222 protein-coding genes, 2 tRNA genes, 4 pseudogenes and 1 riboswitch (1 of these 229 only partly in view) are annotated in these 230,686 nt (G+C 47.6%); of the genes and pseudogenes, 121 read left to right on the forward strand and 107 right to left on the reverse strand.

Going from position 1 to position 230,686, the window contains the following annotated elements; genetic code table 11:
• Positions 1-1,179, reverse strand: partial view of an SfnB family sulfur acquisition oxidoreductase gene (locus CPY98_RS10335; protein WP_096387593.1) — the 5' portion only. It extends 57 nt beyond the left edge of the window; the window shows 1,179 of its 1,236 coding nt (coding positions 1-1,179); the start codon lies at positions 1,177-1,179; the stop codon falls past the left edge of the window.
• A 345-nt stretch (positions 1,180-1,524) separates the two neighbouring features.
• Between CPY98_RS10335 and CPY98_RS10340 the strand changes: the two genes are divergently transcribed.
• Positions 1,525-2,145 (forward strand): class I SAM-dependent methyltransferase, encoded by a 621-nt coding sequence (locus CPY98_RS10340; protein ID WP_096387595.1) that lies wholly within the window; start codon positions 1,525-1,527, stop codon positions 2,143-2,145.
• Between the two features lie 99 nt (positions 2,146-2,244).
• A complete protein-coding gene (locus tag CPY98_RS10345) occupies positions 2,245-4,260 on the forward strand; it encodes a U32 family peptidase (protein ID WP_096387597.1) in 2,016 nt (671 codons plus the stop codon).
• Positions 4,261-4,332: 72 nt separating this feature from the next.
• Here CPY98_RS10345 and CPY98_RS10350 read toward each other — a convergent pair whose 3' ends face one another.
• Entirely contained in the window at positions 4,333-4,539 is a 207-nt protein-coding gene (locus CPY98_RS10350; RefSeq protein ID WP_080723943.1) for a DUF1127 domain-containing protein, read from the reverse strand.
• A gap of 194 nt (positions 4,540-4,733) precedes the next feature.
• Between CPY98_RS10350 and CPY98_RS10355 the strand changes: the two genes are divergently transcribed.
• Complete coding sequence (locus tag CPY98_RS10355; protein ID WP_096387599.1) at positions 4,734-6,197, forward strand: PLP-dependent aminotransferase family protein; 1,464 nt, start codon at positions 4,734-4,736, stop codon at positions 6,195-6,197.
• Positions 6,198-6,200: 3 nt separating this feature from the next.
• Here the strand turns inward: CPY98_RS10355 and CPY98_RS10360 are convergent, their stop codons facing one another.
• Positions 6,201-6,668, reverse strand: coding sequence for a tetratricopeptide repeat protein (locus CPY98_RS10360; protein WP_046449325.1), 468 nt, complete (start codon positions 6,666-6,668; stop codon positions 6,201-6,203).
• Between the two features lie 13 nt (positions 6,669-6,681).
• The gene (locus CPY98_RS10365; protein ID WP_096388746.1) at positions 6,682-7,869 is read right to left on the reverse strand and encodes a sugar transporter; all 1,188 of its coding nucleotides are present in this window, start codon (positions 7,867-7,869) and stop codon (positions 6,682-6,684) included.
• A gap of 255 nt (positions 7,870-8,124) precedes the next feature.
• On the opposite strand from CPY98_RS10365, the gene CPY98_RS10370 reads away from it, so the two are divergent.
• Positions 8,125-9,912 carry a methyl-accepting chemotaxis protein gene (locus CPY98_RS10370; protein WP_043493213.1) on the forward strand — a complete coding sequence of 596 codons (1,788 nt, stop codon included), beginning with the start codon at positions 8,125-8,127 and terminating at the stop codon, positions 9,910-9,912.
• A 56-nt stretch (positions 9,913-9,968) separates the two neighbouring features.
• On the opposite strand, the gene CPY98_RS10375 is transcribed toward CPY98_RS10370, so the two are convergent.
• Positions 9,969-11,939 (reverse strand): sigma 54-interacting transcriptional regulator, encoded by a 1,971-nt coding sequence (locus CPY98_RS10375; RefSeq protein WP_096387601.1) that lies wholly within the window; start codon positions 11,937-11,939, stop codon positions 9,969-9,971.
• Between the two features lie 278 nt (positions 11,940-12,217).
• On the opposite strand from CPY98_RS10375, the gene ssuD reads away from it, so the two are divergent.
• Both ssuD and tehB read left to right on the forward strand, forming a co-directional pair.
• Positions 12,218-13,399 (forward strand): FMNH2-dependent alkanesulfonate monooxygenase, encoded by a 1,182-nt coding sequence (gene ssuD, locus CPY98_RS10380; protein ID WP_043493217.1) that lies wholly within the window; start codon positions 12,218-12,220, stop codon positions 13,397-13,399.
• Between the two features lie 101 nt (positions 13,400-13,500).
• A complete protein-coding gene (tehB, locus tag CPY98_RS10385) occupies positions 13,501-14,115 on the forward strand; it encodes a tellurite resistance methyltransferase TehB (protein ID WP_255407735.1) in 615 nt (204 codons plus the stop codon).
• 67 nt (positions 14,116-14,182) lie between these two features.
• On the opposite strand, the gene CPY98_RS10390 is transcribed toward tehB, so the two are convergent.
• Both CPY98_RS10390 and CPY98_RS10395 read right to left on the reverse strand, forming a co-directional pair.
• Complete coding sequence (locus CPY98_RS10390) at positions 14,183-14,455, reverse strand: hypothetical protein (protein WP_043493218.1); 273 nt, start codon at positions 14,453-14,455, stop codon at positions 14,183-14,185.
• 120 nt (positions 14,456-14,575) lie between these two features.
• A complete protein-coding gene (locus CPY98_RS10395; RefSeq protein WP_043493220.1) occupies positions 14,576-15,415 on the reverse strand; it encodes a DMT family transporter in 840 nt (279 codons plus the stop codon).
• A gap of 96 nt (positions 15,416-15,511) precedes the next feature.
• Here CPY98_RS10395 and CPY98_RS10400 point away from each other — a divergent pair, with 96 nt between their 5' ends.
• From CPY98_RS10400 to CPY98_RS10410, 3 genes are all read left to right on the forward strand, one after another.
• Entirely contained in the window at positions 15,512-16,003 is a 492-nt protein-coding gene (locus CPY98_RS10400; protein ID WP_046449321.1) for a MarR family winged helix-turn-helix transcriptional regulator, read from the forward strand.
• Positions 16,004-16,078: 75 nt separating this feature from the next.
• The gene (locus tag CPY98_RS10405) at positions 16,079-17,539 is read left to right on the forward strand and encodes an AMP nucleosidase (RefSeq protein WP_071892804.1); all 1,461 of its coding nucleotides are present in this window, start codon (positions 16,079-16,081) and stop codon (positions 17,537-17,539) included.
• Between the two features lie 290 nt (positions 17,540-17,829).
• Positions 17,830-18,447: a CatB-related O-acetyltransferase gene (locus tag CPY98_RS10410; protein ID WP_043493223.1), complete on the forward strand. Its 618-nt coding sequence runs from the start codon at positions 17,830-17,832 to the stop codon at positions 18,445-18,447.
• 435 nt (positions 18,448-18,882) lie between these two features.
• Here the strand turns inward: CPY98_RS10410 and CPY98_RS10415 are convergent, their stop codons facing one another.
• The 3 genes from CPY98_RS10415 to wzzB all read right to left on the reverse strand — a co-directional run bounded on the left by CPY98_RS10415 (position 18,883) and on the right by wzzB (position 22,160).
• A complete protein-coding gene (locus CPY98_RS10415; RefSeq protein WP_043493224.1) occupies positions 18,883-20,379 on the reverse strand; it encodes a C69 family dipeptidase in 1,497 nt (498 codons plus the stop codon).
• Between the two features lie 205 nt (positions 20,380-20,584).
• Positions 20,585-21,112, reverse strand: a complete 528-nt coding sequence (locus tag CPY98_RS10420; protein WP_096387603.1) for a GNAT family N-acetyltransferase — start codon at positions 21,110-21,112, stop codon at positions 20,585-20,587.
• An 85-nt stretch (positions 21,113-21,197) separates the two neighbouring features.
• Positions 21,198-22,160 (reverse strand): LPS O-antigen chain length determinant protein WzzB, encoded by a 963-nt coding sequence (wzzB, locus tag CPY98_RS10425; RefSeq protein WP_043493379.1) that lies wholly within the window; start codon positions 22,158-22,160, stop codon positions 21,198-21,200.
• Between the two features lie 299 nt (positions 22,161-22,459).
• Between wzzB and ydfG the strand changes: the two genes are divergently transcribed.
• From ydfG to CPY98_RS10440, 3 genes are all read left to right on the forward strand, one after another.
• Positions 22,460-23,206, forward strand: a complete 747-nt coding sequence (ydfG, locus tag CPY98_RS10430) for a bifunctional NADP-dependent 3-hydroxy acid dehydrogenase/3-hydroxypropionate dehydrogenase YdfG (RefSeq protein WP_040044936.1) — start codon at positions 22,460-22,462, stop codon at positions 23,204-23,206.
• 175 nt (positions 23,207-23,381) lie between these two features.
• Positions 23,382-23,729, forward strand: a complete 348-nt coding sequence (locus tag CPY98_RS10435; protein ID WP_038502223.1) for a DUF1283 family protein — start codon at positions 23,382-23,384, stop codon at positions 23,727-23,729.
• A gap of 45 nt (positions 23,730-23,774) precedes the next feature.
• Positions 23,775-24,047, forward strand: a complete 273-nt coding sequence (locus tag CPY98_RS10440) for a DUF1161 domain-containing protein (protein ID WP_025801370.1) — start codon at positions 23,775-23,777, stop codon at positions 24,045-24,047.
• A 49-nt stretch (positions 24,048-24,096) separates the two neighbouring features.
• Here the strand turns inward: CPY98_RS10440 and CPY98_RS10445 are convergent, their stop codons facing one another.
• Entirely contained in the window at positions 24,097-25,587 is a 1,491-nt protein-coding gene (locus CPY98_RS10445; RefSeq protein WP_043493228.1) for an MDR family MFS transporter, read from the reverse strand.
• A 319-nt stretch (positions 25,588-25,906) separates the two neighbouring features.
• On the opposite strand from CPY98_RS10445, the gene CPY98_RS10450 reads away from it, so the two are divergent.
• Together CPY98_RS10450 and clcB are read left to right on the forward strand one after the other, a co-directional pair.
• The gene (locus tag CPY98_RS10450) at positions 25,907-27,295 is read left to right on the forward strand and encodes a cytochrome-c peroxidase (RefSeq protein ID WP_046449315.1); all 1,389 of its coding nucleotides are present in this window, start codon (positions 25,907-25,909) and stop codon (positions 27,293-27,295) included.
• Between the two features lie 141 nt (positions 27,296-27,436).
• Positions 27,437-28,714: a voltage-gated ClC-type chloride channel ClcB gene (clcB, locus tag CPY98_RS10455; protein ID WP_046449314.1), complete on the forward strand. Its 1,278-nt coding sequence runs from the start codon at positions 27,437-27,439 to the stop codon at positions 28,712-28,714.
• 6 nt (positions 28,715-28,720) lie between these two features.
• Here clcB and bioD read toward each other — a convergent pair whose 3' ends face one another.
• The 3 genes from bioD to CPY98_RS10470 all read right to left on the reverse strand — a co-directional run bounded on the left by bioD (position 28,721) and on the right by CPY98_RS10470 (position 31,881).
• Complete coding sequence (gene bioD, locus CPY98_RS10460; protein WP_040044930.1) at positions 28,721-29,386, reverse strand: dethiobiotin synthase; 666 nt, start codon at positions 29,384-29,386, stop codon at positions 28,721-28,723.
• A 228-nt stretch (positions 29,387-29,614) separates the two neighbouring features.
• The gene (locus tag CPY98_RS10465) at positions 29,615-30,835 is read right to left on the reverse strand and encodes an ROK family transcriptional regulator (protein WP_043493231.1); all 1,221 of its coding nucleotides are present in this window, start codon (positions 30,833-30,835) and stop codon (positions 29,615-29,617) included.
• 149 nt (positions 30,836-30,984) lie between these two features.
• Positions 30,985-31,881, reverse strand: coding sequence for a LysR family transcriptional regulator (locus tag CPY98_RS10470; protein WP_040044929.1), 897 nt, complete (start codon positions 31,879-31,881; stop codon positions 30,985-30,987).
• Between the two features lie 192 nt (positions 31,882-32,073).
• Here CPY98_RS10470 and CPY98_RS10475 point away from each other — a divergent pair, with 192 nt between their 5' ends.
• On the forward strand, positions 32,074-33,345 hold the full coding sequence (locus tag CPY98_RS10475) for an MFS transporter (protein ID WP_231899467.1): 1,272 nt from the start codon (positions 32,074-32,076) through the stop codon (positions 33,343-33,345).
• A 185-nt stretch (positions 33,346-33,530) separates the two neighbouring features.
• Complete coding sequence (gene tus, locus CPY98_RS10480; protein WP_096387605.1) at positions 33,531-34,463, forward strand: DNA replication terminus site-binding protein; 933 nt, start codon at positions 33,531-33,533, stop codon at positions 34,461-34,463.
• 10 nt (positions 34,464-34,473) lie between these two features.
• Here tus and fumC read toward each other — a convergent pair whose 3' ends face one another.
• On the reverse strand, positions 34,474-35,874 hold the full coding sequence (gene fumC, locus CPY98_RS10485; protein ID WP_096387607.1) for a class II fumarate hydratase: 1,401 nt from the start codon (positions 35,872-35,874) through the stop codon (positions 34,474-34,476).
• Between the two features lie 211 nt (positions 35,875-36,085).
• On the opposite strand from fumC, the gene manA reads away from it, so the two are divergent.
• Both manA and CPY98_RS10495 read left to right on the forward strand, forming a co-directional pair.
• On the forward strand, positions 36,086-37,261 hold the full coding sequence (gene manA / locus CPY98_RS10490) for a mannose-6-phosphate isomerase (protein ID WP_096387609.1): 1,176 nt from the start codon (positions 36,086-36,088) through the stop codon (positions 37,259-37,261).
• Between the two features lie 233 nt (positions 37,262-37,494).
• Positions 37,495-38,991 (forward strand): YdgA family protein, encoded by a 1,497-nt coding sequence (locus CPY98_RS10495; RefSeq protein WP_096387611.1) that lies wholly within the window; start codon positions 37,495-37,497, stop codon positions 38,989-38,991.
• A 75-nt stretch (positions 38,992-39,066) separates the two neighbouring features.
• On the opposite strand, the gene malI is transcribed toward CPY98_RS10495, so the two are convergent.
• Complete coding sequence (malI, locus tag CPY98_RS10500) at positions 39,067-40,098, reverse strand: Mal regulon transcriptional regulator MalI (protein WP_043493238.1); 1,032 nt, start codon at positions 40,096-40,098, stop codon at positions 39,067-39,069.
• A 250-nt stretch (positions 40,099-40,348) separates the two neighbouring features.
• Here malI and malX point away from each other — a divergent pair, with 250 nt between their 5' ends.
• The 5 genes from malX to add all read left to right on the forward strand — a co-directional run bounded on the left by malX (position 40,349) and on the right by add (position 45,472).
• Positions 40,349-41,944 carry a maltose/glucose-specific PTS transporter subunit IIBC gene (gene malX, locus CPY98_RS10505; protein WP_025801383.1) on the forward strand — a complete coding sequence of 532 codons (1,596 nt, stop codon included), beginning with the start codon at positions 40,349-40,351 and terminating at the stop codon, positions 41,942-41,944.
• A gap of 83 nt (positions 41,945-42,027) precedes the next feature.
• Positions 42,028-43,203 (forward strand): MalY/PatB family protein, encoded by a 1,176-nt coding sequence (locus CPY98_RS10510; RefSeq protein ID WP_096387613.1) that lies wholly within the window; start codon positions 42,028-42,030, stop codon positions 43,201-43,203.
• A 278-nt stretch (positions 43,204-43,481) separates the two neighbouring features.
• Entirely contained in the window at positions 43,482-43,751 is a 270-nt protein-coding gene (locus tag CPY98_RS10515) for a DUF1778 domain-containing protein (RefSeq protein ID WP_025801385.1), read from the forward strand.
• 3 nt (positions 43,752-43,754) lie between these two features.
• Positions 43,755-44,276: a GNAT family N-acetyltransferase gene (locus CPY98_RS10520; RefSeq protein ID WP_096387615.1), complete on the forward strand. Its 522-nt coding sequence runs from the start codon at positions 43,755-43,757 to the stop codon at positions 44,274-44,276.
• Positions 44,277-44,473: 197 nt separating this feature from the next.
• Positions 44,474-45,472: an adenosine deaminase gene (gene add, locus CPY98_RS10525; RefSeq protein ID WP_096387617.1), complete on the forward strand. Its 999-nt coding sequence runs from the start codon at positions 44,474-44,476 to the stop codon at positions 45,470-45,472.
• Between the two features lie 743 nt (positions 45,473-46,215).
• On the opposite strand, the gene CPY98_RS10530 is transcribed toward add, so the two are convergent.
• The 6 genes from CPY98_RS10530 to CPY98_RS10555 all read right to left on the reverse strand — a co-directional run bounded on the left by CPY98_RS10530 (position 46,216) and on the right by CPY98_RS10555 (position 53,473).
• Positions 46,216-47,211: a bile acid:sodium symporter family protein gene (locus CPY98_RS10530; RefSeq protein WP_096387618.1), complete on the reverse strand. Its 996-nt coding sequence runs from the start codon at positions 47,209-47,211 to the stop codon at positions 46,216-46,218.
• 161 nt (positions 47,212-47,372) lie between these two features.
• Complete coding sequence (locus tag CPY98_RS10535) at positions 47,373-48,416, reverse strand: oxidoreductase (RefSeq protein ID WP_096387620.1); 1,044 nt, start codon at positions 48,414-48,416, stop codon at positions 47,373-47,375.
• Between the two features lie 308 nt (positions 48,417-48,724).
• Positions 48,725-49,666: an arabinose operon transcriptional regulator AraC gene (gene araC, locus CPY98_RS10540; protein WP_025801031.1), complete on the reverse strand. Its 942-nt coding sequence runs from the start codon at positions 49,664-49,666 to the stop codon at positions 48,725-48,727.
• Between the two features lie 176 nt (positions 49,667-49,842).
• Positions 49,843-50,838 carry an L-arabinose ABC transporter permease AraH gene (gene araH, locus CPY98_RS10545; protein WP_046359969.1) on the reverse strand — a complete coding sequence of 332 codons (996 nt, stop codon included), beginning with the start codon at positions 50,836-50,838 and terminating at the stop codon, positions 49,843-49,845.
• Positions 50,839-50,858: 20 nt separating this feature from the next.
• A complete protein-coding gene (araG, locus tag CPY98_RS10550) occupies positions 50,859-52,379 on the reverse strand; it encodes an L-arabinose ABC transporter ATP-binding protein AraG (RefSeq protein ID WP_046359968.1) in 1,521 nt (506 codons plus the stop codon).
• Between the two features lie 113 nt (positions 52,380-52,492).
• The gene (locus CPY98_RS10555; protein WP_025801034.1) at positions 52,493-53,473 is read right to left on the reverse strand and encodes an arabinose ABC transporter substrate-binding protein; all 981 of its coding nucleotides are present in this window, start codon (positions 53,471-53,473) and stop codon (positions 52,493-52,495) included.
• Positions 53,474-53,870: 397 nt separating this feature from the next.
• Here CPY98_RS10555 and CPY98_RS10560 point away from each other — a divergent pair, with 397 nt between their 5' ends.
• From CPY98_RS10560 to gstA, 15 genes are all read left to right on the forward strand, one after another.
• Positions 53,871-55,547: a ribulokinase gene (locus CPY98_RS10560; protein ID WP_096387622.1), complete on the forward strand. Its 1,677-nt coding sequence runs from the start codon at positions 53,871-53,873 to the stop codon at positions 55,545-55,547.
• Positions 55,548-55,573: 26 nt separating this feature from the next.
• Positions 55,574-57,076, forward strand: a complete 1,503-nt coding sequence (araA, locus tag CPY98_RS10565) for an L-arabinose isomerase (RefSeq protein WP_096387624.1) — start codon at positions 55,574-55,576, stop codon at positions 57,074-57,076.
• A gap of 349 nt (positions 57,077-57,425) precedes the next feature.
• Positions 57,426-57,641, forward strand: coding sequence for a transcription modulator YdgT (gene ydgT, locus CPY98_RS10570; protein WP_025801037.1), 216 nt, complete (start codon positions 57,426-57,428; stop codon positions 57,639-57,641).
• Positions 57,642-57,891: 250 nt separating this feature from the next.
• Positions 57,892-58,779, forward strand: a complete 888-nt coding sequence (gene yedA / locus CPY98_RS10575) for a drug/metabolite exporter YedA (protein WP_043493250.1) — start codon at positions 57,892-57,894, stop codon at positions 58,777-58,779.
• A gap of 153 nt (positions 58,780-58,932) precedes the next feature.
• Positions 58,933-60,660, forward strand: a complete 1,728-nt coding sequence (locus CPY98_RS10580) for a formate--tetrahydrofolate ligase (protein ID WP_096387626.1) — start codon at positions 58,933-58,935, stop codon at positions 60,658-60,660.
• 186 nt (positions 60,661-60,846) lie between these two features.
• Positions 60,847-61,278, forward strand: a complete 432-nt coding sequence (locus tag CPY98_RS10585) for a DUF2569 domain-containing protein (protein ID WP_046360009.1) — start codon at positions 60,847-60,849, stop codon at positions 61,276-61,278.
• Positions 61,279-61,432: 154 nt separating this feature from the next.
• Positions 61,433-62,014, forward strand: a complete 582-nt coding sequence (rsxA, locus tag CPY98_RS10590; protein WP_025801041.1) for an electron transport complex subunit RsxA — start codon at positions 61,433-61,435, stop codon at positions 62,012-62,014.
• Complete coding sequence (gene rsxB / locus CPY98_RS10595; protein ID WP_046449298.1) at positions 62,014-62,607, forward strand: electron transport complex subunit RsxB; 594 nt, start codon at positions 62,014-62,016, stop codon at positions 62,605-62,607. The genes rsxA and rsxB overlap by 1 nt, the downstream gene beginning before the upstream one ends.
• Positions 62,600-64,696 carry an electron transport complex subunit RsxC gene (rsxC, locus tag CPY98_RS10600; protein ID WP_046449297.1) on the forward strand — a complete coding sequence of 699 codons (2,097 nt, stop codon included), beginning with the start codon at positions 62,600-62,602 and terminating at the stop codon, positions 64,694-64,696. Before rsxB ends, rsxC begins: the two co-directional genes overlap by 8 nt.
• Positions 64,697-65,749 carry an electron transport complex subunit RsxD gene (gene rsxD / locus CPY98_RS10605; RefSeq protein WP_043493257.1) on the forward strand — a complete coding sequence of 351 codons (1,053 nt, stop codon included), beginning with the start codon at positions 64,697-64,699 and terminating at the stop codon, positions 65,747-65,749.
• Between the two features lie 9 nt (positions 65,750-65,758).
• Complete coding sequence (gene rsxG / locus CPY98_RS10610) at positions 65,759-66,400, forward strand: electron transport complex subunit RsxG (protein ID WP_096387628.1); 642 nt, start codon at positions 65,759-65,761, stop codon at positions 66,398-66,400.
• Positions 66,400-67,098, forward strand: coding sequence for an electron transport complex subunit E (locus CPY98_RS10615; RefSeq protein WP_043493259.1), 699 nt, complete (start codon positions 66,400-66,402; stop codon positions 67,096-67,098). Before rsxG ends, CPY98_RS10615 begins: the two co-directional genes overlap by 1 nt.
• Entirely contained in the window at positions 67,095-67,736 is a 642-nt protein-coding gene (gene nth, locus CPY98_RS10620) for an endonuclease III (RefSeq protein WP_025801047.1), read from the forward strand. The genes CPY98_RS10615 and nth overlap by 4 nt, the downstream gene beginning before the upstream one ends.
• Positions 67,737-68,349: 613 nt before the next feature.
• Positions 68,350-69,861, forward strand: coding sequence for a dipeptide/tripeptide permease DtpA (dtpA, locus tag CPY98_RS10625; RefSeq protein ID WP_096388749.1), 1,512 nt, complete (start codon positions 68,350-68,352; stop codon positions 69,859-69,861).
• 184 nt (positions 69,862-70,045) lie between these two features.
• Positions 70,046-70,651 (forward strand): glutathione transferase GstA, encoded by a 606-nt coding sequence (gene gstA / locus CPY98_RS10630; protein WP_043493262.1) that lies wholly within the window; start codon positions 70,046-70,048, stop codon positions 70,649-70,651.
• A 41-nt stretch (positions 70,652-70,692) separates the two neighbouring features.
• Here the strand turns inward: gstA and cynR are convergent, their stop codons facing one another.
• Positions 70,693-71,589 carry a transcriptional regulator CynR gene (gene cynR / locus CPY98_RS10635; protein ID WP_043493264.1) on the reverse strand — a complete coding sequence of 299 codons (897 nt, stop codon included), beginning with the start codon at positions 71,587-71,589 and terminating at the stop codon, positions 70,693-70,695.
• 107 nt (positions 71,590-71,696) lie between these two features.
• On the opposite strand from cynR, the gene CPY98_RS10640 reads away from it, so the two are divergent.
• Complete coding sequence (locus tag CPY98_RS10640; RefSeq protein WP_096387630.1) at positions 71,697-72,359, forward strand: carbonic anhydrase; 663 nt, start codon at positions 71,697-71,699, stop codon at positions 72,357-72,359.
• A gap of 25 nt (positions 72,360-72,384) precedes the next feature.
• Complete coding sequence (gene cynS / locus CPY98_RS10645; protein WP_025801052.1) at positions 72,385-72,855, forward strand: cyanase; 471 nt, start codon at positions 72,385-72,387, stop codon at positions 72,853-72,855.
• An 83-nt stretch (positions 72,856-72,938) separates the two neighbouring features.
• Here cynS and pdxY read toward each other — a convergent pair whose 3' ends face one another.
• The 5 genes from pdxY to anmK all read right to left on the reverse strand — a co-directional run bounded on the left by pdxY (position 72,939) and on the right by anmK (position 77,719).
• On the reverse strand, positions 72,939-73,799 hold the full coding sequence (gene pdxY / locus CPY98_RS10650; protein WP_025801053.1) for a pyridoxal kinase PdxY: 861 nt from the start codon (positions 73,797-73,799) through the stop codon (positions 72,939-72,941).
• Between the two features lie 97 nt (positions 73,800-73,896).
• Complete coding sequence (tyrS, locus tag CPY98_RS10655; protein ID WP_025801054.1) at positions 73,897-75,171, reverse strand: tyrosine--tRNA ligase; 1,275 nt, start codon at positions 75,169-75,171, stop codon at positions 73,897-73,899.
• 129 nt (positions 75,172-75,300) lie between these two features.
• Complete coding sequence (gene pdxH, locus CPY98_RS10660) at positions 75,301-75,954, reverse strand: pyridoxamine 5'-phosphate oxidase (RefSeq protein WP_040044902.1); 654 nt, start codon at positions 75,952-75,954, stop codon at positions 75,301-75,303.
• Positions 75,955-76,255: 301 nt separating this feature from the next.
• The gene (locus CPY98_RS10665) at positions 76,256-76,564 is read right to left on the reverse strand and encodes an MliC family protein (RefSeq protein WP_043493266.1); all 309 of its coding nucleotides are present in this window, start codon (positions 76,562-76,564) and stop codon (positions 76,256-76,258) included.
• A gap of 39 nt (positions 76,565-76,603) precedes the next feature.
• Positions 76,604-77,719: an anhydro-N-acetylmuramic acid kinase gene (gene anmK / locus CPY98_RS10670; protein WP_046449293.1), complete on the reverse strand. Its 1,116-nt coding sequence runs from the start codon at positions 77,717-77,719 to the stop codon at positions 76,604-76,606.
• A gap of 372 nt (positions 77,720-78,091) precedes the next feature.
• Here anmK and CPY98_RS10675 point away from each other — a divergent pair, with 372 nt between their 5' ends.
• Complete coding sequence (locus tag CPY98_RS10675) at positions 78,092-78,562, forward strand: glycine zipper 2TM domain-containing protein (RefSeq protein WP_025801058.1); 471 nt, start codon at positions 78,092-78,094, stop codon at positions 78,560-78,562.
• A gap of 92 nt (positions 78,563-78,654) precedes the next feature.
• On the opposite strand, the gene slyA is transcribed toward CPY98_RS10675, so the two are convergent.
• Complete coding sequence (gene slyA / locus CPY98_RS10680) at positions 78,655-79,086, reverse strand: transcriptional regulator SlyA (protein ID WP_025801059.1); 432 nt, start codon at positions 79,084-79,086, stop codon at positions 78,655-78,657.
• A gap of 175 nt (positions 79,087-79,261) precedes the next feature.
• On the opposite strand from slyA, the gene CPY98_RS10685 reads away from it, so the two are divergent.
• From CPY98_RS10685 to CPY98_RS10695, 3 genes are read left to right on the forward strand one after another with little or no spacing between them, the layout of a single operon-like run.
• Entirely contained in the window at positions 79,262-79,498 is a 237-nt protein-coding gene (locus CPY98_RS10685) for a DUF1656 domain-containing protein (RefSeq protein ID WP_025801060.1), read from the forward strand.
• A gap of 6 nt (positions 79,499-79,504) precedes the next feature.
• The gene (locus CPY98_RS10690; RefSeq protein ID WP_096387632.1) at positions 79,505-80,365 is read left to right on the forward strand and encodes an HlyD family secretion protein; all 861 of its coding nucleotides are present in this window, start codon (positions 79,505-79,507) and stop codon (positions 80,363-80,365) included.
• Positions 80,366-80,377: 12 nt separating this feature from the next.
• A complete protein-coding gene (locus tag CPY98_RS10695; RefSeq protein WP_096387634.1) occupies positions 80,378-82,396 on the forward strand; it encodes an FUSC family protein in 2,019 nt (672 codons plus the stop codon).
• Positions 82,397-82,400: 4 nt separating this feature from the next.
• Here CPY98_RS10695 and CPY98_RS10700 read toward each other — a convergent pair whose 3' ends face one another.
• Positions 82,401-82,640: a DUF1289 domain-containing protein gene (locus tag CPY98_RS10700; RefSeq protein ID WP_025801062.1), complete on the reverse strand. Its 240-nt coding sequence runs from the start codon at positions 82,638-82,640 to the stop codon at positions 82,401-82,403.
• 66 nt (positions 82,641-82,706) lie between these two features.
• The gene (locus CPY98_RS10705; protein ID WP_025801063.1) at positions 82,707-83,615 is read right to left on the reverse strand and encodes a LysR family transcriptional regulator; all 909 of its coding nucleotides are present in this window, start codon (positions 83,613-83,615) and stop codon (positions 82,707-82,709) included.
• A gap of 135 nt (positions 83,616-83,750) precedes the next feature.
• Here CPY98_RS10705 and CPY98_RS10710 point away from each other — a divergent pair, with 135 nt between their 5' ends.
• The 4 genes from CPY98_RS10710 (at position 83,751) to rnt (ending at position 87,180) form a co-directional block, all read left to right on the forward strand.
• Positions 83,751-84,392 (forward strand): NAD(P)-dependent oxidoreductase, encoded by a 642-nt coding sequence (locus CPY98_RS10710; RefSeq protein ID WP_096387636.1) that lies wholly within the window; start codon positions 83,751-83,753, stop codon positions 84,390-84,392.
• A gap of 254 nt (positions 84,393-84,646) precedes the next feature.
• Entirely contained in the window at positions 84,647-85,744 is a 1,098-nt protein-coding gene (locus tag CPY98_RS10715; protein ID WP_096387638.1) for an alkene reductase, read from the forward strand.
• A 196-nt stretch (positions 85,745-85,940) separates the two neighbouring features.
• Entirely contained in the window at positions 85,941-86,348 is a 408-nt protein-coding gene (gene gloA, locus CPY98_RS10720; protein ID WP_096387640.1) for a lactoylglutathione lyase, read from the forward strand.
• Between the two features lie 172 nt (positions 86,349-86,520).
• Positions 86,521-87,180, forward strand: a complete 660-nt coding sequence (gene rnt, locus CPY98_RS10725) for a ribonuclease T (RefSeq protein WP_043493276.1) — start codon at positions 86,521-86,523, stop codon at positions 87,178-87,180.
• 120 nt (positions 87,181-87,300) lie between these two features.
• On the opposite strand, the gene CPY98_RS10730 is transcribed toward rnt, so the two are convergent.
• Complete coding sequence (locus CPY98_RS10730; RefSeq protein ID WP_025801068.1) at positions 87,301-87,645, reverse strand: Grx4 family monothiol glutaredoxin; 345 nt, start codon at positions 87,643-87,645, stop codon at positions 87,301-87,303.
• Between the two features lie 365 nt (positions 87,646-88,010).
• On the opposite strand from CPY98_RS10730, the gene CPY98_RS10735 reads away from it, so the two are divergent.
• On the forward strand, positions 88,011-88,991 hold the full coding sequence (locus CPY98_RS10735) for a C40 family peptidase (protein WP_172863843.1): 981 nt from the start codon (positions 88,011-88,013) through the stop codon (positions 88,989-88,991).
• Between the two features lie 351 nt (positions 88,992-89,342).
• Positions 89,343-89,921 carry a superoxide dismutase [Fe] gene (sodB, locus tag CPY98_RS10740; RefSeq protein WP_025801070.1) on the forward strand — a complete coding sequence of 193 codons (579 nt, stop codon included), beginning with the start codon at positions 89,343-89,345 and terminating at the stop codon, positions 89,919-89,921.
• A 93-nt stretch (positions 89,922-90,014) separates the two neighbouring features.
• Here the strand turns inward: sodB and CPY98_RS21110 are convergent, their stop codons facing one another.
• Complete coding sequence (locus CPY98_RS21110; RefSeq protein ID WP_020303734.1) at positions 90,015-90,104, reverse strand: YnhF family membrane protein; 90 nt, start codon at positions 90,102-90,104, stop codon at positions 90,015-90,017.
• 354 nt (positions 90,105-90,458) lie between these two features.
• Here CPY98_RS21110 and purR point away from each other — a divergent pair, with 354 nt between their 5' ends.
• The 3 genes from purR to CPY98_RS10760 are packed head-to-tail and all read left to right on the forward strand — an operon-like array spanning position 90,459 to position 93,757.
• A complete protein-coding gene (gene purR, locus CPY98_RS10750) occupies positions 90,459-91,484 on the forward strand; it encodes an HTH-type transcriptional repressor PurR (protein WP_025801071.1) in 1,026 nt (341 codons plus the stop codon).
• Between the two features lie 3 nt (positions 91,485-91,487).
• Positions 91,488-93,134: an ABC transporter permease gene (locus tag CPY98_RS10755; protein ID WP_096387642.1), complete on the forward strand. Its 1,647-nt coding sequence runs from the start codon at positions 91,488-91,490 to the stop codon at positions 93,132-93,134.
• Positions 93,131-93,757, forward strand: coding sequence for an ATP-binding cassette domain-containing protein (locus CPY98_RS10760; protein ID WP_096387644.1), 627 nt, complete (start codon positions 93,131-93,133; stop codon positions 93,755-93,757). The genes CPY98_RS10755 and CPY98_RS10760 overlap by 4 nt, the downstream gene beginning before the upstream one ends.
• Positions 93,758-93,761: 4 nt before the next feature.
• Here the strand turns inward: CPY98_RS10760 and punR are convergent, their stop codons facing one another.
• The gene (punR, locus tag CPY98_RS10765) at positions 93,762-94,670 is read right to left on the reverse strand and encodes a DNA-binding transcriptional activator PunR (RefSeq protein WP_043493387.1); all 909 of its coding nucleotides are present in this window, start codon (positions 94,668-94,670) and stop codon (positions 93,762-93,764) included.
• A gap of 140 nt (positions 94,671-94,810) precedes the next feature.
• On the opposite strand from punR, the gene punC reads away from it, so the two are divergent.
• Complete coding sequence (punC, locus tag CPY98_RS10770) at positions 94,811-96,037, forward strand: purine nucleoside transporter PunC (protein WP_025801075.1); 1,227 nt, start codon at positions 94,811-94,813, stop codon at positions 96,035-96,037.
• Between the two features lie 320 nt (positions 96,038-96,357).
• Entirely contained in the window at positions 96,358-97,509 is a 1,152-nt protein-coding gene (gene cfa, locus CPY98_RS10775) for a cyclopropane fatty acyl phospholipid synthase (protein ID WP_043493281.1), read from the forward strand.
• Positions 97,510-97,596: 87 nt separating this feature from the next.
• Here the strand turns inward: cfa (CPY98_RS10775) and htpX are convergent, their stop codons facing one another.
• From htpX to CPY98_RS10795, 4 genes are all read right to left on the reverse strand, one after another.
• Positions 97,597-98,478 carry a protease HtpX gene (gene htpX / locus CPY98_RS10780; protein WP_008813588.1) on the reverse strand — a complete coding sequence of 294 codons (882 nt, stop codon included), beginning with the start codon at positions 98,476-98,478 and terminating at the stop codon, positions 97,597-97,599.
• A 323-nt stretch (positions 98,479-98,801) separates the two neighbouring features.
• Positions 98,802-100,832, reverse strand: coding sequence for a carboxy terminal-processing peptidase (gene prc, locus CPY98_RS10785; RefSeq protein ID WP_096387646.1), 2,031 nt, complete (start codon positions 100,830-100,832; stop codon positions 98,802-98,804).
• Between the two features lie 19 nt (positions 100,833-100,851).
• Positions 100,852-101,559 (reverse strand): RNA chaperone ProQ, encoded by a 708-nt coding sequence (gene proQ / locus CPY98_RS10790; protein ID WP_025801078.1) that lies wholly within the window; start codon positions 101,557-101,559, stop codon positions 100,852-100,854.
• Between the two features lie 101 nt (positions 101,560-101,660).
• Positions 101,661-102,152 carry a GAF domain-containing protein gene (locus tag CPY98_RS10795; protein WP_043493284.1) on the reverse strand — a complete coding sequence of 164 codons (492 nt, stop codon included), beginning with the start codon at positions 102,150-102,152 and terminating at the stop codon, positions 101,661-101,663.
• Between the two features lie 230 nt (positions 102,153-102,382).
• On the opposite strand from CPY98_RS10795, the gene yebS reads away from it, so the two are divergent.
• Together yebS and CPY98_RS10805 are read left to right on the forward strand one after the other, a co-directional pair.
• Complete coding sequence (yebS, locus tag CPY98_RS10800; RefSeq protein WP_096387648.1) at positions 102,383-103,627, forward strand: membrane integrity lipid transport subunit YebS; 1,245 nt, start codon at positions 102,383-102,385, stop codon at positions 103,625-103,627.
• On the forward strand, positions 103,596-106,226 hold the full coding sequence (locus tag CPY98_RS10805; protein WP_096388751.1) for a PqiB family protein: 2,631 nt from the start codon (positions 103,596-103,598) through the stop codon (positions 106,224-106,226). Before yebS ends, CPY98_RS10805 begins: the two co-directional genes overlap by 32 nt.
• 453 nt (positions 106,227-106,679) lie before the next feature.
• Here the strand turns inward: CPY98_RS10805 and CPY98_RS10810 are convergent, their stop codons facing one another.
• Positions 106,680-107,021, reverse strand: a complete 342-nt coding sequence (locus CPY98_RS10810; RefSeq protein WP_096387650.1) for a DHCW motif cupin fold protein — start codon at positions 107,019-107,021, stop codon at positions 106,680-106,682.
• A gap of 768 nt (positions 107,022-107,789) precedes the next feature.
• Here CPY98_RS10810 and CPY98_RS10815 point away from each other — a divergent pair.
• On the forward strand, positions 107,790-108,938 hold the full coding sequence (locus CPY98_RS10815) for a porin (RefSeq protein ID WP_025801083.1): 1,149 nt from the start codon (positions 107,790-107,792) through the stop codon (positions 108,936-108,938).
• Between the two features lie 73 nt (positions 108,939-109,011).
• Here the strand turns inward: CPY98_RS10815 and CPY98_RS10820 are convergent, their stop codons facing one another.
• The 4 genes from CPY98_RS10820 to osmE form a co-directional block, all read right to left on the reverse strand.
• Positions 109,012-109,479, reverse strand: coding sequence for a hypothetical protein (locus tag CPY98_RS10820; protein ID WP_096387652.1), 468 nt, complete (start codon positions 109,477-109,479; stop codon positions 109,012-109,014).
• Positions 109,480-109,633: 154 nt separating this feature from the next.
• A complete protein-coding gene (gene lysM / locus CPY98_RS10825; RefSeq protein WP_096387654.1) occupies positions 109,634-110,071 on the reverse strand; it encodes a peptidoglycan-binding protein LysM in 438 nt (145 codons plus the stop codon).
• Between the two features lie 464 nt (positions 110,072-110,535).
• Positions 110,536-111,732: an MFS transporter gene (locus CPY98_RS10830; RefSeq protein ID WP_096387656.1), complete on the reverse strand. Its 1,197-nt coding sequence runs from the start codon at positions 111,730-111,732 to the stop codon at positions 110,536-110,538.
• A gap of 270 nt (positions 111,733-112,002) precedes the next feature.
• A complete protein-coding gene (osmE, locus tag CPY98_RS10835) occupies positions 112,003-112,341 on the reverse strand; it encodes an osmotically-inducible lipoprotein OsmE (protein ID WP_046449249.1) in 339 nt (112 codons plus the stop codon).
• Between the two features lie 252 nt (positions 112,342-112,593).
• Between osmE and CPY98_RS10840 the strand changes: the two genes are divergently transcribed.
• Positions 112,594-112,989 (forward strand): YidB family protein, encoded by a 396-nt coding sequence (locus CPY98_RS10840; RefSeq protein ID WP_096387658.1) that lies wholly within the window; start codon positions 112,594-112,596, stop codon positions 112,987-112,989.
• Between the two features lie 269 nt (positions 112,990-113,258).
• Here CPY98_RS10840 and CPY98_RS10850 read toward each other — a convergent pair whose 3' ends face one another.
• Positions 113,259-113,603 (reverse strand): RNA helicase, encoded by a 345-nt coding sequence (locus CPY98_RS10850; protein ID WP_025796763.1) that lies wholly within the window; start codon positions 113,601-113,603, stop codon positions 113,259-113,261.
• A gap of 862 nt (positions 113,604-114,465) precedes the next feature.
• Between CPY98_RS10850 and CPY98_RS21070 the strand changes: the two genes are divergently transcribed.
• Positions 114,466-114,600, forward strand: coding sequence for a hypothetical protein (locus CPY98_RS21070; protein ID WP_255407687.1), 135 nt, complete (start codon positions 114,466-114,468; stop codon positions 114,598-114,600).
• A gap of 44 nt (positions 114,601-114,644) precedes the next feature.
• Here CPY98_RS21070 and pfkB read toward each other — a convergent pair whose 3' ends face one another.
• On the reverse strand, positions 114,645-115,601 hold the full coding sequence (gene pfkB / locus CPY98_RS10860) for a 6-phosphofructokinase II (RefSeq protein ID WP_046449248.1): 957 nt from the start codon (positions 115,599-115,601) through the stop codon (positions 114,645-114,647).
• A 307-nt stretch (positions 115,602-115,908) separates the two neighbouring features.
• On the opposite strand from pfkB, the gene CPY98_RS10865 reads away from it, so the two are divergent.
• The gene (locus tag CPY98_RS10865; protein ID WP_008813610.1) at positions 115,909-116,151 is read left to right on the forward strand and encodes a DUF4060 family protein; all 243 of its coding nucleotides are present in this window, start codon (positions 115,909-115,911) and stop codon (positions 116,149-116,151) included.
• A gap of 109 nt (positions 116,152-116,260) precedes the next feature.
• Here the strand turns inward: CPY98_RS10865 and CPY98_RS10870 are convergent, their stop codons facing one another.
• The 3 genes from CPY98_RS10870 to copC are packed head-to-tail and all read right to left on the reverse strand — an operon-like array spanning position 116,261 to position 117,925.
• Positions 116,261-116,614, reverse strand: a complete 354-nt coding sequence (locus CPY98_RS10870; protein ID WP_043493293.1) for a YebY family protein — start codon at positions 116,612-116,614, stop codon at positions 116,261-116,263.
• Positions 116,615-116,660: 46 nt separating this feature from the next.
• Positions 116,661-117,539, reverse strand: a complete 879-nt coding sequence (gene copD / locus CPY98_RS10875; protein WP_096387662.1) for a copper homeostasis membrane protein CopD — start codon at positions 117,537-117,539, stop codon at positions 116,661-116,663.
• Positions 117,540-117,547: 8 nt separating this feature from the next.
• Positions 117,548-117,925 carry a copper homeostasis periplasmic binding protein CopC gene (copC, locus tag CPY98_RS10880; RefSeq protein ID WP_043493296.1) on the reverse strand — a complete coding sequence of 126 codons (378 nt, stop codon included), beginning with the start codon at positions 117,923-117,925 and terminating at the stop codon, positions 117,548-117,550.
• Between the two features lie 1,507 nt (positions 117,926-119,432).
• Here copC and ompC point away from each other — a divergent pair.
• Complete coding sequence (gene ompC, locus CPY98_RS10885; protein WP_043493298.1) at positions 119,433-120,545, forward strand: porin OmpC; 1,113 nt, start codon at positions 119,433-119,435, stop codon at positions 120,543-120,545.
• An 80-nt stretch (positions 120,546-120,625) separates the two neighbouring features.
• Here ompC and yeiL read toward each other — a convergent pair.
• Positions 120,626-121,317: pseudogene (gene yeiL / locus CPY98_RS10890) on the reverse strand (transcriptional regulator YeiL).
• A 134-nt stretch (positions 121,318-121,451) separates the two neighbouring features.
• On the opposite strand from yeiL, the gene rihB reads away from it, so the two are divergent.
• Positions 121,452-122,384, forward strand: coding sequence for a ribosylpyrimidine nucleosidase (rihB, locus tag CPY98_RS10895; protein WP_096387664.1), 933 nt, complete (start codon positions 121,452-121,454; stop codon positions 122,382-122,384).
• Positions 122,385-122,640: 256 nt separating this feature from the next.
• Positions 122,641-123,891 (forward strand): NupC/NupG family nucleoside CNT transporter, encoded by a 1,251-nt coding sequence (locus tag CPY98_RS10900; RefSeq protein WP_096387666.1) that lies wholly within the window; start codon positions 122,641-122,643, stop codon positions 123,889-123,891.
• A gap of 123 nt (positions 123,892-124,014) precedes the next feature.
• Here the strand turns inward: CPY98_RS10900 and CPY98_RS10905 are convergent, their stop codons facing one another.
• The 9 genes from CPY98_RS10905 to cfa (CPY98_RS10945) form a co-directional block, all read right to left on the reverse strand.
• The gene (locus tag CPY98_RS10905) at positions 124,015-124,824 is read right to left on the reverse strand and encodes an alpha/beta fold hydrolase (RefSeq protein ID WP_096387668.1); all 810 of its coding nucleotides are present in this window, start codon (positions 124,822-124,824) and stop codon (positions 124,015-124,017) included.
• A gap of 83 nt (positions 124,825-124,907) precedes the next feature.
• Positions 124,908-126,956, reverse strand: a complete 2,049-nt coding sequence (locus tag CPY98_RS10910; RefSeq protein WP_025796784.1) for a S9 family peptidase — start codon at positions 126,954-126,956, stop codon at positions 124,908-124,910.
• A gap of 79 nt (positions 126,957-127,035) precedes the next feature.
• On the reverse strand, positions 127,036-127,923 hold the full coding sequence (locus CPY98_RS10915) for an EAL domain-containing protein (protein ID WP_096387670.1): 888 nt from the start codon (positions 127,921-127,923) through the stop codon (positions 127,036-127,038).
• Between the two features lie 628 nt (positions 127,924-128,551).
• Entirely contained in the window at positions 128,552-128,911 is a 360-nt protein-coding gene (gene yebF, locus CPY98_RS10920) for a protein YebF (RefSeq protein ID WP_025796788.1), read from the reverse strand.
• 102 nt (positions 128,912-129,013) lie between these two features.
• Positions 129,014-129,322: a N(4)-acetylcytidine aminohydrolase gene (gene yqfB / locus CPY98_RS10925; protein WP_040044868.1), complete on the reverse strand. Its 309-nt coding sequence runs from the start codon at positions 129,320-129,322 to the stop codon at positions 129,014-129,016.
• A gap of 39 nt (positions 129,323-129,361) precedes the next feature.
• On the reverse strand, positions 129,362-129,667 hold the full coding sequence (locus CPY98_RS10930) for a YebG family protein (protein ID WP_043493310.1): 306 nt from the start codon (positions 129,665-129,667) through the stop codon (positions 129,362-129,364).
• Positions 129,668-129,765: 98 nt separating this feature from the next.
• Positions 129,766-130,275 carry a GNAT family N-acetyltransferase gene (locus tag CPY98_RS10935; protein WP_063587047.1) on the reverse strand — a complete coding sequence of 170 codons (510 nt, stop codon included), beginning with the start codon at positions 130,273-130,275 and terminating at the stop codon, positions 129,766-129,768.
• A gap of 82 nt (positions 130,276-130,357) precedes the next feature.
• Complete coding sequence (gene cspE, locus CPY98_RS10940) at positions 130,358-130,567, reverse strand: transcription antiterminator/RNA stability regulator CspE (RefSeq protein ID WP_004094959.1); 210 nt, start codon at positions 130,565-130,567, stop codon at positions 130,358-130,360.
• Positions 130,568-131,131: 564 nt separating this feature from the next.
• Positions 131,132-132,283 carry a cyclopropane fatty acyl phospholipid synthase gene (gene cfa / locus CPY98_RS10945; protein WP_025796797.1) on the reverse strand — a complete coding sequence of 384 codons (1,152 nt, stop codon included), beginning with the start codon at positions 132,281-132,283 and terminating at the stop codon, positions 131,132-131,134.
• Positions 132,284-132,716: 433 nt separating this feature from the next.
• Here cfa (CPY98_RS10945) and purT point away from each other — a divergent pair, with 433 nt between their 5' ends.
• Positions 132,717-133,895: a formate-dependent phosphoribosylglycinamide formyltransferase gene (purT, locus tag CPY98_RS10950; RefSeq protein WP_096387672.1), complete on the forward strand. Its 1,179-nt coding sequence runs from the start codon at positions 132,717-132,719 to the stop codon at positions 133,893-133,895.
• 42 nt (positions 133,896-133,937) lie between these two features.
• On the opposite strand, the gene CPY98_RS10955 is transcribed toward purT, so the two are convergent.
• Entirely contained in the window at positions 133,938-134,156 is a 219-nt protein-coding gene (locus tag CPY98_RS10955; RefSeq protein WP_025796801.1) for a YoaH family protein, read from the reverse strand.
• Positions 134,157-134,344: 188 nt separating this feature from the next.
• Between CPY98_RS10955 and pabB the strand changes: the two genes are divergently transcribed.
• The 3 genes from pabB to sdaA all read left to right on the forward strand — a co-directional run bounded on the left by pabB (position 134,345) and on the right by sdaA (position 138,331).
• On the forward strand, positions 134,345-135,739 hold the full coding sequence (gene pabB / locus CPY98_RS10960) for an aminodeoxychorismate synthase component 1 (protein WP_096387674.1): 1,395 nt from the start codon (positions 134,345-134,347) through the stop codon (positions 135,737-135,739).
• Complete coding sequence (locus CPY98_RS10965) at positions 135,736-136,308, forward strand: CoA pyrophosphatase (protein WP_043493316.1); 573 nt, start codon at positions 135,736-135,738, stop codon at positions 136,306-136,308. The genes pabB and CPY98_RS10965 overlap by 4 nt, the downstream gene beginning before the upstream one ends.
• A gap of 658 nt (positions 136,309-136,966) precedes the next feature.
• Positions 136,967-138,331, forward strand: coding sequence for an L-serine ammonia-lyase (gene sdaA, locus CPY98_RS10970; protein ID WP_025796805.1), 1,365 nt, complete (start codon positions 136,967-136,969; stop codon positions 138,329-138,331).
• 122 nt (positions 138,332-138,453) lie between these two features.
• Here sdaA and CPY98_RS10975 read toward each other — a convergent pair whose 3' ends face one another.
• Positions 138,454-139,329, reverse strand: a complete 876-nt coding sequence (locus CPY98_RS10975; RefSeq protein WP_096387676.1) for a hypothetical protein — start codon at positions 139,327-139,329, stop codon at positions 138,454-138,456.
• Positions 139,330-139,498: 169 nt separating this feature from the next.
• Here CPY98_RS10975 and celB point away from each other — a divergent pair, with 169 nt between their 5' ends.
• From celB to CPY98_RS11005, 6 genes are all read left to right on the forward strand, one after another.
• A complete protein-coding gene (gene celB / locus CPY98_RS10980; RefSeq protein WP_096387678.1) occupies positions 139,499-140,779 on the forward strand; it encodes a PTS cellobiose transporter subunit IIC in 1,281 nt (426 codons plus the stop codon).
• Between the two features lie 35 nt (positions 140,780-140,814).
• Positions 140,815-141,780: a N(4)-(beta-N-acetylglucosaminyl)-L-asparaginase gene (locus CPY98_RS10985; protein ID WP_043493320.1), complete on the forward strand. Its 966-nt coding sequence runs from the start codon at positions 140,815-140,817 to the stop codon at positions 141,778-141,780.
• Complete coding sequence (locus tag CPY98_RS10990) at positions 141,773-143,254, forward strand: M17 family metallopeptidase (RefSeq protein ID WP_096387680.1); 1,482 nt, start codon at positions 141,773-141,775, stop codon at positions 143,252-143,254. The genes CPY98_RS10985 and CPY98_RS10990 overlap by 8 nt, the downstream gene beginning before the upstream one ends.
• Before the next feature lies 1 nt (position 143,255).
• Positions 143,256-143,567: a PTS sugar transporter subunit IIB gene (locus CPY98_RS10995; RefSeq protein WP_025796812.1), complete on the forward strand. Its 312-nt coding sequence runs from the start codon at positions 143,256-143,258 to the stop codon at positions 143,565-143,567.
• A 2-nt stretch (positions 143,568-143,569) separates the two neighbouring features.
• Entirely contained in the window at positions 143,570-143,881 is a 312-nt protein-coding gene (locus CPY98_RS11000) for a PTS lactose/cellobiose transporter subunit IIA (RefSeq protein WP_046449238.1), read from the forward strand.
• 332 nt (positions 143,882-144,213) lie between these two features.
• The gene (locus CPY98_RS11005) at positions 144,214-145,782 is read left to right on the forward strand and encodes an EAL domain-containing protein (RefSeq protein ID WP_096387682.1); all 1,569 of its coding nucleotides are present in this window, start codon (positions 144,214-144,216) and stop codon (positions 145,780-145,782) included.
• Positions 145,783-145,845: 63 nt separating this feature from the next.
• Here the strand turns inward: CPY98_RS11005 and CPY98_RS11010 are convergent, their stop codons facing one another.
• Positions 145,846-147,405 carry a TerC family protein gene (locus CPY98_RS11010; RefSeq protein WP_043493324.1) on the reverse strand — a complete coding sequence of 520 codons (1,560 nt, stop codon included), beginning with the start codon at positions 147,403-147,405 and terminating at the stop codon, positions 145,846-145,848.
• Between the two features lie 3 nt (positions 147,406-147,408).
• A complete protein-coding gene (locus CPY98_RS11015; RefSeq protein ID WP_096387684.1) occupies positions 147,409-147,651 on the reverse strand; it encodes a hypothetical protein in 243 nt (80 codons plus the stop codon).
• Between the two features lie 446 nt (positions 147,652-148,097).
• Here CPY98_RS11015 and manX point away from each other — a divergent pair, with 446 nt between their 5' ends.
• The 5 genes from manX (at position 148,098) to mntP (ending at position 152,299) form a co-directional block, all read left to right on the forward strand.
• A complete protein-coding gene (gene manX, locus CPY98_RS11020; RefSeq protein WP_025796819.1) occupies positions 148,098-149,057 on the forward strand; it encodes a PTS mannose transporter subunit IIAB in 960 nt (319 codons plus the stop codon).
• A 65-nt stretch (positions 149,058-149,122) separates the two neighbouring features.
• Positions 149,123-149,920, forward strand: coding sequence for a PTS mannose/fructose/sorbose transporter subunit IIC (locus CPY98_RS11025; RefSeq protein WP_008813635.1), 798 nt, complete (start codon positions 149,123-149,125; stop codon positions 149,918-149,920).
• Between the two features lie 15 nt (positions 149,921-149,935).
• Entirely contained in the window at positions 149,936-150,799 is an 864-nt protein-coding gene (locus CPY98_RS11030; protein WP_025796822.1) for a PTS mannose transporter subunit IID, read from the forward strand.
• Between the two features lie 63 nt (positions 150,800-150,862).
• The gene (locus tag CPY98_RS11035) at positions 150,863-151,321 is read left to right on the forward strand and encodes a DUF986 family protein (protein ID WP_096387686.1); all 459 of its coding nucleotides are present in this window, start codon (positions 150,863-150,865) and stop codon (positions 151,319-151,321) included.
• Positions 151,322-151,726: 405 nt separating this feature from the next.
• The gene (gene mntP, locus CPY98_RS11040) at positions 151,727-152,299 is read left to right on the forward strand and encodes a manganese efflux pump MntP (protein WP_025796825.1); all 573 of its coding nucleotides are present in this window, start codon (positions 151,727-151,729) and stop codon (positions 152,297-152,299) included.
• 57 nt (positions 152,300-152,356) lie between these two features.
• Here mntP and rlmA read toward each other — a convergent pair whose 3' ends face one another.
• Positions 152,357-153,169, reverse strand: a complete 813-nt coding sequence (gene rlmA / locus CPY98_RS11045; protein ID WP_043493408.1) for a 23S rRNA (guanine(745)-N(1))-methyltransferase — start codon at positions 153,167-153,169, stop codon at positions 152,357-152,359.
• Between the two features lie 172 nt (positions 153,170-153,341).
• On the opposite strand from rlmA, the gene CPY98_RS11050 reads away from it, so the two are divergent.
• A complete protein-coding gene (locus CPY98_RS11050; protein ID WP_096387688.1) occupies positions 153,342-154,049 on the forward strand; it encodes a polyphenol oxidase family protein in 708 nt (235 codons plus the stop codon).
• Positions 154,050-154,117: 68 nt separating this feature from the next.
• On the opposite strand, the gene cspE (CPY98_RS11055) is transcribed toward CPY98_RS11050, so the two are convergent.
• Together cspE (CPY98_RS11055) and CPY98_RS11060 are read right to left on the reverse strand one after the other, a co-directional pair.
• Positions 154,118-154,327 (reverse strand): transcription antiterminator/RNA stability regulator CspE, encoded by a 210-nt coding sequence (gene cspE, locus CPY98_RS11055; RefSeq protein WP_004094893.1) that lies wholly within the window; start codon positions 154,325-154,327, stop codon positions 154,118-154,120.
• 41 nt (positions 154,328-154,368) lie between these two features.
• The gene (locus tag CPY98_RS11060) at positions 154,369-154,485 is read right to left on the reverse strand and encodes a DUF2627 domain-containing protein (RefSeq protein ID WP_071842629.1); all 117 of its coding nucleotides are present in this window, start codon (positions 154,483-154,485) and stop codon (positions 154,369-154,371) included.
• 758 nt (positions 154,486-155,243) lie between these two features.
• Here CPY98_RS11060 and pagP point away from each other — a divergent pair.
• A complete protein-coding gene (gene pagP / locus CPY98_RS11065; RefSeq protein ID WP_046449231.1) occupies positions 155,244-155,849 on the forward strand; it encodes a lipid IV(A) palmitoyltransferase PagP in 606 nt (201 codons plus the stop codon).
• Between the two features lie 71 nt (positions 155,850-155,920).
• Here pagP and cysB read toward each other — a convergent pair whose 3' ends face one another.
• On the reverse strand, positions 155,921-156,895 hold the full coding sequence (gene cysB, locus CPY98_RS11070) for an HTH-type transcriptional regulator CysB (protein WP_025796834.1): 975 nt from the start codon (positions 156,893-156,895) through the stop codon (positions 155,921-155,923).
• A gap of 432 nt (positions 156,896-157,327) precedes the next feature.
• Positions 157,328-159,925 (reverse strand): type I DNA topoisomerase, encoded by a 2,598-nt coding sequence (topA, locus tag CPY98_RS11075; protein WP_025796836.1) that lies wholly within the window; start codon positions 159,923-159,925, stop codon positions 157,328-157,330.
• A gap of 434 nt (positions 159,926-160,359) precedes the next feature.
• On the opposite strand from topA, the gene CPY98_RS11080 reads away from it, so the two are divergent.
• Positions 160,360-160,611, forward strand: a complete 252-nt coding sequence (locus tag CPY98_RS11080; protein ID WP_004094879.1) for a YciN family protein — start codon at positions 160,360-160,362, stop codon at positions 160,609-160,611.
• 90 nt (positions 160,612-160,701) lie between these two features.
• Here CPY98_RS11080 and sohB read toward each other — a convergent pair whose 3' ends face one another.
• Positions 160,702-161,748 carry a protease SohB gene (gene sohB, locus CPY98_RS11085; RefSeq protein WP_043493416.1) on the reverse strand — a complete coding sequence of 349 codons (1,047 nt, stop codon included), beginning with the start codon at positions 161,746-161,748 and terminating at the stop codon, positions 160,702-160,704.
• A 291-nt stretch (positions 161,749-162,039) separates the two neighbouring features.
• On the opposite strand from sohB, the gene CPY98_RS11090 reads away from it, so the two are divergent.
• Both CPY98_RS11090 and cobO read left to right on the forward strand, forming a co-directional pair.
• Positions 162,040-162,801, forward strand: coding sequence for a YciK family oxidoreductase (locus CPY98_RS11090; protein ID WP_096387690.1), 762 nt, complete (start codon positions 162,040-162,042; stop codon positions 162,799-162,801).
• A 68-nt stretch (positions 162,802-162,869) separates the two neighbouring features.
• Complete coding sequence (cobO, locus tag CPY98_RS11095; protein WP_025796844.1) at positions 162,870-163,460, forward strand: cob(I)yrinic acid a,c-diamide adenosyltransferase; 591 nt, start codon at positions 162,870-162,872, stop codon at positions 163,458-163,460.
• Between the two features lie 43 nt (positions 163,461-163,503).
• On the opposite strand, the gene CPY98_RS11100 is transcribed toward cobO, so the two are convergent.
• The 4 genes from CPY98_RS11100 to CPY98_RS11115 form a co-directional block, all read right to left on the reverse strand.
• The gene (locus CPY98_RS11100) at positions 163,504-164,106 is read right to left on the reverse strand and encodes an adenosylcobalamin/alpha-ribazole phosphatase (RefSeq protein WP_096387692.1); all 603 of its coding nucleotides are present in this window, start codon (positions 164,104-164,106) and stop codon (positions 163,504-163,506) included.
• A gap of 44 nt (positions 164,107-164,150) precedes the next feature.
• Positions 164,151-164,888: an adenosylcobinamide-GDP ribazoletransferase gene (gene cobS, locus CPY98_RS11105; RefSeq protein ID WP_043493423.1), complete on the reverse strand. Its 738-nt coding sequence runs from the start codon at positions 164,886-164,888 to the stop codon at positions 164,151-164,153.
• A gap of 187 nt (positions 164,889-165,075) precedes the next feature.
• Positions 165,076-166,029: a 23S rRNA pseudouridine(2605) synthase RluB gene (rluB, locus tag CPY98_RS11110; protein ID WP_025796850.1), complete on the reverse strand. Its 954-nt coding sequence runs from the start codon at positions 166,027-166,029 to the stop codon at positions 165,076-165,078.
• A gap of 131 nt (positions 166,030-166,160) precedes the next feature.
• Positions 166,161-167,153, reverse strand: a complete 993-nt coding sequence (locus tag CPY98_RS11115; protein ID WP_096387694.1) for an MBL fold metallo-hydrolase — start codon at positions 167,151-167,153, stop codon at positions 166,161-166,163.
• Positions 167,154-167,426: 273 nt separating this feature from the next.
• Between CPY98_RS11115 and CPY98_RS11120 the strand changes: the two genes are divergently transcribed.
• Together CPY98_RS11120 and CPY98_RS11125 are read left to right on the forward strand one after the other, a co-directional pair.
• On the forward strand, positions 167,427-167,717 hold the full coding sequence (locus tag CPY98_RS11120) for a hypothetical protein (RefSeq protein WP_096387696.1): 291 nt from the start codon (positions 167,427-167,429) through the stop codon (positions 167,715-167,717).
• Between the two features lie 176 nt (positions 167,718-167,893).
• A complete protein-coding gene (locus CPY98_RS11125; RefSeq protein ID WP_025796857.1) occupies positions 167,894-168,118 on the forward strand; it encodes a DNA polymerase III subunit theta in 225 nt (74 codons plus the stop codon).
• A 12-nt stretch (positions 168,119-168,130) separates the two neighbouring features.
• On the opposite strand, the gene CPY98_RS11130 is transcribed toward CPY98_RS11125, so the two are convergent.
• On the reverse strand, positions 168,131-168,889 hold the full coding sequence (locus CPY98_RS11130) for an SDR family oxidoreductase (protein WP_038502256.1): 759 nt from the start codon (positions 168,887-168,889) through the stop codon (positions 168,131-168,133).
• Positions 168,890-169,030: 141 nt separating this feature from the next.
• Here CPY98_RS11130 and CPY98_RS11135 point away from each other — a divergent pair, with 141 nt between their 5' ends.
• From CPY98_RS11135 to CPY98_RS11150, 4 genes are all read left to right on the forward strand, one after another.
• On the forward strand, positions 169,031-169,420 hold the full coding sequence (locus CPY98_RS11135) for a helix-turn-helix domain-containing protein (protein WP_025796861.1): 390 nt from the start codon (positions 169,031-169,033) through the stop codon (positions 169,418-169,420).
• A 20-nt stretch (positions 169,421-169,440) separates the two neighbouring features.
• Positions 169,441-170,550, forward strand: a complete 1,110-nt coding sequence (locus CPY98_RS11140; RefSeq protein ID WP_096387698.1) for an SLC13 family permease — start codon at positions 169,441-169,443, stop codon at positions 170,548-170,550.
• A gap of 168 nt (positions 170,551-170,718) precedes the next feature.
• Positions 170,719-171,489 carry an amino acid ABC transporter substrate-binding protein gene (locus CPY98_RS11145; RefSeq protein WP_040044839.1) on the forward strand — a complete coding sequence of 257 codons (771 nt, stop codon included), beginning with the start codon at positions 170,719-170,721 and terminating at the stop codon, positions 171,487-171,489.
• A gap of 190 nt (positions 171,490-171,679) precedes the next feature.
• Entirely contained in the window at positions 171,680-172,375 is a 696-nt protein-coding gene (locus tag CPY98_RS11150) for an amino acid ABC transporter permease (protein ID WP_025796867.1), read from the forward strand.
• A gap of 753 nt (positions 172,376-173,128) precedes the next feature.
• Here CPY98_RS11150 and CPY98_RS11155 read toward each other — a convergent pair.
• From CPY98_RS11155 to CPY98_RS11165, 3 genes are all read right to left on the reverse strand, one after another.
• Positions 173,129-173,374, reverse strand: coding sequence for a DUF2766 family protein (locus tag CPY98_RS11155; RefSeq protein WP_004093204.1), 246 nt, complete (start codon positions 173,372-173,374; stop codon positions 173,129-173,131).
• Positions 173,375-173,440: 66 nt separating this feature from the next.
• Positions 173,441-174,061 carry an L-threonylcarbamoyladenylate synthase gene (locus CPY98_RS11160; protein WP_040044834.1) on the reverse strand — a complete coding sequence of 207 codons (621 nt, stop codon included), beginning with the start codon at positions 174,059-174,061 and terminating at the stop codon, positions 173,441-173,443.
• 56 nt (positions 174,062-174,117) lie between these two features.
• Positions 174,118-175,002: a PHP domain-containing protein gene (locus CPY98_RS11165; protein ID WP_096387700.1), complete on the reverse strand. Its 885-nt coding sequence runs from the start codon at positions 175,000-175,002 to the stop codon at positions 174,118-174,120.
• Between the two features lie 452 nt (positions 175,003-175,454).
• Between CPY98_RS11165 and CPY98_RS11170 the strand changes: the two genes are divergently transcribed.
• The 7 genes and pseudogenes from CPY98_RS11170 to CPY98_RS11200 all read left to right on the forward strand — a co-directional run bounded on the left by CPY98_RS11170 (position 175,455) and on the right by CPY98_RS11200 (position 182,621).
• Positions 175,455-177,017 carry an anthranilate synthase component 1 gene (locus tag CPY98_RS11170; RefSeq protein ID WP_096387702.1) on the forward strand — a complete coding sequence of 521 codons (1,563 nt, stop codon included), beginning with the start codon at positions 175,455-175,457 and terminating at the stop codon, positions 177,015-177,017.
• Positions 177,017-177,590, forward strand: a pseudogene (locus CPY98_RS21115) (gamma-glutamyl-gamma-aminobutyrate hydrolase family protein); the annotation flags it as partial. The gene CPY98_RS11170 and the pseudogene CPY98_RS21115, both read left to right, overlap by 1 nt.
• A 105-nt stretch (positions 177,591-177,695) precedes the next feature.
• Positions 177,696-178,691 (forward strand): annotated as a pseudogene (trpD, locus tag CPY98_RS21120) (anthranilate phosphoribosyltransferase); the annotation flags it as partial.
• A gap of 2 nt (positions 178,692-178,693) precedes the next feature.
• Positions 178,694-180,082, forward strand: coding sequence for a bifunctional indole-3-glycerol-phosphate synthase TrpC/phosphoribosylanthranilate isomerase TrpF (trpCF, locus tag CPY98_RS11185; protein WP_096387706.1), 1,389 nt, complete (start codon positions 178,694-178,696; stop codon positions 180,080-180,082).
• 29 nt (positions 180,083-180,111) lie between these two features.
• Entirely contained in the window at positions 180,112-181,302 is a 1,191-nt protein-coding gene (gene trpB / locus CPY98_RS11190; RefSeq protein ID WP_040044830.1) for a tryptophan synthase subunit beta, read from the forward strand.
• The gene (gene trpA / locus CPY98_RS11195) at positions 181,302-182,108 is read left to right on the forward strand and encodes a tryptophan synthase subunit alpha (RefSeq protein WP_096387708.1); all 807 of its coding nucleotides are present in this window, start codon (positions 181,302-181,304) and stop codon (positions 182,106-182,108) included. Before trpB ends, trpA begins: the two co-directional genes overlap by 1 nt.
• A gap of 198 nt (positions 182,109-182,306) precedes the next feature.
• The gene (locus CPY98_RS11200) at positions 182,307-182,621 is read left to right on the forward strand and encodes a BON domain-containing protein (protein ID WP_025796889.1); all 315 of its coding nucleotides are present in this window, start codon (positions 182,307-182,309) and stop codon (positions 182,619-182,621) included.
• 117 nt (positions 182,622-182,738) lie between these two features.
• Here CPY98_RS11200 and ompW read toward each other — a convergent pair whose 3' ends face one another.
• Positions 182,739-183,377 (reverse strand): outer membrane protein OmpW, encoded by a 639-nt coding sequence (ompW, locus tag CPY98_RS11205; RefSeq protein ID WP_025796891.1) that lies wholly within the window; start codon positions 183,375-183,377, stop codon positions 182,739-182,741.
• A gap of 314 nt (positions 183,378-183,691) precedes the next feature.
• Between ompW and CPY98_RS11210 the strand changes: the two genes are divergently transcribed.
• Both CPY98_RS11210 and CPY98_RS11215 read left to right on the forward strand, forming a co-directional pair.
• Positions 183,692-184,081, forward strand: coding sequence for a YkgJ family cysteine cluster protein (locus CPY98_RS11210; RefSeq protein ID WP_172625180.1), 390 nt, complete (start codon positions 183,692-183,694; stop codon positions 184,079-184,081).
• Positions 184,082-184,198: 117 nt separating this feature from the next.
• Positions 184,199-184,951, forward strand: coding sequence for a YciC family protein (locus tag CPY98_RS11215; protein WP_025796895.1), 753 nt, complete (start codon positions 184,199-184,201; stop codon positions 184,949-184,951).
• Between the two features lie 55 nt (positions 184,952-185,006).
• Here CPY98_RS11215 and CPY98_RS11220 read toward each other — a convergent pair whose 3' ends face one another.
• Positions 185,007-186,779, reverse strand: coding sequence for a SulP family inorganic anion transporter (locus tag CPY98_RS11220; protein ID WP_046449218.1), 1,773 nt, complete (start codon positions 186,777-186,779; stop codon positions 185,007-185,009).
• A 229-nt stretch (positions 186,780-187,008) separates the two neighbouring features.
• Between CPY98_RS11220 and CPY98_RS11225 the strand changes: the two genes are divergently transcribed.
• Both CPY98_RS11225 and yciA read left to right on the forward strand, forming a co-directional pair.
• On the forward strand, positions 187,009-187,554 hold the full coding sequence (locus CPY98_RS11225; protein ID WP_040044824.1) for a septation protein A: 546 nt from the start codon (positions 187,009-187,011) through the stop codon (positions 187,552-187,554).
• A 63-nt stretch (positions 187,555-187,617) separates the two neighbouring features.
• The gene (gene yciA / locus CPY98_RS11230; protein ID WP_025796902.1) at positions 187,618-188,046 is read left to right on the forward strand and encodes an acyl-CoA thioester hydrolase YciA; all 429 of its coding nucleotides are present in this window, start codon (positions 187,618-187,620) and stop codon (positions 188,044-188,046) included.
• Positions 188,047-188,122: 76 nt separating this feature from the next.
• Here yciA and CPY98_RS11235 read toward each other — a convergent pair whose 3' ends face one another.
• Entirely contained in the window at positions 188,123-188,818 is a 696-nt protein-coding gene (locus CPY98_RS11235; RefSeq protein WP_096388752.1) for a TonB family protein, read from the reverse strand.
• A gap of 396 nt (positions 188,819-189,214) precedes the next feature.
• Here CPY98_RS11235 and CPY98_RS11240 point away from each other — a divergent pair, with 396 nt between their 5' ends.
• A complete protein-coding gene (locus CPY98_RS11240) occupies positions 189,215-189,511 on the forward strand; it encodes a YciI family protein (protein WP_025796906.1) in 297 nt (98 codons plus the stop codon).
• A gap of 553 nt (positions 189,512-190,064) precedes the next feature.
• Positions 190,065-190,556, forward strand: coding sequence for a Dps family protein (locus tag CPY98_RS11245; RefSeq protein WP_025796909.1), 492 nt, complete (start codon positions 190,065-190,067; stop codon positions 190,554-190,556).
• 49 nt (positions 190,557-190,605) lie between these two features.
• Here the strand turns inward: CPY98_RS11245 and CPY98_RS11250 are convergent, their stop codons facing one another.
• Positions 190,606-190,782 (reverse strand): YciY family protein, encoded by a 177-nt coding sequence (locus CPY98_RS11250; protein WP_071603101.1) that lies wholly within the window; start codon positions 190,780-190,782, stop codon positions 190,606-190,608.
• A gap of 250 nt (positions 190,783-191,032) precedes the next feature.
• Here CPY98_RS11250 and cls point away from each other — a divergent pair, with 250 nt between their 5' ends.
• From cls to tnpA, 3 genes are all read left to right on the forward strand, one after another.
• Entirely contained in the window at positions 191,033-192,493 is a 1,461-nt protein-coding gene (gene cls / locus CPY98_RS11255; RefSeq protein ID WP_025796911.1) for a cardiolipin synthase, read from the forward strand.
• A gap of 45 nt (positions 192,494-192,538) precedes the next feature.
• Entirely contained in the window at positions 192,539-192,862 is a 324-nt protein-coding gene (locus tag CPY98_RS11260; RefSeq protein WP_035502449.1) for an HI1450 family dsDNA-mimic protein, read from the forward strand.
• A 173-nt stretch (positions 192,863-193,035) separates the two neighbouring features.
• Positions 193,036-193,473 carry an IS200/IS605 family transposase gene (gene tnpA, locus CPY98_RS11265; protein WP_046450593.1) on the forward strand — a complete coding sequence of 146 codons (438 nt, stop codon included), beginning with the start codon at positions 193,036-193,038 and terminating at the stop codon, positions 193,471-193,473.
• 68 nt (positions 193,474-193,541) lie between these two features.
• On the opposite strand, the gene CPY98_RS11270 is transcribed toward tnpA, so the two are convergent.
• The 3 genes from CPY98_RS11270 to spy form a co-directional block, all read right to left on the reverse strand.
• Entirely contained in the window at positions 193,542-194,393 is an 852-nt protein-coding gene (locus CPY98_RS11270; protein ID WP_096387710.1) for an ion transporter, read from the reverse strand.
• Positions 194,394-194,589: 196 nt separating this feature from the next.
• Positions 194,590-197,289 (reverse strand): aconitate hydratase AcnA, encoded by a 2,700-nt coding sequence (gene acnA, locus CPY98_RS11275; protein ID WP_231899406.1) that lies wholly within the window; start codon positions 197,287-197,289, stop codon positions 194,590-194,592.
• 318 nt (positions 197,290-197,607) lie between these two features.
• Positions 197,608-198,129, reverse strand: a complete 522-nt coding sequence (spy, locus tag CPY98_RS11280; RefSeq protein ID WP_096387712.1) for an ATP-independent periplasmic protein-refolding chaperone Spy — start codon at positions 198,127-198,129, stop codon at positions 197,608-197,610.
• Between the two features lie 516 nt (positions 198,130-198,645).
• Between spy and kduI the strand changes: the two genes are divergently transcribed.
• The 3 genes from kduI (at position 198,646) to modA (ending at position 201,169) form a co-directional block, all read left to right on the forward strand.
• Positions 198,646-199,482, forward strand: a complete 837-nt coding sequence (kduI, locus tag CPY98_RS11285; protein ID WP_096387714.1) for a 5-dehydro-4-deoxy-D-glucuronate isomerase — start codon at positions 198,646-198,648, stop codon at positions 199,480-199,482.
• A gap of 63 nt (positions 199,483-199,545) precedes the next feature.
• Complete coding sequence (gene kduD, locus CPY98_RS11290) at positions 199,546-200,307, forward strand: 2-dehydro-3-deoxy-D-gluconate 5-dehydrogenase KduD (RefSeq protein WP_046449194.1); 762 nt, start codon at positions 199,546-199,548, stop codon at positions 200,305-200,307.
• 130 nt (positions 200,308-200,437) lie between these two features.
• A complete protein-coding gene (gene modA, locus CPY98_RS11295) occupies positions 200,438-201,169 on the forward strand; it encodes a molybdate ABC transporter substrate-binding protein (RefSeq protein WP_096387716.1) in 732 nt (243 codons plus the stop codon).
• On the opposite strand, the gene CPY98_RS11300 is transcribed toward modA, so the two are convergent.
• Genes CPY98_RS11300 through CPY98_RS11310 form a run of 3 tightly spaced genes read right to left on the reverse strand, consistent with a single transcriptional unit; the run spans position 201,166 to position 203,954 of the window.
• Complete coding sequence (locus CPY98_RS11300) at positions 201,166-201,927, reverse strand: ABC transporter ATP-binding protein (protein ID WP_096387718.1); 762 nt, start codon at positions 201,925-201,927, stop codon at positions 201,166-201,168. The two genes, modA and CPY98_RS11300, sit on opposite strands and share 4 nt — an antisense overlap.
• Entirely contained in the window at positions 201,920-202,924 is a 1,005-nt protein-coding gene (locus CPY98_RS11305; RefSeq protein ID WP_096387720.1) for an iron ABC transporter permease, read from the reverse strand. Before CPY98_RS11305 ends, CPY98_RS11300 begins: the two co-directional genes overlap by 8 nt.
• Positions 202,908-203,954, reverse strand: a complete 1,047-nt coding sequence (locus CPY98_RS11310) for an ABC transporter substrate-binding protein (RefSeq protein WP_231899468.1) — start codon at positions 203,952-203,954, stop codon at positions 202,908-202,910. The genes CPY98_RS11305 and CPY98_RS11310 overlap by 17 nt, the downstream gene beginning before the upstream one ends.
• Before the next feature lie 276 nt (positions 203,955-204,230).
• Between CPY98_RS11310 and CPY98_RS20900 the strand changes: the two genes are divergently transcribed.
• Complete coding sequence (locus CPY98_RS20900; protein WP_172863844.1) at positions 204,231-204,407, forward strand: hypothetical protein; 177 nt, start codon at positions 204,231-204,233, stop codon at positions 204,405-204,407.
• Between the two features lie 91 nt (positions 204,408-204,498).
• Here CPY98_RS20900 and CPY98_RS11315 read toward each other — a convergent pair whose 3' ends face one another.
• From CPY98_RS11315 to CPY98_RS11325, 3 genes are all read right to left on the reverse strand, one after another.
• Entirely contained in the window at positions 204,499-204,753 is a 255-nt protein-coding gene (locus CPY98_RS11315; protein ID WP_025796933.1) for a hypothetical protein, read from the reverse strand.
• Positions 204,754-205,004: 251 nt separating this feature from the next.
• Positions 205,005-205,080, reverse strand: a tRNA-Thr gene (locus tag CPY98_RS11320).
• Positions 205,081-205,085: 5 nt separating this feature from the next.
• Positions 205,086-205,173, reverse strand: a tRNA-Ser gene (locus tag CPY98_RS11325).
• A 215-nt stretch (positions 205,174-205,388) separates the two neighbouring features.
• Here CPY98_RS11325 and CPY98_RS11330 point away from each other — a divergent pair.
• The gene (locus tag CPY98_RS11330) at positions 205,389-205,886 is read left to right on the forward strand and encodes a DUF523 domain-containing protein (RefSeq protein WP_043493482.1); all 498 of its coding nucleotides are present in this window, start codon (positions 205,389-205,391) and stop codon (positions 205,884-205,886) included.
• Positions 205,887-205,914: 28 nt separating this feature from the next.
• Here CPY98_RS11330 and CPY98_RS11335 read toward each other — a convergent pair whose 3' ends face one another.
• From CPY98_RS11335 to CPY98_RS11345, 3 genes are all read right to left on the reverse strand, one after another.
• Positions 205,915-206,331 (reverse strand): DoxX family protein, encoded by a 417-nt coding sequence (locus CPY98_RS11335; RefSeq protein ID WP_025796938.1) that lies wholly within the window; start codon positions 206,329-206,331, stop codon positions 205,915-205,917.
• Between the two features lie 138 nt (positions 206,332-206,469).
• A complete protein-coding gene (locus CPY98_RS11340) occupies positions 206,470-207,144 on the reverse strand; it encodes a MarC family NAAT transporter (protein ID WP_043493484.1) in 675 nt (224 codons plus the stop codon).
• A gap of 92 nt (positions 207,145-207,236) precedes the next feature.
• Positions 207,237-208,136 (reverse strand): formate/nitrite transporter family protein, encoded by a 900-nt coding sequence (locus CPY98_RS11345; RefSeq protein ID WP_025796942.1) that lies wholly within the window; start codon positions 208,134-208,136, stop codon positions 207,237-207,239.
• 178 nt (positions 208,137-208,314) lie between these two features.
• On the opposite strand from CPY98_RS11345, the gene CPY98_RS11350 reads away from it, so the two are divergent.
• Positions 208,315-208,593: a YjcB family protein gene (locus tag CPY98_RS11350; protein WP_043493485.1), complete on the forward strand. Its 279-nt coding sequence runs from the start codon at positions 208,315-208,317 to the stop codon at positions 208,591-208,593.
• Positions 208,594-208,655: 62 nt separating this feature from the next.
• Here the strand turns inward: CPY98_RS11350 and CPY98_RS20905 are convergent, their stop codons facing one another.
• The 7 genes from CPY98_RS20905 to CPY98_RS11380 form a co-directional block, all read right to left on the reverse strand.
• Positions 208,656-208,799 (reverse strand): hypothetical protein, encoded by a 144-nt coding sequence (locus tag CPY98_RS20905; protein ID WP_166493261.1) that lies wholly within the window; start codon positions 208,797-208,799, stop codon positions 208,656-208,658.
• A gap of 198 nt (positions 208,800-208,997) precedes the next feature.
• Entirely contained in the window at positions 208,998-210,500 is a 1,503-nt protein-coding gene (gene proP / locus CPY98_RS11355) for a glycine betaine/L-proline transporter ProP (protein WP_043493488.1), read from the reverse strand.
• A 416-nt stretch (positions 210,501-210,916) separates the two neighbouring features.
• On the reverse strand, positions 210,917-211,369 hold the full coding sequence (locus tag CPY98_RS11360) for an OmpA family protein (RefSeq protein ID WP_046359891.1): 453 nt from the start codon (positions 211,367-211,369) through the stop codon (positions 210,917-210,919).
• Positions 211,370-211,439: 70 nt separating this feature from the next.
• Positions 211,440-212,666, reverse strand: coding sequence for a diguanylate cyclase domain-containing protein (locus tag CPY98_RS11365; protein WP_231899407.1), 1,227 nt, complete (start codon positions 212,664-212,666; stop codon positions 211,440-211,442).
• Positions 212,667-213,260, reverse strand: a complete 594-nt coding sequence (locus CPY98_RS11370; protein WP_227743365.1) for a YfiR family protein — start codon at positions 213,258-213,260, stop codon at positions 212,667-212,669.
• A 485-nt stretch (positions 213,261-213,745) separates the two neighbouring features.
• The gene (locus tag CPY98_RS11375) at positions 213,746-214,117 is read right to left on the reverse strand and encodes a helix-turn-helix domain-containing protein (RefSeq protein WP_096387724.1); all 372 of its coding nucleotides are present in this window, start codon (positions 214,115-214,117) and stop codon (positions 213,746-213,748) included.
• 30 nt (positions 214,118-214,147) lie between these two features.
• Positions 214,148-214,564: a hypothetical protein gene (locus tag CPY98_RS11380; RefSeq protein WP_096387726.1), complete on the reverse strand. Its 417-nt coding sequence runs from the start codon at positions 214,562-214,564 to the stop codon at positions 214,148-214,150.
• Positions 214,565-215,398: 834 nt separating this feature from the next.
• On the opposite strand from CPY98_RS11380, the gene CPY98_RS11390 reads away from it, so the two are divergent.
• Positions 215,399-215,743 carry a multidrug efflux SMR transporter gene (locus tag CPY98_RS11390; protein WP_096387728.1) on the forward strand — a complete coding sequence of 115 codons (345 nt, stop codon included), beginning with the start codon at positions 215,399-215,401 and terminating at the stop codon, positions 215,741-215,743.
• Between the two features lie 287 nt (positions 215,744-216,030).
• Positions 216,031-216,978: a LysR substrate-binding domain-containing protein gene (locus CPY98_RS11395; protein WP_096387730.1), complete on the forward strand. Its 948-nt coding sequence runs from the start codon at positions 216,031-216,033 to the stop codon at positions 216,976-216,978.
• Positions 216,979-216,993: 15 nt separating this feature from the next.
• Here CPY98_RS11395 and CPY98_RS11400 read toward each other — a convergent pair whose 3' ends face one another.
• On the reverse strand, positions 216,994-218,445 hold the full coding sequence (locus CPY98_RS11400) for a methyl-accepting chemotaxis protein (protein ID WP_096388755.1): 1,452 nt from the start codon (positions 218,443-218,445) through the stop codon (positions 216,994-216,996).
• 322 nt (positions 218,446-218,767) lie between these two features.
• On the opposite strand from CPY98_RS11400, the gene CPY98_RS11405 reads away from it, so the two are divergent.
• From CPY98_RS11405 to CPY98_RS20855, 3 genes and pseudogenes are all read left to right on the forward strand, one after another.
• Complete coding sequence (locus tag CPY98_RS11405) at positions 218,768-219,211, forward strand: N-acetyltransferase (protein WP_043493499.1); 444 nt, start codon at positions 218,768-218,770, stop codon at positions 219,209-219,211.
• A 617-nt stretch (positions 219,212-219,828) separates the two neighbouring features.
• Positions 219,829-219,963, forward strand: a pseudogene (locus CPY98_RS11410) (SDR family oxidoreductase); the annotation flags it as partial.
• A gap of 267 nt (positions 219,964-220,230) precedes the next feature.
• Complete coding sequence (locus CPY98_RS20855) at positions 220,231-220,461, forward strand: hypothetical protein (RefSeq protein WP_147602434.1); 231 nt, start codon at positions 220,231-220,233, stop codon at positions 220,459-220,461.
• 38 nt (positions 220,462-220,499) lie between these two features.
• Here CPY98_RS20855 and CPY98_RS11415 read toward each other — a convergent pair whose 3' ends face one another.
• A complete protein-coding gene (locus CPY98_RS11415) occupies positions 220,500-221,414 on the reverse strand; it encodes a LysR family transcriptional regulator (RefSeq protein ID WP_096387732.1) in 915 nt (304 codons plus the stop codon).
• A gap of 105 nt (positions 221,415-221,519) precedes the next feature.
• On the opposite strand from CPY98_RS11415, the gene CPY98_RS11420 reads away from it, so the two are divergent.
• A complete protein-coding gene (locus tag CPY98_RS11420; RefSeq protein ID WP_096387734.1) occupies positions 221,520-222,458 on the forward strand; it encodes a DMT family transporter in 939 nt (312 codons plus the stop codon).
• A 93-nt stretch (positions 222,459-222,551) separates the two neighbouring features.
• Here the strand turns inward: CPY98_RS11420 and CPY98_RS11425 are convergent, their stop codons facing one another.
• Positions 222,552-222,893 (reverse strand): hypothetical protein, encoded by a 342-nt coding sequence (locus CPY98_RS11425; protein WP_046359885.1) that lies wholly within the window; start codon positions 222,891-222,893, stop codon positions 222,552-222,554.
• Between the two features lie 667 nt (positions 222,894-223,560).
• On the opposite strand from CPY98_RS11425, the gene CPY98_RS11430 reads away from it, so the two are divergent.
• Positions 223,561-224,301 (forward strand): LuxR family transcriptional regulator, encoded by a 741-nt coding sequence (locus CPY98_RS11430; RefSeq protein WP_025796973.1) that lies wholly within the window; start codon positions 223,561-223,563, stop codon positions 224,299-224,301.
• Here the strand turns inward: CPY98_RS11430 and CPY98_RS11435 are convergent.
• From CPY98_RS11435 to umuD, 4 genes are all read right to left on the reverse strand, one after another.
• Complete coding sequence (locus CPY98_RS11435; protein ID WP_043493511.1) at positions 224,282-224,929, reverse strand: acyl-homoserine-lactone synthase; 648 nt, start codon at positions 224,927-224,929, stop codon at positions 224,282-224,284. The two genes, CPY98_RS11430 and CPY98_RS11435, sit on opposite strands and share 20 nt — an antisense overlap.
• 394 nt (positions 224,930-225,323) lie before the next feature.
• The gene (locus CPY98_RS11440) at positions 225,324-225,602 is read right to left on the reverse strand and encodes a DUF1471 domain-containing protein (RefSeq protein ID WP_025796977.1); all 279 of its coding nucleotides are present in this window, start codon (positions 225,600-225,602) and stop codon (positions 225,324-225,326) included.
• 175 nt (positions 225,603-225,777) lie between these two features.
• Positions 225,778-227,046: a translesion error-prone DNA polymerase V subunit UmuC gene (umuC, locus tag CPY98_RS11445; RefSeq protein ID WP_096387736.1), complete on the reverse strand. Its 1,269-nt coding sequence runs from the start codon at positions 227,044-227,046 to the stop codon at positions 225,778-225,780.
• Positions 227,046-227,465, reverse strand: a complete 420-nt coding sequence (gene umuD / locus CPY98_RS11450; protein ID WP_096387738.1) for a translesion error-prone DNA polymerase V autoproteolytic subunit — start codon at positions 227,463-227,465, stop codon at positions 227,046-227,048. The genes umuC and umuD overlap by 1 nt, the downstream gene beginning before the upstream one ends.
• 315 nt (positions 227,466-227,780) lie before the next feature.
• Here umuD and CPY98_RS11455 point away from each other — a divergent pair, with 315 nt between their 5' ends.
• Positions 227,781-228,665 (forward strand): GNAT family N-acetyltransferase, encoded by an 885-nt coding sequence (locus tag CPY98_RS11455; protein WP_096387740.1) that lies wholly within the window; start codon positions 227,781-227,783, stop codon positions 228,663-228,665.
• 100 nt (positions 228,666-228,765) lie between these two features.
• Here CPY98_RS11455 and CPY98_RS11460 read toward each other — a convergent pair whose 3' ends face one another.
• Positions 228,766-229,767 carry a sodium:calcium antiporter gene (locus CPY98_RS11460; protein WP_046449185.1) on the reverse strand — a complete coding sequence of 334 codons (1,002 nt, stop codon included), beginning with the start codon at positions 229,765-229,767 and terminating at the stop codon, positions 228,766-228,768.
• Positions 229,768-229,859: 92 nt separating this feature from the next.
• Positions 229,860-229,982: riboswitch (yybP-ykoY riboswitch) on the reverse strand.
• 203 nt (positions 229,983-230,185) lie between these two features.
• On the opposite strand from CPY98_RS11460, the gene CPY98_RS11465 reads away from it, so the two are divergent.
• A complete protein-coding gene (locus CPY98_RS11465; protein WP_096387742.1) occupies positions 230,186-230,626 on the forward strand; it encodes a GNAT family N-acetyltransferase in 441 nt (146 codons plus the stop codon).
• Positions 230,627-230,686 lie beyond the last annotated feature (60 nt).

The following is a 230,686-nucleotide window of genomic DNA, read 5'->3' on the forward strand; positions in this document are numbered from 1 at the left end:
GTGAAACTTCCAGCGCACTGGATCGTGTAGCGTGTGAGTGCGGGCGTTACGCCAATGACGGTCTAAACCAAATTCGGCCAACGTCGAGCGACTACCTGCCCACTCAAACAGTTTTTCACTGGCCGCGAGGGCAATATCCGTGGTTAAGACCTTGGCTTCTGCGACGGCAATAGAGGCATAGGCGGCACTTTCTGCCGTTATCGGCGCTGATTGCGTCTGATCCAAGATACTCGCGGCTCGTTTTAATAGGGCATTTGCGGCATTCAGTTCGATAGTTAAACGACCAACGTCGGCAATGATGTAAAGGTCGTCGCTGTTACGGTCTACGTTGGCATCAATCCAAGGGCGTGAGCGTTCGCGTACAAATGATTTCGCTTCTTCTAAGGCTCCGTGGGCGATACCCGCATCGATAGCAGCCTGAATAAGCTGAGAAACTGCGCCCTGAATATTCGGCTGCTGTGAAATAGGGGCGAGGGCAATCACATTCTCTGGAGCCACTAACACGTTGTGCAGCTTAATCGTTCCGCTGGCGGTGGTGCGCTGTCCCATACCCGACCAATCGTCGACGATATGCAGACCTTCCGTGTGTTTAGGAACAAAAGTGATCACCGGTTGTTGATTATCATCGATAGCTTTAATCGCCACCCAATGAGCAAACAATGCACCGGTAGAATAAAATTTCTCACCGTTTAATACTAAGCCCGCTGCGGTTTTGGTTAGGCGTGTGCGCATATCCAAAGTATCTTTTGTTCCGCGTTCTGGGCCGCCATTGCCAATACGCCATCCTGCGAGTACAGAACCGTATAATCTTTTTAATTGTTCTTCTGAGGCCGTAATACTTAATAGTTGCAGAATGCCAAAGTGGTTTTGCGGTATTTGCCCCAGCGCCGGATCAACGGCAGAAATAATCCGGAAAACTTCAGCAACGGTGGCGAAAGAGAGCTGCGGTCCACCAAATACTTTCGGAATCGTGATGCTGCCAAGGCCGCTGTGCGTGAACAAGTCGAGCGCAGCGTGCGGTAATACATGCTGCTGATCGCGGTGCTGAGCCTCTTCTGCGGCAAACTTCGCCACCTGCTTGGCGGCTTCTATCGCCTCACGCTCGGTGGTGATTATTTTGGCTGGAAATACCGCCGAATTGTTTTGGTATTTATTTTCATCAGGCGTTAATACGGGCATATAGTATTCCTTATGGTTCTTATCCAAAATTTAGGCAATAGCAGCCCGCATATTGAATATATGAAAAATGAAATAACGCTAGATATTGAGTTATGACTTATTACGTTTAGTTATTTATCTTGTCTTAGGCTTATAGCGTCTTAAAAACGTTTAATTCGATAAAGATATAATTAACGCAATAATGTAATCAGATAGTAATAAGTATTAACGCTTTATGTAAAGCAGTTGCTTAGCCTTATTTCAGCAATGCTTAGTTAATTTTTGATTTTAGATTGCGTGTTCGCTTAAGATTTTGTTCAAACCAAATGACTTCGCGATGGGTATAAATCATCGGTAAGGGCCGTTATGACGTCTCCCGCAGACAATATTATTCCGTTATATCAGCAAAACTCCGCCTTCTGGGATTCGCAACGCAATGGCGCTCGGGGAGATTCGCCACGCTGTGAGGTTCCTTGGCTAGAACGGTTTCTCGCACAGCTTCCGGCCAATGGCCATATTCTGGATATCGGCTGTGGCAGCGGAGAGCCCATAGCGGGATACTTTATTCGGCAGGGATTCACCGTCACCGGCATCGATGGCGCTTCAGCGCAAATAGCACGTTGCCGCGAACGTTTTCCACAGCAGCGCTGGCTGGTTAATGACATGCGCACATTAGATTTAGGTACGCGCTTTGACGGAATCATTGCATGGGATAGTTTTTTCCATTTGTGTCAGGCCGATCAGCGAAAGATGTTTGCTATATTTCTCGCACATGCTGCCGATAAAGCCGCGCTGATGTTCACCAGTGGGCCAGGACAGGGAGAAGCGATAGGGGAATTTTGTGGAAAACCACTTTTTCATGCCAGCCTCAGTCCAACAGAGTATATAAATCTGCTTCATCAGCACCAATTCAGCGTGGTAGAACATCGCATTGAAGATCCTGAATGTGGTTTCCATACCGTTTGGTTGGCGGTTCGTGACGCTTAAGCTGAATAAATCACACATTGTGAGCGGGGATTTCTTGTGAAGTGCAAATTCCTGACTACAATAGCCACGTTTTCGCCTTTTCACTAAGACGGTTTATCCATGCTACGAAGCGATGTTTTGCCTAAAATTACTCATAAAAATAAGATTGAATTATTAAGCCCCGCACGCGATGTGGCTATCGCTCGCGAGGCGATTCTACACGGCGCCGATGCCGTTTATATCGGCGGCCCAGATTTTGGTGCGCGCCATAATGCAGGCAACTCGCTCAGCGACATCGCTGAATTGGTGGGATTTGCTCATCGATTTGCGGCAAAAGTTTTTGTCACGCTAAATACTATTTTGCATGACGATGAGCTGAAACCGGCGGAACGTTTGATCCATCAGCTTTATGAAGCGGGCGTGGATGCCCTTATCGTTCAGGACTTGGGTATTCTCGAATTGGATATCCCCCCGATTGAGCTGCATGCCAGTACCCAAACCGATATTCGTAGCGTTGAAAAAGCTAAATTTTTATCCGACGTTGGCTTTTCGCAAATCGTTTTAGCTCGCGAACTCGACCTGAATCAAATCAAAGCCATCAGCGATAACATCGACGCCACGGTTGAATTCTTTATTCACGGCGCGCTATGCGTGGCTTATTCCGGCCAGTGCTATATCTCGCATGCTCAGACCGGCCGCAGTGCGAACCGTGGCGATTGCTCGCAGGCATGTCGCTTGCCTTATACGCTCAAAGACGATCAGGGACGCGTGGTCGCTTACGAAAAACATCTTCTGTCGATGAAGGACAACGATCAAAGCCAAAACCTGATCGCCTTAATTGATGCCGGCGTGCGCTCGTTCAAAATTGAAGGGCGATATAAAGATATGAGCTATGTGAAAAACATCACGGCTTATTATCGTCAGCACCTTGATGCGATTATGACAGCAAGGCCAGAACTGGCTCCGGCGTCGATGGGGCGCACTGAGCACTTTTTTGTCCCGTCTCCGGATAAAACTTTCCACCGTGGCAGCACCGACTATTTTGTCAACCAGCGCCAAATGGATATCGGCGCGTTTGATTCGCCGAAATTTGTGGGTTTGCCTATTGGCGAAGTGCTGAAGGTCGGAAAAGATCACGTCGATGTGAGCGTGACGGAGCCGCTGACCAATGGCGATGGCCTGAACGTATTGATAAAGCGTGACATTGTCGGCTTCCGCGCCAGTAAAGTGGAGAAAATTGCCGCCAACAGTTTCCGCGTTTGGCCAAACGACATGTTGGACGCGCTGAAAAATGTGCGTCCGCATCATCCGCTAAACCGCAATCTGGATCATAACTGGCAACAGGCGTTGCTGAAAACATCAAGCGAGCGACGAATTGGCGTCAAACTACGCCTGAGCGGAAATGAAAATCAGCTGATGCTAACGGCCAGTACGATGGACGGGGTGAGCGTTACCCAAACGCTGGAAGGCTTCTTCGACATTGCCAAACAGCCTGAGAAAGCCTTCAATAGCTTGCACGATGGCCTCGCTAAGCTAGGCCAGAGTATCTATTTCTCAGAGGGCATTGAGATTAACCTGCCTGCAGCGTATTTCGTGCCTAATGGTTTGCTCAATCAGCTGCGTCGCGAAACCATAGATATGCTGACGGAAGCGCGTTTACATGCCTATCAGCGTGGCAGTCGTAAAGCCGTATCAGAGCCAGCGCCGGTTTATCCTGAAACACACCTGACATTTTTAGCTAACGTGTATAACCATAAAGCGCGCGAGTTTTATCAACGCTATGGCGTGCAGTTGATTGATGCAGCTTACGAGGCGCACGAAGAGAAAGGTGATGTTCCGGTGATGATCACTAAGCATTGCCTGCGCTTTGCCTTCAATCTTTGCCCTAAACAGGCCAAAGGTGTGCAGGGTGTGAAAGGGCGAGCGTCGCCGATGCAGCTGGTTCATCAGGATGAAGTGCTGACGCTGAAGTTCGATTGCAAACCGTGTGAAATGCACGTGATAGGGAAAATCAAAAATCACATTCTAAAAATGCCGCTGGCTGGCAGCGTAGTGGCGTCGGTAACGCCTGACGAATTACTGAAAACGTTGCCGCGCAAGTCAGCGACTACGCCAAAAACGAAAGTTCGTCGCTAACTATCTGCGGTAAATAAAACGTTGATAAGAGAGCCTCTCCACCAACCGGAGAGGCTTTATTGATCTTCAAACCTACCTTCTCTGGCGGGTTATATTGTCAATATCCGCACAGGATAGACCAATATCTTTCAGCTGCTGTGCACTCATCCGTTGTAAATCGTTATGCGCTTTTCTTCGCATATGCCACGTTTGCCAATGCTGGTACAGCCCCATGAAAAACAGATAAAACGGCGACTGTAAAAACGGTTTCTTGGCTTGGTTTTCGTCATATCCCATCATGCAACTCCTCGCGGTTTTGATGCAAATATCATTGCGCGAAGTGAATACACATCACAGATACAAAAATAACTATTATTTAACATACAGATTGCGCATTATGCGATCTGAATGGTCAAAATCACGGCCAACTGTACTGGTTTTCGCCTGACATTTTAGCGAATAACGATCTTAAGCAATGATTGGGAAGGGCAACGATGACGCGCTATCAACATCTCGCAGATTTATTGGCACAACGAATTGAAGCGGGGCTATATCAAAGCGGCGAGCGCTTGCCCTCGGTTCGAACGCTGAGTGATGAACATTCAGTGAGCATCAGCACCGTGCAACAGGCCTATCATCTGCTTGAGGATAGACAGCTCATCACGCCACAGCCACGGTCGGGATATTATGTAACGCCCCGCAAACACACGCCGCCCGCACCGGCGATAAGCCGTCCAGCTCAACGTCCGGTAGAAATAACGCAGTGGGGATGTGTTCTCGATCGCCTGAATGAAGAACCTGATAGCGATGCCATTCCTTTCGGCAGCGGCTCACCGGATATGTGCCAGTCCACAATGGCACCGTTATGGAAAGCGATGACTCGGATTATGCAGGCGCAAGACAGCCGAGTATTAAATTACGATCCTGTGTACGGTTCTCACGCCTTGCGTGAACAGGTTGCACGTTTGGCCATTGATTCGGGATGCCATTTAAATCCTGCTGATATCATCATCACTCATGGTTGCCATGAGGCGCTGATGGTGGCAATTCGCGCGGCGTGTCAGGAGGGCGATATCGTCGCGGTGGAGTCGCCCGCCTTTCATGGGATCATGCAAAAGCTGCGCGGTTCTAAAATAAAAGTCATCGAAATTCCCACTGACTCTAGCACCGGTATCAGCGTTGAGGCCTTGAAGTTGGCGCTTGAACAATGGCCGATCAAAGCAGTGATGTTGGTGCCTAACTGTAATAACCCACTGGGGTTCATCATGCCAGAGCAACGCAAGCGGGAATTATTATCGCTGGCGCAATGCTACGATATCGCCATTATTGAAGACGACGTGTATGGCGATTTAGCCTTTGAATATCCTCGTCCTATCACGATCAAATCGCTGGATACCGATGGACGCGTATTGCTGTGCAGCTCTTTCTCGAAGACGGTTGCTCCGGGGCTTCGCGTTGGTTGGATTGCGCCAGGGCGCTATTTTGATCGCGTGGTCTACATGAAATACACCGGCACTGGCGCATCGGCTTCGCATCCGCAACTCGCCATTGCGGAGTTTATCAAGTCAGGCGGGTATCAAACTCATCTGCGGCGTATGCGTAAATACTATCAACAGAATCTCGAGAAATTTACCTGTCGAGTGAGAGAGTACTTTCCCTGCGGCATCTGCGTGAGCCGCCCACAGGGCGGATTCATGATGTGGATTGAGCTCCCCGAGCATTTTGATTCCGTGCGTTTAAGTCTCGAACTCAGCGAAGCCAAAGTGCAATTTGTCATTGGCTCGCTGTTCTCTGCATCGGGGAAATATCGAAATTGTTTGCGATTAAATTACGGACTGCCTTATAGCGACAAAGTCGACCAAGCGTTACGAAAACTGGGCAAGGCGGTTGAATGCGCCATGTTGGAGTGTCAGATGCAAATAGCTGAGGAAAATCGCCAAACTCATGCTATTCGCTGATTACTAATCACTAATGAAATCTAAGTCTTGTGCGTAAAAATCAATGGCTTTGCGAAAGGCTGAAATGGAATCATCCTGTGTGGTGCTGGTGAGCAATAATAAAGTATCACGCAGGGCACTTTTAGCATCGCCCATACTGTATTTAGCTAAGGCGTAAAATACCTGTAATGCTTTGTCATCAGGAAATTCAGCGGTTGCACGCGTAAGCAAATCAAACGATTGCTGATAATGTCCGGTGACTCGATAAGTGCTACCGAGTCCTAGATAGGCTTCCTTTAAATCAGCTTTAGGTAATCCTAAGGCGATCGCTTTTTCATAATAAGGGATCGCACGATTTTCCTGCCCTAAGCCATCACAGGCCCATGCCGCATAGTAGTGCAATGACGCGGAATCAGGCTCGGTGGCTAACTGCGCGATAGCGGCTTCTAATGCAGACGCATAGTTTTGGGTTTTCAAGGCGGATAAAATCATATTTCCTCGCAGGTTAATAACCTTTCGCCAAGATCTCTGCATAGCGACGGAAAATAAATATGCACCACATCAGAGAAGCCAGCGCCAGAACAGCGCCGATATAGCCGATATTGGCCATGCTCAAATGAATGCTGACCTGATTACCTAGCAGCGCGCCCGCGCCAATGCCAATATTGAAAATACCGGAATAAAGCGACATGGCTACATCGGTTGCATCGGGCGCCATCGCCAAGACTTTCACCTGCATGCCAAGGCCAATCGTCATGATGGCAATGCCCCAAACCACACACAGTAACGCAATCCATATTGGGCTAGATGCGGCAGGAAGCAGCAAGACTAAGCTCAGCGTCAGCAACACGATGGCACCAATGATTAACGTGGCAGGGTGCTTATTTCCTAACATGCTGAACAGCACGCTGCCTATGATCCCAGCGGCTCCAAGCACCAGCAACAGCATGGTGGCGAAGCCTTGGCTCATCAGCGCAACGCTTTGAATAAACGGTTCAATATAGCTGTATGCCGTATAGTGCGCCGTGACCACCACGACGGTGAGCGCGTATAAACACAGTAGCGCAGGGCGCTTCATTAAGATTGGAATGCTTTTTAGTGAGCCTGAATGCTCGCTCGGGAGTTTAGGCAACAGCTTAATGACACAAATCAACGTCATGGTCGCGACAATCCCAATCACCATGAATGTGGTTCGCCAGCCTAAGTATTGTCCAATAATACGGCCAAGCGGCAGCCCAAGCACCATCGCCAAGGCGGTGCCCGTGGCTAATAAACTCAGCGCCTGGGCTTTCTTGCCTGCCGGAGCTAAACGAATAGCCAGCGATGCGGTAATTGACCAAAACACCGCGTGAGCCAGCGCAATACCGATACGCGAAAGAACGAGGATCCAGAAATTCCACGCTACTACCGAAAGCGCATGGCTGGCGATAAACAGGATGAAGATCTTCACCAGCAGCCCGCGTCGCTCCATTTGGCTGGTCATCAGCATGAATGGCAATGACATCAGCCCCACAACCCAAGCATAAATCGTCAGCATCAGGCCGACCTGCGCGGTACTCATCGAAAAACTGGCCGCGATGTCTGAGAGCAAGCCAACGGGAACAAATTCAGTGGTGTTAAAAATAAAGGCGGCAACGGCAAGCGTAACCACTCTTAACCATGCGGTTTTGCGGGAGACTGGAGTTGGGTTCATGGCACTTACTAAGGTTAGGAAAACAGGAGGAAACTTTTCGGTAACTAGCATACTGCGAATCGGTCACAATTTATAGCGCCTAGGTCAATGACATCGAGAAGAAGCCGCCAAGCGCTTAGCTCTCTGATAAATAGGACTTAATTTATTTATAGTGTAAATAACTCAAGTTTTATTTATTCAGGCCGTTATTTAGTGTGCTGTTTCAATAAAAAACATAAGTCTGGCATAACTCTCTTCTAATCAGGGCAAGCTATCATGTTCGACTCTATCCGTTCACGTATTCTGGCTGCTTCTACCGCCATCGTTATTTGCTCTCTTTGTATTAACACATATCTAAACTATTCAATTGCCAACAAATATAACAATAGCGCAATTGATAGCACGCTTGAGGCCGTCTCTTCTAGCCACAACCGTGCCATTTCCGACTGGGTGGCAAGCAAAAGCCGGTTGGTCTCAGCGCTTACGCCGCATGTTACCTCTCCTGATCCCATGCCATTGATGGTGCAAACCGCCAACGGCGGTAACTTCATGGGGATTGATATTGGCTATCCTAATAAAATCGATATTTCATCGGTGCCTAACAGCGTTCCTGAAGGCTATGATCCCACCACACGCCCTTGGTATATCCAGGCGGTAAAAGCCGGTAAACCCATTGTTACTGAACCTTATGTTGATGCCAACACCAAGAAAATGGTGGTGACGTTTGCCGCGCCGCATATCGAAAATGGCATTCTGAAGGGCGTGGTGGAAGGGGATGTCACCATGGATAGCGTGATTGAAAACGTGCGTTCCATACATCCAACGGAAAATAGCTTTGGCATGCTCATCGATGCGGCTGGCAACATTATGGCGCATCCCGATGAATCGCTGACCCTCAAGCCGTTATCCGATATTGCGCCTAACTTGGAATTGTCACGTTTGCTGAATGCACGTTCACCGATTGAATATGACATCAACGGCAGCGCCAAACTTTTACTGGCGCAGCCTGTAGCCGGAACGCCGTGGTTTACCGTGGTAGCAATGGATAAAACCGAGGCCACGGCCGGAATGCGCTCATTGTTGACCACCTCATTAGTGACGCTGCTGGTGTTGATCGTTGCTGCCGCCGTGATTATCGGCGTTATTGCTCAGCGTGCGTTAACACCGCTGATTAAGATCCGTGATGCAATGGATGCCATTAGCTCGGGCACTGCGGATTTAACCCAGCGCTTGCCCACCAACGGCAAAGACGAGGTTTCACAGATTGCCGGTTCGTTTAACCGCTTCATTGATAAGCTCAGCGACGTGATGAAGTCCATCCGTAGCAGCAGTGAGTCCGTGCGCGTTGCGGCCAATGAAATTGCATCAGGAAACCAAGACTTGTCCAGCCGAACCGAATCTGCAGCGGCCAATCTTCAGCAGACATCGGCGGCGTTGGAACAAATCTCTTCCACGGTGGCGCAATCAGCAGGCGCAGCGAAACAGGCAAACAACGCGGTACATTCAGCCTCTGCGGATGCCTCTCGCGGTGGTGAAGCGATTGCCAAAGTCATCAGCACCATGCAATCGATTGAAACCGCCTCCGGCAAAATTGGTGACATTACCGGCGTCATCGACGGCATTGCTTTCCAAACCAATATTCTGGCGCTGAACGCCGCCGTTGAAGCAGCTCGAGCGGGTGAGCAAGGACGTGGATTTGCGGTGGTCGCCGGTGAGGTGCGTACGCTGGCGCAGCGAAGTGCACAAGCGGCTAAAGAGATTAAATCTCTGATTGAATCGACGGTACGCAGCGTCGCTTCCGGCTCAACGCAGGTGCGTCAAACCAGTGAAACCATGACGGATATCGTGACCAGCGTTTCCGCCGTCACAACGATAATGTCGGAGATCACCAACGCCGCCGATGAGCAAATGCGCGGTATCAATGAAATCAATAAAGCCGTTACCCATCTGGATACCATGGTGCAGCAGAACGCTGCGTTAGTAGAGGAATCGACGGCGGCCTCCGGTGCGCTGCTGTCGCAGGCTAACGATTTAGTCGGCGCCGTGGGGCAGTTTAACGTATAGCTTTGTTATTGATTCGCGATTAACTCAGCTTAACATCCCCCGATTTGGCGGGGATGTTAAGCTAATCCCTCATCCCAAACTGCCTCGCGTATCTTAACCGCTTTGGATATCAGCCCTAACGCATAGAATCTGTCAGCGATAGTTTGCTGATCGCGCATCACGGTTCTATTGATGGCACGCGGCTCATGTTGACGGCGAGATAATGCCAGCGCCAGCGAAGCCTGTGGCAGGCCTAATTCTTGCGACAATAATTGCGCCGCATTTTCTGGATGCGTGGCGATAAATATCCCGGTCTGTTTGAGCTCATCCAAAACAATCTTAAGCAGGTCTGCTGAACGCTGGGCAAAATCGCGGCGAGAAAGATAAAACTGCTGATTCAGTACCTTGCCGTGGCCATCTTCAATAATGCGCATATCACCAGAAAGTTGTGCATCGCTCAGCAACGGATCCCACATCATCCACGCATCAACAGCATGAAAGTCTGACGGAGTCAGTGGATATCGTAGCGGCGTATAGTTCACACGAACGTCGTCAAGCGTGAGGCCATGCTCATCCAACATTTGCAGCAACAGATAATGCACGTTAGAGCCGCGGTTCACCGCAATACGTTTGCCGCGTAGATCTGAACAGTGATAAATCGGACTGTCTTGAGCAACGACCATCGCCACGCTGTGGGGAGAAGGTGGTTCGTAGGCGACATAGATGAGCGAACTGTTTTGTGCCTGAGCCAGTATAGGAGGCACTTCACCCGTGGCACCAAAATCAATCTCATTGTTTTGCAGCGCGTGCAACAACTGCGGGCCTGCGGGAAACTCGCTCCAAAGAACCGTAACGCCTTGTTGCACAAACCTTTCCTCTAGGCTTTGCCGAGCTTTGAGCATGCCTAAATTCCCGAACTTTTGATAGCCAATGCGCAGCTCACGTTCAGTTATTAGGCCCTCGGACAAAGTATAGCCGTGGGGCGATAGTCGCTCTTTTTTCCGTGATTTGATATGCCCCAGATTCGCAAGATGAGTGCGTAGTGTGTTTCGGCTGATGCCCAACATCGCGGCGGTTTGCTGCTGATTGTTATTGTTCATACTGAACGCATGCTGTATCAGCGCATCAGTGATTTTCTGAAACAGCTTTGGCGTCTCTTTTTCTAGCTGCGAACGAATAAAAAGGGCAAGTTCATCGTCATCAGCAGCGTTGTCATTAGTGATATTGTTATTAGTGACGTGGTTATTGGTGATGTGGCTATTAGTGACATTGTCACTTTTAAGCGCAATGATTTTTAATCTATGAGGCGGTATCTGCGACTCTTGGGTAAGCAGCACCGCATTGTGCAACGTATTTTCGAGCTCTCGTACATTGCCGGGCCAGTGGTAGTCGGCTAATGCCTCAAGCGTATCCTCCGCTAAGGTAAGATGCGGGCGACCTAGGCGGTTGGCATATAAAGACAGAAAATGCTGCGCGAGCGCAGGGATATCCTGTGGACGCTGGCGTAGAGGTGGCAACGTGACAGCGGCGACGTTGAGGCGATAATAGAGGTCTTCACGAAAGCGGCGCTCTTTAATCGCATCGGCTAAATCAACGTGCGTGGCTGCAATAACCCGCACATTAATGGAGATTGGCGTTCGTGAACCCACACGGGTAATTTCTCGCTCTTGCAGCACGCGCAGGAGCTTGACCTGTAGCGACAGGCTAAGTTCGCCAATTTCATCCAGCAATAAAGTCCCGCCTTCAGCGGCTTCAAACCAGCCCTGATGCCGATTTAGCGCTCCGGTAAATGCGCCTTTCTCATGGCCAAATAATTCGGCTTCCGCCAGACTTTCACTTAAAGCACCGCAGTTAACCGCCAAAAAAGGCTGCTCGTGGCGTAGGCTATGGTGATGAAGATAGCGCGCCACCACTTCTTTGCCGGTTCCTGTTTCCCCAACGATCAGTACAGTAGCATCGGTGGGAGCAAGTTTATCCAGCACGTTTTTAAACGCGATAGACGCGGGATCGACCAACACCGGCTGTGATGAGGGTAACGGCAGCGGCATAACTCATTTCCAAAATGAATACGTGATGCGATTGAACATATCTCATCGATGCTCTGGCGGCGAGATGCAGCAAACCGCTTTCTGCTGCAAATGCAGCAGTCTAGGTGACTATGCTGTTGTCTTTGCAGCAGGTTGCAGAAAGCGAGAAAGATTTAATTAATTGATTTTTATGACAAATAAAAACCAATCGAGTTGGCATGTATCGTGCTATTTGTTTTATAACCGAAGAGATTATTTTAATAGATATTCTTTAAATATGGTTATAAAGGAAAAGCATAATGAGTGAACAACAGCAATCTGGCATTAACGTTTTTTGGTTTCTCCCAACTCATGGGGATGGGCGCTATTTGGGTACCGCAGAAGGGGGGCGTTCCGTTGATCTTCAATATTTACAACAAATTGCAGTAGCGGCAGATTATCTTGGTTACTACGGTGTGTTGATCCCAACGGGGAAAAGCTGTGAAGATTCTTGGCTTGTCGCGGCAGCATTAGCACCCATGACGAAACGCCTACGGTTTTTGGTCGCTGTGCGTCCCGGATTGCAACCGCCCAGCTTGGCTGCGCGCATGGCTTCAACGCTTGACCGGCTTTCTGAAGGGCGCTTGCTGATTAATGTGGTCACCGGCGGCGATCCGGTTGAAAACAAAGGTGATGGTATATTTCTTAATCACGCAGAACGTTACAATGTCACGAATGAATTCCTACACGTCTACAAAAAACTGCTCCAAGGCGAAAAAGTCGACTATGCCGGAGAGCATATTCAGGTTGAAGGCGCAGAATTGTTGTTTCCACCTGTTCAGCAGAATGGCCCTCCGCTGTATTTTGGCGGTTCATCACCTGAGGCTATCGACGTAGCAGCTAGCCAAATTGATACCTATCTTACGTGGGGAGAGCCGCTCAACTTAGTCGCTGAAAAACTGGCTGCCGTGCGACAACGCGCTGAACAAGAAGGACGAACGCTGAAATACGGTATTCGCCTACACGTTATTGTGCGCGAAACCGAAGAGGAAGCATGGGCTGCCGCAGAAAAACTGATTAGCCACGTAGATGATGAAACCATTGCCGCCGCGCAAAAAATTTTCGCCCGTATGGACTCATCGGGTCAAAAACGCATGAGCGAACTCCATAACGGCTCTCGTGACAGTTTGATAATTGGCCCCAATCTGTGGGCGGGAGTGGGATTGGTGCGCGGCGGCGCAGGCACCGCGCTAGTGGGAAATCCGCAGCAGGTTGCCGACCGTATTGCTGAATACCAAGCGTTAGGCATCGATAATTTTATTCTGTCTGGGTATCCGCATCTCGAGGAAGCGCATCGTTTTGCCGAGTTGGTAATGCCGCTGCTGACTTTAAATCATACGCCAGCGCAGCGTGCGCAAAGCATTAATACCGGTCCTTTTGGTGAAACGATTGGGGGAGCTCAACGTCCAACGGCTAGAAAACCGGACGCTGTAAAGCTCTGATTACCGCAAGCTGTAAAATCCACCCACGTGCAGGGAAGCATTTGTGGGTGGAATAAGGGATAATTAGCTGATTAATTCTGGTAATTGATATGGACACGCTAATGAATTCTGAAACAACTCACATGACACGCGACGGCGATTACTTCACCAAAAAATATGAACTAACATCAACGCACTCTGAAGTGCTGAATGCCGTTAAGATCGTCCCCGTTGGCGACGCACTAGATCTGGGCTGCGGCCGTGGCCGTAACTCGCTGTATCTGAACTTGAAAGGGTTTAACGTTACCGCGTGGGACAAAAATGCCATGAGCATCAACAGCCTGAATGACATTATTCAGGCTGAAGGCCTAAAAAATATTACAGCAAAGCAGGTTGACCTGAATACCCATCGCTTCAGTGGAGAGTATGATTTCATTCTTTCAACGGTGGTGTTTATGTTCCTTGGGCGGCCAGAAATTCCTGCCATTATTCGCAACATGCAAGACAGCACGCGCATCGGTGGTTACAACCTGATTGTGGCCGCAGTGGATAGCCCTGATTATCCTTGCAACGTCCCGTTTTCATTCACCTTTAAACCCGATGAGCTGCGCAACTATTACAGTGGTTGGGAGTTGGCGAAATACAACGAAGACGTAGGCGAACTGCACCGCGTCGATGAAAACGGCAACCGCATTAAAATGCGTTTCGCCACGATGTTAGCGAAAAAAATCAGCTAAGACAGTCAGCTAGATAAGCAAAAGGAGCTTTAGTGATAAAGCTCCTACACCGGTTAGGTTAGTAGATTCAGTAGTAAACGCATTCGTGCTCAATCTCTGGGTTGGAGTGCATGACGGCTAAAATAGCATTCAGCATGTGATCAACATTTTGCGGTGGGTTTCTCTGCTCAATTCTGCGCACCCATTCTTTGCCGTCAATATGTTCTCCCGGCCGTACCAGAAAACTGTATTTCTGCACCGCAAGCTGGAAGTTTTCTTCAATGTGATCGTATTGCGCACAGTGGCAGCAGTCGACAATCAAAATTCCTGCAAACGTACGCGTTAGGCCGAAAGTATTCATATGACACCTCAGAGAGGAATAAATGACTACTCTTTAGGTATAGCACTTTCATATGGCAATTGTGTTACAGCGATTAAATTTAACATCATAGCTATTCATCGCTCTATGGTGCGCCGATGGTTAGGTCATCGCGGGTTTTGCTTTTATCGTTTTCATCAGCAATATCGATAAGAAGATCAAGATAATACCGCTCCATTGGACGACAGAAAGGCGTTCACTTAGGAAGACAAATCCGAGTAAGACAGCGGTAACAGGATTAAACAGCGATATCATCGACATGGTATGTGGCCCGAGGAGCGTTACCGAACGTGTCCAACACCAGTAGGCAAACGCGGTGTTACACACTACCAGCCACGATAGGCCAACCCAGGTTTTTGGCGTAGGCAACGCGGGCATTCCCGCAAACATGAATGCAAAGGGCAGTAAAATAATCCCGCCAAGGAATAGCTGCCAAGCCGCAAGGCCAAGCTGATCGTTGGTGGGCCAGCGTGATATCCACAAAGACGTTTGTGCCATCAATAACGTGCCTAACAACGCAGCAGCCACGCCAATAATGTCTAAATTGGCCGAGGGATTCAGCAGCAGTATTACGCCAACCAGTCCTAATGTCGCTAGCCCAAGCTTAGATAACGCTGGTTTTTTCCCTTCCTGAATCCACTGTAACAGCAGCACCATCAGCGGGAGCGTTGCTCCCAATGTGCCCGCCACAGAGCCAGGTAAACGATGTGCGGCAATAAACAAAAGCACAAAGAAAAGAGATATGTTACAAATGCTTATTGCAAACATTCGACTCCATTTTAGCGGTGACTTTGCGGGATGAATCAGCAACAGTAAAATACCGGCAGGCAGGGCACGGAAAACCGCAATCCAGACCGGCGAGATGTCTTGCAGGAAGTAGCCAACAACGGCGTAGGTGCTTCCCCAAAGTAGCGGAACCATAAAAGCGATGAGTATGTTCATATTTGTCTTTTTGAAAAGTTACTTTCGTGAAAGGTAAGTTAGTAGCGAAATAGAAATAAAACAAGTATCTTTTTAAAAAGATATCTTGGAGGGGCGATGACACAGGATCATGTAGATAAAATTATCGAGCAGTGGCAACGCGAACGGCCTGATCTCGACTGTTCTCCGATGGGTATTATTGGCCGAATGGCGCGTATGGGGCAGTTGTTATCAGGCAAAGTCACCGGTGTTTATGAACAACATGGTTTAGATACCATCGAGTTTGATATTTTGGCTACGCTGCGCCGAAGCGGGGAATTGATAACCCCAACCGAGCTATATCAAACGGTTATGCTGTCTTCCGGTGCCATGTCGGTGCGCCTTGAACGGCTGGAATCGCGGGGATTAGTGTTCAAACAGCCTAACGCGCATGATAAACGTAGCTGTAAAATAGGGCTGACAGAAGAGGGCCTCAATGTGATAGATCGGGCGCTGGAGCATCACGTTCAGAATGAAAAAGAGATCCTTGAACCTCTTACAGCCACCGAAAGACAGCAATTAGCCGGTCTTATGCGGCGCTGGTTGCTGCATAATGAACCCGCTGAGTAATACCAGCGATAAGCAAAATTTTACGAGTAGACCATACTGTTAAACCTGCGCTTTTCGAGTCATTAAGGGGATATTTTGAATAAATCACAAGAGACTATGCATCTCACGGCGTCCGAAGCACTTGATCGACTTGAATTACTGTATGAGTCAGCACTGTCCGCACTACGCACCGCCATCAGCGATTATATCAATGAGGGGAAATTGCCAGACGTAGGAGAAAGGGCAAAAGGACTATTTTCCTACCCACAGCTGAGCGTCAGCTGGGATGGAAAATTTCGCGATCATTTAAGAACGCGCGCCTATGGGCGTTTTTCTCGAACCGGTCAATACAGCACAACTATCGCGCGCCCAGCGCTATTTCGTGAATATTTGGCGGAGCAGTTAGCGTTATTAGAAACTGAGTATGGCGCTAGCTTCGAAGTGACACCGTCACAACAAGAAATGCCGTATCCGTTTGTTATTGATGGTTCAGACCTTGTTTTGGATAGAACCATGACGGCAGGGTTAGCACAGCATTTTCCAACCACCGATCTGGCCAAAATTGGCGATGGGATCACAGATGGTTTAGAAACCGGGACGGATTTCTTCCCGCTGTCGCACTTTGACGCGCTGCGTACTGATTTCTCTTTGGCACGCCTCAAACACTATACCGGTACACCCGCCGAACATATTCAGCCTTATATTCTATTTACTAACTACAGTCGTTATGTTGATGAGTTTGTCAGTTGGGCTTGCGAGCAAATTCTTGATCCGAATAGTCCTTACGAAGCGTTGTCTTGCGCTGGCGGTAGCTATATCACCGCTGAAACGGCAGACCCAGAGAAGACCACCTCAGATTTAGCGTGGAAGAAACACCAGATGCCAGCCTATCATCTGATTTCATCGACAGGACAGGGGATCACGCTGGTTAATATCGGGGTGGGTCCTTCAAATGCGAAAACAATCTGCGATCATCTGGCCGTTCTCAGACCGCATGTCTGGCTAATGATTGGCCACTGCGGTGGGCTGCGTGAAAGCCAAGCGATAGGCGATTATGTTTTGGCACACGCTTATCTGCGTGACGACCACGTATTAGACGCCGTTTTACCGCCGGATATTCCGATCCCAAGCATCGCTGAAGTGCAGCGTGCATTATATGATGCGACCAAGGCCGTAAGCGGAATGCCGGGAGAAGAGGTAAAACAACGACTTCGTACCGGAACTGTAGTGACGTCTGACGATCGCAACTGGGAGCTGCGTTTCTCCGCGTCGGCGCTGCGCTTTAGTTTAAGCCGTGCGGTGGCCGTGGATATGGAGAGCGCAACAATTGCCGCGCAAGGCTATCGTTTTCGCGTTCCATACGGCACGCTGTTGTGCGTATCGGATAAACCGCTGCATGGGGAAATTAAGCTGCCAGGCCAAGCCAACCATTTCTATGAAGGCGCAATATCTGAGCATTTACAAATTGGTATACGCGCGATTGATTTGCTGAGAGCCGAAGGCGATAAACTTCATTCACGTAAACTGCGTACCTTTAACGAGCCGCCGTTCCGTTAAGATTTTTAATATGCTGAAAGCCCACGTCTGTGGGCTTTTTTATATTCATCCGTGGCCTATTTACGAAAAATTTATCTCGTAGTGAGCCTGTGTTTAGATTCAACATTTACACAATACGGTATGTTCGATACCATTTGACCGAATCTGCCGTAAGGAAATCAGGTATGAACCTTCCACGTTTACCTCTGCTAAAACACCCTCGAATCTCTAATGACAGTAATTATCTGAACGAGTAATTACTGCCACGAAATCAAATCGTTCCGTGGCTCTTATAAAGAAAAGGATGAGTCATGAAAGAAAAACATTGGTCAAAGACAGAGCTTTTACACCTCTCGGTAACCAACCCTAATATCATCGTTAAAGGCACACACAGTTATTACAGCGATTACTGGGACGACGGATTTGAACGCTCGGTTGTTCGTTATCTGCACGGTGACGCTGTAAGCCAAAATTGGGAGCCTTTAGGCTATATCGATAAATTACTCATTGGCGATTATGTCTGTATCGCCGCAGAGTGCGTGATTTTAATGGGTGGAAATCACAATCACCGGACTGATTTCATAAATCTCTATCCCTTCATGGAAACGATATACGACACCTATCAACACAAAGGTGACACCGTTCTTGGTGATGCATGTTGGTTAGGAATGCGCAGTATGTTGATGCCTGGAATTACCGTGGGCGAGGGTGCCATTATTGCTGCGGGAAGCGTCGTAACCAAAGATGTTCCACCGTATGCCATAGTTGGTGGCAATCCGGCAAAGCTGATTAGGTACAGGTTCTCTGAGGCTGATATTGGTCGCATCTTAGCGCTGAACATCTACAGCAGACCTGAAGCAGAGATTGAGAACATTAAGCTATTGCTTAGCTCAAACGATCTCGACGCATTGGAACGCGTATTGGTTTAGCTATCTGGCATGTCGTAACAGTTTCGTTAAAACGAGATAAGCCGTAAAACGCAAAATGAAAAGCCTAGCAAGTGTCGCTGGGCTTTTTTGTCTGCTTTATATAGGTTTCAACTGACGAAATCTGTCCGGTAATCCTACTGCTAAACGCTCAGATTTCACGTAGCGCAAGCATCCATATGGTTTTAGACCCAAGAGTAGGGGAAAGCATTTTGTGAAGCCTGGGTATAGAAACTGATAGAAAAAATCAGTGAGCTGTAGCTATAGGATGGATATATGAAGTAATTGGCATTCGCTACATTCAATTTAACATAATATACATTATACGAACCATTGTGCATTTAACGCAGATCCAGCATCTAAACCACGATATCTGAGTTACTCACAAGCAGCCCAGTTTCCAGCTACTGGGCTGCTTCGTTCAGTTATTTTCTACCCTTAATCCTTCTTCGCTTTGTTAGCAAAGAAAATGTCAGACTGAATGTCTTTGGTGCGGATGGTGAATACTTCGTTCGTCAGATCTTCGGTGAGCTTCTCTGCATCGGCCATGACGCGCAGATTGAAATCATTCAGCATTTTATCTGCGGCGGTTTTGTCGGTTTTTGCCAATTTTAGATATTGTGCTTCCGTTTCTTTTTGCTGATTCGCAACTTTCGCTTCCCAGTCTAGATAGGCTCGCTGTACGACCGGCGCAAGTTTTGGATAATCCGTCATGACCAACGTTTGTAGTTTGCGGTACTTCCAGTAGATTGACTGGCTATCAGCGTGATCTGAGCCGGTGGCGTAATTGGCGGGGAAAGAAGTCAGCCCACTGTAGTAAGGAACAAACGCAGTTAAGTCAGCCATTCCTAATCCCACATAGGTCACTTCACCGATTTCTTTCGGTAACTCAGGACGTACCTGCATGACATGTGCTTCATAGGTTCTAAACACGCTGATTGGGCGCCACTCTTCTTTACCATTCAGCCCGTTCGAGTAGGGATCATGTTTCGTGCCTTGGTAATGATTACGCAAAATGGACTTAACTTCATCAAGCGTGACTTTCTTTTCTGGCGTGAGGAAAACGGGAGACTGCCGCCCTTCAGCCATTACTTGCTTAACCGATGGGTTTAATTGTTTCTGTATTGTCCAGACGCGCGGATCGTTATAGGTGCGATCGCGTTCATCGTCTCGGGTATAGGCTTTGGAAAAATTAAATTTACCGTCTGTTTTAGGCTGATAAAGCCCCTTTTCTACTGCAAATTCAACCAGATTCTTTGATCCCATAACGTTAGGATCTTTAGGGTCATAGTTTTGTAGACGTCCCTGATTAGCGGTAGCAAAGTATTGATTATTCGGCACTCTCTGTGCCATCCATTGATGGCCTGTACCGGTTTCTAAGTACCACAATTCTTTCTCATCGACCACGGCAACGCCAAATCCCTCACCTGCCCCTTTGGTTTCGATGATATGTCCAAGTAAAGCCACGGCCTCGCGCGCAGTTTTGGTCTGTGATAGCAAAATATCAGGAATATCGTCTTCGGTAATTCCCGTTTTTTCAACATAGGGATCAAATGCAAGCGCTTTAGGTGAGGCAAAAATAGATTCTGTCCCACTCACGCCAACACCGGCTTCATTAAATCCAGTCGCACCATGTAACTGTGTTTTCCAATTGGGCACCGTGGTATACCGTAGTGAATCTTTCGGTAAAGGATAGGTAAAATCATTTGCGCCGTTATGCGCTTTCGTACTGTATATTCCAGTTTGGTTCTGTTTTGCCGGATGAATTACAAAGTGCTGTGCCTTTAAAGCATCACTATCCGCGCTGCGTGCAACAATAATCGAACCATCTGCTGTAGCCTCATTACCTGCTAAAAATGTGGTGCAGGTAAAACCTGAGGAGACTAATGCCATATTAATGGATAAAGCAATCACACACTTTTTTAAAGAATACATTCCTGTTCCTTATTTTCCTGATTTAATTAATTATCCTTTGCTATCAGTCAAGCTGAAGCGCTGGAAAGTTCCTGCAATGAAATAAGGGTAGCAATGAGTGAGATGTGATTACCGTGACAATGCTCCCAAGGCGATTGAGCAGCCTTAGGATTATGCACACATTTTTAGATAAGTTGGTTTTAGCGTAGAAACAAATAGAAAAAGATTAATTTAAGATCATGACTATGTTTTTTAAGTCATTGAGGAAAATCACATATTGTTCATTAGAGATAATTTTTTTGCTGCTCAGAACCACTAATTCATGATCGCTAATTTCTGAATGATAGCTTGGATGTGCATGAGAATAACTATTTTCTACAAAACCAAGACTTTGATAGAAGCGTAAACGCCTATTAGCAATTTCGGTCGTCAAAGGATCTATTTCTAAGATTGTCTGTGGGTGTTGAGCCAAAAAACATTCCAGAACCTTTTTACCATATCCCTGAGAACGCAAATTTGGGTCTATCGCCAGATGCTCAATGTAGACATAGTCTTTAAATCGCCAATATCCAATAAAACCAACAAATATATTATTGTGATGCCAGGCAGTTAAATAATAACTATTATTATCAAGTGCTACTTGTTTCGCCCTTTCGTCTCGCTTTTCATGATAAGGAAAAGCACTTTCATAGAGCTCATCCACACTTTTATAAAGTGGGCTATCTTTTTTTTCTATGCGTGTAAGGCTAAACATTAATGTCCTTCTTCTGAAACAATCGAGGGCGGTACATCAAAGCTTCTTAATGTGCCACCCTCGCAGGATAATTCCAATTAAATCATCATACCACTGGGGGCTTCTCTCTTATATTACGAATAAGCCCCTTACACAATACAATGCCCGCACCGATCAATCCACCCAGCAATACGGATAGGATTAATATTAGCGATTTTTTCGGTGCATCTTTAATGACAGGTAATGATGGCTGTTGTGAGAATGAAAATGCTTCGAATTTATCATTGCCACTATCGCTGAGTTTAATCTCGCGCAGTGCTTGTAATGTCTCACGGTTAGAGTAATAGCCATCACTTAAATACAACGGCCAAGACGTTTCATTGGCAATAATTGTTTTTAGCGCAGGCTCACCAAGCATAAATAGCATTTCATCAGAAAGAGCCGTGACCTCTTTAACCGTAACGCTCTTGGTGTTCGTGGCTTCAGCCACTTTTAATGCTTCTGATAAAGCATTTAAACGACGCGCTTTTTTCTCCTGGGCAGTTTTGATCTGGGCATCTAATGCAGTATTGATTGCCTGCATTCTGACCTCTAATGCTTTCGCAGCGTTTGAATAATAACTACTTGAGGTTTGCTTATTTACTTTGTTTAAAACGGCAACTAAGGATTTTTGTGCATCCTTCGCCGTTTCAGCGCTAAAACTCACGGTAAATGAATCGTTTCTCCCTGAGTTTGTCGGCTTAATGTCCAAGGGTGTTTCAGGTAAGAACGTTAAGGTTTCAGCAGAAATACGTGACACGAAGTTAGCAAAAACATCATTGCTAATATCTTTACTATTACTAGGGTCAATGACAGCCACAGCAGTAGGATAATCGGCTAACTGCCCTAGCTGTGGTGGTGTAATAATCGCGGTCGATGTCCATTTCTCTTTTGCAACGGCTAGATATCCAATAGCCAAAACAATCGCAATGCAAACAGTGGTAATGATTGTTTTCTTTCCATTCCATAACTGCAACAGCAGGTCAAGCAGATCAATCTCATCAGTACTGTTTTTTTGCTCAAGACTCATAGGATTTCCCATACAAACTCATAATTACATTAGCTGACATTGCTCTCAAACAAATAATATATCGCCATTTTGATTTAAAGCGATTGTTATATCGTGTACGTATATGAATGGCGATAGTACTAAATCTGTAACCGGTTCTCAATGGAACAACTCTCTGTTCTGTCTATATTTTGGCTAGGAAAGTTCCGTATTTTTAAGTATAGATGCATGCCATTATTCTGCCCGCGTCATGGCAATTTGGGCTGCTTCTGGTAGATTGAGTGGCCTGCACTTTCGCTAAATTAACGAGGCAATTGAGAATGAATATATTTGTAACCGGAGCAACCGCAGGGTTCGGTGAGGCTATCACGCGCAAATTTATCAAGAACGGACATACAGTGATTGCTGCCGGTCGCCGTTTAAGTCGTCTCGAAGCGTTAAAAGATGAGTTAGGTGATGCTTTAACTATCGTGCAACTCGATGTGCGCAATCGAGCGGCAATTCAGTTGGCTTTAGAGAGCCTTCCCACTGAAAAACGTCACATTGATGTTTTAGTGAACAATGCTGGATTGGCATTAGGTTTAGAGCCTGCGCATAAAGCAAATGTTGATGATTGGGACACGATGATCGATACCAATGCCAAAGGTTTGGTGAACATGACCAGAGCAATTTTGCCTAATATGGTTGAACGCAATGTAGGTCATATCATTAATATTGGTTCAACCGCGGCTAACTGGCCATATGCCGGTGGTAATGTGTACGGTGCGACAAAAGCGTTTGTTAAACAATTTAGCCTTGGTTTACGCGCTGATCTGCATGGCACCAAAGTGCGGGTTAGCGATATCGAACCTGGATTGGTTGGCGGCACGGAATTCTCTAATGTTCGCTTTAAAGGCGATGAAGGTCGCGTAGAGAAAACCTATGAGAATGCTAACGCCTTAAGCGCAGATGATATTGCTGAAGCTGTGTATTGGGTCGCTACCTTACCTGCGCACGTCAACATTAATACCATTGAAATGATGCCGGTTAGCCAGTCCTTTGCCCCGCTGTCGGTCTATCGCGGCTAAATTTAACTTCATTGTAAATTTCTGTTTTTTGCACTAAACCGTATCGAAACCAACGTTTTCGCAAACTATCAGCGGAACTGACAGAGTGCTATAGTGTCTTCATATCGAGAATGATGACCTTAAAGACGGTCGTTGTGAAAAGAGGATAGCTAATTTGAAACTGAATAAATTGCACATGGCCGCTCGTTGGATGCCTTTAGCCGCAGCGCTCATCTTGGGTGGTTGGCAGGCTTCTGCCCTTGCAGACTCTTGCGCATCTGGCAGTACCTGCGTCTTTGGCTCAAGCGGTGGTCAGGATAACTCGCTGACCAAAGAAGATGCTCGCCAGCAGAAAGAACAATGGGATGACACGCGTTCTCTGCGTAACAAAGTTAACACCCGCGTTGAGAAACAGTTCGACAAGTTCGATAAAGCCGTCGATCTGCAAGACTCATGTGAAAAAAGCTTAAACGTTAATGCGTACTGGGAACCGAATACCCAACGTTGTTTAGATAGAAATACTGGACGCCCACTTAATCCATAAGCATTAAGCTTAAACGCTTTTGCAAGGATCCTTGGAGGATATTTCATGAAGAAATTACTGCTTAGCATCATGCTATTAAGTGCTATTCCACTGGCCGCACAGGCTTCGTGTGAAACAGTCAAAGCAGATATTAGCCAAAAAATTATCAAAAATGGTGTGCCAGAGTCTGGCTTTACGCTTGATGTCGTACCGAACGATCAGGCTGACGCGAGTGGTGGTCAGGTTGTGGGTCATTGCGAAAACGACACACAGAAGATCATCTATCAGCGCACAAACGGCGCTGAAGACGACAGTACGCCAGCACCGGCTACACACTAATTATCAGCGTTATGTCGAAACGGCTGCCTTATGGCAGCCTTTTTTGTCTCTAGCATTCACCGTCAAATTCAGTACACGTCACGCTGTCTGGCTTTAATTTTGCTGGAATGAGCCACGCGGTGATTAGAGCAAACAACGACAATATTGCCGCCACGATAAACACCCAATGAATGGATGCTGCCACCTGAGTCGTTAAATTAATCATCTTATCGTCTAGCGGCGTGCCATTCTGATGCATGCTCATGAGCTTTTGAACCGGATCATGAATATCCGGCAAGCGCCAATCAAGATTGAGATTCAGCGTGGCGCCTAAAATGGCTGTACCTAGCGCTGAGCCTAACATACGGGTAAACACCGTTGAAGCGGTGGCAATTCCTCGCATGTTGGAAGGCGCAACATTCTGTACCGAAACCAGAAATGTGGTATTGGTCATCCCCATTCCGCAGCCAATCACAAAGGCGGCGACTCTTCCCCATAGCAAACCACTATCCGGCTGCTGCATGAGCAAAATCAAGCTTCCGGCGATGAGCAAAAAACTGCCGAAAAGCGCCGTAGCGCGATAGGACGTTAGCGACATCATTCGCCCGCTAAGGGTACTCGCCAATGGCCAGCCGATTGACATCATTGCTAACGTGGTGCCAGCCTCCAACGGCGTTCCGCCCATGACTCCCTGCACAAACGTGGGCAAAAATGCGGCAACGCCCATCATGGATGCGCCGACAATCAGCCCACCAATATTACCCGCGACGATCACGTTATTTCGCCAGAGCGCTAACGGAAATAACGGTTCTGGGGCTTTTTTCTCTTGTCGCAGCAAAAAAACTGACGCGACGACGAATATCAATAATAACGGGAATACCCAGAACTTCAGAATATCGGCCTGTAAGAGCGCCACTAATAACGAGGCCACTGCGATAGTTAGCCAACAGGTACCAGCAAAATCGATAGGATGCTGCCGAGGATGTACCGTTTCGGGGAAATAGCGCCACAGAAGATACATAGCCGTAATGCCAATAGGCACATTCACCCAAAAAACCAATGCCCAGTTGAAGTGCTGAACAATAAATGCCCCCATCAGCGGGCCGACGATGGCCGATACCCCCCAAACGCTAGAGAGATAACCCTGGATTTTTGGACGCTCCGCGGGTGAATAGATATCAGCAACAATGGTGAATGCAATCGGCGTGATAGCCCCTGCGCCCATCCCTTGAACAGCACGAAAAACGATCATCCACAGCATGTTATGGGAAAAGCCGCATAGCACGGAACCTAGCAAGAAAAGCGATGCGCCTATGTAGAACATCCGCTTACGTCCATAGAGATCGGCGAGTCGACCATAGATAGGAATTGAAATAGCCTGTGTTAAAAGATACGCAGCAAATACCCAGCCTAGCAGTGAGAAACCGCCTAAATCGCCAATAATCGTGGGCATGGCCGTTGAGACTATCGTAACCTCAATAGCCGCCATAAATGTTGCTAGCATACAAGCGGTTAGCACGATGCCTCGATGTAAATATTGCTGCTCTACCTGTTCAACCATGCTGCCTCGCGGAAAATGCGAATAGAGATTTAGCTCAATACCTTACCATGAATTTCTAGGCTAATTGTGTGAACTCTCGAAGAGAGAATAAGACTGGCATAAATATAAAAGTGACAACGTCACATATCAGCTGCAGTGATCTTGATTGATTGCTGTTTCCTATCTCAATGATAGGTGAGGCTGGCCGTTATCATTGATGATTATCAACAAAGTAATGAAATACAACACGCACTATGGGAAGGCCAAGTTTTGGCCCTCTGAGGGTTGTGCACCCAGCGCTGGCGCGGCCCGATTTCATGCTCTGAAATGGAGTTTTAACATGATAAAAATAACAAAGCTTTTGGGAATTGCAGCAACTGTCGGTGTTGTTGGTTATCTAGGTCTGGCGGGATATGTCTATTACCATGATAAGCAAAGAATTACGATGCCCGATCAGGCATCACTTTCGCCACAAAACGCGGCCGTTCTGAAAACCCTGAGTGAAAAAGGCTGTGACTACTGTCACACCCCGTCAGCACAGCTCCCGTTTTATTCACAACTTCCCATCGCTAAGCAACTGATGGAATATGACATCAATCTTGGCTACAAATCATTTGATCTTACCCCTATTCGCAACAGCCTCATTAATAATAGTCGCCCTCCGCAGGGAGACATGACTAAAGTGGAATGGGTCATGCAGCACGACACCATGCCGCCGACCCGTTACACGGCGCTGCACTGGGCTGGATCGCTGGATAATGAAGAACGGGCGGATATTTTAAACTGGGTGAAAGATCAGCGCATAAAATACTATGCGGCAAAAGACATGGCGCCGGCATTAATGAATGAGCCCGTTCAGCCATTGCCACGTACCCTTCCTGTTCAGGCTGATAAAGTGGCATTGGGTTTCCGCTTGTACCACGACCCGCGTTTATCTGGTGATAACTCCATTGCTTGCGTTCATTGCCACCAGTTAGGGGCTGGCGGCGTTGATGGCCGACAAACCTCCATTGGCGTAGGCGGTAAAATTGGTCCAATCAACGCACCTACGGTATTTAACGCGGTGTTCAACGTTGAGCAATTCTGGGATGGTAGAGCGCCAGACCTCCAAAAACAGGCTGGTGGCCCACCGCTTAATCCAATCGAAATGGCGTCCAAGTCATGGGATGAAATTACAGGAAAACTTAACCAAGACGCCCTTCTCAAACAACAGTTTACCGCTGTTTATCCTGAAGGCTTTACTGGCGATACCATCACCGATGCGATTGCTGAATTCGAGAAAACCCTTATCACGCCAGACAGTCCGTTTGACCGATATCTTCGTGGCGATAATAAAGCGCTAAGCGCCCAGCAAATGCATGGATACCAGCTGTTTAAAGATAATAAATGTGCCACATGCCACACCGGGAAAATACTCGGCGGTCAGGCTTTCGAACCTCTGGGACTGAAGCAGGATTTTGCCTTTGGCAAGGTGACCAGCGCAGATATTGGCCGACTCAATGTAACTCAAGGGGAGCGTGACCGCTTCCGTCAGAAAGTACCAACGCTGCGTAACGTTGCGCTGACGGCGCCTTATTTCCATCGTGGTGACGTACCTACACTGGATGAAGCGGTGAAGCTGATGTTGAAATATCAGGTCGGCACCTCGCTACCACAGAAAGATGTAGACGACATTGTGGCATTCCTCGAGTCGCTAAACGGCGTTTATACGCCTTATCCAATTCATTAACCCTCTCTAGGCGCCGCATTTTTGCGGCGCAGTTTCTTCCTGTGGTTAAAACCCTTAAACTGCTCCCACTTTTATGCCTTCGCACTACGCAGTATGTGCTTCTTTTTTGGTAACCCGCGGCTAAACATGACTTCACCACGCATGAAACGTCTGATTCATATGCAACATTATCAACTGATGCTGCGCCGCTTAGCCATTGCGATGATTTTGGGCATCGCCGCTGCCACCGTTGTTTGGCTATTTCACCAGTCGATGTTGAAGCTGGAATGGCTATTCTTAGGCAGTCGAGGCGGAAGTTTGGTGGCCGCTGCGGCCGAGCTACCATTATGGCGACGTTTGCTTACGCCGGCTTTAGGCGGGTTGGTTGCAGGTTCTATATTGTGGCTGTTTCAGAAATATCAGCACCAACGCCCATCCGCTCCGACAGATTATATGGAAGCCTTTGACGCTGGCGATGGCCGTTTAGATATTTCCGCCAGCCTTGTCAAAAGCTTGGCATCTCTGATAGTCGTATCAAGCGGAAGTGCAATCGGGCGTGAAGGCGCGATGATCTTACTGGCAGCCCTGTTTGCATCGGTTTTTGCTCGATTATTTACACCGCCAAAGGAGTGGAAACTGTGGGTCGCCTGTGGCGCTGCTGCGGGGATGGCCAGCGCCTATCACGCGCCCTTAGCCGGAAGTTTATTTATTGCGGAGATCCTTTTTGGATCATTAATCCTCGCCTCTCTTGGCCCGGTGGTGATCGCCGCGGTCAGCGCCCTGCTGATGAGTAACTTACTCAACGGTGGACAAGAAACGCTATATCAGGTGCAAATTCTGGTCGCACCGTGGCCAGTGCAGTATTTATTGATGGCGCTGCTGGGGGTGATTGCAGGATTTGCCGGGCCGCTATTTCTCTCATTGATGCAGTACAGTAGTCACTTCTTCCAACAGCTACGCCTTCCTCCACCGCTGCAGCTTGCGCTGGGTGGGCTTATCGTCGGTGGGCTATCAATCATTTTTCCAGAGGTATGGGGAAATGGCTACAGCGTGGTTCAATCGTTGTTGTCTGCTCCACCGGGCGCTTTGCTCATTGGGGCCATTTTGCTCTGTAAACTGATTGCGATACTGGCTAGCAGTGGTTCAGGTGCTCCCGGTGGTGTATTTACGCCAACGCTGTTTATTGGTGCCGCGCTAGGCGCATTTGTTGGGCAACTATTCGCGCTCTGGCCAGGAATGGGAGAACACATCGCATTATTAATGGCGCTGACCGGTATGGCAACGTTGTTGGCTGCCACCACGCATGCACCCGTGATGTCTGCACTGATGGTGTTTGAAATGACGGGAGAATATACGTTGCTGCCAGGATTGTTACTAGCCTGTGTTATGGCAACAACCCTGTCCCGCTGGCTGCGGACAGGGTCAGTTTACGGTAAATAGACGACGCTATTTGAGAGGAGAAAGATCGATATATTTAGACAGATCTTTTTCCTCTGGGCGGAACAGGTATGGAATTTCGCCCAACTGTGGCCCTGGCAATTTTTGGCGTAACGCTTCTAACGTTTCGGCATAATGCGAAAGCCCTGGATTGATGCGGTTCGCAATCCAACCGGCAAATGGCAAACCGTCATTAATGATCGCCTGCGCCGTCAAAATAGCGTGGCTGATACAGCCCAGCTTAATACCGACGACCAGAATAACCGGCAGTTGCTCTTGCACCACCCATTCAGATAACGGGCGCAAATCGTGCATTAAGACACGCCAGCCTCCGGTTCCCTCAACCACTAAGTGCTCAGATTTACCGCTTAGGTTTTGAAGCCCACGGCTCATCAGGCTGTAATCCAAAGGCTCACCGGTATAAGCGTTCGCAATTTCTTCCTGCAAAGTTATCGGGTTTACTTCATCATAATTCAATGGGATAGAAGAAGACGCCTGCAATGTTAACGCATCTTTATTACGCAGTCCTTGCGGGGTTTCTTCACTACCGACGGCGATAGGCTTGTAGCCTACAGCAGTAGCACCAGAAGCATGGATGGATTGCAGTAACGCACGAGAAACGACGGTTTTACCGACTTCAGTGTCTGTTCCTGTGACAAAAACACGCTTTAACATGAATGATACTCCGGAGAATCTCCGATAAAAAACACCAAAAAATTGGCGGAACGACAATTTCCTTCCGCCATCAAGAATGATGAAAAGTCTAGGCGAAGCGGTAAAGCAGCAGCTTGCGTTAGCTCAATATTTTGTTTAACGAGGTGACAATTTCATGAAAAACCTCTATTTGTACCAAAATAGAGGTATGAATTAGAAAGGAATTTAGCCAAATACTCTCAGTTTTTGCTAGCCCTGCAACAGCTGAACTAACAATGAACCATTGTAAAGTGCTTCTTTAACTAACGCGGCCGCAGGCATGGTTCCATTATTACGGAAACGCGTAGCCTCAACGCTCAGTCCCTGTGCATAGTAGGGTAAGGACTGTTGCTGAATGGCCGCATTGATAGAGGGAAAGAGAACCGCGCTGGCTTGATTGAGCGGTGAGCCAATCAGAATTTTTTCGGGATTAAACAAGTTCACCATAATGGCGAGAATGCGTCCCACATTATTACCCACGCTGCTGATAATATCCTTAGACAGCTGATCGCCCTGCATGGCGGCCTGACAGATAGCATCAATTGTGATGGGCCCGTTATGCAGCAAAGACGATGGTGAAAGCGGTAATCGCTGCTCGGCTAATTCAAGAATATGCCCAAGTCCTGCAACGGTCTCCAAACAACCGTGATTACCGCAATAGCACTGCTTACCATAGGGATCGACCTGCGTATGACCAATTTCCACCACGCTATGACGGCCGCCGTTTAGCAAGCGACCATCGGTAATGACACCCGCGCCCACATCGTGATCGATAACCACCTGCAGCATATTTCTACAGTTTTCACCGGCACCGAACAGCGACTCCGCCATCGTCCAAGCGCAGATATCATGCTGAAGAAACACCGGTAGGCCGGTATGCTGCTCCAATTCGGCACCCAGCGGCATATCACACACATCGGCATAAAATGGCATGCGATGAACCATGCCCTTCGCCGAATTAATCAATCCTGGAAGCGTAATGGCAATAGCCGTTAGCCGCTCAAGCTGATGCTGATGACGGATAAAGAACTGGTCAATTTCATTGATGATGCGTTCGAGTAACGGCTGGTCTGCCTGTGCAGGCAATTCGACGTCATCTTCAGCAACCAATTTACTGCTGAGATCGCGTAGCGCCAGCGTCATAACACCATGACCCACACGAACGCAGAGATAATGCCAAGCCACAGTATCTAAAATGAGACCAACAGCAGGACGCCCACGGCTACCCACGTCTTGGAATTCGGTTTCTTGTACCAGATGCGCTTCTAGCAGTTCACGCACAATTTTGGTGATGCTTGCGGGCGCAAGCTGTGCACGTTTAGAGAGTTCGATGCGGGAAATTTGGCCATGCTGATCAATAAGACGGTATACCGCCCCAGCATTTATCTGCTTTATTTGATCAATATGTCCCGGTTGGCTTTCAGCTATCACCCACCTACTCCCGCTTATTTTTCGCGCTTCTAAATAAATATTAACGCTATGGTGTCGGTTTTGAGTAAACCCGTCAACTATTTGATTCGTTATGTGATTTAGTGCACAAATAAGCCCCGCAATGGTCGGTTTTCGCAGCGATTATTTATCTATGGTTGAGCTATCATTAAATTTATCAATGCTGTTGCCTGTGCGCTTAGTGGTCTAGTTTTACTGTAAGCTAACCAAACTTCCGTGAATGCCGTTTCCTCATCTAAGTATCTATAGCAAACACCATCCACTTTAATTCGCGTAAACGATGCCGGTAAAATAGACACGCCGAGTCCTGCGGAAACTAGCCCGACAATCGTCATCGCTTCACCCACTTCTTGAGTGATATAGGGGGTGATCCCCGCATTTTTCAGCAGCGTTAATATTTCATCGTGTAGCGCCGTGCCCACTTCTCGGGAAAAAAAGACAAAGGGCTGATTCGCCAAATCGCTAAACTTCAATTTTTCTCGCCCAGAAGCCGCTAAGGGATGATTCTGGTGCAGCACTGCAACTAACGGCTCTCGCAACAAGAGTTGATGCGTCAGCGTGTCGGGTAATCGCGTGTTACGCATCACGCCAATATCGAGTTTGCCTTCTAACAGCGGTTCAATCTGTTGCTTAGTGTTCACCTCGCGCATTTGCATGTGAACTAAAGGATAGCGCTGCCGGAAAATAAACAGGCTGCTGGCAACTAAACTGATAAACGGCGCGGACGAGGTAAAGCCAATCTTCAGATTACCCAATTCACCACGATGTGCTCGCGCGGCGTTTTCTGCCGCTTGTGAAAGATGGTCCACAATTTCGTAGCACTCTTTCAAAAAGAGTTCCCCCGCTTGCGTGAGGCTCACATTTCGGTTGTTTCGTTCCAAAAGCCGAGCGCCCACTTCCATTTCAAGCGCCTGAATTTGTTGGCTCAATGGCGGCTGAGAGATATTCAAACGCTCCGCTGCACGCCCAAAATGACACTCTTCAGCAACGGCAATAAAGTACTTGAGATGTCTAATTTCTATACGCATAGGCTGATTGATATCTTAAACGTCTTATTTACATTTATTAATATATTAGACAATAAATTAGCTGAAACCTATGCTGAATTTATATCAGCCGTTGTGACCTGCCGCACATAATATGGGCAAGCAGAGCTGATGAACCGTTTTACCCGATATTTTCGGTAAGGATACAGATTGGAAACCCCTCCGGCAGAAACAATGCCGTCTCGCATTGATACAACCTCAAACTCGTCTGTTGTGTCGCCTGTAGCGCCAACGCGCCGCGCGTTAAGCAAACTTCCGTACATTGAACGTGGCCAACCACAGTTTATCCGCGTAACCCTAGCGCTGTTCTCTGCGGGTCTGGCAACTTTTGCCCTGCTCTATTGCGTTCAGCCTATTTTGCCCGTGCTGTCGCATGATTTTGGGATTTCACCGGCCAGCAGTAGCCTATCACTTTCCGTCTCTACGGGATTGCTTGCCGTCGGGTTGATGTTCACTGGCCCGTTATCAGATGCCATTGGGCGCAAACAGGTGATGGTTACTGCGCTATTGATGGCGGCAATATGCACGTTAATTTGTTCAATGATGACTAGCTGGCACGGTATTTTAGTGATGCGCGCGCTGGTTGGGCTTTCGTTGAGCGGCGTTGCCGCGGTCGCCATGACCTATCTCAGCGAGGAGATCGATCCCGCCGTAGTGGCATTTTCCATGGGGCTCTACATCAGCGGTAATTCGATTGGAGGAATGAGTGGGCGTTTAGTCAGCGGCGTTCTGACAGATTTCTTCTCTTGGCGCATTGCGGTGGCCATTATTGGTTTGTTCGCTCTGGCCGCGGCGTTTATGTTCTGGAAAATTCTGCCCGCGTCGAAACACTTCAGAGCCACACCTCTCCGTCCTAGAACGTTATTAATTAACTTCCGGCTGCACTGGCATGACAAAGGTCTTCCGCTGCTTTTTGCCGAAGGCTTTCTGCTGATGGGGAGTTTCGTCACGCTATTTAACTATATTGGCTATCGTCTGCTTGGCACACCGTACTCGCTCAGTCAGGCTTTGGTCGGCCTATTATCAGTGGTTTACCTGACAGGGTCATACAGTTCACCTAAAGCCGGTGCGTTAACCAGTAAATTTGGTCGTGGACCGGTGCTGACGGTTTCGATTCTTATTATGCTGATTGGGTTGTTGATTACGCTTTTTGCCCCGCTCACCACCATTTTTATTGGCATGATGCTGTTTACCGCAGGCTTCTTTGCTGCTCATTCAGTGGCAAGCAGTTGGATTGGCCGCCGTGCTCGCCGCGCTAAAGGCCAAGCATCATCACTCTATCTATTCTGTTATTATGTCGGCTCCAGCGTGGCCGGTACACTTGGTGGCGTATTCTGGAACAACTATGGATGGAACGGCATCGTAATTTTCCTTAGTGTCATGCTCGTTTTAGCGCTGTGGATCAGCCGAGCATTGAAAAAACTGCCCGAAGCCAAACGGATTTAATCCTCGAGTAGAATCCCCGCCATCCGGGGATTCTAACTGACAACATCAGCCCCTCCCTCACTACAAAGCTTTTTCTCGGTCCAATAGGTAATACGGTTGTTTGAAATTTCACTGTGGTTACAGACAACGTTTAGGTAATGAACTACAATGTATGTTGTAACTAAATTAATGCAATAAGAGAGCCTATGTCAGCTAATCATGTTATCGACCGTATGAACACGTGTTTTCGCCAGCTAGAGCAAGGCTTAGTGGAGATTGATGCGGTTTTGAAATCTCTGATACCGCTACAGGCAAACGTATTTTTGTTGCCTGATATTGAGAAAGGTAAAGAGCATGATGACATTACAAAAATCAGCGTCATCCCCTGCTCGGGCGAGTCAGCATTTGAAGCCGGTTTACAACACTTTCGCCGCTTGTTCATCCATCACCATGCGCAGCATATCAGCAGCAAAGCTGCGGTTCGTATGCCCGGCGTGCTTTGTTTTTCCGCCAGTTACGCGCAGGTAAAATCCACCAGCGCCCTGATTAGCGATGTGAACCAACTCAAGAAACAGCTAGAGAAGATTATCGCCGTTGAATCTGGCCTTCCCCCTGAGCAACGGTTTGAATTTGTTCATGCTCATCTTAAAGGTTTGCTGACGCTGAGTGCCTATCGCGCATTAACCGTACTGCACAACCCTTCCACCGTTCGCTTCGGATGGGCGAATAAAAGCGTGATCAATAATATGAGTCGCGAAGAGATGATTAATCGCCTCGAGAAAAGTTTGTCCGCCAATCGCTCTGTTCCACCCTACTCACGCGAACAATGGGCGGCGATGGTGACAAAAGAACTTGATGACATCATGCGTTTGCCGGAAGACGTTAAACTCAAAATAAAACGGCCGGTTAAAGTTCAGCCGATTGCACGAGTGTGGTATCAAGAAGAGCAGAAGCAGGTACAACACCCGTGTAGCATGCCGCTTATCGCATTAACGGATGAGTTTAGCGAAACGCCCACTCCTATTCTTGGTGATTTAAGTGATTACGATGCGGACAATATTAATGTGAAACATCGTCCGCGAGCTAAAAAGCTGGAACTCTTGATCCCTCGTTTACATTTATACCGTGAGCTTGAATAGCGTGACAACGTCACGCATTGATTCGGCTCCCAACCATGTCCTGTGGCTTCACCCATTCATCAAACTGCGATTCGGTGACATAGCCTAACAGCAGCGCCGACTCTTTTAACGTCAGTCCTTCATGATGGGCTTTTTTGGCAATTTCGGCGGCTTTATCGTAGCCAATATGCGTATTCAGCGCGGTCACTAACATTAATGATTCATTTAATAGCTGATTGATTCGAGGTCGGTTAGGTTCAATACCGCGTGCACAGTGCTCATTAAAACTCTCGATGCCATCGGCCAGTAGACGTATTGACTGTAAATAGTTATGGATAACAAGTGGGCGGAAAACATTAAGTTCAAAGTTACCTGACGCGCCGCCAATATTAATCGCTACATCGTTACCCATCACCTGAGCACAAAGCATGGTTACCGCTTCACATTGAGTCGGATTAACTTTACCCGGCATAATTGAGCTACCCGGCTCATTTTCAGGAATTGAAATTTCCCCGATCCCACAACGCGGGCCAGATGCTAACCATCTTACATCGTTAGCGATTTTCATCATTGAGGCGGCCAGTCCTTTCAATGCACCATGAGATTGAACCAGAGCATCACAGCTCGCTAAGGCTTCAAACTTATTCGGTGCCGAGATAAAATCGCTCCCGCTCAGTTGCGCAATCATTTTGGCCACGCGAACCGCATATTCAGGGTGAGTATTCAGCCCCGTACCTACCGCCGTTCCCCCCAGCGCTAATTCATAAAGATGTGCCAAACTATGTTCAATATGCTTTTTACTGTGCATCAACATAGCGACCCAGCCAGAAATCTCCTGCCCCAACGTTAGCGGTGTCGCATCCTGTAAATGCGTGCGACCAATTTTGACTATGTCGTTAAATTGCTCTGATTTATCGTGTAGAGTTTGGATCAGGACGTCTATTTGCGGCAGAAGCTGGAGACGAATCGCTTGCACGGCGGCAACGTGCATCGCCGTAGGGAAAACATCGTTTGAACTTTGGCTTTTATTCACATCATCATTAGGATGAACTTTACGTTCATTTCCGCGTTCGCCCCCCAATAATTCACTGGCGCGATTCGCCAAAACTTCATTCATATTCATGTTGCTTTGAGTTCCCGACCCCGTTTGCCATACGGCCAGCGGAAACTCCTGATAACGAAAGCCGTCGATGACCTCTTGAGCAGCCTGCATAATAGACTCTGCTTTATCCTCACTCAGCAAGCCGAGATCGAGATTAACCTGCGCAGCGGCTTTTTTTACCAATGCCAAAGCGTCAATTAATGCCTGAGGCATTTTTTCCACCGAAATACGAAAATGTTCCAAAGAACGTTGCGTTTGCGCGCCCCACAATCGCGCTTGAGGTACATCAATATCGCCCATAGAGTCTCTTTCAACACGCATAGCTGTCATATTTTCTCCTTGAGATTAAAAGCATGATTCCGATGAGTTAATCATTAATCCAATGAGTATAGCGGGATATCAACCAGTTAGAATGTGAGAGCTAAACGAATTTCTTACATCAATATCCTTGCATCGGATAGGCCCTCTCCTGTTTACTTAGCGCAATAGCTTTATTTTTCATATTCACGTTTCGCTTTAACTTCACTTTAGGTTGATACCAATGCAAAAGATGATTAATGCCGTACAAAACTATGCTTGGGGCAGTCACGATGCACTGAGCAAGCTGTATGGCTTCTCGAATCCAGATAACAAACCTATGGCTGAATTGTGGATGGGGGCTCATCCGCTTAGCAGCTCTAAAGTTTTGGATAAAAACGGCAATAAGGTGTCATTACGCGATGAGATCGCCAAAGATCTCACCGGGAATCTAGGCAACGCCGTCGCGAAACGTTTTGGGGAACTGCCTTTCTTATTCAAAGTTCTGTGCGCCGCACAGCCGTTATCGATTCAAGTGCATCCAAGCAAACATGCCGCAGAAGAGGGTTTCGCACGTGAAGAATCCGCGGGTATTGCGATCAATGCCGCAAACCGTAATTACAAAGATCCTAATCATAAGCCTGAGCTGGTTTATGCATTAACGCCTTTCAAAGCGATGAACGGCTTCCGTGAATTTGCCGAGATTGCTCAGCTATTACAGCCTGTAGCCAGCGCGCATCCTGATATTGCGAAGTTTATTCAATCGCCAGACGCACAGCATTTATCCGTGTTATTTGGTAATTTGCTGAGCATGACCGGTGAACAAAAATCGCATGCCTTAAGCGTGCTTGCCGAAGCGCTAAACCACCAGCAAGGGCCAGCATGGGATGCCGTACGCGGCATTGCGCGCTTTTATCCAGACGATAGCGGACTCTTCTCACCGTTGCTGCTCAATACCGTTGAGCTTGAGCCAGGCCAAAGTATGTTCCTGTATGCAGAAACGCCGCACGCGTATTTGGATGGCGTCGGCTTAGAAATCATGGCGAACTCAGACAACGTTCTGCGTGCCGGCCTAACGCCAAAATACATCGATGTGCCAGAACTGTTAGCCAATGTGAAGTTTATTGCTAAGCCAGCTAACACGTTGCTGACTGCCCCTGTGGTGAACGGACATGAAACTCGCTTCCCTATTCCGGTCGAAGACTTTGCTTTTGCCGTGCATACCCTAACTGAAGCGCCTCAGTCGTTAGCGCAAGAAAGTGCGGCGATCCTATTCTGCATTACCGGTGAAGCTACGCTTATCAAAGGGGAGCAGCGTATCGTGCTGGTTCCAGGAGAATCCTGTTATCTGCCAGCCAGTGAGTCGCCAGTGCAGGTGCAAGGCCACGGCCAACTCGCCCGCGTGTTTAATGAGCTCTGATTTATGCGACGAAAATAAACCTCATGTAAACCTTGGTGGAAGAATCCCTTTCCCCTGCAAATTCAGATAAGTATTTGCGAATGGGCTTGGTTTACATTGAAAGGGTTTAACGCCACAATGAAAAGCGCCTACGGGCGTTTTTTTGTTATACGTCTATCATCATTTGTTCGACACGCCGTTTTTGAGGCATTTCCCTCGCGGCAGCACATTTAAGGCTTAAGGAAGAACTCAATATGAAAAAATCAGCTGTCGCGGTTGCGGTCATTGTTGTATTAGGCGCGGCCTGGACCGGAGCCTCTTGGTATACCGGCAAGCTCATTGAGCAACGAATGACGACTGAGGTTGAGAACGTTAATAGCCAGATCAACAACTATTTCCCTAAAGCAGGGTTAAAACTCAGCTACGAAGACTACAACCGTCATCTGTTCTCGACCGATATTCGCTATATTCTGCAAAACGATCCAACCTTCAAAGGCGAGCCAAGCCTCAAAGCCGGTGAACAGATTGTACTGAAAGAAACCATTACTCACGGGCCATTCCCGCTAGCACAGCTCAAGAACTTCAACTTTGTGCCGAGCATGGCATCCGTACATACCGAATTAGAAAACACGCCAGCGGTAAAAGCATTGTTTGATGCCACTAAGGGCAAATCGCTGGTTGATGCTGATACACGTATCGCCTACAACGGCGATACACAGTCGAAAATTACGCTAATCCCTGTCGATTACGCAAAAGATAAGATTTCAGTGAAATTTGACGGCGCAGTGATTAACGCAGACGTCGCTAAAGATCTTTCCACGCTGAAACTCGACATGAACAGCGATAACGTGGCGATCTCCGCGCCAAATGAAATGGGCCAACAAGAGCAAATCACTCTGCAAGGCTTCACGATGGAAAGCGATAGCCATCGCGGTAAGTTCGATCTGAATATCGGCTCGCAGAAAATGAATGCCAAGCACCTGTCAGTGTCTGTCGATGGCAAAGAATCTGCAGTATTAGACGGCTTCAAGTTAGATGCCAACATGGGCGAGGATGATAAAAACCTCAATGGCGTTCTGAGCTACACGCTTGATGCATTAAAAATCAGCGGCAAAGACTTCGGTCAGGGTGCCTTAACGCTGAAATTTAACGGCGTTGATGGTAAAGGATTAAAAGCCTTTGCCTCACAGTATAATGATTTTATCAATCGCCAACTGGTGCAGGGCGACGACGTCGATCCTGATGTCTATCAGCAAGAATTAGCGGCACTGATTGAAAAGAATATGCCTGCTCTGCTCACCGGAAACCCAACGCTGAATATACAGCCGCTGAGCTGGAAAACAGCTCAGGGTGAAAGCCAGTTTAGCTTGGATCTCAATCTTGCGAATCCTCAGCCTCAGGCTGAAACCACCGGCGAGCCGTTGATGTTGCAATCAATCAAAAAGCTGGACGCAAAACTGGCTATCTCCATGCCGATGGCGACCCAGTTGGCTTCTCAGGCAGCTGAATTAGAAGGTTATAACGCCGAAGATGCGAAACGTTTAGCTGGACAACAGGTTCAAGGCATTTCCGCCATGGGTCAGATGTTTAAACTGACAACGCAAAAAGACAACGTGATTTCGAGCAGCTTCAGCTATGCCGATGGTCAGGTTGATTTGAATGGCACCAAAATGCCGCTGGCTCAGTTTGTTGGCCTGTTTGGGATTTTAGGTGGTATGCAGGATCAGAGCGCAGCCCCTGCGGGGAATTGATTCAGCATTCAGACACGACGTTAACGATAAGCGGCCTCTTTTGGGGCCGTTTTTTTTAAGCCGATTCAGAAAGGATTACGCCGAGCCTCTAGCAATCAGCTTGGGCGGCAAAATAATATGTTGGACCTGTTCATCCGGCGCATCAATACGCTGTAGCATACGGTTCGCCGCGCTATAGCCAATTTCACGCGCGGAGCTACTAATGAAGGTCAGCGGAGGATCAGTCAGTTCCGCTTCCGGCACATCACCAAAGCCTATTAATGCAACCTGACGCGAATAGTAGCTTTCGTTTTCGTCTTTACCCACGCTATTGCCCATGCCGATTACGCCAAAATAAGCCCCCATAGCAATAGACGCCTTATGGCACAAGATGGCGGTAATTTTAGGGTGGTGATTCAACAGCTTTTTAGTGGCTTCCGCCGCGTCCTGTTGCTTACAATCACATTCGACGACCCACTCAGATTTGAACGGCAGACCATATTGAATCAACGTTCCGCAAAAACCACCTAAGCGTTCGGCGCGCGTAAGGGAACTGCTTTCCCCGCCGAGATAGGCAATCTGGCGATGACCATGCTTAATTAAATATTCTGTGGCCATCTTTGCCGCCTGCGAGTTATCAGGGCGAATAACGTCGATATCATCAAATTCGCTGGCTCGCGCGGCGCACACCAACGGCAAATGCATATCTCGCGCCTTTTGTTTCATCTCATCGCTAAGAAAGCGCCCGCTGCCGACAATAATACCATCAACGCCGTAACCACTCAGGCTATCAAGGCAACGAGCCAGATGCAGCCCATTTTTACCGCACTGCGTGAGAAATAATACCTTGCCCTGCGCTTCCAAGATTTCACTAATTCCGGCTGCCACTTCGGCATAAAACGGCTCGCTGATGTCACTAACGATAAGCCCGATCACGTTAGACACACTTCCGCGCAGCATGGCAGCCTGCTGATTGCGTACATAACCAAGCGTTTCAATCGCCGAATTAACACGGTGACAGGTTTTATCAGAAATACGCCCCTTGCCGCTGAGGACCAGAGAAACGGTAGTGACTGATACGCCTGCATGCTGCGCAACGTCGGTAATGGTGATCTTTTTCGGGTTCATGCCGTTAATTATTCACTTGTCGATAGCATAGGGTATTCATTTCCGTAGGTTATTTTACCGTATTTTTTAGTAAAACATTTAATCCAATCTCGCATAATTCACATTAACACTGATTTTGAGAACTGTGATCCGGCAAATGGTTTTGTTTGGTAAAACGTTTTATCTTCTTTTACCAGAAAGACTAAGACTAGTTGATAATTTTTATTAGAAACAGCGATCCTATCCACGGATCTTTCCATCAGGAGTGTCCATGCCCACCCAGACCAAACAAAAAATTACGCTATGGGAGTTTTTCCAAAGCCTTGGTAAGACCTTTATGCTGCCCGTGGCGCTGCTCTCTTTCTGCGGCATTATGCTGGGAATTGGTAGCTCGCTGAGCAGCCGCGATGTTTTAACGTTATTGCCGGTGCTGGATAATACCCCGCTTCAACTGCTGTTTACCTGGATGAGCAAAATTGGCTCCTTCGGTTTTAGCTTCCTACCAGTGATGTTCGCCGTTGCTATCCCGTTGGGTATGGCGCGCGATAATAAAGGCGTTGCTGCGTTTGCCGGATTCGTAGGTTTTACCGTATTCAATCTGGCCACCAACTTCTATCTGACGACCAAAGGGATTTTGCCAAGCATTGACCCTCTGGTGCTGAAAGCCAATAACATTCAAACCGTGCTGGGTATTCAGTCTATTGATACCGGTATTTTGGGTGCGATTATCGTCGGGATAGTGGTGTTCTTACTGCACGAACGCTTTAGTACTATTCGTCTGCCGGATGCGCTTTCGTTCTTCGGCGGTACCCGCTTTGTTCCTATTATCACCCTGCTGGTTTTAGGCCTGCTTGGTCTGCTGGTGCCATTGATCTGGCCGTGGTTCGCGATGGGCATTAATGGCCTGGGTCGCCTGATCCATAGCGCTGGCGCATTTGGTCCGATGATCTTCGGTACCGGTGAGCGTCTGCTATTACCGTTTGGTTTGCAGCACATTCTGGTTGCCATTATTCGCTTCACCGAAGCGGGCGGCACCATGGACGTTTGCGGCCACTCCGTTAGCGGTGCGTTGACCATCTTCCAAGCCCAACTTTCTTGCCCTACCACTCACGGCTTCTCAGAAAGCGCAACGCAGTTCCTGTCTCAGGGCAAAATGCCCGCTTTCTTAGGTGGTTTACCGGGTGCTGCATTAGCGATGTACCACTGTGCGCGTCCTGAAAACCGTCATAAAATTAAAGGCCTGCTGATTTCTGGCGTGGTTGCCTGTGTTGTTGGTGGTACCACTGAACCACTTGAATTCCTGTTCTTGTTTGTCGCGCCGTTCTTATATCTGATCCACGCTATTCTGACTGGTTTGGGCTTCACCATCATGTCCGTGCTCGGCGTGACTATCGGTAACACCGACGGCAATATCATCGACTTCGTGGTGTTTGGCGTTCTGCACGGCCTACAAACCAAATGGTATATGGTTCCTGTGGTTGCCGCGGTATGGTTCGTTGCTTACTACGCTATCTTCCGTTTCGCTATCACCCGCTTCAACATCAAAACGCCGGGTCGCGATATTGATAACAGCACCACCAGCGAGAAATCAGCCAAGGCTGCCTCTTCAAGCAAATCAGGTTATGACACCCCGGGGATTTTGGTTGCACTCGGTGGCGCGGATAATATTGTGTCACTCGACAACTGTATTACCCGCCTGCGCCTCTCGGTGAAAGACATGAAACTGGTTGATGATGCAACGCTGAAAAATCTGCGTGCCATTGGCGTGGTACATGTCAATGAGCATAATTTGCAGGTTGTTATTGGGCCACAGGTACAGTCGGTCAAAGATGAATTAGACTACCTAATAGCTCAGCCAAGCGTATAACCTTGTTTGACCATACATTTGGGGCGCTTAGCGCCCCGCTTTATTTCTCATTCGAGCAAACATCAAATTAAGGCGAATGAAATATGTTTGATTTTTCTAAGACTGTTGACCGTCACGGCACGTGGTGTACCCAGTGGGATTATATTGGCGATCGTTTTGGTGTTAACGATCTGCTGCCGTTCACCATTTCCGATATGGATTTTGCAACCGCCCCTTGCATTACGCAGGCACTGGAAAAACGCATTGCGCACGGCGTGCTCGGCTACAGCCGCTGGCAGCACGAAGATTTCCTCGGCGCACTGCGTCACTGGTACGCTAAGCGTTTTAATAGCGCTATAGATACCGACACCGCCGTTTATGGCCCTTCCGTAATCTATATGGTGGCACAGCTCATTCGCCTGTGGACTCAGCCCGGTGAATGCGTTGTCACCCATACGCCTGCCTACGATGCTTTCTATAAAGTAGTGCTTGGTAATCAGCGCCAATTGCTGGCCTGCCCGATGAAACAGTCTGAGGGTGAATGGTTCTGCGACATGGCCCACTTAGAGGCGCTACTGGCTCGCCCACAAACCAAAGTGCTGTTGCTATGCAGCCCGCAAAACCCAACGGGGAAAGTTTGGACACGTGCCGAACTGGAAACCATGGCTGAGCTGTGTGAACGGCACGACGTGAAGGTCATCAGTGATGAAATTCACATGGATATGACGTGGGGCGATCGTCAACACCTTCCGTGGAATGAAGTGGGAAAAACACCGTGGGCATTGCTCACCTCCGCCTCCAAGTCTTTCAACATCCCTGCCTTAACCGGTGCCTATGGCTTCATTAACGATCCCGCCACTCGTGATGCCTATTTCTTGCAGCTCAAAAGCAAAGATGGTCTTTCCTCTCCAGCGGTGCTTGCCGTTGCGGCGCATATCGCCGCCTATCGTGAAGGTCAGCCGTGGCTAGACGAACTGCGCGCGTATCTGCAGTCTAATCTGGAATACGTCGCCACCGAGCTTAACCAAGCCTTCCCACAATTAGTCTGGAAAATTCCACAGGCAACGTATTTGGCATGGATAGATCTGCGCGTTCTTGGCGTAGACGATCAAGAGCTACAGCGCGTACTCATCGACGAGGAAAAGGTGGCAATTATGCCCGGTTTTACCTACGGTGAAGAAGGCCGTGGCTTTGTTCGCCTCAACGTTGGCTGCCCACGCAGTAAGGTTGAATTAGGCGTGCAAAAACTAATTTCTGCTTTAAATAAGTTAGTTAAATAGCCAGTCTAAACATCCCCCGCCGCAACTCAGCGACGGGGAAATAAACCCCCGTCAAATTTAACGCCCAAACCGACTCCTCTCACGTCCCAGCAAAACCCTTGTGCTCAAAAGCGGCACACTTCCAGCGCCCCATTTACTGGTTGAAAGTTTGTTCGAACGCTTCTATAGTCAACGTACGGAAAAATACCGTACACATCCAATATTGAATTTATTCGAACCGTTTAAAACCTATTTGTGAAAAATGACTGCCGCAAGCGCGAGCCGTCGAGGAATACAGTATGTCTGCATTAAAAAAACAGCGTATCGATCTTCGATTAACTGACGAAGACAAAAACGCCATTGAAGAAGCTGCGGCAATGTCCAACCAAACTATCACGCAGTTTATGCTTACCAGCGCCTCTGAACGTGCAGCGGAAGTTATCGAGCAACACCGTCGCTTGATCCTCAGCGATGAGTCATGGAACCTGGTAATGGATGCCATCAGCACCCCACCGGCACCGAACGATAGACTTAAACGCGCAGCCAAACGTCTGCAAAGTATGGAATAGTCAATGCCTGACTTAACCATTGCGATTTTTTCGAGTGAGGCTGAATACGATTTCTCCGACTTTGACTGCGGCGAAGAATCCCTGAATGTATTCCTTACCGATCATTTGGCCCGCCAGCATAATGCGCGAATTTTACGTGGCTATTTACTCATAACCCAAACGCTAAAACCCAAAGTCGTTGGTTATTACACGCTATCTGGTAGCTGCTTCGAAAAGGAAACGCTGCCGTCAAATACCCAGAAACGCAAAGTGCCTTATGTCAACGTACCCAGTATCACTTTAGGGCGTCTCGCCATTCAAAAAGATCTCCATGGACAAGAATGGGGAACGGCGCTGGTGACTCACGCGATGCAAGTGGTTTATCGAGCATCGCTTGCCGTGGGCGTTCACGGTATGTTTGTCGATGCACTCAATGAGAAAGCAAAGCAGTTCTACCTGAAGCTTGGATTTATCGCTCTCACGGGCAATAACGCAAACTCGCTTTTCTACCCAACCAAATCCATCGAAAAGCTGTTCGAGGATTAATCGCGTATCTCATCATTGCGATGTCTATTTTTTATCATTTAATTGATACTGTATATTTATACAGTTACCCGTAAAATTGAGACCATCTCCCATTATTTGTGATAACGATCACATTTTTATGCAACTCACTGGTAATTTGCAGTGTATTGTTTTTATACTGTTACGCACTTTATCCAGAATAACTGAGAGTGCATATCATGATTGACACCCGCCTTCCTCTGACCGATATCCATCGTCATCTTGACGGTAACATTCGTCCACAAACTATTCTGGAACTCGGTCGTCAGTTCAATTTGGCGCTGCCTGCCGAAGAGCTGGAAGCCCTGCGCCCTCACGTACAAATCACCGATACCGCACCAGACTTAGTCAGTTTTCTACAGAAACTAGATTGGGGCGTTGCTGTTTTAGGCTCTCTAGACGCGTGCCGCCGCGTTGCCTACGAAAACGTGGAAGATGCATTACGTGCCGGTATCGACTATGCAGAGCTACGTTTCTCGCCGTATTACATGGCGATGAAACACCAGTTGCCTGTGCAAGGTGTCGTGGAAGCCGTGATCGACGGCGTGCGTGCAGGCGTTCGTGATTTTGGCGTTGAGACTCGCCTCATCGGCATCATGAGCCGCACTTTTGGCGAAAGCGCCTGCTTAAAAGAATTAGATGCTCTACTGGCCTGCCGTGAAGGCATCACCGCATTAGATTTGGCCGGTGACGAACTGGGCTTCCCAGGATCTTTATTCCTCAATCATTTCAATCGCGCACGCGACGCAGGCTTGCGTATTACAGTTCACGCTGGCGAAGCAGCAGGCCCTGAAAGCATCTGGCAAGCTATTCATGAACTAGGTGCAGAGCGTATCGGCCACGGAGTTAAAGCGGTTGAAGATACCAAGCTGCTGGATTATTTAGCTGAAAATCGCATCGGGATGGAATCCTGCCTGACGTCCAATATTCAAACCAGTACCGTTGCTTCACTGGAAAATCACCCGCTGAAAACCTTCCTACGTCACGGTATTCTGGCCTCAATTAACACGGACGACCCTGCAGTAGAAGGCATTGAGCTGGCGCATGAGTATAACGTCGCCGCACCTGCCGCAGGGCTGACGCCGGAAGAAATCCGCACCGCCCAGATCAATGGATTGGAGATGGCGTTTATTTCTGAAGATGAGAAACGCGCTCTGCGGGAGAAGAAATTAGGGTAAGGTTTCGTTCGCCAAGTGCCAATGCTGCCTTGGTGTAAAGTTTCGTCCGCCTATCAATAACGGCTATCACATATAGCTAAATCGAAGGCGTACGATGAGGGGCGCCAGCGCGCGCCCCTTCAATCCTCGCGCTTTTATCCGAGACGCCATCTCCGCACCGGGTCGGCATGCGCCATCCTTGGCGCCTCCTCCCCTAACGCTAACATCCTGTTAGCGTTGCTCCTTCTCCCAAGACTTAAACTAAATGCTGACAAAGTTATTTATCTTTTGATTTTGATTTTGATTTTTTCTGGCACGTTACCGGACAGCCGAATGAATCATGCAGGTTAGGATTCGCCTACAGGGATGTAGGCGAAAGAACGGAGGAGCCATGGACAAATTTGCTGGGAGCAAATTTGAACAACGCTTGCGTTGGCCCCGTAGGGGTGAGGCGCAAGGATGCGCCGAATATCCGCGATTGTCGCTCGCTCCGTTAAGACCGGAATGATGAAATGAGGGCACCCGCGTAGCGGGCTGGAAGGGGGTACCAAGCCGGGTTGTTAGGGGGCGGCGATTGGCCCCCTAACACGGACGCCTGCACGATGCACAGGTAGAATTCGGAATTTTAGGCGGACGTAACTTTACACCACACTTAAGCTATAAAGGCGATTGAGCCGCCTTGCTCGGACGCCTTCACTAGTATATCAATGGAACTCGGTATAATAGGCGGACGAAACCTTACACAAAACCCACATATTCATACCCTATTCCTTCCCCTGCTCCTCGGTCACCTTCTTCCCCCGATTGACATACCTTTGCGCCAATACCGCGCATACCATCAGCTGGATTTGGTGGAAGATCATCAACGGCAGAACCATCATGCCCACCACTGAGGCTGGGAAAAGTACGTTTGCCATCGGAATGCCATTTGCCAAACTCTTTTTAGAGCCACAGAACACAATGGTAATTTCATCCGCGGTATTAAACCCTAGCCAACGAGCAGCAAAGGTATTGATAACCAGCACAATGGCTAGCAGCACGGTAGAGAAGACAACGATTGACAGCAATGACCAAACATCAATCTGGTGCCAGATGCCTTCAATAACGGCCTCGCTGAATGCGGTATAGACCACCAATAAAATCGAAGACCGGTCAGTAATATTAATCAGCTTGCGATGACGATCGACCCATTTGGCAATCAGCGGGCGAGACAAATGCCCCACCACAAACGGAACCATCAATTGCAGGATAATCGAGCCAATCGCGTGCAGCGTATCGGTTTCGCCCCCTTGCGTATGCATCAACAGTCCCACCAGCAGTGGCGACAGGAACACACCCAGAATGCTGGACGCCGATGCGCTGCAGATAGCGGCGGCAACGTTTCCCCCCGCCATCGAGGTATAAGCAATCGCCGACTGAACGGTGGCAGGCAAAGCGCACAAATAAAGGAAACCGAGATAAAGCGCGGGGCTCAAGAGATTAGGCACCACCACGTTGAGCGCTAACCCGAGCAGAGGAAAAAGCGCAAACGTACTGAGAAAGACCACTAAATGCAGCTTCCAATGGCCCATCCCAGAAACGATGGCCTCACGTGAAAGCTTGGCACCGTGCATAAAGAACAACAACGCAATCGCCGCCGTGGTGAGGTGTTCAAAGACCGTTTTGTAGATCCCTTCACAAGGAAACAACGACGCCAGAATCACCACGCAAATCAGAACCAGTAAAAACTTATCAATCCGCAAACGTTGCAGCCAAGACATAACTCAACATCCCTTACCAAAAAAAGTGCATTTACATAGGGTCGAATAAAAAAACAAAGCCTTCTTTCTGTGATTCTATAGATATACGAAAGAAGGCATATCTGAGACTACTCGCCGTAACATCAGCGAACAAGTATCAGCACGGAGATAACGGAGCCGCACTAAACAGGTAACGGCAACGCTCTTTGCTGTAGCGAAGACTCTTGTCCCAGCTCTAGCAGTTCCATCACGGTTATCGCCTCGCAAGCCGGCACGGGATTATCACCGTCACCGTTAATCGCATCACGAATACCGGCATAATACGCCGGATAGTTACCCGGAATAGTCAGCAACGACTGCTCAGCCATAATGTCGTCTTGCACCAGCGTTAGCACGCCATCACGCATGTCATAACCCCAATCCGCCTGCGGTGGGCGCTCACCGGCCTTCAAACGATCTTCTTGCGGATCTAATCCATGTTTAATGTAGCTGCCTTTCGTGCCATGAACCACATAACGTGGCGTTTCAGCGGCCGTTACCATGCTGCCGTGCAAAATAACGCGCTTATCGGAGTAATATAAAATGGCGTGGAAATAGTCCGTGGTCTGCGAGTTTGGCCGCATCGCTGCCAGATCCGCCAACAGACTTTGAGGTTTGCCAAACAGCTGTAAAGCTTGATCGAGCAAGTGTGAGCCAAGATCAAACCAGATCCCACTGCCCGCGCCCGCTTTTTCGCGCCAGCGGTCACGCACTTCCAGACGAAAACGATCGTAGTGGGATTCAAACTGCACCACATCACCCAGCGCGCCTTCCGCCAGTAGGGTTTTTAGCGTGAGAAAATCGCTGTCCCAACGGCGATTATGAAACACTGACAACAGCCGTTTTTGCTGCTTAGCCAGCATGTCTAACTCGCGTGCTTCCTGTAGATTTACCGTGAAAGGCTTATCCACCACCACATGTTTACCCGCTAGCAGCGCCTGCTTTGCGAGAGGGTAATGCGTAATGTTCGGCGTTGGGATAACCACCATATCAATATTGGGATCGGTAAAAAGCTGCCCTGGTTCACCCACCACCGTCATTCCCGGCCAATCAGCGCGCACTTTCTCGGCATCGCTGCTTGAAACCGCCGCTAATGTTAGCCCCGGCGTGCCAGCAATCAACGGTGCATGGAACGTTTTACCGGCAAAGCCATAGCCGATCAGCCCAACACGAATTGAATCCGCCATACAAAACCTCGCTGCCCTAGCAATCAAAAGAGTGAGAGATGACCTTAGGTCATCTTTTCAACTTATACATTGTTATCGAAATATTAAGATAGTGCTATTTGATAGCCTGTTTTAGGACAAGGAGCAAGGGGACGCAGTGCGATCTTGGTGCGATCTTGATTAGGCGGGTAATTATTAAACAACAACTCCGCTATGCAAACACAGCAACTGTGGCACTCGCATAGCGGAACAAAATCAAAATATTGGAGAGCAAAAAACAGCAGGAGTTTATGGTCAGAGAATACAAGAAAAGTGACATTGTCACCTATCTAAACTCTCAGCAACGTACTCTGTCTTTCGCTCTGCCGGCGCTCTCCCGCGCTCATCGATGAGGAATCATTAACTTCATGATTACGACGACGGTAATCGCTCGGACTAACACCAACGCGCTTGCGGAATACGCGTGAAAAATAGAGCTGATCGTCGTAGCCCACCACGCGGCCAATGGTCGCAATGGGTTCTTGAGTGGTTTGCAGCAGGAGCTTGGCGCGGATAACCCGCTGATCTTCACGCCAGCGCAGAATATTCACGCCAACCTGTTCACGGAAAAGATGTGCAAGGCGCGACGGAGATAAGCAAACGTGTTTCGCTACGTCTTCAATGCGCAGCTCATCGGCCAAATTGCCGGTAATAAACTGGCAGGCTTCAATAATACGAGCATCCATAATGCGCTGTGGTGCCTGAGGATCTTCTTCCATCGCGCGCAGCAACAGCCGCTCGAGTAAATTCATTGCCAGTTCTTCAGCAAAGCGACGACCCGATTTGTGTGTTTGCTCAATATTGGCAAATAGACGATCAAACTCTAGCAATGTATTTTCAGGCAGCACCATGTGCCCTACGCCGTTAACCTGGCTGTGCCATTCCAACCAGTCGGCCCAATAGGCGCGCGGACGAAAATAGACCCAGCGGTGATACCAACAATCGCTTTCCGATGAGCGTCCATAAAAATGACTGGCTTTCGGCGGAAATAACAGCAACTCTCCCGGTTTGCTGTATAACGTTTCTTCTCCCTCTTTGCCGCTAAAAATGCGGCCTTCACCTTTGATCGTCAAATTGAGGATATAGCCTTTCATGCCCTCAGGACGATCAATAAAGAAGTCTAATGGTCCATCGGCAGTAATCGGCGTTAATCCTGCGACCAAATAAGCGTTAAAACTGTATCCCGGCAATAAGGGGTTTGGTTGTGGGTCCTGCGTTAAACGTTGATACATCGTCCCTCCCATCCATTAGTAAACCACCTAATCAGTTTACAGAGCAGCGAAAACGCTGCTCATAATTGCTGTAAAAATGTGAAGCAGATAAATAATTATCTATAATTTAAACTTAACAATCAGGACTCACCCTATTTCAGCTCACGTTTCAGGCGTAAATTTTGTCCCCTATGGGATTACCCCAGACTTTTCTTGGAGAGCTGTTTGTAGCGGTCAAAAATTACCGCTGCCAGCAAGATAACCCCGCGCACCACGTACTGAGAGAACGGTGAAATATTCAGCAAATTCATCGCGTTTTCCACCGTACCCAAAATCAGTACACCCGCGATGACATAAGATATTTTGCCAATCCCCCCCTTGAGCGATACGCCCCCCAGCACGCAGGCCGAGATCACAATCAGCTCATAGCCAATTGACGTCATTGGCTGACCGCTGGTCATGCGCGAAGCCAAAATGATCCCCGCCGCCGCCGATACCAACCCCGACAACACGAAGATAATAATTTTGGTACGTACCACCGGAACCCCAGCCAGACGAGCGGCCTCTTCGTTACCGCCAATCGCTAAGGTATTTCGCCCAAAAGTGGTTCTATTGAGCAAGAAACCGAACAGAATAAAACAGATAACGGTGATCCAAATCGGTGCCGGTAGTCCTAGCCAGTTGGCATAACCCAATTCAAAAAAACGCTCATCTTCGATGCCCACCGCTTTACCATCTGAAATAATGTAGGCTAAGCCGCGCACAATCTGCATCGTAGCTAACGTGGTGATCAACGCATTAATCTTTAAACGAGCAATAACAAAACCGTTCACCAAACCACATACCGCACCCAGCAGCAAACCGGCAAAAATGCCGATCCATAGGCTTTCGGTCATGTTAATGACCACAGCCGCAGTAACGCCCGCACAGGCAATGACCGAGGCAACTGACAGGTCAAAATCACCCGATGCTAAGCAAAACAGCATCCCACAGGCCACCATGCCTGACATCGAGATAGCCAGCCCCAGCCCCTTCATATTGATAAACGACCCAAAATTAGGCACAAAAATCAAACAGGCAATAAATAGCGCGGCAAACACCACTAGCATGCCGTAACTATCCCAAATGCGGCTGAGATGAAGCCCCTTTTTTCCTGCTTTAACCGTCGCCGGCGTAGACGTGACACTCGACATAATTCTGCTCCTAGACTTTTTCAGGCCGCATGAGAGGAAGTGGATATACCCGGCATGGCGAGCGCCAGCGCTTTGGCCTCGCTGGCGTCTTCACGCAGCAACTCGCCAGACACTGCGCCCTCACGCATCACAATGATGCGATCGGCAAGGCCAAGCACCTCAGGCAAATCACTCGATGCAAACAGCACGGCAATACCCTGCTCTGCCAGCTGATAGATCACATGATAGATTTCGTGTTTAGCGCCTACGTCAATGCCGCGCGTCGGCTCGTCCAGTAAAATGACCTTCATATCTTCAGACAGCCAGCGTCCCAAAATGGCTTTCTGCTGATTGCCACCGGAGAGATTCATAATCAGTTGTTCTGGACTTGGGGTTTTGATATTTAGCGCACTGATACGTTGATCCGCATTCTTAACTTCCCACGGATGATTTATCAGGCACCCTGCGGTTAGCGTATTGCGCCGTGCGCTGATGTTAATATTCTCGCGCACCGAATGAACGGGAATAATGCCGTCTGCTTTGCGATCCTCAGGGCATAGCATCATACCTTGGCGTATCGAATCTATCGGGCTGCGCACCTGCATATCATGCCCGTCCAACAGCACTTTTCCCTGCGTGATTTTGGTGCCACCAAACAGTGCTTTCATCAGTTCGCTACGGCCAGCACCGACTAATCCAAAGAGCCCAACAATTTCGCCTTGTTTGACCTGCAACGAAACCGGCTGCTTAACACCCGGTGCCAACACCTCTTCAACCGCAAGACGAACCGGCCCATGTTCACGCGGCTGATAGCCGTAAACATCACCCAAATCACGTCCCACCATGGCCTGAACCAACGACTCATGATTGACCTGCTGCATGTCGACAAACGTTTTTACATATTTGCCGTCTTTAAACACCGTAATGGCATCGCTCAATGCGAAGATCTCTTCCATGCGATGTGACACATAGATAATCACGCGCCCTTCCGCCCGAAGTTCGCGGATCACGCGAAATAGCTGTTCTATTTCCCGCGACGACAGCGAACTGGTGGGTTCATCAAAAGCAATCACTTTGGCATTTCGTGCCAGTGCCTTAGCGATCTCAACCATCTGCCACTGACCGATGGAGAGATATTTCAGCGGCGTTTGCGGATCAATATCCAACCCTAAATGTTCAAGCTGCAAACGGCTTTCGTAATTCAGCAGTGAATTATTCACGAAGCCTTTTTTAGCCGGTAACTGGCCCAGATAAATATTTTCAGCCACCGTCATTTCAGGCACTAAATGCAGCTCTTGGTAAATAATGGCCACGCCAGCATCTAGCGCATCGGTGGTTTTATTGAATTGAACCGACTCGCCTTTAAGCACAATTTCACCCTGCGTCGGCGTATAGCTGCCGCTGAGAATTTTCAGCAACGTTGATTTTCCCGCGCCGTTTTCGCCCATCAGGGCATGGATCTGACCGGCTTGGCAGCTAAAACTGATGTCATCCAGCGCCTTCACCCCAGGAAATGTTTTCCCGATATGACGGAATTCCAAATAGGGTACGTTGGAGGTCATAAACCCTCTCCTTGCCAGCCTGCGACCAAAGCAACAGTTGGCTAAAGTCATGAATTGATAGGATCTCGCCCTCGAAGTACGAGATCCGTTTCACTTTAAAATGAAGACTGCCGCTATAACCCTTTCTTTTTCAGCTCTTCTTTGAAGTTATCACGCGTGATCAGCACCACGTCGGTCACCGCCGTGAACTTGGCGGGCTCAACGTCTTTCGTCACCCAATCATTCAGCATCTGGATGCTCTTGTAGCCATGGATATCGGGGCTTGGTAACAGAGAACCGTAGAAGCCCGTTGGGTTGGCTTTAGAAAGTTCGCTAACCGCATCGACGCCGTTGATACCAATACCGATGACGTTATCGGCTTTAAATCCTTGGCCTTCCGTTGCGCGCACGCCGCCAAGAACGGTGTTGTCATTCATGCCAACGATCAGCCAGTTTTTGACTTTCGGATACTGAACTAACATGGAGTTGGCCGCGTCAAACGCGCCGGGAATATCATTCGACTTGGTTGGCACCTTGTAGATTTGTTTTTCAGGGAAGCCCGCCGCTTTTAATGCATCCATTGAGCCTGTGGTACGGCGACGTGCGGTATCCAGTTCATCGGCGGTAATCGCCATCACCCCAGTTTCATCGACTTTCCAGCCGCGCTTGTTCATCTCTTTCCACAGCTCTTGCCCTTGGCGCGCGCCAATTTCACTGGCCGCCATCATCACCAATGGCACATTTTCCATCGGCTTGCCTTTGGCATTCACAAACTGATCGTCGACGGCGATGACTTTTAAATCGTAGCTACGCGCCTTAGCGATAATCGCAGGGCCTAACTTGGGATCGGGAGTACAAATGACAAAGCCTTTAGCACCGCTGGCAGCGAGGCTATCAATCGCGTTTAACGTTTTCTCACCGTCGGGAACGGCAATTTTAATCACGTCGAATCCCAAATCCTTTCCGGCTTTATCGGCAAATGCCCATTCCGTTTGGAACCAAGGTTCTTCCGGTTGCTTAACCAAGAAACCGAGTTTCATGTTCTCGGCCATAGCGGATTGTGACATAACGGCAGCCAGTCCAATGGCAGCCAAAGCCTTAGTGAATTTATGCATATTTCTAACTCTCCAATTTCGTCATTCTTATGTAGCAGATTTGTCATACAGACCATGCTGTTTAACGACGCAAAGCTAGGTGTACGAATTTAGGGGGTTTAGCGCAGCAGATACCAAACATATTGATATCACGCTGCAATGTAAGGTCGTTGTGTAGGACGGGCTAAGTTGTAGCGGCTAATTAAAGAACAAATAGAGAGCAAAATCACACCAGAAAAATACAGCCATTTTGTGCATATATTTAGCAATTCAATAACATTCAAAACTTTTGATGCGGGTCACATAAAAGCAAGTCGTAGCTGAAAAATACATACATGTAGCTAAGCCATCCTCACGCTAAAGGGGGCCTATTTCCTATGTTGGTTAGCAGTGAAATCTATATAACAGGAGATAGGGAATGCGCGTGAACCCCATTGCAATCGGGCTGGATTTTGGTAGTGACTCGGTGCGTTCGCTCGCCGTAGATTGTGTGACCGGTCAGGAGTTAGATACCGAAGTCGTCTACTATCCGCGCTGGAAACAAGGACTGTTTTGCGATGCGCCCGCCAACCAATTTCGCCACCATCCGCTCGACTATATTGAATCGCTCGAAAAGGCGATCAAAGCTGTGGTAGCAAGAATGAGTGCGGAACAACGTGCTGCGGTGGTCGGGATCGGTGTCGATTCCACCGGCTCAACGCCAGCGCCGATTAATGATGACGGCGATGTGCTGGCATTACTGCCGGAATTTGCCAATAACCCGAATGCGATGTTTGTGTTGTGGAAAGACCATACCGCTATCGAAGAAGCTGAGGAAATCAACCGACTATGCCGCAACGGTTCGTTCCCTGACTACACGCGCTATATCGGCGGCGTGTATTCGTCTGAGTGGTTCTGGGCGAAAATTCTGCATATCAGCCGTCAAGATCGCGCGGTACGTCAGTCCGCAGCCTCTTGGATTGAACTTTGCGACTGGGTGCCTGCGCTGTTGTGCGGTAAACAGCAGCCGCATCAGTTAAAGCGTGGCCGTTGCAGCACCGGACACAAAGCCCTTTGGCATCCATCATGGGGCGGTGTTGCTCCACGCGAATTTCTTGAAGCGCTCGATCCTTGCCTCAGCGAAAACCTGCAACAGCCTCTGTTTAGCGAAACCTACACCGCCGATCTTCCCGTGGGGAAATTAAGCGATGAATGGGCGCAGCGCCTAGGCCTCTCTACCGATGTTGTTCTCTCCGGCGGCGCTTTTGACTGCCATATGGGCGCCGTCGGTGCGGGTGCACAGCCGTATACGTTGGTAAAAGTGATTGGCACTTCTACCTGCGACATTCTGATTGCCGAACAACAGTTAATCGGCGATCGCACCATTGCTGGCATTTGCGGACAAGTTGATGGCAGCGTGATCCCAGGCTATATCGGGCTAGAGGCCGGCCAGTCGGCGTTTGGCGATATGTATGCTTGGTTCAGCCGTTTGCTGACTTGGCCGTTGCATCAGGTCGCCAAACAGCATCCAGAACTGGAACCACAGCTAGCAAACACCATAAAAAACTTGTTGCCAGCGCTCACTGAAGAGTGGGCCAAAGCGCCGCATCTTAATCACCTCCCCGTCGTTTTGGACTGGTTCAATGGCCGCCGTACGCCTTTTGCCAATCAGCGTCTGAAAGGCGTAATCGCCGATCTTAATTTAGGAACTGATGCGCCAGCACTGTTCGGCGGGTTTATTGCCGCGACGGCCTTTGGCGCCCGCGCCATCATGGAATGCTTTGAACATCAGGGCGTACCGGTGGAAAACGTCCTGACACTCGGCGGGATCGCACGTAAATCACCGGTGATCATGCAGGTATGCTGCGATGTGATGAATCGCCCGGTGCAAATCGTGGCCTCCGATCAGTGCTGTGCGTTAGGTGCCGCAATTTTTGCCGCCGTCGCCGCAGGCACCTATCCCGATATCGCCACCGCCCAGCAGAACATGGCCAGCCAAGTTGAGCGCACGTTACACCCTAACCCCGAGCGCGTGGCGCGTTTCCAACAGCTTTATGAACGTTACCAGCAGTGGTGTCAGAGCGCTGAGCCCTGCTACGCCGCCGTCAAACATTAATTCCATTTAGAATTTACGGAGTCATCATGCAACAGTTCCAACAAAACGAAGTTTGGTTCGTTATCGGTAGCCAGCATTTATACGGTCAGCGTACGTTACAGCAGGTAAAGGAGCAGGCCGAAAAAGTGGTCGCCCATCTTAATCAAGTGGGTTTACCGGTCAAACTGGTGCAAAAACCGTTAGCGACTACGCCCGATGAAATTACTGCGCTGTGCCGCGACGCGAACTATCAGGACAACTGTCTTGGCCTGCTCGTCTGGCTACACACGTTTTCTCCAGCAAAAATGTGGATCAACGGGCTACGCCGCCTAGAAAAACCATTGCTTCAATTCCACACCCAGTTTAATGCCCAGATTCCGTGGGACAGCATGGATATGGACTTCATGAATCTGAACCAAACTGCGCATGGTGGCCGCGAGTTCGGTTTTATCGGTGCACGTATGCGCCAACAGCACAGCGTGGTTGCTGGACATTGGGAAGATCGACAGGCACAGGAAGGCATCGCACGTTGGATGCGCGTTTGTGCAGCAAAACACGAGAGCCAGCATCTGAAAGTGGTGCGCTTTGGCGATAACATGCGTGAAGTGGCGGTAACCGAAGGAAATAAAGTCAGTGCTCAAATTCAGTTTGGCTATAGCGTGAACGGCTATGCACTGGGTGATTTAGAACAGGTCGTTAATGAAGTTAGCCACAGCGATATCAGCGCGCTGGTGGAAGAGTATGAAGCCAGCTACATCCTAACTGACGCGGTGAAAAACGGCGGTGCAAAACGCGAGAATCTGCTGGATGCTGCACGCCTTGAGTTAGGCATCGAACGTTTCCTTCAGCAAGGCGGTTTTCAGGCCTTCACCACCACATTTGAAAACCTGTACGGGCTGAAACAACTCCCCGGCCTCGCCTGTCAGCGATTGATGCAGAAGGGCTATGGCTTTGGCGCTGAAGGCGATTGGAAAACCGCGGCTCTGCTGCGCATTATGAAAGTAATGGCGTCAGGCCTACAAGGCGGCACCTCATTCATGGAGGACTACACCTACAATTTCCAGCCGGGTAACGATCTGGTGGTGGGGTCGCATATGCTGGAAGTCTGCCCGTCGATAGCCAAAGAAGAAAAGCCGCTGCTGGATGTTCAGCATCTTGGCATTGGTGGTAAAGCCGACCCCGCTCGCTTGCTCTTTTCCACCCCTGCCGGCGCAGCGTTGAATGCCAGCCTGATTGATTTAGGCGATCGTTTCCGCCTCTTGGTTAACTGCGTAGATACCGTTGAACAGCCACGTGATTTACCAAAACTGCCTGTTGCACGCGCCATCTGGAAAGCCCAACCGTCATTAGCCACCGCGGCTGAAGCGTGGATTTTAGCCGGAGGCGCGCATCATACGGTGTTTACCCAAGCGCTCGACGTTGAATATCTGCGCTTATATGCAGAAATGCACAATATCGAGTTCTTACTCATTGATAATGCCACCACGCTTCCTGCATTTAAAAATGAGATCCGCTGGAATGAAATGTATTACATGTTGAACCGTAAATAGCCTAGCACGCGATATAACATGGTGGCGCAGTGGTTATAACTGTGACCGCCATTTTTTGGTTTCACACAACTAAACTCTGCACAAACTGCAATCGCAAATATAAAAGCACACCTAGTTTAATTAACTGCTTCATTTTGTTTATAAGTATTTCAACTCATTTAATTAGCCGCCAATGATCTTGTACCTATCCCCGTTGATATATTGGACAGAAGATTATCGCGTTACCTTTTAAATTATATCCTTTTTTTTGATTATGTAACACGTATCACTAATATTGTACTAGACAGATGGTTTTCACTACATATACTGGAAACTCTTCTGAAATCCTTCCTGTTGATGAACATATAAAATGAACGTAAATGATTATCTGCTCAAGTTCCGCAGAGTTAGCACGCTGGAAAGCTTAGAAAAACTCTTTGACCATCTTAATTATTCTCTCGACGAGGATGAGGAAATTATTAATATGTATCGCGCCGCCGATCATCGTCGTGCGGAATTAGCCAGCGGCGGTCGTTTATATGATGTGGGCTGTGTCCCGAAAGAGATCTGGCGCTACGTTCAATAAAAATCATTAACCGCATTATATTGCCAGCAATCACCGGCTATTCGTTTGAATGCGGTTTCACGTTAACATTTGCTGCTTAAATGAACATATTTTTTGTTATCTTTCGGCAATAAACCCATTTGCCGTAGCCTTATAGCTAATTCCCTTTAAATTCATTTTATTAATAAGCAAAAAGCATGAGAAAAGAGTACTTACTCAGCCCATTTTAGCGTTTACTGGCTGCTTATTTTTGCCAAGGAAAATGCCTACTATGCGCTCTCGTGCTGCCACCTTTCTCCCGCTTATTGGCTCATTATTTGCCCTGTATATCATTTGGGGTTCAACTTACTTCGTTATTCGTCTTGGCGTAGAGAGTTGGCCGCCGCTGATGATGGCAGGCGTACGCTTTTTCTGCGCGGGTCTGGTAATGCTCACGTTTCTACGTCTGCGCGGGCATAAAATGCCGAGCGGTCGACCGCTATTAAACGCGGCAATCATCGGTATTTTGCTGCTTGCCGCCGGTAACGGCGCGGTGACCGTAGCTGAACATCAGGATGTTCCCTCGGGAATTGCTGCGGTTATGGTTGCCACCGTTCCCCTTTTCACCCTGTGCTTTAGCCGATTGTACGGAATGCCGACGCGTTGGCTAGAATGGCTCGGCATCGCGATCGGTCTGTGTGGCATTATCTTACTTAACAGCGGTGGACATTTGAGCGGCAATCCGTGGATGGCGCTGCTCATTTTGGCGGGCTCAATGACATGGGCGTTCGGCTCGGTGTGGGGTTCGCGCGTTGAGTTACCGGCAGGGCTGATGGCCGGAGCGATTGAAATGCTCACCGCGGGGATCGTGTTACTGATTGCTAGCGCCATCGCCGGTGAACGTATGACACAGATGCCAAGCCTGCAAGGGATTCTGGCGGTAAGTTATCTGGCGGTTTTCGGCTCTCTGATCGCGATTAGCGCATATATGTTTTTGATTCGTAACGTTCGCCCCGCCGTTGCCACCAGCTATGCCTATGTGAATCCGGTGGTCGCCGTATTGTTAGGTACCGGCTTAGGCGGTGAAACGCTGTCGTCAACCGAATGGCTGGCTCTGTGCGTCATTATCGTTGCGGTTCTTCTGGTGACACTGGGTAAATATCTACTGCCACAAAATTGATTTCTCGCAGAGTAAACGTTTGCGTAGTGTGAAATATTACGCGCGAAAAATGAGTGTCGGGCGGTTTTCTCCATTGAGTGTACTGCCCGATAGCCTATAATCGTCGCCATTAACCTGTTTGCCTTTACCTGTTTTTGCAAGGATCACGACCCCATGACGTCCCTCTCCGAACAGATGCATGCTCCTCAGTTAAAACCTATCTCCCAGATCGCTGAACAGTTAGGGATCCCAACGACCCATTTGATCCCCTATGGCCATTACGCGGCAAAAATAGACATCAAGGCAATTAAACCTGAGCAAGGTACTGGCCAGCTCGTGTTGGTTTCCAGCATTACGCCAACGCCGCTCGGTGAAGGTAAAACCGTCACAACCATCGGTTTAAGCCAAGGGCTAAACTTTATTGGTAAAAAAGCACTGGCCTGTATTCGTCAGCCGAGCCTTGGACCTGTATTCGGGGTTAAAGGCGGCGCGGCCGGTGGCGGCGTAGCGCAAGTTCTGCCCATGGAGCAGCTTAATCTGCATCTCACCGGCGATATTCATGCCATCACCGCGGCACATAATTTAGCCGCGGCAGCACTGGATGCCCGTCTGTTCCATGAACAACGCTTGGGCGATAAGTTTACTGAGCACACCGGATTAAAACGTCTCGATATCGATCCAGAACATATCCTGTGGAAACGCGTGATCGACCATAACGATCGGGCGCTTCGTAGCATTGATATCGGCGTGGGCGGCGGCAATAACGGCGTTCCGCGTCACGACGGTTTTGATATCACCGCGGCATCCGAGTTGATGGCTATCTTGGCACTGTCTGAAAGTTTGACCGATATGCGCCAACGCATTGGCCGCATTATTTTGGCTTATACGTTACAGGGTCACGCCATTACCACCGAAGATCTGGAAGTGGCTGGCGCAATGACCGTATTAATGAAAGAAGCCATTCATCCAACCTTGATGCAAACCAGTGAAAACACGCCTGTGCTTATTCATGCTGGGCCATTTGCTAACATCGCTCACGGCAACTCTTCGGTTCTTGCCGATCGCCTCGCCCTACAACTGGCCGATTATGTGGTCACCGAAGCGGGCTTTGGTTCCGATATGGGTATGGAGAAGTTCTTTAATATCAAATGTCGCCAGTCGGGTATTAAACCCTCTTGTGTTGTACTGGTTGCTACGCTGCGCAGTTTAAAAGCCAACAGCGGTAAGTTTAATATGAAACCAGGGCAGTCTTTGCCCGAAGAAGTTAAGCATGCCAACCTGCCTTTACTGCTCGAAGGCGCGAGCAATTTAGCGTGGCATATTGGCAACGCATCCCGCTATGGATTACCGGTCGTTGTGGCTATCAATCACTTCCCAGAGGACAGCGCGGAAGAGCTTGAGTTCATACGCCAATTCGCGATGGAACACGGCGCTTTCGGCGTTGAAATCAGCGATGCGTTCTCAGCGGGTGGTAAAGGTACAGCTCAGCTAGCCGAATGTGTCACAGCCGCCTGCCGCAGCGGCGGCGAAGTGTCGTTGCTTTATCCCGATGACATGTCTCTGGCGGATAAATTACAGACGCTGGCAAAAAATGGTTACGGCGCGTTACGTGCCGAACTCACCCCAGCGGCGCAGGACACAATGCAGCAGCTCGAGCTAGCGGGATTTGGTCATCTACCGTTGTGTATGGCAAAAACGCCGCTCTCAATCAGTGCCGATCCGGCCCTGAAAAACGTGCCGCGTGATTTTGTGCTGCCTGTCACCGATCTGAAAGTGTCGGCGGGCGCCGGTTTTATTCGTGTTTATGCCGGTAACATTATGACCATGCCGGGGCTTAGCACCTTGCCCGCCTACCGCCATATTGATATCGATAACGCGGGAAATATCGTCGGACTGAATTAAAGGAATAACGAAGTTACGCCGTAACATCGAATAAATTATCGTCATTTCGTGCATGCCGTAACCCGTTGACGGCTCGGCAGCACGATATCGATGATAGCGTTTCAATTAGCCTGTATGATGCGTAACGCTGAAATTTGGATTTAACGTGACGGCTATGCTGAAGGCATGTCGAAAGAAGGTGGCATTATGAAAACAAAACGGATTGGTGGCTGGCTCGTTGCGCCGCTGGCTTACATGATTGTCTCCTTGCTGTCGTCGAGTCTGATGCTGATTATCTTTTTGATGACAATCATCCAGCCCGCGAGTCGCAGTCAGTTGCTTTCGCATAGCCCCACGTTCTCCAGCCAGTGGATGCTGTCGTTTGCCATTACCGTGATCATCTGGGCCTTCACGTTGTTTAATCTGTACCTTTTTGGCAAACGCTCTCGCCGCTTCCCTAAATTTTTCATTTTATGGCTGCTGGTTATGGTGCTTTTAGCGTTGAAATCCTTTGCGTTTTCTCCGGTTACCGACGCCGCGGCGTTACGTAACATGGTGATGCCGTTGTTGGCTGCCGCTATTTTTGTTCCTTATATCAAGCGCTCAAGCCGCGTACGCGATACGTTTATTGAGCCGTAATAGGCTGTTTTTATCGGCGTTCAGTACTCCCTCATTCGAGTTAATTCGCAATAAATCGAATAACCTTGTACTTGATCTGTTGTCGTCCGGCGGCTAAATCCCGATAATACGGCGGTTTTTCTTCGTCTACTGTTTTTCTTGCTAGGTTTAGTTGATGACCGATTATTTGCTGTTACTGGTCGGTACCGTTCTGGTCAATAACTTTGTTTTAGTTAAGTTTCTCGGCTTATGTCCATTTATGGGCGTATCTAAAAAGCTGGAAACGGCCATTGGTATGGGGCTGGCAACCACCTTTGTACTCACCCTCGCCTCTGTTTGTGCGTGGGCAGTTAACGAATTCATTCTGGTGCCGCTGGCGCTAGGATATTTGCGTACCTTAACCTTTATCTTAGTGATTGCGGTCGTAGTGCAGTTCACCGAGCTGGTGGTGCGTAAAACGAGCCCTGCGCTGTATCGACTGCTCGGTATCTTCCTGCCGCTGATTACAACCAACTGCGCCGTACTTGGCGTGGCGCTGCTTAACGTCAACCAGTCGCATAACTTTATGCAATCTGCTGTTTATGGCTTTAGCGCCGCCGCAGGCTTCTCGCTGGTAATGGTACTGTTCGCCGCAATTCGTGAACGTTTGGCCGTGGCTGACGTGCCCGCGCCGTTCCGCGGTTCTTCTATTGCACTGATTACCGCCGGACTGATGTCCCTTGCGTTTATGGGCTTTACCGGGTTGGTGAAATTCTAATGTCGTCGTTGTGGATTGCTATTTGTGCCGTCGGCGCTATCGCGCTGGTTTCCGGTATCGTGCTCGGCTTTGCCGCGCGCCGTTTTAAAGTTGATGCTGACCCTATCGTTGAACAGATCGACGCTATTCTGCCGCAGAGCCAATGTGGCCAATGCGGCTACCCGGGCTGTCGCCCTTACGCCGAAGCCGTTTCAGGCGGTAGCGAAAAAATTAACCGATGTGCCCCTGGTGGCGAGCAGGTGATGTTGAAGATTGCCGAACTGCTTGCGGTAGATCCTCAGCCTTTAGACGGCGAAGCCGCTCAGTCGGAGCCGGTACGTCAGGTGGCGCTTATTGATGAAGAGAACTGCATTGGCTGTACGAAATGCATTCAAGCCTGCCCCGTTGATGCCATCGTGGGCGCCACCCGCGCCATGCACACGGTAGTGAGCGATCTGTGCACCGGTTGTAACCTGTGCGTCGCTCCGTGCCCAACCGACTGCATCACGTTAGTGCCGGTGCCGACCACCACGGCAAACTGGAAATGGGACCTAAACACCATTCCAGTCAGAACAATTTCCGTAAATGAACGCGAAGTGGAACACCATGTTTAATCTGTTTGCAGCGCTGAAAAAAGACAAGTTGTGGGACTTCAAAGGCGGCATTCATCCGCCTGAAATGAAGCACCCGTCCAGCCATGTTCCGCTGCGCCATGTTTCGCTGCCGCCGATGTTGATTATTCCCGTTCAGCAACATATCGGGCCGGAAGGTGAACTGTTAGTCAAGGTCGGCCAGCACGTCATGAAAGGCCAACCGCTCACGCGCGGTACGGGCCGAATGCTGCCGGTTCACGCTTCCACTTCAGGTGTGATTAGCGCCATTTCGCCTCAGATCACCGCGCACCCGTCGGGCCTGCGCGAAACCTGTATTACCCTCATTCCCGATAATCAAGACCGCTGGGGAGAGTTGCATCCGGTCGCGGATTACCGCGCGCAGTCACCGCTAGCCCTCACTGAGCTTATCCATCAGGCAGGTATTGCGGGCTTAGGCGGTGCGGGCTTCCCTACCGGTAACAAATTGGAAGGCGGCTACGGCAAAGTTGAAACGTTGATTATCAACGCCGCCGAGTGCGAGCCTTATATCACCGCAGACGATCGTCTGATGCGTGAACATGCCGCTGAAATCATCACCGGCTGCGAAATTCTGCGCCATATTTTGTCACCTCAGCGCACCCTGATTGGTATTGAAGATAACAAACCAGAAGCCATCGCGGCGCTGAAGCTCGCATTGCAAGGTCACGACGATATCAAACTGCGGGTGATCCCGACTAAATACCCTTCCGGCGGTGCCAAACAGCTCACCAAAATCCTCACTGGGATGGAAGTGCCTTTTGGCAAACACTCCGCTTCTATCGGCGTTTTAATGCAAAACGTCGGAACGGTGTATGCGATCAAACGCGCCATTATCGACGGTGAGCCGTTAATTGAACGCGTGGTCACGCTTACCGGTGAATTGATGAAAAAACCGGGCAACGTGTGGGCTCGCTTAGGCACGCCGGTTAAACATCTTTTGCAGGCCGGTGAATTTGAAGCTCAGAACCGCTCGCCGATGGTAATTATGGGCGGCCCATTGATGGGCTTTACCCTCGCCTATCTCAATGTGCCGATTGTTAAAATCAGCAACTGCATTTTAGCACCGTCAAAAAGTGAATTTGATGAAGCCAGTGAAGAGCAGGCCTGCATTCGCTGTAGCCAATGCGCCGATGCCTGCCCTGCGGGTCTTTTACCACAGCAGCTTTATTGGTTTAGCCGTGGTCAAGAACATGAGAAAGCGCGCCAGCATCATCTGTTCGACTGCATCGAATGTGGCGCCTGTGCCTACGTCTGCCCAAGCAGCATTCCGCTGGTGCAGTACTACCGCCAAGAGAAGGCTGAAATTAAAGCCGCCGATCAGGAAGCCGCACGAGCCGCTCAGGCGAAAGAGCGCTTCGAAGCTCGTCAGGCGCGTTTAGAACGTGAAAAAGCCGCTCGAGAACTGCGCCATAAACAGGCCGCGGTGAAAGTGACCGAAACCGACCAAAGTGCGGTACAGGCTGCGGTAGCGCGCGTCAAACAGCGTCAGGAACAGCAAAACGGTATCAGCTCAATTCATCCGTTTAACAACGATCAGGAAGATAACAGCATTCGCGCAGCTCGTGAGGCGCGTAAAGCCTTGGCTCGCGAACGTAAGCAGGAAAATGTTTCTCAACCTGAAACCGAAGCCGATCCGCGTAAGGCAGCCGTTGCCGCCGCGCTCGCTCGCGTTAAAGCCAAAAAAGCCGCGCAGGCGAATACCGCTGAAGGTGCTACGACGGCCGATGAGAATATCGTTGTTCCTACTGACGTTGCTGAAGATCCACGCAAAGCCGCCGTTGCGGCCGCTATCGCGCGCGCCAAAGCGAAAAAAGCGAATGTCACTTCTGCTGTGGAGCAAGCAGAAACTACCGTTGAGGCCGATCCGCGCAAGGCCGCTGTGGCCGCGGCTATTGCGCGTGCTAAAGCAAAAAAAGCGGCTCAAGCTCAAGAAACCGATACGGTTTCAGCGCCCTCTAATGAAGGCATTGATACCCAACAAGACCCACGCAAGGCCGCCGTTGCAGCCGCCATTGCCCGTGTAAAAGCGAAACAGGCCGCGCAGAAATCCGCCGCGGTTAACGAGGAATAAATGGCTTTTAGAATCGCCAGTTCACCCTTTACTCATAACCAGCAATCAACTCAGCGCATCATGCTATGGGTGATTTTTGCCTGTATCCCTGGCATTGCTGCTCAAGCCTATTTCTTTGGCTATGGCAATCTGATCCAATGCGCGTTGGCCATTGTGACGGCGCTGCTGACCGAAGCGCTGGTTTTGCGCTTGCGTCATCGAAACGTAGCTAAAACCTTGGGTGATAATTCCGCCCTGCTGACGGCGTTGCTGCTGGGGATCAGTCTGCCTCCGCTTGCGCCTTGGTGGATGGTGGTATTAGGCACGGTCTTCGCCATCGTGATTGCCAAACAGCTGTACGGTGGTTTGGGGCAAAACCCGTTTAACCCTGCGATGATTGGCTATGTCGTTCTGCTGATTTCGTTCCCAGTGCAGATGACCACGTGGCTGCCGCCAGAGAGCCTGATGAGCGCCCCGCTGAATGTGAATGATACGCTGCTGCTTATTTTTAGCGGGCATACCGCTGACGGCACGGTCATCCATCAGCTGATTCAAACCGCCGACGGCATCAGCCAAGCCACGCCGTTAGACAGCTTTAAAACCAGTCTTCGCTCTGGCCATGACGTGGCTGAAATTCTGCGTCAGCCAATTTATCAAGGCGAATTTGCCGGTTTAGGTTGGCAGTGGGTTAACGCCGGGTTCTTGCTGGGTGGTATCGTGTTACTGCTGCGCGGCGTGATCCATTGGCAGATCCCTGTGAGCTTCATTGTGGCCTTAGCGGCATGCTCGGCTCTCGGCGGTTATTTCTCTCCTGAAAGCGCAGTGCCGCCGATGTTGGAACTGTTCTCCGGCGCAACCATGCTGGGGGCTTTCTTTATTGCTACCGATCCAGTGACGGCATCCACCACGCCGCGCGGGCGTTTGATTTTTGGTGGGTTGATTGGCGCATTAGTGTGGATTATCCGTACCTATGGTGGCTATCCAGACGGCGTGGCCTTTGCCGTGCTGCTGGCCAATATCACCGTACCGCTAATCGATCACTACACCAAGCCACGCGCTTACGGACATCGCTAAGGAATCGCTATGCTTTCAACTATGCGCCGCCATGGCACCACGCTGGCATTGTTTGCCGTATTAGCCACAGGTCTGACGGCGGTGGTGAATGAATTAACCAAAGACACCATTGCTCATCAGGCCGAACTACAGCAAAAACAATTATTTGATCAGGTTCTGCCAACCGAGATGTATAACAACGAACTACAGCATGAATGTTACGTTGTCACGGATAAGCATCTAGGGTCTGCTACACCGCACCATTTATATCTAGCACGCAAAGATGGCGTACCGGTGGCTGCCGCGGTTGAGTCTACGGCACCCGATGGCTATTCCGGAGCGATTCAACTGCTGGTTGCCGCTGATTTTTCCGGTAAGGTGTTGGGCGTACGCGTTTTAGAGCATCATGAAACGCCCGGTCTTGGGGATAAAATTGATGCCCGAATTTCTGACTGGATTAACAGCTTCCGTAATCAAACCGTTCACGGTGATAATGACCCACGCTGGTTTGTGAAAAAAGACGGCGGCATGTTTGATCAGTTTACCGGTGCCACCATTACGCCACGCGCGGTCGTCAATGAAGTACGCCATACGGCGGTTTTCTTACAAGAGAACCGCGAACGTATTGAATCCATGCCACGCTGCCAGATAACAGCAGGAGAAAGTAACTGATGAGTGAAGCCAAAACGCTGCTGGCAAATGGCCTGTGGAAGAATAACTCCGCGCTGGTTCAGTTGCTCGGCTTGTGTCCTTTGTTGGCGGTATCCTCTACCGCCACCAACGCGCTGGGCCTGGGGCTGGCAACCACGTTAGTGCTGGTTTTCACCAATAGCGCCGTTTCTGCCCTGCGCCGCTGGGTTCCGCACGAGATCCGTATTCCAATTTATGTGATGATCATCGCCTCGGTGGTGAGCACCGTGCAGATGCTGATCAACGCCTATGCCTTTGGGCTCTATCAGTCGTTGGGGATTTTCATCCCGCTTATCGTCACCAACTGTATCGTGATTGGCCGCGCGGAGGCTTACGCGGCTAAAAATCCGGTCGGTCTTTCTGCCATTGACGGTTTAGCAATGGGGCTGGGCGCAACCTGCGCGCTGTTCGTCTTGGGTTCGCTACGCGAAATCTGCGGCAACGGTACGCTGTTTGACGGCGCCGATTTATTGTTGGGCTCTTGGGCCAAATCATTACGCATTGAAATCTTCCACACCGATACGCCATTCCTACTGGCTATGCTGCCACCCGGCGCATTCTTGGGCCTAGGATTTTTGCTGGCGCTGAAGTATGTTATTGATCAGAAAATGAAAGCACGTCAGGCAGCGCGTCAAACGGTTGCTCCGACTCTCGATAATGGAAGTGAACGAGCACTATGAATCAGGAAAAGCGCACGCTGATCCTCAAGCGGCTACAAGAGAATAATCCTCATCCCACCACTGAATTGGCCTACAGCTCAAATTTCGAGTTGCTGATTTCCGTGCTGCTATCGGCGCAGGCTACCGATGTGAGCGTAAACAAAGCAACGGCGTTGTTATATCCGGTGGCAAATACCCCTGCGGCGCTGCTCGAACTGGGCGTTGATGGCATCAAGCAGTACATCAAAACCATCGGCTTATATAATAGCAAAGCAGAAAATATCGTTAAGACCTGCCGGATCCTGCTTGATGAGCATAATGGTGAAGTGCCAGAAAACCGCGCTGCGCTTGAAGCTCTGCCCGGCGTTGGCCGCAAAACAGCCAACGTGGTGCTCAACACCGCCTTTGGTTGGCCAACAATTGCCGTAGATACGCATATATTCCGCGTGTGTAACCGCACCGGTTTTGCTCCGGGAAAAAACGTTGATGAAGTCGAAGCCAAGCTGTTAAAAGTCGTCCCGAAAGAGTTTAAGCTTGATTGTCATCACTGGTTAATTTTGCACGGCCGCTACACCTGTATTGCGCGCAAGCCGCGCTGTGGCTCATGCATCATCGAAGATCTGTGTGAGTTTAAAGAAAAAGTTTATCCCGAATCCTAATCAAACCGAAACATAATGCGCAGGCATTTTCTTGCGCATTATTGAATGCCGTCTCCCCGATAGACCTCAAATGCCCCCCGCAATATCCTCCTTCGACTGTGAGCATGTTCGCTTTTTTCACAATATGTGTGAAAAGCCATCCCAACATTGAGATCAAGGGTTTTTGTTGTCATTTTTTTGAAATAGATCACATTTATTAGGTCACGAAAAATAACTATTTTCATACAAAATGTGAATTTTTTGGATAATTATGCACATAAACAGTTATGCATTATTATTACAATGACATTTTTATAGAAAGCAGTCGATCACACTGGATATCTTTACAATAGAAGAATATATAACGCAAAGCGCTCTGATTATGATTTAATCAAAACATTAATTTGGGAAAGAGCAAAAACACAATGCTTCACTCTGCATAACATTTGTAACAACTCGCGGATGTTCTGCATAGAGTTTATGTAACAGAATATTTCATAGGTATTGTCAGACTGCATCATATAGTGAACATTAACCCTCGATCTTCCCACTTATAACAATGCAAAAGGATGCTTCCCCGCATCACTCTTTGTTTCCCTGTCACTGATGGGGTATGAAAAAATTCGAGGTATTTGTGTCAACCGCAAACAACAACAGTAATAAGGCCGATGAGAGCGTTAGCCTAAACGCCTTTAAACAGCCTAGAGCTTTCTACCTGATTTTCTCCATCGAACTATGGGAACGTTTTGGTTACTACGGCCTTCAGGGCATCATGGCCGTTTACCTGGTCAAAATGCTTGGAATGACCGAGGCCGACTCGATCACCCTGTTCTCTTCCTTCAGCGCACTGGTCTACGGCTTCGTTGCTATCGGTGGCTGGTTAGGCGATAAAGTTCTCGGCGCCAAACGCGTTATCGTGCTGGGTGCATTAGTCCTCGCCATAGGTTATGCCTTAGTTGCCTTCTCAGGCCACGACATCACGTGGGTCTACGCAGGTATGGCAACTATCGCCGTAGGTAACGGCTTGTTCAAAGCCAACCCATCTTCTCTGCTGTCAACTTGCTATGAGAAAAACGATCCGCGTTTGGACGGTGCATTTACTATGTACTATATGTCCATCAACATCGGTTCCTTCTTCTCTATGCTGGCAACCCCTTGGTTGGCTGCAAAGTATGGCTGGAACGTCGCATTCTCACTGAGCGTTGTGGGTATGCTGATCACGCTGGTTAACTTCATGATGTGCCGTCGCTGGGTTAAGAACCAAGGTTCTAAACCTGACTTTGAGTCTCTGAAGTTACACAAACTGCTGATGACCTTAGTGGGCATCGTCGTGCTGATCGGTGTTTCTTACTGGCTGCTGCATAACCAAATCGTTGCTCGCTGGGCGCTGGCAGTGATTTCTCTGGGTATCGTTCTGGTATTCGCTAAAGAGACTTTCGCCCTGCACGGTGCTGCTCGTCGTAAAATGATCGTTGCTTTCCTGCTGATGCTGGAAGCCGTTGTCTTCTTCGTTCTGTATAGCCAGATGCCAACGTCTCTGAACTTCTTCGCAATTCACAACGTTGAGCACTCTATTCTGGGTATCGCGTTTGAGCCAGAGCAGTATCAGGCACTGAACCCATTCTGGATCATGGTAGCTAGCCCAATTCTGGCGGCGGTGTATAACAAGATGGGTGACCGTCTGCCAATGCCGCACAAGTTCGCTATCGGTATGGTTCTGTGTTCCGGCGCATTCTTAGTGCTGCCATGGGGCGCAACCTTCGCCAACGAACAAGGCATCATGTCTGTAAACTGGCTGATCCTGAGCTATGCGCTGCAAAGTATCGGCGAGCTGATGATTTCTGGTCTGGGTCTGGCAATGGTTGCACAGTTGGTTCCACAGCGTCTGATGGGCTTCATCATGGGCTCTTGGTTCCTGACTACCGCTGCTGCTGCGCTGATTGCAGGTAAAGTTGCTGCGCTGACCGCTGTACCTTCTGACGTACCAGATGCTCACGCATCACTGGCTATCTATAGCCACGTGTTTATGCAGATTGGTATCGTAACGGCTGTTATCGCCGTGCTGATGATGCTGACCGCGCCTAAACTGAATCGTATGACTCAGAGCAGCGATGAAGAAGTCGCTCGCGAAGCTGCGACTGCTTAATCTCTTCAGGCTATCATTATGAAAAACGCCCTCATGGGCGTTTTTTTTATCTGCGAGCACCAACAAAAATACATAAACCAGTCACTGACAATTATTCATTGTCGCCGTAATATGGTTCCTCGCTAGGTATATCGATACCCCACACGGGGATATCAATGTCTCAGGATCGTCTAAGGAGTATTTGATGAAACTGTTTTACAAAGCCGGGGCTTGTTCTCTTTCTCCGCACATTGTTCTGCGTGAGGCTGGGTTAGACTTTACGATTGAGCGCGTCGATCTTGCTACTAAAAAGACCGAGCACGGTGAAGACTTCCTGAAGATTAACCCGAAAGGTCAAGTACCTGCCCTGCAGTTAGATGACGGAAGCCTGTTAACCGAAGGCGTCGCCATTGTGCAATATCTGGCTGACAAGGTGCCAGACCGTAACTTGATCGCACCGGCTGGCTCACTGGCTCGCTATCATGCAATTGAGTGGCTGAACTATATTGCCACCGAGTTACACAAAGGCTTTAGCCCACTGTTTAACCCGAAAACGCCTGAAGAATATAAAGCCATCGCACGTCAGAAACTGGAACAGCAGTTCGCCTACCTTAATGGTGTACTGAGCAACCAAAGCTATCTGCTGGGCGCACGTTTTAGCGTCGCCGATGCCTATCTGTTCACCGTGTTAGGCTGGGCTAAAGCCTTGCATTTCGATCTGCCAGCCTATCCAAACATTGTCAGCTATATGGCACGCGTAGCTGCTCGCCCTGCCGTTGATGCTGCGCTGACGGCTGAAGGCCTTAAGTAATCTGTTTCTGCTTTATCTAAAAGGCCCCTCGAGGGTCTTTTTCATTTCGAATCAATACCATCCTGCATAAATTCGTCGATCATAAGTGACTTAAAGGCATGGCTTGCCGCGCTAATATAGTGCGTTTTATGCAACAACAAGGCTGCCGTGCGTTCGGGTAACGAGGGCACCAAACTGATGGCGTGCATTTCACGTTGTTTTTCAATAATGGCCTGAGGAAGCACAGAGACTAATTCGCTGCTTTTAACCAAATCGAGGATCGTGCTAATGGAATTGGCCTCGATGGCCAAATGAGGTTTTAGCTGATGCTGGTCAAAGTAGCTGTCGATATAGGCACGCGTAGCGAAATCCTGACTTAATAGCGCCATCGGCACGGCTGAGATCTCATCCAGCGTCATTTTTTCTTTGCTGTATAGCGGGCTATTTTCCCCCACGGCGACGGCCAGTACTTCAGAAAACAGAGGGAGATAATCGATATGTTCAGCGTTGTGAGAAACAAACGCCAAGCCGAGATCCAACTCATTTTCCTGCAAGTCTTTTTCTAACTGCTCCTGCGAGAGCTCACGCAGATGCAGCTGAATGTTGGGATATAGCTGATAAAAACGTTTAAACAATGGGCCGATCAAATAGGCGCTAAACGTGGGCGTAAAGCCAACCCGTAAACTTCCTCGGCTTAAATCCTGCACATCATGGATCGCTCGATACCCCATTTCTAGCTCATTCAGCGCACGACGCGCATGTTCAAGGTAGACCTCTCCCACGTCGGTTGGACGCACTATCCGGTGTGAACGATCGAGCAAAGCGACGCCCAACTGCTCCTCTAACTGCTTAATTTTTTGGGAGAGCGCGGGTTGAGAAAGGCAGACCTCTTCTGAAGCGCGGGTGAAGTTTCGATGTTTGACAACAGAAAGAAGAGCACGGAGATTGCGGAGAAACATAACACCTACTATTCAAAAAAATTATACAAAGTATAAAAAATGGCACTTAGACATTATAGAGAAATAACCGCATTCTTGCTGCACGTTTTAGCACGCAGGAAAATATGATGCAGAACATCATCAAAGGCTTTTTAAAATTTCAGCAGGAATGCTTTCCGCAGCGTACCAAGCTGTTCAAAGATCTGGCGAATAACCAGAGCCCTAGCGTCCTTTTTATAACTTGTTCCGACAGCCGTGTTGTGCCGGAATTTCTGACTCAGCAGGAACCAGGCAATCTTTTCGTTATTCGCAATGCGGGTAATCTGGTTCCCTCTTACGGCCCTGAAGTCGGCGGTGTTTCCGCCAGCGTTGAATACGCGGTAGCCGCTTTAGGCGTAACCGATATCGTAATCTGCGGGCATTCCGACTGCGGAGCCATGACGGCGATTAACCAAGGTGTCAGCCTAGACCATATGCCGATGGTGGCTCAATGGCTGAAACATGCCGATGCTGCCAAACTGGTCAATGCGACCCGTTTCTATGCGTCCGAAGCCGATAGCTTGAATGGCATGGTGCAGGCTAACGTCGTAGCACAACTTTCCAACCTAAAAACGCATCCTTCGGTGGCGGTCGCCATCGAGCAAGAACGACTCAACCTGCACGGCTGGGTCTACGACATTGAGAGCGGAGAAATGCTGACCCTTGAAGGGAAAAGCAAACAATTCGTTTCGCTGAGTGAAAATCCTTACGCATGCGCTTTAGCATCACACCGCGCAGCCAATGCAGCCTAATTCATTGACTATTTTGGAGAACATTATGACTCAAACACTGACCACTCAAAACGCACGTATCACCCTGACAGAAAACATTATTATGGCCAAAATGGCGAAAAATCTGTCTTGGCAGGATCTGGCCGACGGCACGAATATGAGTATCGCCTTCGTTACCGCAGCGTTATTAGGCCAACATCCATTGCCGGAACATGCCGCGCAAAAAATCGTAAAACAACTCGAGCTGCCAGAAGATGCCGCTTTGTTATTGCAGGCGATACCATTGCGCGGTTCTATTCCTCAGGGCATCCCAACCGACCCAACCATTTATCGTTTCTACGAAATGCTGCAGGTTTATGGCACTACGTTGAAAGCGTTGGTGCACGAACAATTCGGCGATGGCATCATCAGCGCCATCAACTTCAAGCTGGATATTAAGAAAGTGGAAGATCCTGACGGAGGTTCACGCGCAGTGATTACTTTTGACGGGAAATATTTGCCAACCAAACCATTCTAATTTTAGGCAAATAAAAAATCCCCCAGCGGTCGTGTTTAACCACTGGGGGATTTATTGATAACGTACGTACTATACAGCCGCTTTTACAGCGCAACGGCCGCGAACTGATGCACCGGCTGAGCGATCAGATCCTGAGCTGCAACAACCTGCAACTCATATTCCCCCATTTCTTTGGTGGTCAGCATCACTTCATAGACTGCTGCGGTCACATGTTCTAAGGCTTTCTTCAATGGTTCACCCTTCAGCATGTTCACCAGCAACAAACCACTGGTTAAATCACCCACGCCAACCGGCTGGCGAGCGCCAAAATCGACCAGCGGACGGCTGATGTGCCACGCTTCGTCGGCGGTAACTAAGATCATTTCAAAGCGATCTTTATGATAACCGGCGTAGGACAAATGTTTGACCAGAACCACTTTCGGTCCGCGAGCAATAACGCTGCGAGCAGAAACCAGCGCTTCTTCTACGCTGTTAATGGTATGTCCCGTCAACTGTTCCAGCTCCAACAGATTAGGGGCCATGATGTCACTGCTGGCAACGGCATCACGCGCAAAGAATTCCGCTACGCCTGGTGCAACGATACATCCTTTTTCTGGGTGCCCCATCACTGGGTCGCAGAAATACCAAGCATTTGGATTGGCAGCTTTGACTTTGCGTACAATATCCAAAATATGCCCGCCCTGTTCTGGCGAACCAATATACCCACTCAATACGGCATCGCAGTTTTTAAGCTGATCGATGTCTGCAATTCCCTGCACAATTTCTGTCAAATGATTGGCTGGCATCACACAGCCAGTCCAGTGACCGTACTGGGTATGATTTGAAAACTGAACGGTGTTCAGTGGCCAGACGTTTACGCCCATACGACGCATTGGAAACTCAGCGGCGCTGTTTCCTGCATGACCAAAAACCACATGAGATTGAATAGATAGGATATTTTTCATGGATGCGACCTACTTCACTGTCGCTCTCGACAGCGGGTTATTCATATTAAGGGGAAAATAAGGGGGACCTGAGTCCCCCTTTTATTGCATCCGTGGCTTATTTCCAGCAAATCAGGCAGTAATTCTTTTTACCGCGACGCAATAAAGTAAAGCGTCCGAACAGACGGTCAGCATCGCTGAAGGTATATTCCGGATCAGACTGTTTTTCACCATTGATGGTAATTGCATTTGACGCGATAGTTTTACGCGCTTGACCACGAGACGGCTGTAGCTCGGAATCCACCAGCGCCTGTTGCAAGTCTGCATCACGCGCTAGTTCAACCATTGGCATACCGTCCTGAGCTAACTGAGCAAAGTCAGCTTCGGTCATTTCGCTCAATGCACCAGAGAACAGGCTCTGGGTAATACGTTTTGCAGCGGCTAATCCTTCTTCGCCGTGAACCATGCGGGTCACTAGCTCAGCCAGCACGTATTGTGCACGCGGCGCTTTGCCACTGTTTTTGTCTTCTTCTTCCAGCGCGTCGATATCCTTCAGATCCATAAAGGTGAAGAACTTCAGGAAGCGATACACGTCCGCATCGGCGGTGTTGATCCAGAATTGATAGAATTTGTACGGACTAGTTTTCTTCGGATCCAGCCATACTGCGCCACCTTCGGTTTTACCGAATTTGGTGCCATCGGCTTTGGTGATCAACGGAACGGTTAAGCCCCAAACCTGTTTCTGGTGCAGACGACGGGTTAAATCGATACCTGAAGTGATGTTGCCCCACTGGTCAGAACCACCGATTTGCAGCTCAACGCCGTGCAGCTCATTCAGGCTAGCAAAGTCATAACCTTGCAGCAGGTTGTAGGAGAACTCGGTGAACGAGATACCCACATCATCACGGTTCAGGCGCTGTTTTACCGCTTCTTTGTTGATCATCTGATTAACAGAGAAGTGTTTACCGATATCACGCAGGAAGGTCAGCACGTTCATATTGCCGAACCAATCGTAGTTGTTGGCTGCAATAGCGCTGTTTTCGCCACAGTCGAAATCGAGGAACGGTGCAACCTGATGGCGGATTTTATCCACCCACTCGTGCACGGTATCCTGCGTATTCAGTTTACGCTCGGTGGCTTTAAAGCTTGGGTCACCGATAAGCCCAGTCGCGCCGCCCACCAAGGCAACAGGTTTGTGGCCTTCTAGCTGGAAGCGTTTCAAGCACAGCAACGGAACCAGATGGCCCAAGTGCAAGCTGTCAGCGGTCGGATCGAAACCGCAATACAGTGCTAGTGGCCCTTGCGCCAGTCGCTCTGCCAACGCTTCTTCATCCGTTACCTGGGCAATGAGGCCCCGCTCTTGCAGTTGTTTAATCAGGTTGCTGCTCGCCATTAAAGACTCCATTAGATTTTAATTTACTACCGCGCGTTCCATACGAGTGATAGTTCGTGCGGGTGATAAGCCCTATAGAATAAAGGGGTCACGCCCATCGCGCTAGATTTAACTGGTGTTTTTCGCTGATTAAGGCGCCAACCGGTCAATTTCCCACGCATCGCCTTGGCGCTGATAAATAAAACGGTCGTGTAAGCGGTTTTCTCGCCCTTGCCAGAACTCCATCGAGTTAATTTTTACACGATATCCGCCCCAGAAGCTTGGCAGTGGAATTTCGCCTTGTAGGAATTTCTGTTTCAGCTCGAGGAACTTGCCTTCCAAGATGCCGCGCGTTGAAATGCGCGATGACTGATGAGATACCCACGCGGCGATTTGGCTGTCTTTCGGCCGACTATGGAAATATTTCATCACTTCTAAGGTAGAAAGTTTTTCTGCCGTACCTAATACGCTGACTTGGCGATCGAGCATATGCCACGGGAAATGCAGGCTAATATGCGGATTCTCTTCCAGCTGTTGCGCCTTGCGGCTGCCCAGATTGGTGTAAAACACCATTCCTTGCTGGTCAAAATGCTTGAGTAACACAATACGCTGATACGGTTGGCCATTTTTGTCTACCGTCGCCACGCACATGGCCGTGGGATCGGCTAAACGTGCCTCACAGGCCTGTTTCAACCAGCGCTCAAACATCTCCAGCGGATCGTCCGTCAGATCGCTTCGGCGCAGTCCACCACGCACGTATTCACGACGCAGATCGGCAACATCAAACTCGTTGTTTTCACTCATATTCAGCAGTCCGTCACAAGTCCAGAACGCTATTCTGCTCCCGTGGCGGGATAATCTCAATTCACTCACGGCTATCGTTGTCGCTACATTAGCCATTATTGAGGGAGAAAGGAGGCCTACGCGTAAACCACCTCTCCATCTGAAGACGGCAAAAGTTATCTATTAAACTGAATTAAAAGTGGTTTTTTATAACACCAGGAAATTTGCAGATAGGCAGTGACAGTACACCGCATGTTATAGGGACAGTCATCATACGCAAGGGATAAGACGGTTGGGGCCGCTGAAGCAGCCCCAGAAAGGATTAAGATTTCAGCACACAGTCGTTAATAATGATTTGATCGTTGCGTTCGATAAACGCGGTATTGCCTTTAGACCAGAAAGTGTACTTGCCATCGCTGTAGCGCGCACCGGAAGCAGAAACGACCTGAGGCAACGTCAATTGGTTGCCATCCATGATGAAACTGACCTGATCCTTTTGGTTATCCACGGTTACGGTCAACGATGTGGTGCCACACTGGTAGCTCAACGCCTCAGGTGTAGCCTCTTTATGCGCGGTCTGGCAACCTGCCAGCAATAAAATCGCACCTGCGGTACAGATATATTTCAACATGAACGTTCTCCCACTGTACTTTCAAATTAGATAACAAAATCAAATGGCGTGATTGGCCGGATAGATAGCGCCAAGGACGGTTTCCTGTGAAGCGCCGGTGACGGAAGGCAAGTTACCGGGCAAACCGGATAACGTGCGGTAAGCCAGCCATGCAAAGGCCAACGCTTCCATATCATCGCCGCTCACGCCATAGGCGTCAGTACTACAAACTTCAGTTCCCGCCAGCAACGCCGCCATACGACTCATAATGAGCGGGTTTCTCGCCCCGCCGCCGCACACCAATAAGCGTTCACATCCCCCCGCTAATTGAACCTGATCGCAAATACTGATTGCGGTGAGTTCCACCAGCGTTGCCTGAACGTCTACGGCAGCAATCGGCGGGAATTGAGACAGTTGTTGTTCCAACCATCCCAAATTAAACAGTTCTCGTCCCGTGCTTTTCGGTGCAGGACGAGCAAAATAAGGCGCCGCCAAAAGATGTTGCAATAAAGGCTGATTCACCGAACCCTGTTTTGCCCACGCGGCATCTTCGTCATAGGCCTTGCCGTGATTACGCCAAATCCAAGCATCCAGCAGCATGTTGCCGGGGCCGGTATCGAATCCTCTGACCGGTAAACCCGGTAAAAGCAGGGAGAGATTGGCAATGCCACCGATATTAAGCACCATGCGCCGCTCAACCGGATGCGTGAGTAGTGCATGGTGGAAAGCAGGCACTAACGGTGCGCCCTGCCCGCCGTAGGCCATATCGCGCCGGCGAAAATCACCCACGGTGGTAATCGCAGTGAGTGCGGCAACACGGTTATTATCCCCTAACTGCATGGTAAACGGATTCTCGCCCTCGGGCTGGTGCCAAACGGTTTGCCCGTGACAGCCAATGGCCGTAATGTCCTGCGGTGTTAGCGAGGCTTGCTTTAATAAATGGTTAATCGCCTCGGCATAAAGACTTCCCATTTGCCGGTCTAACTCACCGACCTGCGCCAGCGTCACCGCCTGCCCTTGGCACATGCCTAAAATAGATTCTTTTACGGCTATAGGAATGGGATGTGAATATCTGCTTTGCTGTGCAACCATCCGCTCATCAATAGCGGCAATAACAACGTCGATCCCGTCAAGGCTGGTTCCTGACATCACGCCAATGTACCGTCCCGATCTCATTTCATCGTCCTTATTTATTTTCGTTAGTTGAAATTAGCCTCTTGTGACACTAAACGGAACCGGATTTATCTAATTTCCGTGTCAATATCATAAACATTCCTGACCTTTCTTGACGTAATATTTTCCTCGCGAACGATTCGTAGGCTGAGAAAATGCAGTAAAATAGTAAAAGAGTTGGTGATTATTTAAACCGACAAAACTTAAACGGTCGTTTATTGTTGGTTGAGTCAATCATCTGTATGCTACAGCGATACAGGCATTGGTATAGGCAATAGTTTGTTTATAGCCAACCTTTTAGAGTAAACACACAGCCGTAACGACGGGCAACAAACAAGCCAGCGCGTAGAAGGCTAGAATGGAAGGAATATTGTTATGATTAAGCGTCTTATTGTTATCGCTCTTGCCGGCGCTTCATTGGCTGGTTGTGCTAACACCAGCACATTATCTGGTGACGTTTATACTGCGGGTCAGGCTAAAGAAGTTCAGCAGGTTACTTACGGTAGCATCGTGTCAATTCAGCCGGTTCGTATTCAGGCTGGCAACGATAGCAACGTGATTGGCTCTATCGGCGGCGCGGTCTTAGGTGGTTTCTTAGGTAACACCGTAGGCGGCGGTACAGGTCGGAGCTTGGCAACAGCGGCTGGCGCAGTTGCGGGTGGCTTAGCCGGTAACAGCATCGAAGGCGCCGTTAACCGCACCGATGGTGTGCAGTTAGTGGTTCGTAAAGACGATGGCAAAACGATTGCCGTGGTGCAGAAAAACGGCAGCAAACCTTTCGCGGTTGGTCAGCGTGTCATGCTGCTGTCTAGCGGCAGCAGCGTCAGCGTCTCAGCGACTAACTAAGCCTAAATGGTTTAGCTAAACGAGATCACGAAACCGGAGGCAATGCCTCCGGTTTTTTTTGGTTTGCTGTTAGTAATTAAAAATAATTATAATTATTTGTTTTGTAAGTGAATTATATTTTGTTCCAGACGTTCAACTAAGCTAGTCAGCAGTGTCACTTCTTCTGGTGAAATTCCAGATAAGATCTCACCACGTGTCATCGTGATAACGTCATTAACTTCCTTGATAATTGGTGCAGCTTCTTCCGTTAACTTGATGCGTTTAGCGCGGCGATCGTTTGCACAGGTATGGCGCGTAATTAAGCCCTTCTCTTCAAGCTGGTCCAACGTACGAACTAATGAAGGTTGCTCTATGCCGATAGCTTTAGCCAGTTGGATCTGAGACTGCTCCGGCGGCAAACGATTAATATTGTATAGAGTGACCCAATGCGTTTGTGTCAATTCAAGCGGCTTCAAACGCTGGTCGATTAACGCTCTCCATACACGAACTAATCGTGCTAAATCTGAGCCTAGTGTCGATTCCAATTTATTCTCCTTATAATTAGCGTGCTAAGATACTCACCCAGAGTAGCTCCTAGTTTGGTTCTCAATCGTAAAAATTTCAAATGTATATCTATTACCTCCAAAAAATAATCTATGCTTATGGACAATTAACATCTATGTTACCTATAAATCTTTTAAGGGATCGGGAGTGGTAAACATGGACATCCTCTCATCATCACAAGGCTCGCCTTTACCGGATCTGATATTAGGCGCATCGCTCTATTTTCCGCCTATTTTTAAAGCTATTTTACTCGGCATTGTTTTCTGGCTGCTTATTCATCGCTTATTCCGTGATGTGATTTACTCTGGCGATATTTGGCATCCGACACTGATGGATTTGTCAATTTTCGTCATTTGTGTAAGCACCAGTCTTTGGCTATTAACCAGTTGGTAAAATAATATGAAACAGAACACATTACGCTACTTCTCAACGGTTATAGTTTGTGCAATTGCAATCACCGCTGGCTGGTGGGCTTGGAATTATTATATGCAATCACCTTGGACGCGAGATGGAAAAGTGCGTGCCGAGCTCGTCAATATTACACCAGAAGTATCGGGAAAAATAATTAAAGTAAATATCAGTGATAACCAACAGGTAAAACAAGGCGACCTGTTATTTGCTTTAGACCCAACCCCATTCGAAATTGCGCTGAGTAATGCCAATGCCGCGATGGCTAAAGCGGAGTCAGACTTGGCCAAAGCTAACCACGAAGCGACTCGCCGTGGCAACCTGCCGCGTAACGTTATCTCCGCAGAAGACTTAGACGAAGCCCAACTGAATGCGCAAGCAATGAAAGCAAATTATAAATCCGCACAATCTAATTTGGAACAGGCTCAGTGGAATTTACACCACACCAATATTTATGCTCCAGTCAGCGGGTTTATAACTAATTTACAAACCCGCGTAGGAAATTATGCCTCTATTGGCTCACCGCTCGTGGCTCTTATTGATATTAATTCGTTTTATGTGATGGGTTATTTCGAAGAAACTAAACTCAAACATATAAACATCGGAAATAACGTGGATATAACTCTGTATAACGGAAATATTCCATTACAGGGACGCGTAGAAAGTATTGGTCGTGCAATTTATGACCAAAGCGTCGAAAGCAGCGATAATATGCTACTTAATGTCAAACCGAACGTCCCTTGGGTACGACTAGCTCAACGGGTACCGATCCGAATTAAGCTTGAAAATATTCCTAAGGATATTTTGCTGGTTGCGGGAACCACCTGCACAATTTCTGTTCGCAGCCATTAACAGGACAGTCTTGTGAATTTATCTTGGCTAGATTGGCGCAACACTCCATGGGCAAAAGCCAACGCTGGACAATGGCGTTACGCGCTGCGCAACGCCATCGCAATGTGTTTGGCGCTCTGGGTCGCTTTTTTATTGGATCTAGATGAACCCTATTGGGCGTTTACGTCTGCCGCCGTGGTCAGTTTTCCTACGGTTGGCGGAGTTATCAGTAAAAGTATTGGTCGTATCGCTGGGAGTTTGCTTGGCGCGGCGGCATCGGTTCTGATTGCCGGACAATGTCTTAATGACCCTTGGCTGTTTACCTTTTACATTGCAGCGTGGATTGCAGTATGCACCTACGTCTCGAATCATTATCAAAATAACGTCGCCTACGCTTTTGCTTTAGCGGGTTATACCGCGGCCATCATTGCTTTCTCAACGGCAGAATCTACCGACAGCATGCAAATTTTTGATATTGCGCAAGCGCGTGTCTGTGAGGTCATTACCGGTTTGCTGTGTGGCGCGTTTATGATGATGCTTCTGCCAAGTACCTCAGACGGAACGAACCTGCTCACGTCACTACGCCGCATGCATCAGCGCCTGCTTGAACATGCAGCCATGCTGTGGCATCCAGAAACCACACCGGAAATGCGAGCATCACACGAAGGATTAATTGGCCAAATCCTGACCATGAATATTCTCCGTATTCAGGCTTTCTGGAGTAACCATCGACTGCGTAGCCGTAACAATGTACTTAACTTCCTGCTCCATCGACAGCTACGCTTAACCAGCGTGATTTCCAGCATTCGTCGGATGCTGGTGAATTGGCCCGATCGCCCGGAGGTTTTGCAAGACGTATTACGAGACATCATAAAAGAACTGCAGGATCCCGAGACAAACAAATATCGTTTAGCCAAAATTCTCAGCCGTATTTATCCGCAGGATCCAAGCGATTATCGGCTACGCACGTTTTATCTACGCCTACGTTATTTCTGCTGGCTTTATCTGCAAGGTAGCCGCTGGATACGCCACGTCGAAAACTCAACGCCAGAAGATAGTTTTTCACCGCCAAAGGTTCACAGTATCGCACGGCACACGGACAGTATGGAGTCGGCCTATAATGCCCTGCGCACTTTCGTGGTCATCATTATCGGCTGCGCGTTCTGGATGAGTACTCAATGGGATGAGGGCGCTGGCGCATTAACCATTACAGCCATTACCTGTGTGCTTTATTCCACATCCGCATCCCCCATGACGAGTCTAACCACCTTGTTTAAAGCGATGGTGCTGCTGTCTATTGGTTGCTATCTGGCAAAATTTGGGTTGATGATTCAAATCGATGATTTCTGGGTGTTTTGCGCATTCCTACTGCCGGTTCTGCTCACCATGCAGTTGCTCAAACTACAAAATCCCAAAACAGCGGCGCTGTGGGGACAGCTGATTGTCTTTATGGGCTCATTTTTGTTAGTAACCAACCCACCAGAATATGATTACAGCAGCTTCGTAAACGATAACATCGCGAAGATTTGTGGTGTTTTGCTGGCCGCCGTAGCATTTCAGATTTTGCGTCCAAGCTCTGATAAACGTAAAAGCCGCCGAATCATTCGAGCTCTGCGCCTAGATTTTATGGATCAGATAAGCCGTCATCCTCAACAAGATGAAAGCCAGTTCGAGTCACGGATTTATCATCGAATCAGCCAACTCAACCAAAGCAAGGATGAAGTGTCGCGTATTTGGGTGCTGCGTTGGGGCGTGGTCTTACTCAATTGTAGCCATATTGTTTGGCAACTCCGTGAATGGCAGACGCGTTCCGATCCGCTTTCAGCGGTTCGCGACGTTTGCATACACTGCTTGAAAGGGATCATGACGGAGAAAGGCGTTCAGCATGAGTCGCTCGATGGAACCTTAGCTGAACTGTTAAGGATCAGCGATGTACTGTCTCGTCATCCTGACCAAAGCGGCCGTGATTTAGCCGGTCTGGTGTGGCGCTTATATTGTTCTTTATCACAGTTGCAGCAGAGTGTGGTACCAACGGTGGCAAATAAGGCCTGAAATATCAGAACAACGAGGGTTGTTCCGGCGAGTTAATTTGTTCGGCATTATCGTTGCGCCGCTGACGTAAAAAGCGTTGGCGGCACAAACGCAGTACATCACGTTTTTGTGGATCGCTCAGTTTCATCCAGCCAAACCGCTCTTCTCGGCTACGCATACAGCCGCGGCAATAACCCCGCTCATCCGCCTGGCATATACCTCGACACGGGCTGGGAATTTCAAAAAACTCAAGCTGCTGGGCCACAATATACCTCCTGCTTACCATCCTAAGTGAAGACGCAAACAAGGAACTGAGCAAATCAATTTCTAGTTAATATTCTGTATCTTTATATGTCTGGAAGTAATTCCGCAAGCAGAGCATGGCCTGTCGGCTCTTTTCTGTATGGACTCTCTCAAGCGTTAGCGCATGCAGCTTAAGCGGCGTTGGTCGCCATTCCGGTAATAACACCACCAGATCGCCTCTTTGCAGCTCATGGCTGATTTCATACAGCGGCTGCACTGAGATCCCTAATCCCTCCAAGGTAAATGCGCGCAACACATTCATGCTACTACTGCCGGTGGCGATATCGGGTAAACGAATTTTACACGTCTCCCCGCTGCGTTTTTGTAAGGTGATTGACGTTGGAATCGCATCGTTGGTATTGATCAGCCATTGATGCTGCGTCAATTCATGCGGCGCCTCAGGTATCCCGCTGCGATTTAAATAACGCGGCGATGCACATAACACCATCGGCCACGTTGCGAGCGGATGAGCAATATAAGACGCGTCATCCAGTTGTCGATTGACCCGCAAAGCAATATCCGCGCGAACCTCAATTAAATTGATAATTTCATCGTTGGCTAAGATCCGCAGGCTCAGCTTAGGATGCGCCTGCAATAATGGAGCAAGTGCCTGCGCAAGCGGCGTTCCACCAAGCCCTATCGTTGTGGCAATGCGCAACTCACCGACCAACGTATCGCGCATTTCGGCCAATCGTTGCTCTGCCTGACTCGCCTCATTCAACATAGCTTTGCAGCCAGGGTAAAATGCCGCGCCTGCATCGGTGAGCGTGAGTTTTCGCGTCGAACGATGCAGCAGCGTTACCCCGAGATCTTGCTCCAGCGTTCGCATATGTTGACTCACTGCGGAAGCGCTCATGCCTAAACGTCGCCCCGCCGCACTCAATGAGCCTTCCGCGACAACAACGGCAAAGACCGCCATACGATTAAGTTTATCCATCGAATTACGCCCTTCATCTTGAAGTTTTACTTAAAGAAGTTAGTGGCAATATGCCACTTATCAGCCATGCTGTTAAGGCTTAAAGTTTCTCTATCGCAACCAATATCGCAACCAATGTTGAAAAAGGAATGAATGATGAAACTCGCTATTATCGGTGCAACAGGTTTTGTGGGTCGTGTGGCTGTTAACGAAGCGTTGGCTCGGGGTCATGAAGTGACCGCCATCGCGCGTCATACCAAAGATTTACCCACTAACAGCCATTTGCATATTGCACTTGGCGACGTGACCGACATTGATTGGCTAGCACAAACGTTGAAAGGCGTAGATGCCGTAATTAGCGCCTTTAACCCTGGTTGGACCGATCCCGATTTGTATGCCAACTTTGTCAAAGGCAGCAATGCTATTTTGAAAGCGGTCGAAAAATCAGGTGTGAAACGCTTCTTGGTCGTTGGTGGCGCGGGTAGCCTTGAAGTTGCGCCTGGCGTTGAGCTGATCGATACCCCACAGTTCCCCGCGGAGATCCGCCCTGGCGCGCAAGGTGCTCGCGAGCTGCGCGACGCTTTACGTGCAGGTAGCTCACTGGATTGGACGGTATTATCCCCTGCGGCCATGCTGGCACCGGGTCAACGTACCGGCAACTTCCGTTTGGGTACAACGTTATTGCTGATGAACGGTGATGCGCCGGCCAATATTTCCGTCGAAGACCTTGCCGTTGCCATTCTGAATGAAATTGAACAACCACAATTTATTAAGCAGCAATTCACAGCCGCTTACTAAGCCACAATTCCCTCCAAATTCCTCTTTCTCACGGACAGCAATACGCTGTCCGTGAGCGTTTTGTTATCTATAACCGCCTATAATTACTGCATTTAAAATTATTTCTTCACAAACTATCTTCGCTTGTATTGACTTAGACCAACTGGTCTATTAGTCTTTGCCCAAGCCTCGCTATCACGTTTTACCCACGACTAACGAGCAAACCTAAACTTCGTCGCGCAAGATAATGCGCAACAACTGCAACAGGATTGACTATGAAAATCGAAAAGTTATTCACACCAGTCACCGTTGGTGACGTTACTCTACCTAATCGCGTTTTCATGGCTCCGCTGACGCGTTTGCGCAGCACAGAACCGGGTGATATCCCAACGCCGCTGATGGGCGAATATTACAACCAGCGCGCAGGCGCAGGTTTGATCATTACCGAGGCCACACAGGTTTCATTCCAAGCCAAAGGTTACGCCGGTGCTCCAGGATTACATACGCCAGAGCAGCTAGCCGCATGGAAAAAAATTGTGTCTGGCGTCCATCAGCACGGCGGGCATATTGCCGTGCAGCTGTGGCACGTGGGCCGCATTTCTCATAATAGCCTCCAGCCAAATCAACAGGCTCCGGTTGCGCCTTCTGCGATTGCCGCCGATACCCGCACCACCGTACGTGATGAAAATGGTCACTGGGTACGCGTATCTTGCTCAGAACCACGCGCCTTAGAAACCAGTGAAATTTCAGGCATCGTTAACGATTTCCGCCATGCGGTAAGCCTTGCGAGCCAAGCCGGCTTTGATCTGGTTGAACTGCACGCCGCACATGGCTATTTGCTGCATCAATTCATGTCACCGGCTTCGAACCACCGTACCGATCAATACGGTGGCAATATTGAAAATCGTGCACGTTTAACGCTGGAAGTGGTTGATGCTGCAATTGCCGAATCTGGCGCAGGTCGCGTTGGGATCCGTATTTCGCCATTGGGCCCGTTCAATGGTCTGGACAATGGTGAAGATCAAGAAGAAGCAGCGCTTTACCTGATCGGCCAACTTAACCAACGTAAAATTGCCTACCTGCATATTTCTGAACCAGATTGGGCGGGCGGTAAACCTTATTCTGAGGCATTCCGTCAGGCGGTTCGCAAACAGTTTAGCGGTGTCATTATCGGTTCAGGCGGTTACAACGCTGAAAAAGCCGAAACGTTGCTGAATCAAGGTCTCATTGACGCGGTGGCTTTTGGCCGTAACTTTATCGCTAACCCTGATTTGGTCGAGCGCTTAGAGAAAAAAGCCCCACTGAATACGCCACATCCAGAAACCTTCTACGGCGGTGACGCCAAAGGCTATACCGATTATCCAACGCTGTAATAGTCATACCTTGGCATAGCTGCCAACCCTCTGACCGCCTCCACTCGGCCAGAGGTTTTTTTATTTACCGCAGCGGCGATTAATCAGGGGCTTTTATTGATCGCTGAAAGTAGGCTGTTACAATGTGTCTACATCCTGTCGCTATTCCAATAGCGAAGCCTTGTCATCAAGGCCATTCTAATTTCAGAGGAAAATTATGCGTTTACTTCATACCATGCTGCGTGTTGGTCACCTGCAACGCTCAATCGACTTCTATACCAACGTTTTAGGCATGCGTCTGCTACGTACCAGTGAAAACGAAGAGTATAAATACTCTCTCGCGTTCGTCGGTTACAGCGATGAAAGCGTAGGTTCCGTTATTGAACTGACCTATAACTGGGGCGTAAACAGCTACGACATGGGCACCGCATTTGGCCATTTGGCATTAGGCGTTGATGATGTTGCGGCAACCTGTGAAAACATCCGCAAAGCGGGTGGCAAAGTCACGCGTGAAGCTGGCCCCGTTAAAGGTGGTAATACTATTATCGCTTTTGTTGAAGATCCTGATGGCTACAAAATCGAACTGATCGAAAACAAACAGGCGGGTGCGGGCTTAGGGAATTAATTTCCCTCCCTTCGGGATAAATCCCGACCGTTTTGCTTAAAAATCCAGCGAACGCATAGCCGTTCGCTTTTTTATGTTTGGCCTGAATGAGAGTCGCCCCACGTTTGCTGACTGCAAACTGCAAAAAAATTTGCCATAATGCGCGCTGCATTCCATAGACCAGAAGTTGAACATGGCTGAAACCACCAATCTTAATACGCTGAGCGCGCGCTTTCGCGGGTTCTATCCTGTTGTCATTGATGTCGAAACTGCGGGTTTTGATGCCAACACCAACGCGCTACTTGAAATTGCGGCAGTCACGTTACGTATGACTGACGATGGATGGTTAGAGCCACATGAAACACTTCATTTCCACGTTGAGCCTTTTGTTGGCTCCGTTCTTGTTCCAGAGGCTCTGGCATTCAACGGTATTGATCCTGAAAATCCATTGCGTGGCGCGGTGAGCGAATACGAAGCCCTGCATGCTATTTTCAAAGCAGTTCGCAAAGGCATTAAAGATCAGGACTGTAATCGTGCGGTAATCGTTGCGCATAACGCGCACTTCGATCATTCATTTGTGATGGCCGCAGCAGAACGTGCTGGTTTAAAACGTAACCCATTCCATCCGTTTGCCACCTTTGATACTGCCGCGCTAAGCGGTTTGGTATTAGGACAAACCGTGCTTGCAAAAGCCTGTATTGCCGCCGATATTCCTTTTGATAGCACTCAGGCTCACTCTGCGCTGTATGATACAGAGCAAACCGCAACGCTGTTTTGTGAGTTGGTAAACCGCTGGAAACGTATGGGTGGATGGCCATTGCCAACACCTGCACCAGAAGAAGCCACCGAATAATCCACCGCTCTTGCTTACTGAACATCGAGTCGGTGTAAGATTTTTTGTTTATAAGTTAACGCGATAAATAATAAAGGCGCCCTTAGGCGCCTTTATTTTGCTCACAATAATCATCAACGATTACTGTTCTTCCTGTGCAGGATGCTTCGCCGCAGTCTCTTTAATCAGCTGCTGCAATTCGCCAGCGCGGTACATCTCAATGATGATGTCACAGCCGCCAACCAGTTCACCCTCGACCCACAGCTGTGGGAAGGTTGGCCAGTTCGCATATTTTGGCAATTCAGCACGAATATCTGGATTTTGCAGAATATCTACATAGGCAAAACGCTCACCACAGGCTGACAATGCCTGAACTGCTTGCGCAGAGAAGCCACAGCTTGGCAATTTAGGTGAGCCTTTCATGTACAAAATAATCGGGTTTTCAGCCAGTTGGCGCTGAATTTTTTCAATGGTGGTCATTGTCATTTTAGTTTACTTCCTCTAGCCAGTGTTATGCCTACAGCATGCAAGTGCATATCGAATTATTGTACTGGATTGTACCGAGTGTCGCTCTGAGAAAAAAACGCCATCTTTTGTGTGGCTATTATCTGATTTTCAACACACCGTCACAGCGTAAGCTCAGTTTAATCTAAAAACGTGCTATGCTATATCCGTTTTGCACATGATCAGATATGCAGCGTTTTGTGAATAAAACAGCATCTGATTCAATCATCGTAACATTTAGTCACAAAGAGAATATAAATAGCAGAAATGAATGCTGTTTTGTTGCGGCTGTTTATTTAATACTGTTTGCCATGTTTTTTGCTTGGGACAAAGCCTGGAACCTATCGATGCGTCTATATATCGCGCTCTTTGTTCTGCTGTTTACACAGCTATTTGCTAATGCAGCGAATGCCTCTCCGGGGCATAAAGTCGTTGCCGATCAGCGAAAGTCGCATGCGACAAGTAGCGAATCTGCCGATCGTAAAAAACGAAAACCAGCTACCAGCAAAAAAGAAAAAACAGCGACGCCTACAACGACAGCCAAAAATAAAAAATCGTTAGAACAAAAGAGCAAAACGACTAAAAAATCAGCGACAACTCAGCCTAGCGCTCTCGCTACTAAGTTTGCCAAAAATAGAGAAGTCGCGCGCAATAAAGCAAATAGCAAAAAAATAGATAAAGCGGTACTAGCATCTATTTCTAACCCTAAGACAAAATCCAGCGCCAAGAAAAGCGGCTCACATTCCACCGCTACGTTGGCTCGCGTAAGTAATAAAAAAACCTATGGCCGCCAGCGCGGTGAATTGAATAGCCATGGCAGAAGCAGCAAAGGTGAATTAGCCAAGCTCAAGCTGAATCAAAACAATATTGAAATCGTTGATGGCAAACCCATTCGTCTGAGTCCTCAGCATAAAAAGCGTTACCAGCATGCTAAGCAAACGGCGATGAATAAGCTGATGAATCAGGTAGGAAAACCGTATCGTTGGGGTGGTGCGTCACCAAGCACAGGCTTCGATTGCAGTGGATTGGTTTATTACGCCTATCAGGATTTACTGAGCATCAAGATCCCTCGTACCGCCAATGAAATGTATCATCTGCGTGATGCGGCTCCGGTGAAAAAAACAGAGCTACAAAAAGGCGACTTGGTCTTCTTCCGTATTAATAATCGGGGTGCCGCCGACCATGTGGGTGTTTATATGGGTGAGGGAAAATTCATTCAGTCACCTCGCACCGGCGAACAAATTCGGATCAGCTATTTAGATAACGATTATTGGCAAGGACACTACGTTGGCGCTCGCCGCGTGATGACGCCAAAAACGATTCGTTAATAGCAGAAGATCATTGTTAAACAGACTTATGGTAGGGATTCATTGCATTTTGTGATAATCCCTATCATTTAGATTTACCCCATCTTTGTATTATCCCCTCCCCTTATTTTATGTTCTGTGGCCGTTTTGAACGAATGGTGCACAAATCGCCAATTGATAACCAAAAACAAAAATTTTGCCTGTTATTAGATTCAAAACTTGCTAAAATCGATCCCCATAACAAGAGCACAACAAGATCGTTTCAATTTTAAAAACCCGCTCACTGACATTAACGTTGGTGTGATGCATGAAACATAAAACACTTACGTGTAACTGTTTCATTGCAAAATAGAGCAATAATAGGAGAGAGCAATGTCTTTTGAATTACCTGCATTACCATACGAAAAAAACGCACTCGAACCGCACATCTCCGCAGAAACCTTGGAATACCACTACGGTAAGCATCACAATACCTATGTGGTAAACCTGAACAACCTGATCAAAGGCACTGAGTTCGAAGGTAAATCACTGGAAGAGATCATCAAGACCTCTACTGGCGGTATCTTCAACAACGCTGCTCAGGTTTGGAACCACACCTTCTACTGGCATTGCCTGTCACCAAAAGGTGGCAACGCACCAACTGGCGCCGTGGCTGAAGCCATTAACAAAGCGTTTGGTTCATTTGATGCATTCAAAGAAGAACTGACTAAATCTGCCATTGGCAACTTCGGTTCTGGTTGGACTTGGCTGGTTAAAAAAGCAGACGGTTCTTTGGCGATTGTAAACACCTCAAACGCTGCAACTCCACTGACCAACGGTGACAAACCACTGCTGACCGTGGACGTTTGGGAACACGCCTACTACATCGACTATCGCAACGCGCGTCCTAAATATCTGGAGAACTTCTGGGCTCTGGTAAACTGGGAATTCGTGGCGAAAAACTTGGCATAAGTTTGCTGAGTGACGTACATGAAAAAGGCGGTCAACTGACCGCCTTTTGTTTTAGCCATGTTAATGGCTATCGATAAAAAACTTAGCGATAAATCAATGTAGCGCAGCAACAAAACTAAAGATAACAATCACAGCCAGTGCTGCGACCGTTGTCATTAGAGAATATTTCAGATCGGTTTCCATTTCTTCTTCTCCCGCATTTCGTTATCAGATCAATTTTGATTATACATAAACACTTGCAGAAAGTGTGTGAAATCATTTTCACATACCTTAAATGGGATCGCACGCAGTAAAACTTTCGATTATTCTTTCTGTTAACACACAATTTTGACTTCCCCTTTTGCATTTTATAGGCCAAAATTTACGGTTTACTGCTACGTATCAGCTTTCATAACGTAAAAGAATAGGCTGGCGCTTGATATATCCGCATATTCCTCTCTTTGATGCGATTGTAATCAGTGTATTTTGATGTACGTAAGCAAACGATTAACACAATAGCTATGTCATAGTTACATTAGCTTAGGAGTCATCTGTTTCATGGCAACGATTAAAGATGTGGCAAAACGCGCGGGCGTTTCAACCACGACAGTGTCTCACGTTATTAATAAGACGCGTTTTGTCGCAGAAGAGACCAAGACCGCGGTTTGGGAAGCAATTAAAGAATTGCACTACTCTCCCAGCGCCGTCGCCCGTAGCCTGAAAGTTAACCACACCAAATCGATCGGTTTGCTGGCGACGTCCAGCGAGGCGCCCTATTTTGCTGAGGTCATTGAGGCCGTTGAAAACGCCTGCTACAGCCAAGGCTATACGCTCATTTTATGTAACTCTCACAACAACCCTGAAAAGCAAAAAGCTTATTTAGCGATGCTGGCGCAAAAACGCGTCGATGGATTATTAGTGATGTGTTCTGAATACCCAGAAAATCTGCTGCAAACCCTTGAGGACTACCGCAATATTCCAATGGTGGTGATGGACTGGGGGACACAACGCAGTGATTTTACCGATGCCATTCAGGATAATGCGTTCGAAGGTGGCTATTTAGCCGGCCGCTATTTAATTGAACGTGGTCATCGTGATATTGGGGCGATTACCGGTCAGCTTTCTCGTAACACCGGCGGAGGTCGCCTACGCGGCTTCCTGAAAGCCCTACAAGAAGCCAACATTCCCGCTCGTGATGAGTGGATGGTAGAAGGCGATTTCGAGCCAGAATCCGGTTACAAAGCCATGCATCAAATTCTGTCGCAAAAAAATCGCCCAACGGCGGTCTTTGTGGGTGGGGACATCATGGCGATGGGCGCAATATGTGCCGCCGATGAGATGGGCTTGCGTGTACCGCAGGATATATCGGTGATCGGTTATGATAACGTGCGCAACGCCCGCTACTTCTCACCAGCGTTGACCACCATCCATCAGCCGAAAGAGCGTTTGGGCTCAATGGCCTTTGACATGCTACTCGACCGTATCGTGAGCAAGCGTGAAGATTCTCAAACGATCGAGGTGCATCCAAAACTGGTGGAACGCCGCTCCGTTGCCGATGGCCCATATCTGGACTATCGCCGCTAAGTGATGAAGAACAGCCCTTTTCTTTTAGCGCTGTTCCCCGTTGGGCTGTTCATAGCAGGAGCGTTGCCAATATTGGCAGCGCTCTTGGCACTGACTCAGCCGCTGTCTGACATTTCCTCTTTCAACACCTTCATCCAGCCGTGGACGCTTTTACTCCAATGGCCAGGTTTGATGCGCTCAGTTGGCCTGAGCTTATGGAGTGCAATCGCCGCGACGTTAATATCACTTTGGTTGGCATTAGCGCTTTGCAGTCAGGTTATACAGCGCGCCAGCTGCACCGCTCGCGCTATTTCGAGTGCGATTTTAGCCATGCCGCATATTGCACTGGCGACCGGTCTCATACTGCTGTTATCCCCCTCAGGTTGGCTACTCAGGCTTATATCCCCAACATTTACGGGTTTTGTGCGCCCGCCAGATTGGCCAATCGTCAATGACCCTTATGCCCTATCCTTAATTCTTTTATTGGTGATCAAAGAGACACCTTTTTTATTTTTGATGGCGTTTAACATCGCGGGTCGAATTGATGTCGCTCGCCAGATGCAGGCTGCTAACGCATTGGGTTACCACAGTGAGAAAGCCTGGTGGTTGCTATTAGTTCCGCAAATACTTGTGGCTCTGCGTTTGCCGTTGTTTTGTGTGCTCGCCTTTGGCCTATCCACCGTAGATATTGCGATTCTATTGGGGCCACAGCAGCCCACAACCTTGGCGTTGTTAGTTTGGCAATGGATAAGCGAACCCTCGATGGGGCATCAATCTTTAGCCGCTGCTGGTACGCTGCTACTTATTGTTATCACATTAGCCAGCTTTGGTGCGTGGCGATATGCTGAAAAGAGCTGGTTAACATATTGCCGCAACGCTTATGGACAAAGGCGCAGCACGTGGCGCATGCCGCTTACCCCACTCTGGGCAATGGGTATTGTGTTAACGCTGGGCGCCTATGCGGTACTCTTCGTGTGGTCGGTTGCATGGCGTTGGCCTTTCTCGTCTTCTTTTCCACTACAGTGGAGCTATGATTATTGGCTTACCAGCGTTCATCAGCTTAGTACTCCGATCATAAATAGTCTGCTCATTGCGAGTGTGGCGAATCTGTTAGGTTTACTTCTGTGCGTTGGTTTTTTGGAATGGCAATTTTATACGCGTAGAAATACAAACTCATGGTTTCTGCTCGCCCCGCTGTTGACTCCACAAATCAGCCTAATTTTCGGCTTGCAGCACATGGCCGCTTGGTTGGATGTGATTGGTCTGCTGCCCAGCGTGATCTTTGCTCATATGGTGTTTATCGTTCCGTATTTTTTTCTTAGCCTCAGCGGCACGTGGCAGACTTTCGATCCGCGGCTGATCTATACCGCACAATCACTTGGAAAGTCGCCTTGGACCTGTTTCTGGCGCATCAAGATCCCATTATTGAGTAAGCCATTGGCGCTTTCCGTCGCATTAGGTTTCGCGGTTAGCATAGGATTATATTTACCCACGCTGGGTTTAGGCGCTGGGCGCTTCCCCACGTTGGCAACGGAAACCGTCGCTTATGCATCCGGTATCGATCGCCGCATGGCCGCCGTTGCGGCTCTGTGGCAAACGTTCATCCCACTTTTGGTTTACGGTATCGCGCTATTTTTGCCATTCATACTGACAAGGAACAAAAAACTGTGACGGCTTTAGCGTTTGAGCAATTCCAGGTTTATCTCGATGATAGACCGCTAACTTCAGCGTTGAATACCCGCGTAGAAGGCGGACAAATACTCACGCTGATGGGGCCTAGCGGCTGCGGGAAATCGAGCTTATTGCTGGCTATGGCGGGGCATGCTCACGCCCCGCTATCAACGCAGGGAAAAGTGCTGATCGATAGTCATGATGTGACTGAACTTCCTGCCTATCAGCGAAAAATCGGGCTGCTATTCCAAGATGATTTATTGTTTCCCCACCTAAACGTTACACAAAACCTGCTTTTCGCCTTACCTGAAAACATCGGCAAAGAAGAACAGCATCAGCAGGTCACGCAGGCATTAGAGAAAATTGACATGGCTGAGTTTTCATCTCGCTATCCCGATGAACTATCTGGCGGCCAGCGCGCCAGAATCAGTTTGTTGCGCACCCTGCTTTCTCGCCCTCGCGCGGTGGCATTGGATGAACCTTTTTCCAAGCTTGATAAATCGCTGCGGCAACAGTTTCGCCAATGGGTTTTTGGCGAATTACAACAGGCTAATATTGCCACCCTGCTAGTGACACACGACGAAGACGACGTTCCGCCAAACGGCCAAATCATCATGCTCTAAAACCCTATTCAGGGCTGAGCCACTCTTGATTCATCGTTTCAGTATCACCGAGGTAATCCAGTAACCAATCAATGGCCGGTGAGCGGGTATGGTCTTCCCAAGTGACACAGCAGGCGCTATCAGGAAACGGCTGAGCCAATTGTAAGATCTTCAGCTTACCCGAATGCACCAGCGGTTCCGCCATGTGCGCGGGCATCAGGCCTACGCAAAGCCCATTCTCTAAACAATCGCAGGCTGACTGCCAATCAGGCACCACTAGGCGTCGCTGATTATCTAATAGCCATGTATCGCGCTTAGGCAGATCTCGAGATGTGTCTTCAATACACAAGGCAGGAAAAGGGCGAATTTTGTCATCACTTAACTCGCCTTCCAATTTTGCCAGCGGGTGATCGGGGCTCACCAGACAATGCCAGCGTAGAAATCCCATATCGCGAAAAGAAAAACGCCCTCCGGCCGGAACCGCACGCGTCGCCCCTATCGCCACCTCTACGCGTCCGGCGACTAAGGCATCCCATACGCCATTAAACACTTCGGGGTGGATCATTAATTCCATATCAGGGAAATGACGATAAAAATCGACCACCAATTGGCGGCTTCGACGGGGATTAACGATACGATCGACGGCAACATTTAGCTGTCCACGCCAGCCATTTGCCACCTGTTGGCACTGACGGCGGGTGGAATTCATTTTTTTGATAATAGTTCGCGCTTCATCAACAAAAAATGCGCCAGCTTCGGTGAGTTCAACATCGCGATGACGTCGTTCAAACAGTGACACTGCCAGCCAAGTTTCCAATTGGCGTACCGTGTAACTCACGGCAGACGGCACTCGGTGCAGCTCTTGTGCTGCGGCGCTAAAACTTCCCGTCCTTGCAACCGCATCAACAACCTCTAAGGAGTATTCCGACCACATGTGCGCTACCTCACTTTTCTTGCTTTCAAAATTTTTCATCCATGATAGCAAATATTAGCGTTTCACAAGTAATTAGAGAGATCGCTACACTCCACGCGTCACACATTCATTCTGCAACAAATATATAACGAGTCAAAATAATGCGAACTTCATCATTTTTCATGTTCTATCTGGCCGGATTGAGCATGCTGGGATATCTGGCCACTGATATGTATCTTCCTGCTTTTGGTGCGATGCAGCAGGATCTCAATGCCTCCGCGGGTGCCATCAGCGCAAGCCTCAGCATTTTCCTTGCCGGGTTTGCCTTCGCGCAGCTGGTTTGGGGGCCTCTGTCCGATCGTATTGGCCGTAAGCCGGTTTTAGCCATGGGCTTAACCCTGTTTAGCCTTGGCTGCTTAGGTATGCTGTGGGTGGATACCACCACTGAACTTCTCGTGCTGCGCTTTGTACAGGCAATTGGGGTGTGTTCTGCCGCCGTGACGTGGCAGGCGCTGGTTATCGATCGCTACAGCAAAGGCGTTGCCAATCGAGTGTTCGCCACCATCATGCCGCTGGTGGCATTGTCCCCAGCCCTGGCTCCGCTATTAGGCGCGTGGTTACTCAACCATTTAGAATGGCAGGCTATCTTTGCCGTGCTGTTTGGTATTTCTTTACTGCTGCTGATCCCAACCCTCATGCTCAAAGATGAGCGCCGGAAGCCCACAGAAAATCAGCCAAAAGAGAACATTAGCTTTTTCCAACTGATGCGCTCCAATATATTCTCCGGCAACGTAATGATTTTCGCAGCGTGTTCCGCTGGTTTCTTCGCCTGGCTCACCGGTTCTCCGTTCATTTTAGGCGATATGGGCTATAGCCCGAATGACATTGGGCTAAGCTATGTGCCACAGACTATCGCATTCTTGATTGGTGGCTATGGCTGTCGTGCGCTGCTGAGCCGTATTGGCGGAAACTTGATGCTGCCATGGCTTTTAGTCGTGTATAGCCTGAGTATGATTGGAATGTTTGCGATGGCGCTGCTGAGCTCTCCGGGACTCTTTGCGCTGTTAGTTCCTTTCTGCATTATGGCCATGGCCAACGGAGCAATTTACCCAATCGTGGTTGCGAATGCACTGACCCCATTCCCAGAAAGCAGTGGCAAAGCGGCCGCATTGCAGAATACGCTGCAGTTAGGTGTCTGTTTCTTGGCTAGCCTACTGGTATCCGTTTATGTCGAATCCGCATTATTAGCCACGACAGCTATCATGGCTGGTACTGCAATCTTAGTCGCTGTGGGTTACTGGCTTAAAAGTGACAGCGTCACAAAAAGATTGACTCATGAATCCCTAACGGCAAATGAATCCGACAAAAAACACCTGTCACAGCATTAATTTATTTTTGTCTCCTTTAGCCTAAACCATTGAGCAGCGGTGTAGATTCTTACTTGAGTCTCTCACCGCTGCGTCCTATACTGCGAAGGTTGCTTTTACAATTATTTTGTCAGTAAGTAACTTTTTGCTTTTTGATGTGCGGATCACATCACATTTTTACTTAAGGATGAGTCCCTGCTAAACGCATGGGTTTCCTCAGTTTTCCATTTTTCTAAGTCGGGTTAAACACCGCGGATTATCCGTTGGTACTCGTGCGCCTTTAGATTGCCAACGCTCTCTAGCAGGTCAGTTTTATGAAGAATTTGGGTCATGGAGAAACTATGAGTTCATCGTGTATAGAAGATCTAAGCGTGCAAAACAGTCAATGGTATCGAATTGCCAGTGAAATGTTGCAGTCGGCAGATATCGAGGTTAATGGCTCGCGCCCTTTTGATATTCGCGTTAAAAATCCGCACTTTTTTAAGCGCGTGTTGCAAGAAGGCTCACTCGGTCTCGGTGAGAGCTATATGGACGGCTGGTGGGAGTGCGACCGTTTAGATATCTTCTTTCAGAAGGTGCTTCGCGCTGGGCTTGAGAATCAGCTGCCACACCATATCAAAGATACCTTGCGTGTCGCCGCGGCGCGTCTTACTAATCTTCAATCGAAAAAACGTGCGTGGATCGTCGGCAAAGAGCACTACGATTTAGGCAATGACCTATTCAGCCTAATGCTCGATCCCTACATGCAATATTCTTGCGCCTATTGGAAAGATGCAACGACGCTTAAACAGGCTCAGGAAGCTAAGCTAAAACTGATCTGCGAAAAGCTTCAACTACGGCCTGGAATGACCCTGCTGGATATCGGCTGTGGCTGGGGCGGTTTGGCGGCTTATGCCGCGAAGAACTACGGCGTATCCGTTCACGGCGTCACCATTTCAGCAGAACAACAGAAAATGGCGCAGGAACGTTGTAAAGATTTAGACGTACAAATTTTGCTTCAAGACTATCGTGACCTTAACTCACAGTACGATCGCATTGTGTCAGTGGGTATGTTCGAGCATGTTGGGCCAAAAAACTATCAAACCTACTTCAACGTGGTGGCGCGTAATTTAAAACCTGATGGGCTTTTCTTGCTGCATACCATTGGTGCAAACGAAACCAATATGAATGTAGATCCTTGGATCAATAAATATATCTTCCCTAATGGCTGCCTCCCCTCTGTTAAGCACATCGCAACCACCAGTGAAGGTAAATTCGTGATGGAAGACTGGCACAATATTGGGGCTGATTACGACCGAACGCTAATGGCTTGGTATGAACGCTTCGTGCAGAATTGGCCGAAGATCGAGCATAACTATTCTCAACGCTTCTTCCGCATGTTTAGCTATTATCTTAATGCCTGCGCGGGCGCATTCCGCGCTCGAGATATTCAGCTTTGGCAAGTGGTGTTCTCTCCACGCGGAGCCGAAGGTGGCCTACGCGTTGCACGGTAATATCTGGTTTATCGGATAGTAAAAAGGAGCCATACGGCTCCTTTTTATATATAACGTGCGATCTCTGCCATCGATGACAAATCTAAATTACTTCAGATATTGGCCGGTACGTAAGGCTTCAATACGCTTATCTAACGGCGGATGTGACAGGAACAGTTCGCTAAATGATTTATTACGACCATTGATGCAAAATGCCATCATGCTCCCTTCTTCCTGCGGCTCATAGCTGGTTTTCAAACGCTGTAGCGCGGCGATCATTTTCTCACGCCCCACTAAATTAGCTGAGCCAGCATCGGCGCGGAACTCGCGATAACGTGAGAACCACATGGTAATAATGCTCGCCAGAATACCGAACACGATTTCCAATACCATGGATACCGCGAAATAAATCATTGGGTTGCCGCTGCTGCTTTCACCTTCATCACGGTTGCCCGACAAGAATCCAGCCGCCACCTGCGCGATCAGGCGCGAGATAAAGATAACGAAGGTGTTCACCACACCCTGAACCAGCGTCATGGTGACCATGTCGCCATTAGCCACGTGGCTGATTTCATGCGCAAGCACGGCTTCAGCTTCATCACGGCTCATGTTTTGCAGCAAACCGGTGCTCACCGCAACCAGTGACGCATTACGACGCGCGCCCGTTGCAAATGCGTTCATATCCGGTGCGTGGTAGATCGCCACCTGCGGCATATCAATACCTGCCTGCTGAGACTGACGGCGAACGGTTTCAACCAACCAACGCTCAGTTTCATTGCGCGGTTGCTCGATAACTTCTCCCCCAACCGAACGCAAGGCCATCCACTTTGACATCAACAACGAAACAATAGAACCACCAAAGCCGAACAGCAGTGCCATCACCATCAGCCCTTGCACGCTGCTGGACTGGATCCCTGTCAGGCTTAACACCACACCAAACACCAGCATGACAGCCAGGTTGGTTAGCAGGAACAAAGCGATACGCATCATGTTATTTATTAATCCTCATTTATGGAGCACGCATTATGCGATGCATATACTCGTTTTACTTCAAGTGGCACAAGCACAACAGTTATTGTCTGTTGATAACAACTGTTTGCTGCTTTGATACAACTCGAGTGATTTAGTGTATAGATCGTAAGGCCATCTGCGCGGTATTCAAGTGGTGTTAAGCAATAACACACTAAAGAAACATAACTTTACAATTTGACGTACAAAAAATCACACAATTGACTATTTACCCACCATACAGTTAGCGCTGCAGGCATAAAAAAAGAGCGATTTCTCGCTCTTTTTACTGTAACCCAACTCACCTATTTTGAGCTGCCCTGTATTTGCTGAGCAAGATCAAGCGCAATTTTCACCGTTTCATCCAAGTAAGGATCGGGTTCTTGATAATCTTTTGGCACATCATCAAGTGATTTAATTGGCTTTTTACCCGCGACTTTCAGGCGTTCATTAATGCGTTTCAGGCGCGTTGCATCATCATCTTTATTCTCTTTCTCACGCTGTGCATAGTTAAGAGAGACGATATTTTTACGATCTTTGAGTGCCTTATAGTGAGCGATGTCTTGCTCAATGTATTGGAACTCAGGATTCGACGCGATGCGCTGGTTGTGATCGGCTAACAGCACCGGATCAAACTTCTGCACATCACCTGCTTTATCGTAGGTAGCCGCTTTAATGCTATCCCAAGGCAAGGCATTGTCTTCAAAGCTTTCGCCGGTATCAATCGATTCCAGCCCCGTCGGCATAATAATATCCGGCGTCACGCCTTTGCGCTGCGTGCTACCACCGTTAATGCGGTAGAACTTCTGAATAGTGTATTGAACCGAACCCAGCTCCGGCCACTCTGGACGCAGCATCTGATCGTAAATACGGTTTACCGAACGATACTGCTGTACAGTGCCTTTACCAAAGGTTGGTTCGCCAACAATCAGCGCACGATCGTAATCCTGCATAGCTGCAGCGAAGATTTCTGACGCTGACGCACTGAAGCGATCAACCAGAACCACCAGCGGGCCTTTGTAATAAACAACGCCGTCAGTATCCGCATCTTCACGAATTTTACCGTTATTATCACGTACCTGAACAACCGGGCCACTAGGAATAAACAAGCCAGAAAGTGATACCGCTTCGGTTAACGCACCGCCACCGTTGCTGCGCAGATCGATAATCACGCTGCTTACGTTCTGTTTTTCCAGCTTCTGCAACTGTACTTTGACATCGTCGGTCAGACCAACGTAGAAGCCAGGAATATCCAGAACCCCGACTTTCTTGCCATCAACGGTTTTCACGCTCATTTTCACCGCGCGATCTTCCAAGCGGATGCGTTCACGCGTTAACGTGATAGTGCGTGTTTTGGTGCCCTTACCTGCTGGCAGAATTTCCAACCGAACTTTGCTGCCTTTTGGCCCTTTGATCAGCTCAACCACGTCATCAAGACGCCAGCCAATCACGTCCACCATCGGCTTACCCGGCTGCCCAACGCCAACGATGCGATCGCCAACCTTGAGGGATTTACTCTTCGCCGCAGGTCCACCGGCAACCATTGAGTTAATCTGAGTGTAGTCGTCTTCGGTCTGCTGAAGCACGGCGCCAATACCTTCCAGAGACAAACTCATTTCGGTATTAAACTGCTCAGTATTACGCGGAGACAGATAGTTGGTATGGGGATCAATCTCGTGCGCAAACGCATTCATGAACAGTTGGAAAACGTCTTCGCTTTTGCTTTGCGTAAGACGTTTAATCGCAAACTGGTAGCGCTTGGTCAGGATCTTTTGAATCTCTGGCCAATCTTTGCCGGCCAGCTTCAGGTTCAATTCATCGTATTTAACTTTGGCGGCCCAAAGCTTGTTCAACTCTTCCGTGCTGGTTGGCCACGGCGATTTACTACGGTCGACATCAATGGTGTCGTTACCGTCGAAGGTCATCGGGGATTTCAGCAAAGAAAGTGCATATTCGTAGCGTTCGAAGCGACGTTTTTGAGCCAAATTAAACAGCGCATAAGCGGTATCTAATTGACCGGATTTTAACTCATCATCCAGCGCCGTCTCACGGTCTTTGAACTGTGCTACGTCAGAGGCCAACAACACGTTATGGTTGTAGTCCAACATATTGAGGTAGCGAGCAAAGATCTTTTTAGAAAAATCATCGTTCAAATCGAACTGACGATAATGAGAGCGCGTAAAACGTGACGTCACCCGTTCACTGACGGTCGCGTGCTGCGGCTCTTGGCGCAACTGCGGTAACTGATTAATGTTGTAAGCAACATTATCAGCCGCAAAGCTGGCACCAGCGAATAACGCCAGGGCTATCGCTGATACCCTGAAAAATTTGTTCATGCCTTGGCTGGCCTCCGTATCAGAACTGCAAGTGTTCTGCGCGCACAATCATCGCCAGACCGTTAGAAAGCTGAACGCGTACACCATCTTTGGTGATTTCCAATACGGAAGCGTCCATCGCACTTTTACCTGCGCTGACTTTTACGCCCTGACCTACGGTCAGTTTAGTAATGTCAGTTACCGGTACAGCACGCGGTTTAGCTGATTCTGTGTTCGCGCGAGGCGTGCGATCCTGTTGCGGACGAGGAGTGCGTGGTTTACGCGCTTCTTTATCGCCGTTAGCAGCATCGGTACGACGTGCAGCAGGTTTTTTACCCGCTGGACGTGGGCGACGATTCTCAGTCGTTTCCCCGGCCTCACGTTTTTTCGCCTGCTGTTCTGCACGTTGTGCTTGAACTCGCGCTTTGGCTTCTTCTAACTGTTGACGAGCGTGTTCCACATGCTGCTCTTCCAGCACACCACACGAATTACCGTCAAGATCGACACGTTCTGCACCCACTTTCACGCCGTGCAGATAACGCCAGCTTGAGGTGTACAGACGGAGCGCTGAACGTAGCTGAGTCTTGCTCAGTCCGTTTTCATCTCCCTGCATCCGCTCAACCAGATCCTGAAAGATACCGATTTTCAACGGACGTGCTTCGCCCTCTGCGCTAAAGCACTGCGGGAAACGCTGGGCTAAAAATGCAATGACTTCTTTACTACTATTCAACTTGGGTTGATTTTCCATGAAATTTCCTGATTACAACGGGTTTGCCAACCAGCGATGGCATGAACAGGCGACATTATAATGGCGCTACCGCCAAAAGCCACGCCATACGCACGACAACCTTATGCAAATGTCACAAATTTTGTGCTGTCGCACTCTTTTAAGTGCTCAGAAAGAGCGGAAACCACTGATTTTAAACCATTTTCATCTTCTTTATCGAATCGGTCATAAACTGTGCTATCGATATCTAAAACCCCAATAACTTGTCCATTCACCTCAATAGGCAGCACAATTTCAGCATTACTGGCTGCATCACAGGCAATATGACCGGCAAAAGCGTGCACATCAGCAACGCGTTGGATCTCATTTTTTGCAAACGCAGTACCACATACGCCTTTACCAACAGGAATTCGCACGCAGGCTAATTTTCCTTGGAAAGGCGCAAGTACCAACGTATTTCCATCAACCAAATAGAATCCGACCCAGTTAACATCCTCTAATCGCTCATAAATTAGCGCACTCGCGTTGGATAATGTTGCGATAAAGTTATATTCGCCGCTGCTTAGGGCAGCCAAATCACGCGCTAGATCGGTATAAAACTCTTTTTTACTCATGTAAATCTCGTTATCTTGTTACTGGGCGGTAGCCATAAGGCTCGAATACGTCACATAAAATAAGCATTAAATGCGTTATCACACAAGGCCTATCCAACATCACTACACATTAACTCGTTACACATTGTATCTTTACACAAGTTCGACCTACATTTTTATAACAACCATTCTGTTTTAAGGCCATCAATGCGATACTTTCCCCCTTTGCGCCACCCATCTTGCGTTTCTGAATGAATATCACTCGAATAACCGCGCTACCCGAACAGCCCATCAAACGCTGCCACGAATGCGACTATGTTTTCCAACTCCCCGAGCTGGATAAAAACCATACCGCATACTGCCCACGTTGCTGTGCCAAAATCTGCTCTGGGCGCGATTGGTCCATGACGCGCTTAACCGCGCTGTCTATCGCTATTTTGCTATTGATGCCGTTTGCCTTAAACGAGCCGCTGATTCAAATCCGCCTACTGGGAACCACCATTTATGCCAGCCTGATTGAAGGTATTTGGCAAATGGCGATCCAAGGCGACCCAGTCACGGCCAGCATGGTGGCATTTTGTACCGTCGGAGCCCCGCTGACGCTTCCACTCTCCATTCTCTATCTGCGGTTCGGGCATAAACTGGGGATGAATCTGCGTCCGGTGTTATTGATGCTGGACAGATTAAAAGAGTGGATCATGCTCGATATCTATCTTATCGGCATGGGCGTAGCCTGCATAAAGGTTCAGGAATACGCGGATATCAACGTGGGAAACGCTTTCTTTGCCTACGTGATGATGACGCTGCTCACTCTGGTCACGTTGATTCATCTCAATTTGAATCAGCTGTGGGAGCGTTTCTATCCACGTACTCAGCCCAAAACGTCACCGTATGACATGAAACTCTGCTGTGCCTGTCATTATACGGGGCTGCCTGATGCACGAGGCCGCTGCCCGCGCTGCCATACGACGCTGCATGCTCGTCAGCCATACAGCCTACAAAAAACATGGGCCGCCCTCATTGCCGCAATCGTGATGCTCTTCCCCGCCAACATGCTGCCGATTTCAATTTTGTATGTGAACGGCGTGCGGATGGAAGACACTATTTTTTCTGGCGTGGTTTCTTTAGCAACGTCAGGCAATATTCCTATTGCGGCAATCGTATTTATTGCCAGTATTTTAGTTCCTTTCACTAAGGTGATCGTGATGCTGTTCTTGTTGATCAGCATCCAATTTAAAACCCAGCACAGCCTTAAAACACGCATGCGTCTACTACGCTTAGTGACGTGGATTGGCCGCTGGTCGATGCTCGATCTTTTTGTCATCGCGTTAATGATGTCGTTGGTTAATCGTGACCAACTACTTTCTTTTACTATGGGACCGGCGGCCTTCTATTTTGGCGCCGCCGTATTCCTAACCATCCTTGCCGTAGAATGGTTAGACAGCCGACTGATTTGGGATGCTCATGCAACAGGAAACGCCGAATACACCGACTAACGCGACGCTACGACGTAAACGTCGTATCTCACCGTTTTGGTTATTACCTTTTATCGCCCTTCTGATTGCAGGCTGGCTGATTTATTCCACGATGCAAGAGCGCGGAGATACCGTCATTATCGATTTCCAATCGGCGGCAGGCTTGGTGGCTGGCCGCACGCCGGTACGCTATCAAGGCGTTGAAGTTGGAACGGTACAAAAGATAGCGCTAAGCAATGACCTCAATAAAATTGAAGTCAGCGTGAGCATTAAAAGCGATATGAAAGACGCTCTGCGTGACGGCACCCAGTTTTGGCTTGTCACGCCCAAAGCATCGCTGGCGGGGATCTCAGGATTAGATGCGTTAGTCGGCGGCAACTACATTGGGATGATGCCGGGCACGGGAAAACCTAGTCAACATTTCGTCGCGCTGGATACCCAGCCCAAGTTCCGCCTTAATACCGGTGAATTGCTGATCCACTTGTTTGCACCCGATCTGGGATCTTTAAGCACCGGTTCACTGGTTTATTACCGTAAAATCCCAGTAGGTAAAGTCTACGATTTTACGATTGCTGAAAACCAACAAGGGGTTAGCATCGATGTGCTTATCGATAAGCGCTTTGCTAATTTGGTGAAAGATAACAGCCGTTTCTGGAATGTTTCTGGTTTCAAAGGCGATTTTGCCTTAGATGGCATTTCAGTTCAGATGGAAAGCATGGCTGCGTTAGTGAATGGCGCGATTGCTTTTGATTCACCACAGGGTGGCAAACAGGCTGTTGCCAACCACAACTATACGCTCTATCCCGATCTGGCCCACAGCCAGCGCGGCGTTGTCATCGGCTTGGATTTGCCAAATGGCGATGGCCTCACTGCGGACAGAACGCCGCTTATCTATCAAGGGTTACAGGTCGGTACGCTCACCAAAATGACGCTGGAGAAAGATAGCAAAGTTAGCGGCGAATTAACGATTGACCCCAGCATCGTGGATCTAATGCGCAGTGGAACCCGCATCAAAATGACCAGCCCTCGACTCAGCTTGGACAATGCCAAACTGAGCCAACTCCTCACGGGTAACGTATTTGAACTGCTGCCTGGCGAAGGTGAACCGCAAAACCATTTCACCGTACTGCCAAGCGCAGAGTCATTGCTGCAGCAGCCTAATATCCTGAAGCTATCGCTCAGCGCATCACAAAGCTATGGCGTGGACGTTGGGCAACCTATCAGTATGAACGGAATCAAAATTGGCCAAGTCCTTAATCGGGTTCTGAAAAATAACTCGGTTGTTTTCGACGTCGCTATTGAGCCGCAGTATCGCAGCCGTATCCATGCCGACAGCAAATTTGTGGTTAACAGTCGCCTTGACGTTAAGTTTGGCGTTGACGGTGTTCAGGTGCTCGGTGCAAGCGCACAAGAATGGTTAGATGGTGGTATTCGCGTTATCCCAGGCAGCAAAGGTGAGCCCAAGGATAAATACCCACTCTACCAAAACAGCGAGCATGCGGAACAAGGTATTACTGGCAACCTACCGCCATCAACACTCACCTTACGTGCAGAAACCTTACCTGACATTCAAGCAGGTTCAGTGGTGTTGTATCGCAAATTCCAAGTCGGCGAAATTGTTGATGTTCGGCCGAAATCGAATGAATTTGAAGTTGATGTTTATATTCAACCGGCCTACCGAAAACTGCTTACGCCGCAAACTATTTTCTGGGCGGAAGGCGGGGCTAAAGTACAGCTCAACGGCAGCGGTTTGACGATTCAAGCTTCTCCGCTAGATCGCGCTATCAAAGGCGCAGTGAGCTTTGACAATATAGAAGGCGTCAGCGTTACCAAGGGACAGAAACTTGAGCTCTATGCTTCAGAAACGGCGGCCCGAGCCATTGGTAGCCAGATCACCTTACGGACTTACGATGCGTCAAAACTCTCAGCTGGCATGCCCATTCGCTATCTCGGTATCGATATTGGACAGGTTGAATCGCTAAAACTCTCCAACGAACGCAACGAAGTGTTAGCGAAAGCGGTGCTTTATCCAGAATACGTAGATTCCTTTGCACGCCAAGGAACACGCTTCTCCATCGTAACGCCTGAGATCTCTGCCACCGGCGTCAGTAATTTAGAAACATTGCTACAGCCCTATATCAACTTAGAACCGGGTCACGGTCGCACTATGCGTACTTTCGAGCTGCAACAGGCCTCGATCGCGGATTCGCGCTATCTCGATGGTTTGAGTGTAATTGTCGATGCACCGGAAACAGGATCGCTACAAATTGGTACTCCGGTTCTTTTCCGAGGCATCGAAGTGGGTACCGTGACGGGTCTATATTTGGGTTCCATGTCTGATCGCGTGCACGTGGCGCTGCGCATCAGCAAGAAATACCAAAAGCTGGTACGCGAAAACTCCGTATTCTGGCTCGCATCGGGCTATAACGTAGAGTTTGGGTTAACCGGTGGGATGGTTAAAACGGGCACGTTCCAGCAATTTATTCGCGGCGGCATCGCTTTTGCAACACCACCAACGACGCCGCTCGCGCCACAGGCTCAACCGAATACGCACTATCTTCTGAATGATAATGCGCCGGATAAATGGCAAAGCTGGGGTACCGCAATCCCCCTTCGCTAACTCCAGACAAAAAAGCACCGCCTACTGGCGGTGCTTTTTTTATATCTGACTGACACGATTTTCATATGTCTTGTTTTGCACGCTCTCAAAACGACTCTTCGACACAACAAATGCCACGTTTTTTATTAAGTATTAGAGATAAATAGAACATCGCTTGAGTAATGGCATAATCTCTCGCACAAATGCATCCTCCATCAAAAGAAAGACTTAACATTTGGCGTAACTCTCTTCCACAGCATGATTTGCTAAAAACTGGCAAAAAAAATACCGTCGACTACTCTTAAATAGCAAGGCAATCCAAGCCTGCATTAATGCCAACTTTTAGCGCACGGCTCTCTCCCAAGAGCCATTACCCTAGACCTGATACAGGAATCGTATCAGGTCTCTTTTTAATCAATAAGAAAATATCTTTTAAAACAAAAACTGATATACAAAACTCCCCTGAGATATTCATCAATCCACAATAAAGAGCTTTGCACCGATTGTTGTTCTGGACTGATGTGGCTCTGCATTATCCCCTACCTGATAACTCATTCCAGCGCTCAGAACGAATTTTCGCCCATCATTCAGGGTTGTTTCTAGTTCTCCTTCCAAACAGAAAAGAATATGCCCCTTTTGGCACCAGTGGTCGGCAAGATAGCCTGGGGAATAATTAACCATTCGCACACGGATTTGATTAGGTTTCTTGCCAAAATATTGTGTACGCCAATAAGCCGTGCCGACTTCTCCGGGATGCTCCGTTAGCTCAATTTCACTCCAGTTGGTGGTACCAAAAGCAAACGCATCAATTTTCATTCAATAGCCTCTCTTATGGGTAAGTTTTCTCGTATTCAGGTTAGAACGCAATATCGGAATTCACCATTCAATAGCGAACATTTTTATATTCGCACCGGTTAACCTTATCCGCAGAGATACAATTATTTGAGGTTTTTTATCATAATCGCCAGTCTAAATTCTGAAATATAAGATACGGATGATTATTAAATTGATTTATGTGAGATTGAAAAATTCAAATTTTCACTTGTCATTACCCCTAATAAATCTCAAATTTCTAGGTTTTAATTCTTTGTCTTATGTCATTGAGAACAAGCAACTGCTGTTATTAATCAGTTTGATAGAAATTGCTTAATCTGCGCTGGATGCATATCCCTCACACTACGGATAATCGCTATAACAGTCATCACCTTGCGTGATTATACCCCATGGCAATGTAGACACATGCTGATTCATTTAATCCATCATTTTTTGTGGTCTATCTTGATTTTGATATTTACTAATCTCATTGGCTTATGGTTCACTTTGTATTAGGATTGAGCGGAATTAACGCAGGGGTTTGAAACTTGCATTAATTTTCACCTAAATTAAAACTTCAGTTCCAATTATTTAGTTTAAATACGTGACTATTGTTGCAATTTATTGCGCTATATAGTTGAATGCACATCGCATTTAGTGGCTGCGATATATCAGACTTTATGTATTTCTATTATTTTACTTATAAAACAATTGCGAGTGTAAATTAAACATTCGTTGATACGTCAGGGATAAAAAATGATTAAACATCATGTGGCGAAAAAAATTGTATTAGCAGTGGCATTGGGTTGTGCTTCTTTCTCCTCGCTCGCAGAAATCACGCTTTTAGAGCAAGATCCGCAGGCTGGCGATCCACTTAGCCGCTTGAAGTTTCAGGTTGGCGGTAGTATTCGTCCGCAGTTCATTGATGAAATGGGCAACAGCGATAAAGGCTCTTATAAACGCAACGGTTATGACGGCGGAACGCGTTTTCGTTTCTCCGCTGATTATTACCTGTTCGATGATGTTAGCCTGATTGGTTACTACGAATTAGGTGTGAATGTCCCAGCGCTGTTTAACTGGGATAATCACTATGCCGATGGCGCAGCAAACACCGATCGCCGCATGCTGTTCGGAGGTTTGAAAAGTGCAACGTGGGGTACTCTAACCTACGGTAAGCAAAATAGTATCTACTACACCGTTGTTGGCGCGAAAACGGATATCTGGGACTTCGATATGCAGGCTCAGGCTCCAGGTAACGGTTATAACGGCAACTATGATGGCTCATACCGCAGCTACAATCTGGTCCAATATAAAAATACCTTTGGCCCCGTTGATCTGTATGTGGGCGGTGTTTTACACGATGACTCCCACCCTGCCGGTGTAAATAACGGCAACCCGCTGCGTTATCAACGTAAAGGCGGCGGCGCATTGGGTGTGGATTACCACATCACCGATGAGCTAACTTGGGGTACCGCGTACAGCTATATCCAACAAAGCATCAAGCAAAATAACGGTGCGGATAGTGGCAAAAACGATAATGGCCAACAGTTACTGGGTTCTGGTTTAAGCTGGAAACCTGACAATTGGACTCTGGCAGCATCTGCCGGTTGGTATCGTAATTTCTTAATGACCGGTGTTAAAAACCGTCATGATTACTTTGCTGGAAATGGCTACGGCGTTGAATATTATGCGGGTTATACTTTCCCTATCAGCCAATATCTGGTGAAAAATATTACACCTTATTATGCTGGTGACCGCCTGAAATTTAACACTGGTCGTGATTATCAGAGCAACCATCAGACGCTGGGTATTTCCACCAAGTTTGATTATGGCTTCCAGATCGACGTCGAACATGTATTCACAAATACCACAGACAATAAAAGTGATCTGAATCTAGTTCGTCTGCGTTACGACTTCTAAGTTAAATCAATTTAATTACTCAAGCACCTAAATCCTATTTAGGTGCTTTTTTAAACAAAACCCTAATCTAATCTCACATCTTATCAAGATTATTTGCCGCGTTATTGAACGCCTTTGCTAGAGAGGCATCAGTCCCTTTCAACGTAATTGAATTCATATAAGCCAACCATTTTACATGTACATCATTAAGCGCAGCTAACTGGACAGAACCTGTCGTTACGCTTTGGACTCGGCTAACCTGGGGCTGTACGATATCTATGGATGCTTGGCGTATTTCACTGCTGCAGGACTCAATTTTCGCTTTCTCACTGGCATCTGTAGTTTGCTGTGCCCATTGTGCCGCCACGACGTTTTTACGTTCCGCATCAACACCCAACTTGCGCATGTTCACTAGCAGATCTGACGTAGACTCGATTATAGGATAATGACTTGCCGCAGGGATATCGCAGGAGAAATAGCTCTTAAATGGCGATTGACCCTCGCTGCTTGCACACCCTGCCAATAATAGCGAACTCAAACATAGGGTAAGAATCTTTTTCATCCGATAGACCTCGTTATTTTTTTGTTGTTCGATAATAGCAAGACAACGAGATAACGCATATCGACGAGAGATAAAATGGCATTTCATGGATAACATGTGGCGTAAAAAAAGCCGCATCAGCGGCTTTTAAACATAACGCGAACCGATGACCCAATTATTTTTGTGGAATAATGAGCATCTGCCCAGAATAGATTTTATCTGGATGCGACAGCATCGGTTTATTGGCTTCAAAAATGCGCATGTAATCATTGGCGTTGCCATACTGTGCTTTAGCAATCGCACTCAGCGTATCACCTGCTTTAACCGTATAAAAATGGCTCTCCACACCAGACTGTGCAGCCGCGAGCTGATCGTCTACTTTGCTGATACCTGCAACATTACCAATAGCAACCAAGATCTTCTCTTTCAGTTCCTGGCTTACGCCTTCACCTGAAACCGTGGCAGTACCATCATCAGCAACTTTTACGTCGACTTTATCTGCTCCTGGTAAACCAAGCTTATTGATATGCTCTTTGAGTTTATCATCACGATTCCCACTAACCGCGTCCCAAAGCTTTTCTCCCGCATCTTTAACGAAACTTAGCAAACCCATTTAGACCTCCAATAACCTATGCCCAACCCAAATTGGCGAGCACAATTGATATCGTTGATAAATTTAATCCTATTAAGCTTAGCAGAATATCTAAGATAATCGGTTTTCAGACACCATTCGATTTGTCATTTTCACGTGCCAAAATTGTAAAGCAAATAATTAGCTTTAATAACAATAAATTAAAGTCTGAATTCAAACCATTTTCTCAGAGGGTGAACCCGATCACGCTTCACATTGAAGCATCGCGTTATGGTACTTAAACCGCAGGTCATGAAGGAGTCAAATGAAGAAGTTGATTTCATTAGTGTTGGTTGTTGCTTCAAGCACAATGTCGGCCACCGCGATGGCTTACCCGGCGGAAACCCACCCAAATGGCGGGACGGGATAACACCTAATGGTGGCTCTATTCCAAACTCAATTTATCTCTAGAATCAAGGCCTCATTCGAGGCCTTGGTTTTTTCACCTAAGACTCAACGGTCTGCGATGCCACTGGCCGCAAGAAAAGCAGAATGACGATAATACCCAGTGCAGAGCATGCTGCGCCAACGGCAAATACCGATGAATAGCCCAGCGTGGTTGCCAAAATACCTGTTAATGGCCCAGCGATAGCGTAGGAAACATCCTGAAAAGCAGCATACCCGCCCATCGCGGTGCCTCGTACATGAACCGGTACTCTTTTTACGACTTCAACACCCAAGGCGGGGAACATTAACGAGCACCCGGCTCCCGTTAAAGCAGCACCGATAAGAGCTAAAATGGAGGTGCTTGCTAAATAAATTAGAACCAGCCCGATGGTTTCAACAACTAGAGATGCAATAGCGACCTTCATTCCCCCCATTCGGTCTGGCAACTGGCCAAACAATACTCGCATTAATACAAAAGAGAGCCCGAAGCTGGTGAGCGCTAATCCCGCATGTGCCCAACCGTGAGAGCTAAATAATAGCGAAATGAACGTGCCAATAACGGCAAAACCGACACCTTGCAGCGCCAGAGCCACACCCGGCTGCCAAATTTTACCCAGCATCCGCCACATAGGAATACGTTGCCCAGCATGAGGCGCAACGGGCTTGACTTTAAAATTAATCAAAATAGCAACAAGCGGTAAAATAAGCGTAGAAATGCCTAATGCAGCAAATCCCCAATATTGATTCAGCAGCAAACCAAGTGGCGCACCTGCCGCAAGAGCACCGTAAATGGCCATGCCCGTCCATGACATGACTTTACCTGAGCGGGATGGTCCTAATAGACCTAAACCCCAGGTCAAATTTCCTGTTAAAAGCTGGCTTTCACCAAAACCTAATACCAATCGTCCAACCAAAAGAATGACAAATTTGGTCATGGCATCAACCGGCAACAATGCAGCCAATAGATAAGCGACGCCCGCCAACGAGCAGGCCAGCATTCCTTGGAGCGTAGAGCGCTTAGCGCCCTGCTGATCGGCCAGCCGTCCCGCATAACCGCGAGTAAGTACCGTTGCAAGAAACTGCATTCCCACAGCGATCCCCACCATGGTATTACTCATGCCTAATTGGTTATGCACATATAAGGGGATAACCGGTAAAGGTAATCCTACCGTGAGATAAGTAAGAAAAACGGCTGACGTCAAAGGAAACAGCGCATGATTTGCTTTGGGGGTACTAATAAAATGAGATTGAGACATACAAGTGCTAACTCCAAAAGCAAGGAGAAGCTAAAAAGAAACGCCTTCTCCCCTGCATAAATAACAAACAGGATTAAATGCGTTGGATGACGTGAACGCTTACGCACAGATATTGGCTATCAGTGTTGAACTGGAGCTTAGTGAGATTTGAAATTTATGTCAATTAAACCGTGATCTGGAGCACAGAAAACGACCAAGTAACTAATATACAAAATAAAGCGGCCCTAAAAGGCCGCCTGACAAACGCGAATTTATTAACATCATCGAGATTTATTTTTGAGGATTGGTGTCATATTCAGAGCAAGACTGATAGCCCTTATTGAGAACCTTTCCGGTATCATCAAAACTAACAAAATAGTTTTGTGGTTTTTTATCTGTTCCACTAATCAGGTAGGTACTACAGGTACCGCGAGCATTAACCATTGTAATACTGGTTGCCGGCTGGCCGGCAATATCAACAACCTGTTGCTTAGTCATGCCAACTTTAACGTCTTTAACTACAGGTTCGGTAACATAACTTGCCGCACGGTCGTAGGTACTACAGGCAGATAATGCCAAAGCCGTCGTCAGTGCGGCGATCCCCATAACAGCTGATTTTGTATATTTCATTTTCTCTTTCCTTGTAGCTATTGTGTTCTATAAGCCTAGGAGAAGAATGAGCATTATTCAAACCCATCGCTTTTTTTTACTTAAGTTTGCCCGCTTTTTAAGATTGATCCGAAAGTCATTTTATCGATTAAATATCGTCCTAATCCGCGATTCTTAGCCATACTTTAGCCATTGGCTTCAAAGCCATGCACGGTATACTGTCCCAACGAAGTATTAAGTTTCCTTACTATTTACCGAATTTGGAGTCACATCATGGGATTATTAGATAACCTAGGCGGTATTTTAGGTGGCCAAGGTGGAAACGCCGATCACGTTAAAGCCATCTTAGCTTGGGTCGAACAGCAAGGCGGTATCAGTGCGTTAGTTGAAAAATTTCAAAGCCAAGGGCTCGGCAGTATCGTTGAGTCATGGATTAGTAGCGGTAACAACCAACCCATTTCCGGCCAACAAATCGAGAATGTGTTTAGCATTGAATCCATCACCTCGCTTGCAAGCTCTCTAGGTATTAACACCGACAGTGCATCACAACTGTTGGCAACCTATTTACCTAAACTGGTTGATGGCCTTTCACCTAACGGTGAAATTCCACAAGGAGGATCATTGGTCAGTGCAGGATTAGATGTGTTGAAAGGTAAATTCTTTAGCTAAAGAAAAACATTACCTTGCCGCTTATACGGCAAGGTAATCGAGAAGAAAATAATGCTTCACGATTACATCGTTATTATATGGTTCAGCTTATTTTACTTTTACCCGGTAACTTTAGCCATTACAGGTCTTATCATTTTTTTAGTATGGCCGAAGAGAAAGCAAGTAATAATTAAAATACTGCTATTAACTCTCACCATCTTTATTCTTTTGGTTACCTATAACGCGATGGAACGACATGTTCTAGGGTAACACGGCGTAATCAAAATGCGTCAAACGCAGGCTTTAGCCGCTTCCAGCAGGGCTTGCTGGCTGTTGCCGCGCGATGTTAGATAGATTTCCACATCAGACTGATTGTCGCTTATTGTTTGGATTTTTGCCGATGCCATTTCGCCTTGCCCATCTAAATAGCTAGCAATAGTATGCGTATTATTATTGTTATAATAACGTGTGGCCGGATTAATATCAGACCATTTTTTATTTAGGCACTGAGAATAGATACCCGCAGCTCGGCTTATTTTTAAATCCATGACCTGATGCTTATTTGCTGTAATAGATTCAGGACTACTGCATCCAGCCAATGCGAATAAAATCGCGGCAGTCAATATGGTTCTCATTGGTTAATTCCCCTTCTGTTGGCTGAGATCATACACTGCGTGAATAGCTCGCGTGTTGCCGTTAGTGTGATCGATATCACGCACTATCCCGGCTTTGATAAAAAGCCTCAAGGAGAAAAGTCTTAAAGGAAGAGTTTGAGTGTTTCCATGCGAAAGCTAAACCATGGAAACACTCAGCAAAGGAGTTCTTAGTGATAGTTAATCACTAAATGCCCCAGATTGGGGTGACCATCGATGGGTTTCAAATGAACATCAGCCACATTAGTGGGCAAACTAACTTTATCACCGCTTTTTAACACTCTGTGGGCACGTTCTAGGTAATCACCATCTCTGTAGCATGATGAATGGAAACCTTTGCCGTTGGGTGTAATGTCACAGGTTGACTCTACGATCGAACCTACGAAACGAATTGTGCCCTTGTTAGCGGCGTATACTGGCGCATGCAGGGCAAGCAACAATGCTATCCCGCCTACCCATGCTCTATTCCTAAGCATATGTAACCTCCATTTATTATTCACCTTAAGAATACAAATTAAAGAGAAAGATAAACTTGATTTACATCAGCTGAATATTCCGCATGGCACTATTTTAATAGTTTGAAATGTCAATTACCGTAAAATAGTTGCAATAAAATAAAAATATTTTTTAGAAATTACATGCAACTGTTTAATTAACCTAACAAAACCAACAAATAGCAGCATTTTACTCATCAATCGCAGCATCCATCAGAAACTCTGAACTGAGTTCAAAACCTAGTCATTGGCGCTGCAAAAATCCGAATTAGAAAAGCAATATCCAACCCATTAAGCATTCATCATATGAATATGTTAGGATCATGCCTGAAAGTAAGGAAATAGAAGTCATGATTAAGCAATTTTATTTTTGGATGGTCGTTGGTTGTGGGTTGTTCTTGTTCATGTCCGGCTTTGTGATGAGATCAACGTTCGAAGGCGCAATGGGTGCATTATTGATTTTGTATAAAACGGTGATGGACTAACGGTTCTACCCATCATTTGGATGGGTAGTGATTCGGGGCGCAATTTACAAATCGTTAAGCGGAGTTTGTTGCTGACAGAGATAGCCATAGAGCGCATTCACGTCATTCTGCTGGCAAAGGCGAGTTCCTTTATTTAGGGTTGCGGCACTCCCCGCAGCAACGCCATATCTAACAATATCCAGTAAATCAGCCTGCTGTGACAATTTAAGCACCATCGCTCCTACCATGCTGTCACCTGCGCCAACGGTGCTTTTCATTTTTACCGGCGGTGGAACAACCTGAACCCAATGATGCTGCCCAACCGCCAGCGCTCCCTGAGCACCCAGCGAAACCACTACGTATTTTGATTTTCCAGCCGCGACAATAGACTGTGCCGCTTCGAGCACGGCGCTAGGTTCTGCCAGTAAATCTTTGCCACTGAGCTCAGACAGCTCTTTTTGATTCGGTTTCACCAGCAATAGATTGCCTACTTCTAAACCCGCCATCAACGCACGACCAGAACTATCAAGAACGCATTGGATATGTTTATTTTGTGCCTGACGCAAGAGTATCTGAAGCTCTTCAGTGGTGACGCCTTCAGGCAGACTTCCGCTGATAACCAGAATAGATCCCTCAGGAATACCTAGTACGCACTCGCGTAAACGGTCAAATTCCTGTGGCGTCAATTTCGCACCAGGCATAACGAAGCGGTACTGCTCTCCGGTTATCTCTGTGTGCACATGCATGTTTTGTCGAGTCCATGCCTGTGTTGTCACCGTTTGAATAGCCACTTGTTCTTGCTCAAGCAATTCGGCTAAATGCTGCCCCGTTGGACCGCCGGCGGGAAAGATGGCATTTGCCTCTCCACCAAGGTGGGCTATCGCACGAGCCACATTGATTCCGCCACCACCGGGTTCATAAACCGGCTCTGAGCAACGTAATTTGCCATCAGGATAGAGTTTGGCCGTTGTGGTGGAGCTATCAAGCGAAGGAGCTAGCGTCAGCGTAAATATCGGTGTCATAACATCTCCTCGTTATATGTATGCTTTTCTCAGCCTACCACTTCACCCCATGTATTCATTGTTTTAGTTCATTAAAGGATCTTTCCAGCCGAGCTAAACGATCATTCGATACACTGTTCTTCGGCTACTCACGGACAGCCCTGAACGATATGATTATTTTATAGGCAATTAATACAAGATAAGCCGATCTTGATCGTGTCACAAAAAAGTCATACTGCAATGTTATTGATATTGGTGCTATAACAAAGAGGTCAGCTCCGTGCTGACAGACACATATTTTGACGGATTTATGTATTACGGAGCCTGTATGAAGCGAATCATTAAAGGCGATACAAACTTCTCTCACCTCGTTGTCGCGCATGCAGCGATCGATCAGCATGCCAAAGCCTATGGCCTTGCCCGTCAAGGGTGGCCTTCTACTTACCATATTAAATATCGAGATAAACTCATCGCGGTGGAAGTTGTGACCCGCCGTCAATCCTACGTTGCCACCGTTATGGTTGGCGCTCGAAGTTTAACCAAACTATGCGGTATGCCAGCCGCTGCATAAATCACTTCCGGTGGTACTCTGGCAAGTGCCACCTTACTCAGACCATAAAACAAAGAAGCGGCTTTACGCCGCCTCTTATCGTTAACTATACAAACAATATCCCTGCTGACTACTGACAAAGCTGACGCGCGTGCTTAATAAAAGGCGCAACGCTCATCTTTTGCCCCGGATGATTCGGATCGTCCAGCAAAATCGTCTCTAACGGTAATGCAGCCATCTTCTTGGCTTTCACCAAGTTATTTGCCTTCTCATCTAAAGGATACTGCGCCAGCGTGCTTGCATTGATGACAAACAATGCCTGATTTTTCGTACACTGTAGCTGCACTTCTTCTTTTACGAAGGCCCACTGGCTACCAAATTGCGCTTTACTTACCGTCTCCACGGTACGTGCCGCTAATGCATCCGCAGATAAAAAACCGCCAGCCAACGTCAATAATCCTGTCAGTAATACACTTTTTTTCATCACGAAGTTCCACTATCGTCCAATCATAAACTGTCGTTATCTTATTCTAAATGGGTGGCTGAGTTGCGAAAAAACTCACCGTAAACAGTACCAATAGGGCCAATATCCATTCAACCATGGCATTGCCCGCCAGTTGCGTTAATGCCCGTTGCCGATTTTGCCCCATGCTCCGCACCACGTAGTAGCGGTTATAAAGCGCAATCGCGATCATCGTCGCCACCAATAGGATCTTCAACCACAACCCACGCTGATAGATAGAGTCGAACGCCAGCGGCCAGCGACCTAGAATCCACGCCGCATTGCCTATTCCCGTGACTATTACCAGAGCCACCGCAAGATGTCCCCAACGTGAATAACGAATAACCGCCTGCATCGCAAAGGCTTTGTCGGTGCTTGAGAGTTGTCGTACGCAAAGCCAGAACGGCAACAAACCACCAAACCAAAAACCACCGCTCAGCAGGTGAATACCATTATTAGCCCGGTGTGCGATACCGCTGATACCCTGCTCCGCCGATGCATGGCCTGTGTGAGCCAAGGTTATCAGCAATAGTGCAGAAAAAAATATGAATGAAAAACGGCGAATATTTAGTTCGAATAAAGGCGTTATCAGCAACAAGGAGGAAAATATCAGTTGTAACCGCCACGCTTCGCCAAATGTTGTTTGCATTACAGCAAGCCAAATTTCCGGGCTGAAAAAGTCTTGCCAGCCATCGCCCATCAGGCCAGCTTGTAACGCCACCATAAGCCAAGAGCTAAAAGCGCAAAGCGCTAAACTCACACTTAATAACATTCGGGTTTGTATTTCTAAGCTACGCCGAAGCATGGGTGGAGCGATCCACCCAACAAAAAGAGCCAAGCCAAAAATTTGTAACGCACTGGCAAAATGAACCCAACGGCACAAAACATAGAGAGCCGTGATACTCATAATCAGCCTTATTTAACAGAGAAGGTATACTGGCCCTTGGTTTTATGTCCATCGACGGAAACAACGTTCCAACTCACCGCGTATTCGCCTTTGTTTAAGGGCTGGGTGAAAGGAACGGAAACATGGGTTTTATCATTTCCCGCTACGGATAACTTGCCTGTTGCAATGGGTTGGTTTTCAGGCCCTACAACCTTCACTTTGCTAAACCCCGTTTCAATACCTTCACTAAAAACGAACGTCAGCTCAGAAGGCGCACTCACTTGGCTTTTGGCCGCCGGAGTTTGATCGGTGAGATGCGCATGAGCAAATACCTGCGGCGAAACGGCCAGCAGCAGCGCGGCACCGATACCAGATAGATGAAATTGAGCCGTTTTAAGCATTTTCATAGAGTCGCATTCCTTTTATAAGTCGCAGGTAAGCGCATTGGTGACGTTCGCAATCAGATTTGGGCTTTCAGGCAAAGTCACCAAATACGCTAGCATATTGATTTTTATCTTACATTTTCCTCTCACGTATTGCCATGAAGTCAGCAACAAAATCACAACCGGATATTCACGTTTTTCTACTATGCGATAAACGACTTACTGACATACTTTTCCTATTCGTCGCCATCGATTAATAAAACCATATAAATCATTATGTTGAACTATCTATACAAAATGTCGCTTGCAAGTTTGGGCGTAGAGAGCTTTAGTTAACAGGCATACCAACCTAACTACGGTTAAGAGAGGCCAAAATGAGTAAGGGAATGGATAGCAAAAAGAATGCGAAGAAAAAACCGTTGAAGAGCCCTGCAGAGAAACGCGCGGAAAAGAGAGCAAAACGCGCACATCCAGATGGTGATTAATCAGTAAACGTATTTCGTATCTTAAACCCGCCGTCGGCGGGTTTTTTATTGCCTAAATTATGCCATCAGCACAGAAAACACGAATCGGGAAAATCCGCAGTTCGACAACAATATCGTTACAGTATTTCGATGTTCATCCCCTTCGTTATTTATGTCTTGGATACTCGAATAGAACGTTTAGCAACCAATAAGCGTTCTCGATATCGACATATCAGCTATATTTTTCCTCTTGATTATTTTCACCCAAGATGGTCGTCATGCCGTGTCATATTTAAATGTCACACTGCTTAAAATTTATCAATTCTTGATTATATGTGCTGTTTATTTCTTTAAGCATGAATGGTCAAAGAAAGATTTTGTTCGGCAGAAGAAATGAACATAGTCGAATTACGGCGAGGGATATATGGCGGAATGGCACAAATAGCTAAAAACTTATTTATGAACGGCATTATTTGACAAGTAATTTCTTATTATAGCCTATCTTCAGACTTTTTCCATAATAGAGTAAGTGGACGTTACACTTACAACAAAACCATTCAATGTGTTGATAAGTAAGGGTTTTATTAAACGCACAGCTAAAAAAAACCGAACCTTAAATAAAGGTTCGGTGTAAAAAGAATCTTAAGACACAGTAAAAAAATGCAGTAACAATGATGAGATTTAATTATACATCATATTCTTCATTGTAATTTGCAATTTGTGTGGTCAGCGATTTCTTATAAATCAGGCAAGAATATTCGAATGATGAATTATCACTTAAGGGTATCTTTTTTCGAGAGAAAATGAGGATCCCAACCTGAGTTTTGTATATTTATCTTTGCTTCATTTACATTTCAATACATTTAATTACCATAAAAAATAAATAAACGTCGCATAGGCACTTTTTATTTATAGCGCATTAAACATATTATTAAGCTATGCTTGTACCGTGAACTTTGACTGATGGAACGCACTTAAGTTCACATAGCGAGTGTAAAAAAACATAAATAAGCAGTGGCACATATAACTGACCTTGGCCGGTCAAAAAACTAAGAAGGAATATCATAGTGAAACGTAATCTGCTGGCAGTAATCATCCCTGCACTTTTAGTTGCAGGCGCAGCAAACGCTGCAGAAATCTACAACAAAGACGGCAACAAGCTGGATCTGTTCGGTAAATTAGATGGCCTGCACTACTTCTCAGACGACAACGGTTCAGACGGCGATCAGTCTTACGTTCGTTTCGGCTTCAAAGGTGAAACTCAGATTAACGACCAGCTGACCGGCTATGGCCAGTGGGAATATCAAGCAAACCTGAACCATGCAGAAAGCCAGGATAACAACAACTTTACCCGTGTTGGCTTCGCTGGTTTGAAATTTGCTGAGTTCGGTTCTTTGGATTATGGCCGTAACTACGGTGTGATCTATGATGTTGGTTCTTGGACTGACGTGCTGCCAGAGTTCGGTGGCGATACCTACGGTGCGGACAACTTCCTGTTCCAACGTGGTAACGGCATGCTGACCTACCGTAACACCGACTTCTTCGGTCTGGTTGACGGCCTGAACTTTGCTCTGCAGTATCAAGGCAAAAACGATAGCCCAGAAGAATCCAACAATGGCCGTTCAGTTCAGGGCCAAAACGGTGACGGCTACGGTATGTCTCTGTCCTACGATCTGGGCTGGGGCGTTAGCGCAGCAGCTGCATACTCTTCATCTGACCGCACCAACGAACAGAACCGTATGCAGTATGGTCATGGCGATAAAGCAGACATCTACACTGGTGGTCTGAAATATGACGCTAACAACGTTTATTTAGCCGCTATGTATACTCAGGCTTATAACGCTAACCGTTTCGGTGATTTCTCTGCAAGCGGCCCAGATGCAGTTTACGGCTTTGCTAACAAATCCCAGAACATTGAAATCGTTGCACAGTACCAGTTCGACTTCGGTCTGCGTCCATCCGTTGCTTACCTGCAATCAAAAGGTAAAGACATCGGCAACGGTTACGGCGACCAGGATCTGGTTAAATACGTTGATGTCGGCGCGACTTACTACTTCAACAAAAACATGTCTACCTACGTTGATTACAAAATCAACCTGCTGGATGACAACCGCTTCACTAACAACGCTGGCATCAACACTGATGACATCGTAGCACTGGGTGTTGTTTACCAGTTCTAATTCGTTAATTAACGAATCAAGCTATATGTGAATGCATAAAGGGGCCTTAGGGCCCCTTTCTTGTTTCTCGCCAACACACATTACAATTTATCAAATTCGCTGTCTGGTGCCATCTCAAGCGCTAGTGCGGTCAACGCACTTTTGTTCGTAATAATGTATCCTGCTTTCTGCTTAATCAGCACCCCATCCTGCGTGAATTGAGCGATCACATACAGCAGGTGACGATATGAAACGCCCATATACTCCGCCACAGAAGTATGCTTTTCGCGATACACATCACAATGCTGAGTTAATAAAATAAACGCGGCCAAGCGATTAATCAGTGGGAATGATTGGTTTTGCGTCAGCGAAATAATATTGCGATAATTTTTTTACTGAGCGCAACGCAAAGATTACGTAAAAAAGTGGCGTCGTTTAAAAGCGGAGCACGAAACTGTTTTATTGGTAAAGCGAGGCACCAACACGCCTCGATAGCCTGAACGGCGCGTGGCTCGTGATCCATATCGACCAGCTCAATTTCTCCAATAAAACAAGGCGCTGCAAAGAAATCGATCAACGACACGCGACCATTCGCCAGCGTTGAATACAGCTTAGCCCTCCCCTGTGCAAGGTAGAACAGATAGCTCGGAGGATGACCTTCTTTGACAATAAAATCACCTGCCAGCACATGGAACAGCTTTGTATTACCCACAACATCAATAGAAAAATTTTGGCTATAGCCCGTAGCCTCCAGCAGTTGCTGTTTCAGGCTCGTGTCCAAGACTTCCTTCATCGCTATCCCCCGATATGAGATTTCTCATATTTAATATACGTTTTCCATTGTTATGCTTCAAACGCTGCGAATAAACATACCTGAACTTATTAAATTGATAATAAATTATTTTTAATACAAAAGAGGATATAACAATGAAAAAAAGAAAAATCATACTCGATTGCGACCCAGGCCATGATGATGCCATTGCTATTATGCTAGCAGCAAGACATCCAGCCATCGATTTACTTGGAATAACCATTGTTGCCGGAAACCAAACGCTAAATAAAACGCTCGTCAATGGATTAAACGTGTGTCAGAAACTAGATATTAACGTACCTATTCATGCCGGTATGCCAAAGCCCATTATGCGTGAGCAAATTGTAGCTGACAATATCCATGGTGAGAGCGGATTGGACGGGCCAAAATTTGCACCATTAGTTCGTAAAGCCGAAAGCAAGCATGCTATTCAATATATTATTGACACGCTAATGAACAGCGATGGTGACATAACATTAGTTCCCGTTGGCCCATTAACCAATATTGCCGTTGCCATGCGTATGCAACCGGCTATTTTGCCAAAAATTCGTGAGATTGTATTAATGGGTGGTGCCTATGGCACAGGGAATTTTACACCTTCAGCCGAGTTTAATATTTATGCCGACCCAGAGGCCGCACGCGTAGTATTTACCTCTGGAGTTCCGCTGGTCATGATGGGTTTAGATTTAACCAACCAAACGACCTGTACTGCAGACGTCATTTCCAGAATGAAAAAAGTGGGTGGCCCGGCAGGTGAATTATTCAGCGACATCATGAGCTTTACGCTTAAAACACAATATGAGAATTATGGTTTGGCTGGCGGCCCCGTGCACGATGCAACCTGCATTGGCTATCTCATCAATCCTGACGCCATCAAAATGCAGGATATGTATGTTGAAATCGATGTGAACAACGGCCCATGCTACGGACGTACCGTGTGTGATGAACTTGGCGTAACCGGAAAACAGCCTAATACCAAGGTTGGCATGACCATTGATACCAAATGGTTCTGGGACTTAGTAGAAGAGTGCGTTCGGATGTATATTTAACCCATGCTGATGAGTCATTTTTGAGGCATGTATTATACCGGCAATACTCAAAGCAATATTTTTATTAAGCCATATTCGCACACCAGCACGTCTGGCTTACGTAAGTTTTTCGAGATGAATTTGTTTTTCTCAATATAACTTAAGTTGCTTTTGGCATACGGCATATAAATACTTTGTCCATCTAATCTTAATAGGCAACATATTGTTGCCTATTAAGATCAGTCATACCATAAGACGTTTATAAAAGGTATTCATAATGGATACGATGAGAAGCATTCTAGGTATGGTGGTACTGTTAGTCATTGCTTTTTTGCTATCAGTAAATAAAAAGAACATTAGTATTCGCACCGTTGGCGCGGCGCTAATATTACAAATATTGATCGGCGGCGCAATACTCTATTTCCCACCTGGAAAATGGTTAGCAGAGCAGGCTGCATTCGGCATACATAAAGTCATGCTTTATAGCGATGCGGGTAGTGCATTTATTTTCGGCTCATTAGTTGGGCCAAAAATGGATAAACTGTTTGACGGCTCTGGTTTTATTTTTGCCTTTCGTGTCTTGCCAGCGATTATTTTTATCACTGCGTTAGTCAGTCTGCTTTATTATATTGGCGTAATGGGAATATTAATTCGCATCTTAGGCGGAATTTTCCAGAAAGCACTTAACATTAGTAAAATCGAGTCATTCGTCGCCGTAACAACTATTTTTCTTGGACAAAATGAAACACCTGCGATTGTAAAGCCGTTTATTGACCGCCTAAATCGCAATGAACTGTTTACCGTCATTTGTAGCGGTATGGCCTCCATCGCCGGCTCGACGATGATTGGCTATGCCGGATTAGGCGTACCAATTGATTACCTTCTGGCGGCATCTTTGATGGCGATCCCCGGAGGTATTTTGTTTGCTCGTATTCTAAGCCCCGCAACAGAAGCCTCTCAGATCGACTTTGATAATCTTTCATTTACTGAAACACCGCCCAAAAGCTTTATTGAAGCTATCGCAGCAGGCGCCATTGCTGGGATGAAAATTGCCGCCGGAGTAGCAACGGTCGTCATGGCGTTTGTGGCTATTATTGCACTCATCAACGGCATTATTGGCGGAGTTGGTAGCTGGTTTGGCTTTGACCATGTCACGCTCGAAGGTATCTTTGGTTATATGTTAGCGCCGCTTGCATGGCTGATGGGTGTCGATTGGGGAGATGCATCGCTTGCAGGAAGTCTGATCGGACAGAAATTGGCAATCAACGAGTTTGTTGCCTATCTCAGTTTCTCCCCTTACCTGCAAGCCGGTAGCATGTTGGATACTAAGACTATTGCCATCGTCTCGTTTGCACTGTGTGGTTTTGCAAACTTTGGTTCCATTGGCGTAGTTGTAGGCGCATTTTCAGCAATTGCACCACAGCGTGCATCTGAAATTGCTCAGTTGGGACTTCGTGCGCTGGCTGCAGCCACCCTTTCGAACTTAATGAGTGCCACCATTGCAGGTTTCTTTATTGGTTTTGCTTAAACGATAACGCGCCAGACTAAGCTGGCGCGTTGTTCATTTATTTTGTACTGCGCTACGTAAACTGCGTAGAACGATACCAAGCGGTATCAAATCACCCGCGTTGACTGGCCTAATACAGCGCCCCTATCGTCTAACAATCGACATGAGGAAATTCAGCAAGGCCTCGTTGACCCACTCGGGCTGTTCAAGCGTGCAAATATGTCCTGCCTGAGGGACAACAAGCTGCTTACAATTCAACATTTCAGCCATCAGATAGCCTTCTAATGGTGGTCTTGGTGCGTCTTGCTCACCGGTGATTACCAGCGCAGGCATCTTGAGCTCTTCCAGCAGCGGGCAGCTATCACCGCGACCAAAGATCATGCGGCCAAGCGGCACAATACTTTGGCGTAAAACGGATTCGGATAGATTGCTTAGATGCTCAGCTAGTGCCTCCAGCAGATGGGGCTCGGGTTCGCGGCAGAAAAACATGGGTGCGATTTGTTCAACTAACACTGCAGGTACTTTTCCCGCTGCATCAATCGCATTTAGCATGGCGTCATATTTCTTGAATGTGACTTCAGGCTCCAATCCAACAAAGGTATCCATCAATACCAGCGCGCGCACGCGGTCGGGAACCATCGCGGCTAACTCTACGCCCCACATTCCGCCTACCGACAGCCCAACGACGGCAAATTCATTGATATCCAGTGCATCCATCAGAGCCAAGTGATCGCTGGCTAAATCTTTCAGAGAACGTCGTGACTCCGGCAGTGGATCGGACTTTCCATGCCCCCATAAATCTGGCGCTATGACGCGAAAATGCTGGCTCAGCGCCTCTATTTGTGGCGCCCACATGTTGGAGTCAAACATATAACTATGACCAAGAAGCAGAGCAAAACCTTCACCGCGATCGATATAGTGCATTTGACGGTCGTTTACTTGGATAAAAGGCATTCGGGATCCTTGCGAATAGAAGAAAAATACAAAAAAACCTATGCCGTAAGCGATATCACGCTCACAAGCATAGGTCTTAAAATCTACTGATGAATACCGGCTAATGCCAGAATAAAGGCATATTCTAATGCAATATCTTCATAGGCTTTGAAGCGCCCTGATTTGCCACCATGCCCAGCATCCATATCCGTGTAGAGTAGAAGCTGGTTGTCATCCGTTTTCATCTCACGCAGTTTCGCCACCCATTTCGCAGGTTCCCAGTATTGCACCTGAGAATCATGTAGCCCAGTGGTCACCAACATATGTGGGTAATCCTGCGCTTTCACCTGGTCATAAGGGCTGTACTGCTTGATATAGTGGTAGTACTCAGCATCATTCGGATTGCCCCATTCGTCATATTCGCCCGTTGTCAGCGGAATAGATTCATCAAGCATCGTGGTCACGACATCGACAAATGGCACCTGAGCCACGATACCGTGATACAACTGAGGAGCCTGATTCACAATCGCTCCCATCAGCAATCCCCCAGCACTGCCACCCATGGCGTAAACCTGTTTGGCATCGGCATATTTCTCATCAACGAGGTATTGAGTCACGCTAATAAAATCGCTAAAGGTGTTTTGCTTATGAAGCAATTTTCCATCGTCATACCACTGTTGCCCAAGATCCGCGCCGCCGCGAATATGGGCAAGAGCAAATACAAACCCGCGGTCAAGCAAGCTTAAGCGGCTAACACTGAAAGCAGGATCCATGCTGCTTCCGTAGGAACCATAACCATAGACCAATACAGGGTTGTGCCCAGCACGGAAAAGATCCTGTCGATAGACGATGGAAACCGGCACCTTCACGCCGTCGTGAGCCACCACCCATAACCGCTCGCTGCGATAAGCACCAGCATCAAAGTTTTTTACTTCTTGCTGCTTAAGCAACGTACGCTCACCCGTGTCCATATTGATTTGGAATACGGAGCTGGGCGTAGTCATTGAAGAATAGCCGTAGCGTAGTAGCTCGGTATCTGGTTCTGGGTTAAACGACAGCCACGTCATATAGGTTGGATCATCGAAACGAATATGTTTCTCTTCACCGGTTTGCCAATTTATCTGACGCAGATTAGTTAATCCCTGCTCCCGCTCCTCAACCACCAGCCAATCTTTAAACAGGCTAAAGCCTTCAAGCATCACATCGTCGCGCGCGGCAATAATAGCCTGCCAGGTCTGTTCCTGACTTGAGGTAGATTGATAAAGACCGAAATTTTTCCCATCTTTATTAGACCGGATATAAAAGGTATCGCGGTAGTGATCCAAACTATATTCATGGTCGCGGCGACGCGCTGAAAATATCTCTGGATTAGCATTAGTATCGTCAGCATCCAACAGCAAGATTTCAGAGGTTGTGGTGCTCGAAATATGAATCAGAATATATTTGTTAGAGATGGTCTTCTCTAAGCCAACGTAGAAAGTATCGTCAGACTCTTCATAGATCAGTTGGTCTTCAGCAACCGGTGTTCCTAAACGATGGCGATAGACCTGGTAAGGCAGCAGCGTTTGAGGATGTTTACGTACGTAATAGATTGTGGTGGAGTCGTTAGTCCACTCAAAGTGCCCCGCCGTATTGTCCAGAACTTCGTCGTACCAGCTGTTGTCGCTCAGACGTTTAATGCGAATGTCATACTGACGCCGAGAGAGAAAGTCCTCAGCGATAGCCATCAGTTGATTATCAGGGCTAACTTCAATGCCACCTAAAGCGTAGAAATCATGTCCCTCAGCGCGCTCATTGCTGTCGACGAGCAATTCCCAGGCGCTATTATCTGTCGCATCAGCCTTTTGTCTAACATACAGCGCATATTCCTGTTCAGGTTTATATCGCGACTGATATCGGTAGCCGTTACGTTGATAAGGCACAGATTCGTCTTCTTGAGGAATACGCTCAACCATTTCATTAAACAGTTGCTCTCGAAGTTCTTCTTCACCGCGCATGCACGCCTGAGTATAGGCATTCTCAGCTTCAAGATAACTCAGAACCGCTTCGTTGCTGCGTTCATCGTCACGCAGCCAATAGTAATTATCGATTCGTGTATCGCCATGCATTTCCATGACGTGCGGGTGTTTTGCTGCAATCGGTGCTTTCTTCATTATCTACGCTTACCGCCTGTAATCTGATGCATGTAACTTAGAAGCGCTCGCCCAGAGATAACTCACGAAAGGGCAAAAATTAACGCTTGTAGTCGACAGGAGATAACTCCCCTCTCTCTACATTATTATACGACCTGCGGATCTCGGTAAGCTGTTTACATACAATAAAAAAGTTTTTTTCATTCATCGGGCTAAAAAGGTAGTAGCCTTGCAGCGCTGGGCAACCAAACGCCTCTAACGCCTTAAACTGCTCTTCGGTTTCAACATGCTCTGCTATCACGTTCATATTCAACGCATTGGCGATCAAAATAAGGTGCTCTACCAACATACAGGCATCGGGGTTTTGCATGGCATGGATCAGCTCGCCGGGAATTTTGATCTGAGTTAACGGCAAATCAGCCAGCAAGGAAAGTAATTGATAGTTATCTCCAAAATGATCAACCGACAAACCACAACCTAACGCACGCAGTTTATGTAATTCCGTCATGACCAACGGATCGCTAAACAAATCATTATCCCCGAGTAGTTCAATGACTAATCTATTTGCTGGAATATCATAGCGCTGTAAAACATTACCAATCTGTTCACTGAATTCCGTCGTGTAAAGTTGAGCTAATGGCAAATTGAATGACAATATTAAATCAGGGGATATTTCACGATGAACACGCTGCAACAGTTGGCAGACATTATCAGCAATCCAAAGATTCAATGCATGCATCAAACCAAAACGTTCTAAGGAGTCCAAAAAATCATAGGGCAAAAGTGTCCCCTGCTGAGGATGGCGCCAACGCACTAAGGCCTCAGCACCTAATAAAGTGCCATTAATATTGCATTGTGCTTGGTAGTCTAAATAAAATTCATGCTCAGTGAAGGCCGATTGCAACGCTGTTTGCAATGCCATCTCTAATTCCAAAGGAGAAACACTCTGGTCTAAAACACCCAAAATATTATAGTGCTTATTATTCATTTTGTTATCTAATTATTAATAAAATGATGCTTGATTTAACTGCATTCAGATTAGAATTCGCTAATCTCAAAACACTTAAATTACAATCCTAAAGAAATAGTGAATATTCTTACAGCCTACCAGCGAGTTCGCACATTAAAATGGCGGCCTATAGCTACCAAACATCACATCCATCGTAAAATAACACATGTGTGTATACTCGATGGCACACTCGGCCATGACATCAAGAGATAAATTACACCAAGCAAAACGAGAAGATATCTCAATAAGTCTTAAATTTCAAAAAGATAAGCTTTATCGTAAAACTATTTTACATTATATTCTCTGAAGTGAGAAACATACAATTTAGCACTTTTGCCCTAATAAGCAAAATTTTTAGACCATGATATCGAACTAAGTCAAATTCTCAGCTCAAGATATTTATTAGCTTAATATTTATAGTCAAAAATGTTTCTTTGCGCCTCAGATTTTAAATCCATGTTCATCAGGACAATAACGGGAAAAATTTAATAGGAATAAGATTTATAACTGAGATTAATACATATGGACTTTGTGGTTTTTCCTAAAAAGAAATTTTAAAACCTCTTTAACTTTAATAAAGAGGTTTTAGATGATACAAAAATAAGTTTTATTCTGGGTGGGAATATTCGAGTTTTCCAGCTTTGCAATCAACGTTAACGGTATAGTTTTTGTCAACTTTTGTACCGCGTACGGTGAGCTTAAGCACCCAGTCACTCCCCTTTTGGGTAACCTGATCCTGATTCACCCACACCACTGGCGTACTCGTGCCCAACAGTGCTTTATCATCAGCCCAGCGCGGAATTCTATTTTGTAAGAAGTCGTTCTTCACCATCGTAGAAAGCTGAGTTGCTGTAGTTTGCTCACAGTTCGCAATGGTAACCACCCGCTGCTCACTTTGTTGAGCTTGAGCAACACCCGCTGAAAGCGCCAACGCTAATCCAGCCACACCTAACGTAATTTTGTTCATTTTCAATCCTCATTTAGCTTTGGCGCAGAGATCTTCCCTGCAGCCGATGGCTATTCCATGATATGAACGCACGCTCTGTGTGCCTGAACACGGCAAAGCGCGCTAACGTATGTGGAAACTAATCACATACAGTTCATTAAGCCCTGGATAAATCTCGCTGATAACCTGCTTCAGCTCGTCCAGTGTCATATTCTCTTGCGCCGCATGAAGCTCTGTCAGTTCACTCATCAACACAGGGGTGACACTCTCAACTTCGATCGTGCAAAAATAGACCCCGTCTTCATAGCGACTCACGCTGAGCAACTCTCCTTTCTCGAAGTGAGATTCGCTGCTATCACGGATCGTGATGGTTTTCTTACCTGACAAAATATCAGCTTCAAAACGACGGTAAAATGTTATCTCACGTTTCATTCTAGATCCAGAAAAGTAAATAATATGTGAACTAAAACACTAGGCGGCGTTATCAATCGCAACTTTTACCTTTTTAGGCGTATTTTTTTCTTCGTCGCCTGCCTTTAGCGATTCAAGAGAGTTACCACGCAACAGCAACGAAAGCTGATCTTTATGCTCTGCAAGGTAAAAACTGAGCGATTCCAAAACGCCGTCTTCTAAATCAACAGATGAATCCGCCAGCCACTCACTCAAATTGTCTGCCAGATCCAGCATCTTATCGTAAGCATCGGCTTCTTTTTTACTGGCAAAGGTCATTTTTTCTACTCCATCACGAACTACCACGTACTGAATTTCAACGCTCATAAACCACTCCGAAATACTGTATATAATATCAGTATATTTATTTTTATCTCTTTCTGCAAAATTGACAACGATTAAAAGTGACGTTTAGACATAAATGTTTAGAAATAGTAGAACATCGCCACTCGCTGAATAAGCCCTGCACTGCGTTCTTCCAGCAACGCGCGTTCTAAGAAAGGAAATTGCTCATCCCCCACCAGCGTAAAGCCGACTTTCTGATAGAAAGGCGCATTCCAAGGTAAATCGAGAAACGTAGTCAGTCCTACCCCGCTAAAACCACGCTGGCGGGCTGCAACTAAAGCGTGATCAACCAGATAGTGCCCTATTCCGCGCTGGCTGAATGCGGGTAGCACATTCACCTCAGCTAAATGAGCAAATTCACCGATAACCTCGAGCATGGCAAAACCAATAGGTTTCTCATTGCGGATGGCTACCCATAGGTTTTGCGCCTGGTGTGCCTGCAATAAGCGCTCAGCAGATAGCGTAGCATTGCGTAAAGATTCTGGGAGTCTGTCTGCGGGAAACTGTGCGGCGGCGAGGCGTTCCACTTCGGCTAACATCGTGAGATGCTGCAGTTCTGCGTACTGGAACGTTATGTTTTCATTAGTCATTGCTTGGTTCTATCCATTCTGAGGCTAAAATGCAAAAAACCCGCACTCGGCGGGTTTTGTCAGCATGATAGTATCAGCTTAATTACAGCGCAATAACATCAGCCGCAGACGGGCCACGTGGGCTGTCCTGAATGGCGAATTCTACCTGCTGGCCTTCAGCCAGAGTTTTGAAGCCGTCACTCTTGATGGCAGAGAAATGGACGAATACATCTTTGGAACCATCAGCTGGAGTGATGAAGCCAAATCCTTTGCTTTCGTTGAACCATTTAACGTGACCAGTTTTCTTGCTCATTTAACTTTCCTTTACTTAAAATTACTTGCCGTTAGGCATGGTAGACCCGTTTACTAACATAACCTAGACGAATCGTATCCTAACGCTCGGTTAATTAAACGCCCATTTAAGAATAGGCAGAAATATAAGCCGAATCATTAAGCAAACAAAAACGATATGATTACATCAGCATTTCAGGCGTCAGTATTAACGCATAGTTTCATGCTCAGCGCAAATATTTCGTGGGTGATAGCCTTGTTTATAAATACTGTACGTACAGTCTGTTATAATTCTATATATTGACAAATATTAGTCGATACAATAATCAGCAACTAAAAAATAAATTGTTAATAATCAACAGAGTAAAAAAACACACCGTACTTACATTATTTTTTATTAATACGCAAAAACATTCATAAATAAAATAGCGACGTACATCACAAATATAACTTTGATGTCGATAAAACAAACGAACAAGGCTTTGAATAACAGACTGAAATAAACAGCGCGTCGCTGTCATCTTTTTATTACACGAATATATAATGAACACAGGATCCGCAATCGACACTGCGGACCCCTTCATTATCAGCGAGGAACACGAATTCCACCTTCCACACCTTTAGGGCTTAGAAGGACTTGCCAGAGTTGGATGTTTCTTGCTCTAAATGCTCCTGCACACGCATTAAGATAATAAGTGAACATCCGATAGAAACGATCGCTATAGTTGTCTTTAATTTCCGGCCAGCTTTTCTGGAATGCCTCAAACCAAGCCATCAATGTACGGTCATAATCGACGCCAAAATTATGCCAATCCTCCAGCACGAACAAATCCTCACTGTTCGAAGCAATATGTGCCACCGACGGTAAACAGCCATTCGGGAAGATGTACTTATTGATCCATGGGTCGACGTTCAGGTCAGTCTGATTAGAACCGATGGTGTGGAGCAAGAAAAGCCCATCTGGTTTTAGATTGCGCGCAGCCACTTCGAAATAGGTACGGTAATTTTTTGGTCCCACGTGCTCAAACATTCCAACAGAAGCAATACGGTCAAATTTTTCGTTTAAGTCTCGGTAGTCTTGTAGCAAAATCTCGACATCTAAGCCTGCACAACGTTCTTGCGCCATTTTTTGCTGCTCAGCAGAAATCGTCACTCCTTTCACCGACACACCGTACTCTTTCGCCGCGAACTGTGACAATCCTCCCCAGCCACAGCCAATGTCCAGTAAGGTCATTCCCGGCTTCAGTTGCAGTTTTTCACAGATCATCCGCAATTTTGCCTGCTGAGCCTGCTCCAGCGTTTCTGCATCTTTCCAGTAAGCGCAAGAATATTGCATATACGGATCGAGCATTCTGCTAAACAGGTCGTTACCCAGATCGTAGTGCTCTTTCCCCACGATCCATGCACGTTTCCGAGTCTGATAATTAAAAATGCGAGCTGAAGCAATTCGTACAATATCACTGAAATGTTTCGGCAAATGCTCATCAAGTTCAGCGGCTAAAATGTGTTGGAAAAAGATATCTAAACGATCACACTCCCACCAACCGTCCATATAGCTCTCGCCAAGCCCCAACGATCCCTCTTGCAACACGCGATGAAAGAACTCGGGGTTTTTGACGCGAATATCCTGCGGTCGAGTCCCATTGATAGTAATTCCGGCCTGGCTTAGCATTTCCTCTGCAATTCTGTACCAATTGTCTTCTTTTAATTCTGTCTCAACAACACACGTCGAACTCATGGTTCACTTTCTCCCCTATACCGCGCTAACCCTCCAGCTGCACGGCTATTGCTGTTTTAATTATTCAAAATTCAGTACCCAACAGGGATTCACCCTCGCCGATAGCTGTATTTATCATACAATAGATTTATCATATAAATGAAATTTAACTTAATCAACCTGTGATAAGCCGATTGAACTGAGCAACGTATTTTTTTGTCTGTTGTCTGCATCCAACCGAAACTCATATATAAATATAATTAACATCCTAAATAAATAATTAGCAACACATGTTATTTCCCCCCTGTTTGACTGACCTATCGTATTCTTCAGTCCTGAGTGAAATTGGCAGCTCAACCTTATTTTCATGGTGCAAATTAAATCGAATTACTGACACGCAAACGTTTTCGTATATACTGCAACCGATTTTTTGCAAGCTCATAGGATGTTGATTATGTTGTCGATTGGAACTGCGCTCCGCCCACACGCCACTCGCGTCATGCTTTTAGGGTCCGGTGAATTAGGTAAAGAAGTGGCTATCGAATGCCAACGTTTAGGCATTGAAGTTATCGCCGTCGACCGCTATGCCGATGCGCCCGCCATGCAGGTTGCCCACCGTAGCTATGTGATAAACATGCTAGACGCTGAGGCCCTTAAAGAGCTGGTCGAGCGTGAACGCCCAGATTTTATCGTGCCAGAAATTGAAGCTATCGCCACATCGATGCTGGTTGCGTTGGAAAACGACGGACAAAAGGTCGTCCCATGTGCACGGGCGACCCAGCTCACCATGAACCGCGAAGGCATCCGTCGTCTGGCCGCTGAAACACTAGAGTTGCCCACCTCTCCTTACCGTTTTGCCGAAACAGAGGAAGAATTCAACGCAGCTACGCAAGAAATTGGTCTGCCGTGCATTATCAAACCTGTGATGAGCTCATCCGGCAAAGGCCAAAGCTTGATTCGCCATGCCGATGAAATGACTAGCGCGTGGCAATATGCCCAGTCTGGTGGCCGTTCGGGTCAAGGGAAAGTGATTGTTGAAGGTCTGGTGAAATTTGATTTTGAGATCACCTTACTCACCATTAATGCCTGTGATGGATTACATTTCTGTGCGCCAATTGGTCATCGACAACAAGACGGCGACTACCGCGAATCATGGCAGCCTCAGGCGATGAGCGACAACGCACTCGCGAAGGCTCAGGAGATCGCGGGTAAAGTCGTCACGGCTCTGGGGGGCTATGGACTATTTGGCGTTGAGCTATTTGTTTGTGGCGACGATGTCATTTTCAGCGAAGTATCTCCACGCCCACACGATACTGGCATGGTGACGCTGATTTCTCAGGATCTGTCAGAGTTTGCACTGCACGTTCGTGCGTTTCTTGGTTTACCTATCGGTCATATTCGCCAATTTGGTCCCAGCGCCTCTGCGGTGATCCTGCCACGTTTGCACAGCAACGATGTCGTCTTCAAAAACGTGAAACAGGCACTGAAGCCACAAACGCAGTTAAGATTGTTTGGCAAACCAGAAATCGATGGCACCCGCCGTTTAGGCGTTGCGTTAGCGTATGAAGAGACGATTGATAAAGCGATTGCGCTTGCCAAGCAAGTCAGCGGTTGTGTGGTAGTGAAAGGATAAAACATCGGGCGCGGAAACGTCTCCGCGCCGCTTCATTACAGATTATTCTTCATTTTGTTTGTCGATTTGTTTTTCGTTTTCGTTTTCATCTTCATCATCAAATAAGACTTGGATGTGTCCGCCGGTGTGGTTAGCACGAATTTCCGCCGCGACCAGAGCAATAGCTTCGCCGCTGCTCATGCCCTGCTCCATCAGTTTGTGAATGCGATCGGCAGCCTCTTGCTGTTCTGTATGTGATAACGCTGGCATTCCGCTGTTCATCAATAACTCCTGCTGCTGAATGGTTATACGGGGGCAAGAGTATAGCCGCAAACCACGCACAAGCCTAGATAATGCAAGGGCATTTATCCGCTAATCTTGCCTGCAATTTATGGTAGTCTTATCTTTGTCATATCAACATCGACGTTGAACCAAAATATCTGCATACCTATAAAAGTGATCTCTCGTCCATGACTGCCATAACCTCTTCACCTGCTGCACTGTCGCGTATTGATTTAGACTATACACCGGATGCCCTGCTGCATTATTTTGCTCCGCTCGTGCAACAACCTTGGGCAATGCTGCTGTATTCCGGCGGCGCTAATCATCACCATAATCGGTTTGATATTTTAGTCGCCCAGCCTTTGCTCACCCTAACCACCCGAGGGCAACAAACCGCCATCGCAGAAAACGGCCATGTTCGTTATAGCGAGCAAGATCCGCTGCGCTTGGTTCAAGCAGAATTATCGCGTCTGCTTCCAACGATGTCAGAACAAGCCGACACCCCGTTTTGCGGCGGTGCCGTCGGTCTATGGGGCTACGATCTTGGGCGACGCTTTGAAACCCTGCCTGAACAGGCCGATGCTGATTTATCAACACCTGATATGGCGGTGGGAATTTATGATTGGGCATTGGTTGCGGACCACCGATTAAAGCGCTTAACCTTAATCGTGCACGGCAATGCCCAAGCACGCCTTGCGTGGTTGAGCTCTCAGGTCAAAACGCCGCAGCCTTCTCGTTTCCGGTTAACGTCATCTTGGCAAGCCAATTTAACCCAGGAAGAATATAGCCAGCGATTTGCCCGCATTCATGATTATCTACATGCGGGTGACTGCTATCAGATTAATTTGACCCAACGCTTCAGCGCGAGCTACCAAGGTGATGAGTGGCAGGCCTTTTTACGTTTGAATGAGCACAACAAAGCACCGTTTTCGGCGTTTGTGCGCTTACCTGAAAGCGCCATTTTGAGCGTGTCACCTGAGCGTTTTTTGCAGCTTGAGCAGAAAAATATCTCAACGCGCCCCATTAAAGGTACGCTGCCGCGCTTAGCCGACCCTATTGCCGATAAATTACAGGCTAAAAAGCTGGCGAGCTCTCGTAAGGATCAGGCTGAAAACCTGATGATTGTCGATCTCATGCGCAATGATGTCGGACGCGTCGCTCAGGCAGGCAGCGTGCGCGTTCCCGAGCTGTTTGTTGTGGAACCCTTCCCTGCGGTACATCATCTGGTGAGCACGATCACCGCAACGCTGCCGAATAACCTTGATGCAACCGATCTGCTGCGCGCGTGTTTCCCCGGAGGATCAATCACCGGAGCACCTAAAATTCGCGCCATGCAGATTATTGAAGAATTGGAGCCTCAGCGGCGTAATGTCTACTGCGGCAGTATTGGCTACATGAGCTGCTGTGGAAATATGGATACCAGTATCACCATACGTACTTTGTTAGCGGAGAATGGCAAAATACATTGCTGGGCGGGCGGTGGCATTGTCGCTGACAGTCAGGTCGATGCGGAATACCAAGAAACTTTCGACAAAGTTGGGAAAATATTGCCGATCCTTGGCGACGTCGAGGTGTCAGCATGATGCGGCTTTCTCCTGAACTCAGCGAATTTGTGGCGCGCTTTCAGCTGCAGGCCCCTATCCAAACGAACGAAGGCCATAATCTGCGCCAAGCCGCGGTTCTGATCCCCATCGTTAATCGCCCACAGCCGACGCTGTTGTTAACTCAGCGTTCAAGCCATCTACGTAAACATGCCGGGCAGGTTGCTTTTCCGGGAGGTGCCGCTGATGTAACCGACGGTTCTTTGATTGCGACGGCGTTACGCGAGGCTCAGGAAGAGATCGCGCTCCCTGCCGAGAGCGTTCACATTATCGGACAGCTACCGGCGGTAGACAGCATCACTGGCTTTCGGGTGACTCCCGTGGTTGGACTTTTGCCTCCCAGTATCACCCCTATCGCCAGTGAAGACGAAGTTGCTGCCGTTTTCGAAATGCCGCTGCGGGAAGCGCTCGCCCTTTCTCGCTATCATCCGCTAGATATCCACCGCGGCGAACATCGCCATCGAGTCTATCTGTCTTGGTATGAGCATTTCTTTGTTTGGGGTATGACGGCCGCCATTATTCGCCGACTGGCTCAGCAAATCCACGTTTAGCCAGCCCTACTAATCATCAAACAAACTAATCCGATATCTCAACAATAGGGTTAGTTTATTCCCTCATCGAGATGGATTAGAGATTCCTCGATCCCTATCACTCTCTTTTTTCTGTTATCCGCTAAAGTAAACCCTATAAACCTTGGTAAATACGGGTAAATTCGTGGCCCGTTACTTGATTTATCTGGCATATGTCGCAATATCATAGATAAGCCACTATGAATTAGCCTGTTTGTAGTGACAGATATTTCCGTCAGATTATCTTTTCACAGGTAGGGAAATGCCGATCAAGCGCCGGTTATTTGTCGCATAAATCGGTGTACAGACCTCACCCGATGTAGGGTTAATCGATTTTTTTGCGTTTGTTGTAGATAAATTGAAGGATTGCACGTGCGTCACCCGTTAAGTTCGGCTATTGTTGGCGCGCTTTAGTCATGGCGTGAGCAACATGCGAATTCTTACATTAAATTTTATAATGTGAAACTGCTTCCACGGCAGCAAGCGCATTGAACGTTAGAGCAAACAGCACCAGAAAAAACACCACGGACTAACGGTGGCAAATCCGTTTTCCGCAGTCTAATAACTTTTATATAAAGACAGTATTTCACGAAGCACGATTATATGTTTCTGAAAGCAATGTCTACTAAGGAGTCCCAACGTGATTAGCGTTTTCGACATGTTTAAGATCGGTATCGGCCCTTCCAGTTCACATACCGTGGGCCCGATGAAAGCCGGCAAACAGTTTGTCGACGATCTGATTGATAAAGGGTTGCTACCTTCTGTCACGCGCATTTCCGTCGATGTTTATGGTTCTCTCTCCCTCACTGGTAAAGGCCATCACACTGATATTGCTATCATCATGGGACTCGCAGGCAACATGCCTGATACCGTGGATATCGATGCAATTCCGGGTTTTATTCGCGACGTAGAGCAACGTCAGCGCCTGCTGTTGGCTCATGGCCAGCATGAGGTTGATTTTCCTCGCGAAGGCGGGATGAACTTCCGTAGCGATAACCTATCGCTGCATGAAAACGGCATGCAAATCCATGCATTTGCGGGCGAAAAATTGCTGTATAGCAAAACTTATTATTCTATCGGCGGCGGCTTCATCGTTGACGAAGAGCACTTTGGTAAAGATAGCGCGGGCGGCGTGACTGTGCCTTACCCGTTCCACTCCGCGCAAGAGCTGCTGGATCATTGCAAAGAGACAGGGCTGTCTATCAGCGGTCTCGTTATGCAAAACGAACTCGCGCTGCATACCAAAGATGAAGTTTATGCCTATTTTGGCGACGTTTGGGCAACCATGCAGGCCTGTATCGACCGTGGTCTAAATACTGAAGGTCTTCTACCTGGCCCACTGCGTGTACCGCGTCGTGCATCGGCGTTACGCCGTATGCTCGTCACCACCGACAAATACGACAAAGATCCGATGACGGTGATCGACTGGGTGAACATGTTTGCCTTAGCGGTTAACGAAGAAAACGCCGCCGGTGGCCGTGTCGTAACTGCGCCTACCAATGGCGCCTGTGGCATTGTTCCTGCCGTACTGGCCTACTATGACCACTTCATAGAGCCCGTCACACCAGACGTTTTCGTGCGCTACTTCTTGGCGTCCGGCGCTGTAGGTGCTCTGTACAAAATGAATGCCTCCATCTCCGGTGCTGAAGTCGGTTGTCAGGGTGAAGTCGGTGTAGCCTGTTCGATGGCCGCAGCGGGTCTGACAGAATTGATGGGCGGTAGCCCTGAGCAAGTGTGTATCGCGGCAGAAATTGGCATGGAGCATAATCTGGGCCTAACCTGTGACCCGGTTGCGGGTCAGGTACAAGTGCCTTGCATTGAACGTAATGCCATTGCGTCGGTGAAAGCCATCAACTCTTCACGTATGGCGCTGCAACGTACCTCAGAACCGCGTGTTTCGTTGGATAAAGTCATCGAAACCATGTACGAAACCGGTAAAGATATGAACGCGAAATATCGTGAAACTTCGCGTGGCGGCTTGGCGATTAAAGTTCAGTGTGATTAAGCCGTAGCTAAATTCGCGCAATAGCTAAAGTCATTTTAGATTGCGTTGATAAGCCTAAAGCCCTAAGCGTGCTATCAGTCAAACTGATAACGGCTTGGGGCTTTTTCATTCCCTACAAACAATTACTGCGCAAACTCTTGCCAAAATGCCTCCGGCGTCAAACCACCCAGTTTTTTCTGTGACCAGCGTTGATTATACTGTTCGCATATCTGCTGTAGATAATCATCAAGGCCAATATCCCCGACAGCAGGAATGAGCTCACTTAAGAAACACTCTAGTCGTAGCGTAATATCAGCGGTGTCGCTTGCTCTTAGCGTCAATGGTAACCCATGTTCAGCGCTCCATTGCTGTAATGGATGATCGGGTGACAATTCATTACCAAATAGCTTCTTATTTTCAGTCTCAACAGATTGTATAGCAGCCGGTGTGATTTTCATCATCGCCTCCAGCCAATGTACCACCAGCGTTGGAGATGCCCCTGCGTAAGCACGTGCGGCCATCCAGCCGCTCACCTCTTCTTGCGCCCACAGGATATGATGTTCGCCGCCGTCTTCAGGGAGCAAACTCACGCGCTGATAAAATAAACGTAGTTTTCCCACGTTCATTCCGGCCTTTACCGCTTTTTTGCCGCGCAGCTCTCGCGCCTCTAGCACGTTCATATGTGCCAATTCTGCACGCCGCATATAGCGGTCTAAACCCGCACGTGAAACACTTTGCTGCATCCCTGAATTAACCAACGTAACCAGCTCGTCGAGAGGGATCATCAGCTTTTGTCTCAGCCAGTTGATCAGCATGCTTTGCTCTGGTCTCAATACCTTGTGCACATTCTTCGGTGCCGTATGTTGATCGGCAACGCTTTGCCGCTGCCGCCAGCGACGCACCGTTGCAACCGAAATGCCGAGCTCTTGCGCTAGCACCCTATCGCTCTTATCAGACTGTTGGATATACCGCCGAACTCTGGGCGTGGTTGTCGCGTTAGCGTGTAGCTTAATTTCCATTTCAGATCTCCTTGAATGATCGAATTAATGATATCCAATCATGTGAGACTTGTTTGTTGTAACCGTCACATTGTGAACTAACGCAACTTTATCATCACCTCATTCACACATAATCGCCGCATTAAGATCCCGTTACTTCATCATTAAAAAGCAATTTACGGAGTTCTCTATGAGCAACGTTTTAGGATTTCTTGAGGCGAAACTGATGCCGCTGGCGGCTAAAGCTGCACAGCAGCGGCATCTGTGTGCAATACGTGGCGCTTACGTTTCATTTATGCCATTTATCATTGTCGGCTCCGTTTTACTGATCATTTCGTCATTTCCAAGCCAAAGCTATCAACAGTTTATGGCCGGCATGTTTGGCGCAACGTGGAGCAACATCGTTGAAATCCCGTTTAACGCCGTCTTCTCGACCATGTCGCTGTTCATCAGTTTTCTGGTCGCTTATCGGCTCGCGGAGCACTATGAAGAAGATCGCGTATCCTGCGGCATTTTAGCTCTGGTATCTTTCCTCATCCTGACGCCATTCATTAAGGTAGAGGCGCTCGGCAATATTACTGTGGTTCCCACTGAATGGATCGGCAGTAAAGGGCTGTTTGTCGCCATGATCGGTTCACTGCTATGGACCGAGCTATTTTGCTTCTTAAAGCGCAAAAAACTGGTTATCAAAATGCCGGAAGGTGTACCACCGGCGGTACAAGAATCTTTTGCGGCGTTGATACCGGCGCTGGTCGTGATCGTTCTGGTATTAGCCATTCGCATCCTTTTCGAACATACACACTACGAAACCATTCATCAGTTCATCTATCAAGTGGTTGCCACACCGGTGCGACATTTTGGTACCTCTTATATTGGTGCGCTGCTGACGGTGTTATCGATCACCATTCTATGGTCGGTGGGGATTAACTCCGGTTCAATGGTGAACGGCATTATTCGTCCACTATGGATGGAAAACCAAACCGACAACATCGCAGCCATTCAGGCAGGTGTCACACCACCGCACATTATCACCGAGCAATTTTTCGATATGGTCTGGATGGGCGGCGCAGGGGCTACGCTCTCGCTCGTGATTGCCATGCTCTTTTTCGCCCGCAGCAAAAGTATGCGTGAGGTTGCTCGATTAGGCGCTGGTGCCTCGGTATTTAACATCAATGAACCGATCCTGTTTGGCCTGCCTATCATCATGAACCCGATCATGCTGATCCCGTTTAACTTGGTTCCCTTGGTTCTGGTGACCGTTCAATACATCGCCATGAAAATCGGCATGGTTGCCGTTACCACCGGCGTGTTTATTCCTTGGACTCTACCGCCGGTCATCAGCGGGTTTATCGTCACCGGTCATATCAGCGGCAGCTTGATGCAAATCGTCAACCTGCTGATTGGGGCCATGCTGTATCTGCCCTTCCTACGCATTCTGGATAAACAATATTGCGTTGCAGAAAAACAATAGATTATGTCTGTTATACAAAGAATTAGGAGCTTTACATGTGGGGAATGATCGCGACATGGCGCATGGCGCTAGAAGGCATCACACACGCCAGCACCCTGCTGGCGAAGGGGGAAAAGTCAGCCAAAGCCGTGGTCAATGCCGTTGCCGACGTTGAGGATTTTCCATTTTATAAATCCGTGGGCTACGGTGGTTTGCCCAGCGAAAACGGTGAAGTTGAATTAGACGCCGCGTTTATGGATGGCGATACCTTAGCGTTTGGCGCCGTCGGCAACTTGGTCGATATTGCCAACCCCATTCGCGTGGCCCATGCGCTGAGTAGAGAACGGTTCAATAGTTTGCTGGTTGGCGTTGGTGCCCGTGAATGGGCGCTGAGTCAGGGATTTGCCGAAAAAACCATGCTCACCGAGCGCGCCATGCAACACTATCGCAAGCGCTGTCGAGAAACTATCGATCAGGGGCTTAGCCCCTACGATGGCCATGACACCGTCGGCATGATTGGGCTGGATACCCATGGTTCGATGAGTGTAGCAACGTCCACCAGCGGTTTATTCATGAAACGTCGTGGCCGACTGGGCGATTCACCTATCATTGGTTCCGGATTCTACTGTGATAGCCAAATTGGTGCGGCAACCGCCACCGGCGTTGGCGAAGATTTGATGAAAGGCTGCACTAGCTACGAGATTGTACGACGCATGGAAGGCGGAATGACACCGCAGGACGCCGCCGACTCGGTGATATTTGAGCTCGAAGACAAACTCATGGCGCGCTTTGGTCGCGTGGGGGATTTGTCCGTCGTTTGCATGAATAAACTGGGTGAATTTGGTGTCTCAACCAATATCAAAACATTTTCATTTGTTGTCGCCACGCGCGATCTTCCCCCTACCGTTTACCTCGCCGAGCGTCAATCCGACCGCACTCACTACGTCCCTGCCGATGAAGCATGGATGAATGACTATGCGGCGCGGATCCGCGCACCTATCGGAGAACCTCAATATGATTAAATCTCAGGTCATAAACGCTGCATCACATGCCGTCTTATCAAGTAAAGATAGCCACCTGATTTCCTTTGCTGGCAGTGCGCTGTTAACGCAGACCGAAATCGATGCCTCGCTATTATCGGCTCTGCAAAAAGACGCGGTACACTCCGTCGCCGATTGTGCCTACGGCTGCGCACCCTTTGGTCGAGTGACCTTATTGCCCAAGGATCATTGGCTAGATTCGATAACCACTAAGCTCCATGCCGCACTACGCCCTCTGTTACGTAAAACGGCATGTAGCGAACTTATTGTTGATTGCAGCCTGTGGGACACCAAAAAAAGCGCAGACCGCGCCATGCTCTCTTCATTGCTGATCTTCTTGTTTAATCTGGATTATCAACTGAGCGATTTAGGGCTCAAAACACGCACTGAGCCTGCGATTCGGATTAAACATATCTCCCTTTGCTGTCCGCCACAGGATCAAGCCGCGGTGGAGAAAATACGTTGCCAGGCTGAAGCCTCGGCTATTGGCATGATCGCCGCTCGACGTATCGCAGACATTCCCAGCGATACATGCACACCTGAATTTGTCGTAACCGAAATCGAGAAAATCATCGCGACCTATCGAACACTGCGCTGTGAGATTTTGGAAGAAACACAGATTGAGCGCCAAGGCTTAGGTCTGTTACATGCGGTGGGTAAAGGTGCAGCCAACCCTCCTCGATTGATGGTTCTACGCTATGAAGGCCGCGCCGACGGGCCATTCAGCGCCTATGTAGGCAAGGGAATTACCTTCGATACCGGCGGGCTGTGGCTCAAAGGCGGCGAAGGCATGTACACCATGAAATACGACATGTGCGGTGCCGCCAACGTCTTTGGATTACTACTCGCCGCCGCTGAAATGAAGCTACCAGTACGCTTAATTGGCGTCTTGGCACTCGCTGAAAATATGATAGGCCCAGAAGCCATGCGCCCAGGTGACGTTGTCACAAGCTATGCCGGCCTTAAGGTTGAAATTAACAACACCGACGCAGAAGGACGCCTTGTTTTAGCCGATGCCATTGCCTATGCCGGCCAGCTTACCTTAGACGATCAGCATCCTCAGTACATCATCGATATGGCAACGCTCACCGGTGCTGTCGTCAAAGCCTTAGGCTACGACCTCAGCGGGTTATGGAGCCAAAATGCTGAACTCAGCCGCAAGCTCATTCAAGCCGGGCTGCACGCACACGATGAGGTGTGGCCACTACCGCTCGACCCGCGCTTTGCGCCACAGGTTGAAAGCGCTATTGCCGATGTTTGCAATACCCCGACTAACAACGCCGCCATCAGCACGTCGGCGGCTTATTTCCTGAGCCGTTTCTGCCCAGCAGATATCCCTTGGGCGCACCTCGATATTAGTGGAACCGCGCTGTGGCGCGAAGGTGGCCGAAGCGTCGCCTCTGGACGCCCGATCCCTCTTTTAATGCAGCATTTGATAGAAGATTTGGAGAAATAATATGAAAAAAATTCTGTTGGTTTGTGATCTTGGTATGTCGACCAGTTTGATGGTTAAGAAAATGCTGGAGTCAGCTAAAGCACGCGGTATCGACGCTGAAATTTGCGCAAAATCAGTCCGTGATTACAAGACCTGTGCTGCTGATTTTGACGTCGCCTTATTAGGCCCGCAGATCCGCTATAAGCTGCCTGAATGCGAAAAAATCGCTCAGGAACACGGCAAGAAAATCGCCTGTATCGATATGATGGCCTACGGCACCATGAAAGGCGATAAGGTACTCGATCAGGCCTTAGCGTTGATTGAAGAGGTTTAAGTATGGATCTCGAAAATGAAGTGATGGAGCTCATTGCAAACTCTGGTTATGCACGTAGCTTAGTTTTTCAGGCCATTCGCTGCGCTCGTGAAGAAAAAGATTTTGCTCAGGCCGAAATCTACATGCAGCAGGCACAAGAGGCATTATCTTCAGCCCATCACGTGCAAACCAAACTGATCGAAATGGATGAAGGAACAGGAAAGATCCCTGTGCATTTGGTGATGGTTCACGCGCAAGATCATCTAATGAATGCCATTATGTTGATGGAATTAGGCCGTGAAATTATCGCCCTGCACCAACAATTCGCACGCTAAATGAACATCCCCCTTGCTAAAAGTAAGGGGGCTTTTAGCCCGTATCTGAGAAATTTATTAAAATCACTGACGTATTTCATAAAAAAACACGCCACTCTTACATCGGAATTTTCTCTAAGTCTGTATAGAAAACAGTAAGTTCTGCGTAGATAAATCCTAATTTAGCCGTTTTTTAATCACGTAACGGTTTTATTATCTTTACAATATCGACCTGCCATTGATATTTACGCTACTATCCGTCCACATTTTCTTTTCAATAGCTACACTTACGCAAAGAGTGAACAATTCATTGACTGTATGTTGGCTAGGATTTTCCTGTCAAAGGATGCTTGATGCGCTTCTCAAAGGTGGCAGTTAAAAAGTATCGCTTGTACCGTTTACTGCTCGCCGCTGGAGCAGGATTGTTTGCTTTTGCTATTTCCATGGGTGGACGCTACAGCCAAGAGCTAGATACCGTGCGCACCGCGCAGCACAAAGCCGCCCTCTCTGCCGTACAACAAATCGACCGCCTGCTTAACTCAGCCAATGAAATTTCAACTACCCACAACGAGCTGGTCAACAGCAGTTGCCCTCAGGCTCAGCCACGCTTGCTAAACATGTCAGTGCAGTTACAGACCGTACGGGCTATTTTGTTGGTTAAAAATGACGTTATTTTTTGCTCTAGCCTGTTCGGCCACCGCGACTATCAGCTCGATGTGATGTTTCCCACCTTTGCTAAGCCCGGTCATAACCTGATGCTTAAAGCCGCATTATTGGTTAAGCGTGGAAGCCCTACGCTGCTTTTTTGGGTGCCGACTCGCTCAGATCCTCACAGCGGCATGATTCACGTATTTCATATCGCCATGTTGTCGAGCTTCATTCTTGAGCCGCAAAAGCCCTATGTGAATTACATGGCTCTCAACGTTGAAGGACAGACGTTGATTTATGGCCAAGAGATGATCCGCCAAACGCGAGATATCACGGATAAACCCAGCGTCGCGCTGAATTCTGACCAATATGCTTATTCCGTGGGGGTTTTCTCCGATCCTGATTGGCAGCTCGCGCTGCGCTCACTTCCTCAGCACATTCCGCTTTCTCTGCTGGTCTTTTTACTCGCAGGGATTATTGTCTTTATGGTTTCGGCTAATCGGATGAATTTGGCCTATCACATTTCTTCGGCGATCCAGCGCAAGCAATTCCAGCTCTATTGCCAGCCGATTATTCAAAGCCAGAGTGGCGAATGTGATGGAGTGGAAATCCTGCTGCGTTGGTACGATGAGCGCCAAGGATGGATCTCACCGGATATCTTTATTCCTCTAGCCGAACAGCATGGCTTAGTTCAGTCGCTCACACGCCACCTTCTGTACACGCTAGAACAAAACAAGCACCTGTTTCCACAAACGCCTGATTTTTATATCAGTATTAATATTGCTGCCGAACATTTTGCTCAAGGCCAGCTTGCGCGCGATCTGCATAAACTGTGGTATCAATTTAATCCCGCAACAAAGCTTATGCTAGAACTCACAGAACGCTCGGAATTGCAGCCAGCGGATTATACTCAGCTAGCCCAACTGCGCGCGATGGGGGCATCTCTCGCGCTGGATGATTTTGGCACGGGGCACAGTTCATTGAGTTACCTGCAAAACCTGCATCCCGACGTACTGAAAATTGATAAGACATTCTGCGCAACCATTGGTACAGATGCCATCAATGCCAAAGTGCTCGGCAGCATTGTTGCATTGGGCAAAGAGCTCAAACTGAAGCTCATCGTTGAAGGGGTTGAGACTCGCCAGCAGGCTGATTATCTGCGCCAATTAGGCGTTTGTGCGATGCAGGGGTTTTACTTTGCACGTCCGATGCCGATTGCAGAGTTTCCGCAGTGGTTGGCTCAGCAATATGCCAAACCGAAGCAGGATGATTGATTAAGTCATTAAACTTCCCTCCCGTTTGGGAGGGAAGTATTAACTGTAACTAGGAACCGGCTGTTATTCCTCTTCGTACTCATCAGGCATTTTAATACGCTCAATGTGAATCAGCTCAATGCGGTAGTCTTTAACTTCCATAACTTGGAAGCGGAGACCGTGCAGATCTAATTTCTCGCCGGCCTGCGGCATCTGATCGAAATGAGCCAACAGCAAACCGGCCACCGAAGCGCAATCTGATGAAGATTCGCTGACTAAGCCATCCCAGCCCAGCATTTGCTCCAAGGTATGCAGGTCGGTACCGCCTTTTACTAACCAGCCATTTTCCTGTTTGATGACATCTAGCGTTTCATCTTCATCTGGGAATTCCCCCGCAATCGCTTCTAATACGTCCAGCGGCGTCACCAAGCCTTGAACCATACCGAATTCGTCGCTCACGATGACTAACCGCCCTTTTGCCTGACGCAATACATCTAGCACGTTAATTACGTCCAAACTTTCCAGCACCACAATCGGCGCGCTTTTCGCGGCATATTCAGCCACGGAGATCCCTTCGTCCAACGCCACCAGCAGATCTTTGGCGCGGACAATGCCAATCAACTGGTCTAACTCACCATCACAAACAGGGAACAGGCTATGAGGCGTTTCCAGGAGCTGGCTGCGAATTTCCTGCGGCGTGCGCTGGCAATCTATCCAAGTAATTTCATTACGCGGCGTCATGATGGTACGCAAAGATCGTGAAGCCAGCGTCAGCACGCCGCTAATCATGTAGCGCTCTTCGGCGGCAAAAGTCTCTTCTTCTTTGGTAGCGACCACGTCTTCGCTACGGTGCCCATTTTGCTTATCTTTCTTACCGCCCATCATACTGATGATGGCCTCGGCAGTACGCTGGCGCATTGGGAGACGACGCTCATGTTTGATGTGATTACGACGCGCAATTTGGTTAAACATTTCGATAAGAATTGAGAAACCGATTGCCGCGTACAGATAACCTTTCGGAATATGCAGGCCGAAACCTTCTGCCAACAAACTCAAACCAATCATCAGCAGGAAGCTTAAACATAGCACCACGACGGTAGGATGTTCGTTCACAAAATTGGTCAGCGGCTTAGACGCCAGCAGCATAATCGCCATCGCAATCACAACCGCACACATCATTACCGGCAAGCTATCGACCATGCCCACGGCCGTAATCACCGCATCAAGCGAGAACACCGCGTCAAGAATGACGATCTGCACCACCACCGACCAGAAACTGGCATATCCACGGTTGTTCACCTCATGGGTCTGCCCTTCCAGCCGTTCATGTAACTCCATGGTGGCTTTAAACAGGAGGAACAGCCCTCCGACTAGCAAGATTAAATCTCGCCCTGAAAAGCTAAAATCACCTACGCTAAATAACGGACGGGTTAGCGTTACCATCCAAGAGATGACGGACAATAGCCCCAATCGCATCAGCAGCGCTAAAGAAAGGCCAATGATACGCGCCTTATCACGCTGTTTCGGCGGTAGCTTGTCTGCCAGAATTGCAATGAATACCAGATTATCTATGCCCAGAACAATTTCGAGAACCACCAGCGTGAGTAACCCCACCCAAATTGACGGATCGAGTAAAAATTCCATGTTTTATTCCGCGTTAATGTGAAAAGAGAATTGTTGAACGGCAACAGGATCTTGCTGTGCACGACGTTTCAGCCCGTTTGCAAACTGGCTAAAACCAAGATTTGATTCCCAAAGACCTGCAATAAAACGCAAAACATGAGGAAACCATGCATTCAGCAAAGACAAGCCACGGAACAAAACATCACCGGGCATAAAGAATAGTGTAGAGAATAGCGAAGAAATTAAAGGGCGTCGGGGACGGTCCATACGGTGGGTTTAACCCAATACTCCTGACAGTGACAAGAAACTTTATGCTAACAAGAAATAAAGCTATCCAAAAGAGCATCAGCGCACACATTTTGTCATTTTTTGTCAATACTCTGTTACTCATATTGCGCACAAATCCAGCATCTAAATATTTCTTATAATTTACATGTGCTAATAGCAGATGGTCGTCACATAAATTATTTTTTTACTGACTAAAATAAATCTCGCTAAAGAAGATTTGGGATTTTTCGCCTGAATCGATTCATGAAGCTAACTGATTGATACTTAAGACACTTAGCATTCATCAGTGAGATCCAAGAATTATTTGGCGAGCAGTTACTCCACAAGGACGTATCTACAAACGGTTTTTTGACTTAATTCCATGCTGAGAAAGTGAGTTATTTCACACCGTAAAAGCATGCTAGCAAGTAGAGAGGAGGTAGCGAGTGAGTATTGCTATTATCATCGGCACTCACGGGGCAGCGGCTGAGCAATTGCTCAAAACCGCAGAAATGCTGCTAGGCGAACAAAGCAACGTCGCCTACATCGATTTCGTTCCCGGTGAAAATGCTGAAACGTTAATTGAAAAGTACAACGAGAGATTGACCCATCTGGATACCAGCAAGGGCGTGATCTTCTTGGTTGATACTTGGGGCGGAAGTCCTTTCAATGCGGCAAGCCGTATTGTCACGGACAAAGAGCACTATGAAGTCATTACCGGCGTCAACGTTCCGATGCTGGTAGAAACATTCATGGCTCGCGACGATGACCCTAGCTTTGACGAGTTGGTTGCATTAGCGCTGGAAACAGGCCGTGAAGGCGTCCGAGCTCTGCGCGCAAAAGAACCTGAAGCTGCCAAACCACAGCCAAAGCCGGCTGCGCCAAAAGCACCTCAGGCTCCGATGAGCCCAGAAGACCACATGAAGATCGGTTTAGCACGTATCGATGACCGTTTGATTCATGGTCAGGTTGCTACTCGCTGGACAAAAGAAACTAACGTGAGCCGCATCATCGTTGTCAGTGACGAAGTTGCAGCTGACCACGTTCGTTCCACCCTGCTAAAACAGGTTGCTCCTCCAGGCGTTACCGCTCACGTGGTTGACGTCGAAAAAATGATCCGTGTTTATAACAACCCCGCTTATGGTCGCGACCGTGTCATGCTGCTTTTCACTAACCCAACCGACGTGGTTCGTTTAGTCGAAAATGGTGTGAACATCACTACCGTAAACATTGGTGGTATGGCGTTCCGTCAGGGCAAAACCCAGATCACCAACGCAGTATCCGTAGACGAGAAAGACATCGAAGCATTCAAAAAACTGGATGCACGCGGCATTGAATTGGAAGTCCGTAAGGTCTCCAGCGATAGTCGTCTGAAGATGATGGAATTAATCAATAAAATGAACTAACGCTGAATCGCGCACTTGCCGATTCGTGTTTTTAAACTCAGCTCTTTGGTTAGAGGAGAAGTGCAATGGAGATTACAACTCTTCAGATTGTACTGATATTTATTGTTGCGTGTATTGCAGGGATGGGTTCCATCCTTGATGAATTCCAGTTTCACCGTCCACTAGTAGCTTGTACCCTGATCGGTATCGTTCTGGGTGACATGAAAACCGGTATTATTATCGGTGGTACTCTGGAAATGATCGCTTTGGGTTGGATGAACATCGGTGCAGCTGTTGCACCCGATGCGGCACTGGCCTCCATCATCTCCACCATTCTGGTTATCGCCGGTGGGCAAAGCGTTGGTGCAGGTATCGCACTGGCCATTCCATTGGCAGCAGCAGGTCAGGTTCTGACCATCATCGTTCGTACTATCACCGTGGGCTTCCAGCACGCGGCTGACGGCGCGGCCGAGCGTGGCGACCTGCGTGCGATTAGCGTTCTGCACTGCTCTGCGTTAATTCTGCAGGCAATGCGTATCGCGATCCCTGCGGTTGTTGTTGCAATCTCTGTAGGTACTGATGCTGTTCACACCATGCTGAATGCAATCCCTGAAGTCGTGACCTCTGGTCTGGCTATCGCGGGTGGCATGATAGTCGTTGTTGGTTATGCGATGGTTATCAACATGATGCGTGCTGGCTACCTGATGCCTTTCTTCTATTTAGGTTTCGTTACCGCTGCGTTCACTAACTTCAACCTGGTTGCGTTGGGTGTTCTGGGTCTGATGATGGCTATTCTGTATATCCAACTCAGCCCTAAATACAACAAATCTCAGGTTGTACAAGTTGCTGCCGGCAATAACGACCTTGATAACGAATTAGACTAGGAAAGGGTGAGAGAAATGGTTGATACAACATCATCAGTTGCAACTCCAAAAACTGAAACGAAACTCACCGCAGGCGATCTGCGCGGCGTATTCCTGCGCTCTAACCTGTTTCAAGGTTCTTGGAACTTTGAACGTATGCAAGCATTGGGTTTCTGTTTCTCCATGGTGCCGGTTATCCGTCGCCTGTACCCAGAGAATACAGATGAACGCAAGCAAGCAATCAAGCGTCATTTAGAATTCTTCAACACACATCCATACGTTGCGGCCCCTATCTTGGGTGTTACAGCGGCAATGGAAGAACAGCGTGCAAACGGCGCTCCGATCGACGATGGTGCCATTAACGGTATCAAAGTAGGTCTGATGGGGCCATTAGCCGGTGTGGGTGACCCAATTTTCTGGGGTACTGTACGTCCTGTATTTGCAGCGTTAGGTGCAGGTATTGCGATGACAGGTAGCCTGTTGGGCCCTATCCTGTTCTTCGTTCTTTTTAACCTAGTTCGCCTGCTGGTTCGTTACTACGGTGTAGCTTACGGTTATAAGAAAGGTGTTGATATCGTTAGCGATATGGGCGGTGGCTTCCTACAGAAACTGACGGAGGGGGCATCGATCCTGGGTCTGTTTGTTATGGGGGCCTTGGTTAACAAGTGGACGCATGTCAACATTCCACTTGTGGTATCCCGCATCACTGACCAAACCGGTCACACCACGGTAACCACGGTTCAGACCATTCTGGACCAGTTGATGCCTGGCCTGATCCCACTGCTGCTGACCTTCGGCTGTATGTGGCTGCTGCGTAAGAAAGTCAACGCACTGTGGATCATTATCGGCTTCTTCTTCATCGGTATCTTCGGCTACTGGATCGGTCTGCTCGGTCTGTAATCGTATGAATAGCCGGATAGGGTTCGCCCTATCCGGCTTTTTTATTTTGTGTTTGGAGTATTCATGTCTTTAACTGATATCGCACTGCTGGCTTTTATCCTGCTGTTCATTCTTTACGCCGTCTATGATGAAATCATCATGCCAAGGCGCAACGGAAAGACACTATTGCAGGTTAATTTAAAACGTCGTAATAAAGCCGATAGTGGAATATTTGTTGGATTGTTAGCCATTCTCGCTTATCAAAATATAAATAATAACGGTTCTCACTTCACGACGTGGTTACTCTTTACTCTCGCCATTATCGCTATCTATGTTTTTTATATTCGCTGGCCAAAAATCTTATTTAAAGAAACCGGTTTTTATTACGGTAATGTTTTTATTTTATACAGCCGCATAAAAAATATGAACATGTCCGAAGACGGTTATCTGGTGATTGATTTAGAGAAGCGTAGGCTACTGATTCAAGTCGCTAAAATGGACGATCTGGACTTAATATTGAAGTTTTTCGTTGAGCAGAAATAACGAATAAATCCCGCCATTAATGAGATTCAGTATATTAATACTGCTATTTGTACTGAATCTCACAGCGACTTAGAACATTATTATCCCTCTGCTGCAACCCACTTAATAATAATTATCATTAGCATTGATTTCCCCTGCAAAATATGCCGTTGTTATTCTTTAAAGAAATAGAGTATGATCGCTTCCGTCAATTTGGGGAGTAGCCGGCGTTCTTGCTGATTAATATTCAGTTTTTGAGCGCGCTCGTGTCAACATACTCGTTCCTGGCATGGAACGTGGTGCGAGCAGCCCGCTTGCTGATTATCAGCATTATAAGCGCGGACAGGCGAGACCATAGACACGTAGCTCCGTCGTATGGTTGGGGGTGGGCTGCGTGTATATGGAACACCCGGCCGAGTATTTTTCATGAATTTATCCGCAACAGTTATCCTCGCTTTCGGCATGTCCATGGACGCTTTCGCTGCGTCAATTGGCAAAGGTGCCGCTCTGCACAAGCCTCGTTTCCGTGAAGCATTCCGTACTGGTCTTATTTTTGGTGCCGTAGAAGCGATTACCCCACTCATTGGTTGGGGAATTGGTCTACTGGCCAGCAAGTTCATTATGGAATGGGATCATTGGGTCGCCTTTGCCCTGCTCTTCGTGCTAGGCAGCCGTATGGTTTATGAAGGCTGGAAAGGCAATCATGATGAAAATGCTGAGCCGGTGCGCCGTCACGGATTCTGGCTACTCGTCACCACGGCGATTGCAACCAGCTTAGATGCGATGGCTATCGGCGTTGGATTAGCCTTCCTGCAGGTCAATATTCTCCACACCGCGATGGCGATTGGTTTAGCCACGATGATTATGGCGACCTTGGGCATGATGATTGGCCGCTTTATTGGCCCACTGTTGGGAAAACGTGCAGAGATTTTAGGCGGCGTGGTACTAATCGGTATAGGTTTCTCAATTTTACATGAGCATATCGGCCCCTTCTTCTAAGAATCAACCAAATAAAAAAGCCCGCATGAAGCGGGCTTTTTTATTTCAATCAGACGCTTAATCACGGCGATATACACGAATAGCAAAATCGGTTTCACACTCAAATTCTATGCTGCTTCTCAATGCCTCAGCCACATCAGGCGTTGCTCGCCAAGCAAACGGTGTCATTTGCAGCAAATTGGCGGCCTGCTCACCCGGCAACATCATGGTATACGTCAGTTGTTGATCATCGATGAGAGTAAACCCTTCAAACGACTCTGTGTTTTCTGCGTGCAACTGCACCGTGTCATAAACTTGTGCTTTAAGCTGATAGAGATGGCGCGGAGCCGGTGACACTGTCACAAGAATGCCTTCAGGAGCAACAACGCGAGCTAGTTCTTCCGCCTTACATGGCGCATAGATTCGAACCACGGCATCCATCGAAGCATCGGCGTATGGCAAGCGATGGCTTGAAGCAACACAGAATGACACCGTCGGGTAGCGTTTAGCCGCATACCGAATAGCAACCTTGGCAATATCCAGTCCAAAAACCGCAATATCCCGCTCACTAAACTGTTTTGCCAGTTCAGAGGTGTAATATCCCTCTCCGCAGCCAATATCGAGAATACGGCGGGTTTGAGGCGCCATATGCGCCTTAATCGCGTGACAAACGGCGTCACGCAGTGGCTGATAGTAGTTTTGATCCAAAAATGCACGCCGTGCCTGCATCATTTCAGTACTGTCTCCCGGCTGCTTGGAGTGTTTGTGCTGAACAGGCATCAGATTTACGTATCCCTCTTTTGCACAATCAAACTGATGATTATTGGCGCAACGCCACTGATGATCGTTTTTTTCCAGCGGTTGCTGGCAAAGAGGACACTGATAAGGCATTGGATTTTCCGCATACAGACGTTAAAGCGCAACAGTCTAAATAACGCCAGTCAGCGATGCAACCGGCTAAGCATGTCCAAGTCACAGCAAAACGCGTTATCCCCTTTTCTATCACACCAATAATCCCTAAGCTGAAGTCCTCAAGTTTGATAAATGTTTAATAGGACAGCGTATGACAATCTTAGGTTGGCACAGCATCCCTAATATTCGTTATGGATTTGGTCACAAGACCGCATTAATGCCAACAGCTTTAATTCCTCATCGGGCAACTATGCCTGAGAAAAAGCAGGTGCATGGTATCCGCGTGGTGGATGTGACGATACCTAATCAGGAGTGCGGAGAATGTGATGCGCTTTATACGAGCCAGCCAAACATCCTGCTGACCATTCTTACCGCTGACTGCCTGCCTGTGATTTTCAGTCGCCAAGACGGCAAAGCTATTGCGGTGGCACATGCTGGCTGGCGTGGACTCATAGACGGCGTTTTAGAGCAAGTTGCGAAGCGTATTTCACAAGATGATGATATATCACAGTGGATGGCCGCTATTGGCCCTAGCGCAGGGGCATGCTGCTATGAAGTGGATGAACCGTTGGTCGAGCGGTTTCATCAAGCGCTGCCTTATGAGTCAGCATTGATTTCACCCCGCTTCCGGCATTTGGATCTCGTGGCTATTGCACAGGCCAAACTTCGTGGTCTTGGATTCGCTCATGTCGAAAACCTATCCGAATGCACAATTTGCACCCAAGAACGTCAGCCTGAAGCAATTAACTATTTCCGCTATACCAGTTTTCGGCGCAATGCACATCGGCGCGAACGAGAGCCTGAGCATCCTGGAATCAAAGGCCGTAATCAGTATTCCGGCTTAATCATCCTACCCTAACGCCCCCACCTCAAATTTCAGGCATAAAAAAACCCGCATAAAGCGGGTTTTTAACAGCTGACGCTGTCTTAGATTGCAGTTACGTTAACTGCAGATGGGCCTTTCTGGCCATCTTGGATTTCAAACTCAACGTGCTGACCTTCAGCCAGAGTTTTGAAACCGTTACCCTGGATTGCAGAGAAGTGTACGAACACGTCTTTGCTGCCGTCAGCCGGGGTGATGAAACCGAAACCTTTAGCTTCGTTGAACCACTTTACTTGACCTTTGATCTTAGCCATCTTGAGTATTTCCTTTGGATTGTTTAAACCGCCCTAGGGCGTTAGATAGACAAACTAGAGTCGTTACTGCTTGAGGCACTAAGATAAGAATCGGCAGAGAAGTGGTAGTCAACGCTATGGTTTTTACTCAGAACTTCTTTACTGAAAATGCCACACATATACAGAACTGTACCTCGTTTTACCCAGATGCGTTATCACACACTACGTATTCAATGGCAAGCCATTTTTATCCAGTGAACGACACGTCGCACAGAAATAAAACGGTCGGCGGAAAACTAAGCAAATTTGTGCCAAAAACTGTTGCCACTCGCAGAATTATCTGCTGCATGAAACTGCTTATTTAAGCACCGATTTATGCCGTTCTCCATCTCCTCCGTCGCTACCTTTTTACGCTATTCTGAACGGAGAGTCACCTATTCCGACGATGAAATTAACTAATAATGAGTACGAAAATTGAATGTGTGATGCATAATACGATTCTACGGGGATTTATTGCAGTAACGGCAGGGAGTTTGCTAAAAAATTGTTACATTTCTATCGCATTTTATAACGCGATGGTGTCTTGGTATAGCTTGAAACCAGAGACGCGCCGCTTCCCTCCCTTCTCAAATCCACTAAAAGAACAAACTTTCAGGCTAACATCATGTAGTATCACTGCTTTCTGAGCACAAAAATCCATAATGCCATTAAGCTACCAATGCGAATTTGATAAGTTTTTTGTGTCCATTATTGGCCCATTTTCGATTCAGGAAAATCTGTATTTTTCCTGTTGTTTATACTTCATTCAACTTTGCCCACAATCCTATGATATAATTTATTTCTAACTATAAAAGACTTGCTTCGATATAATTCTTCGATCGCGCCTCTCTGCTAAAAGACTTCCCAAATTAATAACAAGATATTACCGAGAATAATAATGAAACTAGTGAAAACAGGTCGCCTGTATATTGGTTGTCTATCGCTATTGGCGCCTGCCTTTGTTTTTGCGCAAACACCAATAACAACCAACGAATCACCTGAGTCACACGCAAAAACGCAGCAAGACAGCAGTTTTTGGGGCTCGTTTACCGATCAAGTCAAGCAAACTTGGGATGCCGATAATTACGAATTATATGTACCACTAAACACTTGGCACAACCGCGCCATGTATGACAAAGAAAAAACCGACAGATACAACGAACGCCCTTGGGGCGCGGGTTTTGGCGTCTATCGTTACGATGAAAACGATAACTGGCACTCATTGTATGCCATGGCGTTCAAAGACTCTCACAATAAAATTGAGCCTATTATCGGCTATGGTTTTGAGTGGATGTGGATCCCCGGGGACCGCGACGGCTGGCGCTTTGGCGCAGGATATACGGCCAGCATCACGGCTCGTGATGATTATTCTTACATCCCTATCCCACTTGTATTGCCTTTAGTTTCGATTGAATACAATCGTTTATCTATTCAAACAACGTATATTCCAGGAACTTACAATAACGGAAATGTCTTATTTACATGGATGCGTTGGAAATTTTAATTAATAACCTTAGATAGATTAAGCTTATAAAAAAAGGAGCCATGCGGCTCCTTTTTCGTTAGAGAATATTTTTATTTAATCGGCAGCTTTATATCTTTAAACATTGCCTCAATTTCTTCATTTGAACGCAATGCAACCGCGGTATCAACAACGTCTCGTGTCAAATGTGGTGCAAAACGTTGGATGAAATCATACATGTAGCTACGCAGGAACGTACTGCGGCGGAAACCGATTTTTGTTGTGCTAAAGGTAAAGATATCGCTGGTATCCACCGTGACCAAATCGGGATCCTGAACAGGATCGACCGCCATATTCGCAATAACCCCAACGCCTAACCCCAAACGCACGTAGGTTTTAATCACATCGGCGTCGGTTGCAGTAAACACGATCTTAGGTGTCAGACCTGCACGATTAAAGGCCGTATCCAACTCTGAACGCCCCGTAAAACCAAAGGTATAGGTAACAATAGGATATTCAGCCAGCTCTTCAATGGTGATTGAGGTTTTCCCAGCCAATGGGTGATCGGGCTTCACCACCACGGCGCGATTCCAGTGGTAACAAGGCAACATGATCAAATCATCATAAAGATGCAGGGCTTCGGTCGCGATAGCAAAATCGGCGTTCCCTTTAGAAACTGCTTCCGCAATCTGCGTCGGGGAGCCTTGATGCATATGCAGAGACACGCGTGGGTAACGCTCGATAAAACCTTTAATTACCGGAGGCAAAGCATAACGCGCTTGCGTATGCGTCGTAGCCACATACAGCGATCCTTTATCTGGATAGGTATGTTCCCCTGCAACAGCTTTGATGGCATCAACTTTGGATAAAACTTCACGCGCAATGCGGATAATTTCTTGTCCTGCTGGCGTGACCTGCGTCAGATGTTTTCCACTGCGGGAAAAGATCTGGATACCTAATTCATCCTCGAGCATTCGTACTTGCTTACTAATACCCGGCTGAGAGGTATACAGGCCTTCTGCGGTCGATGACACATTTAAATTGTGGTTCACTACTTCCACAATGTAACGAAGCTGCTGCAATTTCATAGCTAATACCATCCTAGGTTGAAACTTAACGCGATGGCAGTCTGGATAGGAGCACCCCTTGGCAATAGGCTTACACTCAAGCCTTGGGCTTTCTGTGCCGATTTAAACCCGTTTTGCCCTACATTGACCGCAATGTTAATAACTCAACAATCATTTAAATTGCTTTTATATAACCACTATATCATTTTGAGCCGACCTGTATAGGTCTGGTAACAAGATCATAACGAATTATTTATGGAATTAATTAAAGTCTCGATAGCATTCGCATTTAGGCTTTAAGCTAAAAAACTAGGTCGCTTGTCTTGATACAAAGATGAATAGTTATGCAAATTAACGCGCAATTTTTGGCATCACAGATTTTGGTTTTTGCATAAAAAAACCGGTCAGTAATCCTGACCGGTTTTAACCACTTTTTAGCGAAAAAGCGTTAGATTATTTCTTAGTTTCAACCCATTTTCCGTCAACGAAAAATGCGGTCCAACCTGTCGCTTTGCCGTCTTTTTCTGAAGAGACATATTGCTGTTTAGTCTTACGACTGAAACGCACCATCGTCTTGTTACCTTCAGGGTCTTTCTGCGGTGCATCGGCCAGATAGCTCAACTTTTCAGGTAAGCGATCTTTGAAACGAGCTAACTCTTCCACCAGAGGTGCACGCGTCTCACGCGATTTAGGGAAGGTATTCGCCGCCAAGAACACACCCGCAGCGCCATCACGCAGCACGAAGTAAGCGTCTGACTTTTCACACGGCAATTCAGGCAGCGGCACCGGATCTTCTTTCGGTGGTGCTACGTCGCCGTTACGCAGGATCTTACGGGTGTTCTTGCACTCTTCGTTGGTACATGCCATGTACTTACCGAAACGCCCCATTTTCAAGTGCATTTCAGAACCACATTTTTCGCACTCAACGATCGGGCCATCGTAGCCCTTGATGCGGAACTCACCCTCTTCGATCTCGTAGCCGTCACACGCTGGGTTGTTACCACACACGTGCAGCTTGCGCTGATTGTCGATCAGGTAACTGTCCATCGCCGTGCCGCACTTGGCACAACGGCGCTTAGCGCGCAATGCGTTGGTTTCAGCATCATCGCCTTCCAGCACGTTCAGCACTTCGGCTTCTGGCACCAGATTGATCGTGGTTTTGCAACGCTCTTTCGGCGGTAGCGCATAGCCAGAACAACCCAAGAAAACGCCGGTGCTTGCGGTACGAATTCCCATCTGACGTTCACAGGTTGGGCAAGCAATGCTGGTCAGAACCATTTGGTTCGGACGCATACCGCCTTCTTCTGGATCTTTTTCAGCGACTGAAAGCTGTTTGCTGAAGTCTTGGAAGAAACCATCAAGCACGTTTTTCCAGTCTTCTTTGGCGTTCGCAACCTGATCGAGCCCATTTTCCATGTGCGCGGTGAAGTCATAATTCATCAGCTCACGGAAATTTTCTTCCAAGCGATCAGTGACAATCTCACCCATTTTTTCAGCGTAGAAACGGCGGTTGTCCACACGCACATAGCCACGATCCTGAATGGTTGAAATGATTGCCGCATAGGTAGAAGGACGACCGATGCCCCGTTTCTCCAACTCTTTAACCAACGATGCCTCGCTAAAGCGAGCCGGTGGTTTGGTGAAATGTTGGCTAGGTAAGAGCTGCTGCAACGTCAATTCACTACCAATTTCGACAAATGGCAATGTACGATCTTCGTCACCTTTACGCAGCTGAGGCAGAACTTTAGTCCAACCATCAAAGCGTAAAGTACGGCCTTTCGCTTTCAACGTATAATCACCCGCTTTCACGGAAATCGTGGTTGAATCGTATTTTGCCGGTGTCATCTGACAAGAAACAAACTGGCGCCAGATCAGCTGATAAAGCTTCTGAGCATCTGCTTCCATGTCTTTTAACTGTTCAGACAGCACGTTCACATCAGAAGGACGAATCGCTTCATGTGCTTCCTGCGAGTTGTCTTTGCTCGCGTAGGTATTTGGCTCTTTCGGCATATACTGCTCGCCGAAGTTTTCACCGATATACTCACGCACCATGCTTACCGCATCCTGACTCAGGTTAGTGGAGTCAGTACGCATATAGGTGATATGACCGGCTTCATACAGACGCTGGGCCATCATCATGGTTTTCTTCACGCCAAAGCCAAGACGCGTGCTTGCGGCCTGCTGCAACGTGGAAGTAATAAACGGCGCAGAAGGCTTGCTACTGGTTGGCTTATCTTCACGATCTAAAACCGTGTAATGCGCATTCTCAAGCGCCTTCACGGCGGTCTGAGTTTGATCGCCATTAACCGGTTTGAACGGTTTGTCTTTGTGATGCGTAACCTGCATTTGCAGAGCAACGGCATTCTTGTCGTTCAGATCGGCACGCAGTTCCCAATATTCTTCAGGAACAAACGCTTTGATCTCACGTTCACGATCGACAACCAAACGTACAGCAACCGACTGAACACGACCGGCAGATAGCCCACGGGCAATTTTTTTCCACAGCAGCGGAGAAACCATGTAGCCCACAACGCGGTCCATAAAACGGCGCGCCTGCTGTGCGTTAACACGGTCGATATTTAATTCGCCGGGTTTATTAAATGCCTGCTGAATCGCGTTCTTAGTGATTTCGTTAAACACCACGCGGCTATAACGACTTTCGTCGCCGCCAATCACCTCACGTAAATGCCACGCGATGGCTTCCCCTTCGCGGTCAAGGTCGGTTGCGAGATAAATGTGGTCAGCTTTTTCAGCTAATGTTTTTAACTCAGCAACAACTTTTTCTTTACCGGGGAGTATTTCGTATTGCGCTTTCCAGCCGTGATAAGGATCAACGCCCATACGATTAACCAGCGCTTCACGCTCATTCTTTTTGACTTTAGGCTTCGCTTTATCTTCAGCGGAGGCTGCGCCCTTTTTACTGGCTGAACCACTGGTCGGCAAATCGCGGATATGACCAACGCTGGACTTAACCACGTAGTCATTACCCAGATACTTATTTATCGTTTTAGCTTTTGCCGGGGACTCAACTATTACGAGAGCTTTACCCATAATTACCTTTACCTGAATGAATCCTTCTGTCTCCAGAAGCCTTTGTTCGCCATTATCATAGCGATTGAAAAATTCTTTTTTATATTGCGGCAGACCGCGCTGAGATCAAGCCATTTTTTGATAAATCGCTTCTAACTGCTCAACACGACTGCAATTTGCGGCACCAAAAACAGAAGCGACGCACTCGCAACCTTATGACATGCGGAACTTTTATTCAAAACGCCAATCTTTCATTCCGCCAAAGGTCAGAAAACCCATCACTCTACCGGATTGAGAACATCACGCAACTTAATTAGCACGGAATGGAGATTTTTACCAATTATCGGCCAAAACTTAGATCAAAATAACGCGATAATTTGCGATACCCCTAGCGTACGCAGTACTATATTAGGCAGTGTTATTAATAGACGACGTCATTTGTTGGAGAACGAAAAATGTTCGGTGAAACAACCCCAATCAAACGTGAAGCTCTACTGGCAGAAGCAAACCAAATCATTAAAGAGCACGAAGATTATATGCAGGGTATGGAAGCGACCGAAGTCGAGCAAAAAGGCGACGTATTAGTATTCCGTGGCGAGTTTTTCCTCGACGAAGACGGAATTCCAACCCGTAAAACGACCGCCGTGTTTAATATGTTCAAACATCTCGCTCATGTATTATCTGAAAAATATCATTTAGAAGATTAATTCATCATTCTGAATTAAATAGTTAAAAAAATGCCCCTTTAAAGGGGCATTTTAATTTCATTAACGTTACTCAATGTTAACAATATTCTCTTATATATCGTAACGCTGGCTACGTTGCCACCAACGTAACATCAGACGATCGGCACTGTTCGCGGCACTATTGGTGAAGCGATCCATCATGCGTTTACGACGGGTATAACGCACACCGATCACGTCATGATTTTCCATTTCAGCAATCAACAGATCGTCGCTGGTACCAACGGAGTCGACCAAACCTTTCTCTTTCGCTTGGATCCCATACCAGTGTTCGCCGGTTGCGACGGAATTAATATCCAGTGAAGGTCGCTGCTGGCTGACAAACTCTTTGAACAGCTCATGGGTTTCATTCAGCTCTTCGCGGAATTTTTCACGCCCCTGCTCGGTATTCTCGCCCAACAGCGTCAGTGTGCGTTTGAACTCTCCGGCCGTATGCAGCTCCACGTCGATATCATTCTTCTTCAGCCAACGGTTGAAGTTAGGGATTTGAGCCACAACGCCGATTGAGCCAATAATAGCAAAAGGTGCGGCGACAATGCGGTCAGCGACACAAGCCATCATATAGCCACCGCTCGCGGCGACTTTATCCACCGCAACGGTTAATCGCACGCCCGCCTGACGTAAACGTTGTAGTTGGGAAGCGGCTAAGCCGTAGCCATGCACTACGCCACCGGGGCTTTCCAAGCGCAAGAGAACTTCATCACCCTGCTTAGCGGCAGCCAGTACAGCGCTGATCTCTTCGCGTAACGAACTCACCTCATGGGCGTCCATACTTCCTTTGAAATCGAGCACATACAGGCACGGTTTTTCTTTCGCCGCAATGCCCTGTTTGACCTCGGCTTTACGCTGCTTTGCTTTCTCTTTATCCTGCTTTTTCTGCTGCTTATACCACGCTTTTAAGGCGCTATCGTCCATGCGTGCTTCCTGCATACTGCGCTGCATATCACGATACTGCTCGCCTAAATCCGTTAGCAGTAATTCTCCGCGGCTCGCTCCCTTTTTATGTCGCAGGCTGACAAACAACACAATCAATGCCCCTATTGCGATCACAAAGGTCATCACCTTCGCCAAAAATAGGCCATACAAGGATAACCACTCCACATTCACCGCCTTGTTTAAGATTTTCTGATACAACTTATATTAGCGTTATTCCACTGTAACGCGTCCGCCAGTATGTAACATACTGGCGGACGCGTCATTTTCAAGAGGCTTATACGTAAAGTCCCTGTAAATTCAGCACATAATGTCCGCTCTAGGAACAATACCATTGACCAGCAACCGTGCAATAGGTCAAGATCGGCGACTATTGGTTACAGCAAATAAACAATTTAGTCATAACTTGCCGACCCAGCCGAAAAGCCTTGATGCTAAAGCGGCGTGAGGAAATACAACATGCACTATCAACCACAGCCTGAGCTTTTGCAAAACCGCATTATTCTTGTAACCGGCGCGGGAGACGGAATTGGCCGCGAAGCGGCACTGACCTACGCTCGCCACGGCGCACAGCTGATTCTACTTGGTAGAACGCTGAGTAAGCTTCAGGCCGTGCAGGAACAAATACGCCAGCTTGGTTTGTCGCCTGCGACCATCGTTCAATTCGATCTGTTAATGGCGAAGCCCGCCGACTATCAGAAACTCGGCGCAGAATTGGCCTCTGCCTATCCCTATCTCGATGGCGTATTAAACAACGCCGGTTTGCTCGGCACTATCAATCCTTTAGCGGAACAAGACTATCAAGAGTTTTGTGATGTCATGCAGGTTAACGTTAACGCCTCGCTGCTGCTGTCGCAGGCGCTGCTGCCGTTGCTGCTAAAAGCCCCGTCTGCTTCACTGATTTTCACCAGTTCAAGCGTGGGCAAAATCGGCCGTGCGGGATGGGGCTCTTACGCCATTTCCAAATTTGCCACCGAAGGCATGATGCAGGTATTGGCTGACGAATATAAGAACACCAATTTGCGGGTAAACTGCATTAATCCAGGCGGAACACGCACCGGAATGCGCGCGTCAGCGTTCCCAGACGAAGATCCACAAAAGCTCAAAACGCCTGCCGATATCATGCCGCTCTATCTCTATTTGATGGGTGACGACAGTCGCCGGAAAACGGGAATGAGTTTTGATGCTCAGCCAGGGCGAAAAGCAGGCCCTGCAGAATAACCACACATCATGTTAGCGTTGCTATTTATACCGACGTACAACAATAAATTAATAGGTTAGGAGAAAGCATGTCTGAAGAACGCCACCAGCAGCGCCAACAACGTATTAAAGAAAAAGTGGATGCCCGTATTGCCGCCGCACAGGAAACTCGAGGCATCGTGATGATTTTCACCGGCAATGGTAAAGGCAAAAGTACGGCGGCCTTTGGCACCGTAGCGCGCGCTGTAGGCCATGGGCATCGCGCGGGCGTAATTCAATTCATCAAAGGTACATGGGAAAACGGTGAACGAAATCTGCTTGAGCCACACGGCGTTGAGTTTCAGGTAATGGCGACCGGTTTTACGTGGGAAACACAGAATAAAGAGACGGACACCGCCGCCGCACTTGCGGTTTGGGAACACGGCAAACGCATGCTGAAAGATGAAAGTTTAGATCTCGTGGTCATGGATGAGCTGACCTACATGGTGAGTTACGGCTACATCGAGCTTGAAGAGGTGCTGACAGCGTTGAAACAGCGTCCAGCACATCAATCCGTGATTATCACCGGACGAGGCTGTCATCGCGAGCTGGAAGAACTGGCGGATACTGTGAGCGAAGTTCGTCCGGTGAAACACGCATTTGAAGCCGGTATCAAAGCCCAGAAAGGTATCGACTGGTAATGACCAAATGCCGAAGCTGCCCTTGCAGGCTTCGGCGTATTAATCAGACAATCGCTTTACCACTATTGTTTAAACAATGAATAACGCTGAATCCTTCGCGGTAATCGATTCTGCTATGCGCTCCCTGCTCGATGCGGAAATGCCACATAGCACGGTCTTCTAGTTTGAGAAGCTGCGTGCAGATGATCGAGATAACGCCTTGATGTGCAACGATCAACACGCGCTGCCCCGCATGATTTTGCTGAATATCGGCCAAAGCCAATCGTACCCTTGCAGAGAAATCACGAAATCCCTCCCCGCCCGGCGGAACGGTTCGCTGCCAATCGGCACACCAAGCAGCGTAGTGCTCAGCATCCTGTTGCTGTAATTCTTTGTGGTGACGAAGTTCCCACTCGCCAAATGCCATTTCGTCCAATCCGGTAAGTTGGACAAATTCAGCATCGGCACCGAGTATTCTCTGCGCGGTTTGATGAGTGCGTTGTAAGCCGCTGGTATACACCACGTCGAACGAAATTCCCGCTAGCTGTGCTGCAACCGCATCAGCCTGCTGCTCACCCAGCGCCGTTAGGGCCAAATCGCTGCTGCCGCAATACACACCGTCTAGATTGGCCTGAGTCTGACCGTGGCGTACCAGATATAACTCCATCAGTGCTCCTTGGATTCAGATTCGCGGTGCTCTAAATTTTGGATTTAAATAACCGCAAACAGGAAGATAAGGCCGAATAGTTCGTTGCCCGCACCGATGGTATCACCGGTTTGCCCACCAATACGTTTATTGATGAAGCTACGGTATAGCAGCGCAAACAGATAAGTAATGATCGCTGCCAATCCACCGTGCCAGCTGGCAAAGCCCAGCGTCATTAATAGACCAATAATCAGCGCAATCGCGTAATGCTGGCCGCCGATTTTCCCGATATACAGGTTTCCCATGCCATTTTCACGCGCATATTTTTGCTGATACATCAGAACAGGCAGCAATGCGCGGCTCAGCGCCGGAGCCGCGACTAGCAAGGTGTAAACGTTATGTCCGGTCTGCGTTAGCTGATAGATAATCGCCACCCGAGCCAAAATCACAAAAATCAGCGCCAGAGCACCGTTCGAGCCAATACGGCTATCGCGCATGATCTCGAGAATACGCTCACGTGGACGCGCCGAGAAAATCCCATCGCAGGTGTCGGCCAAACCGTCTAAATGAAACGCGCCCGTGACCAATGTGGTCGCCAGCACCGCGGCAACCGCTGCCAACAAAGGGCCATAAACCGGCAATACCACGGCGAACGCCAGCGCACTCAGTAAGCCAACGATCAGGCCAACAAACGGAAAATAGACCACGCCTTTGGCGTAATCATTCATATCGAGATTATCTGTCCAGCGGGCAGGCACGGGAATGCGGGTCATAAACTGCAGTGTGGCGAGGAATAGTTTCATTATTACGGGTCAGTCCATGTCGTCGGTAAGCAAGAGCAAGAGAATTAACTCTCTGATTGCCTTCTATATTAATACCAGACGCTTATCTGGCGCTAGCGCCAGATCGCAGATATAAAAAAACCGCGGCGGATTAACGCTACGGTTTGATATTGGCTTAGCAATGTTAGGTTGCAGCAACGCGCTGTGATTAGCCGCGTTTGTTTCCTTTGCTGGTAGCCGCTTTATTACCCGCTGCGCTACGCGTAGAAGACGTGCCTTTATTCGCTGAACCAGAACGACGGTTTGGCGCTGCAGCTGCAGCACTGCCACCCTGACCATGACGTTTAACCGCACGGCGGATCTGATTCGCTTTCATACGACGACGTTCACGCTCAACCGGCAGCTTGCTCACGGTTTCCGCGTTCAGCTCAACCAATTCGCGCAGATAGTTGATGTCGTTAAGTGGAAGCTCTGCCCAGCCGCCGCGTGGCAGGCCTTTTGGCAAAGGCAAATCGCCATAACGAACACGGATCAAACGACTCACCTGCACACCAACGGCTTCCCACAAACGACGAACCTCACGGTTACGCCCTTCGGTTAAGGTCACGTTGTACCACTGGTTAATTCCTTCACCGCCTTGGAAACTGATGGTTTTAAATGATGCAGGACCATCTTCTAACTGTACGCCACGGCTTAATTGACGAATTTTTTCATCATCAACCTGACCGAACACACGTACCGCATATTCACGCTCAACTTCACGGCTTGGATGCATCAAACGGTTTGCCAGTTCGCCATCGGTGGTGAACAACAGTAAACCAGACGTATTGATATCCAGACGGCCTACGGCGATCCAACGAGAACCGCGCAGTTTTGGCAAACGATCAAATACCGTTGGGCGACCTTCAGGATCGCGACGGGTACATAGTTCGCCTTCTGGCTTGTAATATGCCAAAACGCGACAAACAGATTCGGTTGATTCGCGGATTGACACAACGCGTCCATCAACACGAATTTTCATAGCCGGAGTAACCTCAACACGGTCACCAAGCGTTGCTAATTTACCATCAACGCTGACACGGCCTTCTTTAATCATGGCTTCAATTTCACGGCGTGAACCATGACCAGCATTGGCAAGAACTTTCTGTAACTTTTCGCTCATTGAGCAACCTCTAATGTCGCCTTCACAGGCGTCGTGGGGTATTGTGGATGTCTCTGAAATTCAAACAATTAATTGAATTTTAACGCGGCATTATACACGAAAACGTGAAAATGTCCGAACGCTATGCTTTTTTATCCGCGAGGAAAAGGAATAAAAGCGCCAATCTTCTCGGCGGTATAGCGATTCACATCAACACCTTGTCGCTGAATTTCTTCGCATAAACCACGAGGAGGAGCATCCAAAGCTTCGTCGGCTAACTCAAATACGCCCCAATGCATGCCAAAAGCTCGCTGACAACCTAGTTCCTGAAATAATCGAACCGAATCCGCGGGATCCATATGCTGAGAATGCATAAACCAGCGCGGTTCATAGGCGCCCAACGGCAGCGCTGCCAACGAAAAGGGCCCTAATCGTTCGCCAATCTCTTTGAGCCGTGGCGTATAACCACTGTCGCCAGCGAAATAGAAGCTATCGGTTAAATGCGATAGCACCCACCCGCCCCACAGGCTACGATTGCGATCCCAAGGCGTTCTCATACTCCAGTGTCGTGCGGGCACATAATGGACCTGCACATCGCCTACCGCACGCTGATCCCACCAATCCAGTTCGTGAACGTGTATCGCACCACAACGGATAAACCACCGTTTCAGCCCAAGCGGCACCATGAAAATCAACGAGGGAAAACGCTTCAACAGCGCATCGATAGTCTGTTTATCAAGATGGTCGTAATGATTATGTGAGATCAAAACCGCATCAATATCTGGCAGTTGTTCAACATTGATAGGCGGCGGCGTTTTTCGCTCTGGCCCGTAGAAGTTCAGCGGTGAAGCTCGCTGGGAAAGCACGGGATCAATCAGGACCTTTTTGCTCCCCATTTTCACCAGCATCGCTGCGTGACCCAGCCACCACACGCCATCCTGTGCCTGTTCCAGATCAACCGGCTGCCACCAGCGCTCAACGAGCCCGCGATATCCCTGCTCAGGCTTTAGCGGCAGTCGATTCTTTTTGCGTTCGTTTTGCCAACGTTTTAAATCACCAGAACGATGCTCATTGGGCTCAGGATTGGTAAAACCCTCTGGCGTGTGGTGTGTTTTATTAGGATCATAATAAGGATTTTTCTTCACTCGACGCCCTCTTATGTGACAACGTCACTTGAATATAGTCAAAATAGCGCCATATTTCCTGATAGCTATCAAAACAAAATCACCACGTTGGTGCCGCGTTAAGAATAACTTAATAACTACAGCCTATTCTCGATGTCAGCTTTTGTCAGCCACGTAAAGTAGGCTAAAGGTGCTGGGGTTTTGAAAGAATTCTCTTTAGTCTCATTTTCAAGAAAAAAACGACGGTTGGATCACAAATTAGCCCGTTAGCGAGTCATCAGGAGTTAATTAAATATGAAAAATAATCAGTCACACACTCGCACTCAACGTCTGCGCAGCGCTCTGCAGGGCCAGATGCAATATTGGAAAATGTACCCATCGCTGAAGTCTCGCCAGATGGGGCTCAGCGGTAAAATGCGCCAGATGACGCTTATCGTATCGGCGGTAATGATGGTCGCCATGCTGATGGCAGGCTTCGTGCTCTTTAACCTTGTGGTTCTGAGCGTTGCCTTAATTGGCGCACTAGTTTCACTCTTCCGCCCACGCCAGCGTCCCTTCACCACGCAGGGTCCGAGAGTGATCTAGATTGAATTGAATTCACTTCATGTAGCGTGAAGTTATAACAAAAAAGTGGTAAACAAACCGGGCCGCCTCTCCAGCGGCCCGTTTGCTTTTTATTCTGCTGATAATCTCAATTTCAATAAGCCATAGAGTCAAACGAAACATTCTGGAATAATGAGGCCGACGCAACAGGAGGTCATATGAGTTTCAATCTAGCCGATCTTCCTCAGGAAGAGATGGACAAAGTTAATGTCGACTTAGCCGCAGCTGGCGTATCGTATAAAGAACGCTATCACATGCCGGTTATCGCGGAACTGGTTGAGCGTGAGCAGCCTGAACATCTGCGCACCTATTTTCGTGAACGACTGGCTTATTATCGCACCCTACGTATTGATACCCTGCCATACGAACCGCCAATGAAATAATGCCTGCGTAAGCTACTTTCCACCGGCTAAATCAAGAAAACTGCCGGTGGAATAAGACGCCTCATCCGACAACAACCAAACGATGGCTGCGGCAACTTCTTCAGGTTCACCACCACGCTGCATCGGTAATGAGGCTTTTATTCGATCAACACGATTGGCCTCTCCACCATCTGCATGCATTTCCGTATAAATAAACCCCGGCCGTACACCGTTAACGCGGATCCCTTCCCCTGCCACCTCTATTGATAATCCTTTCGTCAGCGTATCCATCGCACCTTTGCTGGCCGCATAGTCTAGATATTCGAAGGGAGAACCACTTTTGGCTGCCGCAGATGAAACGTTAACAATCGCCCCACCGCGCCCTCCGTGGCGTTTCGCCATGCGCTTAACCGCTTCTCGGCAACACAAAAACGTTCCGGTCACGTTAATATGCAGAATCTGGTTAATTCTCTCTGCCGTTAAGCCTTCTATTGTGGACTGAGTTTGCAAAATTCCAGCGTTATTCACCAGTGCATCCAGCCGCCCCCAATGGTGTTCAATTTGGTTAAACATATTGCAGACGGCTATCTCATCCGCAATGTTGGCGCAGACCAGCAAACTTTCCTGCCCTAAAGCCTCTATTTCCAGCGCCAGCGCCTGTGCTGCCACATGGTTTTGAGAGTAATTGATACACACGCGATACCCACGTTTGGCAAGCAATAATGCTGTTGCCCGCCCTATGCCGCGGCTGGCACCGGTCACGAGAGCAACGGGAGATGAATTCACGGCCATTCCTTGTTAAATTAATGTTCGTAAGCCAGTGTAGCTGAGGTTGAAACGCCTTCAAGTATGATGGGTATAGTGGTAAACGCCATGATGTCGTAATATGTAGTAGACGGCATGTTGCTAATGAGAACGATTACCGGAGAACGAATGACGCAGAACGAACGCAATATTGCCCTAGTATGTGCGCTAAGCGAGTGGATAGAGCAACATCTAGGCCGCGATATTTATCTGGATGAGCTGGCTCGCTACTCTGGGTATTCACTGTGGCATATGCAGAAAATTTTTCGTGAAACCACCGGCATGTCCTTAGGCCGCTATATTCGCGAACGTAAACTGTCTGGCGCAGCAAAACGGTTACGCCACACCGAAGAGTCGATTATCGATATCGCGGTCTACTACGGCTTTGCCTCGCAGTCGCATTTCACCTACATGTTCCGCAAGCATTTCGATATCACGCCAACCAACTACCGGCTCCAGACCGACATTCAGCTGTCTACTATTCAGCCCCTGCACGTGATGTATAAACAAAGCGCCTGAATTCACTGAGAAACAGCACTATGCCAACCTCGTTACGTCACGTTCTCGGCGCTGTTCTGCGCGATCGTTTACTGCAATTTCTTTTGCTTGCTGGCGTCATTTTGGCCTGTTTTACGTCTTCCCCGCTGCGTGATTATCCTCGCTGGATTGATTGGCCCACGATTACCACCTTACTCGGACTGCTGCTACTGACGAAAAGCGTTGAGATGAGCGGCTATTTCGATTGGCTGGGCCGAAAAATGATGGCTCGCCTTAGCAATGAGCGAACGTTAGCGCTGTTTATGGTTGTGGCTTCTGCGCTACTTTCCACGTTTCTTACTAATGATGTCGCTCTTTTTATCGTGGTTCCGCTCACCATCACCTTAAAAAAACTCAGCGCCTTACCTGTTACCCGTTTAATCATCTTTGAAGCATTAGCGGTTAACGTGGGTTCTTTGCTGACGCCAATTGGCAATCCACAAAATATATTGCTGTGGAATCATAGCGGCCTGTCGTTCAGCGCCTTTATTGGGCAAATGTTGCCTTTGTCTGGCGTGCTGCTGTTTCTGCTATTGCTGTTCACGCTGATGTTTTTCCCAAACAAAACTATTCGTCCTCCGGCCGATCGCCAAGACAGCCCCCGTAAGCGCGGACTATTGCTGGCCTGTGCTGTGCTCTATGGCGTGTTTCTCGTTAGCGTCGATTTAGGCATGCCCTACCTCGGACTGTTAATCGTGCTGGTCGCTTTATTATGTTTGTCCCCTAAAGTCATTTTGCTGGTCGATTGGGCGCTTATTTTCATTTTCATGGCGATGTTTATCGATGTGAAATTACTGACTCAGCTACCAGTGTTATTACCACTCACGGAAAACATGCAGCATCTTTCAACGCTCGGTACATACACGATCGGCATTCTGCTCTCTCAGGTGATCAGCAACGTACCGGCTACCATTTTGCTGCTGGGTTTTATTCCTGCCACCACTACGCTGGCCTACGCCGTAAATATTGGCGGATTTGGGTTTGCGCTGGGATCTATGGCCAATCTGATTGCCTTACGCATGGCAAATGGAAAACGCATCTGGCTGACGTTTCATCTTTTTTCTATTCCCGCTCTCATTATCTCTGCGGCGCTAGGTTGGTGGTTAATCTAAACTGATAAGCACTGCGTGATTTTTAGGCTTTATTCCATTTGGTTATTGATAATCGCAGAATGTGATTTAGCAAACCGCAAACAATGGTTTAGCTTCATCATCAATAACGGAACGCAATTACCTGCGTTTTTTTTAAACAAATAATTTAAGTAAGACATTGGGATACCTATGAAAAAAATGACCTTGGCTCTGCTTGCAACCTCATTATTTGCTACCTCTGCACTGGCTCAAGCGGCCGATGATCTGGCGGCAATTAAGTCTGCCGGCGTGATGAAATTCGGAACAGAAGGCACCTACGCGCCTTATACTTACCATGACAAAAGCGGCAAGCTGGTTGGTTTTGACGTGGATGTCGCACGTGCCGTAGCAGAGAAAATGGGCGTTAAACCAGAGTTTGTTGAAGGTCGTTGGGATGGTTTGATTGCCGGTTTGAGCGCCAAACGCTACGACGCGGTCATTAACCAAGTCGGCGTTACCGACGAGCGTAAGGCCAAGTTTGATTTCTCTCAGCCTTATATCGGTTCTAAAGCGGTGCTGGTTGTCCGTGATGACAACACCACCATCAAAAGCTTTGCTGATTTAAAAGGCCAGAAAGCGGCTCAAAGCCTGACCAGTAACTATTCAAAACTGGCGACTAAAAACGGCGCGGATTTAGTGCCTACCGACGGTTTCAACCAATCGTTGGATCTGGTGTTAAGCGGTCGCGCAGCGGCAACGTTAAACGATAACCTGTCATTCTTGGATTTCAAAAAACATAAGCCAGATGCGAAAGTTAAAATCGTCGCTACCGATGAAAATACCGAGAACTCAGCGATCCTGCTGCGTAAAGATCAGCCAGAATTAGTGAAAGCGGTCAATAAAGCGCTGGATGAAATGAAAGCTGATGGTACTTATAAAACGATTTCTGTACGCTACTTCGGTCAGGACGTTTCTCAGTAATCGTCTTTAACACTATCGCCAAAATAGTGACAAGCCTGCCTCTGTGAATCCTTAACTGGGTATCACTTCATGAGGCGGGCTGTTGTATTTAAGACGATCGTATTTAGGACGTTCGCGTTTAGGCATACTGTTTTTAGACATATCGTTTCAAGACCTATTTTTTAGACTTACTGTATTAGGAGTACGGCATATGGCATGGCTACACAGCCTGACTGACTATATTCACGGCCTTGCCTGGCTACAGCTGATGATTGATTCGTTTTGGAGTCTGCTATCTGCGGGACTGCAATTCACGCTGCCTTTAGCGATCCTCTCTTTTATTGGCGGGATTATCCTTGGCTTTATCACCGCATTGGTGCGCCTCTATGCGCCAAAACCAGTCAAGTGGATTTTTGATTTCTACGTATGGGTTATTCGTGGCACGCCGCTGTTAGTGCAGTTGTTCTTAATCTTTTATGGTTTACCGAGTGCGGGGATCACCCTAGATGCGTTTCCGGCGGCGCTCATTGGTTTCACACTCAGCGTGGGTGCCTATACCTCTGAAATCATCCGTGGGGCAATTATCTCGGTACCTAAAGGCCAGTGGGAAGCCTCTTATTCTATCGGTATGAGCAGTTCACAGGCCATGCGCCGCGTGATCCTGCCACAGTCGGTATTCGTATCACTTCCACCGCTGTCTAACTCATTTATCTCGCTTATCAAAGATACGTCATTGGCTGCGGTGATCACCGTTCCTGAGATGTTCTTGGCAGCACAGCGCATTGTATCTGTCACTTACGAGCCGTTGATTTTATATGTAGAAGCAGCGCTGATTTATCTGGCGTTCAGCACGGTGCTAGGTAAATTGCAAAACAAGCTGGAAGTGTACTACCGCCGCTACGAGTAAGTTTTTGTTATCTATTCAGTCACCTTCCACAAGGTGACTGGATAGAAATCTTCGCCACAAGATGCAACTGCAACAAAAAGAAAACCCGCCGTCATTTACTGAAAATCAGCAAACGAATCGAGCGGGTGCAAATGCATGAGAAACTCTATGTCGAAGTTATTCAACAACTTGATAATAGCATCACACATTTAATTAACAATTTGTTTTCCTTGTTTTGTGAGCAGGATCATTAAATTACCCTGTTTTCCGGTTTGGTATCGCCCATCCCATGTGACCCAAACTCCACCGGTACATCCCTACCAAAACTTAAACAGTTAAAAGAAAATAGAAAGATAGAAAATATCTTTCGTCTTTTTATCTTTGTTGTCTTTTTTATGTTTAAAGAGTGCGTTTTAGAGCCACCAGCAGGGATGCTGGTAGCAAGTTGAGGGCGCACAGGACGTACGCTCCGAGACCGGTCGGACAAACGACTCGGTAAAAAGCGCGAGAGTCGAGAGGTTGCGCGCTGGCAACCTTTCGTCGAACGCCTACGTCAGCCGTCTCATAGAAACGCAAATGCACACGAGCGGACGAAATCTTTCACCGCCCTCACATAAAAGATTCTATATACAAGGCAGCGTTGCTTGAGCCGCCTCACTCGGACACCCACGCCAGCGGTTTCATGGAAACACATGTGCTCATAGGCGTTCGAAACCTTTCACTGCTCTAACATAAAAGAACGTAGAGAGCTATATACTCGGTCTTCCGTCAAAACTAGTGCGCCTGCTCCTGCTGAGCAAACTTCAACTCAATCAGCGCTATCGCCTTTTGCACGCCGCGCTTGGTGACAGGGTCGATGCTGGCCTTGTCAAAATTGATACTCTTCAGCTGGCTGGCCATTTTTTCGCGCACTTCGGTAGGCGCAATCACGTCAATGACGTCTAAAATCTGCTTAATCACCAGCTGGCAGGCAACCAGATCGGACGCCAGTTCTTCACTCTCAGTCAGCATCTGAGACATACTTTTTCCTTTTTGAATTCAAATTTACGCGTGTGAAATCAACAGAGTATTTTTCCCTGCGGGTTTTTACATAAATGGCTTCGGATCGCCCGCACCAACGCGCACGACTTCCGGTGAATCTTCGGTCAGATCAATCACCGTGGTTGGCTGTTGGCCTAAGAAACCACCGTGGATAACCAAGTCCACCACTTTACCCAGTGAATCTTGGATCTCTTCTGGATCGGATTCTGCAAAGTCATTGCCCGGCAGCATCAGCGTGGTCGACATTAACGGCTCACCGAGTGCAGCCAACAGATCCAGCGCAATTGGGTTTGACGGCACGCGCAAACCAATCGTCTTACGCTTTTCGCTCATTAGGCGACGCGGCACTTCTTTCGTGGCTTTCAGAATAAACGTGTAGTTGCCCGGCGTATTATTCTTGATAAGACGAAATGCGGTGTTATCAACAAACGCATAGGTCGAGATTTCAGACAGATCGCGACACACCAAGGTGAAGTTATGATTGCTGTCTAACTGACGGATACGGCAAATACGTTCCATCGCGTTTTTCTCACCCAGCATGCAACCCAGCGCATAGCCGGAGTCCGTTGGATAGACGATAACGCCGCCCTTACGCAGAACTTCCACACACTGACTAATCAGGCGCGGCTGAGGGTTATCCGGGTGAATATAAAAAAGCTGACTCATTGTAATTCCTCATTATTCAGGACGTGTCGATAGCTCAGAAAGATCAATAGCCTGAGTTACCAATCTCGCCATACAGGCTCAACGCCCGTCGGGAGCCACAATTTGCGGCCCAACTCAATCCACGCGCAGGGCTGGTGAAAATCGGAGCCCTGCGAAGCTAATAGCCCGAACTGCAACGCATACGCAGTCAACTGCGAACGCTCATTAGGGGCTTGTTGGCACTGTGCGACTTCCATCGCATCGCCACCCCAGCTTTTAAAATCGGCAAGCAGCCGTTTCAACCACTTGTTGCTTAGCTGATAGCGGCCCGGATGGGCCACCACGGCCTGTCCACCCGCATGGTGAATCGCAACGATGGCCTCTTCAATTGTACACCACTGAGGCGGAGCGTAACCGGTTTTACCACGCGCAAGATAATGTTTGAAAACACCCCCAACGTTGGTTGCATAGCCTTGCTCAACAAGATAGCGGGCAAAGTGACCACGTGTGATCTCAGCACCATCGGCGATACGCGTCGCTCCCTCAAGCGCTCCGGGAATACGCGCTTTCTCAAGCCGCAGCGCGATCTCTTTCGCACGCGCCTGACGCCGAGTCACCTGTTCACCCAGCAACGTTTGTAACTCAGCGCTGTCAATATCGACGTTAAGCCCAACAATGTGGATTTCATGATTCTCCCACAGCGTTGAAATTTCCACACCCGCAATCAGCTCAAGTTCAAGCCCTTGCTCAAGGATAGCTTGGCGCGCAGCGGGAATGCCTGCCGTGGTGTCGTGATCGGTGATAGCTAACGTGGTCACGCCCATTTCTGCAGCGCGAGACACCAACTCTGCGCTAGAAAGTAAACCATCAGATGCCGTGGTGTGGCTGTGCAGGTCAAACAGGGGTTGAGGTGACAGCGTCACTTCTTCTGATTCAAGCAGTGTATCTTGCAAAATAGCCATCCTATTGCGGTATCTGGCCCTATCATACCTAGGATGCCTAGCCGAGCGCTAACCTATTCACCTAATTCCTAAATCATTCTCTTACGCTGTACTCCTTTTCTTATTTCTCCGGGATTGAAATTTATTCATTTAAAAGGTGTTGACACATAACCATGAAACTAGTTTACTAGTACGCAGGTTCGGTACTAACCCACACTTTTTTAGTATCGACAGAAAATTAAGGTGAATGAGATGCGTAAGATTTCTTTAAACGGTCAGTTTTCAAATCAGGTGCAGGTGTCCGCAATGACTCTTTCTGCACGTTGGTGGCGTGACTCATTCAATTGGGCGGAGTAGCTGTGTTACGGATATGAAATCCAGCGCACCCCGCCCGCACCCTGCGGGCTTTTTTATAGCCAAAATTCAGCAAAAAACTCTTTTTAAAGAACACTAGCGAACAAGCGGACATAATAATGACTTCAACAAAACCCACTTTGACCTTGTTAACGCAAACGGCAGCCTATCGTAACGATCCAACGGCGCTGTTTCACCTGCTGTGTGGCGCTCGCCCCGCAACGTTGCTGTTAGAATCTGCCGAGATCGACAACAAACAGGATCTGAAAAGCCTGCTGGTTATCGATAGCGCCCTGCGTATTACCGCGATGGGCCGCAGCGTCACCCTTCAGGCATTGACCGAAAACGGTCGTGGCCTGCTTCCGTTGTTAGACGCGGTATTGCCCGCAGATGTTGAAAACGAGATATCCCCAAACCAGCGCGTTCTGCATTTCCCTGCCATCGATACTTTGCAAGATGAAGATGCGCGTTTGAAATCACGCTCGGTGTTTGACGCACTGCGTACCCTGCTCACGCTGGTTATCGTGCCTGAACAGGAACGTGAGGCCATGTTTATCGGGGGCCTGTTCGCCTATGATTTGGTGGCGGGCTTTGAAAATCTTGCGGCACTAAACAGCGATCAGCGTTGCCCCGATTTTTGCTTCTATCTGGCTGAAACCTTGTTGGTACTCGATCACCAGCACCGCAGCGCTCGCCTGCAAGCCTCCGTGTTTACAGAGAATGCCGCTGAAGCACAGCGTCTACAGGCTCGTTTAGAGCAGCTAACCCAGCAGATGACGCAAGAGGCTGCGCCAATTACCCATCCTCGCGTTGAGAATATGCAGCTGAGCTGCAATTTGAGCGACGACGCTTTTGGTGCCGTTGTCAGCCAAATGCAGCAGGCCATCCGTATCGGCGAAATTTTCCAAGTGGTGCCTTCACGCCGTTTCAGTCTGCCGTGCCCTTCTCCACTGGCGGCATACCATACGCTGAAACACAGCAATCCAAGCCCGTACATGTTCTTCATGCAGGATAACGATTTTTCTCTGTTCGGAGCCTCACCAGAAAGCGCGTTGAAATATGACGCGACCAATCGCCAGATTGAAATCTATCCAATTGCAGGCACCCGCCCACGCGGACGCCGCGCCGACGGTGAATTAGATCGCGACTTAGACAGCCGCATTGAACTTGAAATGCGTACCGACCATAAAGAACTGGCGGAGCATCTAATGCTGGTCGATCTGGCGCGTAACGATCTGGCGCGCATTTGCGAACCGGGCTCACGCTATGTCGCAGACCTGACCAAAGTTGACCGTTATTCGTTCGTCATGCACTTAGTTTCTCGGGTGGTCGGCACCCTGCGCCAAGATCTGGATGTGCTGCACGCCTATCAGGCCTGCATGAATATGGGCACCCTGAGCGGCGCACCAAAAATTCGTGCCATGCAATTAATTTCACAGGCAGAACAAACTCGCCGTGGTAGCTACGGTGGCGCCGTGGGCTATTTCACCGCACACGGTGATTTAGATACCTGCATCGTGATCCGCTCGGCCTACGTAGAAGACGGGATTGCCACCGTTCAAGCCGGTGCTGGCGTTGTTTTAGATTCTGTTCCACAGGCGGAAGCCGACGAAACCCGTAATAAAGCCCGTGCAGTGCTGCGAGCCATCGCCACCGCTCATCACGTGAAAGAGGTGTTCTAATGGCTGACATTCTTCTGCTCGACAATATCGACTCATTTACCTACAACTTGGTCGATCAGCTGCGCTCTAGCGGCCACCGCGTGGTGATTTACCGTAATCAAATTCCTGCGGATGTGATTATCAGCAAACTGGCTGAAATGGAAAATCCGGTACTGATGCTCTCTCCAGGCCCAGGCACACCGTCTGAAGCCGGATGTATGCCTGAGCTATTAGCTAAGCTGCGCGGCAAATTACCTATCATCGGCATTTGTCTGGGTCACCAAGCGATTGTGGAAACCTACGGCGGCCACGTGGGTCAAGCGGGTGAAATCCTACATGGCAAAGCATCGCAGGTTGAACACGACGGCGAAGGCATGTTTGCCGGTTTGCCTTCTCCGCTGCCGGTTGCACGCTACCACTCACTGGTCGGCAGCCAGATCCCGCAAGGATTAACGGTCAATGCCACCTTTAACGGCATGGTGATGGCTGTTCGTCAGGATGAAGATAGCGTATGTGGTTTTCAGTTCCACCCAGAATCCATTCTTACCACTCAAGGCGCTCGTTTGTTAGAGCAGACGTTGGCTTGGGCATTAGTCTAAATACGATAAATACAAACAAAATCAAAAGACTAACTTATAAAGAATTGACGGAGTAAACACCATGCAAGCCACATTGATCAAACCAACTATTTTTACGCATCAGCCTATTTTAGAAAAACTGTTCAAATCGCAGTCGATGACGCAAGAAGAAAGCCACCAGCTATTTGCCGCTATCGTGCGCGGTGAGTTAGAAGACAGCCAACTGGCAGCGGCGCTGATTAGCATGAAAATGCGCGGTGAACGTCCTGAAGAAATTGCGGGGGCTGCCAGCGCCCTATTGGCTGATGCCCAACCGTTCCCGCGCCCAGACTATGACTTTGCGGATATCGTTGGCACCGGCGGCGACGGTACGAACAGCATCAACATCTCTACCGCGAGCGCTTTTGTCGCGGCCAGCTGCGGCGCTAAAGTGGCTAAACATGGCAACCGCAGCGTTTCCAGCCGTTCAGGATCGTCTGATTTATTACAGGCCTTTGGCATTCGCTTAGACATGAGCGCCGAAGATTCACGCCAAGCGCTAGATGATTTAAATGTCTGTTTCCTGTTTGCGCCGCAGTATCACACCGGTTTTCGCCACGCGATGCCGGTTCGCCAACAGCTGAAAACCCGCACCATTTTTAACGTGCTCGGCCCACTGATTAACCCAGCGCGTCCACCTAAAGCCCTGATCGGCGTTTACAGCCCTGAATTGGTGTTGCCGATTGCTCAGGCGCTAAAAGTGTTGGGCTATAAGAATGCCGCGGTGGTTCACGGGGGTGGAATGGACGAAGTGGCTATTCACGCACCGACGCAGGTGGCTGAGTTAAACAACGGTGAAATCGAAAGCTATCAGCTTTCTCCACAAGATTTTGGCTTACAGAGTTATTCGCTAAATGCGTTACAAGGCGGAACCCCAGAAGAAAATCGTGACATTCTGGCGCGCTTATTACAAGGTAAAGGTGATGCAGCGCACGCTGCGGCAGTCGCCGCTAACGTAGCTTTGCTGTTGAAATTGTTCGGTCAGGATAATCTGCGCCACAACGCGCAGCTGGCACTGGAAACCATCAGAAGCGGGACAGCATTTGAGCGAGTGACCGCATTGGCAGCACGAGGCTGAGTATGTTGCAAGGTAATCTTTCACCACAGAAGCAAGAAACCGTTTTAAATCGCATCGTTAGCGATAAAGTCGTCTGGGTTGAAGCACGTCAATCCCAACAGCCTCTGGAGAGTTTCCGCGGGAGCATTGAGCCGTCATCGCGTTCGTTTTACGACGCGCTGGCGGGCAACCGTACCGCGTTCATTCTGGAATGCAAAAAAGCCTCGCCGTCAAAAGGCGTGATCCGTGAAAACTTTAATCCGGTTGAAATCGCCACGTTATATCGCGATTTTGCCGCAGCAATCTCGGTGTTAACGGACGAAAAATATTTTCAGGGCGACTTTGACTACCTACGTCAGGTCAGCGCCACCGTTCATCAACCGGTGTTGTGCAAAGACTTTGTGATTTCCGAGTATCAAATCTATCTGGCTCGTCATTATCAGGCCGATGCGATTTTACTCATGCTCTCCGTGCTAGATGATGAGCAGTACCAACATCTGGCCGCCGTAGCTCATAGCTTAAATATGGGCGTATTAACGGAAGCCAGCAATGAAGAAGAGCTGGATCGCGCTATCGCCTTGAAGGCCAAGGTAGTCGGTATCAATAACCGTGACCTGCGCGATCTGTCGATTGATTTAAACCGCACGCGCCAAATGGCACCGCGTTTGCCGCAGGGTGTGACCGTTATTAGCGAGTCAGGCATCCATACCTACAGCCAGATCCGTGAACTCAGCCACTTTGCCAACGGATTCTTGATTGGCAGCGCGTTGATGTCTGAGCCTGATTTAAGCCTAGCGCTACGCCGCGTGCTGTTGGGAGATAACAAAGTCTGCGGCCTGACTCGCGCCGAAGATGCGGCCACAGCCTACAACGCCGGAGCCGTATACGGCGGTTTGATTTTCGTTGGCAGCTCGCCGCGCTACGTCGACATCACTCAGGCACGCGAAGTGATTGCCGCTGCGCCATTGAAATACGTTGGCGTGTTCCGCAACGCCAAACTGGAAACGGTTCGACTCACCGTTGAGCGTCTCGCGCTGCATGCCGTTCAGCTTCACGGGGATGAATCACAGGAATACATCCGCGAACTACGTCAGCTATTGCCGGTTAACTGCCAGATTTGGAAAGCGATCAGCATCAGCGACCACATTCCTGCGCGTAATTTGCTGCATGTTGACCGCTATGTTTTCGATAATGGCAACGGCGGCACCGGTGAATCCTTTGATTGGAATCTGTTGGCAGGGAAAACGTTGGATAACGTCATGCTCGCCGGTGGTCTTAACGCCAGCAACTGCATTCTTGCCGCGAAGCTTGGCAGTGCGGGACTTGATTTCAACTCTGGCGTAGAAACCGCGCCCGGCATTAAAGATCAGCAAAAACTAGAAGCCGTATTTCAAACGCTGCGCGCTTATTAATTAAATCAATAATTAGGTTGGTACATAACATGACACTACTAAACCCCTATTTCGGCGAATTTGGCGGAATGTACGTTCCCCAGATCTTGATGCCAGCACTGAAGCAATTAGAAGAAGCCTTTGTCAGCGCGCAGAAAGATCCTGAGTTTCAAGCACAGTTCATCGATTTATTGAAAAACTATGCAGGCCGCCCTACTGCACTGACGCTGTGCCGTAACTTAACCAAAGGCACTAAAACTAAGCTGTACCTGAAACGTGAAGACCTGCTGCACGGCGGCGCGCATAAAACTAACCAAGTGCTGGGCCAAGCATTGTTGGCTAAGCGCATGGGCAAAACAGAAATTATCGCCGAAACAGGCGCTGGACAACACGGCGTGGCTTCTGCGCTAGCCTGTGCCCTGCTCGGTCTGAAATGCCGCGTATATATGGGTGCTAAGGACATTGAGCGTCAATCGCCAAACGTCTTCCGTATGCGTTTAATGGGCGCAGAGGTTATCTCGGTGACTAGCGGTTCCGCTACGCTGAAAGATGCCTGTAACGAGGCGCTGCGCGACTGGTCTGGTTCGTACGATAAAGCACACTACATGCTTGGCACAGCGGCTGGCCCACACCCATACCCAACCATCGTACGCGAATTCCAGCGCATGATCGGGGAAGAGACCAAGGCACAGATTTTAGGCTTTGAAGGCCGCTTGCCTGATGCGGTTCTCGCCTGTGTTGGCGGCGGTTCGAACGCTATCGGCATGTTTGCAGATTTTATCGTCGAAGAATCAGTACGTTTGATCGGCGTTGAGCCCGGTGGATTAGGCATTGAAACCGGACAACACGGCGCACCACTCAAGCATGGCAAAGTCGGGATCTACTTTGGTATGAAGTCACCGATGATGCAGACCGAAGAAGGCCAAATCGAAGAGTCTTACTCCATCTCTGCGGGCTTAGACTTCCCTTCTGTCGGCCCACAGCATGCTTATCTGAACAGCATTGGCCGCGCTGATTACGTGTCCATCACTGATGATGAAGCACTGGATGCCTTCAAACGTTTGTCGCGTGAAGAAGGTATTATTCCTGCGCTGGAGTCTTCTCACGCTTTGGCGCACGCTTTAAAAATGATTGAGCAAGATCCGGATAAAGAACAACTGCTGGTGGTGAACCTTTCTGGCCGCGGCGATAAAGACATTTTTACCGTTAACGATATTTTGACTGCGCGGGGAGAAATCTAATGGAACGCTATCAACAACTGTTCGCTGAACTCAAAACGCGTAATGAAGGTGCTTTCGTTCCTTTCGTCACCCTCGGCGATCCCACTCCCGCGCTCTCTCTGGAGATCGTAAATACCTTAATTGATGCCGGTGCCGATGCGTTAGAACTGGGCATACCGTTCTCCGATCCGCTGGCTGACGGCCCAACGATTCAGGACGCAACGCTGCGTGCTTTTGCGGCCGGCGTGACGCCGACGCTTTGTTTTGAGCTACTGGCTGAAATTCGTAAAAAGCATCCACAGATCCCAATTGGTTTACTGATGTATGCCAACTTGGTGTTCCACAACGGAATTGACGAGTTTTATCAGCGTTGTGCCGAAGTTGGCGTGGATTCTGTACTGGTTGCCGACGTGCCAATCGAAGAGTCTATGGCGTTCCGTCAGGCTGCATTACGCCACGGTATTGCCCCTATTTTCATCTGCCCACCGAACGCCGATGATGATTTGCTGCAAGGCATTTCCGCGCAGGGACAAGGCTACACGTATCTGCTTTCTCGCGCTGGTGTTACCGGGGCAGAAACCCGTGCTCAGCTACCGCTGCATCATTTGGTGGCGCGTTTAGATGAGCTGAAGGCGCCGCCAGCGCTGCAAGGTTTTGGCATATCTGAACCTTCTCAGGTAAAAGAGGCGCTCGACGCCGGTGCCGCTGGGGCAATTTCTGGCTCCGCTATTGTCAAAATCATCGAAAAAAACCAGCGCCAGCCCGATGTAATGCTGAAAAAATTGCATGATTTCGTCAGTGGAATGAAAGCTGCTACCCGTCGTTAAAATAGCCGTTTAGATAAACATCACCTCAACAACCGTGCCGTATTCGTACCGCACGGTTTTTTGTATTAGTGACGCTTACATATTGATAAGCCTGTTTTTTAAAAATGGATTATAGTGATTACGGATGACATGACGACTAATCATTAGATTAGGTTTTAAATCGGTCGTTCCAACTATAAACAGCAAGGAGAAACATTGATGAAATGGGTTAAAGCGATTACCACTTTTTGCGCAGCGGCGATTTTTTCTGTTGCATTGGCAGGCTGTGCGCCAACGGCCAAACAGGAAGGCACCGGCGGTTATATTGATGATACCGTTATTACGACCAAGGTGAAGTCTGCACTATTGGCAGAGAAATCTCTCAAATCAACCGAAATCAGCGTTGAAACCTTCAAAGGCCGCGTGCAGTTGAGCGGTTTTGTTTCTTCATCTGCGGATGCCAACCGTGCAGTTTCCGTCGCAAAAACGGTGAAAGGCGTGCGCGTTGTTGAAAACGATATGCGAGTTAAGTAACCGCTTCTCGCGATCAAAAAAGGCGCTTTACGCGCCTTTTTTATTGTCTGTAACTTTTTGTCTGCTTTCTGCGTCTACAACACTGAACGTTTTATTGTCCCTGCTACACACTTCTGATTAGAAGCGATAGCCAACGGCAAACATGAATACAAATGGGTCAACATGTGTATCAATGCTTTGCTTTTGGTTATTTCCATCTCTGAACTTGATGGTGGTATCAATATCCATGTACCACAGAGATGCGTTGATCATCCAGTCTTTATCCACCAGATAGTCCAAGCCCACCTGACCTGCAGCGCCCCATGAATTATCCACGCTTAGATCGTGCAAGCCTAAGCTTTTGCCCGTGTTATTAAACTTCGCATCGTAGAAATTGGTGTAGTTGATACCCACACCGACATAAGGACGCAGCTTGTCTTCCGCTTTACCGAAGTACCACTGAGCCATCAACGTTGGTGGTAGTTGACGTGTAGACGCGATGTCACCGGTCGCCTGCAACCCCACTTTGTGCTGGAACGGCGTTGCTCCCAGCAATTCAACACCAATGTTATCGGTAATCAAGTAGCTGAACGTTAGTCCCAACTGGGTATCGTTATCGATCTTGAATCCACCCAGCCCCATCACGTTATCACTGCTTTCCGTTGGACGCACCGTCGCGGTACCGGCACGAACAATAATATCACCCGCCTGATGAGCCATAGCGAAAGATGGTGCCAGCGTTGCTGCCACACATAGCGCAAGTGTAATTTTTTTCATCATCCCTTCCCTTTATATGGTTATCACTGCGTGCGGAAATATAACCAAAAAGGATGATGCGTGATCTAACACAGATCACATCAATGACATTGTTTTTCACAAAATGACATGTATTAAACATGCATTAATTATATGATTTTACGTAAATTGATGTGGATCAATTTTAACGAGTTATAAACATACCTCACGCATCTCATCTAAGTTGATTGACGTAAAATTAACCTCAGAGTAATTTTTCTATTCCGATTGTTTTGGTTCGAAACCATAAGGAGTGGTGGGAAATCAAGATGAGTAACACACAAACAATTCCAACGATCTCACAACATAATCCCTGCATCTCATGTGGCGCATGCTGCGGTTTTTTCCGCGTTTCATTTTATTGGGCCGAAGCGGATGATGCCGGAGGCCTTGTGCCTGCTTCACTGACCGAGCAGGTCAACCCTTATATGCGCTGTATGCAGGGCACCAACACGAAAAAACCACGCTGCGTGAATTTGCGCGGAGAAATTGGTCAGAATGTTATGTGTTCGATGTACGAGAACCGCCCCTCACCCTGCCGAGAATTTTCTCAATCTTGGGAGTTTGGAGAACCTAACGAAGCCTGCGATCGCGCCCGCGCCGCCTATGGGCTTACTCCGCTTGCTCCGCCAAACGCTGAAGAAATCGCCAGTAAAATAGCAGCGGGGTGCCACTTCCCCGGTTAACAGGGTACAATCGGCGCACATTGATTATTCTAAATCCCTTAATAACCTGATACTGCCGCGATCCTGCTGCTGTTTTAGTCAATTAGGGGGTCGTTGCAAATGCCAAGGAGCGCCTGCATGCCAATCACGGCCCGTACATTGTACCGTGACAGTTTTAACTTTTTCCGTCATCAGATAAGCACGCTGTGCCTGTTAGCGCTGTTAACCGCGTTTATTTCGGTGATCCTGAATCAGGCATTCACGCCGGGTGCAGACGATCTGAGTATTCTGGCCGGTGCTGATGGAACGCTAACGTCCGGTATGGGGCTGCAGGAAATGGTGCAGCAGATGACGCCCGAGCAACAGATGGTGCTGCTTAAAGTATCCGCTGCGGCCAGTTTCTCCGCGCTGATTGGTAATGTGCTGCTGCTCGGCGGTATGTTGGCGTTAATTCCGTTGGTATCTCAAGGACAACGCCTCAGCGCGCTGCGTGCGATTGGTACTTCTGCACCGATGCTGCCACGTCTGTTACTGCTGATGTTCCTGTGTACGTTGATGGTTCAGCTTGGTATTACCGCCTTTATCGTGCCGGGTATCGTATTAGCCGTTGGGCTAGCGTTAGCGCCGATGATTATGTCCGAAGAAAAGGTCGGCGTAATCAGAGCTATTCGAAGCAGCTTCCGCCTATCATTCGCCAATGTGCGTTTGATAAGCCCTGCCATCATGCTCTGGCTGGCGGCAAAACTGGCGCTGCTGCTGTTGGTAGGTGTGCTTTCTGCGCTGCACCCAACGGTGGGAATGGTGATTATGGGCGCGCTGAGTAATCTGGTTTCTGCGATGCTGATTATCTATCTGTCTCGCCTTTATATGCTGGTGAGACAACCGGCGTAATCAATACGTGATAGCAAAATGGGAGCCACGGGCTCCCATTTTTTATGGTGATACTTTAAGGTTCTATTGGCGGCTGATGTAAAGCGCTCTTATCTTCCAGCGCCAGGACCTTGGTTTCACTCGGCGGCGATGGTTCGCAGTTTACGCATTCGCTACTCTGAATAAACTTAAGCGCCAAATAGAGATCGGAAACAAACAACAGTCCTTTCTCTTCGCCCTTCGCGCGGTTTGCGCTGAACCAGCGCTTAAGGTCGGTTCTTCTCCCCGCTAAGACTAACTTGACGTTACGCTGTTTTAAATCGCGTTTCAGCTCATCAATAGCTGAGATCACGCTGATATCGGGATAGGTAAAACTGGCGACCGCATCAATCACAACCCAGCGCGGCTGAAACGGCATGCCGTCAACCAAATTAAGCACTCGTCTTTTGAAATAGCTGACGTTGAAATAGGTCAGCGGCGAGTTAAACCGATACATCAACACGCCTTCGACCGCTTTAACATGCGCTCCGTTGCCTAGCGAGTGGATCATACCCTCTTCGTTCACGCCCAGCAGTTGTTCCGTTGGACGAAACACGGTGCGCAAAAACTGGAGTAGACCGAGTAAAACGGCCAAACCGATCCCCGGCATAACCCCTACCAACATCACGCTGGCAAAGGTAAACAGCGCCAAACGAAACGCCGGTGGATTTCGACGGCGTAGCTGAATAATCGTGCGGAAATCCAGCAATGACCACGACGCATAAACCAACACCACGCCCAGAGCCGAGACGGGAATGTACTGCAACGGAGAGGTAAAGAACAACACAACTACGCCAATCACCACCGCCGCCACAATGGAAACAAGCTGGCTTTTACCGCCGTTGGCATCGTTCACTGCCGTACGCGAGCTGGTGCCGCTGATAGCAAAGCCCTGTGACAAACCAGAAATGATATTGGCGACACCCAGCGCTCGGAACTCGGCGTCGGCGTTAACTTCATAGCCATTTTTGGCGGCAAAACTGCGTGCGGTAAGCATCAGACTAACAAAGCTAATCAACGCCAGGTTAAGCGAGGGGATCACCAAATCACGCAGCAAACCGGGCTGGAAACTTGGCCATTGCACAATCGGCAAACCATCACTGAATCCACCTATCGTACGTATGCCATGACGCGGCAACTCAAAGAGCCAAACCAACAACATTGCCAGACACATTGCGATAAGCGGCGCTGGCCAACTCGGGCGCAGTCGTCTCACGCCGATCAGCACCACCAGCGTGAGCAGTGATAACAGCATGGTCGGCCAGTGGCTCCCCAGTAAATCATGCGGCAACGACAACAAGCGCTCGATAAGCTCACGCGCTTTAGTTTGGAAGCCAAAAATTTTGCCTAGCTGATCGACAATAATGGTGATCGTCAGACCGTTTAATAATCCGGTGAGAATAGGCCGCGACAGTAAATCGGCCAGCGCGCCTAGACGAAAACGGCTGGCGATCAAACACCAACCACCGGTCATCAGCGTCATCATGATACACAGTTGCCATTGAAGCTCAGTGTTACCCGCGGCAAGCGGTGTCACAACCGCCGCGATCACCGCACAGGTGGCCGTATCTGGTCCCACAATGACCTGACGCGAGGAACCGAAAAGCGCATAGGCGATCATGGGGAACACGCAGGAATAGAGTCCAACGATAGCGCCAACTCCCGCTAAATCAGCGTAGGCAATCGCCACCGGTAAGGCCACGGCGGCAACCGAAAGCCCGGCACGAATATCACTTGTCAGCCACTCCCGCTGATACCCCATCAAGAGGGCTAAACCCGGCATCCAGCCGTTAATAAATTTCCATTTCATGTCGCTTACCTTCTTTACACGCTTGCTACATCATGCGTGTAAGCAACAAACTTATCAAGGTGATAGCAAGCATTATGCCATCTTGTAAGTATTTGCAAAAATAGCCGCCGTTGCATCCCACTCGGCTGCATTATGCGCGATAATGAGAACAGGTACGCGTTAGGGTTTTAATGCCTCGCCGCACTGAATCGGGTATAGTCGCTCGGTTAACTGATTTATGGACAGGTATATGAAGCAGCTTTTAGATTTTCTGCCCCTAGTAGTATTTTTTGTCTGTTACAAGCTTTATGACATTTACGTGGCCTCTGGTGCGTTGATTGCCGCCACCGCGGTAGCGCTAATCGTGACCTGGCTTAAATATCGTAAAGTGGAAAAAATGACGCTCATCACCTTCGTGATGGTGGCTATTTTCGGTACGCTGACGCTGGTATTCCATAACGATTTATTCATCAAATGGAAAGTGACCGTGATCTACGCACTGTTCTCCATTGCGTTGCTGGTAAGCCAAATCGTGCTGAAAAAACCGTTGATCCAACGCATGCTCGGTAAAGAGATTTCTCTGCCTGATATCGTATGGTCACGTCTGAATGCGGCATGGGCGGTGTTCTTTATGGCCTGCGGTGTCGCGAATCTGTATGTGGCGTTCTGGATGCCACAAAGCGTTTGGGTTGATTTCAAGGTCTTCGGACTGACCGCTCTCACGTTGGTCTTCACGTTATTAAGCGGCGTATACATCTACCGTCATATGACCGAAGAACAAAAACTCGGCAAATAAGGTTTTTCCTGAAGGCAATCTGCTTCAGGGAAGTGGTAACTGAAAAGAATAAGACTGACATTTATGAGCGAAAAACATCGTTTCCCTGAGGGAGAGCTTGTCCTTCGTACTTTGGCAATGCCAGCCGACACTAACGCCAATGGTGATATTTTCGGTGGCTGGATTATGTCGCAGATGGACATCGGCGGCGCAATTCTGGCAAAAGAAGTGGCAGAAGGACGAGTCGTTACCGTGGCGGTTAACGGTATCACCTTTTTGAAGCCGGTCGCCGTGGGCGATGTGGTGTGTTGTTATGCACGCTGCATCCGCACCGGTCGCAGTTCTATTACTGTGAATATCGAGGTGTGGGTGAAAAAGGTGTCCTCTGATCCTATTGGACAGCGTTACTGCGTCACTGAAGCCGTCTTTACCTACGTTGCAGTTGATGATGACAACAAGTCACGCACTTTGCCTGCGGGCAAAGAGAACTTCCGCGTTGGCTTCGACGATTAAGATCTTCGCGGCGATGTAAGCCTACAAAAAAAGCCAGTTCACAATGTGACTGGCTTTTTTATTGAGCTTGCAGCGGTTATTGAATTTCAGTATCACCGGTGATGCGGAAGATAATCGTTTTGGTCAATCCCTTCCCTTCACGACCCGTCGCAAAACGCCATTTCTTCAGCGCCTGTTTCACTTCGCGTTCAAACAAGTTGCGCGGCTCAGCGGAGATGATCTCCACGTTCGTCACTCGTCCATTGCTATCAACGTCATAACGAATCACAACCTTGCCTTCTTGTTTTAACGCAAAGGCACGCGCTGGATACATCGGTTTCACAATGCTTAAGGCCTGTGGGCCACTGGGTACTGCGGCAACCGCGGGGGCACTGGCGTTGTTGTTGCTCGCCTTCGTCGTTGATGTGCTGCTGTGCGTCGACGTGCTAGAGGCTGACGTTTCAGGCGACGTCACCGTGCGAGTTGGCGTCTCTTCACGCGGCTTTTCTTCAACCACTTTTTTCGGCTGAGGTTTAACGACCTCTTTCTTCACCGGTTTTGGTTTTGGCTTAATGACCGGCTTAGGCTCAGGCTTTGGTTCCGGTTTTGGTTCCGGTTTTGGTTCCGGTTTTGGTTCCGGTTTTGGTTCTGGCTTCGGTTCTTCTTTTGGCGGTGGCGGCGGAGCAGCCTCCGGTTTGGCATCTGGCTGAGGGATCGCGACAGGCGCCGGAGCGGCAAACATCGCAGGGTTAACCATTACCACATTGATCGGTTCCGGCTCCTCAGCGGGCATATGCAGCATTTCCTGCGCAGAGGCATACAGCAAACCAGCGATTAGCGTTGAATGCAACCCGATGGACAGCGTCGTTGGCCATGAAAGACGACGTGTCAGGAAAAACTTCTTCAGTGGTGATGTTTTCAGCGACAAAGTGTTAGCAACCTGGTTTGACGGATTGATTTAACCCAAATGTTCTTTACTCAATGAGCCTGCAAGTTTAAATGCAAATAGCAATCATGTGCAATGTGCAAAGGCGCACAGAGCGAAAGAAAACGCGCGATTGACGGTTAAAACAGCAGCCCCGCAAACTCCTTAACAGCAAGATAACAGGCTTATTGCACCCTGAGTACAGATGCCGTAACGTGATGTTGTTTGTATCACACTCTTTATTCCAACAATCAGGATAGCCTTATGTTATATCTCATCTTCTCTCAGGATGTTCCCGACGCGCTGGATAAGCGAATGACCGCACGCCCTGATCATTTGGCTCGCTTGCAGGTCTTACGTGATGAGGGACGTCTGCTGACCGCAGGTCCACTTCCCGCCATCGACTCCAACGATCCCGGTGCGGCCGGTTTCTTAGGTTCAGCCATCATTGCCGAATTTGAATCGTTAGAGCATGCCAAAGAATGGGCCGATGCTGACCCTTACGTCGCGGCTGGCGTGTATCAGGCGGTTACCGTGGTACCGTATAAGAAAGTATTTTAAAACAGAACGTTATTGCCAAATTTTGGATATAAAAAAGGCCTGCTTGCGCAGGCCTTCCTTAATTCAGAGAAGTGCATTTAGCGGGGCTACATGGAGATTCCATTGATAATGCTAAATGCGCTTTTCTGTCACAATCAAGTGATGCTGCGCAGTCTACCCTTAAACATCGAACCCCGCAACATCCTGATAATTAGTACTTATGAGTTATACAAATAGCCGATTCAAAAATGATGATTAAACCGACAAAACGCTGAAAAAACGAGGCTTAATCGTTGATAAAAGCAGCGTCCACCACTAGGTTTTATCTGCTTTTGCATGGCCTATTGCAGCTATTGATAAAAATGCCCGCCAGATCCTAGACCTCAAACCCCAACTCTGGCAGGATAGTTCTCAAGGAAACACGGATAACTTATTGTTTATATAAGCCTGTTTTTTTAGGTTGGATGATCCGACGCGATGTTAGCGACATTCTCCACCGCGCTCAGAGTCAAAAAATCGATATCGATTTATTACGGATGTTTCACTTTCACCGAATAATGAGGAATTCACGATTATGGCGACAACGAAAAAAGCGACAAAATCCCACATTGGTCTTGATACCAAACAATCTGCCAAACTGGCAGAAGCCCTCAATAGTCTGCTCGGCAACTACCAAGTGTTGTACATGAACGTGCGCGGCTATCATTGGAATATCACCGGACCACAGTTTTTTGAACTGCACGTGAAATTTGAAGATACCTATAACGATCTGCTGCTGAAAGTCGATGAGCTTGCCGAGCGTATCCTGACGCTGGGTTATCAGCCTCGTCACGCGTTCAGCGAGTATCTAAAAACAGCGGATATTAAAGAAGACACTAACGTGACCGACGATAAAGGTACGTTAAAAGGTCTACTGGCGGGCTATTCGGTTCTGCTGACGCAGCAGCGTGAAATTTTAGAGTTGGCAAGCGAGGCCGGCGACGAAGGGACGTCTTCTTTGATGAGCGACTACATCAAAGAGCAGGAAAAACAGGTTTGGATGTTAAATGCCTATCTGGGCAAATAATCCCGTTTGAAGTTTTGCTCCAGCCCCGCGATGCGGGGCTGAATTTTTTCTACCACTCGTAAGCCACAGAATACAGCAATGAACGATGATGCTGAATTTTGTGTAAGCGGCGAACACTATAGATGTGTCGGTTTCTGCGGGATTGGCCTTCTAACCAGCAACTGCGTCGACGGTGTACCTGACGCAACATACGCCAGCGCCCTACTTCATTTCTACTACGTCGCATGACAAACGTCTCTCTGGGTGAGTGCGCGGGCATTATAAACCTATAGTGATATTTGTCACACAATCGATTTGCCTTCTTGGCTGTAAATCCTCAGCACATGCCCGATAATAATTTGTCTCAATGTTACAAGCCGTAAACTAATACGAATTTTAAATCGATGACTTTTATCCGCGAAAAGGTTTTACCTTTCAACAACAGTGCGTAAACTCAGTTGAGATAACGCTTTTTTGCGAAAGGATAACTCGCCTTTATGACAACGTTTTATACCGTAATTAGCTGGCTGACAATTTTTGGCTACTGGTTACTTATTGCCAGCGTGACACTTCGCATTTTGATGAAGCGCCGTGCGGTTCCTTCCGCCATGGCTTGGTTGCTCATCATCTATATTCTGCCACTGGTGGGGATCATCGCTTACCTATCATTCGGGGAACTTCACTTAGGGAAAAGGCGTGCCGAGCGCGCTAAAGCAATGTGGCCTTCGACGGCGCATTGGCTAGCCGATCTGAAAAGCTGTAAATCTATTTTTGCCACCGGTAACAGTGAAGTCGCCGCGCCGCTGTTTCAACTATGTGAGCGTCGTCAAGGGATTGCGGGAGTTAGAGGTAACCAACTACAGTTGCTGACCACTAGCGATGATACGCTGAAAGCCTTAATTCGTGACATCGAGCTGGCGCGCAGCAACATTGAGATGGTGTTTTATATTTGGCAGCCTGGAGGATTAGCCGATCAGGTCGCCGAGTCGTTGATGGCGGCAGCGAGACGCGGCGTTCATTGCCGATTGCTGCTCGATTCTGCTGGCAGCGTCACCTTCTTCCGCAGCCCTTATCCTGCCATGATGCGAAACGCAGGTGTGGAAGTTGTCGAAGCGCTGAAGGTTAATCTGATGCGTGTCTTCTTACGCCGCATGGATTTACGCCAGCACCGAAAAGTGGTTTTAATCGATAACTTTATCGCCTATACCGGCAGCATGAACTTGGTTGATCCGCGTTTCTTTAAACAAGATGCCGGTGTTGGGCAATGGATTGACGTGATGGCGCGCATGGAAGGCCCCGTGGCCACCACCATGGGCATCATTTTCTCTTGTGATTGGGAAATTGAAACCGGTAAGCGTATTTTGCCGCCGGAGCCAGAATATCATTCACTGCCGTTCGAAGAAGAATCTGGACATACCATTCAGGTTATTGCTTCTGGCCCAGGCTTTCCTGATGAACTGATCCATCAAGCGCTGTTGACCTCGGTCTATTCTGCGCGTGAGCAGCTCATCATGACCACACCTTATTTCGTGCCGAGCGATGACTTACTGCATGCCATTTGCACCGCAGCACAGCGTGGCGTTGACGTTTCTATCATCGTGCCGAAGAAAAACGACTCCATGTTGGTGGGCTGGGCCAGCCGCTCATTCTTCACTGAATTGCTGGAAGCGGGCGTTAAAATCTACCAGTTTGAAGGCGGGCTGTTGCACACCAAGAGTGTGTTAGTCGACGGCCAGCTGAGTCTGGTTGGCACAGTCAATCTCGATATGCGTAGTCTGTGGCTGAATTTTGAAATCACCTTAGTGATTGACGACGATGGCTTTGGCGCTGACTTAGCCTGCGTGCAAGACGACTATATTGCCCGTTCTACCCTGCTTGACCACGCTGAATGGCTAAAACGTCCGCTGTGGCAGCGCGTTGTTGAACGACTGTTTTACTTTTTCAGCCCATTGCTGTAAATAGCTTGGCTAATTGATGACGAGACAGTACAGGACACTCTTATGATGGATTTAGATAATCGACTCACCGAAGACGAAGCCTTAGATCAGGCTTACGATATTTTTCTTGAACTGGCCGTCGACAACCTCGACCCTGCTGACGTTATTCTATTTAACCTGCAGTTTGAAGAGCGCGGTGCGGCAGAATTATTTGATCCCGCCGAAGACTGGAAAGATCACGTTGATTTCGACTTGAACCCTGACTTCTTCGTCGAAGTGGTGATTGGTTTAACCGATGGCGAATCCGAAGACATCACTGATGTGTTCGCACGCGTCCTGATTTGCCGCGAGAAAGATCACAAGCTTTGCCATATTTTGTGGAAAGAGTAAGTTCCCCCACTTAATGCCAATCAAAACGCACAGCTTAAGCTGTGCGTTTTTGTTGTCAGCTTTAAACCACCTCCTCGGGAGGTGGTGATTGTCCCTGTGAGGCTATAGCCTGAAGGAAGCCCATGCCAGAAAATTCCAGCTTACTCACCACAAGTAAGAAGGAAATCACTGACATGAGCAGTTATAGAAGTTCAGCACATGTATTCTGGCGTTGCAAATATCACTTGGTGTGGACGCCAAAGTATCGCTACAAGGTTTTAACAGGGGCGGTAGGTAAAGAGCTTTATCGCTCAGTTTATATACTTTGCAATATGAAAGATTGTGAGGTACTTGAACTGAATGTTCAGCCAGACCATGTTCATCTTGTCGTGATGATCCCACCGAAACTCTCGATCTCAACGCTGATGGGCGTCCTGAAAGGGCGCACAGCTATTCGTCTCTACAACAAGTTTCCTCATATACGAAAGAAGCTGTGGGGTAATCATTTTTGGGCGAGGGGATACTTTGCAGACACAGTTGGAGTGAACGAAGAAATTATCAGGCGCTACGTGAGGCATCAGGATAAGAAAGACCAAGAATACGAACAGCAAATGGCGTTATTACAGGATTAAAACGAACAAGGCCCCCTTTTAGGGGGCCCCATTTAAAGCCACCTCTTCAAGAGGTGGATTTTTACACTTTAATCATGAGTCTGTTTGCTCAGCCGTGTACTGCAAAACTTACAATACACCGCATCATCGTCATGACCTGATTTATGGCAGTGTTCACAATGGCGGACGGTACGTCGACGCTGCAATACTTCGGTCATATGCGCCGTTAACACCCCCGTTGGGATGGCAATAATAGAGTAGCCAATCAAGATTAACACCGAGGCTAAAATACGCCCCGCCGGTGTATGGGGCGTAATGTCACCATAGCCTACCGTCGTCATGGTCACTACCGCCCAATAAACGGATACAGGAAGACTGGTAAAACCGTGTTCAGGGCCTTCAATCACATACATCACCCCGCCAAATAAACACAGCAAGATCATAACGAAGGTAAAGAACACTAATAGCTTTTTGCGTACGCCAACGATGCTGTCCCACAACAACGCCGCAGATCCCATATACCTCAGCATCTTAAAGATGCGTAACACCCTTAAAACACGCAGCAGACGCAGCAACGTGACATATTCAACGGCCATGTTAGGGAAGAGAAGTAAACAATAGAGCGGAAGCGTGGTTAGCAGATCGACAATGCCTAAAAAACTCGACGCGTACTTTTTGGGCTTCGGCGTGGTCAGCAGACGGAGCAGATATTCAACGGTAAATACCGCCGTGAAAAACACTTCTAGCTTTAGGCCAAGATCTTCACGCGCCACCAGCACACGCAGCGGTTTCGGATCGCCTGACTCCATAAACACCAGCACGACGCTGGCCACAGCCATCGTGATCCAAAAGAATTCCATTCTGCGACCAAAGGCCGTGTGAGTGTCGAATAAACAACTATATAAATTCTGGCGCCAAGTGCCTTTTTTCATGCCTGTCATGCTGACCCCAAAAGAGTTATTTGAGCGTAATCACGCACTTTAGCATCACAATATCAAACAATGGCTTTATATAAGTGTCACTAACGGTAAAACATAACGTCACTTCGCTACACTCACTTGCCGCTACCAGAACTGATAGCGGCAAGAGGAATATCTACCAATCTACGATATTTTTCTCATCACCGAATTTTTCTGTTCACAGCATTTTCCTGATTACATAGTGCAAAATGCCGTCATTGCGGTAATAAGCCAGTTCGTTTCCGGTATCAATTCGGCAACGGGTTGGCACCACTTCGCGTCGCCCATCGGCATAGGTGATTGTGACGTTAATCGTTTGTCCGGTCGTGAGATGCTGTAATCCACTAATATCCAGCCTTTCATCTCCGGTCAGATCAAGCGTCTTACGCGTTACCCCTTGCGGGAATTCTAACGGGAGAATGCCCATACCGATCAGGTTTGAACGGTGAATGCGTTCAAATGACTCGGCAATAACCACTCGCACGCCCAGCAAGCGCGGGCCTTTAGCCGCCCAGTCACGGCTCGAACCCGAGCCATACTCTTTACCCGCGATCACGGCGAGCGGCACGTTCTCCTCTTGATACTTCATCGCCGCATCATAGATTGCCATCTGTTGCTGAGTAGGAATATGACGCGTCACACCGCCCTCTACGTCGGGCACCATTTCGTTACGGATACGAATATTGGCGAACGTCCCGCGCATCATCACTTCATGATTACCGCGACGTGAACCGTAAGAGTTAAAATCGTTGCGCTCCACGCCGTGTCCCAGCAGATAGCGCCCTGCCGGACTTTCTGCTTTGATATTGCCAGCGGGTGAGATATGGTCGGTGGTCACAGAGTCGCCTAACATCGCGAGCAACCGAGCACCGTGGATATCCTTAACCGGTTCAGGCTCTGCCTGCATAGTACTGAAAAATGGCGGATGGCGAATGTAAGTGGAATCCTCCTGCCAATCATAAGTGGCTGAGCCTTTCACCTGGATCCCCTGCCATACCGCATCGCCGTCAAACACCTGCGCGTACTCCTTACGGAACATATCGGTTTTCACCATCTCAACCGCAGTGGCGATCTCTTGGCCGCTTGGCCAGATATCCTTCAGGTAAACCGGTTTGCCCTGAGCGTTGTGCCCTAGCGGATCGGCAGAGAGATTCACGTTCATATTTCCCGCCAGCGCATAGGCCACCACCAGCGGAGGTGATGCCAGCCAGTTGGTTTTCACCAGCGGATGAATACGCCCTTCAAAGTTACGGTTTCCCGACAGCACCGCGCCAACGGTCAGATCGCCTGCTTTAATGGCTGTTTCTATCGGCTCAGGTAGTGGGCCGGAGTTACCAATACAGGTGGTACAGCCATAACCAACCAGATTGAAACCGAGCTGTTCAAGATACGGCGTCAGTCCCGCCGCATCCAGATAATCGGTCACCACTTTCGAGCCCGGTGCCAGCGACGTTTTCACCCATGGCTGCCGTGCTAATCCCTTCTCAACCGCTTTTTTTGCCAGCAAACCGGCTGCCATCAGCACGCTTGGATTAGAGGTGTTGGTACATGAGGTGATCGCTGCAATCACCACAGCGCCATGCGTTAAGCGATGTTTCTCTCCCCCCAGCGTAAATTCTTCGAATTCCACGCGATTTTTTTGGCTGCTAATTTCTAGCTCTGTCGCCGCCTGAAAAGCCTGTGGAACTTTAGGTAACGGCACACGATCTTGTGGGCGCTTTGGCCCAGCCAAGCTTGACTCAACCGTGCTCATGTCCAGCGATAATGTACTGGTAAATACCGGCTCATCGCCGGCATGGCGCCATAGACCTTGTGCTTTGCAATAGGCTTCAACTAGCGCAATCTGTTCTTCGCTACGCCCACTCAGGCGCATATAGCCTAGAGTCACCTCATCAACGGGGAAAAATCCGCAGGTGGCACCAAATTCAGGTGACATATTACCGATCGTGGCGCGGTCAGCCAGCGGCAAATCGGCTAATCCATCACCGTAAAACTCAACAAATTTTCCCACCACGCCATGTTTACGCAGCATTTGCGTAACGGTCAGCACTAAATCTGTGGCAGTTATACCTTCACGCAGTTTTCCGGTAAGCTTAAATCCGACCACATCAGGGATCAGCATCGATACCGGCTGCCCTAACATGGCCGCCTCGGCTTCGATTCCGCCCACGCCCCAGCCTAAAACTCCAAGGCCGTTAATCATCGTAGTATGAGAATCAGTCCCGACAAGCGTATCGGGATAGGCGATCCGCTGGCCATTTTGCTCCTCATGCCAAACCGCCTGCCCCAAATACTCAAGGTTGACCTGATGACAAATACCGGTTCCCGGTGGCACCACACGAAAACGGTCAAAGGCTTTCTGCCCCCAGCGTAGGAAAATATAGCGCTCGTGGTTGCGCTCCATTTCTAGCTCAACGTTTTCACCAAAGGCTTGTTCATTGCCAAAATGGTCCACGGTAACCGAGTGGTCAATGACCAGATCAACGGGCGATAGCGGATTCACTTGCTCCACGTTGCCACCCAGACGCGTCACGGCTTCACGCATGGCGGCAAGGTCAACCACTGCGGGCACACCGGTGAAGTCCTGCATCAGAACACGTGCAGGTCGATAGGCAATTTCCTTATTGGCATGACCGGTTTTCACCCAGTCGACAATCGCCTGTAAATCGTCCTCCACCACGCTTTCGCCATCAAGGTGGCGTAGCAGGTTTTCCAGCAGAACTTTCATCGATTTAGGCAGTTGGCGGATATCGCCCAGCTGTTTTTCAAGCTCTGGCAAACTGTAATAGTGGTACTCGGTATTCAGGGCACTCAGTGTTTTCTGACATTGCTGGGCAAGATGTGGCTGGCTCAGACGATTTTGACGATCGGATGACATAGCTTCTCCTTCCTTATCATGCTTTAAGCGGTGTTTCTCGGCGCTGGGCACCTCGGATACAGTTCGTTTTGGAACGAATGCTCATCAGCCGGAAACAATCTCCTGATAACGCTGTGGCTATCTTTAAAGATAACACAAAGAGATGGTAACGTTTTAGCAACATCACCCCATGACTGCGATAGGCGATAAAAATGAGGAAGTACGATTTGGATCACGGAAAGAAATTTTGTGCTGATATCTCTCTAAGTGCTCAATAATAAGAAACAAAAAAGCCTCCACAAGGGAGGCTCTATATTTCGCATTGTCACTATTTATAAATTATTGCTCACCGGCAACCATTACTGAGTGACGCTGTTCCATTTTTTCGATACGTTTTTCGAAATTCTGGTTAAATTCTTTTTTCTGTTCTGGGGTCAGAACATTATACATTTTGTTTTCCATCTTCATGCGTTCCAGCATCATATCGTTGCGTTCTTTGCTGTTAGCTTCGATTTGTGCACGCGCTGCACTTTCATCAAATTTATCGCTGGCAACCAGCTTATGCATATCTTTGAAGTGCTCGCCCATCATTGGCTTTTTATGCTCTGAGCGGAACTCTTTAGCGATGGTTTTCATTTGCTCACGCTGCTGGTCTGTTAGCTTCAAACCTTCAAACATACCGCCGTGGCGCGGGCCTTGCTTGCCCATCTGATGATGCATCATCATTGGTGCGCCGCCGTCAGCCTTCGTTGCAACTGGAGCCGCTGGGGTTGTTGGTGTTGCGGTGGTTTCAGCCGCGTTTGCCATTGAAGCGCCCAGAGCCAGAGATGATGCCAACATTAAAGCAGTTAATTTACGCATAATTATGATTCCTCAAATAGTGTGTTCGTTGTTGCGTTGATGGAATTAAGTCTATAGGTCTAAATATATAGTAGTTACACGCTGAGTAAATAAACGAAAGGAGAAAAATCAAAAAACAGGCAATTATGGAGAGAGTGTGAAGATTGAGGATTTATTTTAAGCACAACGCTAAGATAAACCTTAAAATAACAAATCTGCGAGTTTTATTCCAGCGCCGTTTAATATTAAAAGCCCCTGCGCTGCTATTTAAAGTTACGTTGATTGTCGCTCAAAAGTATCGAATGCATCCTACCTGTAAATATTTCGCAGCAGACATGGATATCTATCCTGCCCTCCACACCACGCTTTGTGATCCAGTAGCCAAATTCACAACATCGAACCCATAAAAACAAAACAGTGTTTCATTTTTAATTGAATTGCGTATCAGAAGGATCTAACATGCCTGCATCGACACGAGCAGAGCCCCTGACTGTTCATGCTAATCAAACACTCAAACGAATATCGACGAGGTGAAAGATGGAAGTCCGTCAAAGCATTCATAGCGATCATGCCAAGCAACTCGACACTGAGGGTCTGCGCCGCGAGTTTTTAGTTGAAACCATTTTTGATGCCGATCAGTACACCATGGTGTATAGCCATATTGACCGCATCATCGTTGGCGGTGTTATGCCGGTGCAAAAAAACGTCACTATCGGTACTGAAGTGGGCAAACAACTCGGCGTGAGCTATTTTTTAGAACGCCGTGAGCTCGGCGTTATCAACATCGGCGGGCCAGGAACCATCACCGTTGACGGTGAATGCTATGAAATTGGCCATCGTGAAGCACTGTACGTCGGTAAAGGCGCACGCGATATTCTCTTCGCCAGCGTAAACGCCAGCCAGCCCGCAAAGTTCTATTACAACTGCGCACCGGCTCACACCACTTACCCAACCAAAAAAATTACGCCAGCTGAGGCTTCACCACAAACGCTCGGCGATGCGAAAACCAGTAACCGCCGCACTATTAATAAATATATGGTTCCTGACGTGCTGCAAACCTGCCAGCTTTCCATGGGGCTGACCGAGTTGGAAGAAGGGAATTTGTGGAACACCATGCCGTGCCATACCCATGAGCGCCGGATGGAGGTCTATTTCTATTTCAACATGGATGATGATTCCTGCGTTTTCCACATGATGGGCCAGCCGCAAGAAACTCGCCATATTGTGATGCACAACGAACAAGCCGTCATTTCACCAAGCTGGTCCATTCATTCCGGCGTCGGCACCAAGGCATATACCTTTATTTGGGGCATGGTTGGCGAAAATCAGGTCTTCGACGATATGGACCACGTTGCCGTTAAAGATATTCGTTAAGCCTTAGCTCACTCATTTCTGCGGCTGCAACGTAATAGCTAGCCGCTTTTAAAGGATATACACATGATTCTTGATGCATTTTCATTGCAGGGTAAAGTTGCGCTGGTTACAGGCTGTGACACTGGCCTTGGTCAGGGAATGGCCGTCGGTTTAGCACAGGCTGGCTGCGATATTATTGGTATTAACATCGTTGAGCCCACTGAAACTATTGCGCAGGTGTCTGCATTAGGTCGCCGTTTCTTGAGCCTTACCGCTGATTTGCGCGATACATCGGTTATTCCCGATCTGGTCGCCCGCGCGGCCGGGGAGTTTGGACACATCGATATTCTGGTGAATAACGCAGGCATTATCCGCCGTCAGGATGCACTGGAATTCAGTGAGAAAGATTGGGACGACGTGATGAATTTGAACATTAAGACCGTGTTCTTTATGTCTCAGGCCGTTGCTCGTCAGTTTATCGCTCAGGGCAAAGGCGGCAAGATCATCAACATCGCCTCGATGCTCTCTTTCCAAGGCGGAATTCGCGTGCCGTCTTACACTGCCTCTAAAAGCGCGGTAATGGGAGTGACCCGTTTGCTGGCCAACGAATGGGCTAAGCATCAGATTAACGTCAACGCTATTGCCCCCGGCTATATGGCGACTAACAATACGCAGCAGTTGCGTGCTGACGAAGCGCGTAGCGAAGAGATTTTGGACCGAATCCCCGCGGGCCGTTGGGGATTGCCTGAAGATTTAATGGGCCCAGCGGTGTTCTTAGCGTCACCGGCGTCCGACTACATCAATGGCTACACGATTGCCGTCGATGGCGGTTGGTTAGCGCGTTAATTTCCGTACTTTCGCCACGCTGGCGCCCTGCCAGCGTGGTCATTAAGTTTCATCCTACATTGACACCCCACGCTTCACGCCGTAACGTCCGCACCTGTCCAGAGAATTAAATAACCAGCGTGGTATCGTTGTGAATACTGATAAATCCTCTTTGAACGTGTTAGCCGCAGGCAGTTTGCGTAAAGCGCTGACGCCTATTTTATCTCAGTTTAGCCAGCGGCATCATGTGAACATCAATGCACAATTTGGCCCTGCCGGATTGCTACGTGAACAAATTGAAAGCGGCGCTGAGTGGGATCTGTTTGCTTCCGCCAACCAAGAACATCCGCAAACGCTACTCGATCTTGGTTTGGCACACAGCGTAATGCCCTTTCTACGCAACAAGCTGTGTTTAACCACCCACCGAGCCAGAATAACGCCAACGACAAACTGGCTAGATTTACTGACCGACCCGAGCATTATCGTCGGCACCTCGACGCCTGGCTGCGATCCTTCTGGCGACTATACGTGGCAGCTCTTCGATCGTGTCGAACACCACCGCTCGGGCGCTGGCGAATATTTGAAATTGAATGCAAAACAGCTGGTGGGCGGGAAAGGCAGTTTGCAGGTTCCTGCAACGGAAATCGCTTCTGCATGGTTGATTCGCCAAGGGCTGGCTGATGTTTTCGTCGGTTACGCACACTATGCGCAATGGCTACAGAACGATGCCGATATTGCAACGGTCACCATTCCCGACGCCGACAATATATTCGCCACCTACGCGCTGGCGCTGCACAGTGACGTTGCTCAGCCACTGGCAGAATATCTCTTGTCCAACGGCGTTCAGCAGCAGTTTGTCAGCGCAGGATTTTCGCGGCGCTAGTCTGCATAAAGATTGAATATCGGGGTAAGCACCGGCAGGGCTTCTGCATCGGACGCCACCGCCGCCAGCTCCACTCTGACGCCATAGGCCTTGAGCAAATTATCCTCGGTGAGCATTTCTTTGCTGTCACCATATGCCCACCGTTGATTATCGAGCAACAAAAGGCATTTTTGCGCCACCAGTTGCGCATGTGCCGGATCATGGGTGGTGAACAGTACGCTAATCTGCCGCTGTTTTGCTAATTGATGGATCAAGCGTAACACCGCCTGCTGATTGTATAAATCCAAGGCTGAGGTCGGTTCATCAAGGATCAACATCTCACAACCGGTGGCTAAGGCGCGGGCAATCATCACCAGCTGGCGCTGCCCACCGGATAAGGTTTGGAAACTGTGTTCGGCCAAATGCCCAATCCCTAGCGTATCTAACGCATCTCGAGCAATCCGTTCATCTTTGGCCGTTGGCTGTTGTAGCAGGCCAACATTGCTCACTCTGCCCATTAAGACGATCTCAATAACTCGATATGCAAAGGCCGAGGAAAATGACTGAGCAACAAATCCGATCGGCGCACTGCGTGATATTTCTCCCGCCAAAGGCGGTATAACGCCGGACAGCGTATTCAATAACGAGGTTTTCCCGCGTCCGTTAGCGCCAAGAATAGCCAACACTTCACCACGCCGACAACAAAAACTCAGCGCATGAAATAACGCTTTCTTATGACCAAATTCAAGTTCATTTACGCTTAGCGCGATCTCATTCACTGTGCGATCTCCATCGGGAGCGAATTAACAGCATGGCAAACAGCGGTGCCCCAATTAATGCGGTAATAATCCCCAAAGGAATTTCCGCCGCGCTCAATGTGCGTGCCACATCATCAACCAGAACCATAAACCCACCGCCGAGCCAGAATGCCGCCGGAAGTAAACGCCGATGGTCTGCGCCAACCAATAAACGTGCAAGATGTGGGATCACCAAACCTATCCAGCCGATGCCCCCACTCACCGCAACCTGAGCAGCAACCAGCAGAGCACAAAGCAATAGCACCAACCGCCGTAAACCCGCAACGGAAACGCCTAGCGTACGTGCATCCGCATCGCCCAGAGACAAAATATTTATCCGCCAGCGCAGACGAAACAGTAATAAACTCGCCAACGCGAGCGGAATAACCATCATCAAAAGCTTGTGCCAATTGGCGGTGGCAAAACTTCCCAGTAGCCAGAACACAATGCTCGGCAGCTTTTCTTCGGTATCTGCCATATATTGCAACAGGCTAACCAGCGCAGAGAAAAAACCGCTGAGAATAATGCCGGAGAGGATCAGCATCAGGCGATTTTCATTACCTAACGTTGACGCTATCGCATACACCAACACCAGCGCTAGCAGACCAAAGGCAAAGGTCGAGCTCATCAACCACAGCGGTGAAAGACCCAGCAAAATTGCCAGCGTGCCACCGAAAGCCGCGCCGGAGCTGACACCGATAATATGCGGGTCAACCAACGGATTATGAAACACACCTTGCAAACAGGCACCGCACAACGCTAATGCCCCACCCGCACAGCACGCCATTAAGATACGCGGCATGCGCACCGTCCAGATGATTTGTCCGGCCAGATCCTGTGTCTGCATGGGAGACATTAGCGCATGCCAAACATTCGCAGGTGAGATTGAATATTGCCCCACTCCCAATGAAAAGAAGGCGATAATCAATGTCGCCATCGGCAGTAGCAGATTGATACGTGGCTTATTCAACAGAAGCATGTAGCGCCGGAACCCACGAAGTACGGTAAAAACGTTGGTAATAATCGTTCGCGGCTTTATTGATATCAATATCATTAAAACGAGCCGGATAGAGTTTCTTGGCCATCCAAAGCTCTCCGATGGCTAAGGCTTCAGGCATTGGGTATCCCCATGCTTTGGCATACTCAGGCATGAGATACACACGCTGATTTTTCACCGCATCGATACCCTGCCAAGCCGGATCGTTGCGGATTTTATTAATCTCATCAGGGTAGCGATCCTGCACAAAAATCACCTGCGGATTCCAAGCCAAAACCTGTTCAATCGAAACTTGCTTATAGCCCTTGATACTGGCTGCCGCGACGTTCATTGCGCCTGCATGTTGCATCATTAAGCCGGTGTATTTTCCTGAACCGTAGGTGGTTAAATCAGGGTTTGCCATATAGACACGTACTCGCTGGCTTTCAGGAATATCCTTTAAGCGTTGAGCCACTTTTTCACGCTGAGTGAAGGTGTAATCAATCAGTGCCTCACCCTGCGGCTCACGATTAACCACTTTTGCGATAAGACGAATGCCGTCCTGAAGCCCCAAGTTATAAGCCTGTTCTTCATTCCCCATCTTAGGATTCAGTTTATCCTGTTCGCCCTGTGAATCACGACGTAAAGAAATCGCCACCACCGGTATTCCCGCTTTCTCAATCTGATTGATCATTTCTAGCGGTGCATAGTTAGCCACGAAAACAACCTGAGGATGTTCTGCCAGCAGGCTTTCAATATTGACTTGAGTCAGATCACCTGGCATTGGCAACGTGGATAAGCGAGAGGAAAAACGCGCAAATTCAGGGCCAAGCTGCTTTTTCCAGCTCGATAAAATCCCAACCACATCGTCAGTGGCATCAAGCTGAACCAATAAGTTAAGCGTTTGGTGTTGCAGAACCACCACACGATTAACGTGATCGGGAATCGTTACCTGACGACCTAATTGATCGGTAATGGTGCGGTCAGCTAAGGATGAAAAAGAGACAAGCAGCAATGATACGCCAGTGATCATTGCACGGTTAAATTTTGGAAATGAGAGATTCATAATAGAAGGCTAAGGTTATGTTATATAGCAAACTATATAACGAACCAGCTTCTGCAAACAAGTTATCCCTTGGCGCATCAATAGTTTTGAGTCCTCAACTTGCTCCTCTGCGCATGACCAATAATTCTAAAAATAATATAAATTTCATATTGATACAAAACCTGAACAATAAATTTATTTTGTTCAGTTTTAGTTCATGTTTAAACATCCTACGATGGTTTTATCAGCGATAGGAGGTCAAATATGAAACAGATTTATAAATACTTAAATGAACTGAAAGACAGCTATCAGCAAGAACATCCGTCCAATAAATTACCGAGTGGGTTCTACCTCACACCGGAACAACGGTTGGAAATATTGAAAGAAATCTTGGCGCCCTACAGCGAAGAAGAAGAACAGTTATCAAAAGAAGCAAGATAAGGAAGGAAAGTGCAGGATCGAACAAATCTAAAAATCACAGCCAAACCACAGCGATGGAACGATGCGGTTTGGCATTTAAGCGCACACTCGACTACAGGCGCTTGCGTATCGCATTTTCTGCACTGAACATCCACAGTTCAGGCTGCCGATTAGGCGAAAATCGCACTTCATAACGATCTTTCAGCGGCGTTAAACGCCAGCTCATCAGCTTCTGATCCCGCTTCGGTTTCAGGAATCGGCGCCAGCCTAATGAACGGGTGGCCTGACGATCGAGCATCCATGCGGCCGTTGGCGATAGCGGCAAACGTATAAAAGTATCTTCAACGCTGATATCACAAATACACATACGACTTTTCCATAACGTAATAATTGTTCACTGATGCTTTAACACCATCACTTGGACGAATTATCCCGTTAGGCCGTGTATAAGCCAAAGAGATAACACCTGAACTATGATGCGGATCACAAATAACAGCATGCTGATTTAACATTTCTGCAACCATCATGTGCGTAACATCTTACTGCGTTGGCTTAACGCCCTATCGTGTAAATTGCAGACAAAAAAAAGCCACCCATTGGGTGGCTTTCTTTCAATCATGGTGCCGACTACCGGAATCGAACTGGTGACCTACTGATTACAAGTCAGTTGCTCTACCTACTGAGCTAAGTCGGCGAATTTGGCGGAAGGATAGAGATTCGAACTCTAGGAGCTATTACACTCGACGGTTTTCAAGACCGCTGCCTTAAACCACTCAGCCATCCTTCCAATGGGGGCAGATATTAGCGACCTTCCCGCTGGCTGTCCAGCGCTAAAATCTTTTTTTTGTTCAAGTGAACAATAATCAGCCCAAGCGAATTCTTTTCAACCAGATATTGCTATTTATTAATCAGTTAGGCGTCTGCTTTCAATGTTTTTCATGCAATAATGCTTTGTATACAGCGTGAAATTTTCTTTGGAAAGTGACTTTTTTTAGGTTTTTTATGGCAAACCACACAAAAATATTAGTTAGCAGCTGCTTAATGGGCTTTCCGGTTCGCTATAACGGTAGCGCTAAACCGTTTATGCCTCCAGCGCTGTTACGCTGGCAGCAAGAAGGACGGCTTATACTTTGCTGCCCAGAGGTGAGTGCCGATTTCCCAACGCCACGCTTAAGCGCAGAAATACGTATCTCGTCGTTGGGGGAGCGTAGAGTGGTTGAATCTGATAGCCATGACGTAACTGCGGGCTATATGGCCGGTGCTCATATTGCCCTACGGCTTGCCCTTAAACATCAATGTCGCTTTGCATTGCTAACCGATGGCAGCCCCTCATGTGGCAGCTCACAAATTTATGACGGCACCTTTAGCGGAAAACGGATTGCGGGTATGGGTATCACGACATCACTGCTACGTGAAAATGGCATAGCTGTTTTTGGTGAATCTGAATTTTCAGCGCTGGAAGAGGCAATTCATTCCTTTGAGATGAAAACGGCCTTGTGAGGGGCCGTTTAGTCGCTAAAAATAGATATTACAGTTTTTTGCTCAAACGATAATCGAGAGAATAGCGCCCAGCACCTGTCACTATCAACAATAACAGCCCACCGATAATACTGATATTTTTATAAAAATTGATCTCGTTAAGTACCATATCCATCCCGCTCAGTTTCCAGAAGGGGTGGCCAATAATTGAGGTCCCTAAAACATAGAGAGCAAAGATAGCCGCAATCGGGCGAGTCCAAAGTCCCAAAATAATCGCCAAACCGAAGAAGAATTCAATAACGACTGCAATAATGGCTGAAATATACGGTAGCGGTGCGCCATAGCCCTGCATTGCAGACACAGCTAGCTCAAAATGAGCTAATTTCCACCAGCCAAAAATAATAAACAGCAGCATCAGCAGTATTCTGGAAAGTAAAATAAGAGAATCTTTCATACCGTCGCTCATTTTTAACTCCTTTTGTATAAAAAGAGGACAACCTGCCTATCTTTATATTAGAACACAATGGGGATTTATCGAGCGGCGAATGAAATAGGCCATACCGTAGGGTATAGATATGGCCAAAGAGCGGGATAATCGTCGTTGTTAACTCACCGCATGAAATGTGGTCACGATCTCTAAAATACCATTAATGATAAATTGAACGCCCATACAGACTAATAAAAATCCCATCAGACGGGAAATAGCGTCAATGCCGCCCTTTCCAACCAGTTTCATAATGGCGCCCGAGCTACGCAAACACCCCCATAAGATAACGCTGACGGATAAAAATACTAATACCGGTGCGACCATTAATACCCACTCAGGGAAATCAGCGCCGTGCTTAATGGTAGACGCCGAACTAATGATCATCGCGATGGTCCCTGGCCCCGCAGTGCTTGGCATCGCTAATGGAACAAAAGCGATGTTAGCCGTTGGGTGCTTCTCCAACTCTTTGGTTTTGTTTTCAACCTCAGGGCGGTCTTCCATTTTCTGCTGAGGAAACAACATCCTAAAACCAATAAATGCCACGATTAATCCACCAGCAATACGCAGCCCAGGAATAGAGATCCCGAAGGTGTTCATGACCAGCTGGCCAGCATAGAAGGCCACAACCATAATCGCAAACACATAGACAGAAGCCATCAGCGATTGGCGATTTCGCTCCTCGCGATTCATATTTCCAGCTAGGCCAAGAAATAACGCGACTGTTGTCAGCGGGTTAGCCAACGGCAACAAGACCACCAACCCTAGTCCAATTGCTTTAAATAATTCAATCATGAGTCATTCTATCCTTGAGGTATTTTTCTAACACGTAGTGATTTCAGCATCCCGAGTATATGAAATCGACACTACCCTTGCTATGCCGATCATCAACCCCTATTTTTATTCGTTGATTTATCCAGCTCATTACGTATCTGTGCATGACTGATTAACGCGAAGATAAAGGTGCCACCGATTATATTGCCAGCCAACGTCGGTAACGCAAATGGGTATAAAAACGCCTGCCAATGCAGGTGTCCGGAAAATATGAGATAAAGAATTTCTACTGACCCAACAACAATATGCGTTAAATCCCCTATCGCAACGAGATACGTCATGATAATAATCACCCAAATTTTTGCTGCTCCAGCTGATGGGAACATCCATACCATCGAGGCAATAATCCAACCAGAAATAACGGCGTTAGCAAACATCTCCGTTGGAGAATTATTCATCACCTGCTGACTAATGGTGACAAATGCTTCACGTGTTTCTACATCGAATACTGGCAGATGCCAAAAAATAAACGCAACTAATCCTGTGCCAAGCAAATTACCGCATAGAACCAATCCCCATAGCCGCATCAACAAAATAAGATTCGTTTTGTTAGGTTTATTCATCACGGGGAGCACTGCCGTTAGCGTATTCTCGGTAAACAACTGCTGGCGTGCCATGATGACGATAATAAACCCAAAGGTATAACCAAAATTCTCTAACAAAAAGGCGCCGGGAACACCATCAAGTTTGACATGAAAAATTCCCTTCGCCATCAACGATGCTCCCATAGAGAGCCCCGCGGCGACCGCCGACCACAGAAGCGCCCAAATATCACGCTCCAGTTCTTTAGTCCCTTCTTGGCGAATAATTTCGTGAACCGCAGCAGCACGAGACGGCAGCCGCTCTTCATCGGTATTAATCGGCTTCCCCTGCTTCTCTTCTTCGTTATCAACCTTTAAATCATCTGTCGGTTTCTCATCGACAATCTCGTCTCGCTTTGGCTCATCATTCATTCTGCACTCCTCCTAGTTCTTAGATTAAGCGTAGACGCTCATTTGAGATGCAGTACCTCAGATTTTCGATATAGCAATAAGGCAGGCTTTTGAATGAAAAACCGACTGGAGCATTCGCTCAATGGAATTTATAATGTGACCAATATCACATTTTAGTATTAAGTAAGGGTTTGGTTACATGGGTACTGTTATGACTGGGCTGATCGTAGCTCGCTGGGAAATTATGAGCACTTTTATGATGTTTATTGCCAGCTCACTAAATGTCAAATTCCGCCGAAAAGGCCATCGCATTGTCGCCTTTGCATTCAGCGGGATTGGTTTTGCAACCGCATGCTGGCTGGTTTTGACACTCTCTGGCACCACAATTAACACGGCCGGCATGAGCCATTTTTGGGCCGTTGCAAAAGATGTGTTCGTCGATGTCATGAGTCAACCGACTGCCTATAGCATGATGTAACACACACGGCATGCTTTAGAGAATTTCCAAAAAAGCATGATACTGCAGGCATTCATATATCGTCATGCATCACTGCCTGATACGCTGACGCCAACTAGAAGCGAGGCCTTGAGCATTTTCATTGCCGTATTCCAGCGGCTTGAGCTGTGACGTGCAACGGCATATTTTGCAACGGACTGTGCAATTTTAACTCTTTTCGTATTCATGGTTTGGCTCCTCTGATAACTGAGCGTTGTCCCCACACACTCATCGCTATTAGGAAAAAGCCTATACCTTTCTGCTTCAAGCTGTGTTTTTGAATTGTAAGTTTTCTTCGAAAACTATATCCAAAAAACATAATTTAAAGACTTAGCGCTATAAAACGCAAAAGGGCCGCAATGCGGCCCTTAGTTTAGTCAGAGATTTTAATCTAACTTTGGATGCTGATCGATAAGGCGTTGTTTTTGACGCTCCAACTCCCCAATCTGATCGTTAATATCTTCAACTTTCTGCTCAATGTTGTCATACGTTTCTTGTAACAACTCTTTGGCTTCAGCACGGTCAGATGCCGCTGGCGTCGCACCACGCAAGGGTTTATTGGCGGTTTCTTTCATAAAGATCCCGGTAGCCAAACCTATCAATGCAACGACCATGAGATAATACGCTGGCATATACAGGTTATTTGTCGTCTCAACTAACCACGCGGCAATCGTTGGCGTTAAACCTGCCACCAACACCGAGATATTGAAGGAGATCGCCAAAGCACTGTAACGGATATGGGTTGGGAACATGGCCGGTAGCGTCGATGCCATAACACCGGTGAAGGCATTCAGTAATACGGCAAGGATAAGCAGGCCTAAGAAGATCAACCCAATAACATCGCTGTTAATCAGTTTAAAGCATGGGATGGCCAGCAACAGTAAACCCACGCTGCCGAAAATAATAAAAGGCTTACGGCCAAAACGGTCACTCATCAACCCCATCACTGGCTGCACAAACAGCATACCAATCATGATAGCAATGATGATAAGTACTCCATGGTCTTCGGAGTAATGCAGGTTATGGGATAAATAACTCGGCATGTACGTCAGCAGCATGTAATAGGTTACGTTGGTTGAAATAACCACACCTACGCACGTTAATAAGCTTTTCCAATGCTGGGAAACGATTTGTCTAAATGAAGTCTTAGGGGGATTTTGAATCGCATTGCGATCGTCTTTTTCCATTTTATCAACATGCTGCTGGAATGCAGGAGTTTCTTCCAACGCATGACGCAGATAGAGGCCAATTAAACCCAACGGTGCCGCAATAAAGAACGGAATACGCCAGCCCCAATCAAGGAAGTCCTGCTCCCCTACAATGCTAGATATAAGTACGACGACACCGGCACCAAGCACAAAACCCGCTATCGAACCGAAATCCAACCAGCTTCCCATGAATCCACGTTTTCTATCTGGGGAATATTCAGCAACAAAAATTGCCGCACCAGAATATTCACCACCTACAGAAAAGCCCTGAGCCAATTTAGCTAATAGCAGCAAAATCGGTGCCCAAATGCCGATTGAAGCATAGGAAGGGATTAAACCAATACAGAATGTACTTACAGCCATGATAATAATCGTGACTGACAGAACCTTTTGACGACCAAATTTATCGCCCAATGCGCCAAAGAAAACACCACCAAGAGGTCGGATTAAAAATGGAACGGAGAATGTTGCTAGCGCGGCAATCATCTGAATGCCAGGATCTGCGCCGGGGAAAAATACCTGACCAAGTGCATATGCCACAAATCCATATACACCAAAATCAAACCACTCCATTGCATTACCCAGTGCAGCAGCGGTAATGGCTTTTTTTAATTTTTCATCATCAATAATTGTAATGTCGTTAATGTGTAGCGGCTTTGCCTGCTTTCTTCTTAATCTCATTATCGTTTCCTTGCTAAATTTTGTGCCACACAGCGAAAGCCATCTCGCTGAAGCGCACTATGGTCACTAATGCCCGGTAGGCGTGGCCTAAATCGCCGTCAATATGCGTTATTGGAGAGCCATTTCTCCGCTAAGCTACGCATTTTCCGGCCCTTTTATCCTTATTTAATCCTTCAAATAACGTAGCTGCTAGATAACAATAATTCAACAAAATGGCCCAAATGTCAAAATTTGTGATCTTAGTCACTCGAAACGTAAAGATGATTTGCCTAGAAAAATATATAACAAAGATTATATTAACCATTTGAAATTAATTAATGGTTCGAATATTTACACTACGAGGAGAACGGAATAACGCAGGGTTTGAATGGAACTATTGAGTAGGCATCATCCGTGATACCCAAGCCAATATTGGTTTATGGTGACTCGATTACAATGGCAACGCGTCTATTTTCCGAGCGGCCCTGTTTAGTACTATTACTCGCAATCGGGTTACTTTCCCCCATACCACGAGTCGTCAAATTCATGCGTGGGATCCCGCCCTGAGAAAGTGCGTCTGCGACGGTATTGGCCCTTTTCAAAGAGAGCTGCTGGTTATAACTTTCGTCGCCATAGTTATCAGTGTAACCACTCAGACGCGCATGCATGATATTAATTTGCGCGAGTGTTTTACCCATTTTTTTGACTGTTTCAACGCTTTCAGGGGTTAAATTAGATTTGTTATTGCCGAAAAGAACCTTCTCTGACAGCCCAAACATCCAACCTTCATCGGTTTGTTGAAAGCCTTGTTCTTTTAGTACCGCAATTTGTTCTGCGGTGAGCCCACCTTTATGCTGACAGCCTGCCAAAAATAACATGGCTAAAAACATGCCAATAAATTTCCAGTGAATATGCTTTCTCACGTGCCCTACTCCCTATTTCTATTTTTTAAGATTCTCGCTATGAGATACTCCAACCACCACCGCTATGCTTGCTGTGATACATCGCGGCATCTGCCTTTTCTAATAATTCAACCGGTGTGCTCTGTGCATGTGAAAGCGTGAAGCCAATACTCAGTGAAATAAACACCGGCTCACCGTTGGGTAAATATATTGTTTCCCGCATTGCTTTGACAATTTTATCAATGATTTGCATAACATCGTCTTTATGCGCGATATGGCGCAATAAGATTGAAAACTCATCTCCGCCCATGCGAGCAACTAAATCACTCTTGCGAATTTGCGTTCTCAGCCTCTCAGCAATAGTTGTCAATACATGGTCGCCAGCTGCGTGTCCCCACGTATCGTTCACCGCTTTAAAACCATCCCCATCGAGGAACATCACGCATATTTGTTCCTGCGCCGTATTCATACTTTCCAGCATGCTCATAAAATTTGAACGGTTAGGTAGTGAGGTTAGCGGATCGTGTAATGCTTTATATGAAAGCTGATCGTTTTCATTCACTAAATCGGCCTGTTGCAGTTCCATTTCGCGCAGCAGACTGTTGAAGCCTCGGCTTAGCTCATTAATCTCAGCGATTTGTGACGGTCTCACACGCAAAGTAAATGCTCTATTTTCTCGGGCCGAACGGGCAACATGGGCGATGTTTTGTAACTCGTCAACAATTCCGGTGTGCATCCGGCGTACCAACCAAAATGATAGCAACGCGGTAAGCACCAAGCAGCTTAGTAGTCCGAGCATTAAGTTTCCTAGAAACTTAACCATCGTCGCGCCACCTGCGGTCAACGTTACATACCCTACCACTTCGTTTTCACTCATTATGGGCTGCACAACCATTTTTGGCAGTAGCCATTTGCGAATAGGGTCATCGATGGTCATATGCAAACGGGTCGGTGAAGTCCAACTGGCCAATAGATCTTTCTTTTGATCATAGATGCGAGCTTCGTAAATCTGTTCTTTTCGCGCAATCAGCGTGAGGGCTTCCTGAGCCGCGGGTTTATCACCAAATACCACTGCCGCTGCGCTGGTGTAGCTTATCGTTGACGCAACCAACTGCAAATTGTGCTCCGCATAGGTTTTCAGCGTAAACACGGATAATACAGACAACGGTATACCCGCCATAAGCAACGTAATCGCAATGATCATCAAATGAATACGCTGAAACATACTGCGCAACGTTGGCCGCGTTTTTGGCATATTGGCGTTTGAGGCAAAAATATGATTCATCTAATTACCCTTTTTCTTCGCCAAAAGCAGCACGTTAGGATTCACCTGAACATTGCTGCGCGCCAAAATATCTAAGTTCAGATCAAATGCGATCCCTGAATTATCAATGCGTAAACAAAATGCGCTGCCCTTAATACACTCTGGGTTATCTTCTGCAATGGTTAAAATACTTTTTCCCTGCATATTTTGTATGAGTAATTCTTGATCGCTCGGCTTTATATTCCCGAAGTAAACCACGTCGCATTGTTCAAGCAATTTCGTTGGCGAAAAATCAACGATTTGCGTAGAGACATGACGACTAGGTAACACGATATTCTCCTCGACTAATAAACGTGCATAGCGTGCTGGAGGAACAATACAAAGCTTAATAGGATCAGGAGAATTGGCCCAACGGGTATAGCGGATCATCCCAATAACAACTTTTGCAACTTCTTGTTCTTTAACAGCAATTAACTGTGGAGAGTCTACAGGCGTTTCGGCTGCAAAAACAGGAAAGCACTGTGCTGATAGAGCGAAAATTAAGGCTACAGCGGCTGTGCTCTGTATCCCTCTTAAATATCGGCGAAATTTCGTACGGACAGAGGGGTGCATCATGAAAAAAGAAGCCTAACGGCAACGGCCTCAGTTTTAATTAGGTTACACATTATTATTCCTCCGTTAACATCCGCCAGCATAATGAAAACATTAAGTACAAAAAAAGTATACACGTAAACTATAGGATTTTTCTCGCATCCGGAATTTTCGCACAACAAAGGCGCTATTTTTATTAGATGCGTTTAAAACCTCAATAAGATTGTTCCTTTTATTGTGCAGTCCGTGAACATATCCATACTTAGTGAACCAAAGTGTGATCTATAACTCATCAATATATCGGTTAGAAACGTTTTTTCTTTAACCGAGAATTGTTCACTTATTTTTCAATAAACTAGGCGTATTTTGTTATTAACATAAAGGAAAGAGATACCCTTGGCATCATTATTATTAGCAGTATGCCTATGCCAACTTAATGAACGCAAAAAAAGCACCTTACTCAGTTGGGAGTCCAACTTTTGAGGTGCCGTTCATAATGGTGACTCTCGCTAATCTCTTTTGTTCATTTCCATTACCTCATCGAGGTTAGGATATTGTCTTTTATCGCGAAACTTGGCGGGAGATGTTTCGAAATGAGCCCTGAACACACGGCTAAATGTCTGCTGAGAGCTAAAGCCATACCTAAGCGCGATATCAATAATTGGCAGTTCACTGGCGCACAATAACGTTGCGGCTTCGTGTAAACGACGTTTCCGGACATATTCAGCAATAGAGAGTCCTTTTTTCTGCTTGAACTCGCGCTGTAGATACCACTTTGAATAGCCGCTTTTCGCTGCGATGGCATCAACTTTAATGGCCTCACTCAGCTGAAGCTGTCCTTCTATCCACTGAATCAGCTCGCTGACAATCACCTCTGACATTTATAACCTCTATCTGTAAGTGCTCAGCTTCTAGCTGATACTCATAATTTCTTTAGCAAGCAGAGTTGCCTGTTCTGTTGTTGACTCTATGACCGGTACGCCATACATCCGCTCTAATCCCTGCCTAAGATTATCTGCGCATCCTTTGTTTGATGAACAGAGTATAATAGCTTTGCAGCATGCCGAAAAATCGTCTCGATGTTTTCTCAGCCATTTGGCAATAACCGTTCTCGCTTCTCGCGCCTCTTCATTTTCCACCGGTTTTGTTTCTCTATTTTCTGGTGGGAAATGCAGCTCAGGATAAATCAGTATAAACGCACAGTTTTTTGCCAATAACTGCTCGGTTTGTTTCACCCAATCTATTCCGGAAAAACGCATAAATTCAGCGCTAACGTGAATCAGTGGCATCGCGTTTAGATCATATAATTGGTCATTTATCATACTCATGTCTTTTTCCTTAATGTCAAAATTTCAGGGTAGACATGTTCACATTGCGTTCAGATTTATTCTTTTTATACGAATTCAATTTCTGATGAGGCGTATTGTAATTGCCTGTATTTTTCATCTGGTGCATTTCGTGCTGAGTGGCGCGTATTTTTCCCCTGCAGAGCACGAACTTACTCTAAAAAATAAGCAACCTATGGAACAAAACACCAAGAGCTAAAAAGGCAGATATGGTATGCTACACGCTACTATAAAAGGTGGTATGTATGGCCTTAATGACTAAGGTTCTCGATATATTTAAAAGTAAACAGGCGTTTGTTATTTGTCAGGAATGCAATCACAAAGGCCGCTTTGATGAGTTCAAGATTGAAGACAGCATAATGATGCACTGTCCGCATTGTCATTATAGTTTCAATCGTAAACGACACAAAATTTCGTCTATTTGATGATCGTTTGACCCCAAAAATACCTGAGTTTTCCTATCTCGCCGCCTAACGATGAATAACGTTTTTGCTGGAAAAATAGCAATAACATTCTGCGAAAAATGGTGATTGTTGAAGATAGGTTGAACTTGTCTTGCTAAGATATGTAAGGTGCATTTCAACAATATCGTAGCAGGGAAATTTATGCGATTTTTGATCAATACAATGACAGGGCTCGTCGTCATTTTACTTGCTGTATGGACCGCATTCATATTCGACTTCAATGAAGTAAATAGACTCCCCGCCTTTTTATTTCATCATATTGAATCCTTTTTCAGCCGCTGATCCTTATCGTATAATGGAGGCAACAGGCAGTAGCCATGCGCTTAGCCCCTTTAATTTGTAAGGATTTATAATGTCTCCCGCGTTGATCACCTATGGTGCGTTAGCTTTCGCTATTATTTGCGAAGTCATAGCAACATCTATTCTTCCGCACACTAAAGAATTTACCCGTCCCGCACTCACGATTGTCATGGCCCTTCTGTATGCCGTTGCGTTTTATATGCTATCAATTGCAACACGAACCATGCCCGTTGGAATTGCTTATGCAATATGGAGCTGTTTGGGCATCGCACTCATTTCGGGCGTTAATTATGTCTTGTTTAAACAAACCCTCGATGTTCCTGCGATGATTGGGCTAGGGTTTATTATTGCCGGCGTGCTTATTATTAATATATTTTCTCATTCCGTATCACACTAATATTTCTTTTTACAACCAGCTGACAGATTTGTTTGCGGCTGGTTGTCAATAGCATGTTCTTTTAATTACAATAGCCACTACATAAAGATACACCCTTACATTTTATCACAATCTTCCTCTCAGATTTTCTTTTCAGTTATTTATTCACTTTTGTTTTTATCTTAAAATTATTGAATCTACTAAGTTTTAGTTTATAGTTTTAAAATTAAGCATATATAAAAACACAGACTCAGAGTGAGTTTCTGCATCATGTGCTCCACACCGAATCGAGCGTTCAGAGATAAGAAATGAATAATATCAATGAAAAACAAATCCTCAGGCGAGTGCGCAGCATAGATTTAAATTTACTCACTGTTTTTGAAGCTATTTTTAGCTGCAAGAGCGTGAGCCTGGCAGCTAAGACCTTGAATATATCGCCTTCTGCAGTCAGTCAATCATTACAAAAAATACGTTATCACTATGAAGATATACTCTTCATTCGACAGGGGAACGTTTTGCAACCGACCCTTGTGTGTTTGAAAATCCATGAGCAATTAGCTGAGATCATGCGTTTAGTTGATTTCTCTCTGAATAGTCGAGTTGATCCACTCAAAAAGAAAAAGTTTATTATTTATGCGTCGCAATTTATGGCGACGTTCTACCTGCCAAAACTGATTAACCTGCTACAGCATCAATCCCCTAATGTTGAGATCGTGCATCATACGTTGATGGAGAGCACCAACGTTGACGAACTACTGATTAATCGCCAAGCCGATCTTATTTTTGACCTTCACCCTACCGCCAGCCACTCTGTGATTTCTACCGAGTTTTCTCGCGAAACACTCACGTTAGTATGCAGCACGGAGCACCCTCGCCTCCAAGGTAAAGTCGATATAACGCAGCTGTATACCGAGCGTTTTTGTGGCTTAAACTCGGCGATTCCTTACATTATGCGGCGCCAAGTTGAGCTTTCGAGACTGTTTAAAGAGCGGAATTTTATCTTCTCCAGTGATTCCGTTATGGCTATTTTAAGTATTATCAAAAATACAGAGTCCATTGGGCTTGTGCCTACCTCTTTGTTAACAGAAGACCACCATCTTCATATCCGTCAGATCGATATCGATATTCAGATCGAACCGGTCATGTTTTACGTTCTGTATAACAAGCATGTTGCTGATTCACCGGGTTTCTCTCAGCTCTTGGCTATCATTATGCAGCTCCGGCAAGGCGTGACTACTGTACCTAACGGTGCCTAGGAAAGCCTCCGAGTGTTACGCCAAACGAAATACCGAGATCGCCCGCTTGAGTGCGTCGGCCTGATGCCCCTGTTGTTGAGCTACCCTTACCGTCTCAGCCACATGACTTACATTTTCCTGCACGCTACTATCAATTTTAGCAATACTGTCATGCATTTGTGCGATGCTGACCCGTTGTTGAACGCTCATTTCCGATAGTTCATCGACCAGCTGTGACAATTGTGTAATCGAACTCATGACCTCCTGCATCGTTACCCCAGCGGCGCTCACCTGCCGCGATCCCGTTTGAGTACAGCTCACGGATACCGCGATTAATTGGCGTATTTCTTTAGCCGCATTTTCACAGCGCTGGGCCAGCATTCTAACCTCGGTCGCTACCACCGAAAATCCTTTGCCATGCACACCAGCACGTGCGGCCTCAACGGAGGCATTCAGTGAAAGAATGTTAGTTTGGAAAGCAATACCATCAATAATTTCTAGAATATTACTGATGCGGACAGATTCCTCCCTAATCTGCGCCATCGTCTGGATTGTGGCAGAAATATTTTCGTCGCCGCGGGCCGCAACATTCGAAGCTTGTAGCGAGAGTTCTTGGGCCAGCAACGCTTTTTCACTGGTATATGTAGAGACAGAGGTCAGCTGCGCCATCGCACTCGCGACTACCGCAAGCGCGGATGCTTGCTCATCTGTCCGCTGCGATAATGCAGAATTCTGCCGCAGAATACTTTCTGCATCACCTTGCACCATCGCGATCCCGTGGCTTACCTGACCAAGCGTATTGCGCATCGTTTTCAACGTAGCGCTAAAAGTGCGAGCGAAAGCCGAATGGCTTGGGCGCTGCTCACGATCCAACGTCAGACAGCCTGCTTCTCGATTAATATGCGATGCCAACTGCGCAACTTCACTGGCCGAGCGGGCATCCCGCGCCATATGCACCGCCATGTAAATCAATATAGCCGTTTGCGCCACCACAAATACCGCGTGGAAAACAACCATATGAAATCCAGGATGCATGAAGCAGACGATCCCATAAAGACCGTTTTCCTGTAAATAATTAAACAACAGATGATGAACAGCGGCAGTGATCGCCCCCATGAGCAAAGGCCGATAATCTCGGTAGGCTAATAACGCTGAAAGTAGAACAAAAACAGAGAAATGAAATTCAGTCTCACCCTCACCTAATTGGATCAATAAAGCAGCAAAGCCTAATAGCGTAAAAGCATAAAATAATCGGGTAATTAATTTCCCTGGAAACAGCATCTTTATCAGCGAAGAACTGAGTGCCAATATTGCCCCCGCAACTAACGCAGTAGATATATGCTCGTAATACCAACCCACGCTAACTGCAATAGCAAATAATACCCAGACTAATAGCAACATCAGCCAATCAGCACGCCGGTAGATCTGTTCGAGTGAAACCGTCTCTGACGATTCACCTTTACTCTGTAAGATTGTCGCTGTCACCATTTTATCATCCATACTGTCTGTTATAAGAATCGCTAACGTTTTAAGCATTGCTATCTCATCAAGCGTAGATGTTTTATGGACAAGTTGTGGAAAATTTAATGTGTATTTAATCTGTAGAATTAACAGGTAAGAGTGATTTTTTATTGGAGAGACGAACCTTTACGCACTTCTTTTTTCTAGGCGGCATACAAAATAAATGTTCAGTTATATTTACATCAAAATCCTCTCTAAAATTTAGCGAAATCATCCATACTGACTATCACTCTCGTAAATTGCTTATTAGCGCTATGCTATTCATCACACATATAGAGGTGATAACACAATGAAATTATTTACAGCTCAACTTCAAGACGTTAAGAAAATCCTTCCGCTTTACTTAGGCTATCGTGCATTTTATCAAGTCCCTGAATCTGCTGAAAAAGCAGAGAAATTCCTGACTGACAGGATCACCAATCATGAATCCGTCATTTATTTTGTTGAAAAAGACGGCGTCCCTGTTGGATTCACACAGCTGTATCCGCTGTTTTGCTCATTAGAAATGAAGCGTATTTGGCTGCTTTATGACCTATTTGTTGCACCTGAAGCCAGAAAAGCTGGAGTTGCACAACAACTGATTGCTCGCGCCGATCAGTTGGCTAAAGAGACAGATTCCGCCTTCATCATGCTCAGCACGGCAACTGATAACGTTAAAGCTCAGGCCTTATATGAAAAAGAAGGTTACGTTAGAGATACTCAGTTCTTTGTTTACAACAAAATGCTCGGTTAACGGATGCTACACAAAACGCTGTCATGCACTAGACTTTCAGGATAAACAATAACTGACTAAGAATTGAGGTTCTTATGCGCAAGACTTTATCTGTTTTATTTATTCTGATGCTTGCTGGGTGCTCTGGTGGATATCATCATCAGAAAGCCACTGACGATCAAAATAGCGAACAAACTTGTCAAAACCCAGACGCTAATGCGGACAGCACCTGTGGTCATTCCATTGTTCCGAGCATGTATTAGCAGCATGTTTGAATACATAAATGATAAAGGCCACCGTTTGGTGGCCTTCTAACTAGAATAACGATTAATCACGTGTAATTTTCTCAGCCTCTTCTTCCGTTTCAATATAACTCGACCCAAACGCAATTGTTGCAAGCAGCCCGACAATAAACCCCACTAATCTACTGCGCATTATCTCTCTGAGTAGCCTCATCGCATCTCCAGTTCAGGAACGGAGTTAGACTATACAGAGTAATATGGGTGGAAAATGCCAATTAGCCAGCAAATTTTTTAGTTCTACTGGGAGATATATCAGCTTTCGACCATGCTAGTTTTCTGTTCAATGGCGATCATGATAGTTTTACGCACCAAAGAGATTGTATCCCTTGCCCGCAGCTACATGCCTTAACTAAAAATATCGCCATTGAGCTTGGTGCAAATGGCATCCGCGTTAATGCAGTATCACCTGCGGTTGTGCAAACACCAATCTATGAGGGATTCATACCGAAAGACGAAGTAAACGGAGTCATGGCAGGTCGCAACGCAGGTTAAAACATAACAGGCTGCGAACATTTTGTCTTACTACTATAACGCTGGCTTTCTTCTTTGAGGCCAGCATTCTTATTCTAACCGATATCGTGTCACTCGCGAGCTCATAGCAAGTTACCCCCTTTACTTGTATAAATCGCTCGTTAATAGCTAGCATGATTTTAATTTTAATAAAATTAATATCAGTACAATAATTTAAACAACTCCCAAACAAATATTAAAAACATCCTATCTGAGCAATACATTTATATGACCAGTGATATCATCAGCAGGATTTTTACAACTACTCTAATTTTTCAATATTTGTTGGGACTCACCATGCTGAAAACAACGCTTCTTTCCGCTATTTTTATCTTATCAGGTTGTACTGCCAGCGACTGGATCAGCGCCGCCGGTGGCATTATGCAGGCAAAAGATGATCATAACCGCTCTACTATGGACTCAAGAATTAAAGCGGCGAATAAAGCAGCAGGATACTAGCGTCCATTAAGAACGAGTACTCACTATCCAACACGTCTTCATTGTCCATCACTAATCCGCGTGATCCTTTGGCGTAGAAAATCAACTAATCGCTTGCTGTCTGGTGACAGGACAGCAGCCTTAGTATTCACAACACCAACATCCATATAGGTAATGCAGTCATCAATAGTTCGGCGTACAACCCGAAGACCATCTAAAGACCAAGGCCGATAAACCAGATCCGATAAAATAGTCACGCCTTTGCCTTGGGCGACGAGGCTGCGAATAGCTTCGAAAGAGTTAGTTCGAAAATGAACATCCGGAATACATCCCCGACTATGCCAATAATCTTGAAATACTTCGGCATATTCGTCGGTCACTAATAGCAGAAATGGATATTTTTCCACATCAGAAAGAGTCAGCATCGGCTGGCTTAGCAACGGGTGACCAATGGGTGTCCATAGTTTTCTCTGAGAACGTATAAACGTCTCGATCCGCAAATCAGCGTCATGATTGATATTAGAAGTCAGCAATAAACAGAAATCGAACTGCTTTTGGCGTAATGCACTAACAAGAACTGGAGAAGCCGCTTCTTCAAATATAATTTCCATCAGCGGAAAACGGTTTTTTATATCACTAAGAATATTAGGCAATAAATAGGCCGAAAGCGTTTCAGCAATGCCAATGCGTACTGTACCACTCGCTGTTTCCGGCTGGTTTTGTAGATCCTCCAATGCCACGTGGCTATTCATCACAATTTTGTGCGCGTGGATGAGAAATCGCTCTCCTGCTTGGGTTAGCTGAACCCCTTTCGGGTGACGGATAAACAGTTGGCTGTTCAGCGCCTCCTCGAGATTACGCATAGCTACTGTCATTGAGGACTGCGAAATATGACAACGGTTAGCCGCTTTTGATATTTGCAAAGTTTCAGCTAATGCAATGTAAAATTCAAGTTGCCTCAATGTAAAGTTCATAGTTTTAACCTATACCCAAGGATGAAAACTTTATATTAGCATCCTGGCATTTATTGGCAGTAATCTTGATCTAACAAATAAGCCAATACTTTTACTGGAGCATTTATGCCCTATCTCCTACTTAGCCTTGCAGCATGCTTTTGGGGTGGAAACTATGTGGTAGGCCATGTATTAGTCGCTACCGCAAATCCTATTATTCTTTCTGCCGCTCGCTGGATTTTTACTGCTCTCATACTAGTGGCAATATATTTTCGACAAATTCGAGAACAATGGTCTGTCATGAAGAAATCAGCCGGCGTTATCGCATTTCTTGCCCTTTGTGGTCAGGTTTTATTCCCATTAACGCTTTATATTGGCCTGCAATACACGTCATCACTTAATGCCGCTATATACTTATCAACAACGCCAGCAATGGTGCTATTGATTAATCACTTTATCTTTAAAGAGAGAATATCATCACGAAATATCAGCGGAGTCATACTCAGTTCTTTGGGAGTAGTGTGGTTAATCCTGCAAGGAGATATCGCCCATGCGAATCTATTTAGCCAACTTAATAGAGGCGACCTTTGGACCATGGGGTCAGCCGTTAGTTGGGCGGTATACTGCGCATTTTTACGTACAAAACCGAAAGAAGTTAAAGGGAATGCCTTTGTGGCGGTGAGCGCTGCATTAGGTGCCGTGGTATTGCTTCCTATATTAGCGCTAACCATTATTGAAAACGGAGTTCCGAACATAACCCCCTATGTTCAGCCTGGATTTTTAATGGGTCTCGCATATCTGATCATATTCCCCTCTTGGCTCTCATATCTTCTTTGGAATAAGGGTATTGCAGCTATTGGGGCGACGCGTGGAGAAATATTCTCCCACATCATTCCGCTCAGCGGCGGTGTATTTAGTATTTTGTTTTTGCATGCACAACTCCATGCATACCATGGGGTAAGCGCCCTATTCATTGTGTCGGGTATCGCGTTATGTTCTCATTCAGGCAGTCTAAAAATGACAATAAAAGAAAGTGACAGAGGAAGGGATGAAATAGAGAACTAACAATGCCCCCCTGTATCCGGTACATCGAGCGTATCTGCGTGCTTAGCTACTGCAGATACGCATATCAGATCAGATACGGACAAATTGGCTCACTCATTTAGCTCCACGATAAGGCATTGGATGTTGTGATAATGGGTGGTCCAAATTTACATTGTGGGCACCCTCGATTTTAGCAATAACGACCTGAAAGCCAGAAATCCACTTGCTGCTTTGCTCTTTGGCACGTAAATGCTCAACGTTGCTCATAAGTAATTCGAGTCCTTCCCGATTATCCCAGTAGTAATTGTTTATTAGACGACCACTCTGAGCATCAGTAAATGACTCCATTCCAATAAATCCAGCAATGCCTTTTGAGAAATCTTCAATTTTTTTATCCAACTTATAAAAATCTTCATCATATTGTTTTTTGTCAAAGATAAAACTGGTTAGAAACATTGCATATTCCTCTGATAATTCCTGATGTTAGAACTTGCTGGCATTTTCTATCAACACCATCAACATGCTCCCAATATCACACTATACCGGTATAGCCTCAGTAAAGGCGGCCACCTTGCATTTCCTGAAGGGTGTATCACCGCAATCATTACCAGTCATCCTACGCCACATCGAGAAAGAAACGAACAGATGGAATATTAAATGGCGCCCCTGAGTCGATCCTTACTAAAACACCTATGTGTTAAAAGTATTATTAAGTATTTTCAGCATAAAATAATGTTACAACCTGTCGCTTATTTGACCAAAAAACAAAAGAATATCGCAAATTGGCAGCAATATAATTCATTTTCTTTGTATTGAAATAAGGTGGTTTTTTGAGCACTAATGAGAAACAGAATGGGGAGTGTTTGAAACGAAATTTAAGTGGTGCTAAAGTAGAGACTCTCTGGACAGTATTGGCTTTGCAAATCCACTGCCCAGAGATTTTTCCCTGGTGTTGGCTGAATTAGCTACCTGACTCTCGTGGTCAGGTTTTTTTTACCTTCAGCTTACCGGGGCATTATAAGTCATTGGCTAAGTTCTGTAAGTTGTACTTAAGTACTTTGCGCCCTGTACTTAAGTGCATGTTGTCACTCAGACATGGGAAATTGAACGTCTAGGAGCCCAAATGTTTTCTGTTTTCAATGAAAATCCGATACTAACGGAAACGCTCCGAGATTATATCGATAGAAAACTATCGCATTTAGGCAGTCCAGAGTACGCCTACACGGTCATCAATAAAAAAAACCCTTCAAAACTGCTTATCATTTCAAGCTACCCCGATGAGTGGGTTAACCTCTACCGTACTAACAATTTGCAGCATATCGATCCGGTCATCTTAACCGGCTTCAAACGTACCTCGCCCTTCGCGTGGGACGAAAACATCACATTGATGTCAGACCTCAAGATTTCAAAGATTTTTTCGTTATCAAAACAATACAATATTGCCAATGGCTTCACCTTCGTACTGCACGATCATTTGAATAATCTAGCGCTTTTATCTTTAATCATTGATAGCAATATGAAGGAAAATTTAGAGAAAAAGCTGGCCGCTGAGCGTGGCAATATTCAGATGCACCTCATTGAAATTAATGAGCAAATGTATCATCTCGTTCAGTCGATATCTTTTGGCAATGAAGACAGCGAGATTGATTCGGACAAACCGATTTTCACCCTGCGTGAAAATGAAGTGCTTTATTGGGCAAGTATGGGGAAAACCTATGCCGAAATTGCCACCATCGTGGGTATTTCAGTGCGCACCGTTAAGTTTCATATGGGCAACGTCGTGAGCAAGCTTGGAGTAAGCAACGCCCGACAAGCAATAAGGTTGGGCGTTGAACTTGATCTTATTACACCAATGCAGGCGTAACGGCTATCGACATTGGCCAATTAACCATCTGGGACTGAATACCACCGACTGAAGCGGTTATTTTGGCTGCCATTTTATTCTGGCTGACAGAGTCTGTCGGGAGATAAACCAGATAAATTCGCTCATCCTCACTCAGATATGCTTCCTTAAGCGGTTTAATTTGCCAACCTGAACGTTTCAATATTGTCAGCATTGCTCGGCTGACGATAGTGTAAATACCGTTGCAACCATAGTGCCTAGCATAATTTATCATCGCTAAAAATAGTACTTGGCTTAGCGGATATCGCTCGCCTAACAAATCCCTCGCGCGTGATTTATCAACAAAAAATCGGCTTGATTCTGTTTCACCGGCAGGCAAAGGCACATCCGAAAAACAAGCCTGAAACGTGTGAGTAATCATATTAGGCTCATCCAATGGAACAAAGCGCACGCTGCAGACCAGCTGTCCCTCATATAAACCTAGGATGTAACGTGTATTAGGATTATCAAACTCGTCAAACTCCATGTCTTTGTTGCAGACAACATCCCATCCCAACCGGTCACTGAACGTTTTTTTTCTCAGTCGATAGAGTTCATCAGAACGGACCCCATTCAGTTCTTCGTAACTGACATCAAATAGCTCAAGCATTCCATCACCTTGATTACATTTTAGTTACTATCCATATTATCTATGGCTGGTGTTTTTCGCGTCCTGCTATTGTACAGTTTTTTTTAAGAATATTTGAAGATAGGTTATAAAAGTCTGGGATCAAAGCCGCAACTCATTTTCAGCGCACGCAGGTAACCTGAGCAGATATAGGCGTTCATGGAGGGATATTCGGTATGACTTTAGGATTATTCAAACATGTTGTTGAACGTAAAAACGCACTCATCTTCGCTGTTAAAAAAATAAAATGAGCTAATGTGTAGAAAATCCGAGTGTAATAAATTGATTACCAGACATGATTTCAGCAGGCTTGCTCGTAATCGCGAGGGCCGTTATGTAAAAAGGCTACTATAAAGTAGCCTTTTATTCATTTTATTTATTTAAAAACTTCAGCTACCGCTTCAAAGTTTGGGCCATGCTCACGGGCTGCAATAATCACGTAGTATTTCCCACCCTTTTCATCAGCCAGTTTTGATAACCGTTTATGTAGGTCGGAAGGAGAACCCACTTCACCGTTAGTCGCGCCTACAGACACATTTCCAATATACTCATATTTGAAATGATGGGCTTCATCCTTAGAAATCAAATCTGCCGCAGCGGCACTGAATGCCGTCATTGAGAAAGCAAGGGCAGTAGCTAAAATAACTTTTTTCATATAACACTCCATGCTCATTATGAATCCTTACAGTAACATACCATCAACAAATATGAATGATCTACATCAAATTATTCACATTATGTATGTTTTAATGCACGGTGGAGTGCTGCCCAATTGAGCCAATATCAAGGCATTGTGTTGATATTAGCCCCCCCACGGAACAGCGACTTTTCTAATGTGCCATCACAATCGGCAATTCGCTAAACCGTGTGGTATACGCTGGAGACAGCATGTTGCGTTTCATCTGCCAATCCCTTTTTATTCCCTGCCCAGCAAACCACACCTTGCTACGTCCTTTATTATTTATTTCGTCGAGCACTTTCATCAGAGCTTCACTATTAGGCTTAGGGTTAAACTCATCGAACAGATTCAATTGCGAAATGCCGTGATCGTAGAAATCCCCGAGCATAACTCCGCCCTTTTGGTAGCGTTTATCAGGCTTCCAAATGTGATCTAAGCAAATCAATGCGTGTTTAATGATGTCTCGAGTATCATTAGTGGGTATTTCTAACCGAGCCGACGCTAAATTGTTGTAATGCATTTCATGCGCAGCAAATGGCGACGTTTTAATAAAAGTACTCACATGTTTACAAAACTGCCTTTCGCCCCGTAGTTTCTCTGCGGCCCTTTCTGCATAGCTGCAGATAGCTTCCTTCAGATCTTGATATTCTGTAATACGTTCGCCAAAACTACGGCTACATACAATCTGCTGTTTCGCCAATGCAGCATCTTCAATATTTAAGCATGATTCACCACGCAGCTCCCGCACGGTTCTTTCAAGAACGACGGTGTAGTTACGGCGAACATAGGCCAAATCCATCTCAGCCAACTTCAGCGCCGTATCAATACCCTGCGTTCTAAGCGATTTTGATATCTGCCTACCAACGCCCCACACCTCTTCAACAGGCATCAGTGCCATCAACTTGCGTTGCCTAAGCTTGTTAGACAAATCTACAACGCCCGCAGTTTGCGGCCACTGTTTTGCCGCATGGTTAGCCAATTTAGCCAACGTTTTTGTTGGGGCAATACCTATACCCACATCCAGGTGAGTCCCCCGCTTAATTTGTTCACGAACTTCGTGCCCAAACGCTTCAAGGTTATGGCAATGGCTGACGCCACGCAGATCCATAAATGCCTCATCGATGGAATACACTTCAACACGCGGAACCATAGCCTCAAGCAATAACATCACTCTCTGGCTCATATCGCCATAAAGTGAATAATTACTGCTAAAAACATGTACGCCATATTGCTCAAACAGCCTCCGCTGCTTGAAATAAGGTGCCCCCATGGTCACTCCGAGTTGTTTAGCCTCCGCAGAACGCGCAATGACACAACCATCGTTATTTGAAAGAACAACTATTGGCTTACCATGCAAATCGGGGCGAAATACCGCCTCGCAGCTGGCATAAAAACTATTCACATCAACAAGGGCGAACATTAGCGCGCCTCGTTGATCACAAACTTAACGACCCCGAATGTCTCAAGCACTTCGCCCTCACTGAATTCGATCGCTGAATACTCTGGATTTTCGGCAAGCAGCATGATCCTAGGACGGGTTACATAACGCTTTACCGTGAACTCACCGCCGAGGCACGCAATGATAATGTCGTTATGCTTAGGCCTCATGCTTGAATCCACCAGCAGCAGTGAGCCATCAAAGATCCCCGCCCCCGTCATTGAGTCACCAGAAACACGCACAAAATAGGTTGATGCCGGATGAGCAATAAGTAGCTCATTTAAATTGATCGGTTTATCAATGTAGTCAGCCGCGGGACTTGGAAAACCCGCGGGCACGCAGTCTGCGTACAACGGAAGTGGTGCCGAAGGCTCGCTCAAACAAGCAGGATAGAATTTCATAACATTAAACCAATAACTGTATATGCATACAGTATAATGCGTGATTTTAAGAATGAAAAGTGCCTACTCTCCAGATCGGCAGTTCTATACGGGAAAGTTCTGATTTGGAAAGAATTATATTTCTTCGGGCTTAATTTTATTCTTAGCCAGCTTACCTGAAAATATATGGCTATTGAGTCCAAAAGATAATATGAACTCCCTATTCAGGTATCTAGCATACGATCTGCTTAATAACGCAATGTGGTTTAATCAATATTGAGGAACACATTGGTAAATTTGCGAAAAGTAAACCGAGTTATTTTGGAAAATCGCAACATGTTACCAGCAAAATTATTAGGGTGGAAATCATCCAGCTATGAGATTTATTGCCAGGCTTATCGTGAATTTGGCGGGAGTGTATGCAACCATCCTTTAGTATTAAAAATATTGGAAGATAGAGCCCCCAATCAAATTCAGTTTTTTCATAAAGAAGCGAATGGAAAAATCGTTGGTGCATACTTCACTGATAAGTGTGGGGAAATTATCCATCCGCACAAGAAAATCCCAGTTATATTTGAGAATATTATTCTCCCAATCTCACCAGATTTAGGAAGTTTCTATCTACCTGCAAAATCGAAAGAACTCTCTATTAGACATAAAAAACAATTCCTTAACTTCACCTATGGCGTATTAAACCGGCGATCAATATGTCTTGTTAAAGATTCATTTTCTAAGAAAACGAATAAGAAAAGACAATCTGATATGAACAAGTTTCTCAAAAATGGCGGAGAAGTCGTTTCCGCTTCCTCCTTTAGCAGCGAGCAACTCAGTGCAATTTACCTCAAATTATCTGGTATGCGTTGGGGGAGTCAACATAATCACAGCGATATCACAGAACTTGCTGAATTTATAGAGTCAATCCGAACAATGATTTTTGGTAACGTTTTATTCTATAAGGGCGAACCCTGTGCTTACGACTTAATTTATCAGGCAGAATGCAACAACTGGATTTATTTTGACGATCACAATGGTGGGATTGATACAACGATAAAAGATTTTAGTGTCGGGAGCCTTTTGCTTTTCGCTAATATCAGTGAAGCACGTAATCTTTGCCAGCAGAAAAATAAAGAGTTTATTTTTAGCATCGGCAGATCAAACGATAAGTGGGCCTATAAAAAACTATGGTCAAATGAAGTAAAATTAGGGAAATCTATTTTTTAAGCTCACAACTGCCATCCGAATATGATTTTATACTTTGTATAACCATATAAACGCCGGAGTTTCAAATTTACTCCGGCGTATAGTCAGTCAATAACGATCGCTACGCGACATAGCCGAATACCAATAGCACAAATAGCGCATACCCTCCACTGACAATGATTAATGCACGTCCATCAGCAATACCTCGACGAAAAACGTGCCAGAGATAAACAATAGCCAAGGCGGTCACTATTCCAGCGACTAACAACGGACCATCAAACAACCACGGTGTGAAAAATAAGCCTAGCGCGCTGGGAATGGTTGCTTGAATCATCATCGCCCCCGAAATATTAGCCAGAGCTAAACGCTCTTTGCCCTGACGCACCCAAATCAGCGCATTCATTATTTCGGGTAGTTCGGTCGCTACGGGGCTCAGAAATAAAGCGACTAAGTGCGGGGGCCAATGCATGATAGTTCCTATATTCTCAAGCTGGCTGATAAAAATATGAGAAGCTGTCGCGATAACGATCAGTGATAAAACAATTTGCAGCACAATCCAACCCATTGGCGGCTCAATTGCTGAGGGCCGAATTTTGAGCGGTTCAATCATTTCTTCTTCAGGTGCAGTATCGCTATTCCTGATTTCCCGCCAAACATAGAGCGCATAGGCCACGAGAAATAAAACGCCCAACCATGGCTTCAAAGTAAAAACAATCAGGCCTAACGCAACTTTAACAAAAAATACGGCGAGAAATGCAGCCTGATCATGGCTCATACGCGCATAATCGGCCCGGATTTTGGCGCTCTTTCGATTGGAACGCCGATGATGGCAAATCAGCGCTAATCCAACCACAGCATAGGCCAGAGTCGCTAACACCAGTGGCCCCCCCATCGCAGCGCCGACCCCAATATTTTTTTGTTCTGGCGTACTACCAAAGACTACCGCCATAAAGGTCACCGTGCTTTCAGGCAGTGCGGTGCCAAAAGCGGCAAGCACAGAACCAACGGCTGTAGCGCCAATATTTAGCCGCCGCCCGAACCATTCGATCCCATTAACAAAACACTCACAGGCTAAATAAATAGCGATCGCAGAAAGGAAAAAGAAGGTGATTGTTTGATACATAATAATGATGTGGCCGGGCGAGTCGGATCCCAATGGTGCAACAACACGACTCGCCCGGCTGGGAAAGTGTATTGCGACCAAAAGTCTCGCCTGGCTATGCTTTCGCAATGGCTGACCACGCCATGAGGAAATAAACCTCAAGTTTGTTGACGTGGACTCCCTAGCAGTACTCCCAGTACGGCTGAAGGATGGCTACTCCCCAATGATAGTGTCGGCATGCTACCAGAACTGAATACACGCGTCTCGGGAGTTCAAATGAAGTCATCAGTCTGTTTTTGTTCTGTTTAGGATCGAAGGACTACGAGAAAGAAAACTGGCATAATGATGATAATATTCATGTGATAAGAATTAAGTTCAAGACTGGATCAATGCAAATCCCCTGCATTCATCCTCAAGGCCTACGCATCGGAATATTATTATGCTAACCATAGAACCTGCTGACTCTTCCGTATTTGAGCGCCTCGTTAGTATCTGGGAAACCTCAGTTCGAGAAACTCACTTTTTCCTAACCGAAAGCGACATCACGGAGTTACGCCCTTTATTACTTAATACCTATTTGCCAAACCTACCCGTTTTTATTACCCGAGATGCAACGGGTACGATCCACGGATTTATAGGCGTTGATGAAAATCGTATTGAAATGCTGTTTGTTGATGCAGCGAGCAGAGGGAAAGGTGTCGGAAAGCAACTTCTTACTTATGCCATTGAGAAATTACACGCAAATGAAGTGGATGTTAATGAGCAAAACCCTCAAGGCGCCGCTTTTTATAAACACATGGGATTTGTGCAAACAGGCCGCTCAGCAGTAGACAGTCAGGGAAAGCCGTTTCCGTTATTGCATATGAGATATTCTTGCTGAGACGGCAATGTGGGCCGATGACAACCAGACTCTCCTATTTTATCGAACCCACACCAGTAT

Origin of the sequence: Hafnia sp. CBA7124 (genome assembly GCF_002355555.1) — a bacterium.
GTDB classification, from domain to species: domain Bacteria; phylum Pseudomonadota; class Gammaproteobacteria; order Enterobacterales; family Enterobacteriaceae; genus Hafnia; species Hafnia alvei.

Coding starts and splice junctions, on each gene's coding strand:
- CPY98_RS10345 (WP_096387597.1), top strand. CDS start 2,245: ATGCTACGAAGCGATGTTTTGCCTAAAATTACTCATAAAAATAAGATT.
- CPY98_RS10685 (WP_025801060.1), top strand. CDS start 79,262: ATGGACATCCTCTCATCATCACAAGGCTCGCCTTTACCGGATCTGATA.
- purT (WP_096387672.1), top strand. CDS start 132,717: ATGTTGTCGATTGGAACTGCGCTCCGCCCACACGCCACTCGCGTCATG.
- umuD (WP_096387738.1), bottom strand. CDS start 227,465: ATGAAATTCTATCCTGCTTGTTTGAGCGAGCCTTCGGCACCACTTCCG.
- CPY98_RS11135 (WP_025796861.1), top strand. CDS start 169,031: ATGACGCAGAACGAACGCAATATTGCCCTAGTATGTGCGCTAAGCGAG.
- CPY98_RS11035 (WP_096387686.1), top strand. CDS start 150,863: ATGTCTTTAACTGATATCGCACTGCTGGCTTTTATCCTGCTGTTCATT.
- CPY98_RS10450 (WP_046449315.1), top strand. CDS start 25,907: ATGATAAAAATAACAAAGCTTTTGGGAATTGCAGCAACTGTCGGTGTT.
- CPY98_RS11305 (WP_096387720.1), bottom strand. CDS start 202,924: ATGCTTCTGTTGAATAAGCCACGTATCAATCTGCTACTGCCGATGGCG.
- araG (WP_046359968.1), bottom strand. CDS start 52,379: ATGACCTCCAACGTACCCTATTTGGAATTCCGTCATATCGGGAAAACA.
- CPY98_RS11335 (WP_025796938.1), bottom strand. CDS start 206,331: ATGAGCGACGGTATGAAAGATTCTCTTATTTTACTTTCCAGAATACTG.
- CPY98_RS10560 (WP_096387622.1), top strand. CDS start 53,871: ATGCGCGTGAACCCCATTGCAATCGGGCTGGATTTTGGTAGTGACTCG.
- CPY98_RS11155 (WP_004093204.1), bottom strand. CDS start 173,374: ATGTCTCAGATGCTGACTGAGAGTGAAGAACTGGCGTCCGATCTGGTT.
- purR (WP_025801071.1), top strand. CDS start 90,459: ATGGCAACGATTAAAGATGTGGCAAAACGCGCGGGCGTTTCAACCACG.
- CPY98_RS11405 (WP_043493499.1), top strand. CDS start 218,768: ATGAAATTATTTACAGCTCAACTTCAAGACGTTAAGAAAATCCTTCCG.
- CPY98_RS10810 (WP_096387650.1), bottom strand. CDS start 107,021: ATGAAAATTGATGCGTTTGCTTTTGGTACCACCAACTGGAGTGAAATT.
- CPY98_RS11125 (WP_025796857.1), top strand. CDS start 167,894: ATGAGTTTCAATCTAGCCGATCTTCCTCAGGAAGAGATGGACAAAGTT.
- cynR (WP_043493264.1), bottom strand. CDS start 71,589: ATGTTTCTCCGCAATCTCCGTGCTCTTCTTTCTGTTGTCAAACATCGA.
- cspE (WP_004094893.1), bottom strand. CDS start 154,327: ATGGCTAAGATCAAAGGTCAAGTAAAGTGGTTCAACGAAGCTAAAGGT.
- malX (WP_025801383.1), top strand. CDS start 40,349: ATGCCCACCCAGACCAAACAAAAAATTACGCTATGGGAGTTTTTCCAA.
- acnA (WP_231899406.1), bottom strand. CDS start 197,289: ATGTCATCCGATCGTCAAAATCGTCTGAGCCAGCCACATCTTGCCCAG.
- CPY98_RS10850 (WP_025796763.1), bottom strand. CDS start 113,603: ATGAGAACCATATTGACTGCCGCGATTTTATTCGCATTGGCTGGATGC.
- CPY98_RS11200 (WP_025796889.1), top strand. CDS start 182,307: ATGAAATGGGTTAAAGCGATTACCACTTTTTGCGCAGCGGCGATTTTT.
- CPY98_RS10840 (WP_096387658.1), top strand. CDS start 112,594: ATGGGATTATTAGATAACCTAGGCGGTATTTTAGGTGGCCAAGGTGGA.
- CPY98_RS10805 (WP_096388751.1), top strand. CDS start 103,596: ATGCAACAGGAAACGCCGAATACACCGACTAACGCGACGCTACGACGT.
- rsxC (WP_046449297.1), top strand. CDS start 62,600: ATGTTTAATCTGTTTGCAGCGCTGAAAAAAGACAAGTTGTGGGACTTC.
- CPY98_RS11220 (WP_046449218.1), bottom strand. CDS start 186,779: ATGAAATGGAAATTTATTAACGGCTGGATGCCGGGTTTAGCCCTCTTG.
- CPY98_RS11380 (WP_096387726.1), bottom strand. CDS start 214,564: ATGAGTATGATAAATGACCAATTATATGATCTAAACGCGATGCCACTG.
- pagP (WP_046449231.1), top strand. CDS start 155,244: ATGAAACTAGTGAAAACAGGTCGCCTGTATATTGGTTGTCTATCGCTA.
- cobO (WP_025796844.1), top strand. CDS start 162,870: ATGTCTGAAGAACGCCACCAGCAGCGCCAACAACGTATTAAAGAAAAA.
- CPY98_RS11215 (WP_025796895.1), top strand. CDS start 184,199: ATGCCAATCACGGCCCGTACATTGTACCGTGACAGTTTTAACTTTTTC.
- CPY98_RS10690 (WP_096387632.1), top strand. CDS start 79,505: ATGAAACAGAACACATTACGCTACTTCTCAACGGTTATAGTTTGTGCA.
- CPY98_RS10420 (WP_096387603.1), bottom strand. CDS start 21,112: ATGTTTAGCCTTACACGCATAGAAAAAAAAGATAGCCCACTTTATAAA.
- CPY98_RS11465 (WP_096387742.1), top strand. CDS start 230,186: ATGCTAACCATAGAACCTGCTGACTCTTCCGTATTTGAGCGCCTCGTT.
- CPY98_RS11225 (WP_040044824.1), top strand. CDS start 187,009: ATGAAGCAGCTTTTAGATTTTCTGCCCCTAGTAGTATTTTTTGTCTGT.
- nth (WP_025801047.1), top strand. CDS start 67,095: ATGAATCAGGAAAAGCGCACGCTGATCCTCAAGCGGCTACAAGAGAAT.
- CPY98_RS10985 (WP_043493320.1), top strand. CDS start 140,815: ATGTGGGGAATGATCGCGACATGGCGCATGGCGCTAGAAGGCATCACA.
- araA (WP_096387624.1), top strand. CDS start 55,574: ATGCAACAGTTCCAACAAAACGAAGTTTGGTTCGTTATCGGTAGCCAG.
- CPY98_RS11150 (WP_025796867.1), top strand. CDS start 171,680: ATGGCATGGCTACACAGCCTGACTGACTATATTCACGGCCTTGCCTGG.
- bioD (WP_040044930.1), bottom strand. CDS start 29,386: ATGTTAAAGCGTGTTTTTGTCACAGGAACAGACACTGAAGTCGGTAAA.
- CPY98_RS10475 (WP_231899467.1), top strand. CDS start 32,074: ATGCCGTCTCGCATTGATACAACCTCAAACTCGTCTGTTGTGTCGCCT.
- CPY98_RS10435 (WP_038502223.1), top strand. CDS start 23,382: ATGGCCGCTCGTTGGATGCCTTTAGCCGCAGCGCTCATCTTGGGTGGT.
- CPY98_RS11080 (WP_004094879.1), top strand. CDS start 160,360: ATGTTCGGTGAAACAACCCCAATCAAACGTGAAGCTCTACTGGCAGAA.
- araH (WP_046359969.1), bottom strand. CDS start 50,838: ATGTCGAGTGTCACGTCTACGCCGGCGACGGTTAAAGCAGGAAAAAAG.
- CPY98_RS11245 (WP_025796909.1), top strand. CDS start 190,065: ATGGCGACAACGAAAAAAGCGACAAAATCCCACATTGGTCTTGATACC.
- CPY98_RS10495 (WP_096387611.1), top strand. CDS start 37,495: ATGAAAAAATCAGCTGTCGCGGTTGCGGTCATTGTTGTATTAGGCGCG.
- CPY98_RS10930 (WP_043493310.1), bottom strand. CDS start 129,667: ATGAGCGTTGAAATTCAGTACGTGGTAGTTCGTGATGGAGTAGAAAAA.
- CPY98_RS11330 (WP_043493482.1), top strand. CDS start 205,389: ATGGCAAACCACACAAAAATATTAGTTAGCAGCTGCTTAATGGGCTTT.
- pdxY (WP_025801053.1), bottom strand. CDS start 73,799: ATGAAAAATATCCTATCTATTCAATCTCATGTGGTTTTTGGTCATGCA.
- ydfG (WP_040044936.1), top strand. CDS start 22,460: ATGAATATATTTGTAACCGGAGCAACCGCAGGGTTCGGTGAGGCTATC.
- CPY98_RS10975 (WP_096387676.1), bottom strand. CDS start 139,329: ATGGAAATTAAGCTACACGCTAACGCGACAACCACGCCCAGAGTTCGG.
- CPY98_RS10585 (WP_046360009.1), top strand. CDS start 60,847: ATGAAAACAAAACGGATTGGTGGCTGGCTCGTTGCGCCGCTGGCTTAC.
- CPY98_RS10965 (WP_043493316.1), top strand. CDS start 135,736: ATGATGCGGCTTTCTCCTGAACTCAGCGAATTTGTGGCGCGCTTTCAG.
- kduD (WP_046449194.1), top strand. CDS start 199,546: ATGATTCTTGATGCATTTTCATTGCAGGGTAAAGTTGCGCTGGTTACA.
- cspE (WP_004094959.1), bottom strand. CDS start 130,567: ATGAGCAAGAAAACTGGTCACGTTAAATGGTTCAACGAAAGCAAAGGA.
- CPY98_RS10350 (WP_080723943.1), bottom strand. CDS start 4,539: ATGATGGGATATGACGAAAACCAAGCCAAGAAACCGTTTTTACAGTCG.
- CPY98_RS10990 (WP_096387680.1), top strand. CDS start 141,773: ATGATTAAATCTCAGGTCATAAACGCTGCATCACATGCCGTCTTATCA.
- punR (WP_043493387.1), bottom strand. CDS start 94,670: ATGTGGTCGGAATACTCCTTAGAGGTTGTTGATGCGGTTGCAAGGACG.
- CPY98_RS11455 (WP_096387740.1), top strand. CDS start 227,781: ATGTTACCAGCAAAATTATTAGGGTGGAAATCATCCAGCTATGAGATT.
- CPY98_RS11440 (WP_025796977.1), bottom strand. CDS start 225,602: ATGAAAAAAGTTATTTTAGCTACTGCCCTTGCTTTCTCAATGACGGCA.
- rsxA (WP_025801041.1), top strand. CDS start 61,433: ATGACCGATTATTTGCTGTTACTGGTCGGTACCGTTCTGGTCAATAAC.
- CPY98_RS10640 (WP_096387630.1), top strand. CDS start 71,697: ATGCAGAACATCATCAAAGGCTTTTTAAAATTTCAGCAGGAATGCTTT.
- umuC (WP_096387736.1), bottom strand. CDS start 227,046: ATGTTCGCCCTTGTTGATGTGAATAGTTTTTATGCCAGCTGCGAGGCG.
- araC (WP_025801031.1), bottom strand. CDS start 49,666: ATGTATCAACGTTTAACGCAGGACCCACAACCAAACCCCTTATTGCCG.
- CPY98_RS11400 (WP_096388755.1), bottom strand. CDS start 218,445: ATGGTGACAGCGACAATCTTACAGAGTAAAGGTGAATCGTCAGAGACG.
- CPY98_RS10445 (WP_043493228.1), bottom strand. CDS start 25,587: ATGGTTGAACAGGTAGAGCAGCAATATTTACATCGAGGCATCGTGCTA.
- CPY98_RS10375 (WP_096387601.1), bottom strand. CDS start 11,939: ATGCCGCTGCCGTTACCCTCATCACAGCCGGTGTTGGTCGATCCCGCG.
- CPY98_RS20905 (WP_166493261.1), bottom strand. CDS start 208,799: ATGAATACGAAAAGAGTTAAAATTGCACAGTCCGTTGCAAAATATGCC.
- CPY98_RS20855 (WP_147602434.1), top strand. CDS start 220,231: ATGACCAGTGATATCATCAGCAGGATTTTTACAACTACTCTAATTTTT.
- CPY98_RS10515 (WP_025801385.1), top strand. CDS start 43,482: ATGTCTGCATTAAAAAAACAGCGTATCGATCTTCGATTAACTGACGAA.
- CPY98_RS10910 (WP_025796784.1), bottom strand. CDS start 126,956: ATGAAGAAAGCACCGATTGCAGCAAAACACCCGCACGTCATGGAAATG.
- rluB (WP_025796850.1), bottom strand. CDS start 166,029: ATGAGCGAAAAGTTACAGAAAGTTCTTGCCAATGCTGGTCATGGTTCA.
- cobS (WP_043493423.1), bottom strand. CDS start 164,888: ATGAAACTATTCCTCGCCACACTGCAGTTTATGACCCGCATTCCCGTG.
- celB (WP_096387678.1), top strand. CDS start 139,499: ATGAGCAACGTTTTAGGATTTCTTGAGGCGAAACTGATGCCGCTGGCG.
- CPY98_RS11240 (WP_025796906.1), top strand. CDS start 189,215: ATGTTATATCTCATCTTCTCTCAGGATGTTCCCGACGCGCTGGATAAG.
- CPY98_RS11395 (WP_096387730.1), top strand. CDS start 216,031: ATGAATAATATCAATGAAAAACAAATCCTCAGGCGAGTGCGCAGCATA.
- CPY98_RS20900 (WP_172863844.1), top strand. CDS start 204,231: ATGAAACAGATTTATAAATACTTAAATGAACTGAAAGACAGCTATCAG.
- CPY98_RS10615 (WP_043493259.1), top strand. CDS start 66,400: ATGAGTGAAGCCAAAACGCTGCTGGCAAATGGCCTGTGGAAGAATAAC.
- CPY98_RS11090 (WP_096387690.1), top strand. CDS start 162,040: ATGCACTATCAACCACAGCCTGAGCTTTTGCAAAACCGCATTATTCTT.
- CPY98_RS10755 (WP_096387642.1), top strand. CDS start 91,488: ATGAAGAACAGCCCTTTTCTTTTAGCGCTGTTCCCCGTTGGGCTGTTC.
- CPY98_RS10870 (WP_043493293.1), bottom strand. CDS start 116,614: ATGAAAAAAAGTGTATTACTGACAGGATTATTGACGTTGGCTGGCGGT.
- punC (WP_025801075.1), top strand. CDS start 94,811: ATGCGAACTTCATCATTTTTCATGTTCTATCTGGCCGGATTGAGCATG.
- CPY98_RS11060 (WP_071842629.1), bottom strand. CDS start 154,485: ATGTGTGGCATTTTCAGTAAAGAAGTTCTGAGTAAAAACCATAGCGTT.
- gloA (WP_096387640.1), top strand. CDS start 85,941: ATGCGTTTACTTCATACCATGCTGCGTGTTGGTCACCTGCAACGCTCA.
- trpA (WP_096387708.1), top strand. CDS start 181,302: ATGGAACGCTATCAACAACTGTTCGCTGAACTCAAAACGCGTAATGAA.
- CPY98_RS11260 (WP_035502449.1), top strand. CDS start 192,539: ATGGATTTAGATAATCGACTCACCGAAGACGAAGCCTTAGATCAGGCT.
- CPY98_RS10520 (WP_096387615.1), top strand. CDS start 43,755: ATGCCTGACTTAACCATTGCGATTTTTTCGAGTGAGGCTGAATACGAT.
- manA (WP_096387609.1), top strand. CDS start 36,086: ATGCAAAAGATGATTAATGCCGTACAAAACTATGCTTGGGGCAGTCAC.
- CPY98_RS11350 (WP_043493485.1), top strand. CDS start 208,315: ATGGGTACTGTTATGACTGGGCTGATCGTAGCTCGCTGGGAAATTATG.
- ydgT (WP_025801037.1), top strand. CDS start 57,426: ATGAACGTAAATGATTATCTGCTCAAGTTCCGCAGAGTTAGCACGCTG.
- CPY98_RS10580 (WP_096387626.1), top strand. CDS start 58,933: ATGACGTCCCTCTCCGAACAGATGCATGCTCCTCAGTTAAAACCTATC.
- CPY98_RS11120 (WP_096387696.1), top strand. CDS start 167,427: ATGAAAAATAATCAGTCACACACTCGCACTCAACGTCTGCGCAGCGCT.
- tnpA (WP_046450593.1), top strand. CDS start 193,036: ATGAGCAGTTATAGAAGTTCAGCACATGTATTCTGGCGTTGCAAATAT.
- CPY98_RS11005 (WP_096387682.1), top strand. CDS start 144,214: ATGCGCTTCTCAAAGGTGGCAGTTAAAAAGTATCGCTTGTACCGTTTA.
- CPY98_RS11310 (WP_231899468.1), bottom strand. CDS start 203,954: ATGATCACTGGCGTATCATTGCTGCTTGTCTCTTTTTCATCCTTAGCT.
- yedA (WP_043493250.1), top strand. CDS start 57,892: ATGCGCTCTCGTGCTGCCACCTTTCTCCCGCTTATTGGCTCATTATTT.
- CPY98_RS11250 (WP_071603101.1), bottom strand. CDS start 190,782: ATGCGACGTAGTAGAAATGAAGTAGGGCGCTGGCGTATGTTGCGTCAG.
- CPY98_RS10735 (WP_172863843.1), top strand. CDS start 88,011: ATGCGTCTATATATCGCGCTCTTTGTTCTGCTGTTTACACAGCTATTT.
- CPY98_RS10470 (WP_040044929.1), bottom strand. CDS start 31,881: ATGCGTATAGAAATTAGACATCTCAAGTACTTTATTGCCGTTGCTGAA.
- CPY98_RS10705 (WP_025801063.1), bottom strand. CDS start 83,615: ATGGATAAACTTAATCGTATGGCGGTCTTTGCCGTTGTTGTCGCGGAA.
- CPY98_RS11315 (WP_025796933.1), bottom strand. CDS start 204,753: ATGTGTATTTGTGATATCAGCGTTGAAGATACTTTTATACGTTTGCCG.
- trpB (WP_040044830.1), top strand. CDS start 180,112: ATGACACTACTAAACCCCTATTTCGGCGAATTTGGCGGAATGTACGTT.
- CPY98_RS10715 (WP_096387638.1), top strand. CDS start 84,647: ATGAAAATCGAAAAGTTATTCACACCAGTCACCGTTGGTGACGTTACT.
- rihB (WP_096387664.1), top strand. CDS start 121,452: ATGAAAAAAAGAAAAATCATACTCGATTGCGACCCAGGCCATGATGAT.
- spy (WP_096387712.1), bottom strand. CDS start 198,129: ATGCGTAAATTAACTGCTTTAATGTTGGCATCATCTCTGGCTCTGGGC.
- CPY98_RS11130 (WP_038502256.1), bottom strand. CDS start 168,889: ATGGCCGTGAATTCATCTCCCGTTGCTCTCGTGACCGGTGCCAGCCGC.
- mntP (WP_025796825.1), top strand. CDS start 151,727: ATGAATTTATCCGCAACAGTTATCCTCGCTTTCGGCATGTCCATGGAC.
- CPY98_RS11000 (WP_046449238.1), top strand. CDS start 143,570: ATGGATCTCGAAAATGAAGTGATGGAGCTCATTGCAAACTCTGGTTAT.
- CPY98_RS10410 (WP_043493223.1), top strand. CDS start 17,830: ATGAAAGAAAAACATTGGTCAAAGACAGAGCTTTTACACCTCTCGGTA.
- CPY98_RS10730 (WP_025801068.1), bottom strand. CDS start 87,645: ATGACAATGACCACCATTGAAAAAATTCAGCGCCAACTGGCTGAAAAC.
- tus (WP_096387605.1), top strand. CDS start 33,531: ATGTCAGCTAATCATGTTATCGACCGTATGAACACGTGTTTTCGCCAG.
- CPY98_RS11365 (WP_231899407.1), bottom strand. CDS start 212,666: ATGAATCATATTTTTGCCTCAAACGCCAATATGCCAAAAACGCGGCCA.
- malI (WP_043493238.1), bottom strand. CDS start 40,098: ATGAACCCGAAAAAGATCACCATTACCGACGTTGCGCAGCATGCAGGC.
- ssuD (WP_043493217.1), top strand. CDS start 12,218: ATGAGTGAACAACAGCAATCTGGCATTAACGTTTTTTGGTTTCTCCCA.
- CPY98_RS10665 (WP_043493266.1), bottom strand. CDS start 76,564: ATGTTGAAATATATCTGTACCGCAGGTGCGATTTTATTGCTGGCAGGT.
- CPY98_RS21110 (WP_020303734.1), bottom strand. CDS start 90,104: ATGGAAACCGATCTGAAATATTCTCTAATGACAACGGTCGCAGCACTG.
- rsxD (WP_043493257.1), top strand. CDS start 64,697: ATGGCTTTTAGAATCGCCAGTTCACCCTTTACTCATAACCAGCAATCA.
- CPY98_RS11390 (WP_096387728.1), top strand. CDS start 215,399: ATGTCTCCCGCGTTGATCACCTATGGTGCGTTAGCTTTCGCTATTATT.
- clcB (WP_046449314.1), top strand. CDS start 27,437: ATGAAACGTCTGATTCATATGCAACATTATCAACTGATGCTGCGCCGC.
- CPY98_RS11025 (WP_008813635.1), top strand. CDS start 149,123: ATGGAGATTACAACTCTTCAGATTGTACTGATATTTATTGTTGCGTGT.
- CPY98_RS10340 (WP_096387595.1), top strand. CDS start 1,525: ATGACGTCTCCCGCAGACAATATTATTCCGTTATATCAGCAAAACTCC.
- CPY98_RS11050 (WP_096387688.1), top strand. CDS start 153,342: ATGACAATCTTAGGTTGGCACAGCATCCCTAATATTCGTTATGGATTT.
- yebS (WP_096387648.1), top strand. CDS start 102,383: ATGAATATCACTCGAATAACCGCGCTACCCGAACAGCCCATCAAACGC.
- CPY98_RS10355 (WP_096387599.1), top strand. CDS start 4,734: ATGACGCGCTATCAACATCTCGCAGATTTATTGGCACAACGAATTGAA.
- CPY98_RS10955 (WP_025796801.1), bottom strand. CDS start 134,156: ATGAACAGCGGAATGCCAGCGTTATCACATACAGAACAGCAAGAGGCT.
- copD (WP_096387662.1), bottom strand. CDS start 117,539: ATGAGTATCACGGCTCTCTATGTTTTGTGCCGTTGGGTTCATTTTGCC.
- CPY98_RS11370 (WP_227743365.1), bottom strand. CDS start 213,260: ATGATGCACCCCTCTGTCCGTACGAAATTTCGCCGATATTTAAGAGGG.
- yqfB (WP_040044868.1), bottom strand. CDS start 129,322: ATGAAACGTGAGATAACATTTTACCGTCGTTTTGAAGCTGATATTTTG.
- CPY98_RS11425 (WP_046359885.1), bottom strand. CDS start 222,893: ATGTTTCTAACCAGTTTTATCTTTGACAAAAAACAATATGATGAAGAT.
- CPY98_RS11270 (WP_096387710.1), bottom strand. CDS start 194,393: ATGACAGGCATGAAAAAAGGCACTTGGCGCCAGAATTTATATAGTTGT.
- CPY98_RS11235 (WP_096388752.1), bottom strand. CDS start 188,818: ATGCCCGCTGAGGAGCCGGAACCGATCAATGTGGTAATGGTTAACCCT.
- cfa (WP_025796797.1), bottom strand. CDS start 132,283: ATGAGTTCGACGTGTGTTGTTGAGACAGAATTAAAAGAAGACAATTGG.
- pabB (WP_096387674.1), top strand. CDS start 134,345: ATGACTGCCATAACCTCTTCACCTGCTGCACTGTCGCGTATTGATTTA.
- topA (WP_025796836.1), bottom strand. CDS start 159,925: ATGGGTAAAGCTCTCGTAATAGTTGAGTCCCCGGCAAAAGCTAAAACG.
- CPY98_RS11160 (WP_040044834.1), bottom strand. CDS start 174,061: ATGAGTCAGCTTTTTTATATTCACCCGGATAACCCTCAGCCGCGCCTG.
- CPY98_RS10360 (WP_046449325.1), bottom strand. CDS start 6,668: ATGATTTTATCCGCCTTGAAAACCCAAAACTATGCGTCTGCATTAGAA.
- CPY98_RS11435 (WP_043493511.1), bottom strand. CDS start 224,929: ATGCTTGAGCTATTTGATGTCAGTTACGAAGAACTGAATGGGGTCCGT.
- cynS (WP_025801052.1), top strand. CDS start 72,385: ATGACTCAAACACTGACCACTCAAAACGCACGTATCACCCTGACAGAA.
- CPY98_RS10365 (WP_096388746.1), bottom strand. CDS start 7,869: ATGAACCCAACTCCAGTCTCCCGCAAAACCGCATGGTTAAGAGTGGTT.
- CPY98_RS11100 (WP_096387692.1), bottom strand. CDS start 164,106: ATGGAGTTATATCTGGTACGCCACGGTCAGACTCAGGCCAATCTAGAC.
- tehB (WP_255407735.1), top strand. CDS start 13,501: ATGAATTCTGAAACAACTCACATGACACGCGACGGCGATTACTTCACC.
- tyrS (WP_025801054.1), bottom strand. CDS start 75,171: ATGGCGAGCAGCAACCTGATTAAACAACTGCAAGAGCGGGGCCTCATT.
- anmK (WP_046449293.1), bottom strand. CDS start 77,719: ATGAGATCGGGACGGTACATTGGCGTGATGTCAGGAACCAGCCTTGAC.
- sodB (WP_025801070.1), top strand. CDS start 89,343: ATGTCTTTTGAATTACCTGCATTACCATACGAAAAAAACGCACTCGAA.
- CPY98_RS10865 (WP_008813610.1), top strand. CDS start 115,909: ATGAAGCGAATCATTAAAGGCGATACAAACTTCTCTCACCTCGTTGTC.
- CPY98_RS10900 (WP_096387666.1), top strand. CDS start 122,641: ATGGATACGATGAGAAGCATTCTAGGTATGGTGGTACTGTTAGTCATT.
- CPY98_RS11030 (WP_025796822.1), top strand. CDS start 149,936: ATGGTTGATACAACATCATCAGTTGCAACTCCAAAAACTGAAACGAAA.
- proP (WP_043493488.1), bottom strand. CDS start 210,500: ATGAGATTAAGAAGAAAGCAGGCAAAGCCGCTACACATTAACGACATT.
- CPY98_RS10390 (WP_043493218.1), bottom strand. CDS start 14,455: ATGAATACTTTCGGCCTAACGCGTACGTTTGCAGGAATTTTGATTGTC.
- cysB (WP_025796834.1), bottom strand. CDS start 156,895: ATGAAATTGCAGCAGCTTCGTTACATTGTGGAAGTAGTGAACCACAAT.
- CPY98_RS10510 (WP_096387613.1), top strand. CDS start 42,028: ATGTTTGATTTTTCTAAGACTGTTGACCGTCACGGCACGTGGTGTACC.
- CPY98_RS10675 (WP_025801058.1), top strand. CDS start 78,092: ATGATTAAGCGTCTTATTGTTATCGCTCTTGCCGGCGCTTCATTGGCT.
- proQ (WP_025801078.1), bottom strand. CDS start 101,559: ATGGAAAATCAACCCAAGTTGAATAGTAGTAAAGAAGTCATTGCATTT.
- CPY98_RS10905 (WP_096387668.1), bottom strand. CDS start 124,824: ATGCCTTTTATCCAAGTAAACGACCGTCAAATGCACTATATCGATCGC.
- CPY98_RS10820 (WP_096387652.1), bottom strand. CDS start 109,479: ATGAAAAAGATTCTTACCCTATGTTTGAGTTCGCTATTATTGGCAGGG.
- CPY98_RS10530 (WP_096387618.1), bottom strand. CDS start 47,211: ATGTCTTGGCTGCAACGTTTGCGGATTGATAAGTTTTTACTGGTTCTG.
- CPY98_RS10710 (WP_096387636.1), top strand. CDS start 83,751: ATGAAACTCGCTATTATCGGTGCAACAGGTTTTGTGGGTCGTGTGGCT.
- CPY98_RS10415 (WP_043493224.1), bottom strand. CDS start 20,379: ATGTATTCTTTAAAAAAGTGTGTGATTGCTTTATCCATTAATATGGCA.
- CPY98_RS11460 (WP_046449185.1), bottom strand. CDS start 229,767: ATGTATCAAACAATCACCTTCTTTTTCCTTTCTGCGATCGCTATTTAT.
- copC (WP_043493296.1), bottom strand. CDS start 117,925: ATGAAAATGCTTAAAACGGCTCAATTTCATCTATCTGGTATCGGTGCC.
- ompW (WP_025796891.1), bottom strand. CDS start 183,377: ATGAAAAAAATTACACTTGCGCTATGTGTGGCAGCAACGCTGGCACCA.
- CPY98_RS10535 (WP_096387620.1), bottom strand. CDS start 48,416: ATGGCGGATTCAATTCGTGTTGGGCTGATCGGCTATGGCTTTGCCGGT.
- CPY98_RS11015 (WP_096387684.1), bottom strand. CDS start 147,651: ATGGACCGTCCCCGACGCCCTTTAATTTCTTCGCTATTCTCTACACTA.
- CPY98_RS10555 (WP_025801034.1), bottom strand. CDS start 53,473: ATGCATAAATTCACTAAGGCTTTGGCTGCCATTGGACTGGCTGCCGTT.
- add (WP_096387617.1), top strand. CDS start 44,474: ATGATTGACACCCGCCTTCCTCTGACCGATATCCATCGTCATCTTGAC.
- CPY98_RS11170 (WP_096387702.1), top strand. CDS start 175,455: ATGACTTCAACAAAACCCACTTTGACCTTGTTAACGCAAACGGCAGCC.
- trpCF (WP_096387706.1), top strand. CDS start 178,694: ATGTTGCAAGGTAATCTTTCACCACAGAAGCAAGAAACCGTTTTAAAT.
- rsxB (WP_046449298.1), top strand. CDS start 62,014: ATGTCGTCGTTGTGGATTGCTATTTGTGCCGTCGGCGCTATCGCGCTG.
- CPY98_RS11165 (WP_096387700.1), bottom strand. CDS start 175,002: ATGGCTATTTTGCAAGATACACTGCTTGAATCAGAAGAAGTGACGCTG.
- gstA (WP_043493262.1), top strand. CDS start 70,046: ATGAAACTGTTTTACAAAGCCGGGGCTTGTTCTCTTTCTCCGCACATT.
- CPY98_RS11010 (WP_043493324.1), bottom strand. CDS start 147,405: ATGGAATTTTTACTCGATCCGTCAATTTGGGTGGGGTTACTCACGCTG.
- yciA (WP_025796902.1), top strand. CDS start 187,618: ATGAGCGAAAAACATCGTTTCCCTGAGGGAGAGCTTGTCCTTCGTACT.
- CPY98_RS10935 (WP_063587047.1), bottom strand. CDS start 130,275: ATGACTAATGAAAACATAACGTTCCAGTACGCAGAACTGCAGCATCTC.
- CPY98_RS11145 (WP_040044839.1), top strand. CDS start 170,719: ATGAAAAAAATGACCTTGGCTCTGCTTGCAACCTCATTATTTGCTACC.
- CPY98_RS11360 (WP_046359891.1), bottom strand. CDS start 211,369: ATGTTTTTAGCCATGTTATTTTTGGCAGGCTGTCAGCATAAAGGTGGG.
- rnt (WP_043493276.1), top strand. CDS start 86,521: ATGGCTGAAACCACCAATCTTAATACGCTGAGCGCGCGCTTTCGCGGG.
- pfkB (WP_046449248.1), bottom strand. CDS start 115,601: ATGACACCGATATTTACGCTGACGCTAGCTCCTTCGCTTGATAGCTCC.
- yebF (WP_025796788.1), bottom strand. CDS start 128,911: ATGAACAAAATTACGTTAGGTGTGGCTGGATTAGCGTTGGCGCTTTCA.
- rsxG (WP_096387628.1), top strand. CDS start 65,759: ATGCTTTCAACTATGCGCCGCCATGGCACCACGCTGGCATTGTTTGCC.
- cls (WP_025796911.1), top strand. CDS start 191,033: ATGACAACGTTTTATACCGTAATTAGCTGGCTGACAATTTTTGGCTAC.
- CPY98_RS10995 (WP_025796812.1), top strand. CDS start 143,256: ATGAAAAAAATTCTGTTGGTTTGTGATCTTGGTATGTCGACCAGTTTG.
- CPY98_RS10370 (WP_043493213.1), top strand. CDS start 8,125: ATGTTCGACTCTATCCGTTCACGTATTCTGGCTGCTTCTACCGCCATC.
- kduI (WP_096387714.1), top strand. CDS start 198,646: ATGGAAGTCCGTCAAAGCATTCATAGCGATCATGCCAAGCAACTCGAC.
- CPY98_RS21070 (WP_255407687.1), top strand. CDS start 114,466: ATGATTAAGCAATTTTATTTTTGGATGGTCGTTGGTTGTGGGTTGTTC.
- osmE (WP_046449249.1), bottom strand. CDS start 112,341: ATGAAATATACAAAATCAGCTGTTATGGGGATCGCCGCACTGACGACG.
- CPY98_RS11345 (WP_025796942.1), bottom strand. CDS start 208,136: ATGAATGATGAGCCAAAGCGAGACGAGATTGTCGATGAGAAACCGACA.
- cfa (WP_043493281.1), top strand. CDS start 96,358: ATGAGTTCATCGTGTATAGAAGATCTAAGCGTGCAAAACAGTCAATGG.
- CPY98_RS11140 (WP_096387698.1), top strand. CDS start 169,441: ATGCCAACCTCGTTACGTCACGTTCTCGGCGCTGTTCTGCGCGATCGT.
- CPY98_RS10440 (WP_025801370.1), top strand. CDS start 23,775: ATGAAGAAATTACTGCTTAGCATCATGCTATTAAGTGCTATTCCACTG.
- htpX (WP_008813588.1), bottom strand. CDS start 98,478: ATGATGCGTATCGCTTTGTTCCTGCTAACCAACCTGGCTGTCATGCTG.
- rlmA (WP_043493408.1), bottom strand. CDS start 153,169: ATGCCTTATCAGTGTCCTCTTTGCCAGCAACCGCTGGAAAAAAACGAT.
- lysM (WP_096387654.1), bottom strand. CDS start 110,071: ATGGGTTTGCTAAGTTTCGTTAAAGATGCGGGAGAAAAGCTTTGGGAC.
- CPY98_RS10795 (WP_043493284.1), bottom strand. CDS start 102,152: ATGAGTAAAAAAGAGTTTTATACCGATCTAGCGCGTGATTTGGCTGCC.
- pdxH (WP_040044902.1), bottom strand. CDS start 75,954: ATGAGTGAAAACAACGAGTTTGATGTTGCCGATCTGCGTCGTGAATAC.
- CPY98_RS11415 (WP_096387732.1), bottom strand. CDS start 221,414: ATGAACTTTACATTGAGGCAACTTGAATTTTACATTGCATTAGCTGAA.
- fumC (WP_096387607.1), bottom strand. CDS start 35,874: ATGACAGCTATGCGTGTTGAAAGAGACTCTATGGGCGATATTGATGTA.
- CPY98_RS10395 (WP_043493220.1), bottom strand. CDS start 15,415: ATGAACATACTCATCGCTTTTATGGTTCCGCTACTTTGGGGAAGCACC.
- CPY98_RS10400 (WP_046449321.1), top strand. CDS start 15,512: ATGACACAGGATCATGTAGATAAAATTATCGAGCAGTGGCAACGCGAA.
- CPY98_RS11340 (WP_043493484.1), bottom strand. CDS start 207,144: ATGATTGAATTATTTAAAGCAATTGGACTAGGGTTGGTGGTCTTGTTG.
- CPY98_RS11420 (WP_096387734.1), top strand. CDS start 221,520: ATGCCCTATCTCCTACTTAGCCTTGCAGCATGCTTTTGGGGTGGAAAC.
- prc (WP_096387646.1), bottom strand. CDS start 100,832: ATGAACAAATTTTTCAGGGTATCAGCGATAGCCCTGGCGTTATTCGCT.
- CPY98_RS11430 (WP_025796973.1), top strand. CDS start 223,561: ATGTTTTCTGTTTTCAATGAAAATCCGATACTAACGGAAACGCTCCGA.
- CPY98_RS10830 (WP_096387656.1), bottom strand. CDS start 111,732: ATGTCTCAATCTCATTTTATTAGTACCCCCAAAGCAAATCATGCGCTG.
- CPY98_RS10915 (WP_096387670.1), bottom strand. CDS start 127,923: ATGAATAATAAGCACTATAATATTTTGGGTGTTTTAGACCAGAGTGTT.
- CPY98_RS11375 (WP_096387724.1), bottom strand. CDS start 214,117: ATGTCAGAGGTGATTGTCAGCGAGCTGATTCAGTGGATAGAAGGACAG.
- wzzB (WP_043493379.1), bottom strand. CDS start 22,160: ATGAGTCTTGAGCAAAAAAACAGTACTGATGAGATTGATCTGCTTGAC.